Raw genomic sequence first — 222,608 nt, 5'->3', positions numbered from 1 at the left:
GCCAGCGCGTCCGCGTCCTCGTTGGCGAACAGGTCGCCCGCGGCCCCCTGGTCGAGCACCTGCGCGAACGCGTCCAGGTCGCTGGCGAGGACGGGCGCTCCCGCCGACAGCGCCTCGACCAGGATGATGCCGAAGCTCTCCCCACCGGTGTTCGGCGCGACGTACACGTCGACGCTGCGCAGCAGCCGTGCCTTGTCCTCGTCGCTCACCATGCCGAGGAACTCGACGCGCGAGCGCATCTCCTGCGGCAGCGAGGCGACGGCCTCCTCCTCGTCACCGCGTCCGGCGACAAGGAGTCTGGTCTCCGGGCGGGCGGCGAGGATCGCGGGAAGTGCCTTCATCAGGACGGGCAGCCCCTTGCGCGGTTCGTCGATGCGCCCTATGAAGCCGAGCGTCCCGCCCTGCCACTCGGCCTTGGGCTCGGCCCGCGCGAAGAAGCCCACGTCGACCCCGTTGGGGATGACCACGGCGTCGCCACCGAGGTGCTCGACGAGTGTCCGCCGCGCGTACTCGCTCACCGCGATCCGCGCGCTGATCTTCTCCAGTGCGGGCTGGAGGATCGGGTACGCCGCGATCATGGCCCTGGAACGCGGGTTGGACGTGTGGAAGGTGGCCACGATCGGCCCCTGCGCCGCCCAGCAGGTGAGCAGGCCCAGCGAGGGCGCGGCGGGCTCGTGGATGTGGATGACGTCGAAGGTGCCGTCGTTCAGCCAGCGCCGGACACGTGCGGCGGACAGGAACCCGAAGTTCAGCCGGGCGACCGAGCCGTTGTACGGGACGGGCACGGCGCGGCCGGCGGAGACGACGTACGGCGGGAGCGGCGTCTCCTCGTCGGCGGGGGCGAGCACCGAGACGTCGTGACCGAGGCGGATCAGGTGTTCCGCCAGGTCACGGATGTGGAACTGCACGCCGCCCGGGACGTCCCAGGAGTACGGGCAGACGATGCCGATCTTCACGGAGCTTCCCCCTGGGGGTCCAGATCGGCGAGCCAGAGCCGCTGCAGCATGTGCCAGTCCTCCGGATGCTCGGCGATCCCGGTGGCGAAGGCATCGGCCAGCGCCTGTGTCATGGAGGACGTCTTCTCGGCGCGTGTGCCTGTCTCCGGCACGGGAACGGGTGGATGGACCCGCGCCCCCATGACGGGGGTGCCGTCGTACCAGAGGGTGACGGGCAGCAGCAGGGCGCCGGTCTGCTGGGCCAGCAGGGCGGGCCCCGCCGGCATGCGTGCCGTGGCGCCGAAGAAGTCCACCTCGACGCCGGAGGCCGACAGGTCGCGGTCGGCGACGAGGCAGACCAGCCCGCCCGCGCGCAACCGCCGGGACAGGGTTCCGAACGCGGCCCCTCCGCTGTGCGGGAGGACCTCCATGCCGAGCCCCTGGCGGTAGGCCACGAAGCGGTCGTAGAGGGTTTCCGGCTCGAGCCGCTCGGCGACCGTCGTGAACGGCACCTTCAGGTCGGTGGTGACCCACGCGCCCGCCAGGTCCCAGTTCCCGAGGTGCGGCAGCGCCAGGACGACGCCCCGGCCCGCGTCCAGTCCTTCCGTGAGGCGGTGCGCGTCCCGGACGTCGATGGACGCCTTGATCCGCTCCGGACTCCAGGTCGGCAGCCGGAAGGACTCCATCCAGTAGCGCATGTACGAGCGCATGCCGGCCTTCGACAGCTCGGCGAGCCGGGCGGCGTCCGCGTCGGGCACCACCCGGGCGAGGTTGGACTCCAGCCGGAGCACGGACTTGCCGCGCCGCCTCCACACCTGGTCGGCCAGGTTGCGGAAGAGCGCGGCGGCGGCGGGCTCGGGGAGCTTCTTGACGGCGCCCCAGCCGAGGCCGTAGAGCCCGTCCGTCAGGCGTCCCTTCAGGTCGGACCGGGTTCCGCTCACTGCGCGGCCCCGCTCCCGCCCTGGGCGGCGGCCGCGGCGTCCGCCTCGGCCGACTCCCTGCGTACGGTCACCACCCGCTGGATCAGCGTCACCAGGCTGCCCACGGCGACGATCCACAGCGCGATGGGCAGCAGGACCTGGATTCCCGGGACCCCGAAGCCGTGCAGACCGGCGAGGCCCGCCGCGACCAGGGAGATCACGAGTCGCTCCGCGCGCTCCACCAGTCCGTTCACCGCGACGGGCAGGCCGATCGACTCACCCCTCGCCTTCGTGTACGAGACCACCTGGCCGCTGGCCAGGCAGAAGATCGCGACCGCGCACAGCGCGTCGTCGTCGCCGCTGCCCGCGTACCAGAGCGCGAACCCGGCGAAGATCGCCCCGTCCGCCACCCGGTCGAGCGTCGAGTCGAGGAACGCGCCCCACCGGCTGGAGATGCCCGCCTGGCGGGCCATGTTGCCGTCGACGAGGTCCGAGAAGACGAAGACCGTGATCACGATCGTGCCCCAGAAGAACTCCCCCATCGGGAAGAAGACCAGCGCACCTGCCATCACTCCGGCCGTGCCGACGAGGGTGACCGCGTCGGGGCTGACCCCGAGGCGGAGCAGCAGAGCGGCGAACGGTGTGAGGACACGCGTAAAAAATGCACGCGCGTACTTGTTCAGCATGGCCTTCCCGAGGTTCGGTGGGCGCCGCGGCCCCTTCGGCCACCGGCTGGCCCATCGTAGTCACGAGCCGTGCCCGGCACCGGCGGGGCACCCCGTCCCGTCTGTTGTCCCGGAAGTCATGCCCCGCGGCGCGCGACGTATGGACGGCGTCGGGTACGGGTGCAACGCTCGAAGGACCGCGGGCGTCGCCGAAGCCGCCGCGCTCCCGTACGCCCGTGCTTCCACTCCCCAGTTCCGCGGCACCGCGCCACCGATCGGGAGGCACGCCATCATGGGCGACAGGACACACACGCACACCGGGGCCGCCGGCAGGGCGGTGACGGCCGGCCGGCCCGCTTCCGTACGGAACGTCGCGCTGGTCGGCCACAGCGGCTCGGGCAAGACCACTCTGGTCGAGGCGCTGGCACTGACCGCCGGGGCCCTGAACCGGGCCGGCCGGGTCGAGGACGGCGCCACCGTCTCCGACCACGACGAGATCGAACGGCGCCGACGGCGTTCCGTGCAGCTCTCGCTGGTCCCCGTCGACTGGGACGGCTGCAGGATCAATCTGCTGGACACCCCCGGCTACGCGGACTTCGTCGGGGAGCTCAGGGCCGGTCTGCGCGCGGCGGACGCCGCCCTCTTCGTCGTCTCGGCAGCCCAGGAGGCCGACGCGGTGGCGGGCACCACCCGGGCGCTCTGGGAGGAGTGCGCGGCCGTCGGAATGCCACGGGCCGTCGTCGTGACGCACCTGGACACCGCGCGCACGCCCTTCGACGAGCTGACCCGGATCTGCGGCCGGATCCTCGGACACGACGACCCGGACGCCGTGCTCCCCCTCCACGTGCCCGTACTGGGGCCCGAGGGCCCTGACGGGCACGCCCCGCTCACCGGACTCACCGGGCTCCTCACCCGGCGGATCTTCGACTACTCCTCGGGGGAACGGCGGGAGGAACCGCCCTCGGCCGAGCAGCGCGGCCCCCTGCGGGAGGCACGTGACCGGCTCATCGAGGGGGTCATCGCGGAGAGCGAGGACGAGACCCTGATGGACCGCTACCTCTCCGGCGGCGACATCGACGTCGCGACCCTCGTCGACGACCTGGAGCGAGCCGTCGCGCGCGGCACCTTCCACCCCGTCCTCGCCGCCGCGCCCGCGCCCGAAGGCGCGCGTCAGGGCATCGGGACCGTGGAGATCCTCGACCTGATCAGCCGCGGCTTCCCCTCCCCCGAGGAACGAGTCCTTCCCGCCGTCACCGCTCCGGACGGCTCCCCGCGCCCCGTACCGGTCTGCGATCCGGCGGCGCCCCTGCTCGCCGAGGTCGTGAAGACCTCCTCCGACCCCTACGTCGGCCGGATCTCCCTCGTCCGCGTCTTCTCCGGCACCCTGCGCCCCGACGCCACCGTGCACGTGTGCGGCCACGGCCTCGCCGAGCCCGGCGGCCGGACCCGCCCGGACCACGAGGCCGAGGTCCGCGTCGGCGCACTCTCCTCGCCCTTCGGCAAACAGCAGCGCCCCCTGGACAGCTGTGTCGCGGGCGACCTGGCCTGCGTCTCCAAGCTCGGCGAGGCGGAGACCGGGGACACCCTCTCGGAGGACGGCGACCCGCTGCTGATGGAGCCGTGGACCATGCCCGACCCTCTGCTCCCGCTGGCGGTCCGGGCCCACGGCAAGGCCGACGAGGACAGGCTCTCGCAGGGTCTGGCGCGCCTGGTCGCCGAGGACCCGACGATGCGCCTGGAGCAGAACCAGGACACCCGTCAGGTCGTCCTGTGGTGCATGGGCGAGGCGCACACCGAGGTGGCTCTGGAGCGCCTGCGCAGCCGGTACGGCGTCCAGGTCGACGCCGAACCCCACCGCGTGCCGCTGCGCGAGACCTTCGCCTCCCGGACCGCCGGGCGGGGCCGGCACGTCAAGCAGTCCGGTGGCCACGGCCAGTACGCCGTCTGCGAGATCGAGGTGGAGCCGCTGCCGCCGGGCACGGGCATCGAGTTCGTCGACAAGGTGGTCGGCGGCTCGGTGCCGCGGCAGTTCGTCGCGTCCGTGGAGAAGGGCGTACGCGGCCAGGCGGCCCGCGGGGTCGCCGCGGGGCACCCGCTCGTCGATGTGCGCGTCACCCTGCTCGACGGGAAGGCTCACTCGGTGGACTCCTCCGACGCCGCCTTCCAGACGGCGGGCGCGCTGGCGCTGCGGGAAGCCGCGGCGGACACCCGTATCCAGCTCCTCGAACCCGTCGCGGAGGTCGGCGTCCTCGTTCCCGACGACTACGTGGGGGCCGTCATGAGCGACCTCGCGGGGCGACGGGGCCGGGTCGTCGGCACCGAACAGGAATCCGGGGAGCGGACGCTCGTACGCGCGGAGGTGCCGGAGATCGAGATCGGCAGGTACACGGTCGACCTCCGCTCGATGACGCACGGCACCGGACGCTTCGACCGGGCGTACGCCCGGCACGAACCGATGCCCCCGCAACTCGCCGACCGCATCCGCGAAGCGGCGGAAAACGGAGCAAACAGCGGTTAGCTGACTGGAAATGACGCCCCGCGCCCGCCTCCGGCCCCGTCGTCCGGGCGGGCGCAGCGTCCGGACGATAGGCTGTGGGCCCAGCTCAGAAGGTGTGCGACGTACGGTAGTTGGGAACAGCCGCAGGAGCAGACCGTGCGGGTGAGTGGGGGCGACAGTGGCCAACGACGGATTCGACTTCTCTCCTGGAGCGCAGATCCCGCTCCAGGGTTCCGGTGGACAGGCGGTGGCGACCAACGCCCTCGCCTCCGCCGCGTACCGCGACAGCGATGTGACGGAAATCCTCAAGGCCAACAGCGAGTGGCACAAGTCCGAGGTGAAACCGGGCGAGTCCAAGCTGTTCAAGTCCGACTACTTCAAGCCGAATCTGGGTGAGGCGTTCTCCCGGGCCGTGCAGGAGCGGATGCTCGGCGGCGGGCGCGCAGCGCTGATCCAGTCCTTCGGCTCCGACCCGCAGACCGTCGTCGAGCACTGCCTCTCCGCCACCCGGCTGCGCAAGGCGCGCGACTCGAAGCTCACGCTGATCACCGCTGTCTTCGGTTTTCTCTTCCTGCCCGGCCTGGTCCTCTGGGTCCTCGCCTTCCGGCTGCGTGACTTCCTCAACAAGTCCAAGGACAAGTTCTTCCAGGCGCTGGGCGGCGTCCTGCTCGTCGCGCTCGGCGGCGCCGCCGCGTTCTTCCTGATCACCATGCCGCTCACCGGCTTCCTGGCCCTCTATCTGCGCGCCGCCGCCATCGCCCCGCTGATCGGCTGGCTGCTCGCCAAGCGGGTCGCGGAAGCTTCGGTCAAGGACCTGCGCGCCCGCTGGGAGGGGCTCCTCTCGGGCGGGGGCGTCACCGCGAAGATCCCTGAGGCGGTGCCCAAGAACCCCAACGAGACCGCCCGCGAGGCGCTGCGCCAGGGCCTGGAGAAGCTGTCCGCCGAGCAGCAGTCCAACTCCGTTTTCTACGCGGGCCCCAAGGGCATCCTCGGGATGGGTACCCGCTGGGGCAGCTGGCAGCTCGCCGAGGAGCTCACCCCGGAGGACGCTTCCAAGGAGATCCACCAGTTCCGCAGCTGGGACGTCGTGCGGGCCATCCACGACCAGCTGAAGATGCTGGAGCGCGGCCCGCTGAACACCGGCGGGTTCCCGAAGCCGTCCGTGAAGCACTGGATCGTGTCCCCCGTCGGCGAGAACGCGGGCTCCGTGTCCCGGCCCGAGGGTGAGGACGTCGCGACCTTCCAGATCAAGCCCCACGAGATACAGCGCATCTGCAACCACCAGCAGTTCGGCAGCGGCGACCGCCACTACCTGGGTGTCCAGTTCACCCTCTGGGACGGCCAGCTGGTGATCACGATGCTGATCACCGTCACCGTGCTCCACGAGACCCTGCGCATCGAGGTCACCGGACACGCCCTGGGCCCGGTCCACGGTCTCTTCCTGACCAAGCCGGAGGCGCCGACGAAGACGGTCAAGAAGGCCGTCCGGTTCTGGGAGACCCGGAAGATCTCGCTGCCGATCGTCAAGGCGAGCGAGGTCGTCAGGCTCGCGCTGCGCGCACCCTTCACCTGGTACCCGCCTCTGCTCGACTACCTGGGCGGCAAGATCGTGCTGCCCGAGCCGTTCGGTCTGCGCCACGCCTGGGCGGCGAAGCCCTGGGGCCACCGCTTCATGGCCGACGACGCCATGCGGACCGCCACCCCGGTCCTGCGTGTCGTCCACTCCGCGACGATGCGGGTCCTCAAGGAGCACGGTGTGGACACCGAGCGCTTCGACAACCGTTCCATGGTCCTCAGTGGCCTGGTCCAGGACCCCGCCCCGAAGAAGGCCGACGTCTACGACGCGTGAGGGCACGGGCTCGCGACAGCGGCCTTCGGCCCGGTGCGGGACATGGAGACCCCCGGCTCGCGCGGGCGGCGTGGAACGGCGCCGGAGGACACCGTCCGGCCACGGCAGCGGAGGCACCGGGAGCCCCCGCTGCCGCGGCCGCGGCAGGCGTCAGCTCCGGTCGATCGTGCGCATGAAGTGTGCGGGGTAGCGCGGTCCGGCGGTGGCGCCGGCCGGGAAGAGGCCGGAGAGCCGGGCGACCTCGTCGTCGGTCAGCCGGACACCGGCCGCCGAGACGTTCTGTTCCAGGTGGGAGACGCGCCGGGTGCCGGGGATCGGCACGATGTCGCCGCCCTGGGCCAGCACCCAGGCCAGTGCCAGCTGGGTGAGGCCGACGCCCTTCTCCCGGGCTATTTCCTCGACCGCGCGCAACAGGCTCCGGTTGTGGTCGAAGTTCTCGCTCGAGAAGCGTGGGTGGCTGCGGCGCTGGTCGCCCTCGTCCAGGTCCTCGGCGCTGTCGAACGCCCCGGTGAGGAACCCGCGGCCGAGCGGGCTGTACGCCACGAAGCCCGTGCCGAGTTCGCGGCAGGTGGGCAGGATCTCCTCCTCGACGTGCCGTTCCCACAGCGAGTACTCGGTCTGCAGGACGGCGATCGGGTGGACCGCGTTCGCCCGCCGCAGGGTGCGCGCGGAGACCTCGCACAGCCCGATGTGCCGGACCTTGCCCTCGGCGACGAGCTCGGCGAGGGCTCCGACGGTCTCCTCGACGTCGACCTTCGGGTCGATCCGGGCGAGGTGGTAGAGGTCGATGTGGTCCAGGCCCATGCGCCGGAGGGACGCCTCGCAGGCCTCACGGACGTAAGCGGGACTGCCGTCCACGTAGGGCGGACCGGCTGCCGGACGCCGCATGCCGAACTTCGTGGCGATCACCGCCTCGTCCCGGCGTCCTCCGACGGCGCGGGCGACGATCTTCTCGGCGGTGCCCGGCCCGTAGAAGTCTGCGGTGTCGATCAGATCGACCCCGAGGTCGAGGGCCCGGCGGACCGTGGCGACGGCCTCGTCCGTGTCCGCCGTGCCGTACGCGCCGGCCATGCCCATGCAGCCGAGGCCGAGAGCCGATACGCCGAGGCCTGTGGTGCCGAGCTTCCTGTTCTCCATGAATGCCTTCCATAGCCCGCCCCTGCGGGCGGTGCGGAGGGGACCGGCACCGAATGCGCCGCGAGGGTCGCGAGCTCGGACCCAGGAGAAATATAGCCGACTAACTAATAACCCGTCAGGCGACAGTGCGACTCCGTGGGGTCTTGCCGTGAGCGGCCTCGGACCGCTCAGCCGGTGGCGCTTCCGTCCGCCGGGAGGGACGTCTCGTACAACCGCAGCAGGAGTGACATGAACTGCTCCCGCTCCCGCGGTGAGAACGGCGCGAGCAGGTCCCGCTCCAGCTCGGCGAGCGCGGCGGTGACCTGGGGCCAGGTCTCACGGCCGAGCGGGGTCAGCCACACACGGCTGCGCCGGGCGTCCTGCTCGTCCGGGGTGCGGTGCACCATCCCGGCCGCCTCCATGCGCTTGACGGCCTGGGTCGCCGTGGGCGCCTCGACCCTGACCCGCCGGGCGAGGTCTCCGACCGTGCTTCCGTCCTGCTCCCAGAGACAGCGCATGAAGAACTGCTGGCCGACGTGGAGCCCGAAGTCGTTGAGCAGGCGTTCGGACCGCAGGCGCGTGGAACGCCCGGCCAGTGCGAACAGGGTGCTGAAGTCCTCGAGGGACACGGCGGGCTGGGCGGCCATGCGGGGGCGACCTTCGCGGGTTGCGGGCGGCATACGGGCGGGCTCACGACACGACGGACCGCACGCCCCGGGTCATGGTACGCGGCCCGTACGCGGGTGGCCGGGCCCCGGTTCGCCGGCGCCGCCGGTCCCGCCCGCACCGCCAAACCGGGCCCTCCGAGCCCGGGCCCGCCGGGGCCGCGCGGAACGCCGCCCCGGGGACGTCAGCCGGCCGGCAGCTCGGCCGGCCAGACACCGGCCAGCATCGACCGGGTGTCCCCGAGCAGTTGCGGAAGCACCTTGGTGTGCCCGACGACCGGCATGAAGTTGGTGTCACCGCCCCAGCGGGGCACCACGTGCTGGTGGAGGTGGGCGGCGATGCCGGCGCCTGCCTCCGCGCCCTGGTTCATCCCGATGTTGAAGCCGTGCGCACCCGAGGCGGCCCGCAACGCGACCATCGCCCGCTTGGTGAAGTCGGCCAGCTCCGCGGTCTCGGGGCCGTCCAGCCCGGTGTAGTCGGCGACGTGCCGGAAGGGCACCACCATCAGGTGCCCGCCGTTGTACGGGTACAGGTTGAGCACCGCGTAGACCTTCTCGCCGCGCGCGACGACGAGCCCGTCCTCGTCGGACTTCGACGGAATCTCGCAGAACGGACAGCCGTCGCCGGCTCCCGGGCCGCTCGGCTTGCTCTCACCCTGGATGTAGGCCATCCGGTGGGGCGTCCACAGGCGCTGGAACGCGTCGGGCGTCCCCACTCCGATCTGCTGCTCCGGCTCACTCGTCATGGCGGCCAGCATATTGCTTCGCTCCCGCCGCGCGTGTCGCCGGGGGCGACCCGGTCGGCCCACGGCGATGCTGGCGCCATGAGCGACCGCCCCACCGCCCCCGTCCCGCCCCGGCTCGCGGAGTGGGAGCGCCGCACGGAGATGCCGCTCCTCGTCGCGTCCGTCGTCTATCTCGCCGGCTACACGATCCACGTCCTGATGCCTCGCTCGACCCGGCCCTGGCACGACGTCGCCCTCCTCCTGGTGGCCGTCCCCTGGCTCCTGTTCGCCGTGGACTACGGCGCCCGGCTCCACCTCAGCGGCCAAGGGCGGCGCTTCGCCCGCACCCACTGGCTGGACACCCTCACCCTCCTCCTGCCGCCGCTGCGCCCGCTGCGGGTGGTCCAGCTCTACACCCGTCTCCAGCTGCGCCGGAAGGAGCCCCGGCTCAGCCTGCATGCCCGGGTGATGGCCTACGCGGGCACATCCGCGCTCCTGCTCGGCTACACCGCCTCGCTGGCCGTGTACCAGCAGGAGCGCGGCGCCCCGGACTCCACGATCCGTACGTTCGGCGACTCCGTCTGGTGGGCCTGCGCGACGCTGACGACCGTGGGATACGGCGACGCGGTTCCGGTGACGGCGCTGGGCCGGGTGATCGCGGCGGGGCTGATGGCGTGTGGGCTGGCGCTGCTGGGGGCGGTGACGGGATCGTTCTCGTCATGGCTGGTGCAGTTGTTCTCCCGGCAGGACGAGAAGGGGCCCCCGGGGAGCGGGTAGCTCCCCGGGGGCCTCACCGGCCTCATGGCGCGGGCATCACACCTGTACGCGGCGCTCCACCACGTCGACGAGCTTGGCGATCGCCTCGTCACGGGCGATGCCGTTCTCCTGCGAACCGTCGCGGTGACGGAAGGAGACCGTGCCGGCGTTCATGTCGTCGTCGCCGACGATGATCATGAAGGGGACCTTGGCCCTCTGGTGGTTGCGGATCTTCTTCTGCATCCGGTCCGAGGAGGCGTCCACCTCGACCCGCAGCCCCTTCTTCCGCGCCTCGGCGGCGAACTCCTGGAGGTACGGGATGTGGGTGTCGCCGATCGGGATGCCGACCGCCTGCACCGGGGCGAGCCACACGGGGAAGGCGCCCGCGTAGTGCTCGAGCAGCACCGCGAAGAAGCGCTCGATGGAACCGAACAGCGCGCGGTGGATCATGACCGGACGCTGCTTCGTGCCGTCCGGGCCGGTGTACTCCAGGTCAAAGCGCTCCGGCAGGTTGAAGTCGAGCTGCACGGTCGACATCTGCCAGGTGCGGCCGATGGCGTCCTTGCACTGCACGGAGATCTTCGGGCCGTAGAACGCGGCGCCGCCCGGGTCGGGGACGAGCGGGAGGCCCTGCTTCTCGGCGACCTGGCGCAGCGTCTCGGTGGCCTCCTCCCAGATCTCGTCGGAGCCGACGAACTTCTCCGGGTCCTTGGTGGAGAGCTCCAGGTAGAAGTCGGTCAGGCCGTAGTCGCGCAGGAGGTTCAGGACGAAGGTCAGCGTCCTGTCGAGCTCCTCGGCCATCTGCTCCTTGGTGCAGTAGATGTGCGCGTCGTCCTGGGTGAAGCCGCGCGAGCGGGTCAGGCCGTGGACGACGCCCGACTTCTCGTAGCGGTACACCGTGCCGAACTCGAAGAGGCGGAGCGGGAGCTCACGGTAGGAGCGACCGCGCGCGTCGAAGATCAGGTTGTGCATCGGGCAGTTCATCGGCTTGAGGTAGTAGTCCACCCCGTCGTCGAGCTGCATGGGGGGGTACATGCCGTCGGCGTACCAGTCCAGGTGGCCGGACTTCTCGAACAGCTTGCCCTTGGTCGCGTGGGGGCTGTAGACGAACTCGTAGCCCTCCTCCTCGTGGCGGCGCCGCGAGTAGTCCTCCATGGCCCGGCGGATGACGCCGCCCTTGGGGTGGAAGACGGCGAGGCCGGGGCCGATCTCGTCGGGGAAGGAGAAGAGGTCCAGCTCGTTGCCGAGCTTGCGGTGGTCGCGCTTGGCGGCCTCCTCGAGGAACTCCAGGTGCGCCTTCAGCTCGTCCTTGGTCGGCCACGCGGTGCCGTAGATGCGCTGGAGCATCGGGTTCTTCTCGCTGCCCCGCCAGTACGCCGCGGCGTTCCGCATCAGCTTGAACGCGGGGATGAACCGGGTGGTGGGCAGGTGCGGGCCCCGGCAGAGGTCCTTCCAGCACAGGTCACCGGTCTTGGCGTCCAGGTTGTCGTAGATGGTCAGCTCGCCGCCGCCCACCTCGACGTCCGCGCCGTCGTCGGAGGACGCGGAGCCCTTGATCCCGATGAGCTCCAGCTTGTACGGCTCGTCGGCGAGCTCCTCGCGCGCGGCCTCGTCGGTGACGACCCGGCGGGAGAACCGCTGTCCCCGCTTCTGGATCTCCTGCATCTTCTTCTCGATGGCCTTGAGGTCCTCGGGCGTGAACGGCTTCTCGACGTCGAAGTCGTAGTAGAAGCCGTCCTTGACCGGCGGGCCGATGCCCAGCTTGGCCTCGGGGTGCAGCTCCTGCACGGCCTGCGCCATGACGTGCGCGGTGGAGTGCCGCAGGATGTTCAGGCCGTCCTCGGAGGAGATCTCGACGGGTTCGACGACCTCGCCGTCCTTGAGCTCGTACGCCAGGTCGCGCAGCTCGCCCTCGACCCGCGCGGCGACGACGGTGCGCTGCCCGGGGAAGAGCTCGGCGGCCGTCGTGCCCGTCGTCACCACGTGCTCTTCCCGCTCGGAATCGCGTTGGATGATCACACGGACGTCTGACACCGGTCTCTCCTGACTGAGGGGGTGCGTCGCTTTCCTCTTGCGCGCGCAAGAGGAATCGTACCGAGCCGGGGGGCCTCGACGCGAAAGGGATACCGCGGCTACCCCTCCTCCCCCGTACAGGCCTCCTCGAAGTAGTCGACGTTCTCCTGGAGCGACTTCATCAGGCGGTCCCGTTCCGCCTCGTCCACCTGGACCGGTGTCACCTGCGAGGCACCGCCCAGCCGCCGGAAACCGCCGCGGTTCTCCAGCCTGCCCTCCACCCGCAGCGGCAGCCCCACCAGGTGGGCGTGGCCCGCGATCCGGTAGGCCTCCTCGTCGAGCTCGATCCGTACGTGCGCGACCTCCGCCCCGGACAGCACCCGCAGCCGTACGACGCCCGGGCCGCGGGGCCCGGATCGGCGCAGCCGTACGACGGCCCCCGTGATGCGCACGGGGACGGCCGGTTCGTCCCGCAGGTAGCGCGCTCCCGCCAGCCGGAGGGCGGGCAGGTCGCCCGGGGAGAACTCGACGGGCTCGGGGCCGGCCGGGCAGCCCTCCGGGGCCCCGGCTGCGGGCGCCCAGGCCTGGGTGATCCTGACGCCCTCCGCTCCCCGGACGAGGGCGATCACCGCCTCGGTCAGTTCCCTGCTCACACCGGCGGCGACGGCGGTGTCGAACGCGTCCGTCCCTCCCGTGGCGCGCTGGTAGTCGACGGCTTCCCTGGCCGCGTGCAGCGCCGCGTAGAGCTGTACGGCGACGGCGCGTCCCGTGGTGACGGGGACGAAGGCGGTGAGCCCGCGGCCGTCGGCGGTGGGCGCGACCAGAGTGCCGTCCAGGGCGCTCCGGGCCTTCCTCCGGTGTCGGGCGCCGTGGTAGCCGGCCCGTCCGCGGACGGCGAGGGAGCCGGCGAGCAGGATCTGGCGGGCCGCGGCGCGCAACTGGTCCGTGCCGGTCCAGTCGGCGGCTCCCGGGGCCTCTTCCGGGACGTCGCGCCACCAGCGGACCTCGTCGCTGGGCACGGTGAGGGCGACCAGGACGTCACGCGCGGAGGGGGCCGAGCTGCGTGTGAGCGCGGTGAGGGCCTCGGCGAGCAGGTCCTCGCTGTCGGGGAAGGCCGCGGTGTCCGGCACGAGCAGACTGGTCCCGGTGGCGGAGCCCGGCGGGACCCAACGGCTGTAGCGCCCCCGCGCGCCTCCGCGCCGCTGCCAGCCGTGGCGGCGCAGCAGGGTTCGGAGAACGGCGGGGTCGACCCGGGCGGGATCGGGGGCCGGACCGGGGTCCGGACCGTCCGCGCAGGGGTGTGCGCGGCTGCCCGCCGGGACGGTCCTTCCGGTGGGGTCGTCCGTCGACCGGTGCATCAGGGTCTCCCTCCCGCCCCGACCCGGGCCATGATCTCGCAGAGTGCGCGGTCGTCGAAGATCCGCGAGGTCGGGATCCGCACGGTGGTCCGGTGCCGCCCCGTCACCGGGTGGCCGGCCAGATTCGTCCAGTAACAGCAGTGCCGCAGGTCCAGCCTGTCGTGTCCGGCCCGCAGCCAGTCGTCCTGGCTGCGGGGCACGAGCATCACGACCAGGATCTTGTGCACCGACACCGGGGTTCTCGCGAGCTTCACGAGATGGGCGTTGTCGAGGGTGAAGGAGAACGTGGTGCCGGGTGGGTGCGGGGCGATCTGGTAGGTGCACTTGAGCTGCACCTTGACGGTCACCTCGTCGTCGACGGTGTGGGCGGGGGCGCCGTGGCTCACGTGCCAGTCGATGCCGTTGTCGGGGAAGGGCTGCGAGAGCGAGCAGCCCGCCGCGGCGGCGACGGCGTGGAGGTAACCCACCTGGAGGGTCTCCATGCAGGCGGTGGTGGCGAGTGTGCCGCGCATCGGTGGCGTGTTCCGCTGCTGCGGCGGCTTTCCCCCGTGGTCCTCGGTGCGGGCGGGACTCCCTGGGTTCGGCTGCGCGAGCGCCATGGCTCCGTGCCTTCCGGGCTGTGCCGACCGGTTGCCCGGTCTCCGCTGGCGGGCTGGTCAACTTCCTTGCCCGTCATTTGTGTTGTCACCGCAGGAGCCCGGCCGTAAACGGCGTATCAGGCATAGGGTGCGGGTATCACCCGAACCGGGCGGAGTAATCCCGCCATCTTCCGTGCAGGCGCGAGGAGTTCGGGGATGACGCATTGGTTCGAGGGGCCGCTGGCGGCTTTTGACACCGAGACGACAGGCGTGGACGTCGAGGAGGACCGGATCGTGTCGGCCGCCCTCGTCGTCCAGGATGCGGCGGGCGGACGGCTCCGCGTCACCCGCTGGCTGGTCAACCCGGGGATCCCGGTGCCACCCGGCGCCACCGAGATCCACGGCCTGACCGACGACCATCTGCAGCGCAACGGCCGGTGGCCCGCACCGGTCGTCGAGGAGATAGCCCGGTCGCTGGCCGAGCAGAGCGCCACGGGACGGCCGCTGGTCGTGATGAACGCGCCGTTCGACCTGACACTGCTGGACCGGGAACTGAGGCGTCACCGGGCCTCGTCGCTGGCCGGCTACCTGGGGAGGAAGCCGCTCTGCGTGCTCGATCCCCGGGTGCTGGACAAGCACCTGGACCGCTACCGCAAGGGCCGCCGGACCCTGACGGACCTGTGCGAGCTGTACGGGGTCCCCCTGGACGGCGCGCACGACGCGGCGGCCGACGCCGCGGCCTCCCTCGAACTGGTGCGTGCGGTGGGACGGCGGTTCTCGGCGCGGCTGGAGCGGCTGTCCCCGGCGGAGGTGCACGCGCTGCAGGCGGTGTGGCACGCGGCGCAGGCCCGCGGACTGCAGGCGTGGTTCGAGAAGAACGGCGAGCCGGAGGCGGTGGATCCGGCGTGGCCGTTGCGCCCTGGGCTGCCCGCGGCCGCCTGATCCGGTTGGGTACGCGAAAGCCGGTCCGTCGATGACACTGACGGACCGGCTTTTCCCGGGTGGGCGATACTGGGTTCGAACCAGTGACCTCTTCGGTGTGAACGAAGCGCTCTCCCACTGAGCTAATCGCCCGGGAACGGGTTGAACCATACAGGGCTCGGAGCCCTGGGTTCAAACTCCTACTCAGTGGCGGAACTGAGTATGCGAGCGCATGCAGGCGGGTGTGGCCGCCGCCACACTCCGGTACATGAGACATGTGCCCCCGCCCGCAGAGGAATTGGCCCTCCTCGATCATGAACTGGCCCGGCTGGACGCCCGCCGGCTCCAGTTGCTGAGCCGTCGCGCCTGGCTCCTGAGCGTCCTGCGCGCACCGGCTGCCGCGCCGCCGCCTCCTCAGGCACCGTTCCCCCGGCACCACGCACAGGCCGCACCGGCGTCCGTGCACGCACCCGCGCGCGGCACGCAGAACGTGCTGCTGGTGCTCGGCGGTCTGCTGCTGGCGGTCGCGGCGATCGCCTTCACGCTGTTCAGCTGGGGCGAGATGGGCATCGCCGGCCGTTCGGCGGTGCTGGCGGTGGTGACGGCGGGCGCGCTGGTGGCGCCCGCGCTGCTGCTGGGCCGGGGGCTGCCCTCGACGGCGGAGGCGGTGGCCGTCCTGGCCTTGGTGCTGACGGTGCTGGACGCGGTCGCGCTGCACGCCGTCGCGGCGCCGGGGACCGACGGGCTCGCCTTCTCGGCGGTCGCGTCGGCGGTGCTGGTGGCGGTGTGGACCCTGTACGGACTGCTGCTCGGCCGGCTGCGGACGCCCTTGCCCGCGGCCGTGGTGGCGGGTCAGCTCCCGCTGGTGCTCACCGCCTGGGCGGCGGAGTCGTCCGCTGCCGGTTTCGGCTGGGCGCTCCTGGTGACGGCGGCGGCGGACGTCGCGGTGGCGTACCGCGGCCGGGGGCTCGCGGTACGCGTCACGGCCTGCGCGGCGGCGGTACTGACGGGGCTGGGGGCACTGGCCCTGGGTCTGGGGCTTTCCGTGTCGGCCGGCGGCGTACCGGAGGCCGTGGGGCCGGGCCTCCTGCTGCTGACCGGAGCTGCGGTGGCGCTGACCGGCGCCTGGCGCGCGCCGAGGGAACTGGCTGTTCTCGGCGGCGTCGTGGGCGGCCTCGCGGCGGTTGCCGCGGTGGGCGGTGTGCCGGGGGCGGCCCTGTCGTGGGACCGGTCGGTCGTCGTGTATCTGCTGTGCGGTGCGGCCCTGTTGTCCGTGCTGCGGTTCAGGGCCCCGCGGCCGGTGGTGTGGGGGGTCCTCAGCGCGTCGGCCTCGGTCGTGGCGGGCGCGGTGCTGTGGGCGGCTCCCGTGGCCGCCGCGGCGCTGCTGGGGCCGGCGTCCGTGCCTGCGGGCGTGTGGTCCGGGGCACCGGAAGGCTTCCGGGACGCGGTGCCGGCGGTGCCGTGGCCGAATTCGGCCTCCGCCCCGGTGGTGCTGCTGGTGGCGGCGGGGCTGGCGGCGGCGCTTCACCTTTGGTGGCCGCGGTCCTTCCCGGAGAAGGGCCGGAGCGTCGCGACAGCCGCCGCGGCGGTCCTGGGCTGGGGCGCGGTGCCGGCGTCGCTCGCGGTGTCGGACGCGCCGTACGCGGTCGCCGTGGGCGTGGAGCTGCTGCTGGTGGCGGTGATGACGGCCTTCTCCGTGCGCCGCGCGGCCGACGCCCTGGCGGTGACCTTCCTGGCGTGCGCAATGGTCGGGGCCCTGGGTGTGGGACTGCTGGGGCTGGCAGCCGAGCCGGCGACGCATGCCGTGTCCGTGACGTCGACGCTGCTCTTCGCCGCCGCGGCGGCCACCGCCCGGGTTCCCGCGGTGCGTTCGGTACTCGCCTGTGCGTCGGTGCTGTGCGGGGTGGCCGTGGCGTGCGCGGCGGGGGCGTCGCTGGGGTGGAGCGCCCCGCACACGGCCCCGCTGGTGCTGGTGGTGACGGCGGCGACGGTGCTGCTCGGGGCACGGCTGGAGGGGCCCGTGGTCGCGGTTCCGCTGGAACTGGCGGGGGCGTTCGCCGCGGTGGTCGCGGTGGGCCTCGCGGTGACGGACGCGCCGTTCCTGGCGCTGGTGCTGGGGTTGTGCGGGGTGCTGGCCGCGGCCACGGCACTGCGTCCGGAGCGCCGGCGCGTGGCGGGGGGCCCGGCGGCCGCGCTGTTCGTGGCGGCGGCGTGGGTGCGGCTGGCGGCTTCGGGCGTGACGGACCCCGAGGCGTACACGCTGCCCGTGTCGGTGGCCGCGTTCGCGGTGGGGCACGTGCGACGGCGCAGGGACCCCGCCACGTCCTCGTGGGCGGCCTACGGTCCGGCCCTGACCGTCACGATGGTGCCGAGCCTCGTGGTGGCCTGGGGCGATCCGCACTGGCTGCGCCCTCTCCTGCTGGGGATCGCGGCGCTGGCCGTCACGCTGGCCGGTGCCCGGCTCCGGCTCCGGGCGCCCCTGGTCCTCGGCGGTTCGGTCCTGGCACTGGACGGCCTGCACGAGCTGGCCCCCCACGTGGTGCAGGTCTTCGACGCGCTCCCGCGCTGGGCGCCCCCGGCGCTCGCCGGGCTGCTGCTGCTCGCCGTCGGTGCGACGTACGAGCAGCGGCTGCGCGACGCGCGCCGGGTGCGGGAGAGCTTCGGCCGGATGCGTTAGGACCGGGCTCTCTACGGCATCTTGTCGCCGACGAGTGCGAGGTTCTGGATGGCCGCCAGGCCGTACAGGGCGGTGGTGTTGGTGCTGACCCAGGCCGCCTCACTGCCCGGTACGGGCCCGGTGGGCCCTTCGACCCTCTTGGTGCTCCAGTCGGTGCCCTCCTTGTAGTCCCAGGTGTCGGCGCTGCTGTAGAACTGCTTCCACGCCCGGGTGGCCAGGGTGACGTCACCGGTCCGTACGGCGGCGTAGGCGTCCTGGCGCGAGTGGCCCTGGAACAGCAGGAGGGTGCCGAAGTTGCTGCCGTAGCGGGCGGCCTGCTCGGCCTTGGTGGCGTTGAAGTAGCGGCAGTAGTCGATCCAGGCCGCCTCGAACGCCGGCATGTCGATCATGTCGATGAGCTCGGCGTTGAGTTCGACCAGGCCGAACATGGCCGACAGGTGCGAGACGCCGACCGCAGGCTTCTCGGCGATCGCGAACTTCCCGGTGTCCAGGTCGTAGAGGCCGACGCCCTGCACGAAGCCGTTGGGCTGGGCGGCGATGGTCTCCATGGTGGACAGGACGCGGGCCCTGGCCTTCTCCCACTTGGGCCCACGCCGTTCCCACTCGGTGAGCCAGGCGGAGACGAGGCCGCTCCAGTCCGTGCCGAAGCCGATGGACAGCGCGTGGCGGTCCGGGGTGTAGGGCTCGGTGCGGATCTTGCGGATCGGGTCGAGGGCGAGGAAGGTCTCGTCGGAGTCGACGTTGGCGTGCATGAGGTCACCGACGCGCTCGTCGGCGGTGAGGAAGTAGAACATGCGCCGGTAGGTGGTGTTGGCGATGCGCTGCTGCTTGGCGCTGTCGGCGTAGTGCTGGACCCCGTGACGGGTGCCGAGTCCGGCCCATTGACCCAGGTGGTAGACGTCGACCTCACCGGTGTGCCGCGTCATGGCCTCCGCGAAGCGGTAGATGTCGGCGCGGCCGGAGCGCATGTAGGCGTACCAGAGCCAGAGGTCGGGCGAGAGTTCGGAGTTGTCCCAGGCGTAGCCGCCGACGTCGTAGCACCACTGGTGACGGGTCGGGTCGTAGGTGTGCATGATGTCGCCGTAGTCCCAGAAGCCGTACCAACGGCGCATTTCCACCTGGTCCTTGTAGTACGTGAAGAGGAAGTCCAGGTGGTCCTCGATCTTCGACTTCGCGGCGGTGGAGCGGTCGGGTTCGGCGAACAGGCCCCCGAAGACCTTCGCCTTGACGAGCTGCTTCGGCGGGGCGGCGAGCTGGGGCGGTGTGCGTACGGCGTCGACCTGCCGGGCGAGCGTCTCGGGCGCCGGGGTGGATTCGTTCGCCCAGAACAGGAGTTCGCTGGTCCGCGCGATGCCGTACGGGGTGCCGAAGCCCGGTTCGTAGTCCTCGTACGTGATGTTGAGGCCTTCGAGCTGCTCCGGGTAGGTCTCCTGTCCCATGCCGTCGTGGTAGAAGCGCAGGTCCATGGGCTGGGCCTCGGGCGACCAGAGCCAGAGGGTGACCTCCGCCTCGTCGGTGTGCGCGTCACGGATGTCGAGCTGGGCGGGGTGCTTCTCCCAGAAGTCGCGGAGCCCGAAGGAGAACCCCCCGCTGGGGCCTCCGACGTACCCGAAGCCCGATGCCCTCCGTCCGCCGCCGGCACCGATCCAGCCGTGCCCCTTCTTCGTGCGCTTGCGCAGGCCGAAGCCGTCGGCGGACAGCTGGGAGAGGGTGTAGTCGCCCCATTCGGGGATGTACTGGAGCCGGGTGGTGACCCGCTGGTCCCAGGTGGCGGGGTCGGGGAGCTTCTGACCGGCGAACTGCGCCTCGCGCACGGCCGCCCCGGGGTCGCGGCGCAGCCCGGTGATGCCCTTGACGGCTTCCCGCAGGAGTCCGGTGCCGTCACCGCCGATGCGGATGTGGCGGTCGTAGGCCGCGTCACGCATGGGCACGGTGAAGCGGACGCCGAGGCCGCGCACGAAGTCGCCGCTCGCCTTGCCGGGCTCGAGGGTGCCGTCGTACGTGATGGTGTGCACCATCCGGAAGGAATCGGCACCGGCGTAGAAGTAGAGGCGTACGGAGAACGGCATCCAGGACCGTGAACCCTTGCGGTGCCTGCCGTCGATGCGGACCACGGCCCGGACCGGTCCGTCCTGTTCGACCACGGCCTCCTCGACGACGCTCTCGAAGCGTTCGTACTTCTCGCTGCCCTGGTCGCCGTCCTCGATCTCCCCCTGGCGCACGAGGACGAGCCGGCCGTCGCGGGCTATCTCGGTGGAGCCGCGCGTGACGGTCTTGACGAGGGCGGAACCGTTCGTCCCGAGCCTCGCTGTGATCACCCCCGTGGAGACGGTGATGGTGCCGCCCTTGCGGACCGCCGTGACCTTCTTCGACGGGGCCGCCGGGGCGCCTGCGGTGAGGGAGAACTTCTTGGCGGTGACCTCGGGACCCACGGCGTGCGCGGTCCACTTGAGCGAGCCGTCCGGCCAGTAGCCGATGGGCCAGGTCTGGACGGGGACGTCCTTGCCGTCCTCCGTGGACAGCGCGAACGTCTGGTCCTTGGCATACCGCCCCTTGGGCCAGGGCACGCCGAGCGTGGAGCCGGGGGCCGCGCCGAGCCCGCCGGACTCCAGCCAGGTCAGGGCGACGGGTTCGTCGGTGTGCTCCGCGCCCCGGGTCGCCGCCGACGCGGGAGCTGCGCCGAGGGTCCAGCCGATCTGTGCGGCTGCGCCGGCCGCTGCCGCGGCCTTCAGGAGTGTTCTGCGGGGCATCCTGGACATGGTTGTGCCTCTCTCCGTGCGGGATTCGGGACAGGAGTCGAACAGGGACGGGACGTACCGGAACCGATGGGACCGGGCGATCGGCGCGGTCAGTGGGAGAGACCGCGTGCCCGCACCGCGGTGGCCGCGGCGGCGACGGCCCCGACGACGGGGACGGCGAGCGGCAGCACCAGCGAGCCGGAGAGCACGACGACGGCCATTCCGCAGACGAGCAGGAGGGAGCCGGCCGGGTCGCGGACCGTGTTCCGGCCGGCCTCGGCGAGGAGGGTGCGCCAGAGGGCGCCGGGCTCCCAGCACGAGGCCGCGCGGACCACGGCGACGAGGTACCCGATCATGGCCAGGATGCCGACGGCACCCACGAACGGCCCGCCGGGCAGCCCGCCCCGCACGGCCGCCAGATCGAGCCCGAGCAGGGCCGCTGCGGCCAGGACGGACGCGCCGACGACCCATCCGCCGCGTGCCGCGGCCCGGGCGTCCACGGCGAACTCGCGCAGGCCGCCGTGCTCACCGGCGAGGTGGCGGCGCAGGTGCCGGGTCCCCGCGGCGAAGGCCGCGGGGAAGGTGACCACGGGCAGGGCGGCGACGGCGATCCAGACGCCGGTGAGCAGGCATTCGGAGAACAGGGCGAAGCGGTCCATGAAGCGCGAACGCCGTTCCGGGGTGCGGGTCTTCGTCGCCACGGTGCGTCAGCCCTTCAGGCCCGAGGTGGCCATGCCGTCGATCAGGTAGCGCTGGAAGGCCACGAAGAAGGCCAGCACCGGGAGGAGGGCCACCAGCGACATGGCGATCATGCCGCCGTAGTCCGCCACCGCGTCCTGGTCGATGAACATCTTGAGCCCCATGGAGACCGTGTACTTGTCCGGCTCGTTGAGGTACAGCAGGGGGCCCATGAAGTCGTTCCAGGCGTTGATGAACGTGAAGATCGCACTGGTGACCAGCGCCGGCCGGCAGAGCGGCATGACGATGGACCAGTAGGTCCTCAGGTGCCCGCAGCCGTCCAGCCGTGCGGCCTCGTCGAGCTCCTTGGGCAGGCCGCGCATGAACTGCACCATCAAGAAGACGAAGAAGGCGTCGGTGGCCAGGTACTTGCCGATCAGCAGCGGGGTGAAGGTGTTGATCAGCTCCAGCTTCTGGAACAGGACGTACTGCGGGATGATCAGTACGTGGTACGGCAGCAGGAGGGTGCCGATCATGATGGCGAACATGATGTTGCGGCCGGCGAAGCGCACCTTGGCGAAGGCGTAGGCGGTCAGTGAGCAGGACAGCACGACACCCACGACGGAACCGACGGCTATGTAGGCCGAGTTCAGGAAGAACGTCGAGATGGGGATGTCGGCGATGCCCTCGGTGAGCCGGGTGTAGTTGTCACCGATCGGGTCGGCCGGGAACAGGTTCAGGGCGCCGATGATGTCCGCGCTGGGCTTGAACGAGGCGCCGATCGTCCACACCACCGGGTAGAGGACCACGGCGAGGATGACGAGCGCACCGAGGTGCCAGGCGAGCGCGCCGGGTCCCCGGCGCCGTACGGCTGCTGTAAGGAGACTCATCGGCCGCCCTCCTCGTAGTGCACCCAGCGCTTCTGGGACCAGAACAGCACGGCGGTGACTAGGCCCACGGCGACCAGCAGCAGCCATCCCATGGCCGAGGCGAATCCCATGCGGCTGTTCACGAAGCCTTGTTCGTACAGGTAACAGGTGTAGACGAGTGTCGCGTCGGCCGGTCCGCAGCTGCCGTTGCTGACGATGTAGGCCGAGCCGAAGATCTGGAACGAGTGGATGGTCTCCAGCAGGACGTTGAAGAACAGCACCGGGGAGATCATCGGCAGGGTGATGTGGAAGAACCTGCGCCAGGGGCCGGCCCCGTCCACCTCGGCCGCCTCGTACAGCTCCCGGGGCACCTGCTTGAGGCCGGCCAGGAAGATGACCATCGGCGCGCCGAACTGCCAGACGGTGAGGGCGATCAGCGCGTAGATGATCATCGAGGGGTCGCCGATCCAGCCGCCGACCTCGAAGCCGAACACCTTCTGCGTGCGGTCGACGATCGCGTCGTCCGAGAACAGCGCGCGCCAGACGATGGCCGCCGAGACGCTCGCCCCGATCAGGGACGGGGCGTAGAACGCCGCCCGGTAGAAGGACTGGCCCCACCGCTTCTGCGCCAGCAGCATGGCGACGGCGAGTGCGGCGGCCAGCTTGACCGGGGTGCCGATCAGCACGTACCAGGAGGTGACCTTCACCGACTGGCGCCAGCGGGGGTCGGCGAACATGTCGGTGAAGTTCTGGAGGCCGATCCAGCGAGGCGCCTCGAAGAGGTTGTACTCGGTGAACGACAGGTACAGCGAGAACACCATGGGCCCGGCGATCAGGAACAGGAAGCCCGCGATCCAGGGCGACATGAACAGATAGCCGGCCAGGTTCTCGCGGCGGCCGGGCGGCTTGCCGCCGTCCGGCGGGGCGCCGCCCTCCGGGCCGCTCCGCTCGGTGACGGAGCGGTCGTCCCCGGAGACGACGGCGCCCGGGGAGATCTGGATGTGAGTCACCGCAGTCCCTCTCAGTTCGCGGCGAGGGCGGTCTTCGCCTCGGAGAAGAACTGCTTCACGGAGTCCTTCGGCGAGGTCTTGCCCAGCGCCAGGTCGGCGCCGATGCGGAGGAAGGCCGCCTCGATGACGTCGGCGCCCGCCGGGTGCGGGGTGATGGGCTCGAGGACGCCGGCGTCGGCGATGGAAGTCTCGTACGCGGCGATGGCCTTGCTGGGGGCGTCGGTGGGCTGGAACGCCTCGAACTGCGCGGTGGTGGCGGGCACGCCGCGGTCGTATCCCATGATCCGGGCGACCTCGGGGTCGTGGGTCATGAAGCTGATGAAGGTGGCCACCTCGGCGGGGTGCTTGGTGCGCGCCGTGCCGCTCAGCATCAGCGACCCGAGGTACTGACCGGTCTTCTTGCCGTCGGTGCTCGGGATGGGCGCGAGGCCGTAGCTGCTCTTGCCCTCCGCGCTGTAGCGGACGGAGAAGTTGTCCCAGGTGAACTCGCCGGCGGAGAGGCCCTTGGCGGTCGCCGAGGCGGGCTTGATCTGCTCGACCTTGTTGGGGTCGGCGTAGAGCCCCGCCTTGACCCGCTCGAGGGCCTCGGTCCAGTACGGCAGCAGTTCGGCCTCTCCGAAGCCCATGCCGTCCTCGGTGAAGAAGGCCTTGCCGTTCTGGCGCAGGATCAGGTCGTACAGGTACATCACGCCGTGCGGTCCGGCGTCACCGGCGATCTTCTGCCCGCTCCTGATCTTCTGCATGCCGGCCAGCCAGTCGTCCCAGGTCCAGCCGATCTCGGGGGTGATTCCCGCCTTCTCGTACACCTTCTCGTCGATGACCAGGGCCATCGAGTTGCTGCCGACCGGCACGCCGAGCAGCTTGCCGTCGATCTCGGCGAACTTCTCCAGCCCGGCGCGGAAGCCGCCGAGGTCGAGGTTGCCCTTCTCCACCTGGGGGCTGAGGTCGAGGAGGACGTTCTTCGCCTCGTACTTGCGCAGGAAGGTCACGGCGTTCTGGATGACGTCCGGAGGGTTGCCGCCGGCCGCCTGCGTGTTGAACTTCTTCCAGAAGTCCGGGTACTGCTGGAAGTCCGTCTTCACCTTGATCTTCGGGTGCTTCTTCTCGAAGAGGCCGACGCACTGCTGGACCTTCTTGGCGCGGTCGTCCGCACCCCACCACGAGTGCCGGATGGTGACCGGACCACCGGAGCCGCCGCTGCCCGAGCCGCAACCGGCTGCGGTCAGCCCGAGACCGGCCGCCGAGAGGCCGGCCAGCTTCAGCAGCTGTCGCCTGTCCATGCCGTTGTTTCGAGACATAGCTCGCCCCCACCGTTCGCATTGAATCGTTTTAGAAAGCGCTTGCTGGGCAAAAGTAAGGAGCAGCAGGGGGCGCGTCAACGGTTAGGACGAAATTTCGATGGCGTGACGACGGGCCGAACAGTCGGCGGAGGTCACGGACGGGGCGCACCACGGAAAACGCCGAGGGCCCGGAAGCTTCTCGGAAGCTTCCGGGCCCTCGGACCGGGGTGGGCGATACTGGGTTCGAACCAGTGACCTCTTCGGTGTGAACGAAGCGCTCTCCCACTGAGCTAATCGCCCCGGCGCACCGCAAACATTACCCCATGTCAGGGGTGCCGCCGGACCATCTGCGGGTCACTGGTCGATCTTCCAGGGCATCACGATGCCGAACTTCCAGACGTAGATCCCGACGAGCACCGCGATGATCACGAGCCCCACCGCGGTGAGGATGATGTTGCGCCGCCTGACCTTCGGGTCGAGGGCACGCTGCGCCGCCTCGGTGACCTTGCGCCGGGTCCAGCGCAGGACGAGCTGCGCCCAGACGAACTCGGTCGCCCAGATCGCCATGCCGCCGAAGATCACGAGCCACCCCGGGCCGGGCAGCGGGAGCATCACGATGCCCGCCCCGACGACGGCGAGGCCGACGACGAAGATCCCCACCTGCCAGCTCAGGTGGAGAACCCTCGATCCCTTGATGAACCCGGGCGCCCGCGAGCCCAGCTCACGCTCCGCCGCCTTCTCGTCCCCCGCAGCGGACCCAGGGGCCACCGTCGCGGCGGCCTCTTTCCGCTCGTCACTCTCCGCGTTCATGAAGCCCAACCTACCGGAACGGCGATCGTCACCGGAATGGACGCATGACCCAAAGTTACACACCGCTGGACGAGGGACCTGAAGCATCACAAATAGGTCAGAGGGGTTTACAACGCCACCGTAGGTGGCATGTCGATTTCGCCGACGTGCGAATCCCCGAGCGCACACTGAGCGAAAGGCCCTGGCGCTTATGAACACCACGGTCAGCTGCGAGCTGCACCTGCGCCTCGTTGTGTCGAGCGAGTCCTCACTGCCTGTACCCGCGGGCCTGCGGTATGACACGGCCGATCCCTATGCCGTGCACGCCACCTTCCACACCGGAGCGGAGGAGACGGTCGAATGGGTTTTCGCCCGTGACCTCCTTGCCGAGGGGCTGCACCGGCCCACCGGCACCGGAGACGTCCGCGTCTGGCCATCTCGAAGTCACGGCCAAGGCGTCGTCTGCATCGCACTGAGCTCCCCGGAGGGCGAAGCCCTGCTGGAAGCCCCGGCAAGGGCCCTGGAGTCGTTCCTGAAGAGGACCGACGCCGCGGTACCGCCCGGCACCGAGCATCGTCACTTCGACCTCGATACGGAGCTCTCACACATCCTGGCCGAGAGCTGAGCCAGGCCGAGAGCTGCGGGACGCCGTCCGACTCGGGGAGACGGCGTCACGCGGACAACCCCATAGGGCAGACACCGGCGCCGTCGCCGCGGAACCCACCGCGGCGGCGGCGCCGGTGCGCGTACGGCGGGGGGCGCCGGAGTGCGGGCGGCGGGGTACGCACGGCGGTGCGGCGCCGGGGTGCGTACGGCGCGGGCTACGGGAGTCCGGCGCAGCGAGACATTGCCACACCCGCACCATCCGCCCCCTGCACCCCTCGCCTCCCGCCTGAGGGGCCTCCAGGGCCACCAGGAGGCCCCTCAGGCTCCGGCAGCTCGGTCCGCCGAGGAAAGGGGCTCCCCTCCCCCGCCGAGCCCGCACCGGGCCATGGGCGCCTCCGTCGAGCCAGTAGAGTCACCCGGCATCGGCGGACGCCCGTCCGCCGGAGGCCAGGGAGCGAAACGTGCTGATCCCTCACGACACCCGGATCGCCCTCGACGTGGTGGTCGATCTGGTGAACACCGCACCCCAGGAGGACACGGGCGACGGGCTCGCGGAGCTCACCGCTCTCTACGCCTTCGCGGAGCGCCACCACATCAGCGGCGTCGGCGCTCTGGGCGACAAGGACCTGCGCGCCGTACTGGACGTCCGGAGCCGGTTCGCGGAGATATTCGCGGCGCCCGACGCCCGCACCGCGGCCGACCTGGTCAACGCCCTGGTGGCCGCGGCCGGCACCACGCCGCAGCTCACGGACCACGACGGCTACGACTGGCACATCCACTACTTCGCGCCTGACGCCTCGATCGCGGACCACCTCGCCGCCGACTGCGGAATGGCCCTGGCCTTCATCGTCGTCGCCGGGGAGCAGGACCGGCTGCGGCGCTGCGAGGCCCCGGACTGCCGGGACGCCTTCGTCGACCTGTCGCGCAACCGGTCCCGTCGCTACTGTTCCAGCCGCACCTGCGGCAACCGGCTCCACGTCGCCGCGTACCGGGCCAGGCGCCGGGAAGCGGCAGGCTGACCGGCCTCGCGCCCCGCACCCCCGGCCACCGTCGGGTGGGGGCCGGACCCGCGGGACGGCGGGTGTCCGCGCCCGTCGGCCGCTCGCGGGGGGCCGGCCGCTCACAGGAGGAAGAGATCGTGCAGGGCGGCCATCAGCAGCAGGCCGCCGACCACCGTCAGGAAGATCATCAGCGGCGGCTGGGAAAGCGCGAAGAGGCAGCCACGCGGCTCCTCGGCAGGGGGTGCGGGGGCGTCGCCCCGGGATGTGTCCACCATCTCGTAGCGATCATGACGCAGAGTCGCCCCTGCCCGCGATCAACAGAACCCCTCGCAGGGGTAGTTCACCCGCTCCGGGTCGTACGGATTCGCTCCCCCGTCCGAAGTCCCCGCACGCGTTCGTCCCGTACGCCCCCTCGGGCGCGTCAGGCAGGACGCACCTCCCGGTCCGCCCCGACTGCGTCAGCGCGGGGCGGCGCTGGAGGCGCGTACGACCAGCTCCGGCTGGAGCACCACGCTCCGGTGCCGGTGGCTGCCGTCCTCGTCGTCCGCCTCCTCCAGGAGGAGCTCCGCCGCCATCCTGCCCATGACCACGGCGGGCTGCCGGACCGAGGTGAGCGGCACGGCCGCGGCAGCGGCGAACTCGATGTCGTCGTAGCCGACGATGGCGACGTCCTGCGGCACGCGCACGCCCGCGGCGTACAGGGACTGCAGGACGCCGAGCGCCAGCAGGTCGTTGGCGCAGAACACCGCGGTCGGCCGGGGGACGAGGCCGAGCAGCCTGGCCCCGGCGTCGCGGCCCGCCGCCACGTCCAGCCGGTCGGACGGGATCTCGACGAGCGCCTCGAGGCCGAGCCCCGCCTCGGCGAGGGCGGCGAGGGCGCCCTCGCGGCGGTCCCTGATCTGGTGGAGGTCGCCGGGCCCGCTCACATAGGCGACCGAGCGGTGGCCGGCCGACACGAGGTGCCCGACGGCGAGCATGCCGCCCCGTACGTCGTCCACGGAGACGGCGCAGGTGTCGGTGGACGCGGCCACCCGGTCGACCAGCACGTACGGGATCCGGTGGCGGGCGAAGGCCTCGAGGTTGCCGCCGGTGGCGTCGGCCGGGGTGACCAGCACCCCGCAGACCCGCTGCTCGGCGAAGAGCCCGAGGTATTCGGCCTCCTCCTCCTGGCTCTGGCCGCTGTTGCAGACCATCACGCCGAGGCCGGCGTCCCGGGCCGCACGCTCGGCGCCCCGGGCGACGTCGACGAAGAACGGGTTGCCCATGTCCAGCACGAGCAGCGCCATGATGCGGCTGCGCCCCGCCCTGAGCTGCCGGGCGGACTCACTGCGTACGTATCCGAGGTCCTCGATCGCCGCCAGCACGCGGGCCCGGGTGTCGGGTAGCACCGCCTCGGGACGGTTGATCACATTGGAGACCGTGCCCACCGAGACTCCGGCCTGCCGGGCCACGTCCTTGATCCCTGCCACACGCCCCACTTGCCCTGCCCCACTGCTACTTGTCGCCGCCGCGCGGCCGGCGCCGGGTCATCGGTCCGCCCACGGTCGCACGACGTGGTCCGGACATGTCGCCGCCCGGACGGCACGCCGCTGCATTGAATTGTTTCAATCCGCTCGCGACGCTAACCGGACCTGCGGGAGAGCGTCAAGATCGACGCGCCGCCGAACGAATATACCGAGACGACGGACTCAGGCGTACCGTTCGGCACCGGGCTGCGGCATGAATCGATTCACACCCTGCACATCGCCCCGGCACGCCTCGCCGGTGGCCGTGAGCGGGCACGGCCCGAACGGTCCGTCCCGTCAGATCCCGTGCTTCTTCAGGATCGCCTCGATGTCGCTGAAGTCGTCACCCGGTGCGGCACCCTGCTCCGGCTTCCTCCTCGGCCGACCCTGCGCCTGCGGGGCCGACGCGCCGGCGCCGGTGGTCAGCGAGGGCGACGGAGCGGCCGGCGCGACCTCGGCGTCCCGCCCGGCGGCCTTCGCGGCCCTGCGCTCCTTACGGCTCGAACCGCTGCGCCGCTCCACGGCACGTGTGGTCATGAAGAGCAGCCAGGCCACGGCCAGCAGGCCGAAGCCGATCCAGACACCCGGTTTGAAGGCGATGCCGGACACCCACTCGACGACACCGGTCATCACCAGAGCGACGGGCACCAGCGAGTAGGCGAAGATCCGGGTCGCCGCCAGGAACCGTTTCCGGTAGGCGGTGATCGCGGCGATGCCGAGACCGGCCGCCGACACCGCGGAACAGATGGTCTCGGCAAGCATCGGAACCTCCAGCGATCGGGACTTGTCCCTTCCATCCTGCACCGGCCACCACCGCGGGAGCCACGGCGCGGGACCACATCAGGGACTTCTCAGGGCCGTGCTCCTCCCCAGGTCCCGTTTGGGAGGCGCGGGTCCGGCCTGGAAGACTGGCCGCATGAGCGAATCCCCCTCCGCAGCACCGGTCGTCCTCGACGTCTGGTGCGAGCTCGAGTGTCCCGACTGCCACCGGGCCCTCTCCGACCTCCACGCCCTGCGCGCCCGCTACGGCGACCGGCTGGAGATCCGGCTGCGGCACTTCCCGCTGGAGAAGCACAAGCACGCGTACGCGGCGGCGCAGGCCGCCGAGGAGGCCGTCGTCCAGGGCAAGGGATGGCCGTACATCGAGGCCGTGCTGGCCCGCACCGCCGACCTGGCCCGCTCGGGTGAGCCCCTGCTGATCGAGGTGGCGGCCGAACTCGGCCTGGACGCGGAGGAGTTCGACACCGCACTCATCGACGGCAGGCACCTGCTGATCGTGGACGCGGACCAGGCCGAGGGAAAGGCGATCGGCGTCACCGGCACCCCGACGTATGTGATCGGGGACGAGCGGCTGGACGGCGGCAGGAGCCAGGACGGGCTGCGCCGGCGCATCGAGGAGATCGCCGACCGCCTGCTCGCCGGCCAGGGCTGACCGGTGCGCGGCCGGGTCCGCTACAACGCCTTCGCCAGGTTGTACTGCGTCACCTCGTAACCGAGCGACTCGTAGAGGCGGAGCGCCGGGGTGTTGGAGGCGAAGACGTGCAGGCCGAGCAGTCCGAGGCCGGCGTCGAGGGTGATGTCCTCGGCGAGGTGCATCAGCGCCCGCCCGTATCCGCGCCCCCGGTGCTCCTCCCGCACCTCGACGTCGAAGACGTAGCCGAGGTCGTCGCCCTCCGGTTCATGGCGTCGCGCCACCCAGACGTGGCCGACGACGGCTCCGTCGTGGACGAGCACGTGGAAGTACATCCCGGGGGTGGCCAGCCCGTCCGGCAGGTTCGTGGCGTGGTCGGTCTCGGACTTGCGCCGGGCCTGCTCCTCCGGCACGCCGCGCTCCATCCAGCTCCGCGCGTACGTCCCGACGCTGACGGTGGCCCACTCGGCGAATTCCCGCTCCGTCATCGGACGTCCGGTGACTCCCGCTGGCAGCGCCGGGGCGGTCCGCCGGAGGGTCTTCAGCATGTTCCGGCTGCGTTCGGTGTAGCCGAGCACGGCCGCCAGGGCCTGGGCAGCGCGGTTGTCCGCGGGGGCCACCAGCCGGACCTGGGTGCACCCCCAGCCGCGGAGCACCTCCTCGGCGGCGAGGGCGGCGATGGTCCCGCGCCCGCGCCTGCGGTGCGCCTCCTCGATGCCGAGCGACCGGAGTACCCCCGCCGAGGGGCCGAACGCGGGGTCGGTGGAGATGCCGACGGCCCCCACGGGCCGCCCGTTGTCGCACACGTCGTAGGTGCGTGCCCGCGCGCCGTCGGCGCCCTGCTGGACCGGCTCGGCCGGCCGGATGGTCGTGGTCATCAGGGTGTTCTATCCGCTGTACCGCCGGCCGTCACCCTCTTTACCGATTCCGGCGATCCGGTGCGGGCCCGCAAGGCCCGCGTCTCACGGGTCGAGATCGTCCGCCGCACGCTCGTCGAAGATCCGCATGGCCTTCGCCGTCACGGGTCCGGGAGCGCCGGGCAGTTCTCTCCCGTCGACCCGGTGGACGGCCTGGATGTCGCGGAGCGTGGAGGTCAGGAAGATCTCGTCGGCGCGCTCGAGCACGTCCAGCGGAAGGTCGGTCTCCTGGGCTCCCGTCCACTCCACCGCCAGCGCGCGGGTGATCCCGGCGAGGCATCCCGAGGCGAGCGGAGGGGTGTGGACACGGCCGTCGAGGACGACGAAGACGTTGGAGCCGGTGCCCTCGCAGAGCTGTCCGACCGTGTTGGGGAAGAGCGCCTCGGAGGCGCCCTGCTCGTGGGCGCGCGCGAGGGCGACGACGTTCTCCGCGTACGAGGTGGTCTTGAGGCCCGTCACCGCGCCCCGCTCGTTCCGTGTCCAGGGGACGGTGACGACGGCGGTGCTGTCGGGCCGGCGGGTCGTCCCGCTCATGGCGACGACCAGGCTGGGGCCCTCGTCACCACGGTCGGAGCCGAGTGGCGAGAGACCTCCGGTGTAAGTGATCCGCAGGCGTCCGAGCTCCACGGGGTTGGCCTCGACGACGGCCGCCACCGCCTGGCGCACGGCGTCGTGATCGGGGTCGGTCAGGCCCAGCCCCCTGGCCGAGCGGGTCAGCCGCTCCAGGTGACGGGTGAGGGCGAAGGGCCGCCCCCCGGCCACCCGGACCGTCTCGAAGATGCCGTCCCCCACGGTCAGCCCGTGGTCGAGCACGGACAGGCGGGCGTCGTCGGCGTCCCGCAGCGCTCCGTTGACCCAGATCCTCATGACGCGGTCCTTCCTGTTTCCTGGTGTACGCCCGACGCCGTCCCCTGGTGGGCGCCCGACGCCACGTCGAGCAGCCTCGCGGCCTTGAGCTCGGTCTCCGCCCATTCGCGCTCCGGATCCGAACCCCAGGTGATGCCGGCTCCGGTGCCGAAGCGGAGGAGGGGGGCGGGCCCGGTGCGGTCGATCCAGAAAGTACGTATGCCGACGGCCAGCTCCGCGGTGCCCCGGTCGGCGTCCACCCAGCCGACCGCTCCGCAGTAGGGGCCGCGCGGGGACGTCTCCAGCGCCTCGATGATCCCCAGCGCGCTGGACTTGGGCGCGCCGGTGACGGAGCCGGGCGGGAACGCGGCGTTGAGCAGTTCGGGCCATCCCGCGCCGTCGGCCAGCCGCCCGCGCACGGTGGACACGAGGTGGACGAGTCCGGGGTGCTTCTCCACCGCGCAGAGATCGGGAACGCTCACGCTGCCGGGCACGCAGACCCGTCCCACGTCGTTGCGGACCAGATCCACGATCATCACGTTCTCCGCGTGGTCCTTCTCCAGCAGATCGTCCTCGGTGCGTCCGGTTCCCTTGATCGGTCCGGACTCGACGGTCCTGCCGTCGCGCGCGAGGAAGAGCTCGGGAGAGGCGGTCGCGATCTCCACACCGTGGGCCGGGAGCCGGATCGTGCCCGCGTAGGGGGCCGGGTTGCCGCGGGCCAGCAGCGCGGTGAGGGCGTCCACGTCGGCCCTCGGGCCGGGCAGCGGGGCGGACAGGACCCGGCAGAGGTTGGCCTGGTACACCTCGCCGGCCGCTATGTGTTCACGGATCCGTCGGACGCCCGCCGTGTAGGCGGCCTTGTCGAGGGAGGACGTCCAGTCCCCGGGGGCGGGCCCCCGCCAGGCGCCGGGCACCGGGAGCGGTACCTCCTCGCGCCGCACGTCGTCGAAGCGGGCACAGACGAGGCCGCCCTCGAAGTCGGCACACACAGCCCAGAAGCCGGTTGATTCGAGAGCCGCCGGATCGCCGGTGACGTCCCGCAGACCGGAGGCGACGAGGCCTCCGAAGCGGGCGAGGGGGGTGAGGTCGCGCACGTGACCGAGTCTAGGACGGCACGCGATGACCTGCGGCGGGTGGCGGTGGCGCAGCACGCTGCGCAAACGCGTTTTTGTACTGGCCCGGGAATCCGCTAGAGTTCAACACGTCGCCGGGACGCGCAAGCGGACCGGGAAAGACAAGCGGACGTAGCTCAGTTGGTAGAGCGCAACCTTGCCAAGGTTGAGGTCGCCAGTTCGAACCTGGTCGTCCGCTCGCAGAAGGTGGGGGATCTTCCCGAACCCTCATCCCTGGTGGAGTGGCCGAGAGGCGAGGCAACGGCCTGCAAAGCCGTCTACACGGGTTCAAATCCCGTCTCCACCTCCAAGGACGATTAGCTCAGCGGGAGAGCACTTCCCTGACACGGAAGGGGTCACTGGTTCAATCCCAGTATCGTCCACCGGTCCGCGAGGACCCCCGCGCGATTAGCTCAGCGGGAGAGCGCTTCCCTGACACGGAAGAGGTCACTGGTTCAATCCCAGTATCGCGCACGCAGTACACGCAGGGTCACCCTGCGCGATTAGCTCAGCGGGAGAGCGCTTCCCTGACACGGAAGAGGTCACTGGTTCAATCCCAGTATCGCGCACCATCCGAAACCCCCGGTCGTCGAGACGACCGGGGGTTTCGTCGTGCGGGGTGCGGATCAGCCGGTGAAGAGCTGGGTGGCCTTACGGGCGAGCTCGTACAGTCCGTAGGCGAACGGCACGGCGACCCAGAGCCAGACGAACACCATGAGTGGCTTATGACTGCTGGTGGACACGGGGGCTCCTTTCCGGTGCCTCGTGGAAGCGCGCGTGGACCGGGCGAATGCATTCGTTGGCCACGAAGCCGACGACCAGCAGCCCGATCATGATCGTGAGGGAGGTCGTGTAGAGGCTGGGGCCGCTGTGTCCCGCACGCTCCCCCGCGTCCGCGACCCGGTTGACGATGAGCGGGCCGAGCACCCCGGCCGTGGACCACGCGGTCAGCAGCCGGCCGTGGATGGCTCCCACCTGGTACGTGCCGAAGAGGTCCCGCAGGTAGGCGGGAGCGGTCGCGAAGCCTCCGCCGTAGAAGGAGAGGATCACGAGCGCGCAGCAGATGAAGAGCGGCTTGGAGTCGTTGCCGAGCTGGGCGATGACCACGTACATGAGCGCGCCGACACCGAGGTAGATCCGGTACATGTTCTTGCGGCCGATCAGGTCCGAGGTGGAGGACCACAGGAGGCGGCCGCCCATGTTGGCCAGGGACAGCAGGGCGACGAAGCCCGCCGCCGCGGAGACCGAGACCGGGGTGGAGGTGTCCGCGAAGAAGTCCTGGATCATCGGCACGGCCTTCTCCAGGATGCCGATGCCCGCCGTGACGTTCATGCAGAGCACCACCCACAGGCACCAGAACTGCGGTGTGCGCAGGGCGTTGCGGGCGGAGACCTGGGCGTTCGTGACGAGCCTGCGGGTCTCCTGCTTCGGCTGCCAGCCGTCGGGGAGCCAGCCGTCCGGCGGCACCCGCACGAGGAGGACGCCGAGCGCCATGAACGCCGCGTAGACGATCCCGTGGACGAGGAAGGCCGTGGCGATACCGGAGCGGTCGGTCCCGAAGCGCTCCAGCATCCCGGTGGACCAGGGCGAGGCGATGAGGGCGCCGCCGCCGAATCCCATGATGGCGATACCGGTCGCCATGCCGGGACGGTCGGGGAACCACTTGATGAGGGTGGAGACGGGCGAGATGTAGCCGATGCCGAGGCCTATGCCGCCGATGAAGCCGTAGCCGAGGACGACGAGCCAGTACTTGCCGGTCGCGGCGCCGAGCGAGGCGACGAGGAAGCCGGAGGAGAAACAGACCAGCGAGACGAACATGGCCCAGCGGGGGCCGTTGCGTTCGACGAGGGTTCCGCCGAACGCGGCGGAGAGGCCGAGCATGACGATGCCCAGCTGGAACGGCAGAGCACTGGCGGTACCCGAGAGGTCGAGAGCGGATTCGAGCGGAGGCTTGAACACGCTCCAGGCGTAGGCCTGTCCGATGGAAAGGTGCACGGCGAGCGCGGCGGGCGGCACGAGCCAGCGGCTCCACCCCGGGGGCGCGACAGTTCGGGACCTGTCGAGGAAGTTCATGCAGCCGCACTCTAGGCACCAGCCACGGCGATGACTAGATCATGAAGGGAACTCCGTCGACCGTATGCAATGCGGGCCCGGGCGACGCGCCCGGACCCGCCCTGCGGCAACACCCGTTCAGGAGGCGGGATCAGGAGCTGAACAGCATCCGGCCGAAGCTCTTCTGGCGGTGGTGGCCGCCGTAGTGACCGCCCTGGTGCGGCGGCGCCCCCCAGGCGGGGGCCTGCGCGGCGGGGTACGCCTGCGGGGCGGGCGGCGCGGGCGGGGCCTGCTGCGCCCACTGCGACTCCAGGCGGGTCAGGGACTCCAGCTCGCCGTAGTCGAGGAATATCCCGCGGCAGCCGCTGCACTGCTCGATCTGGACGCCGTTGCGGTTGTAGGTGTGCATCTGGGCATGGCACTTGGGGCACTGGATCATCGAATCGGCTCCTCAGTCGTGAGACGTCGCCGGATGCATGCCCGGCGGCGGTCGCTTCACCCTACGACGCGGGTTCGGACACCAACTCGGGCGGGAGGGAGGCAATTCGGACACATGCATCGATCATCAACTGTTCCACCTCATCCGGACTCCGCTCCTCCGCGACGGACTTGGCCAGGGCGAGCGCGGCCGTCTGCACCGTGAGCGCCCGCGCCGCCACGTCGAGCTCGGGCCACGGATCCCCTTCGGCGCGCACGGCCGGGCCGTCGGCGGCCCGGTAGGCCCCGAGGAAGCGGAGCCAGACACCGGGCGACAGCAGCCCGGCCGCGTACCAGGCGGCGGGCCGTGCCAGGTCCCAGGCGGGATCGCCGAGGCCCGCGTCGTCGACGTCGATCAGCAGCCAGGGGCCCCGGGGGGCGGGGTGCCGGACGAGCTGGCCGAGGTGCAGATCGCCGTGGCAGAGGTAGCCGTCCCGGTGTGCGGGCATCGGATCCTCGGCGCGGGCCCAGCCGGGCAGCCCCCGCCAGGCGGCCAGTACCGGCGCCGCGGCCGTGCCGTCGGCTCCGGCCCGGCACATCCGCGCCACGGCCCGGGCGGCCTTGACCGGTCCACGCATCGGCGGGAGCGGACGGGGCGGCGTGGTGCGGTGCAGGCGGGCCAGGAGGACGGCTGCTTCCTCCCAGGGTGCGGCGTCCGGCTCCGACGGGTCGACGGGACGGCCGTACGGCCAGAGGCTCACGGTGCGGCCCCCGGCGCTGCCGGGCGGGCCGTCCGGGGCGGGGAGCGGCGGGAGCAGGATTCCGGCGAGCGCGGGCGAGGCGGCCAGGGACAGCCGGGCCAGGAGGGCGGGGGTGTCGGAGTCGGCGGCGTGGGCCTTGGCGACGACCGGGCCGCTGCGGACCACGGTGCCGTCGGGCCGGTCGGCGAGCACCTGGGGCGGGGGGCAGGAGCACGCCGCCGTTCCGGGGTGCGCGCTGTCGTGCGCGAGACCGCCCAGTGCGCGTACGACAGGGGTGGTGGTCATCGGCTCCGCTCCCGCGGGGTGATCGGCCGGCCGGGCGGCAGGCCACGGCAGTGATCGTACGCGGCCGTTCCGGAAAGGGTCCGGACAGCGCGATGTCCGGCCAGCTCCCCAGCTGGCCGGACAAACGCTGCCGTCCGCCGCACCCCCGTCCCCACGGGGCTGTTGGCCGGATGTCCCGGTCCGGACCGCTCTTCCGGACCCGGGGCGCCGCTCAGCGCCCCAGCATCACGCCCACGGACGACGCCTGTGTGACCACTGCGTCCCAGCCGCCGAACACGACGACCAGCAGGGCCGCCAGAGGAAGAACCATGGCTGTCGCCACCAGTGGGTGGCGCGTGCCGGACGGGCGTGCGCCGAACGAGGCGTACGCCCTGCGTCCTTGCGCGCGGATGATGGTCCGCGCGGCCGTGTCCGCCATGGTTCCTCTCCTGACCTGTTCCGGAGCGGCGGGCGTCTGGCCTCGGGGGACGAGTTCCACGCCCGCCGCTTGATTCCAAGACTAGGGAGAGGCCTGCCACCCGGCGTCATGCCCGCGTACCGAATGGCAGGCCTCCCGGAGGATGAGCCGGGCCCCTCCGGTGTACTCCCCTGGGTGGAGAAGCCGTGGTGGTTACGGCACTCAGCACCTAGGGGTGGGCGTAGATCTCCCTGGTCACCGGGAGGCGGTGTTCGAGGGGAGGTGACTTCACTCACTTCCACCACACCCCGGCGGCCCGCTGTCTCCACCCGGCGGCCTGCCCTGGAGGCCACCACTTCGTGCGTCCTGGTCGTGTCACCCGCGTCCACGACTATTTCCACACGATCACCCTTCATTGATCCAATCCCCCTTCTGCGACGGTCCTTTGAGATCTCGCACGGGCCACGGAACCTGGATCGCCGGTTCCCTGACCACTCCTCAATCCTCCCGCCGGGCACTGACAATCGGTGGGCCGGCGAGGGCGCGGCCTCTGAGCGCGCCGCGCCACGGGTACGTAAGCTGTGCCTCGTCAGGCGGACCGGCAGCGGGGATGGGCAGACGATGGCGATGATGCGGCTCCGGCGCGAGGACCCGCGTGTCGTCGGATCGTTCAGGCTGCACCGGCGGCTCGGCGCGGGCGGCATGGGCGTCGTCTACCTGGGCTCCGACCGCAGGGGCCAGCGGGTGGCGCTCAAGGTGATCCGGCCGGACCTGGCGGAGGATCAGGAGTTCCGCTCACGCTTCGCGCGCGAGGTGTCGGCCGCCCGGCGGATTCGCGGCGGCTGCACGGCCCGCCTGGTGGCCGCCGATCTGGAGGCCGACCGGCCGTGGTTCGCCACGCAGTACGTGCCCGGCCCCTCCCTCCACGACAAGGTGGCCGAGGAGGGACCTCTCCCGGCCGCCGAGGTGGCCTCGATCGGGGCCGCGCTGTCGGAGGGTCTGGTGGCGGTGCACGAGGCCGGGGTCGTCCACCGCGATCTGAAGCCGTCGAACATCCTCCTCTCCCCCAAGGGCCCCCGGATCATCGACTTCGGTATCGCCTGGGCGACGGGGGCCAGCACCCTCACCCATGTCGGGACGGCAGTCGGCTCACCCGGTTTCCTGGCGCCCGAGCAGGTACGCGGCGCGGCGGTGACGCCCGCCACGGACGTCTTCTCGCTGGGTGCCACCCTGGCCTATGCGGCGACGGCCGATTCACCCTTCGGACACGGCAGTTCCGAGGTGATGCTCTACCGCGTGGTCCATGAGGAACCCCATCTGTTCGACGTGCACGACGCGCTCGCGCCACTCGTACGGGCGTGTCTGGCGAAGGACCCGGACGAACGGCCGAGCACGCTGCAGCTCTCCATGCGGCTGAAGGAGATCGCCGCGCGCGAGGCACAGGGGCTGCATGAGCGGCGGCCGCCCGCGCAGCGGAGCGAGCAGGAGCTGGACCGGCCGACCGGCCGGCTGGAAGGCCCGTACACCGAACAGTCGACCCGGCGTACGGCCGGAGGGCACGCGCAGACGTCGCGGGCTCCGGGGCGGCGCTCGACGCAGTCGTCCCGCCCGGCCGCCCCTCGTACCGGTGGCTCGCAGTCGCGGGCCCCGCGCGGCGGGTCGCGCTCCGGTCAGCACCCCCAGGGACCGAAGGGGACGAACGGCAGGCAGGCCTCCCGGCCGGGCGTCCGGACGACGTCGGCGGGAAAGACCGGCAAGCGGCGGCCGGCCAATCCGCGGCTGCTGCGTCAGAGGCTCGTCGTCTTCGTCGTGGTGACGCTGCTGGTCGCGCTGGGGATCGCGGCCGCGCAGGGCTGCCAGGGCCCCGCACGCGGGCTGGGCGGCACCCCCTCGCACACGTACCACGGAGTGGCTGTCGACCCGGTGGAGGCGGACAGCCCCTGAGGCTTCCCGTCGCCCTCCCGGGCCCTGCGGGGTACCGCGTCGCACCAGGTGCGGCCAGGGCCGGGGCAGGCCCCTCGCACTGGAACGCGAACAGGCCGAGGCACTACCCGGGAGGGGCCGCCGAGCGCACGTGGGCCGGACACGGCTTCACGCGCCGGCGTGGGCTCCGACGGTGGAGCGCGTACCTCAGGCGGGGTCGGCCCGGGTCGCGTAGAAGGCGACGGCTGAGGCGGCGGCGACGTTGAGCGAGTCGACCCCGGCGTCCATCGGGATCCGCACATGGGCGTCGGTCGCGGCGAGCGCCTGGGGGGTGAGGCCGTCGCCCTCGGTGCCGAAGACGAGCGCCAGCTTCTCGTTCCGCTGTGCGACGAGTTCGTCCAGGGTGATCGACCTGTCGCTGAGGCACAGCGCGGCAGTGGTGAAGCCGGCCTCCCTCAGCAGGGTGAGGTCATCCGGCCAGGACGCCAGGCGCGTCCACGGCACATGGAAGACGGACCCCATGGAGACCTTCACCGCCCGCCGGTAGAGCGGGTCGGCGCAGCGCGGGGTGAGGAGGACCGCGTCGACACCGAGTGCGGCCGCGTTGCGGAAGGCCGCTCCGAGATTGGCGTGGTCGACGATGTCCTCGAACACCGCGACCCGCCGTACGTTCCCCGGCACCGGGGACAGCAGCGCGCCGACGCCGGGGAGAGGCTTGCGCTGCATGGAGGCCAGGGCCCCGCGGTGCACGTGATAGCCGGTGACACGCTCGGCGAGGGCCGGAGTGACCGCGTAGACCGGTGCGGTGGCCGCCTCGATCACATCGCGCATGACGTCGGTCCACTTGGCGGAGAGCAGCATGGACCGCATCTCGTACCCGGCGTTGGCGGCACGCCGGATCACCTTCTCGCCCTCGGCGATGAAGAGACCCTCGGCGGGTTCCCGCCGTCGCCGGAGCTCGACGTCGGTCAGGCCGGTGTAGTCGCCCAGGCGGGGGTCGTCCGGGTCGTCGACGGTGATGAGTTCAGCCACGGGGTGCTACTGCCTTGTCGGTGGGGACGGTGTACGAGGGCGAGGTCGGTGTACGACGGCGGGGACGGTGTACGACGGCGGATCAGTCCTCGAGCGGCCCGGCCGGGTCGGGGCCGACGGCGACGACGTCACCGATGACGATGACGGCCGGCGGCCTGACCTCCTCCGCGACGACCTTCTCGCCTACGTCGGCGAGGGTCGCGTCGACCCTGCGCTGGGCCGAGGTGGTGCCCTCCTGGACCAGTGCCACCGGTGTCGCGGGAGACTTCCCGTGGGCGATGAGGGCACGGGAGATGGCGCCGATCTTGTCGACGGCCATCAGGAGGACCAGGGTGCCGCGCAGCTGCGCGAGGGCTTGCCAGTCGACCAGTGAGCGCGGGTCCTCGGGCGCCACGTGCCCGCTGACCACGGTGAACTCATGGGCGACGCCCCGGTGGGTGACCGGGATCCCGGCTGCTCCGGGAACGGAGATTGAGCTGGAGATCCCGGGGACGACGGTGCAGGCGATGCCCTCTGCGGCCAGGGCCTGCGCCTCCTCCATGCCACGGCCGAAGACGAACGGGTCGCCGCCCTTGAGACGGACCACCGCCTTGCCCGCCTTGGCGTGGTCGATCAGCGCCTGGTTGATGGCCTCCTGCGCCATGAACCGCCCGTACGGGATCTTCGCCGCGTCGATCACCTCGACGTGCGGCGGGAGTTCGTCGAGCAGGTCGCGGGGGCCCAGCCGGTCGGCGATGACGACGTCGGCCTCGGCGAGCAGACGCCGGCCCCGGACCGTGATCAGGTCGGGGTCGCCGGGGCCGCCGCCCACGAGAGCGACGCCGGGCGCCCGGGTGCGGTGGTGCGGGGCGGCGAGGGTGCCGTCGCGCAGGCCTTCCACGATCGCGTCGCGGACCGCGGCGGAGTGCCGGGGGTCACGGCCCTGCGAGGTGGTGGAGAGGACGGCGACCGTGATGCCCTCGCTGCGGCCGGTGGCCGGGGTCCAGGCGGTCGCCGCCTCCGCGTCGTCGCTGCGGACGCACCAGGTGCGGGTGCGCTCCGCCTCGGCGGACGCGGCGTCGTTGGCCGCCGCGTCGGACGACGCGACAAGGGCGTACCAGGTGTCCGTGAGGTCGCCGTCCTGATACCTGCGGCGCTCCCACCGGATCTCACCGGTGTCGGCCATCGCCTCGACGGACGCGGTCGCCGACGGGGAGATCAGGGTGATGTCGGCCCCGGCCGCGATGAGGGCGGGCAGCCGGCGCTGCGCGACCTGACCGCCGCCGACGACGACGACGCGGCGCCCGTTCAGGCGCAGTCCGACGGGGTAGGCAGGGTGATCGTCGTACTCGGCCATGGTCGTGCGGGCTCCTCGTGCAGGGTGCGGTGTGCTGCGGGCCGCTGCGGCGGTGGAGCGGCGGTGACGCGGGCTGGGTGAGGCGGTGACGCGTGGGAACACGATACGGGGTGGTGGGCGCGGTGGCCGGGGCGGTGCGGCAGGCTCGTGGCCGGGCTCGGCGCCGCCGGGAGCGGGCTCTCCCCGGCGTCCGGGGCAGAGCGACCTGGAGACGGACTGCGGTCGCCGGCCGGCGCCGTGTCCTCGCCGTGGCCGGCCCGGGAAGGTCCGCGGTGACGACCCCGCTGCACGGGTTCGTCACCGCCGGGCCGGAACGGTGCCCGGACGGGCCGGTCGGGCGCGTCCGGGCACGGTGTCGGCTACTTCTCCGTGACACCCGCGGAGTCGAAGGTGGCCACGTCGTGCATCGCGCGGGCCGCGCTCTGCACGATGGGGAGCGCGAGGAGCGCGCCTGTGCCCTCGCCGAGGCGGAGGTCCAGGTCGACCAGCGGGCGCAGGCCCAGCTTGTTCAGGGCCGCGACATGGCCTGGTTCCGCGCTGCGGTGGCCCGCGATGCACGCGGCGAGCGCCTCGGGGGCGATCGCCCGGGCGACCAGCGCGGCCGCACCGGCGCTCACGCCGTCCAGGATGACCGGCGTGCGGAGAGAGGCACCGCCCAGCAGGAAGCCCGCCATGGCGGCGTGCTCCAGACCGCCGACCGCGGCCAGCACTCCGATCGGGTCGTTCGGGTCGGGCTGGTGCAACTCCAGGGCGCGGCGGACGACATCGACCTTGCGGGCGTGCATCTCGTCGTTGATCCCGGTGCCGCGGCCGGTGACCTCCGCAGGGTCCATGCCGGTGTAGACACAGATCAGCGCGGCGGACGCGGTGGTGTTGGCGATGCCCATCTCACCGGTGAGCAGGCCCTTGTTGCCGGCCGCCACCAGGTCGCGGGCGGTCTCGATGCCCACCTCGATCGCCGCGAGTACCTCCTCGCGGGTGAGCGCGGGACCGGTGGTGAAGTCGGCCGTTCCGGGGCGGACCTTCCTGGGCAGCAGGCCGGGCGTCGCGGGGAGTTCGGCGGCCACACCGACATCGACGACGCAGACCTCGGCGCCGACCTGGGCGGCGAAGGCGTTGCAGACGGCGCCGCCACCGAGGAAGTTGGCGACCATCTGGGCGGTGACCTCCTGCGGCCACGCCGTGACGCCCTGGGCGTGGACCCCGTGGTCACCGGCGAAGATCGCGACGGCGGCGGGCTCCGGGACGGGCGGCGGGCAGAGCCGAGAGAGCCCGGACAGCTGGGCGGAGATGATCTCCAGCATGCCGAGCGCTCCGGCGGGCTTCGTCATCCGCTTCTGGCGTTCCCACGCCTCGCCGAGCGCCTTGGCGTCAAGGGGACGGATGCCTGCGATGGTCTCCTGGAGGAGGTTGTGCGGCTCCTCGCCGGGCAGCGCGCGCCGGCCGTACGTCTCCTCGTGGACGACCCAGGACAGCGGGCGGCGCTTGGACCAGCCCGCCTGCATCAGCTCGGGTTCCTCGGGGAATTCGTCGACGTATCCGACGCAGAGGTAGGCGACGACTTCGAGGTGCTCGGGCAGGCCGAGCGCACGGACCATCTCCCGCTCGTCGAAGAAGCTGACCCAGCCGACGCCGAGGCCCTCGGCGCGGGCGGCGAGCCACAGGTTCTCCACGGCGAGCGCCGAGGAGTACGGAGCCATCTGCGGCTGGGTGTGCCGGCCGAGGGTGTGACGGCCTCCGCGGGTGGGATCGGCGGTGACGACGATGTTCACCGGCGTGTCGAGGATGGCCTCGATCTTCAGTTCCTTGAACTGCTTGGCCCGGGCCTTGGGCAGCGACTTGGCGTACGCCTCCCGCTGGCGCTGGGCCAGTTCGTGCATGGAGCGGCGCGTCTCCGCGGAGCGGATGACGACGAAGTCCCAGGGCTGCGAGTGTCCGACGCTCGGCGCGGTGTGGGCCGCTTCCAGGACGCGGAGGAGGACCTCGTGGGGGATGGGGTCGCTGCGGAAGCCGTTGCGGATGTCGCGGCGTTCGCGCATCACCCGCAGGACGGCTTCGCGCTCGGCGTCGTCGTAGCCGGGGGCGGGGAGGGACGGGGGGGGCCGCTTCCGCTTCGGGCGCGGTCTCGGCCGCCGCCTCGTCGGGCCGGTGGTCTTGCGTGGCCGCCGCGAGCGGCGCCTCCTCGGGAGCCTCCCCGGCGGGTTCCTGGACCTCGGTCGGAGAGACCTCCGTGGCCGGGGCCTGCGCGGCCGGGGCCTCGGTGGGCTGTGCCTCGGCCGCGGGGGCCTGGGCCTCCGGAGCAAGGGCTTCCGGGATCACCGGCTCCGGCGCCTCCGCCTCGAAGGTCTCGGTCTCCGGAGTCTCGATGATCTCGGGGCCGCCGTCGGACTCCGGATCGCCGAGGGTCTGGGGACCGGCCGGCGGTGCGGCGACGAGGTCGGGAGCCGGTGCGGTCTCCACGACGGGCTCGACGGCCGGTGCGGGCTCCGCTACGGGGTCGGGAGCGGGTGCGACCTCCGCGACGGGCTCGACGGCCGGTGCGGGCTCCGCTACGGGGTCGGGAGCGGGCTCGGGCGCAGGCGCTGCCGCCTCGGGCTCGGGCGCTGCATCGGGCTGGATCCCGGGCTGCTGCAGGGTGACCGGCTCCGGGGCCTCGGGTGCTTGCGGGGCCTCGGGTGCGGCCGGTACTTGCTCGGGCTCGGCGGGTGCGGGCTGCTGCGGGAGCTCGGCTGCCTGCTCGGGCTCGGCCACGGGAGCGGGCGCGACGGGCTCGGCCACGGAGTCCTCGACGGGCTCGAACTCTGCCGTGGGCTCGGCCGGGACGGCCGGCTCGGCGGCCTCTTCGGCCGGGGCGTCTGCGGGAACACCGACCGGTACGTCGGTCGCCGGGGCTTCGGCCACCGGCACGTCGGCCACCGGGGTTTCGGCCACGGCCTCCGGCGCGGGCTCGACCGGAGTCTCCGGAACCACGACCGCCACCGGCTCCGGCTCCGGGGCGACCGTTTCTGCGGAGGCGACGGGCACGGCCGGTTCGGCAGGTGCCACAGGTTCGTCAGGTGCCACAAGTCCTGCGGGCGCGACCTGCTCGGCAGGCGCCGCGTGCTCCTCGGGCGCGACGGGCGCCTCGGCCTCCACCACCGCTGCGGGCTCCACCACGGCCTCGGCGGCATCGGCCGCCTCCGGCGTCTCGACCGGCTCGGAGGTTGCCACCGCCTCGGGCTGGGCGGCCGGTTCGGGGGCTGCCACCGCCTCAGGGGTTGCCACCGCTTCGGGAACGGCGGCCGGCTCCGGGGTCGCCACCGGCTCGGGCGGGCCCCAGGCGGGTACGCCCTGCGGCGGGATCTCGCCCAGCTGCGGACCGGGAAGCGCGGACGCGTCGTCGGCCGGGACGTCGACGTGCTCAGGAGCGGTCGTCGGCGGTCCGGCGTGCCGCGCGGGCATCGGGCTCTGCGGGCCTGCCGGCCCCCGGTCCGCGAGCGAGCGGACCACTCCACCGGTCTGCGGCCCCCCGTAGGAGGGCCCCACGGTGGACGCGGGACCGCGGTGCAGCGGGCGCCGGGCGTGCGCGGCGGCGACCGGGACCTGTACGGGCGTGTGGGCGGGGATGCGCACACCGTTGACATCGGTGACGCCGGATCCGAGCGTGCCGTTCACGGGGTGGCCCTGCGCGGTGAACTGCTCGTGCGGGCCGGCCGGTACGGCCGGGGCGTCGCTCCACGCCCCCTGGGAGGCGGGCATCAACAGGAGGTCGTCGTCCTCGGACGTGTGCTCGGAGGGTTCGAGGTAGGTGTAGGCGTCCGGGGCGGGGACGCCCGGCTGCTCCACCATGCCTGCGTTCTCCGGCAGTCCCTCGCCCGGGATCTGGCCGGTGTCAGTCATGCGTACCCCTCGCCCATCGTCAGTGCTCCTTCGCCCTTCGCCCGGGATGCCCGAACCACGGCACGCCGGTGCTCGTCAACAAGAACGAGCGGGCTCCCCGCGCGGCACGAAACGCGCGCGGAGGTATACATTCTCGCGGCCGTTCGCCACCGCGACAGACAGTTCTGCCTCGGCTCGCTGTGGACTGCGCCACGTTGCGCGTCCCCCGGTTTCGCTGTACCACATGTGGACCAAAACGGTCCACTATTCCGGACATTGACGAACGAACCGTCGAACAGCCGGGCGCGGTACAACAATCGGTCAGCCTACCTCGCACTCCCCCGCGGACGCTTCAGGGGGCGAGGTCGGAACGCACGGCGGAGAGCAGGAAGACGACGGAGCGTTCGCGCTCCGCCCAGGCGGAGGTGTCCAGCTCGACGGACTGGAGCAGGGCGCACTCGACGGTGTACCCGTTCTCCGCGAGGGCAGCACCCAGCGCCTCTGCCTCGTCCCGGTTCGAGGCATGGGTGACGATGCGTTCCGGCCGCCGGTCCGCGACCGCCGTGACCACGCGGACCCCGCCCCCGCCGATCCGAACGACATCGGGCTCGGGCAGGCGTTCGAGGACGTGCGGCGCCGTGCCCCTGACGACCTGGACGCTCACCTGGAAGGCACGGGCGGCGGCCGTCGTGCGCGCGCAGGCGTCGGGGTCGTTGTCCACGGCGAGCACGGCCGCGCCGAAGCGGGCCGCCTCCACGGCGAGGGCGCCGCCGCCGCATCCGATGTCCCAGACGAGGTCGCCGGTGCGGGGCCCGAGGCGGGCCAACTGGGCCGCGCGCAGTCCGGGCGACTCCCCCTCGCCGCCCTCCCCCGTGCCACCGTAGGCCGGGGCCGGCAGGGCCCAGCCCCGGACGTCCTCGGGGTTCGCGGGGCGGCGGCCGGCGATCCAGACGCCGGTGGCGGAGGTCTCGGGACCGCCGCCGACCACGATGACGACGTTGGGGTCGCGCCAGGTGTGGTCCGCCGTCTTGTCCGAGGTGAGGACGGTGACCCGCTCACGTACGGTGCCGAGCTCCTCGCAGATCACGAAGGTGCGGTGGACACCGTCGAGCAGCAGGGCGAGTTCGACGGGGCCCGCGCCGGGGGACGTCAGTACGGCCACCTTGTGGTGGGCGCGGATGACGTTGACCGCGCGGCGCAGGGTGCGGGGGTGCGCGACGACGATCTGCGCGTCGTCCCAGGGCATTCCGGCGCGGGCGAAGGCGGTGGCGACGGACGACACGGCGGGAACGACCTCGACCTCGAGTCCGTGTTCCGGCTTGCGCAGAGTGCGTACGACGCCGAAGAAGCCGGGGTCGCCGTCGGCCAGGACCACGGCGCTGCCACGGTGGCCGGCGATCCTGCGGGCGGCCAGGTCGACGCTGCCGAGGCGGATGCGTTCCGCGCGCTCGGGTACTTCGGGGAGCTCGAGGTGGTGGCCGGCACCGGCGACGAGCGTGGCGGCCGAGAGCGCCGCTGTCGCGGCTCCGGGCAGTGGGGAGCCGTCCCAGCCGATCACCGTGACCCGGTCGGCCATCGTCGTCAGTCTCCAGGGGGTGAGCAGGCGGGGCTCCGCGCGGGATGGGCGGAGCAAGGGTGAGCGTATCCGGTCCGTACCAACGGCCTGCCGGTGGCTCCCGATGCGCGGGAGCGGGTTCAGTTCCAGTCGTTGTAGGCGCCGTAGCCGCCCGCTTCGGCCAGCTGCTCGGCGACGCCCTCCAGGTCCTCGGGCAGGAGCCCCCACACGATGAGGTCGGTCCTGATGTCGGTCCATCCGCCGTCCTCGGTGGCGGTCCTGGCTATCCGGGCGTTGCGCAGGACGCCCTCGCTGATGCAGCCCAGTTTCTGGGCGACCTGCTGGGAGGCGGTGTTTCCGGCGGGGGTGCGCAGCTCGATCCGCTCGAAGCCCTGGTCACGGAAGAGCCACTCGGCGAGGGCCAGCACGGACTCGGTCGCGTATCCCTCGCCCCGCGCCCAGGGAGCGGTGATGTAGCGGACCTCGGTGGCCAGGGTACGCCGGTCGGTGTTGAGCAGCCGTACCGAACCGACGAGGCGCTGGGTGAGGAACTCGGTGACGGCGAAGACGATGCCGTTGCCCTGGGAGCGCTCGGCGGGCGCGATCCTGCGGACCCACCGTTCGGCGTCGACCTGGGTGTAGGGGTGCGGTGCGTCGGTCCAGGCGGTGACCAGCTCGTCGTTCATCATCTCGATGTAGGCGGGGACGTCCGCCATGTCGAAGGGGCGCAGCACCAACCTGTCCGTGCTGATGGAGATGGACGGGAAGGTGGTAGTCATGCGCAGCTCCATGCCGAAGACCGTGTAAAGCCACCAGCATGCAGCATCGGACGGTGGACGCGCATGACCGGGTCCGCACGGCGGAGCCCCGCACACCCGGATGCGGGTGAGCGGGGCTCGTGCGGCAAGTGGTGCCCGGGGGTCAGGACTTGGCGGGCTCACCGAAGGCCGGGATGATCGAGCCCTTGTAGGTGTCCTCGATGAACTTCTTGACCTCGTCGGAGTTCAGGAGCTTCGCCAGCTTCTGGACCCGGGGGTCGTCCTCGTTGCCGTCCTTGACGGCGAGGAAGTTGGCGTACGGGTTGCCGTCGGCCTTCTCCAGCACCAGGGAGTCCTGGCCGGGCTTCAGGTCGGCCTCGATGGCGTAGTTGCCGTTGATGACGGCGGCGTCCACGTCGTCCAGGGCGCGGGGCACGGTCGCGGCCTCGATCTCCTTGAACTCCAGGCCCTTCTTGTCCGTGATGTCGCTGAGCTTGGCGTTGGTGCCGACGCCGTCCTTGACGGTGATCAGCCCGTTCTCGGCGAGCAGCTGGAGCGCACGGCCCTCGTTGGTGGTGTCGTTCGGGACGGCGATCGTCTGGCCGGCCTTGATGTCCTTGACGTCCTTGATCTTCTTGGAGTAGAGACCGAGGGGCTCGAGGTGGACGTCGACCACCGGGACGATGTGGGTCTTGTTCTTCTTGTTGAAGTCGTCCAGGTAGGGCTTGTGCTGGAAGAAGTTGGCGTCGACCTGGCCGTTCTCGGTGGCGGTGTTCGGCAGGACGTAGTCCGTGAACTCCTTGACCTCGAGCTTGAGGCCGGCCTTGTCCGCCAGGTTCTTCTTGACGAAGTTCAGGATGTCGGCGTGCGGCGTCGGGGACGCGGCGACGACGAGCGCCTTGGAGGTGTCCGCCTTGGCGCCGGTCTCGCCCTTGGAGGCCGGGTCGGAGTCCGTACCGCAGGCGCTGAGCCCGAAGGCGAGGGCGGCGGTGGCTGCGGCGGCAGCGGTGATCTTGATGTTCTTACGCACGAAGAGTGCCTCTTTCCGGTGGTGAAGGTGGTGCGCCCGGACAAGGAGTTCGGGCTTCATGGGGAGGGAAGGTCAGGAGGTGGTGCGGCCCCGGCGGGCCAGCAGGCGCACGGCCCCGTCACCGATCAGCTGGACCACGGTCACGATGACGATGAGCAGCACGACGGTGATGAGCATGAACTGGTTGTCGAAGCGCTGGAATCCGTAGGTGACGGCCTTGGAGCCGAGCCCTTCACCGCCGACCGCGCCGGCCATGGCGGAGTAGCCGATGAGCACGATGACGGTGGTGGTGACACCGGAGACGAGCGAGGGCAGCGCCTGCGGCAGCAGGACCTTGCGGACGATCGTGGGGATGGAGCCGCCCATCGACTGGACTGCCTCGACGAGCCCGTGGTCGACCTCGCGCACCGCGGTCTCCACGAGCCGCGCGAAGAACGGGATGGCGCCGATGGCGAGCGGCACGATCATCGCGGACGGGCCGATGAAGGTGCCGACGACCCAGGTGGTGAAGGGGATCAGCGCGATCAGCAGGATGATGAAGGGCAGGGAGCGGCCGATGTTCACGATCACGCCGATGACCTTGTTCACCACGGTGTTCTGCAGCAGTCCGCCCTTGTCGGTGAGGACGAGCAGGATGCCGAGCGGAAGCCCGCCGACGACGGTGACGAGCGTGGACCAGAGCACCATGTAGAGGGTGTCGATGGTTCCCTGCGAGAGCAGTGGCTGCATTTCGGACCAGGTCACTTCGCCACCTCCTTGGTGATCGCGGCGGGGGTCTGGGAGGGGATCTCGGTGGCGGCGGGGGCGCCGTCCACGATCTCGGCCTGGAGACCCTGCTCGCGCAGGAAGCCGATCGGCACGACGTTCTCCTCGAAGCCGCCGGGGAGCTCGATGCGCATGCGGCCGATCTGCTTGCCGCCGACGGTGTCCATCGCGGCACCGAGGATCGAGATGTCGATGTTGTACGTGCGGGAGAGCTGCGAGATCACCGGCCGGGCGGCGGTCTCGCCGTGGAAGGTGACGTCGACGACGGTGGCCCCGGGGCCGGAGGCGGTGCCGCCGACCGGGAACAGCTCGTGGGCCAGCTCGGAGCCGGGGGTGGCCAGCAGGGCGCCGACGGTGCCCGATTCGACGACACGGCCCTTCTTCATCAGCGCGGCGGAGTCGCAGACGGTCTTGACGACGTCCATCTCGTGCGTGATGAGCAGGACGGTGAGGCCGAGCTCCTGGTTGAGGTCGCGCAGCAGCTGCAGGATGGAGCGGGTGGTCTCGGGGTCCAGCGCGGAGGTCGCCTCGTCGGAGAGGAGCACCTTCGGATCACCCGCGAGGGCGCGGGCGATGCCGACGCGCTGCTTCTGACCTCCGGACAGCTGGCCGGGGTAGGACTTCGCCTTGTCGGCGAGGCCGACGAGGTCGAGGAGTTCGAGCGCCTTGCGGGTGCGTGCCTGCCCGGAGATGCCGAGGATCTCCAGGGGGAGCTCGACGTTGTCGCGGACGGTGCGCGAGTCCAGCAGGTTGAAGTGCTGGAAGACCATGCCGATGCGGCTGCGCGCCCGGCGGAGTTCCTTCCCGGCGCGGCGGCCGCGTCCGGCGAGGGCCGTGAGGTCCTGGCCGTCGACCGTCACGGTTCCCGAGGTGGGGCGTTCGAGGAGGTTGACGCAGCGGATGAGGGAGGACTTGCCGGCGCCGCTCTGTCCGATGACGCCGTAGACCTCGCCCTCGCGGACGTGCAGGTCCACGCCGTCCAGGGCGGTGACCTCCCGGCCGCGTGACTGGTAGACCTTCGTGAGGCCCGAAGTGGTGATCACAGGGTTTCCGTCACTGTCGAGTGCGCGGCGCGGTGTCCGCCGGGCACGGGGCATTCGTCTGGTGAGACTGTTCTCAGAGGTCGACCGGTGGGAGTCCCGGCACGGCCCGGCTCCGGCGGGTACGCAGGGCGCGGGGCATGCCCGGGCCGGCTCGGTCCGCTGGGTGCGGATGGCACGGGCTCGGTCTCGCTTCGGGGCGCGAGGCTCAGGCGGGGGCCCTCAGAAGGCGCGCATTCGACACATACAACGAGCACCGGGCGTCAGGATCGCCTCGGTCGCAGGGCTGCGGTAGCTCGTCGTGGTCATGGCCCAAGTAAAACAGACGTAACGTTCCGACGACCCGAGGCGTCCGCATAGCGGACAGCGTGGGCTCGCGTACGCCCGGCACCGCGATCACCCTTCGCACCGCTTTGACCTGCGGAGACGTGCCAACGGCCGCTGCTCGCGCCGACTGCCTCACGATCATGCTGTGCACACGCTGTGGCAAAGGCCACGATTCCTGAGACACCCGCCCCCGCCCGCCGTGGCGTCCCGGGCCCGCACGCGGCCGCTCCGCCCGTCCGTAATATCCTCACTCCATGCTTGACGCCCTGACGGTCGCGGTCGCCGTGACCGCGCTCGCCCTCGCCGCCTGGTGCGGAATCGCCGCCTACCGGGACCAGCCCACCAAGGACTGGCACTTCATCGGCATGGCCGTCGTCTCCGTGCTGGCGCTGGCACAGCTGCTCGTGGGTATCGTGCAGCTGGCCCGGGGCGAGCGGCCCGATCAGGGCATGACGATCTTCATCGCCTATCTGATCGGCGCCTTCGCGGCCGTGCCCGCGGCAGGGTTCCTGTCGCTGTCGGAACGGACCCGCTGGGGTTCGGTGACGGTGGCTGCCGGTGCGGTCGTCCTCGCCGTCCTCGAAGTGCGGCTCTACGACATCTGGGGAAAGTGACCATGAGCGACACCGACCGCGCCGGGGCGCCCGCCCCGCAGCACGACACCCCGGAACAAAAGCAGCGGTTCGAGCTCGGCACGGGGCCCGGCCGGGTACTGGTCTGGTTCTACGGGGTGTTCACCGTGGCCGCCGCGTCCCGCTCGATCGTCGAGATGATCATGGACTTCGGCAGGGCGCCGCTCGCGTACGTCCTCTCGGCCGTCGCCGCCGTCGTGTACGGCTTCATCACGTACTCGCTGGTGCGGGGCGGGGAGAAGGCGCGGAAGGCGGCGCTGATGTGCTGCGCCGCCGAGCTCGCGGGCGTGCTGGTCATCGGCACCTGGACGCGGTTGGAGCCGTCCGCATTCCCCGACAGCACGGTCTGGTCGGAATTCGGCATGGGCTACCTGTTCATCCCGGTGATCCTGCCGGTCACCGGGATGATCTGGCTGCGCCGCGCGCGTAACGCCTGACGCTCGTGACGGCCGGCGCACGTGGTGACCGACCGGCGCACGTGACCGACCGGCGCACGTGACGCCTGGCTCCGGGCGTCGCCGGGGTGGTTCAGGCGCTGGTCACGTACGCCGGCGCGTCGGCGTCCTTCTCCAGCAGGACCAGCCGGACGCCGTCACCTCCGGTGGCGTTGCCCACCCGGGCGTAACCCGCCTTGCGGTAGAGCCGGAGACTGCCCTCGCTGCGCTCCCCCGTGTGCAGGCGGAAGCGGGTGGCCGAACGCCCGTCCGTGAGACCGGACTCGGCGGCACGCAGCAGACGGGTGCCCAGGCCGTGGTTGCGGAGCCGGGGGTGGACGCAGAGCTTGCCGATCCGGCCGGTGCCGTCCGCGTCGGTGAAGCCGCGTACGGAGCCGACGACTTCGTCGCCGAGCCGGGCCACGAACACCAGGTCCGTGCCGACTTCGTCCCGAACCGAGTCGAGGGACTGGACGAGCGGGTCGATCCGGTAGTTGCCGTAGAGCTCCGCCTCGCTCTGGAAGCAGAGGTACTGGAGTCGGAAAATCTGCTCGACGTCCTGTGCTGTCGCCGCCGAGATGGTCACGCTCATGCCCATGTGTGCATGCCTCCCGCTCACCTGCTCCGCCGGTTGTCTACCGCTCCATTCCCCGCAGTTCAGGAGCTACAACCTCCGTCGCGAGCATTCTGCGCAGACATCCAAGGCATCGGGAACGCATCGGACCCAAACTGCCCTGTGACATACCCAACTCCCCTGCGATCTCGCGGTACGTGGGATCGTGGGCGGCCAGCATCGCCCCGAGCAGACGCGGACACCTCCCGGGCAGCCGTCCCACCGCGGTGCGCAGCGCGCGGCGTTCGTCGGCCCCCACGGCGATCCGTTCGGGACAGTCCGCCCAGTCGCCCGGCTGTTCACCCGCGGTGAAGGCGCGCTCGCGCCGGACCCTGCGGCGGGCGACGCGCGCCTCGGCGCGGACCGCGGTGCGGACCCAGCGGACAGGGTCCTCGGGAAGCTCCGGGCCGGGCCGGCGCTCCAGCAGCCGCAGCCAGACCGCCTGTTCGAGGTCCGCGGCCTCGGTCCCGGCGGCCTGGGCCTCGGCTGCCGCTTCCGCCCGTACCAGGGCGTGCAGGGCGAGGACGGCCTCTCCCGCCCGGCCGTCCGCCTTCCCGGCCGGGGCCGGGGGGACATGATCAAGAAGAGTCATGTCCCGTCAACGCTCGCCGGGCGGGGCCGGTTGCCCCGTCCGGGGAGCTCCACCCGACCGGGGCATGCGGGCCGGACGGCTGACGCCTCCGGCCCGGCCGTGGGCCCCGCCCGGGCACCGGGTCCTTCCCGGGCACTCAGTCCTTGGCAAAGTCGGCGGCCGCGAGCAGGGCCGTGTCGGGGTTGTCGGAGAAGATCCCGTCGATACCCGCCTCGAAGTACACCCGCAGGGCCCCGAACACGTCGCCGTAGGCATTCGGGTCCGTGCCGCGCCGGAAGTCCGCGGGCAGGAAACTGTTCTCGTTGCGCATCGTGTACGGGTGCAGGACCAGGCCCCGCGCGTGGGCGTCCGCGACCAGGGCGGTGGGCGTGGTGAGCCGTCCCGAGCCGTCGCGGGGGATGACCAGGTCCAGGGTGGGGCCGATGCCCTGCGCGAACGACGCGATCCACTTCAGTCCGGCGGGCCGGACCAGATCGGCGACGGTGCGGGGTCGCCGGCCTCGACGAAGTCCCACGGGCGTTCCTTCGGGCCCGACAGCAGGACGACGCGCGGGGTGGCGACGAGTTTCGCCATCCGCTGCATCGAGCTCGGCTCGAAGGACTGGAGGATCAGCGCGGAGTTCGCCCGGTGGCGGCCGTGGCGGCGCAGCAGCTTGGCGAGCCGCTCCTCCAGGCCGAGGCCGAGACCCCTGAAGTACGAGGGGTGCTTCGTCTCGACGTAGAGCCAGACGGTCCTGCCGCGCCTGCGGCCCTCCTCGTCCGCCCAGCGCAGGACCTCTTCGAACGTCGGGATCTCCCAGCGCCCGTCGTACACCGTGTTCTCCTGGCGGTTGCCGGGGATCCGCTCCTTGGCGCGGAGCGTCTTGAGTTCCGCGAGGGTGAAGTCCTCGGTGAACCAGCCGGTGAGCGACACCCCGTCGACCCGCTTGGTGGCCTTGCGGCTCGCGAACTCGGGATGCTCGGCGACGTCCGTGGTGCCGGTGATGTCGTTCTCGTGCCGGCAGACGAGGTGCCCGTCCTTGGTCGGCACGAGGTCCTGCTCGACGATGTGCGCGCCCATGTCCAGCGCCAGCTGGTAGGAGCCGAGCGTGTGTTCGGGCCGGTAGCCGCTGGCGCCCCGGTGGCCGATGACGGTGGGCACCGGGAGGTCACGGTAGGAACCGTGCCCACCGCCACGCCCGGCAGGCGCGCCACGCCCGGCGGCGTTCGCCGCGCCGGATGTTCCGAGCACCGCCGTACCGAGGACGGCGGCCCCCAGCAGGGTCCGCCGACCGGGTGCAGTCTGCGCGCGCTCTGTCATGAATGCTCCTCGCGTGTGATGTCCGGCACCTTCGGGGGAGGCTTGATCGTAGGCAGCTACGCCATCGGTGGGGCGGCCCGTGGACGAACATGGCGGAAACTCATGTCAACACCGCGTATCCGCTCGGTGAACCCGATGTGCGGAGAGGTGGTACCCGCGAGTATCGTCCTCACCTGCACAGACCCTCGCGATTTCCCGCCCCGGCCGCCCGGCCACGACACCGGAGGATGCGTTGTCCCGACTCACGGTCATCAAGGCAGTGCTCGGACCGATCCTGCGCCTGCTCTTCCGGCCTCAGGTGGAAGGCGTGGAGAACATCCCGGGAACCGGTCCGGTGATCCTCGCGGGCAACCACCTGACGTTCATCGACTCCATGATCATGCCGATCTGCTGCGACCGGCCGGTGTTCTACATCGGCAAGGACGAGTACGTCACCGGCAAGGGCCTCAAGGGCCGGCTCATGGCGTGGTTCTTCACGGGCTGCGGGATGATCCCGGTCGACCGTGACGGCGGGCGCGGCGGCGTCGCGGCGCTGATGACGGGCCGTCGGGTGCTGGAGGAGGGGCAGGCCTTCGCCATCTACCCCGAGGGCACCCGCTCCCCCGACGGCCGTCTCTACCGGGGCCGTACGGGTATCGCCAGGCTGACCCTGATGACCGGTGCGCCGGTCGTCCCGTTCGCGATGATCGGCACGGACAAGCTGCAGCCCGGCGGTGCCGGTCTGCCGCGCCCGGGCAAGGTCACGGTCCGCTTCGGTGAGCCGATGGAGTTCTCGCGCTACGAGGGCATGGACCGCGACCGCTACGTCCTGCGGGCCGTCACGGACTCCGTGATGGCCGAGGTGATGCGGCTGTCCGGCCAGGAGTACGTCGACATGTACGCAACGAAGGCCAAGGCCGCCTGAGGCCGGACGGGTGCATCCGGCGACCCGGCGCGACCGCGCCGGGTCTCTCATTCGTCGGGGATGATCCCCTCCTCCAGCTTCTGGTCACGCAGCAGGTACCAGGCGGAGGCGGCGGTGGCGAGCAGGACGACGGCACCGACCGCCGCCGACACCCGCAGCCCGTTCACGAAGGCCTCCTGAGCCGCGACGACGAGTTCGCTCCCCTGGTGCGCGGGCAGGCGCGCCGCCGTCTCCACGGCACCGCCCAGGGATTCGTGGGCCGCCCTCGCCGCCGCGTCCGGGATGCCCCCGGGGGTTCCGAAGCCCTTGTAGACGCCCGTCACGATGGACCCGAGCAGTGCGATACCGAGGGCGGCGCCGAGCTCGTACGCCGTCTCGGACACCGCCGACGCGGAGCCCGCCTGCTCCTTCGGGACGCTGGAGAGGATGACGTCGGAGGTGACGGTGAAGGCGAAGCCCGCGCCGACGCCCACCACCAGGAGCAGCACCCCGATCAGGGGGTAACCGGTCTCCTTGTGGATCACCGTGACCACGGCGAGCGAGACGCCGATGGCTCCGAGCCCCAGGGCGACGACCGACCGCACCGAGTAACGGCGCGCCACCCTTCCCGCCAGGAGACCGGCGGTCACGGCGCCCACGGCCGCGGGCAGTTCGGCGAGCCCGGCTTCGAGGGGGCCCCTTCCCTGGACCAGTTGCAGGAACTGGGAGAGGAAGAAGACGATCCCGGAGAGGCCGAGGATGGTCAGCAGGTCGGCGAGGACCGCGCCGGAGAAGCCCCGGTGGTGGAAGAGCCGCATGTCCAGCAGTGGCGCGGGAAGCTTGAGCTGACGGCGCACGAACCAGGTGAGGGCCAGCACCCCACCGATGGCCGCCACGCCGTTCTCCCAGCTCACACCGTGTGCGGCGGCCTCCTTGACGGCGTACACGACGCCGATCATGCCGACCAGGGAGAGACCCACACTGGGCAGGTCCCAGGGGCCGGGTGCCGGGTTCTTCGACTCGGGGATCATCTTGATGCCGACGGCGACGAGGACCGCCATGACGGGCAGGTTGATCAGGAAGACCGAGCCCCACCAGAAGTGCTCCAGCAGGAGCCCGCCCACGACCGGCCCGACGGCCGCGCCCGCCGCGGCCATGGCGCCCCAGATGCCGACGGCGAGGCTGCGTTCGCGCGGGTCGTGGAAGAGGTTGCGGATCAGGGCGAGGGTGGACGGCATCAGCGTGGCCCCCGCGACACCGAGCAGGGCCCTGGCCACGATCATCATCTCGGGGCTCGACGCGTAGGCGTTGAGCACGGAGACCGCCCCGAAGGCGGTGGCACCGGTCAGCAGCAGCTTCTTGCGGCCGATGCGGTCGCCGAGGCTGCCCATGGAGACCAGGAGTCCCGCGATGACGAAGGAGTAGACGTCGCCGATCCAGAGCAGCTGGGTTCCGGTCGGTTCGAGGTCCTCGCTGAGGAACGGGGTGGCCAGGCCGAGGACGGTGGCGTCGACGGCGACCAGCAGCACCGCGAGGACGAGGACCGTGAGGGCGATCCACCGTCCCGGATGGTGCTCGTCGCCCGTGACGCCCGCCCTTGAGAAGGTGCTGCTCATTTCTCCACGCTCCGGCGTGCTCCGCCGAGGAGCAACTCGACGATCATGTAGGGGAAGTCCTGCGCGGCGACCCGGCCGGCCTGGACGGCCCAGGCGCAGCTCCCGATGAGGCCGTACAGCGCCTCGGTCAGCCAGGCCGGGGTGAGGTCGATCCGGAATTCACCCCGTTCCTGGCCGCGGAGGAAGAAGGCGGAGACGCGGGCGTCGAGGCGGTTCCAGCCGTCGTTGACGTCGTCGCCCTCGAAGAGCTGGTTCTCGGTGACGAGGAACGAGAGCAGTCCGGCCGCCGGCTGGACCGCCGTGATGAGTCGCCGCAGTGCGTCCTCGGCGCTCCCCTCGTCGAGTCCGGCGGCGTCCAGTGCGGCTTCGAATTCCTGGATGCCGAGGTCCTCCAGCGCTCCGACCAGTGCGTCCCGCCCGGCGAAGTGCCGGTGCAGGGTGGCACGGCCGATGCCCGCGGCCCTGGCCACCTCGTCCATGGTGGCCGTGGATTTGCGGGTCAGCAGTGCGGCGGCGCTCCGGAGCACCTGCTCGCGGTCAAGAGTCATGGGACAAAGTTATCTCATTTGAGACAGCAACGTCTCAGCGCCTTCCTTCGTCCGCGCACCGCACGGTCCCGCGTCCGAGGAGTGCACCATGGCGGCATGAAGCCGCTGCTGATGATCGACATCGACGGTCCGCTCAATCCGTACGCGGCGCTGGCCCGCAGCACGCCACCGGCGGGATACCGGATCCACCCGATGCGGCCGACGGGGTGGAAGGAGGGAACTCCGCTGCCCGTCCTGCTCAGCCCCGGCCACCGCGACGAGCTGCTGGCTCTCGCCGCCCGTTACGAGCTCGTCTGGGCGACCACCTGGAAGGACGAGGCCAACGAGTGGGTGGGCCCCCGGCTCGGCCTGCCGCCCCTGCCGTACATCGACTGGCCGGCGATGCACGGGGTGACGGCCGACGGGACGTACTGGAAGACGCGGTACGTCGTCGACTACGCGGACGGCAGGCCGTTCGCCTGGGTGGACGACGAGATCTCCGGCCCGGACACGGACTACGTCGCCGCGCATCACCCGGGCCGGGCCCTGCTCCGGCGGATCGATCCCTGGGTGGGGCTGCTGCGGGAGGACTTCGACGCCCTCGCCGACTGGGCCGCCTGGGCCGCCTGAACGGACGTCACCGGGGACCGGCGCGCGAGGGCGCGGTCCCGCCGGCCCGGGAGCCGCGAACGGCCCCGGCCGGCGCACGCCTGGGGACGCCGGGCCGGTCGCTCAGCTCCAGGGCAGCGAGGCGCGGTGCCGCCAGTACGCCTCCGGCTCCTCCACCAGGGCTGCCAGCCGGTCCAGCCGGTCCGGGTCCAGGTCGAGCAGCGGTGCGTGCAGGTTGGCCGCCAGCTGGGCGACGGTGGCCGCGCCGGACAGGACGACTCCGGCCCACGGCCGGCGGAGGACGAGCGCCAGGGCCACGGCGTCCGCGTCCAGGCCGGCCTCGGCGCCGATCTCGCGCACGACGGCGGGCGCCTCGGTCCCGGCGAGCCGGCCGTTGGCCATGGCCTCCTTGACGATCACCGTGACACCGGCGTCGTGCGCCTCGGCGAGTGCGGCCTCGGCGGAGGTCTCCAGGGCGTTGTACGTGGCCTGGACGGTACGGAAGAGGGGTTCGCCGTCCACGGTCACGGCGAGGGCGGCCCGGATGGCGTCGGCCTGGCCGGGGCCGCTCGCGGAGAAGCCGATCGTGGTGCCTGCGGCGGCCAGCTCGGCGAGGCGCGCGTGGAGGCCCTTGTCGCCGAGCACGGGGCTGTCGGCCGTCACCGAGTGGACCTGGTAGAGATCGAGCCGGTCGCCGAGCAGCGCGTCCGTCTCGGAGTACTGGCGCTCGAAGGTGGCGAGGGAGTGGTCCTTGACCTCGTGCTCCTCGGCGTCCACACGCCAGTCACCGGTGTAGGTGTAGCCCCACTTGCTGCCGATGACCACGTCCGTCACGTCGGGGCGGGCGGTCAGCCACTCGGCGAGGAACTCCTCGGCGCGGCCGTAGGAACGGGCGGCGTCGAAGTAGCGCACACCCTGGGCGTAGGCCGCGTCCAGGAGTTCGTGGGTGCGGGCGCGCAGCGCGTCCACTCCGCGGTCGCCCGGCAGGTCGCGGTCCCGGTGCGGGGTGATGTAGCCGGGCCTGCCGACGGCGGCCAGGCCGAGCCCGATGTGGGAGGTCGGGGTGGTCGCTCGGTTCAGGCGGGCGAAGGGCATCGCGGGCTCCTCTGGGTCGGTTCCGAACGCCTTCCCGTCAACGTAGCCCGCGATGCCTGCGAATCATCCGCGCGCTGTCGCCCAGGCGTGCTGCGTCACCAGGTCGGCCTTCACCTCGGCCAGCTGGACGGCGACGGCCGAGGGGGCCGTGCCGCCGCGTCCGTCACGGGAGGCGAGTGCGCCGGGGACGTTCAGGACGGTGCGCACCTCGGGGGTGAGGTGCTCGGAGATCTTCGCGAACTGGGCGTCCGTCAGCTCGTCGAGCTCGATGCCCTCCTGCTCGCACACCTTCACGCACTCACCGGCGACCTCGTGCGCCACCCGGAAGGGGACGCCCTGCTTGACGAGCCACTCGGCGATGTCCGTGGCGAGCGAGAACCCGGCCGGTGCCAGTTCCTCCATGCGCTCCCGGTTGACCGTGAGCGTGGCCATCATCCCGGTGAAGGCCGGCAGCAGGACCTCGAGCTGGTCGCAGGAGTCGAAGACCGGCTCCTTGTCCTCCTGGAGGTCGCGGTTGTACGCGAGCGGGAGGGCCTTCAGGGTCGCCATCAGGCCGGTCAGGTTGCCGATGAGGCGGCCTGACTTGCCCCGGGCCAGCTCGGCGATGTCCGGGTTCTTCTTCTGCGGCATGATCGAGGAGCCGGTGGAGAAGGCGTCGTGGAGCGTGACGAAGGAGAACTCCTTCGTGTTCCAGATGATGATCTCCTCGGCGATCCGGGAGAGGTTGACGCCGATCATCGCGGTGATGAAGGCGAACTCGGCGACGAAGTCACGGGACGCGGTCCCGTCGATGGAGTTGGCGACGGAGCCGCGCTCGAAGCCGAGGTCCGCGGCGACCGCCTCAGGGTCGAGCCCGAGGGAGGAACCGGCCAGCGCCCCTGAACCGTACGGGGACACGCTGGTCCGCTCGTCCCACTGCCGCAGCCGCTCGGCGTCCCGGGAGAGGGACTGCACGTGCGCCAGGACGTGGTGGGCGAAGAGGACGGGCTGGGCGTGCTGGAGGTGCGTGCGGCCGGGCATGGCGACGCCGGGGTGCGCCTCGGCGAGTCCCACCAGCGCGTCCTGGAGCTCGGCCACCAGTCCGCCGATGATCCGGGCGTGGTCACGCAGGTACATGCGGAAGAGCGTGGCGACCTGGTCGTTGCGGGACCGGCCGGCGCGCAGCTTTCCGCCGAGGTCCGGGCCGAGGCGTTCCAGGAGTCCGCGCTCCAGGGCGGTGTGGACGTCCTCGTCCGCGATGGTGCCGGTGAACGAGCCGTCGGCGACGGCCGCTTCGAGCGAGTCCAGGCCCTCGGTCATCCGGGTCAGCTCGTCGTCGGTGAGCAGCCCCGCCTTGGTGAGCACGCGCGCGTGGGCACGGGAGCCCGCGATGTCGTAGGGGGCGAGACGCCAGTCGAAGTGGACGGACGCGGACAGCTTGGCCAGCGCCTCGGCCGGACCGTCGGCGAAACGGCCGCCCCAGAGGCGTACGTCGCTGTTGCCGGTGCCGTTGCTCACTGCGTGCTCCTCAGGAGTGCAAGGGATGTACGTCCGCCTCACGGCGTCATGGCATAACTATGCAAGGGTCTGCATGTTTTGTCAAAGCTGCGGCTCGGGGCGGCGTGCACCGGCAGGCCCGGGAAGCGGCCCGGCGGCTGCCTGACGCGCGGGGCCCGCACGCGGACGAGTCCTGTCCGAACTGTGGAAACCCGCCCCCCGGCCGCCCGCCCCGTCGAGAATCCCCCCATGGGAAGAACACATGAACGCATCGAGGGACGGCTGAGGACCTTCATCGAGGAGCAGCCGGTCTTCTTCACGGCGACCGCGCCCCTGGACGGCGACGGAACCGTCAACCTCTCGCCCAAGGGGGTGAGCGGGTCGTTCGCCGTCGTCGACGAACGGACCGTGGCCTATCTCGACTTCGCCGGAAGCAACGCCGAGACCATCGCCCACCTCCGGGAGAACGGGCGCATCACACTGATGTGGTGCGCCTTCCAGGGCCCGCCGAACATCGTGCGGGTGCACGGCCGCGGGGAGCCCGTCTTCCGTGACGACCCGCGCTTCCCCGCGCTGCTCGGCCATTTCCCCGGGGTCGACCCGACTCCGCACGGGCTGCGCGCGATCGTGGTGGTGACGGCCGGACTGATCCGTGACACCTGCGGTTACGCGGTGCCCCTCATGTCGTACGACGAGGACCGCTCCCTGCACTCCGACCGTTTCCGGCGCGAGGACGACGTGAGCCTGAGCCGGTACTTCGAGAAGAAGTCGGACATCGCCACCAGCATCGACGGACTGCCGGGGCTCCCCCTGCCGCTGCCCGCGTCGCCCGCGCCCGCCGCGGGGTGAGCCACTGGGCCGTACGGAGCAGGCGCGGTGGGGCCGTGTCGCCGCGCCCCGTACGGTCCGGAGCATGCGCAGATTCCTGGTGGCCACGTCGGCCCTCCTGGCCCTGGCCGGTTCGCTCGCGGCGCGGCCCGCGGGAGGGACGGCGCCCCTTCCGGAACGGCTGGCCGACACGGGCGGCGGTTCGCAGCTGATCACCGCGGAGGCCCCGCGGACGGACTCCACCACGGGCACGGTCACCTGGTGGGACCGGCGCGGGGGTGGCTGGGTGGCGGCGGGTTCGGCGCCCGCACACTTCGGGGCGAAGGGCCTGACCGACGGCGCCACCCGCGCCCAGGGCACGAACACCACGCCCACCGGTCTCTACGACCTGCCGTACGCCTTCGGCGTCGAGGCCGCCGCGCCGGGGACCCGCTACCCCTACCGGCGGGCCGTCGAAACCTCCTGGTGGTGCCAGGACAACGCATCCCGGGCGTACAACCGCTGGGTGGACCCGCGGCCCGCCGACTGCCGCCCCGACGAGGCCGAACACCTCGTCGGCTACTCCACCCAGTACGCCCGCGCGCTCGTCATCGGCTTCAACTACCACCGGCCCGTGCGGGGCAGGGGCGCCGGGATCTTCCTGCACGTCGACGGCAAGGGTGCGACCGCCGGGTGTGTGTCCGTGCCGGCGGCCGCCATGGACCGGATCCTGGCCTGGGCCGACCCGGCCCGCCGTCCGCACATCGCGGTCGGGACGGCGTCCGGCCCGACCGCCGTCACCCGTTACTGACCTCCGCGGTCGTTCTGCGCCAGCCGCAGCAGGTGGTCCGCGAGCGCCTGGCCGCCGTTCGGGTCACGACTGATCAGCATCAGTGTGTCGTCCCCCGCGATCGTGCCGAGGATCGCCCGGAGTTCGGCCTGGTCGATGGCCGAGGCGAGGAACTGGGCGGCGCCCGGCGGCGTACGCAGCACCACGAGGTTGGCCGAGGCCTCCGCCGAGATGAGCAGCTCGGCGGAGAGCCTGCGCATCCGCTCCTCCTTGGCCGAGCCCCCGAGCGGCGCCTGCGGGGTGCGGAAACCGCCCTCGCTCGGCACCGCGTAGATCAGCTCACCGCCGGTGTTGCGGATCTTCACCGCGCCGAGCTCGTCCAGGTCGCGGCTGAGCGTCGCCTGGGTGACGCTCAGCCCGTCGTCGGACAGCAGCCTGGCCAGCTGGCTCTGCGAGCGCACCGGCTGGCGGTTCAGGATGTCCACGATCCTGCGGTGGCGTGCCGTGCGTGTCTGTGGCACCGACGGCCCGCCGTGCTCGGTTTCCTGCGCCTCGGTCATCGTCGTCGCCTCATTCTCCGGATCGTCACTCGCCGGATCGTCCGTCCCCGTAAGCCGTGTCGAGAGCTCCCGGCAGAATCCGCAGGAACGCGTCCACCTCGGCGTCACCGATGATCAGCGGCGGCATGAGCCGTACGACGTCGGGGGCGGGTGCGTTCACCAGGAGACCGGCTCCCTGGGCCGCCTGCTGCACCTTCTGTGCGAGGGGCCCGGTGAGCACGATACCCAGGAGCAGTCCCGAGCCGCGGACGTGGGAGACCAGTGGGTGCCCGAGGCTCTCGACACCGTCCCGGATCCGCTCGCCGAGCCGCTTCACGGTGTCCAGGGTGCCGTCGGCCGCGAGGGTGTCCAGCACGGCGAGACCGGCGGCGCAGGCGACGGGGTTGCCGCCGAACGTCGTGCCGTGCTGACCGGGCTTCAGCAGGTCGGCCGCGGGGCCGAACGCGACGGTGGCGCCGATCGGCAGTCCGCCGCCGAGCCCCTTGGCGAGGCTGACCACGTCGGGCTCGACGCCCTGGTGGGCCTGGTGCTCGAACCAGTGGCCGCAGCGCCCGATCCCGGTCTGCACCTCGTCCAGGACGAGCAGCGTGCCGGTGGCCCGGGTGATCTCCCTGGCCGCCTCCAGATAGCCCTTGGGCGGGACGACGACGCCGTTCTCGCCCTGCATCGGCTCGATGACCAGCAGCGCGGTATCGGTCGTCACGGCGGCCCGGAGTGCCTCGACGTCTCCGTACGGCACGTGCGTGACGTCGCCGGGCAGCGGCAGGAACGGGGTGCGCTTGGCGGGCTGGCCGGTCAGCGCGAGGCTGCCCATGGTCCGGCCGTGGAAGCCGCCGTCGGTGGCGACCATGTGGGTACGCCCGGTCAGCCGGCCGATCTTGAAGGCCGCCTCGTTGGCCTCGGCGCCGGAGTTGGAGAAGAAGACCCTGCCCGTGCGCCCGAACAGCTGCAGCAGCCGCTCGGCGAGCGCGATGGGGGGCTCGGCGGTGTAGAGGTTGGAGACGTGGCCGAGGGTGGCGATCTGCTTGGAGACGGCCTCGACCACCGCGGGATGGGCGTGGCCGAGCGCGTTGACCGCGATCCCGCCGACGAAGTCGAGGTACTCGGTGCCCTCGGCGTCCCAGACCCGGGGGCCCTCCCCACGCACCAGCGGCAGTTGCGGGGTGCCGTAGTTGTCCATCAGCGCACCCTGCCAGCGCTGCGCGAACTCCTGGTTGCTCATGACTCCCCCTCAGCGCCGAACCGTGCGGCGGCTGTCGCGTCGGGCACGACCATCGTGCCGATTCCCTCGTCGGTGAAGATCTCCAGCAGGATCGAGTGCTGGACCCTGCCGTCGATGACACGGGCGGTCTCGACACCGTTGCGTACGGCGTGGAGGCAGCCCTGCATCTTGGGCACCATGCCGCTGGAGAGGTCGGGCAGCAGCTTCTCCAGCTGGGTGGCGGTGAGACGGCTGATGACGTCGTCGCTGTTCGGCCAGTCCTCGTACAGGCCCTCGACGTCGGTCAGGACCATCAGCGTCTCGGCGTTCAGGGCGGCGGCGAGCGCCGCGGCCGCGGTGTCGGCGTTGACGTTGTAGACGTGGTTGTCCTCCGCCGAGCGGGCGATGGAGGAGATGACCGGGATCCGGCCGTCGTCCAGCAGCGCCTGGATCGCCCCGGTGTCTATGGCGGTGATCTCGCCGACCCGGCCGATGTCGACGGCCTCGCCGTCGATCACGGGCCGGTGCTGGACGGCGGTGATGGTGTGCGCGTCCTCGCCGGTCATGCCGACGGCGAGCGGGCCGTGCTGGTTGAGCAGACCGACGAGCTCACGCTGGACCTGTCCGGCCAGGACCATGCGGACGACGTCCATGGCCTCGGGGGTCGTGACGCGCAGACCGGCCTTGAATTCGCTGACCAGGCCCTGCTTGTCGAGCTGGGCGCTGATCTGCGGGCCGCCGCCGTGCACCACGACGGGCTTCAGCCCGGCGTGCCGCAAGAAGACGACGTCCTGGGCGAAGGCCGCCTTCAGCTCCTCGTCGATCATGGCGTTGCCGCCGAACTTGATGACGACGGTCTTGCCGTTGTGCCGGGTGAGCCAGGGCAGTGCCTCGATGAGGATCTGTGCCTTCGGCAGCGCGGTGTGCTTCCTCGCGGCGCTCATGAGCTGTACGCGCTGTTCTCGTGGACGTACTCGGCGGTCAGGTCGTTGGCCCAGATGACGGCGGACTCCGTGCCCGCCGCGAGGTCCGCGGTGATCCTGACCTCCCGGTAGCGCATGTCGACCAGTTCACGGTCCTCGCCGACGCTGCCGTGCTTGCACACCCAGACGTCGTTGATGGCGACGTTCAGCCGGTCGGGCTCGAAGGCCGCCTCCGTGGTGCCGATCGCCGAGAGGACCCGGCCCCAGTTGGGGTCCTCGCCGTGGATGGCGCACTTGAGGAGGTTGTTGCGGGCGATGCTCCGGCCGACCTCGACGGCGTCGTCCTCGGTCGCCGCGTTGATCACCTCGATCCGGATGTCCTTGGACGCTCCCTCGGCGTCGCCGATCAGCTGACGGGCGAGGTCGGCGCAGACGCTCTGCACGGCCTGGTCGAACTCGGCCTGCTCCGGGGTGATTCCGCTCGCCCCGGAGGCCAGCAGCAGCACCGTGTCGTTGGTCGACATGCAGCCGTCGGAGTCGACCCGGTCGAAGGTGGTGCGGGTCGCGGCACGCAGGGCGGCATCGAGCACGGGTGCTTCGGCATCGGCGTCGGTGGTGAGGACCACCAGCATGGTGGCGAGGCCGGGGGCGAGCATGCCCGCGCCCTTGGCCATGCCGCCGACGGTCCAGCCCCCGTGGGTGACCACGCTCGTCTTGTGGACGGTGTCGGTGGTCTTGATCGCGATGGCGGCCTTCTCACCGCCGTGCGGCGTCAGTTGGGCGACCGCCTTGTCGATACCCGGGAGAAGCCTGTCCATGGGCAGCAGCAGGCCGATCAGCCCGGTGGAGGCGACGGCGACCGTGCCGGCACCGTGCCCGCCCGTCTCGTCGTATCCGGCGCTGTTCAGGGACGCGGCGGTCCTCTCGGCGGCGGCGTGGGTGTCCTGGAACCCCTGGGGCCCCGTACAGGCGTTGGCCCCGCCGGAGTTGAGGACGACGGCGGTCACTTCACCGCCCTTGAGGACCTGTTCCGACCAGAGGACGGGAGCGGCCTTGACGCGGTTGGAGGTGAAGACGCCCGCGGCGGCGCATCGCGGGCCCTGGTTGACCACGACGGCCAGATCCGGGCTACCGCTCTCCTTGATTCCGGCGGCGATGCCCGCCGCCGAGAACCCCTGTGCTGCCGTGACGCTCACGGTGCGACTCCGATCGTGGAAAGACCTGTGCCCTCGGGGAGCCCGAGGGCGATGTTCATGCTCTGCAGGGCGCCGCCCGCAGTGCCCTTGGCGAGGTTGTCGATGGCGCTGATCACGATGATCCGGCCGGCCGCCTCGTCGTGGGCGACCTGGATCTGCACGGCGTTGGAGCCGTACACCGCCGCGGTGGAGGGCCACTGCCCCTCGGGCAGCAGGTCGACGAACGGCTCGTCGGCGAAGGCCTTCCCGTACGCCGCACGGAGCGACTCGGCGCTCACCCCGGGCTTCGCCTTGGCGCTGCACGTGGCGAGGATGCCGCGGGGCATGGGCGCGAGGGTCGGGGTGAAGGACACGGACACGGGCTCACCGGCCGCGGCGCCGAGGTTCTGGATCATCTCGGGGGTGTGCCGGTGGACGCCGCCGACGCCGTAGGGCGTCATGTTGCCCATGACCTCGGAGCCGAGCAGGTGCGGCTTGGCCGCCTTGCCCGCGCCCGAGGTCCCGGACGCCGCGACGACGACGGCCTCGGGTTCGGCGAGGCCGGCCGCGTAGGCCGGGAAGAGCGCGAGGGAGACGGCCGTCGGGTAGCAGCCGGGTACCGCGATGCGCTTGGTCCCCTCCAGCGCGGCGCGGGCGCCGGGCAGTTCGGGCAGGCCGTAGGGCCAGGTGCCGGCGTGCGGCGATCCGTAGAACTTCTCCCAGTCCGCCGGGTCCGCGAGCCGGAAGTCGGCGCCCATGTCGACGACGAGCACCTCGTCGCCGAGCTGCTCCGCCACTGCCGCGGACTGCCCGTGCGGCAGGGCCAGGAAGACGACGTCGTGGCCACCGAGCACCTCCGCCGTGGTCGGCTGGAGGACACGGTCCGCGAGCGGACGCAGATGCGGCTGCAGCCCACCGAGCCGCTCGCCGGCGTTCGAGTGGGCGGTGAGGGCCCCGATCTCGACCTGTGGGTGGGTGAGGAGCAGGCGGAGCAGCTCCCCGCCGGCGTACCCGCTCGCCCCTGCCACTGCCGCACGTACCACCATCGGACATTCCTCCTCATCGATGGCATGACTATACGCAGCTATGCAGTTTTATGCAAAGATCGGTGACCGGAATCGGCTGGAACATGCGCCCGCGAGGTCGGCACACAGAGAGCGCCAGGTGGCCTGTCCACGCAGGTTGGGTGCGGTGACGGTGATCAACCGTCTGGGGATCTCGAACGAGTGAGGGCCTTCCGGGTTCGGTGTGGATTGCGACGTCTACACCAGCCCGAGAGGCCCTCACGCCCAACCGTAATGCACCTCTGACCGAGAGCGGACGCGCACCTGCTGGGCCTGGTGCCCTCCACCGTGCCCCGTGCCCTGGTCCGCCTCGGCCTGGCCCGGCTCAGTCATCTCGACGGGGCCACCGACCGGGTCATACGCCGCTACGAACGGGGCTGCGGGACCGACTGCGGAATATGGCTCACGTGCCGATGCCGGCATTCACGTGGCAGGCGAGACAGGGGCATCGTCCGGGCGTGAGATGACGGCGTCAACCAGCTGGAAGTATTGGCTGGCGACAGCCTCCTGCCGGCCTGCGCGGACGGGCGCCGGACGCGGCGACGCAGCGTCGCCGCGGAGGTCAGCGAGGAGATCTTCGCGGTCAAGGCAGAGTGCGGCCCCCGCCCGCCTGAGCCCGGCCGCCAGGCACCGGTTGACGCACCAGTACAGGCGTGAGCGGGCCCCTACGTTTGACACCCAGAAGAACGGAGACGGTCCAGGATACGACCGGTCCAGGGTACGTCGACCACAGAGCCAGGCGGACGCGGTACTCTTACGGATTGTCGTCTATCCTGACGGTTCTGACGATGTGCTCCCGCACGTCATTCCTGGTGCGTTCAGCGAGACCGGAGTCGGTTGAGTACGCACTCACCGTCATCCACAGATTTCCCGATTGCGGGACGCTGACCACCGTGGCGATAACGTTACCGTTCCCGCCCATCACTTGGTAGTCGCCGTCGCTGGCATTGTCCCAGACCTCAAGGCCGGAATTCCTCATCGCGTCCGCAGCGAACGTAAGGCTGTCCGTGAGACGCGCCTCCTTGGTGAACGTGCCCCAGTGCGCATACATGTGAGTCTCCCTTCGGGAGGTGAGGGGGATGTGGTCGCGGCTTCAGTACCGGGTAACCGGGAGCCACGGGCCCGTCGCACCATTTCTGTATGGGCCGAGCGGGCCGCTGCCCAGGAGCGCGTGCGGTACGGAGAATCGCAGGTGCCTCCGCAGGCCGGGAACTTCGCCGAACAGCTGCGGTTCGACCTGACCTCTTTGTATTTGAGATCAAGGCCGGACGGGCAGAATTTTCCTCGATTCTAGCTCGACCCGCCCGCGATGACACCTTCTCCGGCCATTGACGAAGCCTCAACCATCACTACGCCGCCGGGTGTGGACCGTCATACCTTGCAGGGGCGATGCATTATTACTTCTGACGTGGCGCGGGGCCTCAACTCCAGTTCTCCTGCGGGAGTTCGGCGAGTTGCGTCGGGTTGGCCTGTTTGGGCGGGAGGCTGGTGATCGTGTAGACGGTCTTCGTCTCGACCGCGCCGGTCTTGCGGTTGGTGGTGCGTGGACATTTGAGTAATCTGAAAACAGGCTGCGCTTGCGGAAGTTCGGCGTTCCTTCACCTTCCGCATCACCCACCTAGTTTCTGCGTCAACTTCTCGGCGAGGCCGACCGTTTGCCTCCTGCCGGACGCGCGGGAGAGAAGCGCTGACGCGCCTCCCAGAAAGCGGGCATCACATGGTTTCGCACACATTCCCCGAACAGGTTGAGATCGACGTCCGGGACGAACTTCTGGAACCCGAGAACGAAGCTGGCGAAGAGCAGCGGATCGTCGATTACACTACGTTCTTCTTCCCGGCTCACGGCGTCTTCGCGAGGCGGCTCATATGCGGCCCCAATCTCAAGTCGTACAGCCGGGCGTTCGTGTCGCTCTGCGAAGTTGATGGGAACAACGTTCCGTTCCGAGGGCTGGCAACGATGAGCGTCGCCAACGTCGTTCCGCATGACGACGGAATCCTGGAAATAGTGGGCTCGATCCAGTGGAACTCCGACGTCAAGGTGCGGGCCAGCGTGCTCTGGCAGTAACCGATTCCTGAGCACGGAACTTTCCGGAGCGAACAGTGCCCGACGAGAACGATACAAGTGAAGAGCGGACACAGGAAAGCCGCCTGCTGGACCGATTTCCCGGGCTGCGTGAGTCCGTCGCGTCGCTGCCGGAGTTCACCACCTGGAACGACAGCTTCCCCCTCGTCGATGTGGACGCGGAATCGTTCCGGGTGGCCCGGGGTGACCAGCTCATGGATCGTGACCAGATGATGGTCGAGTGGATCAGGCTGTTTCGACCGCAACTGCTCGAAAGAGGAACGGAAAATGAGAGATAGCTCCGATGTAAAGCGCCCTGAGATCGTCATCGACGGCCAGGTTTTTTACCGGGTGGAGGGTGACCTGCTGCTCGACGCCGACGAACTCGATGTCTACACCGAGACGCAGAGGGCACTGCGGGCACAGCGCGAGGCCGCCCGGCTGCTGGCACAGACAGGGGTCGGCACCATCGGTACGGGCATCAGCCCGCTCGGGCAGCCAAGCAGCGGCCTGCTCGGCATCGTGCAGGACGGCAAGATCCTCCGCTGGGAGCCGGGCACCATCCTGAAGTACTGCGTCCTGCGCAAGACCTTCCCAGAGAGGGCGTGGTACGAGTCGGTCGTCGAGAACATGCGGCGCGCCACCGACGACTGGTCGGCGACCTGCGGCGTGCAGTTCGAGCACGTCGAGGCCGCCGACGACAGCGAGTCACTGCGGCCGCCCGAAGTCCTCTTTCCGGTACGGCACCTCGACTCCGGGGGCCAGTTCATCGCCGCGGCCTTCTTCCCGAACGACCCGGAGAACCGCAGGCGCGTCTTCATCGACCCGTCGTACCAGACCACCAGTTTCGACCGCGTGGGCGTACTGCGGCATGAGTTGGGCCATGCTATCGGCTTCCGGCACGAACACATCCGCTCGGGCGCGCCCGCCGTCTGCCCCGACGAATCCACCGAGGGAACGGTGGACCTCACGCAATACGACCCGCAATCGGTCATGCACTACTTCTGCGGTGGTGTGGGATCGCGGGAACTCGTCATCTCCGAACTCGACCGGGTGGGCGCCCGGAAGGTCTACGGGCCTCCGCTGTCCAGTTTCAACCTCCTCGCCGCCTGACGGAGTTGACCGCGGCGCCGCGTGGCGGCCGGTCAGCAAGCAGCCGACGGTCACACCGGGTGGGTGCGGCGGGCCACGGCGACCGTCTCGGGCGACAGGTCGATACCGGACGCGTTCAGTCCCAAGCGGTGCGGCGCCGCCGTGATCTGGCCGGGTCCGCAACCCACATCGACGACAGGACCGTTTCCGCCCGCCTGCGTCAGCTCGGCGAAGACGGCCGGCAGGGCACGGTCGAGTGGCTCGGCGTCCAGGTCGGAGTCCACCTTTTCGGCGTACTCCACGGCCATGACGTCATAGGCGGCTCGGGTCGCGGCGAGGAAGTGTTCATCCGGCTTGGGCAAGAACATCAGGCGGCGCGGTGTCACCCTCGCACCCTAATCGGGTATCGCACCGACCGGCTGCCCGCACGGCGTGCTCGGCCACGCGGAACATGAGCTCGTCCAAGATCAAATCCGACGCGCGCCGAGGCGAGGACGGCGGAACTCCGGTTACATGGCCTGGGGACCACCGGAGTGCGGCGCGGGCACTCGGAGAAGGGCTGGAAGGTCATGGGTGAGATCGTGGACGAGATCAGCCGTGTGCACCGGGAGGTCGGCACGCGCCGCGTTGCCTCGGACCTGGCGGGCACGGTGCTGTTGCGGCGCACCTTCGGCGCCGATGCCGCCGAGGTCTGGAGTGCGGTGACCTCCCCGGAGCGGATCGCGCGGTGGTTCCTCCCGGTGACCGGCGAGTTCCGGGCCGGCGGGAGCTACCAGCTCGAGGGGAACGCCGGCGGCGAGATCCTGGAGTGCGTGCCCGGGGAGCGCCTCCGTGTGTCCTGGCTGTTCGGGCCCGACCCGGGCTTCAGCGAGGTGGAGGTGCGCCTCACGCCGGAAGGCGGCGGGACGGTGTTCGAGCTGGAGCACGTGTCCGTGGTTCCGGAGGAGTTCCGGAGCCAGTACGGGCCGGGCGCGGTCGGGATCGGCTGGGACCTGGCTCTTCTCGGGCTCGGGTGGCATCTGACGGGCGGCGGGCTCAGCCCGGAGGACGCCGTGGAGTGGCAGGCGTCACCCGAGGCGAAGGCCTTCGTCGCGCGTTCGGGCGAAGAGTGGGGCCGCGCGTTCGCCGCCTCCGGGGCGGACCCGGAGACCGTGACCGCCACGACCGTGGCGACGATCGCGTTCTACACGGGCGAGTAGCGCGGGCCGTCGGCCTCGCGGCGTGCCGCCGGGCGCTCCTCGTACCGCCGGACGACGGCCGGGTCCGGTCCCAGGTGCCGGGCTGCCCGTCCTGGTGCACGGCACCTGGCCGTGTCCCGCGCGCGGACGGCGGTCAGGAGCGGGCGGCCCCGGCGGGCACGTCAGTCGCGGTCGGCCTGCTCGGCGCGCGCGGCGTCGCGCTCCTTGATGCGGACCGCTTCCTTGCGGACGTCGGCCTGGGTGGCGCGTTCCTTCTGGAGCCACTCGGGGCTTTCCTGCTTCAGCGCGTCGATCTGCTCGGTCGTGAGCGGCTCCGTGACACCGCCCCGCGCGAGGCCCGCGATGGAGACGCCCAGCTTCGAGGCGACCACCGGCCGGGGGTGCGGGCCGTTGCGGCGCAGCTCCTGCAGCCACTCGGGCGGGTCGGACTGCAGCGTGTTCAGCTCGGCGCGCGAGACGACGCCCTCCTGGAACTCTGCGGGGGTGGCTTCGAGGTACACACCCAGCTTCTTCGCCGCGGTGGCGGGCTTCATCGTCTGGGTGGTCTGGTGCGACGTCATGCTGTCCAGGGTATCGACCATGTGCGGCGCCTCCGACCACGGCCGGTAACCTGGCGGGGTGACAGGCTCGGAAGTACCCCCTTCGTTCCGGCTCGCCTACGTCCCGGGCGTGACCCCGACCAAGTGGGTGCGGATCTGGAACGAGCGGCTGCCGGGGACCCCCCTGACCCTCGTCGGCGTCCCCGCGGCCGAGGCGGCCGCCCTGCTGCGTGACGGCGGCGCCGACGCCGGTTTCGTGCGGCTGCCCGTCGACCGTACGGATCTCAGCGCGATCCCCCTCTACACCGAGACGACGGTCGTCGTGATCCCCAAGGACCACGACGCCTTCGCCGTCGAGGAGATGTCGGTGGCGGACCTCGCCGACGAGATCGTGCTCCATCCCCTGGACGACACCCTCGAATGGGAGCGCCCGCCGGGCCGGCCGGCCTTCGAGCGGCCCGCCACGACCGCGGACGCCGTCGAGCTGGTGGCGGCGGGCGTGGGACTGCTCGTCGTCCCGCAGTCGCTGGCCCGTCTGCACCACCGCAAGGACCTCACCTACCGGCCGCTGACCGGCGCACCGGAGTCGCGGATCGCGCTGTCGTGGCCGGAGGAGAAGACCACCGACCTGGTCGAGGAGTTCATCGGGATCGTCCGGGGGCGGACCGTCAACAGCACCCGGGGCCGCGCCCCGACGCCGCCGCAGCCCAAGGCCAAGCGCGCCGAGAAGAAGAGCGGTGGCGCCAGCAAGCCGGCCGGGGCCAGGACGTCCCGGGGCGGGTCCGGCGGGTCCGGCAAGGCCGCCGGTTCCAAGAACCCCAAGGGCGGCGCCAAGCGCGGGAAGCCCCGCCGTCGGCCGTAGCGGGTGGGGCGCCCCCTACTCGTAGTACTTGGGAGCTACGCGGAGGATGCACTCCTGAGCGGGACGCCGACGACACGGACCGCTCCATAACTTCGGTACCGGATTCAACGAGATCGATCCGGTACGGAAGGACTTCCCATGGCGCCCCGCCCATGGAGCAGCCGCGCACGCCGCGCCCTGCTCACCGCCCTCGTCACCACGTCCGTGGCACTGCCGGTGTCGGGGGCGGCCCGTCCCGCCGCCGTTCCGGCGCCCGCCCCCGCCGTCCTCGCCCCGCTGGGCACGGTGGCGGCCTCCGAGCTGGATGCCAGGTACGCGGCCGGGCGGCGGGAGATCCGGGCTGCACGGGACATGGCCACCCAGCACGGGGACTCCCGGCGGGCCGCCGCGCTCGGGGACATGGCGGGTCCGGGACGGCGCTTCCTGATGTTCGACGGGCGGGACGGCGGGCGCAGCGCCGAGGTCCTCGGTGATCTGTCCCGGGCCCGGCGCATCGCCGTACTGGTGCCGGGTGCGGGCGTCGACCTCGATCACTACGGGCGTTTACGGCAGGGTGCGCAGGCGCTGCTGGGCGAACTGGGCGGCGGGTCGGCCGTCGTCGCCTGGCTCGGCTACCGGACGCCCGCCACGCTGGGCCCGTCGTCCCTGACGGCGGGGCGGGCCGACGAGGCGGCGCCCGGTCTGCGCACGTTCGTGGGGGAACTGACCCAGGCGTCGCCGCGCGCCCGTACGACCGTCCTCTGCCACTCCTACGGTTCCGTGGTCTGCGCCCGGGCCGCGTCCGGGCTCGATGTGGCGGACATCGTGCTGTACGGGAGTCCCGGCACCGGTGCCGGGAGCGCAGCCGGTCTGCACACCCGGGCCACGGTGCGTGCGGGCCTGGGCGGTAACGACTGGATCGCACGGATTCCGCACACGACTCTCCCGCTGCCGTTCGTCACGGTCGGATTCGGGACGGACCCGGTGTCGCCGGAGTTCGGCGCCGAGGTCTTCGACGCGGGCGACGCCGGGCACAGCGACTACCTGAGACGCGGGTCCGTCTCGCTGCGCGGCATCGCCGGCATCGTGGCGGGGACGGCCGGGGGCGACCGTGGGTGACCTCGGGCGCAGCGGCGCGCGTGATCTCGTGCGGCGGATCGACGCGGCGACTCCGCGGGACCGCGACCGCGCGGTCGACGCCCTGCGCGCCTTCGCCATCCTGGGCGTGGTGTGCGGCCACTGGCTGGTGACCGCTCTGGTCGCCGACAGCGGCACGCTGCACGGGGCGAGTCCTCTCCGTCACATGCCCGGGCTCGCACCGGTCTCCTGGGTGTTCCAGACACTGGCCGTCTTCTTCCTGGTCGGCGGCCGGGTGGGCGCGAAGGGGTACACGTCCGCCCGGGCGAGGGGCGAGTCGTACGGGAGCTGGCTGGGAGCCCGGATGGTGCGCCTGTTCCGGCCGGTGGCGGCCGTGACCGTCGTGTGGGCCGTGGCGGCCGGTGTGATGTCGGCCTCGGGGGTGGACGGCGAAACGGTGGGAGCGCTGGGGAAGCTGGTGTGGTCGCCCCTGTGGTTCCTGCTGGTCTTCGCCGGGCTGACGGCCGCGACGCCGCTGGTGGTCCGGCTGCACCCGTTGTGGCCGCTCACCGTCGTCCTGTACGTCGACCTGTTCCGGCTGGGGTCCGACGGCCCCGCCGCCCTCGGCTGGATCAATGTGGCGGCCGGCTGGCTGGTCCCCTACTGCCTGGGGGCGGCCTGGGCGCGGGGCGCGCTGAGCGACCGCCGGACCGGTTGGGTGCTGCTGCTCGGGGGCGCGGCGGCCACGGCCGGGCTGGTGCTGTTCGCCGGCTACCCCGCGTCGATGGTCGGGGTGCCCGGCGGCGCCCTCTCCAACCTCGACCCGCCGACCCTCGCCGCCGTCACCTTCGGCCTCGCCCAGTGCGGTACGGCCCTGCTGGTGCTCGGACGTCTGCGGAGGGTCTTGGCGCGGCCGGCGGTGTGGGCGGCGGTGGCACTGCTGAACCTGTCCGCGATGACCGTGTTCCTGTGGCATCAGACCGCGATGATCGTGGTCACGTCGACCGCCCTCTTCCTGGGCGGCCCGTTGCCCGGTCTGCACACGGTCCCCGACGGTCCCGGCTGGGTGCTCGCACGGCTGGCCTGGCTGCCCGTGTTCGCCCTGGTGCTGCTGGTGCTGCGGTCGGTGTTCGGGGCGTACGAGCAGGGGCGCGGCGGGCGTTCGACGGTCGTGCGGTCGGGTTCCCCCGCACCGGTCCCGGAGTCGCGCCGTGTCTAAGCTGAGGGGCATGACGGGGGCGGGGGCCTGGGGCCGGGTCGTGGGAGTGCTGCGCGGGCTGCCGCACATGCTGCGCGAGGATCTGTGGACCTCGCCCGTCGATCCGGTGCCGCCCGCGGGCACGCCCGGCTCACCGGTCTGGCGGCCCGCGTTCGGACTGCTGCTGACGCTCGGGGCGGCGTTCGTCTCCGTGTGGCACGTGCCCGACCTGGTCCCTCTCGGTGCGGCCGTGCCGGAGTACGTGGTGCTCCTCGTCGTGTGCCAGGCCCTGGCGCTGTTGGCCGGTCTGTGGCGGCCGCTGCACGCCTGGTGGGTCTCGCTGGTCCTGATGATCGTCAGCGTGCGCATCGCCGAGCCCACGACGGCGCCCGGCGACATGTTCCCCTGGTCGGGTCCCGAGATGGCGTTGCAGAGCGGGGCGCTCTTCCTGCTGACGCTGCGGGTCCAGCCGCGCAGGGCCGTCCTCGCGCTCGCGCTGAGCCTGCTGGCGGGACTGGTGTCCAGCGGCTTCACCACCAGGGCCCACAACTACTCCCTGGACGTCGGCGCGTCGGTCGTCATCACGGCCGTGGTGATCGGGGCGGCGCTGCGCGCCCTGAAGGTGGCCCGTGGTCAGCTCGTCGTCCAGTCGGAGCAGACCGAGGAGGAGCGGGCCCGGCGCACCCTCCTGGAGGAGCGCAACCGGATCGCCCGGGAGCTGCACGACGTGGTCGCCCACCACATGTCGGTGATCTCCATCCAGGCCCAGGTGGCCCCTCATCTGGTCGAGAACCCGTCGGTCGAGCTCAGGGAGAACCTCGCCGGCATACGGGAGAACGCCGTGGAGGCGCTGGCCGAGCTGCGCAGGGTCCTCGGTGTGCTGCGGTCGGAGGACGCGGCGGCAGACGGGCTGCGGCACGCCCCGCAGCCCACCCTGGACCGGCTCGACGAGTTGGTCGGCACGGTGCGGGGCGCCGGCGTCGCCGTCACGAGGGAGACGACGGGCACGCCCAGGCCTCTCCCTCCGGGCGTGGAGCTCTCGGCGTTCCGCATCGTGCAGGAAGCGCTCAGCAACGTCATGCGGCACGCCCCCGGAGCGAGCGCCCGGGTGGAGGTCGGCTACCACTCCACCGCCGTCACGGTCCGGGTCACCAACTCCGCCCCCGACCGGGCACCGGTGCCGGCGGGCGGGGTCGGGCACGGGCTGCTCGGCATGCGGGAACGCGTCACCATGCTGGGCGGCGATCTCACCCACGGACGCACCCCCGGCGGGGGTTACGAAGTCGTGGCGACGCTCACCCTGGAGGACCCCGCATGACCATCCGCGTGCTCATCGCCGACGACCAGATGATGGTGCGTCAGGGCTTCACCGTGCTGCTGGACGCCGAGCCCGGCATCGAGGTCGTCGGCCAGGCGGTGGACGGCCTGGACGCGCTGGCCAAGGCGGCCGAGCTCACCCCCGACGTCGTGCTGATGGACATACGGATGCCCCGGCTCGGCGGCATCGACGCCACCCGGCGGCTCATCGAGGCACCCGGCACCACCGTCCGGGTCCTCGTGCTGACCACCTTCGACCTCGACGAGTACGTCTACGAGGCGCTGCGCGCGGGCGCCTCCGGGTTCCTGCTGAAGGACGCCTCCGCCGCCGAACTCGCGCAGGCCGTGCGGGTGGTGGCGGCGGGGGACGCGCTGCTCGCCCCGAACATCACGAAGCGGCTGATCGCCGAGTTCTCCCGGGTCAGCTCCGGCCCGCGCGCCCCCAGCAGGGAGCGCGTCGGCGATCTCACCGAACGCGAGACCGAGGTGCTCTCGCTGATCGCACAGGGCCTGTCGAACGCGGAGATCGCGGTGCGCCTGGTGGTGGCGGAGCAGACCGTGAAGACCCATGTGAGCCGGATCCTGGTGAAGCTGGGCCTGCGCGACCGGACGCAGGCCGCGGTGTTCGCGTACGAGTCGGGGCTGGTGCGCCCGGCCGGCTACTGACCGCCGCTCACAGGGCGCCGTACACCGCGTCGACCAGCGCCATCTTGCGCGGGTCGTCGGCGATGTGCGGGCCCATGCGGTTCATGACGTAGCCGAGGGCGATGCCGGCCTCCGGGTCGGCGAGGCCGCAGGAGCCGCCCGCACCGTCATGGCCGACGGCGCGCGGATTGGGGCCGTACGAGCCGTTGGCGCCGCTCAGCCAGAGGCCGAGTCCCAGCTCGGTCTCGTGGGCGAAGCCCGCCCCCAGCACCAGGTCCCGGCAGCTGCCCTGTCCCTCGCGGACCCGCTCGGCGGCCTCCTCGGACAGGATCCGGCTGCCGTCGAGGCTGCCGCGCCCGGCGAGGATGCCGTAGAGGGCGGCGACCGCGCGGGCTGTGCCGTGGCCGTTGGCGGCGGGGATCTCGGCGGCCCGCCACTCCGGGGTGTTGGCGGCCGCGGTGCCCGTGACCGGGTTGAGCAGCGAGGCGACGGCCACCGGCTCCATCCGGGCGAAGAGGGCGGCCTGTTCGCGGGAGACGTCCTTGGGCTGGACCAGTTCGGCGACCCGGCCCGCGTCCTTCTCCGGGAGGCCCACCGTGAAGTCGATCCCGAGCGGTCCGGTGACCTCCTGGCGCAGGAACTCCCCGGGCAGCAGTCCGGTGATCCTGCGGACGACCTCGCCGACCAGGAAGCCGTAGGAGATCGCGTGGTACCCCGAGCGGGTGCCCGGCTCCCACCAGGGCTCGGTGGCGGCGAGGCGGGCGGTGGTCAGCTCCCAGTCGTAGAGCTCGGCCAGGGTGTGCGGGTCACGCAGACCGGAGACGCCCGAGCGGTGCGAGAGCAGGTGGCGGACACGCACGGACTCCTTGCCCCCGGCGGCGAATTCGGGCCAGTACGCGGCGACCGGGGCGTCCAGGTCGAGAAGTCCTCGGTCGGCGAGGATGTGGGCGCAGAGCGCAGTCGGGCCCTTCGTCGTGGACCAGACGTTGACGACGGTGTCCCGCTCCCACGGCCGGGTCCGCGCCCCGTCGGCCCAGCCGCCCCAGAGATCCACCACCGGGCGCCCGTCGAGCAGGACGGTGACCGCCGCGCCCACCTCGTCGCGCTCGGCGAAGTTCGCCGCGAACGCGTCACGTACCGCGGCGAACCGGTCGTCGCAGTGACCTTGGATGTGCGGCACGGGCTCTCTCCTCGTCTCGGTGCCACGCACCATACCGACTGGTCGGACTGGCGGGAAGGCACCGTACGCCCGTTCCTTCGACCGGGTGATCCGGTCAACGGGGCACGGCTTCGAGACTGAGGCTCCACCGGCCGGGCAGTCCGGTGATCGTCACGGCGGAGAGCGGGCGGACGTCGACGTTCCAGTACGTCGACGGCGGGGCCTTGAGGGCGTAGACCAGGGCCGCACGGACGACGGCGGGTTCGGCGACGGCGACGAGGGCGCCGTCCTGGACCGGCCTGGTGTCGAGCCAGCCGCCGACCCGGGTGATGAAGGCGAGCAGGGATTCGCCGCCGTGCGGTGCGGAGCGCGGATCGGCGAGCCAGGCGTCCACACCGGCCGGTTCGCGTGCGGCGACCTCGGAGAGGGTCAGCCCCCGCCAGCGGCCCATGTCGCAGTCGCGCAGCGCGGGCTGGACGAGCGGGGCGAAGCCGAGGGCGTCACCGGTGGCGCGGCTGCGGGGCGTCGGTGAGCAGTAGCGCAGTTCGGCGGCGCCGAGCCGGACGAGGGTGTGGGCGGCGAGCTGCACCTCGCGCCAGCCCTCGTGGTCGAGCGGCCGGTCGTCGTCGAAACGCTCGGCGAGAAGGGCGGAGCTGCGTGCTGCGGCGACCAGGGACACCCGAACACTCATGGGCGCGATCGTGGGGCCGGCCGCCCCGCCGGTCAAGAGGGCGGGACGGAAAGCGCGTTGACCGGGTCTCAGCCCACCTGGAGGGACATCCACATGCCCGGCTCGGGGAGTGGCGTGAAACCGAGCTTCGCGTACACCCCGTGGGCGTCCTCGGTTGCCAGCAGGAACCTGCGTACGCCGAGCGGGGCCAGCTCGTCCCGCACCGTGCTGACGAGCCGGGTGCCGAGGCCGTGACCGCGGGCCGCGTGGTCCACGTACACGTCGCATATCCACGCGAAGGAGGCGTGGTCGGTCACCACGCGGGCGTAGGCGGCCTGTCCGCCCGAACTCCGTTCGTACGCACCGAAGTTGCGCGAGCCGGCGATCATGCGTTCCTGGTGCTCCCGGGTTCGCCCGAGGGCCCAGTAGGCATCCGTGGACAGCCAGCGGTGGACTCGGGCCACGTCCAGTCGCGTGGGGTCGTCGGAGATCTCGTAGTGCCGCTCGGCGGTGTCGTCGTCGTTCACCCGCGGAGGCTATCGCCCGGCGCGGGCAGCTCGTCCAGCGCTGCGCGCAGCCTGCGCACCCCCTCGGCGATCTCGGCGGCGCCCGACACGGCCGCGAAGCTCAGCCTCACGTGTGCGGCGGGCGGTTCGGCACAGTGGTACGGGCGGCCGGGTGCGACGGCCACCCCGGCCCGCAGGGCGGCGGCGACGAGGGCGGGTTCGCCCGCCACCGGGCCGGGGAGCCTGAGCCAGATGCTGCCGCCGCCCGACGGCACGTGCGGCAGGGCGAGTTCGGGGAGCGTGGTGCGCACCGCCGCCGTCATCGCGGTGCGCCGGCCGCCGAGCTCGGCGGCCACGGTACGGAGATGACGCTCCCAGGACGGGGAGCCGACGAGTTCGAGTGCGGCCTCCTGGACGGGGCGCGGGACGAAGAAGCTGTCGACGACCTGGATGGCGCGCAGCCGTTCCAGGACGGGCCCCCGGGCGGCCAGGGCCCCGACACGGAGGCTCGGTGACGTGATCTTGGTGAGGGAGCGCACATGGACGACGACACCGTCCGGGTCGTGGGCCGCGAGCGGCTCGGGCAGCGGGCCGGCGTCCGCGTGGACGAGACGGCGGGCGAAGTCGTCCTCGACGACGAAGGCTCCCGCTTCCCGGGCGGCCCGCACGATCCGTGCGCGCCGGTCCGCGGCGAGGACCACCCCGGTCGGGTTCTGGAAGAGCGGCTGACAGACGAAGACCCTGGCCCCGGTGGCGCGGAAGGCTGCCTCCAGCAGGTCGGGCCGGACCCCGTCGGCGTCGACCGGCACGGGGACCGGCCGCAGCCCCGTGGCACGGGCGGCGGCCAGCATGCCCGGGTAGGTGGGCGATTCGACGAGGACGGGGGCTCCCGGCGGGGCGAGTGCGCGCAGCGCGGTGGCCAGCGCGCTCTGGCCGCCCGCTGTGATCAGAACGTCGGACCCGGTGAGCGTGCCGCCGATCTCGCGGGCGAACCAGGCGCGCAGCTCTCCCAGCCCGTCGGTGGGCGGCCTCCCCCACGCCCCCGGCCGGCGCCCGGCCCGGGCCAGGGCGGCGGCCATGGCCCGCTCGGGCTGGAGGCCGGGATGGAGGTAGCCGCCGTTGAACTCGATCACCCCGGGGGGCGGTGCGGCGAGGGTGACCAGGACACCGGAGGCGTCGACGGTGCGCGGCACGACCTCGGGGCCGCCGCCCCCGCTGAGCGAGACCTCCTGCCACGAGGTGTCGCCCGGCGCCGGGGCGGCGCCGGCCGTCTCGGCCCGGAAGGCTCCGGAGCCGGGCCGGGTGACGACCAGGCCTTCGGAGACGAGCTGCGAGACGGCCCGGGAGACCGTGACCGGGCTGACCCTGAAACGCTCGACGAGCGCGCGACTCGACGGCAGCTTCTCACCTGCCGAGTAGCGGTTGAGCTCACCCCTCAGAGAACTCACCAGTTCGGACACGCTGCTACGCTCATGCATGACAGCGAAGAATAGCGCTATCGGCCAACCCGCAATAGCAGTCGACGCCCCGCCCTCGGTGGCACGCCGCGGCCCCGGGAGCGGCGTCGTCCTCGCCGGGCTCGGCGTGCTCGCCTTCTCCCTGACCTTCCCCTCGACCGTGTGGGGCCTGGAGAGCTTCGGCCCCTGGTCCCTGGTCGCGCTGCGCGGCGTGCTCGCCGCGCTGATCGCCGGTTGCGCCCTGCTCGCGGGCCGGGTACCGGTGCCGGAGCGCCGCCACTGGGCAGGCCTGGCGGTCGTCGCCGGTGGCGTGGTGGTGGGCTTCCCCTTGCTGACCTCGCTGGCCCTCCAGACCTCCACGAGCTCGCACGCGGCCGTCGTGGTCGGGCTGCTGCCGCTGACGACCGCGCTCCTCTCGGCTCTGCGCACCGGCTCGCGCCCGCCGCGCGCCTTCTGGGCCGCCGCACTGACGGGGGCGGCCGTCGTGATGGCCTTCACGGTCCAGCAGAGCGGCGGGGAGGTCTCGGGCGGTGATCTGTACCTCTTCGGAGCCCTGCTGGTCTGCGCGGCGGGATACACCGAGGGCGGCAGGCTGGCCGGAGCGATGCCCGGCTGGCAGGTGATCGGCTGGGCCCTGGTCCTCGCCCTGCCGCTCGCGGTGGCCGGCGCGGTGGTGGCGCTGCCCTTGGAGCCGGTGCACCTCACGGCGCACGGGATCGTCGGGCTGGTCTGGGTGGCCGCCGGATCGACCTTCCTCGGGCTCTACGTCTGGTACCGGGGCATGGCGGAGATCGGAGTCCCGCGGGCCAGTCAGCTCCAGCTGGCGCAGCCGCTGCTCACCCTGGTCTGGTCGTTCCTCGTGCTCGGCGAGGAGGTGTCCGGGGCGGCCCCGGCGGCGGCCGTGGCCGTCCTGGTGTGCATCGCGGTCACCCAGCGCGCGGGGAGCCGGGTCTCCCGCCGTACGAGAGCCGACACGCCCGTACGGTCATAGACTTGTCGACATGGACCGCCACCCGTGAGGAGGTCACTCCCGATGGAGGCACACGCGGGCGACCGGCTGCTGACGCACGGCAGGACCGTGGGTCAGCACGACCGGGTCGCAGAGATCATCGAGGTGCTCGGCGACGGGGGCAGTCCCCCGTACCGTCTGCGCTTCGAGGACGGGCACGAGTCGATCAGGTCCCCGGGCCCCGACAGCGTCGTCCAGCACACCGCCCCCGAGGAACGGGAACGATAGAGCGCGCGTACGCCGGGGGCACGAGTGGTCCCCGGCGTACGCGTCCCGCTTCCGCCGGACCGGGAGAGACCCGGCGGGTCACCGGCCCTCAGCGAGGCGCACGGGCGCGCACCTGGTAGTGGTCGGCGACCACCCGGGCCATGGCGCCGACGGGGTCGGCCTTGACCTGCTTCGCCGAGAAGTAGACGTGGCCTCCCACTTCCGGGTGGCCGGCGGCGAGGTCGAGGTGCCGGGAGAGTTCGGCCGGGTCCTGCCAGGCGGCGGGCTGGGCCGGGTCGCCCGCCTTGTACAGGGCTTCCCCGACGTAGAGGCCGACGCCGGTTCCCCGGACCGCCGCGGCCCACCAGGACACGAGCTTCGCGTAGTCGGCCGCCGCGAAGCCGATGTGCCAGTAGACCTGCGGACAGATGTAGTCGATCCACCCCTCCTTCACCCACTTGCGGGTGTCGGCGTGCAGGTCGTCGTAGGTCTGCACACCGGCGGCGGTGTCGGAGCCGAGCGGGTCGGTGGAGGCGTTGCGCCACACCGCGAAGGGGCTGATCCCGAGACGGACGCCGCTCCTGACCTCCTTGATCCGCTCGGCCGTCTCGCGCACCAGCCGGTCGGTGTTGTCCCGGCGCCAGGCCGCCTTGCTCGCGAAGTCCTGGCCGTACCTCTCGTACGCGTCGTCGTCGTCGAAGACCTGGCCCGCCACCGGATACGGGTAGAAGTAGTCGTCCCAGTGCACCGCGTCGACGGGGTAACGGCTCACCGCGTCGAGCATCGCGTCCTGGACGAACTTCCGGACCTCCGGCAGGCCCGGGTTGTAGTACAGCTTCCCGCCGTACGGCAGGACCCAGTCCGGGTGCAGCCGCGCGGGGTGGGAGGCCACCAGACGGGACGGGTCGGTGTGGTTCGCGACCCGGTACGGGTTGAACCATGCGTGCAGCTCCAGACCGCGCGCGTGCGCCTCGGTGACCGCCGTGCCCAGCGGGTCCCAGCCCGGGTCCTTCCCCTGTACGCCGGTGAGGCACTGGGCCCACGGCTCGTACGACGAGGGCCACAGGGCGTCGGCGCCGGGCCGGACCTGGAGGACCACGGCGTTCAGCCGGAGTGCGACCGCACGGTCCAGGTGGGCGATCAGCTCCGCCTTCTGCGCCGCGGCGCTCAGCCCCGGCGCCGACGGCCAGTCCAGGTTGGCGACCGTGGCGACCCACACCCCGCGCATCTCGCCCCCGTCCGCCCTGCCGCCCCGGTGCGGCCGCGGGAGGGGCATGCGTGCCGCGACGGCATCACCCGCCGTCATCATCGCGGCGACCACGCCCGCCGCGCCCAACACCAACGACCTCCGGCCCGTACGACGCATCTGTATACCTTTCGTTTCCCGATTCCCATGTGTCACGTCGGCAGTGCGTGACACAGATCATGTCCGCCCCCGGACCGCACGACCCGCAGCTCCGGTGAACCGGATCGCGGAGTAACGTCGTGGGGTCGAGGCGGGCACCGGAATCAAACGGGAACTGCCGCACGAAGATCAGCGAAAGGCACGAGGTGACGGACTCTATGGCCGACATTGCACGCGTCGGAGTGGTCGGCTGTGGCCAAATGGGCGCAGGCATCGCGGAGGTGTGTGCCCGCAGCGGCCTCGAGGTCAAGGTGGCCGAGACCACCGGCGAGGCTCTGGAGATAGGGCGTACCCGGCTGCACAACTCCCTCTCCAAGGCCGCCGAACGCGGCAAGATCACCGTGGAGGAGCGCGACGAGACCCTCGCCCGCCTCAGCTTCACCACCGACCTCGGCGAGTTCGCCGACCGCGATCTGGTGATCGAGGCCGTCGTCGAGAACGAGCAGGTCAAGACCGAGATCTTCCAGGTGCTCGACCAGGTCGTGACGCGGCCGGACGCGATCCTCGCCTCGAACACCTCCTCCATCCCGCTGGTGAAGCTGGCCGTCGCGACCTCCCGGCCCGACCAGGTCATCGGAATCCACTTCTTCAACCCGGCCCCGGTGCAGCGCCTCGTCGAGCTGATCCCGGCGCTGACGACGTCCGACGAGACCATAAAGCGCGCCGAAGCAGTCGTGCAGAACGTCCTGGACAAGCACGCGATCCGCGCCCAGGACCGTTCGGGCTTCGTCGTGAACGCCCTGCTGATCCCGTACCTGCTCTCGGCGATCCGGATGTTCGAGTCGGGCATCGCCAGCCGCGAGGACATCGACAACGGCATGGAGATGGGCTGCGCGCACCCGATGGGCCCGCTCAAGCTCGCCGACCTGATCGGCCTGGACACGGTCGCCTCGGTCGCAGACTCCATGTACGCGGAGTACAAGGAGCCCCTGTACGCCGCTCCCCCGCTGCTCCAGCGGATGGTCGACGCGGGCCGGCTCGGCCGCAAGACGGGCTCGGGCTTCTACCCGTACGACTGACCGCCCGCCTGCGGGCCCGGCGCTCACGCCGCCGGGCCCGCAGGGGCGAAATCAGCTTCCCTCTCGTCGTCGCCACGGCCGCCTCCGCCGTGGTCGCAGGTGATCTCCTCGCCCACCGCACCGGCCAACTCCTCGGCACACGTCTGCGTACCGGTCGTATCGGACGCCGTGTTCCGCCCGTTGCCCGGCGGCAGGCGGAGCGGCTGATGGACCGGCACGGAGGCCGGGCCATCTTCGTCGCCCGCTTCCTGCCCGGGGTCCGGACCCTCGCCCCCCACTTCGCGGGGCCACCCGTCTGTCCTGCCGCCGTATCGCCCCCTACAGCGTCACCCGGCAAGATCATGAAGCGCATCCCGCGTCTGCCACCCCGGCGGGCCTGCGCCGCCGGGACGAGGCTCTGTGGTCGGCAGGCAGCCGGCACTGACCGGAAACTGTGGCCCGGCGAGCGTTCCGGGAGCGTCCGCTCAGTCGAGGACATGCCGCAGATAGGAATGCGGGTCAGCGAGGTAACGGCGCCAGTGATCGACCAGAGCGAGGTCGCTCCAGGCCACGCGACGCATACCGTGCTCGCCGATCTCCACGATGTCGGCACCGGGGAGAGCGGTCAGGAGCGGCGAGTGGGTGGCACAGATGACCTGACCACCGTTCTTCACCAGTTGCTCGACATGACCGAGCAGTTCCAGGCACGAGGAGAACGACAGCGCGGCCTCCGGCTCGTCCATCACATACAGCCCCGGCTGGAAGAACTTTCCCCGGAACGCCGCAAGGAAGCCCTCGCCGTGGCTGACGGAATCAGGCGCGAAACCCTCCCGGTCCAGGGCGTCCAGTGCGGTCTCGGCGCGCAGGAAGAACCCCTTACGGGCTGACCAACTGCCCATCATGCGCCGCCCGTACGCAGTCGCGTCGAGGCGGATCCGCTCACCCAGCACCGACTTGGGCCGATGACTCGCGTAACGCCAGTCATGCGAACCACCCCAGGAATCCAGACCGAAGCCCTCGGCGACGGCCTCCACCAGAGTCGACTTCCCCGTTCCGTTCTCGCCGACGAGGAACGTCACCGGCGCGGTGATCCGCAGCCCGTCGTCCAGCAGTTGGCTCACACAGGGCAAGGACCACGGCCACTCGGACCGGTCGTGCGAGGCCCTATCTGCGTACACACGTTCGATGATCATAGGGCGAGTCTCTCAGGGCGCCCGGAAGCGTTCTCGTGAACACGGCGACGCGTGGCCGGCCTCTCCTTTCCTGGGGCCACAGCGGGCGGACGGTGAGGATCTGCCGGGTGGCGTCTCCGGGCGCCAGGAGCCAGGTGCGGGCCCGCACCACGGGGCGGCCCGCGATGAGGGCTACGACTTCGAGCAGTTCCATGGTGCGGCCGGGGCGGATCGTCTCTCCCCGTACCGGTTCGGGCTTCCACCCGTACGACCGACCGCCGTCCGCGGGCCCGGCGCTCACGCCGCCGGGCCCGGCGGGGTCCGTACTCGAGGTCAGGGCCGCGTGCGGCCCCGACTCCCGCGAGCGTGCTCGCGAACGATGTCGCCGTCGCCCATCGTGCTGGAGCGGCAGGCAGGGATGCCGTCGCCGACCGTCCGGCCGACCCGGCGGTCGCGCCCGGGGGCATGTTCAGCCCTGATCCTCGACGATGCTCTTCAGCACGCTCGTCGCTCCCATGCCGTTGGGCCAGCCGGAGTAGAACGCCAAGTGCAGAAGGGCCTCCCGCAGCTCCTCGTCGGTGACGCCGTTCCGGCGGGCGAAGCCGAGGTGGAACTGCAGCTGGTCCATCTTCCCCAGCGCGGTCAGAGCGGAGATGGTGACGAGGCTCCTGTCCCGCTTGGACAGGCCCTCACGCTCCCAGACCTCGTCGAAGAGGACCCTGTCGGTGTAATGGACCATCCCCGGGGCGAAGCCGCCGAAGGCATCCTTCCCGCCGGTCCATCCGGTGCCTGTGTTCTCAGCCATGATCTCTCCCTACCTGCGTCGACGTCCGTCGGTCGCTCTCCGAAGGTGCGACACCAATGACATCGCCGCACCTGCGGAGCGAGGAAGTCCCCGGTGAGGGACGTACTGACAGGGCATCCCTCGCAGGGGCTCCGCGCCGTAGCGTGGAACGCATGGACGCCAGGAGCGAAGCACGGGAGTCCCTCATGTCCCGTGGAGCGAACCTCGCTCCCGGGCGGGCCCGTCTGACGGTCTCCGGACACCGGACACCGCAGCGTGGCTCGCCGGCCTCGACTGCCTTGCCCAGCGGTCCGGCGTCGGCGGCGGTCGCCACAACACCGAGCACCTGGCCTACGTCGACCGCCAGGGATGCCGCGCAGCCTGGCCGGCTGGAGCGATGGCACCGCTGCCGCACCCGCACCCGGGGGTGCACCGGAACAGAAGGAAAGAACGAAATGACTGTCCACGGATTCGAACAGATCTTCCCGCTCGGAGAGAGGAACGACGCCTTCGCGCAGTACTTCACCGGCCAGAGTTACCTGGCTCCGCTCGCCTCGGGGAGCGTGCCCGTCAGCAACGTCTCCTTCGAGCCGGGCTGCCGCAACAACTGGCACATCCACCACGGGACGGGCGGCGGCGGTGACCAGATCCTGCTGTGCACGGCCGGCAGCGGCTGGTACCAGGCCGAGGGCGAGAAGCCCGTCAGCATGGAGCCCGGAACGGTGGTCCGTGTTCCGGCGGGCACGAAGCACTGGCACGGCGCGAAGGCCGACTCGTGGTTCTCCCACGTCGCTTTCATCACCCCTGGCGAAGGGGTCAGCAACGAATGGCTCGAGCCCGTCACCGACAAGGCGTACGGCGAGCTGCCCGAGAACGGAGCGAACGCATGACCATCCTGAACGAGACCTACACGCTGTCCAACGGCGTCGGAATCCCCAAGCTGGGGCTCGGCACCTGGTTCATCGACGACGACCAGGCGGCCGAGGCGGTCCGCGCAGCCGTGGAGATCGGCTACCGCAACATCGACACCGCACAGGCCTACGGCAATGAGCGCGGCGTCGGTGAGGGTGTGCGCACGGCCGGCGTGCCCCGCGACCAGCTGTTCGTCTCGACCAAACTCGCGGCGGAGATCAAGGACTACGACCGGGCGGTCGACGCGATCGACGAGTCACTGGAGAAACTCGGGACCGAGTACATCGACCTGATGCTCATCCACAGCCCGCAGCCGTGGAACGACTTCCGCGGCGGCGACTACGCCGAGGGCAACCGCGACGCTTGGCGCGCGCTGGAAGAGGCGCTGCAGGCCGACAGGATCCGCTCCATCGGGGTGTCCAACTTCCAGCAGCAGGACATCGAGAACATCCTGCGGGGCGCGACCGTCGTGCCGCACGTGAACCAGCTGCTCGTCCACGCCGGCAACACCCCCTCGGCGCTCCTGGACTACTGCGAGGGCAGGCAGATCCTCGTCGAGGCCTACTCGCCCATCGCGCACGGAGCGATCCTGCAGAACGCCGAGGTCCAGGCGATGGCAGAGAAGTACGGCGTATCCGTCCCGCAGCTGTGCATCCGCTACACCCTGCAACTGGGCACGGTCTCGCTGCCCAAGACAGCGAATCCCGAACACATGCGCTCCAACGCCGAGGTCGACTTCGAGATCTCCCGGCAGGACATGGAAGCCCTGCGAGGCCTGCGCGACGTGGACTACGGCGAACACAGCGAGTTCCCCGTCTACAGCGGTAAGTGAGTCCGGACGAGTGCCGGTCGGCGGCGGACGGCCATCCCCCGCCTCCGCGGCGGGCGGGCCGGGCAACTCGCCCGGCCCGTCCGCCGCGGAGCGACGAGCCCTCACCCCAGATGCATGTGATGCAGCATCAGCAGACCGGCCGCCATGTTCGCCGCCGGTACCTCACCGCGCGCTATCATGTCCGGCACGAGCTTGAGCGGGACCCACTCGCGGCGCGAGGACTCGAAGTCGTCCGCGGGATGACCGGTGTACGTCGCCTCCCTGGACCAGAAGAGGTGGTGCCGGGCGTCGACCAGTCCGTTGGCCGGTTCCACGGTCATCAGGGGACGCAGTGCGCCGGGACGCCAGCCCGTCTCCTCCTCCATCTCCCGTGCCGCCGCGGCGGCGATGTCCTCGCCGTCCTCGACCACGCCCGCCGCGAGTTCCCAGCCCCAGCTGTCGGTGATGAACCGGTGCCGCCACAGGAGCAGCACCTCGTTGGCCTCGTTGACGACGGTGGCCGCGGCGACGGCCCGGAGCCGGATGAGGAAGTGGTCCAGATGGCGGCCGTCGGGGAGGACGACGTCCGCCAGATTGACCCGGAACCAGCGATTCTCATACACGGTCTGTTCGTTTAAGTTCGTCCACTGCACAGTTCTGCCACCTTCCGACTGGTCGATGGCAATATCGGAGCAGGGTCGGCGCCACAGGGGAACGCGTGAAGGCTCCTGGGACGAGGCTCACAGGGGCACGCGCAGCGCCCCCTCGATGAGCCCGGCCGCCGCTTCGGCGTCGGCACTGCCGCTCGCGGCCAGATGCTCCCGCACGGAGCGCAGCCGGTCCCGGAGCCGCTGGGACTCCATCCCGCGGGCGCGTTCCGCCATCTCCGAAGCCGTGCGGGCCGCTCTGTCCGCCTCTCCCTGGAGCAGTTCGACGCGGGTCAGCGTGGCGAGCCGGTGCACGGTCCCGCGATCGTGCGCCGGGGCGCGTACGGCCGCCGCCGCGTGCTCCCTGGCACCGGCGAGGTCCCCGAGACTCAGCAGCGCCTCTGCGACCTGGATGTTGACGAGTCCGGGCTGGACGTACCCGGTCTCGTCCGGCTCGGCCCCGCTGCCGATCCGGCCGGCCTCGGTCTCGGCGCGGCCGATGCACTCCAGGGCGCCCCGGTGGTCACCGAGTTCCGCGTAGGCCTTCGCCTGCATCGCGTGGAGGTCGGTGGCCAGCGCCGGGGTGATGTGCGGGCCTGCCGCTCTCAGTGCCGCCTCGGCGAAGGCCACGGACCGGCGGAACTCGGCCAGGTGCAGCGACTGGTTGACCAGCAGGGCGATCACGTAGGCGCCGAGCCCGCGGTCCCCGCCGGCCTTGGCCAGGCGCAGGGCCTGGTGGAAATAGCGCTGGGCGAGCCCATGGGCGTCGGAGTCGTAGGCGCAGATGCCCGCGACGGCCACCAGACCGGCGGCCGCACGGTGGAGCCGGCGGCCCGTGGCGTCGCTGTACCGGCCGCGCAGGAGCGGGGCCGTCTCGGCGTTGAGGAAGCCGACGATGCGCGACTTCGTCGCGATGCCGCCGGCCTTGCGGTACATCTGCTCGTAGTGGGCGCGGGCCGCGCGGAGCATCGCTATGTCGGCCATGCTCACGCTGGGCGGTCCGGGGCGGGAGACATCGGCGTCCTCGGGAGGGTTCTCCCACTCCCAGACCGGCATCACGGCCGTGGTGCCGGAGACGGCGGGCGTGGTGGCGAGGTGCGGGCGCTGCTGCTCGTCCGATCGCCACAGGGCGGTCGCGTGCTCGACGAACCCGGAGAGACCCGTGCCTCGGGGCGCCGTGTGCGTCCCGGTGACGCCCATGCCGATGTCGTCCAGCGCGACGGGCCGGTCCAGCCGGCGGGCGAGGACTTCACAGATCAGGTCCGGGACCTGACCGCGCGGGCGCTGGCCCTTGAGCCAGCGGGCCACGGCGGTGTGCTCGTAGCGCAGGCACAGCCCGCGGGCACGGCCGGCCTGGTTGACATGACCGGCGAGCCCCGCGCGGGACACACCCGCCTCGCCGATCAGGGATTCGAGCAGGACGTTGGGCTCCATTGCCCCCCCATGTGCGTGTCGCAATGAGCCTAGTGGAGCACGATTCACACGGGGTGTGAACGGAATGCCCGAACCGTCCTGCTGTGCGCTCTGTCGCGCCGGTACGCCGCTCGCTTGAATAAGTGCCTCGCAAGAGGCGGCCGGGTCGTCGGCTCCCCCTCGTACAGTTCGACGACCCGCCCCGCGCCGTTCGTCCTGCCGGCCTGCCCGACACTCCGTGGCAGGGCGGGCGGCGCCGGATCGCACGGCCCGCTGTCCCGATGGCAGCGGTGACCGTCCGCGGTCCCTCGGCCGTCCCGCGAGAACAGGAGGGGCGTATCCGGTGGCCGGATACGCCCCTCCTCACTGCCTTCGGTGGCTACGCGCCGCGCAGCACCGCGCCGGTGCGCTCGCCGGCCAGGGCGACCGCGGTGTCGCGGGCCGCGGAGGCCTCCTCCACGGTCAGCGTGCGGTCCGGGGCACGGAACCGCAGCGCGTACGCCAGGGACTTCTTGCCCTCGCCGATCTGCTCACCGGTGAAGACGTCGAACAGCCGCAGCGATTCGAGCAGCTCTCCGGCACCCTCGCGGAGCGCCTTCTCCACGGCGTCGGAGGGCACACCCGAGTCGACGACGAGTGCGACGTCCTGGGTGGCCACCGGGAAGGTGGAGATGCGGGGCGCCTGGAGCGCGCCGTCGACGGCCTGCTCCAGGACGTCGAGCTCGACCTCCATGGCGCAGGTCCGCTCGGGCAGGTGGAGCTCCTTGACGACGCGCGGGTGCAGTTCGCCCGCGTGTCCGAAGAGGGTCTCCACGCCGTCGACGGTGACGTACAGCGCGGCGCAGCGGCCGGGGTGCCACGGTGCGTGCCTGTCGGCGCGGACCGTGACCTCGACGCCCGCCTCGCGGGCGATGACGCGCGCCGCCTCGACGGAGTCCGCCCAGTCGGAGGGACGGCCCTTGCCCCACCAGCCGGCCTGCTCGCGGGCACCAGCGAGGACGACGGCGGCGCGGCGCGGCTGACGCGGGAGCGCAGCGTCCAGACCGGCGATCTCCTCGTCGGTGGGACGGCGGTCGACGGGCAGCCGTACGGCTTCGGTCTCCTCACCGGTGGGCCTGAAGACCAGCCCTGTCTCGAAGAGCGCCAGGTCGTGGCTGCCCCGGCCGTCGTTGCGCCGCAGTGCGCCGAGCAGGCCCGGCAGCAGCGTGGTGCGCAGCGCGGGCTCCTCGTCGGAGATCGGGTTGACGAGGGTGACCGTGCGGCGTCGCGCGTCGTCCTTCTCCAGACCGAGCTGGTCCAGGACGGCGTCACCGATGAACGGGTAGCTGAGCGCCTCCACGTAACCGGAGCCGGCCAGCGCCCGGCCGACGCGGCGGTGCAGCCGCTGGCGGTCGGTGAGTCCGCGTCCGGACGGCGGCGTCGGCAGGGTGGACGGGAGGTTCTCGTAACCCTCCAGCCGGATGACCTCTTCGGCCAGGTCGTTCGGCTCGGCGAGGTCGGGGCGCCAGGACGGCACCGTGACGATCAGCTCGTCCTGCCCGTAGACGTCGCAGCCGACCTGCTGGAGTCGGCGTACGACGGTCTCGCGGCCGTACGCGACACCGGCCACCCGGTCGGGGTGGTTCGCCGGCATCGCGATGGTGCGGGGTGCGGACGGGGCGGTGATCTCCGTGACGCCGGCCTCGGCCGTGCCGCCCGCGAGGAGGACCAGCAGGTCGACCGTGCGCTGCGCGGCAGCGGCGGCGGCCTGCGGGTCGACGCCGCGCTCGAAGCGCTTGGACGCCTCCGAGCTCAGCTTGTGGCGGCGCGCGGTCCGGGCGATGGCGATCGCGTCGAAGTGCGCGGCCTCGATGACGACCTCGGTGGTCCCCGCGCTCTCGGCCGCGTCGGCGATCTCGGTGTCGGCGCCGCCCATGACACCCGCGAGGCCGATCGGCCCGCGGTCGTCGGTGATGACCAGGTCCTGGGCGTCCAGGACGCGCTTGGCACCGTCGAGCGTGGTGAGCTTCTCGCCCTGCTGGGCGCGGCGCACACCGATCGGGCCCTGGACGCGGGTGCGGTCGTAGGCGTGGAGCGGCTGCCCGAGCTCGAGCATCACGTAGTTGGTGATGTCCACGGCCAGCGAGACCGTGCGCATACCGGCCTTCTGCAGCCTGCGCTGCATCCAGATCGGGGAGCGTGCCTCGGGCTGCAGGCCCGTGACCGTGCGCGCGGTGAAGTTGCCGCACCCGATCGGGTCGGACACCTTCACGGGGTAGCCGTGCGCGTTGGGCGGGGGCACGTCCAGGAGCGCCGGGTCGCGCAGCGGCAGCCCGTACGCGATGGCGGTCTCGCGGGCGACCCCGCGCATCGAGAGGCAGTAGCCGCGGTCCGGGGTCACGGCGATGTCGAGGACCTCGTCGACGAGCTCCAGGAGCTCGATCGCGTCGGTGCCGGGCTCGTACTCGGGCGGCAGCACGATGATGCCGTGCGTGCCGTCGTCGCCCATGCCGAGCTCGTCGGTGGAGCAGATCATGCCGTGCGAGGTCTTGCCGTACGTCTTGCGCGCGGCGATCGCGAAGTCACCGGGCAGCACGGCGCCCGGGAGGACCACGACGACCTTGTCGCCGACGGCGAAGTTGCTGGCGCCGCAGACGATCTCCTGCGGTTCGCCGGTGCCGTTGGCGGTGCCGACGTCGACGGTGCAGAAGCGGATGGGCTTCTTGAAGCCCTCCAGCTCCTCGATGGTCAGGACCTGTCCGACGACCAGCGGGCCCTTGAGCCCGGCGCCGGTCTGCTCGACGGTCTCGACCTCGAGGCCGACGGAGACGAGCTTGGCCTGTACGTCGCGGCCGGTCTCCGTCGCCGGCAGGTCGACGTATTCCCGCAGCCAGGAAAGCGGGACGCGCATCAGATCTCCATCCCGAACGGCCGGGTGAACCGGACGTCACCCTCGACCATGTCTCGCATGTCCTCTACGTTGTGGCGGAACATCAGCATCCGCTCGATGCCGAACCCGAAGGCGAATCCGCTGTACTTCTCGGGGTCCACACCGCAGGCGACGAGCACCTTCGGGTTGACCATGCCGCAGCCGCCGAGCTCGATCCAGCCCTCGCTGCCGCAGGTGCGGCAGGGGCGGTCCGGGTTGCCGACGGACTCGCCGCGGCAGACGTAGCAGACCATGTCCATCTCGGCGGACGGCTCGGTGAACGGGAAGAAGTTCGGCCGCAGCCGGGTCTTCATGTCCGGGCCGAAGAGCGCCTGGACCATGTGGTCGAGGGTGCCCTTGAGGTCGGCCATGGTGAGGCCCTCGTCGACCGCGAGCAGCTCGATCTGGTGGAAGACCGGGGTGTGCGTGGCGTCGAGCTCGTCGGTGCGGTAGACCCTGCCGGGGCAGACCACGTAGACGGGGGGCTTGCGGCTGAGCAGCGAACGGGCCTGGACGGGCGAAGTGTGCGTACGCAGCACGACACCGGACTCGTCGCCCTCGGTCGGCTTCCCGTCGGGCCTGGTGCCCTGGACGAAGAAGGTGTCCTGCATCTGCCGCGCCGGGTGGTCCGGGACGAAGTTCAGGGCGTCGAAGTTGAACCACTCCGCCTCGACCTCGGGCCCCTCGGCGATTTCGTAGCCCATGGCGACGAAGACGTCGGCGACGCGCTCCATGATGGTCGTCAGGGGGTGGCGCGCGCCGGCCGGGGTGCGGTCGTAGGGCAGGGTGACGTCCACCGCCTCCTCGACCAGCACCCGGGCGTCACGCTCGGCCTCCAGCTCGGTCTGGCGGGCGGCCAGCGCCTTGGAGACGGCGCCGCGGGCCTGGCCCACGCGCTTGCCCGCCTCGGCCTTGGCCTGCGGCGGCAGGGCGCCGATCTCGCGGTTGGCGAGCGACAGGGGCGAGGTACCGCCGGTGTGCGCGGTCTTCGCCTGGGCGAGCGCGTCGAGGTCGCCGGCGGCGGCGAAGGCGGCGAACGCCTCGTCCCGCATGCGCTCGATCTCTTCCGGTTTCAGTGCCTCGACCTCGACTGGGTCGTACGACTTGTTCGGTGCCGACATCTCTTCCCGTGCTTCCGATTGGCTGGTGGCGACCATGGTTCGACGACTGAGGACGCAAAGGTGCCAAAAGTCGAGTCTACGGGCCGCCGGGGGGCGGGGAGGCCCGTGGGCCGCTCACGCCAGGTAGGCGGGCGCGCTCACGGGCAGGATAAATCGGAATTCGGCGCCGCCGCCGGGTGCACGGTCGACCGTGATGGTCCCGCCGTGGGCCTCGACGATGCCCTTGACGATGTACAGGCCCAGGCCGGTGCCGCCGCGCTTGCTGCCCCGCCAGAAGCGGGTGAAGACGCGGCCCATCGACTCCTCGGGGATACCGGGACCTTCGTCGCTCACGGTGACTGCCGTTCCGCTCTCGTCGTTCTTCGCCGGTGCGGGCGCAGGGGCGATCTCGATGATGACGGTTCCCTCGCCGTGGCGCACCGCGTTTTCCAGGAGGTTGCCGAGCACCTGGTCGACCTTGTCCGGATCCGCCCACAGTGCGGGCAGCGGCTGCCGGGTGCGGACCAGGAAGCGGTCGGGGGCCTGGCCGGTCGCGACGAGCGCCTGGACGTGGCGCTCGACGGCGGCCGAGATGTCCACGGGCTGGCGGCGCAGCTCGAGGCGGCCGGAGTCGATCCTGGAAATGTCGAGCAGCTCGGCGATCAGCCGGGTGACGCGGTTGGCGTCGGCGTCGACGGTCTCCAGCATCAGGCGCTTCTGGTCGTCGGTGAAGCGTTCCCACTTGGCCAGGAGCGTGGCGGTGAAGCCCTTGACCGAGGTCAGCGGGGAGCGCAGCTCGTGGGCGACGGTGGCGATCAGCTCGGCGTGGCTGAGCTCGGTGCGGCGGCGTGCCTCGGTGCCGCGCAGGGACACGACGAGGCGCCTGAGGGGGCCGGTGGGGCTCTCACGGACGTACCGGGCGGAGACCAGGACCTCGCGGCCACCGGGGAGCAGCAGGTTGCGCTCCGGCTGGCCGACCCGGGTGGCGAGCCCGCCGTAGGGGTCGGTCAGCTCCCACCAGCGGCGGCCCTTGAGGTCCTCGAGGGGCAGTGCGCGGTCGATGGAGGTGCCGAGCGCGGACTCCCGGGACGTGGCGGTGATCCGGGCGGCTGCCGCGTTGAAGCAGATGACCTCGCCGCTCTCGTCGGCGACGACGAGACCGTCGGGCAGGTCGTCCGGGTCGATGCCCGTCGCGGGGTCCCCGGCGGCCCGGCTCACGCCGGCCTCGTCGGAGAGGGCGCGCACGGCGGCCGTGTGTGTCGCTCGCGGCCTGCTCATGCCGACAGCCATCTTCCCTTACCCCACCTCTCGAACCGGTGCAGTGGGCCCCCGAGTTCGTCACCCTACTAGGCGTCAGCAGCCGGGCGACACCCTCCGTGCGGGCACCGGCGGGGTCTGGCCCGTATCGATCGGTGGGGCGCCGCGGGGGATCAGTGCGCGCCGCGCGGCCGCTGGGCCCGTGCGGAGGCGTAGAGGCACACGGCGGCGGCGGTGGCGAGGTTGAGGCTCTCGGCCTTGCCGTGGATCGGGACACGGACCACGGCGTCGGCGAGGGCGCGCGTCTCCTCCGGGAGGCCCCACGCCTCGTTGCCGAACACCCAGGCGGTGGGCCCGCCCATGGTGCCGGCGTCGAGCTCGTCGTCGAGGTCGTCCTCGCCCGCGCCGTCGGCGGCCAGAATGCGCACCCCGGCGTCCCGGAGTCCCCGCACGGCCTCCTCCACGGGTACGCCCACGGCCACCGGCAGGTGGAAGAGCGAGCCGACGGAGGCCCGGACCGACTTGGGGTTGTAGAGGTCGACGGAGGCGTCGGTGAGCACGACCGCGTCCGCGCCGGCGGCGTCGGCGCAGCGCAGCACCGTGCCCGCGTTGCCCGGGTCGCGTACGTGGGCGAGGACGGCGACCAGGGTGGGCTTCGCGGCGAGGATCTCCTCGAAGGGCGAGTCCAGGAAGCGGCAGACGCCGATCAGGCCCTGGGGCGTGACGGTCTGCGAGACGTCGGCGAGCACGTCACCGTCCGCGAGGTGCACACGGGCGCCGGCGGCACGGGCGGCGTCGACGATGTCGGCGTACCGGTCGGCCGCCTCGACGGTGGCGAAGAGCTCGGTGAGGGTGGGCTCGCCGTCGCCGCCCCGGTGCGCGGCGGCCTCCCGCACGGCCTGCGGCCCCTCGGCGATGAACCTGCGCTCCTTGCCGCGGAAGTTACGCCTGGCCAGCCGGCGTGCGGCGGCGATTCGCGGCGATCGCGCGGAGATCAGTTCGGGGGTGCCCATGGTCGGCGGCGAGCCTCTCTGCGTAAGTCAGCTTCTCTGCGTACGTTTCTCCGCGTACGGCTGACTGCGTACGCGACACGTGGTGCAACGCACCGGACCCGCAGACGGCATGCGCCTGCGGGTCCGGCTCAAAGCGCTGGGACGCCTGGAAGTGCGGCCTGGATCAGGCGGCCTTCGGGGCGTTGACGTCGCTCGGGAGGGCCTTCTGGGCGACCTCGACGAGGGCGGCGAACGCGTTGGCGTCGTTGACCGCGAGCTCGGCCAGGATCTTGCGGTCCACCTCGATGTTGGCGGCCTTCAGACCCTGGATGAGGCGGTTGTACGTCATGCCGTTCTGGCGGGCGGCCGCGTTGATGCGCTGGATCCAGAGCTGACGGAAGTCGCCCTTGCGCTTCTTGCGGTCGTTGTAGTTGTAGACCAGGGAGTGGGTGACCTGCTCCTTGGCCTTGCGGTACAGGCGCGAACGCTGACCGCGGTAACCGCTGGCGGCCTCGAGGATCGCCCGGCGCTTCTTGTGGGCGTTTACTGCCCGCTTGACGCGTGCCACTTTTAACTCCTTGCAGCGGGGCCGGGTGGTCGGAAGTCAGACTCACCCGACCCGGAAACGAATAGGTCCCGGTCGGATCGAGGGCGCCTCCGGGGTCACCGGAGGCAGCGCCTCACTTGCCGAGAAGCTTCTTGATCTTCTTGGCGTCGGCCGGAGCCACGACGACCGTGCCGGTCAGCGAGCGGGTCTTCTTGGACGACTTGTGCTCGAGCAGGTGGCGCTTGCCGGCCTTCTCGCGCAGCACCTTGCCGGAGCCGGTGATCTTGAAGCGCTTGCTGGCACCGCTGTGCGTCTTGTTCTTCGGCATCGCGCCGTTATCTCCTCGTCAGTGGCGCCCCTCACGGTGCGGGCACCGGACTGCAGGGGCGTCAGATCTTTGGGTGGTTCCCGAGGGACCCGGGGGCGCCTGGATGGCTGCCCCCGGAGGTCACGCCTCGGAAGGTGTCTCGGCCGGAGCCTCGGCCGCTGCGGCCGGGGCCTCAGCGGTCTCACCCTCGGGCTCGGCGTCGGGGGTCGGTCCCTGACGCTCCGCCTTGCGGGCGGCCTGGGCCTCGCGGGCCTCGGCCATGGCTTCGGTCTTCTTCTTGTGCGGGCCCAGAACCATGATCATGTTCCGGCCGTCCTGCTTCGGGTTCGACTCGATGAAGCCGAGTTCCTCGACGTCCGAAGCGAGACGCTGGAGCAGTCGGAAGCCCAGCTCGGGGCGGGACTGCTCACGACCACGGAACATGATCGTGATCTTGACCTTGTCCCCCTGCTTGAGGAACCGGACGACGTGACCCTTCTTGGTGTCGTAGTCGTGCGGGTCGATCTTCGGCCGGAGCTTCATTTCCTTGATGACCGTGTGCGCCTGGTTCTTGCGCGCCTCACGGGCCTTCATGGCCGACTCGTACTTGAACTTCCCGTAGTCCATGAGCTTGCACACGGGGGGACGGGCTGTCGCCGCCACCTCGACCAGGTCGAGGTCGTACTCCTGTGCGAGCTCCAGGGCCTTGGCAAGCGGGACAATCCCGACCTGCTCGCCGCTGGGACCGACAAGTCGCACCTCGGGAACGCGAATCCGGTCGTTGATGCGGGGCTCGGCGCTGATGGATCCTCCTCGGTAGCACCACGCGACCGCCTGGCGGACAGCCGCGTAACGTCTCTTGATAAAGACCAACCGAGCCGGGAAACAAGAAATGCCCCGGACGGGACACAGGCGGGGCTCCTGGAAATACCGGAACACCGCCGCGTGCAACCGCGGGGCGCAATCGGGCGGCCCCATCGTCCGTACGGAACGATGGCTGCCACCTGACCGGTGACCCGCCGTCCCGGAGGACGGTCAGGTGGGAGATCGGAGCCTCCACTTGTGGGCCGGTCACATAGGTGTCCGGCCGGTCGTTACACAAGGTTAGCAGCTCCCCGGGGGTACGGCGAACCCGCTGCTTCGACGGCTCCCGCAGGAAGGACGGCGTCGACGGGGCCTTATCGTGTGGGGCATGAGCGACGCGACCACCCCCAGCACCGAGAACCCCGGCTTCGACGACATGGCCCGCGACATCGCGGAGGTTCCCGCGGTCGAGGTGATCGTGACCGTCGCCGTCAATCTGATGAGCGCGGCAGCCGTGAAGCTCGGCCTGACCGAGGAGGGCGAGCAGCACAAGGACCTGGACGAGGCCCGCAAGCTGGTCCACGCTCTGGCCGGACTGCTCGACGCGAGCGCGACCGAGATCAGCACGTTCCACGCCTCCCCGCTGCGTGACGGCCTGAAGTCGCTGCAGCTGGCGTTCCGTGAGGCCTCGCTCGTACCGGACGAGCCCGGCCATGGCCCGGGCGAGAAGTACACCGGCCCGGTCTACGGCTGATCCTCCGGCCGGGACCACGGCCCCGAGGAGCCCGCCGCCTGTCACAGGTGGCGGGCTCGCGTGCGTCAGCGGGTGAACAGGGGGGCGCCGGGAGCCTCGGCGTCGGCCGGCAGCAGCGCCAGGTCGATCCCGCGCACCAGCCGGGCGCGCAGCACCTCGCTGGCGGAGAGCGCGTCGGCGATCCGGCGGGCGGCCTCCGCGACCACGGCGTCCGGCGCGAGGACCAGTGCGAGGGTGCCGTCGGCCGTGCCGGGGCCGAGGTGGGCACGCAGCACCGCGGGCTCGGCGGCCACGGCCTCCCGCACCGCCCCGACGACGGCCGGGTCGTCGAGCGGGTCGGCGCTGGCGCGGTTCTCGGCCAGGGCCAGCAGCGCCGGTCCGGTCAGCTCGAAGGCGACGGGCCCGGCGAGGTCGAGCACCACCGTGTCCGCCTTCTCGTGTGCGGCGGCCTGCAGCGCCTGGTGCAGGGGTACGGCGACGGGGCGGGCCTGCGGGTCCCAGCGGGCCAGCGAGGCGGTGGAGGTGAAGGCGGGCAGAGCGCGCCGGTCGCCGGCCTGAAGCGTCGGCACCGCCATGTCGCTCGTCTTCTCGCGGCGCAGCCCGGCCCCCCGTCCCCCAGGAGCCTCGCTGTCCTCCTCGAGCTCGCCCAGCACGGCGACGACCGGCACGAGCAGCCGGGCGTCGCGCAGTGCCGCGAGGACGGGTCCGACGGCCGTCCGGTCCTCGGCCCAGGCGGCGAGGGCCGCCGTCAGTTCGGGCGAGGCGGTGCCGTCGTCGTCGGAGAAACCGGGGTCCGGGATGTTCTTGAGCGCCACACGACGAGCGTAGTGGACCGGTTCTCTCATCTCGGCGACAGGTCGGGCACAGGCTGCTGCCAGCCACGCTGCCTAGCGTCCGGGCCATGTCCCGTCACAGAACGCGCAGGCCCGCGCTGTCCGGCCTCGTGACCGCCGCCGTCGTGCTGCTGGCCGGTTCCACCGCGGGAGGTGCGTACATGGTGGGTCGTCCGCCGGATGACGCGGCCGCCTCGGTCGCCGCCGTATCCTCCGCGTCGAGCCCGCCGGCCGAGGCGGGCCGGAGCGAGGAGCCCGAGGTGGATCTCGACGCGGAGCTGGCCGACGCGCTGGCGCCCCTGGCGGACGGTGCCGACGTGTCGGTGGCCGTGCTGGACACGGAGAGCGGCGCGGGTGGCGCGTACGGGGACGAGGCGTACGACACCGCCAGTATCGTCAAGGTCGACATCCTGGCGGCCCTGCTGCTCCGGGCGCAGGACGAGAGCCGGGAGCTCAGCGGAGCGGAACACGCGTACGCGGAGGCCATGATCCGGCGCAGCGACAACACCTCGGCCACCGAGCTGCTGAAGGTGATCGGTGGGGAGGAAGGGCTCGACGCGGCCAACGAGCGGCTGGGGCTGACCACGACGAAGGCCGCCCACGCGTGGGGGCTCACCCAGACCACGGCCGCCGACCAGGTGCGGCTGATGGAGGCGGTGTCAGGGACCGGTTCGGCACTGTCGGAAGCCTCTCGCGCGTACCTGACGGGGCTGATGGGCCAGGTCGAGGCGGACCAGCGTTGGGGGGTGTCCGCCGCGGGCACCGGCGCCGTGCTGAAGAACGGCTGGATGCCCCGGACGACGACGGGGCTGTGGGACGTCAACAGCATCGGGCGGGTGGAGAGCGGCGGGCACACCGTGCTGGTGGCGGTGCTCTCGCGCGGTCATGCGACGAAGGAGGCGGGCATCGCTCTCGTGGAGTCCGTCGCGAAGGCGGCGGTGGGCGTGACCGAGGCCGGCTGGGACCGGACCGCTCAACGGTAGGGACCCGTGGGGAACGGGCTGTGCCCGGGGGCTGCGGTGTCCGCGCCGCCGGGCCGCCCGCCGTTGTCCCTGCCGCGCCACAGCACGACGGCCAGGGCGAGGAGTACGGCGCCGAGGCCGCCCGCGGAGGGTGCCAGCCACCCGGCGGGCTTCTCCTCCCCCTCCTCGGGGTCGGGGCCGGACCCGAAGTACCGCTTGTCGTGGCCCACTTCGGCGGCACGCGCGCCCAGGCCGTCGGGGCGCGGCTCCGCCCCTGCCGCTATCGCCGCGGCGGGGTCGACCAGGCCGTAGCCCCTGGCGTCGTCACGGCCGCCCTCGGGGGCGTTGCCGGCGGTGTCCGTGAGCAGGGTCTTGATCTGCGCGGGCGAGAGACCCGGGTGCGCGGCGCGTACGAGGGCGACAGCCCCGGAGACGTAGGCCGACGCGGCGGAGGTGCCCCACTCGATGTAGTAGTGCCCGTCGGGGTTGGCGACGACGATGTCGACGCCGGGCGCGCTGACGGTGGCGTACCAGCGCCGGGTGGAGAAGGCCGCGTGGGTGCCGTACTTGTCGACGGCGGCGGCGGCGATCACACCGGGGTAGGCGGCGGGGTAGGAGGCCCGGTCGCCCTTGTCGCCGCTGTTGCCGGCCGAGGCGACGACGGAGACGCCCTTGGCGAGCGCGTACTGCACGGCGGCGTCCTCACCGGGCTCCGGGTGGGCGGACTCGCTGTCGTCGCCCAGGGAGAGGTTGATGACGTCGGCGCCGTGGTCGGCCGCCCAGCGGATCCCGTCGGCCAGCGCCGTCCCGCGTGACTCACGGGCCTTGGAGCGAGACGGGTCACCGGATTCGAGGATCACCCGCACGGGCAGGATCTTCGCTTCCGGGGCGACGCCGAGCACGCCGTCGCCCTGTCCGGGGCCGTTCCCGCGGCCGGCGATGATGCCGGCCATCGCGGTGCCGTGCAGGGCCCAGGACCGGTCGCCGCGCTCGGCACCGAAGCCGACGAGGTCCTTGCCCGGGAGCACCTGGCCGTCGAGGTCGGGGTGTTCGCCGTCGACGCCGGTGTCCAGGACCGCGACCGTGATGCCCTTGCCCTTCGTCGTCTGCCAGGCCGCGCCGGTGTGGAGGGCGTCCAGGCCCCACTGCTGGTCGCGGATGGCGTCCGCGTGGGCGGGTGCGGTGGACAGCAGGACGAAGGCGGTGGCCGTGGTCACGGCGGCGAGCGCCCTGAACCGGCGGGGACGGGTCATTCCGGCTTCTCCGTGAGGTCGGTGACGGTCCTGCGCAGCGTGCGCTCCACCCGGTCGGCGAGGCCCTTCGCCTCGTGGCCGAGCCCGGCCTGGGCGACGGCCGTCGTGGCACCGGCGGCCATGGCCTCGGCCGCGGGCTGCGGTTCGGCGACCGTACGCCCGTCGGCGAAGCCGGAGACGGCGAACACGACGACGGGCACCTCGGTCAGGACGTGCACCGTCCAACTGGCGCGCTGCGGTTCGCCGAAGCCCGCGGCGACGGTACCCGCGGCCGGGTAGGTACGCGGCATCAGATCGGCCCGAGCGGCGAGGTGCTGGGTGGTGAACCGGGTGTCGAGGGCGCCCATCGCCTCGGTGTCGCCCTCGGTGAAGACCATGCCGACGGTCGTGACGCTGCTGCGTGTGGCGTCGGTGTAGGTGGCGCGCACGAGGCGTTCGCAGCCGACCGGCCGGAGCGTCCTGAGCAGCAGCGGGTCCAGCCCGGCCGCGCAGCCGGCGTCGCCGGCGACGGCGACCCTGGTCCATACGCGGTCGGTGGCTCCCGGTCCGGCGCCGTCGCCCTTGAGGGTGCGGGGGAAGAGGGTGTCGACGGGCACGTCGTGCCAGGCGGAGCGGCCCACGGTGTACGCGCTGTCGGCGCCCGGCTCGGCCGCGGAGTCCCCGGTGAGCCAGCTGCCGGTGACCGCGCCTCCGACGAGTCCGAGGCCGAGCACGGCGCAGGCGGCCGCCGCGACGGTCCTGGCGGGGTTCCTGGCCTTGACGGGGCGCAGCCGGGTGGTGGTCTCGGCGGGAGTCTCGGCGTACGGGTGGTGGGCGTACGGCGGGGGCGGGGCGGCGCCCGGGCGCGGGGTGAGGTCCACCGCGCCGACGGGCCTGCGCCTGGTGGCGGAGGGCGGTCCGGGGTGCCCGGCGGCCGGTGGCGGCGGGCCGTGGGGCGCGGGCGGTACGGGCCGGAGCCGGGTGGTCGTCTCCACCGGTGGCTCGGGCTTCCCGGGCGGAACCGGAGGGACGGTTCCTGAGGGAGGGGGCGCGGCGGCCGGGGCGCTCCCGGGTATGGGCGGCGGGCCGGCCGGCCGGGGCGGGACTGGAGCGCGTCGCGCTTCGGTACTCATCCGTCCCCCTGGTCCACGTCCCCGCACCGCCCACGGACCGCCGTCCGCGCACGGGTCCGCCGGTCGATCGTGTGACGGTCACTCTACGGGGTGGACCGGACCCCGTGGGAACAGGACGGAGGGTGCGGGACGATCTGCACCGAACGTCCCCTACCCAGTGGTACGGACGTCTGGCAAGCTGCGGCCATGACTGTCCGCACCGCTGACCGGAGCCGCTACGACCGGGCCACCGCCCACCTCGACGCGCCGGTGGCCGTCGTCGACCTGGAGGCGTTCGACGCCAACGCCGACGATCTGGTGCGCCGGGCGGGCGGGAAGCCCGTCCGCGTGGCGAGCAAGTCGGTGCGCTGCCGGGCGCTGCTGGAGCGGGTGCTCGCGCGTCCGGGTTTCGCCGGGGTCATGTCGTTCACCCTCGCGGAGTCGTTGTGGCTGGCCCGCGCCGGATTCGACGACGTCCTGCTGGCCTACCCGTCGGCCGACCGGTCCGCGTACGCGGAGCTGGCGGCCGACCCGAAACTGGCCGCCGCGGTGACCGTGATGGTGGACGACCACGCGCAGCTGGAGTTCATCGACGCGGCGCGGGCCGGCGGTACCGAGGAGATCCGGGTCTGTCTGGAGCTGGACACCTCGCTGCGGCTGCTCGGCGGCCGGGTCAGGATCGGCGCGCTGCGCTCCCCGCTCCGCTCCCCCGCGCAACTGGCCGAGGTGGCCCGCTCGGTGGAGCGCAGGCCGGGTTTCCGGCTGGTGGGACTGATGGCGTACGAGGGACACGTCGCCGGTGTGGGCGACTCGGTGGCCGGGCGCCCGTTCAGGTCCGGCGCGGTCCGGCTGATGCAGGCGGCGGCCCGCAGGGAGCTGGCGGTCCGGCGCGCGGAGGTGGTGCGGGCGGTCCGCGCCGTGGCGCCCGGCCTGGAGTTCGTGAACGGGGGCGGCACCGGCAGCGTGCAGCACACCGCCGCCGAGTCCGCGGTGACGGAGATCGCTGCGGGGTCCGGGCTCTACGTGCCGAGGCTGTTCGACAACTACACCTCGTTCACGGGGCGTCCGGCGGCGCTCTTCGCCCAGCCCGTGGTGCGGCGGCCGGGCGTGGGTGTGGTGACCGTGCTCGGCGGGGGGTATCCGGCGTCCGGGGCGGCGGGCGCGGACCGTCTGCCGGTGCCGTATCTGCCCGAGGGACTGCGCTACGACCCGCAGGAGGGCCCGGGCGAGGTCCAGACGCCGCTGCTGGGCTCTCCGGCGGACGATCTGCTGATCGGGGACAAGGTGTGGTTCCGGCACGCCAAGGCCGGGGAGCTCTGCGAACGCTTCGACGAGCTGCGGCTGATCGAGGGTGACCGGGTCACCGCCACCGTTCCGACGTACCGCGGTGAGGGCCGCACCTTCCTCTAGGCCCGCGGTCGAACGGGTGCGGCCGGTCCGGGCCGTCCCGTCCCACCGGCGCCCGGCCGCCCGGCCGCCCGGCACGTCCAGGTCGGGATACCGGGCGGCGGCACGGCGGCCGTCCCCTCAGTCCATGGATCCTCGGTCGAGCGGGGTCACGTAGGCGCCCGAGATCCCGCCGTCGACGAGGAAGTCGGTGGCGTTGACGAACGAGGAGTCGTCGCTCGCCAGGAAGGCGACCGCCGCCGCGATCTCCGTCGCCTCGGCGAACCGGCCGAGGGGGATGTGCACGAGCCTGCGGGCGGCACGCTCCGGGTCCTTCGCGAACAGCTCCTGGAGCAGGGGGGTGTTGACCGGCCCGGGGCACAGTGCGTTGACCCGGATCCCCTCGCGGGCGAACTGCACCCCGAGTTCGCGGGAGAGGGCGAGGACGCCGCCCTTGGAGGCGGTGTACGAGATCTGGGAGGTGGCGGCGCCCATCCGGGCCACGAAGGAGGCGGTGTTGATGATCGAACCGCGGCCCTGGCGGCGCATGTAGGGGAGGGCGGCCTTGCAACAGAGGTAGACGGAGGTGAGGTTGACGTCCTGGACGCGCTTCCAGGCCTCCAGCCCGGTCGTGAGGATGGAGTCGTCCTCGGGCGGCGAGATTCCGGCGTTGTTGAAGGCGATGTCGACGGAGCCGTAGGTGTCGTGCGCCGCGGCGAAGAGGGCCTCGACCTGGTCGGGGTCGGTGACGTCGACGCGTACGAAGGTGCCGCCGGCCTCGTCGGCGGCGGCCCTGCCCGCGGTCTCGTCGATGTCGCCGCAGACGACGTGGGCTCCCTCGGACGCCAGCCGGCGGGCGGTGGCGAGTCCGATGCCGCTGCCCGCCCCGGTGATGACGGCGGTGCGGCCGGTCAGACGGCGGCAGATGTTCCCGGATTCGTCGGTCATGTGTGCTCAGGCCTCCGTGCCGATGAAGACGTTCTTGGTCTCGGTGAAGGCCGCGAGGGCGTCGGGCCCCAGTTCACGGCCGAGTCCGGACTGTTTGTACCCGCCGAACGGGGTCCAGTAGCGGACGGCGGAGTGGGAGTTGACCGAGAGGTTCCCGGCGCGGACCGCCCGGGAGACCCGCAGGGCACGCCCCACGTCGCGGGTCCAGACCGAACCGGCCAGCCCGTGGTCGGTGGCGTCGGCCAGCCGGACGGCGTCGTCCTCGTCCTCGAAGGGCAGGACGACGGCGACGGGGCCGAAGATCTCCTCGGTGGCGACGGGGGCGTCGGGGGCGATCCCGGTGAGGACGGTCGGGGGGAACCAGAAGCCGGGGCCGGTGGGCGCGCCGCCCCGGATGCCGTCGGCGCCCTCCGGGACGAAGCCGCGGACGCGTTCCAGCTGGGCCAGGGAGATGAGCGGCCCCATCTGGGTCTTCTCGTCGGAGGGGTCCCCCACGACGACGGAGGCGACGGCCGGGACGAGGAGCTCGAGGAAGCGGTCGTACACGGACCGCTGGACCAGGATGCGGGTGCGGGCGCAGCAGTCCTGGCCGGCGTTGTCCAGGAAGGACATCGGCGCGGCGGCCGCGGCGGTCTCGATGTCGGCGTCGGCGAAGACGATGTTGGGGCTCTTGCCGCCGAGTTCGAGGGTCAGCCGTTTCACCCGGTCCGCGCACCCGGCCATGATCTCCTTGCCGACGCGGGTGGAGCCGGTGAAGACGATCTTGGCCACGCCTGGGTGTTCGACCAGGGCCCGGCCCGTCACGTCGCCCGCGCCGGGCAGCACCTGGAGGAGGTGTTCGGGCAGGCCGGCCTCCAGGGCGAGCCGGGCCAGGTACTGGGCGGTGAGCGGGGTGGTCTCGGCCGGTTTCAGGAGGACGGCGTTGCCCGCGGCGAGGGCGGGGGCGACGCCCCATGCGGCGACCGGCATGGGGAAGTTCCACGGGGCGATCACTCCGACGACGCCCAGCGGGTCGAGGAACGTGATGTCGATCCCGCCCGGTACCGGGATCTGGCGGCCCGTCAGGCGTTCCACTCCCCCGGCCGCGTAGTCCAGGAGGTCCCGGACGTTGGCCGCCTCCCAGCGGGCGTTGCCCAGGGTGTGTCCCGCTTCGGTGACCTCCAGCCGGGCCAGCCGTTCCACGTGTTCGTCGACGAGGACGGCGAAGCGGCGCAGCAGCCGGGCGCGGTCGGCGGGTGCCAGGGCGGCCCAGGTGCGCTGGGCCGCCGCGGCCCGGGTGACGGCGGTGGACACCTCGGCGGCGGAGGTGGCGGGGACGGTGGCGACGAGCTCCTCGGTCGCCGGGTTCAGTACGCGGTGCTCGTGGATCACGGGGTTCCTCACAGGCGTTCGAAGGAGCGGCGGAGCTCCCAGTCGGTCACCGCTGCGTCGAAGGCCTCCAGCTCGACGCGTGCCATGTTGCGGTAGTGCGCGACGACGTCGTCGCCGAAGGCGTCCCGGGCCGCCTCGCTGTCCTCCCAGAGGGCGGCGGCTTCGCGGAGCGAGGTGGGGACCTGGTCGTATCCGGCGGTGTAGGCGTTGCCCTCGCAGGCGTCGGGGAGCTCCAGTCCGTGCTCGATGCCGTGCAGTCCGGCGGCGACGAGGCCGGCGACCGCGAGGTAGGGGTTGACGTCCCCACCGGGCAGCCGGTTCTCGAAGCGCATCGAGCGCCCGTGTCCGACGACGCGCAGGGCGCAGGTGCGGTTGTCGTGGCCCCAGGCGACGGCGGTGGGGGCGAAGGAGCCGGGCTGGAAGCGCTTGTAGGAGTTGATGTTCGGGGCGTACAGCAGGGAGAAGTCGCGCAGGGCGGCGAGCTGGCCCGCGAGGAAGTGCCGCATCACCGGGGACATGGCGCCGTCCTCGCCCGCCATGACGCTGTGCCCGTCGGCGTCCTGGAGCGAGAGGTGGATGTGGCAGGAGTTGCCCTCGCGCTCGTTGAACTTGGCCATGAAGGTCAGCGCGACGCCCTCCTGGGCGGCGATCTCCTTGGAGCCGGTCTTGTAGACGGCGTGCTGGTCGCAGGTGACGAGCGCCTCGTCGTAGCGGAAGACGATCTCGTGCTGGCCGGGGTTGCACTCGCCCTTGGCGGACTCGACGGTGAGCCCGGCGGCCGCCATCTGGTTGCGGATGCGGCGCAGCAGCGGTTCGACGCGGCCGGTGCCGAGGACCGAGTAGTCGATGTTGTACCGGTTGGCCGGGGTGAGGCCGCGGTAGCCGCGGTCCCAGGCCTGCTCGTAGGTGTCGTTGAAGACGATGAACTCGAGTTCCGTGCCGACGTGGGCGGTCAGCCCGTGTGCGGCGAGCCGTTCCAGCTGCCGCCGGAGGATCTGGCGGGGCGCGGCGGCGACCGGGGAGCCGTCGTCCCAGGACAGGTCGGCCATGACCAGGGCGGTCCCCTCGTGCCAGGGGATCAGGCGCAGGGTCGTGAGGTCGGGGCGCATCGCGAAGTCCCCGTAGCCGTTGGACCAGGAGGACATCGCGAACCCGTCGACGGTGTTCATGTCCGTGTCGACGGCCAGCAGGTAGTTGCAGCCCTCCGTGCCGTGCTCCAGCACCTCGTCGAGGAAGAAGGAGGCCGCGAACCGCTTGCCCTGGAGCCTGCCCTGCATGTCGGGGAAGGCCAGGACCACGGTGTCGATCTCACCGCGCTCCACGAGCACGCGCAGCTCGTCGGTCCCCAGCGGGGGTGTTCGGTCTGCCACGGGATGCTCCTCGTTCGGTCAGCCGGTCTAAGGTATGGGATAGAACCATTGAGGGGAAGGAAATCAGGACGTGGCGGACGGGACCGGGGAACCCGCGGACTCCGGCCGGCTGCTGCCCGCGTTGCGGCCGGTCCGCGCGGGCAACGGCTTCGAGGAGGCGCTGGAACAGATCCTCCAGGTGGTCCGGCTCGGCCTGGTGCCCGGCGGCGGGCGGCTGCCGGCCGAGCGGGAGCTGGCCGGGATCCTCGGGATCAGCCGCGTCACCCTGCGCGAGGTGCTGAAGGTGCTCCAGGACCAGGGGCTGATCGAGGCGCGCCGCGGCCGGTACGGCGGGACGTTCGTACTCCCCCGCGCCGGCCCGGCCGACGGCGGCGAGCTGCGCCGCCGGGTGGCGGACGTCGACCTCGAGGACGTCCTGCTGTTCCGCGAGGTCCTGGATTCGGGGGCGGCCGGGCTCTGCGCGTCGCGCGGCCTCGACGACGAGGGGGCGGAGCGGCTTCGCGGTGCTCTGGCGGCGACACACGAGGCACCTCTGCCCGACTACCGCAGGATCGACACCCTTTTCCACCTGACGCTCGCGGAGCTCTCCGGCTCCCCGTCCCTCTCCGCCCGGTACGCGGCCGTGCGGGCGAGCGTCAACGGCCTCCTGGACTGCATCCCGCTGCTGGTCCGGAACCTCGAACATTCGCAGCACCAGCACACGGTTCTCGTCGAGGCGGTGCTCGACGGCGACGAGGAGGCGGCGCGGGCGGCGATGCGTGAGCACTGCGCGGGGACGGCCGCACTGCTCCGTGGCTTCCTGGCTTGATCCAGCCTTTCCGGATCACTCCTCTTGCGCGGCGGCCCGGTACGAACAAAGGTATATCGCAACACCATTGCACCGGGTCGGCCCCTAGGCCGGCCGCCGGAGGGACCGCACCATGCACGAACCGCTCATCGGCGTCACGACCTATCTGGAGCCGGCGGCTCGCTGGGGCGTCTGGGAACTCCCCGCGGCGGTGCTCCCCTACGCCTACCCCCAGCTGGTCCAGCGGTCCGGCGGAACGGCCGCGCTGCTGCCGCCGGACGACCCGTCGAAGGCGGCGGCGGTCGTGGCACGGATGGACGGCCTCGTGATCGCGGGCGGGGCGGATGTCGACCCCGGACTGTACGGCGCGGAGCGCGACTTCAGGACGGGCCCGCCCGCACACGAACGCGACACCTGGGAAGTGGCCCTGTTCCGCGCGGCCAGGGCGGCCGGCACCCCGGTGCTCGGGATCTGCCGCGGCATGCAGCTGCTCAACGTGGCGATGGGCGGCACCCTGACCCAGCATCTGGACGGCCACGCGGGCCCGTTCGGGAAGACCGGCGTCCTCGGCGAGCACACGGTGAAGCCGGTCCCGGGGACGCTGTACGCCTCACTCGTGGCGGAGGAGACGTCCGTACCCACCTACCACCACCAGGCCGTGGAGCGGCTCGCGCCGGGGCTGGTGGCCTCCGCGCACGCTGCGGACGGCACCGTGGAGGCGATCGAGCTGCCGGGGGCGCAGTGGCTGCTCGGGGTGCAGTGGCACCCGGAGATGGGTGACGACCTCCGCATCATGCGGGCCCTGGTGGCCGCGGCCCGGCGCGGGGCGGCCGTCACGTCGGTGTGAGGCCGACGGTCGTACGGCGTCCGCCGGACGTCAGTCCCCCGCCTCACGGGCGGTCAGCGAGAGCAGGTCCCGGGCGGGCCCCGTGGGGCGGTGACCGGCGGGCCACACCGCGCGCAGCTGACGGCGCAGCCGGACGCCCACGACCGCGACCTTGACCAGACGCCGCGCCGAGAGCTCCTCGCCCAGGGCCAGTTCGCTCAGCACGCAGGGGCCGGCACCGCTCTCGGCGGCCCCCTTCACCGCGGTGGTGGAGGAGAGTTCGAGCAGCGGGCGCGCCAGTCCGCCGTGCACGGCGAGGGCGGCGTCCAGGACCTGCCGGGTGCCCGAACCGTGTTCACGGAGGATCAGCGGGGCCTCGGCGAGTTCCCCGGGGGTCAGACGGTCCCGGCGCGCCCACGGGTGGGAGGGGGCGACCACGACGACGAGCCGGTCGTGCGCGATGACGGTGCCGTCCAGCCCTTCCGGTATCGCGAGGCCTTCGACGAAGCCCAGATCCGCCTCACCGGCCAGCAGTCGCAGGGCGACCGCCGCCGAGTTGCCCGCGAGCAGGGAGACCGCGGTGCCCGGGCGCTGGGACCGCAGCGCGATCAGCCAGCCCGGCAGCAGGTACTCCGCGATGGTCATGCTCGCCGCCACCCGCAGGCGGGAGTCACGCCGGTCCCTGAGCGCCTGGGCACCCGCGTCGAACGCCTCGGCCGCCTCGACGACCCGGCGCGACCAGTCGGTGACGAGGGCGCCCGCGTCCGTCAGCCGCGATCCGCGCGGCGAGCGGTCCAGGAGCGCGACGCCGAGCTGCCGCTCCATCGACCGGATGCGGGCGGAGGCGGCGGGCTGGCTGATGCCGACCTCCCGCGCCGCGCCGCCCAGGCTCCCGTGCCGGGCCACCGCGAGCAGCAGCACCATGGCTCCCAGGTCGGGGACGCGGTGGCGCAGGGAGGCGGGCGGAGGCCCGGAGCTGGACATAACCCCAGCCTATGACCTCATAGCTCCGCGCTCCCTGGTGGGCGACGGCCCGCCCGCCGAGAATCGTGGCATGGCCATCTTTCTGCGGACCCGGACCGGGACCCCCGCGTCCCGTACCCTCGCCCTCCGGCTCCCGTCCCTGCGGCATATCGGCCCCAACTGGTACGCGACGGTCATGGGCACGGCGATCGTGGCCACGGCCGGTGCGGCGTTGCCGGTCGACGTACCGGGGCTGCGGGCCGGCTGCGTCGTGGTGTGGGCCCTGTCGGCGGTTCTGCTGGCCGTCGTCCTGGCGGCGCGCGCCGGGCACTGGATCCTCCACCGCGACCAGGCCCGCGCCCATCTGCTGGATCCGGCCGTGGCCCCGTTCCACGGCTGCATGTCCATGGCGCTGCTGGCCGTGGGCGCGGGCACGCTGGTGGCCGGCCGCGACGTCATCGGACATCCGGCCGCGGTCGCGGTGGACGCGCTGCTGTTCACGGCGGGCACGGTCGCGGGCCTCGCGGCCGCCGTGGCGATCCCCTACCTGATGGTCGTACGCCACCGCCTCGCGCCGGGCACCGCGTCGCCGGTGTGGCTGCTGCCGCTGGTGGCGCCGATGGTCTCGGCCGCGGTCGGCCCGCTGCTGATCCCCGAGCTGGGGCCCGGCCAGGGGCGCGAGGCGCTCCTGCTCGCCTGTTACGCGATGTTCGGACTGTCGCTGCTGGCGACCCTGGTCGTCGTCCCGCTGGTCTTCGCACGGCTGGTCCACGAGGGCCCCCTGCCGCTCGCGCTGACCCCGACGCTGTTCCTGGTGCTCGGGCCGCTCGGCCAGTCCACGACCGCGGTCAACCAGTTGGCCGATGTCGCACCGGGCACGGTCTCCGCGCCGTACGCCTCGGCCTTCGGCGCCTTCGCGGTGCTGTACGGGGTGCCGGTGATGGGGTTCGCCCTGCTGTGGCTGGCCCTCTCCGCCGCGATGGTGGTCCGCGCGATGCGCGGGGGCATGCGGTTCACGATGACGTGGTGGGGATTCACCTTCCCGGTCGGTACGTGTGTCACCGGCGCGGCGGGGCTGGCCCGGCACACCGGACTGGACGCGTTCACCTGGCTGGCCGTGGCGCTCTACGCCCTGCTGGTGACCGCCTGGGGCTTCGCCGGCGTGCGGACGCTGGGCGGCCTGTTCAGCGGAACGCTGCTCGCAGCGCCCCGGCCTCTTCGGTCAGCGACGGCCGGCACCACGTGAGGTGACGCCCGTCGACGAGGACGGCGGGCAGCCCGGTGAAGGCCTCGGGCCCGTGCACCGGTCGGTGACGCCGACGAGCGGACCGGGGGCGGTTACGGCGACGGCCTCGGTGAGCGAGGGGAGAAGGGGAGGAGGGGAGGAGGGGACGACACGCACCGGGTCCCCCGCGTCAGCGGCGCGAGTCGTACGTCGCGTCGATGTGCTCGGCGACCGAGACGACCAGCAGCCGGGTATCCGGCACGGTCGCCCGCCACCGGTGCCGGACCCCGCCGGAGAGGAAGAGCGTGTCGCCCCTGCCCAGCCGGTGAGCCTGTCCTTCGGCCTCGACCTCGACCGCGCCCTCCACGACGTACATCACCTCGTCGTTGCGGTGCTGGAACTCGCGCCCGAGGTCCGGCTCGCCGATGAACTCCAGGGCGCTCAGCTGATGCCGTCCGCGCACCAGCCGGCGCACGCCGTCCTCGCCGTCCGCCCGCACGACGTCCACGGCGCGCGCCGAGTCCGCGGCGGCCCGCAGCCGCTCGGTCGTGGTCTCCAGCGCCTCCGCCACCCGGTCCAGGGACCGGGGGCTGGGTCTGGCCCGTTCGTTCTCGATCTGGCTGAGGAACGGTACGGACAGTCCGCTGCGCCCGGCCACCGCGGCCAGGGTGAGTCCGAGGGTCCTGCGGCGTCGGCGGACCGCGGCACCCACTCGAAGGGCTTCCTTGTCGTCCATGTCCGGCTCCCTCCCCGGTTCGCCATCCTCCCGGTTGCCAGCACCCTACGCATGTCGTTCGCGTGATGGAGGGGAAGCCGGCGGACGAGGACGGGCGGGACACCTTCGGGGACTCCCTCAGACCAGCCTGAAGGGGACGGCCCCGGTTCGCTACCGGGGCCGTCCCCTTCGTCGTCGGCCGGTCCGTGGACCGGGAGGGTCAGCTGACGGGCGCCAGCTTCGCGACCACGTCCGGGTTGGCGTCCATCCAGCGGCGGGCGGACTCCTTCTCCTTGCCGGCGCCACCCTTCTGGAGCTCCACCTCCAGCGAGGCCAGCTGCGCCTCGGTGAGCTTGAAGTCCTTCAGCCAGCCCGTCAGCTCGGGGAAGTCCTTGGCGAAGTCCTTCTTGGCGACCGTGTGGATCTGCTCGCCCTCGCCCCAGGCACCCTTCGGGTCCTCGAGCTTCTTCAGGTCGTGCTTGCCGTAGGCCCAGTGCGGCGACCACAGGGTCACCACGACCGGCTCCTTCTTCTTGATCGACCGGTTCAGCTCGGCCAGCATCGAGGAGGTGCTGGAGGAGACGACCTTGTACTCGCCCTCCAGGCCGTACTCCTTGAGCACCTTCTTGTTGAGGGTGCCCATCATCCCGGCACTCGACTCGATGCCGATGATCTTGCCGTCGAACTTCTTGCCCTGGCCCTTGAGGTCCTCGAGCGAGTCGATGCCCTTGACGTACGAGGGGACCGTCAGCTCCAGCGAGGTCGGGCCGTACCAGGAACCGAGGTCGGTGAGGTTGTCCTTGTACCGGTCCCAGTAGTCCTTGTGCGTCGTCGGCAGCCAGGAGTCGAACTGGACGTCGAGCTGACCCTGCGCGAGTCCGGTGTACAGCGGACCCGGGTCGAGCTGCTTGACCGTCGTCTTGTAACCCCGGTCCTCCAGCATGTTCTGCCAGAGGTAGGTGGAGGCGATGGCCTCGTCCCACGGGAAGTAACCCATGTTGACGGTCTTGCCCGCGTCCTTGCCCTGCTGCGAGCCGCCCGCGCCGCCCGGCACCGGGGCCAGCTTGTCGACGAGGTCCGGGTTCTTCTTCAGCCAGGCGCGGACGCCGTCCTGCTCCTTGCCCTGGCCCGCGTCCTGGATCTCGTTCTCGAGGCCGGTGAGCTGCTCCTCGGTGAGCTTGAAGTCCTTGAGCCACTTGGCGACGGCGGGGGCCTTCTTCGCGAAGCCCTTGTGGGCGACGGTGTGGACCTCTTCGCCCTTGCCCCAGGCACCCTTGGGGTCCTTGAGCTTCTTCAGGTCGTGCTTGCCGTAGGCCCAGTGCGGCGACCACAAGGTCACCACGACCGGCTCCTTCTTCTTGATGGAGGCGTTGAGCTCGGCCAGCATCGAGGAGGTGCTGGAGGAGACGACCTTGTACTCGCCCTCCAGGCCGTACTCCTTGAGCACCTTCTTGTTGAGGGTGCCCATCATCCCGGCGCTCGCCTCGATGCCGATGATCTTGCCGTCGAACTTCTTGCCCTGGCCCTTGAGGTCCTCGAGCGAGTCGATGCCCTTGACGTACGAGGGGACCGTCAGCTCCAGGGACGTCGGGCCGTACCAGGCGCCCATGTCGTCCAGCTGGTCGCTGTACTTGTCCCAGTAGTCCTTGTGCGTGGTGGGCAGCCAGGAGTCCGTCTGGAAGTCGATGTCACCGCGGGCGACACCGGAGTAGAGCGGACCGGCGTCGAGCTGCGTGATCCCGGTCTCGTAGCCGCGCTGCTCCAGGATCTCCTTCCACAGGTACGTGGAGGCGATGCCCTCGTCCCAGGGGATGTACCCCATGTTGATCTTCTGGCCCTGGCCGACGTTCGACGCGTCTGCCTGCGAGCCCTTCGAGTCGGCGGAGCCGGCGATGTTGAGGCCGCCCGCGACGAGCGCGAGGACGACGACACCGGTCATCGCGACGGCGGTTCCCGGCTTGTAGTGCGTGAACTTCAGCCGCCGCGCACCGGCGGCGACCTTGGCGGCGGCACGGCGGCCGAGCGGGGACACCCGCTCGTTGAGCGCGCCGGTCATCCGGTCCAGGTACATGGCCAGGATGACGACGGCGATCCCGCTCTCGGCGGCGAGGCCGACCTGGAGCTGGGTGATCGCGGCGTACACCTTCTCGCCGAGGCCGCCGGCGCCGGCCATGCCGCCGATGACGACCATCGACAGGGCCAGCATGATGACCTGGTTGATCCCGGCCATGATCGTCGGCAGGGCGAGCGGGAGCTGCACCCGGGTGAGCGTGTGCTTGGGCGAGGTACCGAAGGCCTCGGCGGCCTCCACCAGCTCGCTGTCGACCTGGCGGATGCCCAGCTCGGTCATACGGACGCCGGGCGGCATCGCGAAGACGATCGTGGCGATCACGCCGGGGGTGACGCCGACGCCGAAGAACATGACGCCGGGGATCAGGTAGACGAAGGCGGGCATCGTCTGCATGACGTCGAGCACCGGCCTCAGCGCGGAGCTGACCCGGCTGTTGCGCGCCGCCCAGATACCCGTGGGCACCGCGATCACGATGGTGATGACCGCTGCCACGACCACCAGCGAGAGGGTGGCCATCGCCTCGTCCCAGAGGGCGAGGGAGTCGATGAGCGCGAAGCCGGCGAAGGTGGCCACCGCGGGGATCACACCGCGCAGCCAGAAGGCGATGACGGCGAAGATGCCGGCCATCAGCAGCGGCTCGCCGCCGCCGAGCACGGCGTTGACGCCGTCGTACATGCCGCCGAGGACGGTCTTGATGAGGTCGAAGATCCAGGTGAGGTTCGACTGGAGCCAGTCGACCGCGTCCTCGACCCAGCTGCCGAAGGAGAGCCTAGGCACCGGCGATCACCTTCTTGACCTCGTCCCGGGGGGCCGGCACCTGGGTGTCGGCCTGGGGCTCCACCTGGGGTTCCTCGCCGAGCGCCGCGAGCAGCCTCTCGCGCGGGACGACGCCGATGACGTCGCCCTCCTCACCGGTGACGGCGACGGCCGCCCCGCTGGTGGAGAAGGGGGTGAAGAGCTCGGCTATGGGGGTCTCCGACGTCACGGTCGCCGGGGCCTCGGCCAGCAGGTCCTCGTCGGAGCGGCCCTTCGCGGGCGCTTCCATGATCGAACCCGCCGTGAGCACCCGGGAGCGGTCGACGTCCTGGATGAAGGACGCGACGTAGTCGTTGGACGGCCGGACGAGGATGTCCTCGGCGGTGCCCTGCTGGACGATCTCGCCGTCCCGCATCACGGCGATGCGGTCGCCGAGGCGCATGGCCTCGTTGAGGTCGTGGGTGATGAAGACGATCGTCTTCTTCAGACGCTTCTGCAGTTCGAGGAGCTGGTCCTGCATGTCGCGGCGGATCAGCGGGTCGAGCGCGCTGAAGGACTCGTCCATCAGCAGCAGGTCGGCGTCGGTGGCGAGCGCGCGGGCCAGGCCCACGCGCTGCTGCATGCCGCCGGACAGCTCGTCGGGCCAGGACTTCTCCCAGCCGGCGAGGCCGGTGAGTTCCAGCGCCTCGGCGGCCCGGGCCTCACGTGCCGCACGCGGGACTCCCTGGACCTCCAGGCCGTACGCCGCGTTCTCGAGCACGCTCCTGTGCGGGAAGAGCGCGAAGTGCTGGAAGACCATGCTGATCTTGGTGGAGCGGACGCTGCGCAGGTCACGGGGGCTCAGGGCGGTCAGGTCCTGACCGTCGAACAGCACGCGTCCGGCCGTGGGCTCCAGCAGCCCGTTGAGCATGCGCAGCAAGGTGGACTTACCGGATCCGGAGAGTCCCATGACGACGAAGATCTGGCCCGGTTCCACGGTGAACGAGGCGTCGATCACCGCTGCGGTCGTTCCGTCGGCGCGCAGCTCGTCGCGGTGGATGCCGCCCTCGAGCTTCTGCACGGCTTGATCGGGTCGTCTGCCGAACACTTTGTACAAGTGCTCAGCCTGCAGCCTTGACACATACACCTCACGCGTTGAACCGAAAACGGTCTGCCACCCCCTTCGGCAGACCGTGGAGCGGTGCGGATTCGGTCCGCAGAGCACGTGCCACTGGTTGAAAAATGGACGTGGTCCGCTCCGATGCCGCGTCTGCCCCCACTTACGCGACCCAAACACATGTGTGACTCAGGTCACTCGAAAGGGTGCTCGATGCGGGAACCGCGCACTCTCCGGCGGCCGCCGTGTCAGTGGGGTGCGGCATCATCGGGGTGTGACGCGACGCCTGATGCTCCTCGACACCGCCTCCCTGTACTTCCGCGCCTACTTCGGCGTCCCGGACTCGGTGCGCGCACCGGACGGCACCCCGGTCAACGCCGTGCGCGGGCTGCTCGACTTCATCGCCCGGCTGGTGCAGGACCACCACCCGGACGACCTGGTGGCCTGTATGGACGCCGACTGGCGCCCCCAGTGGCGGGTCGACCTGATCCCGACCTACAAGGCCCACCGCGTGGCCGTCGAGACCACCCGGGGCGTTCCCGACGAGGAGGAGGTCCCCGACACCCTCTCCCCCCAGGTCCCGGTGATCGAGGCCGTGCTGGACGCCCTCGGCATCGCGCGCGTGGGCGTCGCACCGTACGAGGCGGACGACGTGATCGGCACGCTGGCCGGGCGCGCCATCGGTCCGGTGGACATCGTGACCGGTGACCGCGACCTCTACCAGCTGGTCGACGACGCCCGCGGCGTGCGGGTGCTCTACCCGCTGAAGGGCGTGGGCACGCTCCAGGTGACGGACGAGGAGTGGCTGCGCGGGAAGTACGGCGTGGACGGCGCCGGGTACGTCGATCTCGCGCTGCTGCGCGGCGATCCGAGCGACGGGCTGCCGGGGGTCCCCGGCATCGGCGAGAAGACGGCGGCGAAGCTGCTGGACGCCTTCGGTGACCTGGCCGGGATCATGGCGGCGGTGGACGATCCCGCCGCCCGGCTGACCCCGTCCCAGCGCAAGCGCCTGGACGAGGCCCGGGACTACGTCGCGGTGGCGCCGAAGGTCGTCCGGGTCGCCGACGACGTCCCGCTTCCCGGGTTCGACCCCGCGCTCCCCCGCGAACCGCGCGATCCGGCGGCGCTGGAGGCACTCGCGGCCCGGTGGGGCCTGGGGAACGCCCTGCAGCGCCTGCTTCTGACGCTGCAGGCATGAAGATGCTAGCTTAGGTAAGCCTAAGTGCGCAGGACGTCGCATGTGCCCAGAGCAGGGAGGACCTCGTGGCAGAGCAGCCGCAACGCAGGACACCGAAGGCGCGGGGGGCGCGGGTTCTGCGCACCGAGCAGATCACCCCGCACATGGTGCGCGTGGTCCTCGGTGGCGACGGCCTGGCGGGCTTCGCGCTCGAGGGCTTCACCGACCATTACGTCAAGCTGTGCTTCGCCCCGGCGGGCGCCGACTACAGCCACCCCTTCGACATGGCGGCGATCCGCGAGGAGTACCCGCGGGAGCTGTGGCCCACCACACGGACGTACACCGTCCGCTCCTGGGACCCCGCCACCCGCGAGCTGGCCATCGACTTCGTGGTGCACGGCGACGAGGGCCTTGCGGGCCCCTGGGCCGCGCGGGCGCGGCCCGGCGACCAGGTGACCTTCCTGGGACCCGGCGGCGGTTACGTCCCGGACTCCTCGGCCGGCTGGCACCTGCTGGTGGGGGACGAGAGCGCCCTGCCCGCGATCGCGGCGGCGCTGGAGCAGATGCCACAGGGTGCGCTGGTGCACGCGTTCGTCGAGGTGGCGGACGCCTCGGAGGAGCAGAAGCTGGTGGCGTCCGACGGCGTATCGGTGACCTGGCTGCACCGCGGCGACCGGCCGGTCGGCGAGGCTCTCGTGGCGGCGGTGAGCGGCCTGGAGTTCCCGGAGGGCGACGTGCAGGCCTTCGTGCACGGCGAGGCGGGCTTCGTGAAGGAGATCCGGCGCCACCTCCGCCTGGAGCGCGGCGTCCCGCTCCGGCAGCTGTCGATCTCGGGTTACTGGCGCCTCGGCAAGAACGACGACGCGTGGCGCGCGGTCAAGCGCGAGTGGAACGAGCAGGTGGAGCGCGAGCAGGAGGCCGCCGCCTAGGCCCCTTTCCCCACCATCGAACCCGGCCGGCGTCCCGACGCCGGCCGGGTTCCGTGTCTCCCCGTCACTCCCCGGCGGCCCCTTCCCGCGCCGTCCGTCCTCGTAGGCACGGGCGGAGGCGTCCACATCCGCCGGGCCCTCGCACGAGGATGCGGCCGGGTCCGCGAATCCGTAGTCTGTTCGACCAATCCGGAGGAGCGTCGGCTCCGAACCACCAAGGAAACCGATGCGTGCTCCGGGAGGAACGTCCGCGTGAAAGAAGCCGTACACATCAGTGGGGCCCCCTCACCGGGTCCTGGCCTGCAGGAGTTGCTCGTCCAGGTGGCCCGTGGCGACCAGGGCGCCTTCACCCAGGTGTACGACCAGGTCAGCGGGCCGGTCCTCGGCCTGGTCCGGAGCGTGCTCCGGGACCCGGCGCAGTCCGAGGAGGTGGCCCAGGAGGTCCTGGTGGAGGTGTGGCGCACGGCCCCCCGCTACCAGCCCTCGCGCGGCAGCGCCATGAACTGGGTGCTGACGCTCGCCCACCACCGCGCGGTCGACCGGGTCCGGTCGGCCGAGGCGACCGCGGCGCGGGAGCACAAGGCCGCGCTGCTCGACCGCACCCCGGAATTCGACGAGGTCTCCGAGCAGGTCGAGACCCGGCTGGAGCGGGAACAGGTCCGGCGCTGTCTGCGGACCCTCTCCGAGCTCCAACGGGAGTCGGTGACGCTGGCGTACTACCGCGGGCTGACGTATCGCGAGGTCGGCGAACTGTTGTCCGTACCACTGGGAACCATCAAGACACGGCTGCGCGACGGGCTCATCCGGCTGCGCGACTGCCTGGGGGTGAGCGCATGAGCACGGCCGAACTGCACACACTGACCGGGGCCTACGCCCTGCACGCGCTGCCGGAGGAGGAGCGGATCGCCTTCGAACGCCATCTGGGCGCCTGCGAGGCGTGCGCCCAGGAGGTACGGGAGCTGTCCGCCACCGCCGCCCGGCTCGGGCTCGCCGTGTCCGCCACGCCGCCGCCCGCGCTCCGGGACCGCGTACTGCGGGAGATCACGACCGTACGGCAGGAGCCGCCGCCTCACGGCCGCAGCCCCCGCGCCGGAGCGGCCACCGGGCGGGCCGGCCGCTGGTCGACGTACGCGCTGGCCGCCTGCGTCGCCGCCGCTGCCGCGTTCGGCGGGGTCGCGGTGTGGCAGAACCAGGTCGCTCAGGACGCCCGGCAGGAGTCCGACCGGGCCCAGCAGCACAACGAGCAGGTGGCGCGGGTGCTCACCGCGTCCGACGCCCGGACGACCACCGCGGACCTCGGGGGCGGTGCCCGGGGCACCGTCGTGGTCTCGCAGAGCGTGAACCGGGCGGTGTTCCTGGCCTCGGACATGGCGCGGCCACCGGGCGGCAAGGTCTACCAGCTGTGGTTCGACGACGCCGGTGCCATGCGTTCGGCCGGGCTCATGAACCCGTCCGCGACGGACGACGCCGTCCTGCTGGACGGGCCCGTGGACCGCGCCTCCGGCATGGGCATCACGGTCGAGCCGGCGGGCGGTTCCGACGAGCCGACCTCGGCGCCCGTGGCACTGATGGACTTCCGGGACGCCTGAGCCGTCCGCACCGAGCACGAAGGGCGTGCCCCCGGCGGGGGGCACGCCCTCGTGCTGTTGTTCAGCCCCGCCGGGGCGTACCCGGCGGCAGGGGGAAGAAGCCGCTGGTGCGGGCGACGTACTCGGCGTATCCCGGCCGCCCCTCCATGTGCCGCTCCAGGAGTGCCTTGCCGCTGCCCTTGGTCAGCAGGAGGCTCATCACGACGGGCGAGACGAGCGTGGTGGCCGCCACCGCGGGGTCGGCGCAGACGATGAGGAAGAGCCCCCACCAGACGCAGAAGTCACCGAAGTAGTTGGGGTGCCGCGTCCACGACCACAGCCCCCGGTCCATGATCCGGCCCTTGTTCGCCGGATCGCGCTTGAAGCGGGCCAGCTGCGCGTCCCCCACGGCCTCGAAGGCGAGCCCCACGGCCCACAGCGCCGCACCGGACCAGGCCCACCCGTCCAGGGGGCCCGGCAGGTGGTACGCGGCCTGCACCGGCAGGGAGATGAGCCAGACCAGTGCGCCCTGGAGCAGATACACCTTGCGCAGGGCGTACAGGTCGGGGTGGCCCGGCGCCTTGGCCAGCATGGCCTCGTAACGCGGATCCTCCCCGTGGCCCCGGCCCCGTCGGCCGATGTGCACGGCCAGCCGCACACCCCAGGCAACGGTCAGCACGGTCACCAGGAGACGGCGCGCCTGGTCTCCGTCACCGCCCACGGACACGGCGTACGAGACGAGGGCGACGGACGCGAAGCCGAGGCCCCACGCGACGTCGACGATCCGGTGCATCCGCTTGCGCAGCGCGATCAGGAACGTCACGAGCATCACGGCGAGGGCGGCGCCCGCCGCCGCCCCCAGATTCATGGCGAACGCCTGCCAGGCGAAGCCGTTCACCGGCCGGCCCCGGCACGCGGCCCCGCGACGACCGGCCCGTCCTCGGCGTGGCCGTGTCCGGCCGCCGTTCCGAGCCCCTCGTACCAGCCGTGACGGGTGGGAGGCATGCCGGCCGATCCCTCCGCGTCGGGCCGGACCGAGAGGATCTGGTCCACGCCCATGCGCCGCTCCTCGAAGGCGAGGGCACCGCCCACCAGGTAGAGGCGCCACACCCGGGCTGTCTCCTCGCCGACGAGGGCGGTGAACTCGGGCCAGCGTTCCTCCAGCGTCCGGTGCCAGGCCTCGACGGTCAGCACGTAGTGCTCACGCATCGATTCCACGTCACGGACCTCCAGCCCCGCCCCTTCGAGGAGTCCGACCGTCTCACCGAGCGGTCGCATGTGCATGTCCGGGGCGATGTACGACTCGATGAAGGCGCCTCCACCGGGGGCGGTGGTACCCCGGGACATCTGCTGGACCAGGGCGCGGCCCTGCGGCCGGAGCACCGAGTGCAGCAGCGCGGTGAACGCCGGGTACTCGGCGTCCCCGACGTGCTCCCCCATCTCGACGGTGGACACCGCGTCGTACCCGCCACGGAAATCCGGCAGGCCCGCGACGTCGCGGTAGTCGCAGCAGTGCACCTCGACGAGGTCCTCCAGGCCGCGCTCCGCGACCTGTCCGCGTACGTACGCCGCCTGCTCCCTTGCCAGGGTGACCGCCGTGACCCGGACCCCGTGCCTGCCCGCCGCGTGGAGCGTCAGGGATCCCCAGCCGCAGCCGATGTCGAGGAGGCGGGTGCCGGGGCGCAGTCCGAGCTTGCGGCAGATCAGCTCCAGCTTGTCGCGCTGGGCGTCGGCCGGTCCGTAGTCCGGGCCGGTGCCGGTCCAGTAACCGCACGAGTAGGCCATGGTCTCGTCGAGCAGCAAGGAGTAGAAGGCGTTCGAAAGGTCGTAGTGATGGCTGATGGCCGCCCGGTCGCGGGCCTTGCTGTGCAGTGTCCCGCTGAGCCCGGCCCGGGCTGCGGGCACCGGCGGGCGCGGGCCGACCGCACCGAGCCGCAGAGCGGTGCCGGCCGCCCTGAGGCGGTCGGCGAGGCCGGGACGGGGCAGGTCGAGGCCCTGCTCCCGTGACGCGCGGCGCATGGCGCGCAGCCCCTCCGCGAGGTCGTCGGCGATGTCGATGTCACCGCTGATGTAGGCCTCGGCGAGGCCGAGTTCGCCCGGCTGCCACAGGAGGCGCCGCAGCGCGCGGCGGGACCGCACGTGCACCGTGGGCGCGTTCTCGGGCCCGGTCTCGCTGCCGTCCCACATCCTGATCCTGACCGGCGGCGGTCCGCCGAGGAACTGCTCGATGACCGGTGCGATCCGCTGCGCCGCTCCGGTTCCCGGGGTGTCGGTGAAGGTGTTCACGCGGTGTCCTCACGAGTCAGGAGAAGCTGCTGCACATCGAGGTAGCCGGACCGGAATCCGGCCTCGGAGTAAGCCAGGTAGAAGGTCCACATCCGGCGGAAGGTCGCGTCGAAGCCGAGCGCGTCGACCTGGGCGGCCCGCTCCTCGAACCGTTCCCGCCACAGCCTCAGGGTCTCGGCGTAGTGCGTGCCGAAGGTGCTGCGCTGCCTCGTCCGCAGTCCGGTGTGGGCGGTGGTGACGCGTTCGACGGCCTCGGTGGAGGGCAGCAGCCCGCCCGGGAAGATGTACTTCTGGATCCAGGTGTAGGTGCTGCGGCTGGCGAGCATCCGGTCGTCCGGCATGGTGATGGCCTGGAGTGCGATGCGGCCGCCGGGGGCGAGGCAGCGCTCCAGGGTCCGGAAGTACACCGGCCAGAACTCCTCGCCGACGGCCTCGATCATCTCGACGCTGACGATCGCGTCGTACTCCCCGGTGACGTCCCGGTAGTCGCAGAGCCGCACGTCGACCCGGTCCTCGTGGCCGGCCTCGCGGATCCGTCCCCTGGCCAGCTCCTGCTGTTCACGGGAGAGCGTGAGGGTGGTGACGCGGGCTCCCCGCGCGGCGGCGCGCAGCGCGAGTTCGCCCCAGCCGGTGCCGATCTCCAGCAGTTCGGTGCCGGGGCCCACGCCGGCCAGGTCCAGCAGCAGGTCGATCTTGCGGTGCTGGGCGGCGGGCAGCAGGGCGTACTCCGCCGGGAAACCGCGGAAGACAGCCGACGAGTAGGTCAGCGTGTCGTCGAGGAACAGGGCGAAGAGGTCGTTCGACAGGTCGTAGTGGTGGCTGATGTTGTCACGTGAGCCCTCGGGGGTGTTGGCCTGCGAGGCGGGCTGCCGCAGGGCCCACAGACCACGCAGCTTCTGCAGCGGTGCGGGGACGAGGTCCGCCGCGTTCCCCGCGAGGACGCTCAGCACTCCGACGAGGTCGGGTGAGTCCCACTCGCCGGCCATGTACGACTCGCCGAAGCCGACGAGTCCTCCCGCGCCGATGCGCCGGAAGAACGCGTCGGGCCGGCGGATCTCCATGAGCGGGCCGCCCAGCCCGATGCTGTCGCGGCCGGCGAGGCGGGCACGCAGCGGAAGCCTGGACAGCGCGTGCCGTACGAGCCGTTCGGCCACGGCCGTCCTGATCGCGGAGGCCCGTGGCTGGGCGGCGACATCGGGCCAGCGGACGCGGTCGACCCCGGCCGGGGGGACCGTGGCGGCCCGCGTCTGGGCCGGGATCGTGCCGCTGCGTACGGGCGCGACCGGCGAGGCGGACGGGGTGGGAGAGGGGGGCACCTTCACTGCATGCCTTCCTGGGTGTGGTGGCGGGGGCGGGGCTGGACGGGCAGCCGACGCAGGAACAGACGGATGCCGTGCAGCCGGATGGCGGCGGACACGACCGCGGTGGAGAAGGGGTGACGGAGGAACAGCCTCAGCAGTTGGGCGGGCGTGCCGGGACGCCGGGTGCCCCGCACGGTCGCCGTGAACGGGCGCGCGTCCTCACGTTCCAGATGGACCGTCAGGCTCAGCCGCCCGTCCGGTTCGGGCAGCCGCATGCGGTAGGCGCCGTCCACCGGGAAGAACGGCGACACGTAGAAGTCCTTGCCGGTCTCCGCACGGCCCGCTGCGTCCGGACGCAGCAGGTAGCAGTGGCGCTCCCCGTAGGTGTTGTGCACCTCGGCGACCACGCAGAGCGGGCTGCCGTCGGGGCGGTGGCACCAGTAGACGGTCAGCGGATTGAAGACGTGGCCGAGAACCCGGGCCTGGGTGAGCATGGTGACGGTGCCGTCGGCGAGATCGACGCCCCGGGTGCGCAGGAACCGTTCGAGTCCGGCCCGGACGGTGGGCGCCGTGCCGCCGAAGTGGTCACGGGCGTCGAAGCGGGCCAGCGGACGCAGGAGGGTGGGCAGTTCGGGCGGGCGGTCCGGGTCGATGAGCCACAGATAGGTGCGGTGCCGCAGGGCGTACCGGCGGGGCGCGGTCCGCACATGCGTGATGGTGCACGGGTAGAGGGAGCTGTTCACCAGGCCACCCCGAGGGCCGCGGCCGCCTCGGCCCCCGAACGGCAGCCGTCCTCGTGGAAGCCCCAGCCGTGGTAGGCCCCCGCGAAGGCGGTGACCGGTCCCGAGAGCGCGGGCAGCCGGGCCTGGGCGGCGACCGACTCCGGGGTGAAGACGGGGTGTTCGTACACCATCCGGGCCCGTACGAGGTCCGGGTCGACCCGGTCGGCGCCGTTCAGCGTGACGACGAACCGCTCGGGCGCGTCCAGCCGCTGGAGGCGGTTCATGTCGTAGCTGACGGTGACCCGGTCGGCGTCGGCGGCGCAGGACGGCATCAGGTAGTTCCACGAGGCGGCGGCACCGCGGCTGCGCGGCAGCAGCGTGGTGTCGGTGTGCAGCAGCGTGGGGTTGTGGGAGTAGCGGAACGCCCCGAGGGTCCGCTTCTCCTCGTCGGTCGGGTCGGCGAGCAGGCGGAGCGCCTGGTCGGGGTGGGTGGCGAGGACCACCGCGTCGTACTCCTCGGTGGCGCCGTCCTCGGTGACGACCTCCACGCCGTCGCTGTGCCTGCGGACGGTCCTCACCGGTGTGGACGTCCGTACGGAGTGCACCTGCTTGACGATGCGGTCGACGTACTCGCGCGACCCGCCGGTGACGGTCCGCCAGACCGGTGAGTCGCCGATCGTGAGCATCCCGTGGTGCTGCAGGAAGCGGAAGAGGTACCGGGCGGGGTAGCGCAGCGCGGTCACCGGGTCGCAGGACCAGACGGCGGAGACCATCGGGGTGAGGAAGTGCGCGCGGAAGTAGGGCGAGAACCGCCCGCGCTCCGCGAACTCCCCCAGGGTCATGACCCCGGTGCCCTCCGGCATGGCGAGCAGCGCCCGGGCCGCCCGGTGGAACCGCGGCACCTCGGTCAGCATCCGGAGGTACGGACCGCGGACCAGGGACGCGGGCCGGGCGAACAGCCCGGCGGCGCCCCGGGCGCCCGCGTACTCGAGTCCGCACCCCTCGCAGCGCACGGACATGCTCATCTCGGATTCCTGCGTGGCCACGCCGAGTTCGCCGAAGAGCCGGAGCAGGTGCGGATAGGTGCGCCGGTTGTGCACGATGAACCCCGAGTCGACGCGGTGTGTCCGGCCGTCCGAGGAGGTCAGGTCGTGGGTGTGCGCGTGCCCTCCGGCGCGCTCGTCGGCCTCGACGAGCGTCACGTCGTGCGCCTTCCCGAGGACGTGCGCGGCGGTGAGTCCCGCCACCCCGCTGCCCACTACGGCTGTGCGCCGCCGCTCCCCTGTCATTCGGCTTCCTCTCCGGTCGTGCATGTCTGGCCGGGGCCGATCCCCAGTGCCCCTCAGAGGTCATTCGAGACAGCGGGCTCCGCGGATTGGCCGATGATCGGACTTCCTTCGATCGAGTGAACGACCAATCCGTCCGGCGATCCGCGCCGAATTCCCGGCGTGACAAGAGACCGAGACGTTTCGCAGAAGCAAGGGGCCGCCCGTTCCCGGCGATCCCGCTGGGTGCGCGCCGCGTTCGCCGCGCTCAGCGGTCTGATCGCCGGGTTCACCGCCCTGTGCGTCGCCGAACTGGTCGCGGCTGCCGTGCGTCCCGAAGCGGGTCCCGTCACGGCCGTGGGCGGGGCGGTCATCGACCGCACTCCCCCGGCCGTGAAGGACTTCGCGGTACGGAACTTCGGCACCGACGACAAGCTGGTCCTGCAGCTCGGGATCCTCGTCCTCCTGGCGGTCTTCGCCATGGCGGTGGGGGTCCTCGCGCTGCGGCACCGGTGGACCGGCGCTGCGGCCGTCCTGGTCTTCGGTGTGGTCGGGGCAGTGTCGGCGGCGGGGCGGCCCGAGGGCCGCGTGGTCGACGTACTGCCTTCGGCCGTGGGCGCGCTGGTGGCCGCAGGAGTGCTGTATCTCCTGACCGGACGGCTGGCCCCCGTCACCGTCCCGCCTCCCGCGGCTGGGGAGACGGGCGAGGACGGGGAACAGGGCGCCCTCGACCGCCGCGGGTTCGTCGTCGCGGCGACCGCAGCGGCGGCGGCCTCGGCCGGTGCGGGACTCCTGGGGCGACGGCTCCAGGCGGACCGGCTGGCCGGGGTCTCCGCCTCGCGGGGTGACATCGTGCTCCCCGCACCGGCCTCACCCGCCCCCGCGATACCCGGCGGAGCGGATCCGGACATCCGTGGCCTGAGCTCGTTCACCACCCCGAACAGGGACTTCTACCGGGTGGACACCGCCCTGGTCGTCCCGCGTGTCGACGCGGGCCGGTGGCGGCTTCGGATCCACGGGAAGGGGGTGGCGCGACCCGTCACCCTCACCTTCCAGGACCTCCTGGGACGCGAGCTCGTCGAGCGCGACATCACGCTGACCTGCGTGTCCAACCAGGTGGGCGGTCCGTACGTCGGCACCGCACGCTGGATCGGCGTACGACTGGCCGATCTGCTGCGCGAGGCGGGCGTGAAGCCCCCGTCGAAGGGCGGGACGGCGGACCAGATCGTGTCGCGCTCCGTGGACGGGATGACGATCGGCACCCCGGTCGAGGACGTCATGGACGGGCGCGACGCACTGCTCGCGGTCGGCATGAACGGTGAACCCCTGCCGTTCGACCACGGCTTCCCCGTCCGGATGGTCGTCCCCGGCCTCTACGGCTACGTCTCGGCGTGCAAGTGGATCCAGGACATCGAACTCACGACGTTCGACGCGTACGACGCCTACTGGGTCAAGCGTGACTGGTCCCGCGAGGCTCCGGTCAAGACCCAGTCACGGATCGACACGCCTCGCCCCTTCGCCGCACCGCGAGCGGGGACCGTACCGGTCGCGGGGGTCGCCTGGGCCCAGCACCGGGGCATCGCCCGGGTCGAGGTCCGCGTCGACGGCGGCGAGTGGCACACCGCGCGGCTCGCGGCGGAGGCGGGCCGTGACACCTGGCGCCAGTGGGTGTGGGAGTGGCCCGCCACGACCGGCCACCACACCCTCGAGGTCCGCGCGACGGACCGCACCGGCGCCACACAGACCGACGAACGGGTCGGCACCGTCCCCGACGGTGCGACCGGATGGCACTCGGTGGTGGTCGACGTGACCTGACCACCGCCTCATCCCGCGGAACCCTCTTCCCCTTCCCTTCCCCTTCCCTTTGTCGAATCACGATCACTTCAGGAGAACATCATGAACACCCGTCACCTCCGCCGTATCGCCGTCACCGTCTCCGCCGCGGCGCTGCTTCCCCTCGCCCTCACCGCCTGCTCCGGCGACTCCGACACCTCCTCGTCCGACTCCGGCGCGGACAAGGCCGCGTCGAGCGCACCGGCCGAGGAGACCGAGAGTGCCGCGGCCATGGACGAGCCGTTCGGCCCGGGCTGTGCCTCGGTCCCGAAGGAGGGCGCCGGCTCGTTCGCGGGCATGGCGCAGGACCCGGTCGCCACGGCCGCGTCGAACAACCCGGCACTGTCCACATTGGTGACGGCCGTCAAGCAGGCCGGCCTGGTCGACACCCTGAACAGCGCCGAGAACATCACGGTGTTCGCCCCCACCAACGACGCCTTCGCCAAGATCCCGAAGGCCGACCTGGACAAGCTGCTCGCGAACAAGGCCGAGCTCACCAAGGTGCTCACCGCGCACGTGGTCGGCGAGAAGCTGGCGCCGAAGCAGCTGGAGAAGGGTTCGTTCGACACCCTGGCCAAGACCAAGCTGACGACCATGGGTTCGGGCGAGGAGTACACCGTGAACGACTCCTCCAAGGTCGTCTGCGGCAACGTCCCGACCGCCAACGCCACGGTCTACATCGTCGACACCGTGCTGATGCCGGCTGCCTGATCCGTCGTGACGTCACTACGCTGACGGGATGACACCGACGAGCCCCGGGGAACGCGCCCTCCGACCTGACAGGAGCGGCGCGGACCGCGGGGCTCGTGCCGTCGGCGCGGTGGTCGGCTCCGCGGTGGGCGACGCGCTCGGCGCCCCCTTCGAGTTCGGTGCCCCCGGTGTGTACGGCGACAGGTTCCCGGACGGGGCCGGCGCGATGTGCGGGGGCGGCGGCTGGGATCCGGGCGAGGCGACGGACGACACGCAGATGGCCGTTCTGGTCGGTGAGTCACTGCTGGAGAGAGGTGGCCTGGACCTCCCGGACATCTTCGGCCGTTTCAGGCGCTGGGCGGCCTCCGAGCCGAAGGACATCGGCCTGCAGACCGAGGACGTCCTCACGAGCGGTGATCCCTGGGATCTGGCCGCCGCGCTCCACTTCCAGGTAAACACGCGTGCCGCCGGCAACGGTTCACTGATGCGGGCCACCACCTCGGCGGTGTACTTCGCCCGGGCGGGGCGGACGGCGACGATGGACGCGGCGCGCCGGATCGCGGCCCTGACGCACGGCGACCGGGCTGCCTGGGAGGGCACGGCCGTCTTCCACGAGCTGGTGCGTGTGGCGCTGGAGGGCGGCGATCCGCTCGCCGCCGTCGACGACGCGCTGGCCGCGGTCCACGCGGACCACCGGGACCGCTGGGCCGTCGTCCTGGCTCCGGACTGGCATCCGGACGACGCCACCGAGTTCAACGGCGCGGTGTGGCCGTGCCTCGGTACGGCGCTGTGGGCGCTGCGCACCACCGCCGGTTTCGAGGAGGCTCTGGGGGCGGCCGTCGACGTGGGCGGGGACACCGACACGGTCGCGGCGGTCACCGGCGGGCTGGCCGGCGCGGTGCACGGGATCGGCGACGTGCCGGAACGCTGGACGCGTCCGCTCCACGTACCGATGCCCGGATACGGGGACCGGGTGCTGCGGGCCGGCGACCTGGTGGCCCTGGCCCACCGCCTCGACGGATTCGCAGAATTCGACCACCAGGAAAACTACACATAAGGGGCATATAAGAGCACACTGGTCGGGAGAGCTGATGATCGCGCCTCCTTGTCGCGGTCGCTCCAGCAAGTGCGAAGGAGAACATCCTCATGAGTAACATCTCGCACACCGGAAGGGACGTTTCCGGTCACACCGGAAGGGACATCTCCGGACACCCCGACGCCGAAGAGATGCGAGCGCGCCACGACCGCGTGATGAGCGGGCGCCGCACCACAGCGATGGCGGACGCACCCGTCTTCCTGGTCGGCCTGTACTGCGCCGTCTCCCCGTGGTTGCTCCACTTCACCGCGAACCAGCCCGACCTGGTGACGCACAACCTCGTCATCGGCATCGCGATCGCCGTGCTGGCCCTCTGCTTCACGGCCATGCCGGAGCGGATGACCGGGATGAGTATGGCCATCGTCGCACTGGGCGCCTGGCTGATCGTGTCGACCTGGGTCGTGGGCCAGAGCCCCGACATGGGCGTGATCCTCAACAACGTGATCGTCGGTGGACTGGCGGTCGTGCTGGGGGCAGCGTGCGCGGGACTTTCGATGAAGAACAAGAAGACCTGACGGGAGAACACACCGGAGTGGCCACAGACCGGAACAGCCGGCCCGTGGCCACTCGTCGTTTCACCTCGCCCCGGGCACGTCAGCCCACCGAGCTGTACGCCACCACACCCCGCAGCACGGCGTCGACGGCCTTGTGGGCGTTCTTCGCGACCGAACTCCCGTCCCGGGGCGCGGCCGCGGCGATCTGTCCGAGCACGTCGATGACCTGCTTGCACCACCGCACGAAGTCACCGGCCGGCATCTCCGCCTCGCGGAGAACCTCGTCCAGCGACCGGCCGGAGGCCCACATGTAGACCGCCCAGGCGAAGCCGAGGTCGGGTTCGCGCTGGCCGACCCCTTCCGTCTGGCTGATCTTGAAGTCCTCCTCCAGGGCGTCGAGCCGGCCCCAGATGCGGACCATCTCACCCATCGCGGCCCTCGCCGGTCCGGAGGGCAGCTTGGGCGCGATCGCGTCGTCCGCCTGGCGCGCCTCGTAGACCAGCGCCGAGACGCAGGCGGCGAGTTCGGCCGGGTTGAGCCCTTCCCAGACACCGTCCCGGAGGCATTCGCTGGCCAGCAGGTCCAGCTCTCCGTAGAGCCGCGCCAGTCGGCGGCCGTTCTCGGTGACCTCGTTGCCCCGCAGGTAGTCGAGCTCCGTCAGCAGCGCGACGATGCGGTCGAAGGTCCGGGCGATGGTGTTCGTCCGGCCCTCGATGCGGTGCTCCAGCTGACGCGTGTCGCGCTGCAGCCGGTGGTACCGCTCCGCCCAGCGGGCGTGGTCCTCGCGCTCGTCGCACCCGTGGCAGGGGTGGGCGCGCAGCTCGGCCCGCAGCCTGGCGATCTCCCGGTCGTCGGCGGCGGCGGCCCGCTGCTTGCGGTGCCGGCCCGGATCGATGTGCCCCGCCTTGCTCCGCAGCGCGGAGGCCAGATCACGCCGGGACTGCGGCGAACGCGGGTTGAACGACTTGGGTACCCGCATCCGCTCCAGCGCCTCGACCGGCACCGGGAAGTCGATGTGGGCCAGCCGCTTGACCTGCCGCTCGGCGGTCAGCACCAGCGGACGCGGTCCGTCGTGGTACTCCAGCCCCCGGTGCCCGTCGGTCCGCCCCGCGGGCAGCCCCGGGTCGAGGACGAGCGCGAGCCCGGCGAACTTGCCGGTGGGTACGTGGATGACGTCACCGGGCTTCAGCTTCTCCAGGGAGGTCGCCGCCGCCGCGCGGCGCTGGGCCGCCCCCTGCTTCGCCAGCTCCGTCTCGCGGTCCTTGAGGTCGCGGCGCAGCCGCGCGTACTCCTCGAAGTCCCCGAGGTGGCAGGTCATGCCCTCCTTGTAGCCCGCGAGCCCCTCCTCGTTGCGCTGGACCTGCCGGGAGATCCCGACGACGGACCGGTCGGCCTGGAACTGCGCGAAGGACGTCTCGAGCAGCTCGCGCGAGCGATGCCGCCCGAACTGCTGCACGAGGTTGACGGCCATGTTGTACGACGGCCGGAAGCTGGAACGCAGCGGGTACGTACGCGTGCCCGCGAGTCCGGCGAGGGCGCCGGGGTCCATGCCCCGCTGCCACAGGACGACCGCGTGCCCCTCGACGTCGATGCCGCGGCGCCCGGCCCGGCCGGTCAGCTGGGTGTACTCGCCGGGCGTGATGTCGGCGTGCTGCTCGCCGTTCCACTTGACGAGCTTCTCGAGCACCACGGAGCGTGCGGGCATGTTGATGCCGAGTGCCAGGGTCTCGGTGGCGAAGACCGCCTTGACCAGACCGCGGACGAACAGCTCCTCCACGACCTCCTTGAACGTCGGCAGCATCCCGGCGTGGTGCGCGGCGATGCCCCGCTCCAGGCCCTCGAGCCATTCGTAGTACCCGAGGACGTGGAGGTCCTCGGGCGGGATGGACGCCGTCCGCTCCTCGACGATCTCCCGGACCAGGTGGCGTTTGTCCTCGTCGTTCAGCCGCAGCCCGGCCTGCAGGCACTGCTGGACGGCCGCCTGGCAGCCGGCCCTGCTGAAGATGAAGGTGATCGCGGGCAGCAGCCCCTCGGCGTCGAGCCGGTCGATGACCTCGGGCCTGGACGGGGTCCAGATGCGGCTGCGCTGACGCCGCTCGCGTTCGCGGTCGGCCTCGCGCACCATCTTTCCGCGCCGGCGCTCGCGCGGGTTGTATCCGCGCTGGTTCTCCATCCGGGCCAGCCGGACGAGATCCGGGCTGACCTCACGCCGTCCGGTGCCCCGGCCGCCGTGGTCGCTCTCCTCCTCGAAGAGGTCGTACATCCGGCGCCCGGCCATGACGTGCTGCCACAGCGGCACGGGCCGGTGCTCGGAGACGATCACCTGGGTGTCGCCCCGGACGGTGTCCAGCCAGTCGCCGAACTCCTCGGCGTTGGACACGGTCGCGGACAGCGACACGAGGGTCACGGACTCCGGCAGGTGGATGATCACTTCCTCCCACACGGCGCCCCGGAAGCGGTCCGAGAGGTAGTGCACCTCGTCCATGACCACGTACCCGAGACCGATGAGCGCCTGGGAGCCCGCGTACAGCATGTTGCGCAGGACCTCGGTGGTCATGACGACCACGGGCGCGTCCGCGTTGACGCTGTTGTCACCGGTCAGCAGGCCGACCTTGTCCGCACCGTAACGCCGGACGAGGTCCGCGAACTTCTGGTTGGACAGGGCCTTGATCGGCGTGGTGTAGAAGCACTTGCGGCCCTGCAGCAGAGCCAGGTGGACGGCGAATTCACCGACGATCGTCTTGCCCGACCCGGTGGGGGCCGCGACCAGCACCCCCTTGCCGGCCTCCAGCGCCTGGCAGGCCTCGATCTGGAACGGATCCAGTCCGAATTCGTACATCTCGCGGAAGGGCCCGAGGGCGGTGGCCTGCTCGGCCGCACGGACCCGGGACGCCTGGTATCGCTCAGCTGGTGAGAGGTCCTCTGTCATCTTGATACGAGCCTACCCGCCTCGTATGACAGTCAGCCCGATCTTTATTTCACGGTGCGAGGACCCACGCCGCGCCGGGTACGCAGGTGGCGGTGAGCGGCAGCGCGCCCAGCGGCTCACCGTCCGCGTAGGCCGTGACACCGGCCGCCGCCAGCGATATCGACGACGCCCGGTGGACGGTGACCTTCGGGTGGCCGAGGTGCGTCCCCGCGTACACCTTGGGGAAGACCTTGAGCAGCGTGGCCCGGCTGCAGTCACCGACCACGGTCACGTCGAAGAGCCCGTCGTCCATGACCGCGTCGGCGCAGATCCGCATGCCGCCGCCGTAGGTGGTGCCGTTGCCCACCGCGATCAGCGTCGCCTCGATCTCGGTCACCGGGCCGTCGTCCAGCCCGATGCGGTAGGGGATCGGCCGGAAGGCCGCCAGCTCGGCGAGGACCGCCAGGTCGTACTTGAAGCGGCCCCCGATCCAGCGCATCCGGTTCCCCCGGTCGTTGACCCGTGAGTCGAACCCGGAGGCCAGCACGGAGCCGAACCAGCGCCCCCCGACCCGGCCCAGGTCGATCGGGCGGGCCGTCCCTGCCTTGAGCGCCTCCGCGGCCAGCCGCCCGGCGGCCGCCGGATCACGGATCGGCAGTCCGAGGGCGCGGGCGAAGTCGTTCCCGGTGCCCACCGCCACGGCGCCGAGCGGGGTCGATGTACCCGCGACGGCCTGCAGGGCGAGGGACATCATGCCGTCCCCGCCCACGGCTACGAGCGCTCCGGTCCCGCCGGCCACGGCCTCCCGGGCCCTCCGCAGGGCGTCGTCCGCGTCCTCACCGAGGACGGTCCGTACGGAGAAGCCGGCGGCCCGCAACGCCGAAGCGGCCGGCTGCGCGGCACGCGCGCCCCGGCCGCTCCCCGCGACGGGATTGACGAAGAGGGTGATCTCGCTGGTCACCCGCGGGACCTTACAAGGTCAGGTGATGTCGTCGTAACCGTTGAGCCGCTGCGACCGTCCACCGTCCGCGTCACCGCTCGCCTGCCCGGGCAGGGCGGCCCGGGAGGACACCGGCTCGATCGCGCCGACCGTCTCGGGGGTGAGGTCGAGCTCCGACGCCTCGTCGTCGTCGAGTTCGGCATCGGGGTTCGCCCGCCGCCTGCGCTTGTCGTTGAGCAGCGAGACGCCGACGGCGATGAAGTAGAGCACCGCGAGCGGGCCCGCGAGCAGCAGCATCGAGATGGGCTCGCCGCCCGGGGTGGCGATGGCCGCGAATGCGGTCAGTCCGACGATCATGCCGCGCCACCAGCGGAGCATGCGGGCACCGGAGAGCACACCGGTCATGTTGAGGAGGATGAGCAGCAGCGGCAGTTCGAAGGCCAGCCCGAAGACGATCACCATGCGGGTGATCAGGTCCAGGAAGTCGTCCAGCGGCAGCAGGTTCTTCACGTTGTCGGGCGTGAAGCCGAGCATGATCTCCGCGGTCTGCGGGAGGATCGCGTACGCCAGGTAGGCACCGGCGACGAACAGCGGCACCCCGGCCGCGACGAAGGCGATCGAGTACCGCTTCTCCTGCTTGTGGAGGCCGGGAGCGACGAAGCCCCACAGCTGGTAGAGCCACACCGGGGTGGCCACCAGCACGCCTGCCATGAGGGACACCTTCAGCGCGATGGTGAACGGCGACAGCAGACCGTTGGTGGTCATCTCCGCGCATGGCCGGCCGTTGACCATGGTCACGGCGCCGTTCTTGCAGCCGACCGAGTCCAGGATCGGCTTCATCAGGAACTCGAAGATCTCCTTCTGGAAGAACGCCGCCACGATCACGGCGACGACGATCGCCAGGACCGACTTCAGCAGCCGGTTGCGCAGCTCACGCAGGTGATCGAGGAGGGGCATCCGCCCCTCGTCGTCCTTCTCCTGCTTGCGGGCAGACTTGAGCAACCCACTTCCCTCGTCTCGTGCGACAGCTTCCGGGGTTCGGGGTGAGCTGTCAGCTCTGGGTGGTGGGCTTGGCCTCGCTGACCGGGCGGGAGCTGGTGACGTCTCCCGGAGCGGCCTGGATCGTGCGCGCGGTGGCCGCGGGCGGGGCGGTGTCCGCGACGGTCTCCGTGGTGGGCGCCGCGGGCTCCGTGTCGTCCTTCTTCATGGCCTTGGCCTCGCTCTTGAGGATGCGGGCCGACTTGCCGAGCGAACGCGCCATGTCGGGAAGCTTCTTGGCACCGAAGAGCAGCAGGATGACAGCGATGATCAGAACGATCTCGAGGGGCTTCAGATTGCCGATCATGTGCGACTTCCTTCTCACTGAGGCGTCTGGAGGGTGGGCTCGCTACCCGTACGACCGGACAGATGCCCGACCTTCGCGCTGGCAGCGATCGTAACCCGCAGGGGTGAACGCCGGGCAATGCCTGTGCGTACTCCCGCTTGCGGCCCACACCTCCCTGCCTGGGCCGCTCCAGCAGCGTACCTCCCGAAACGGTGAATAAGGAGGCCGCGCTCTGCTATCGCAGGGCATCCCCGGTGTCGGCGAGGGTGGTGGCCGCTCGTTCGAGATCCTCCGCCGCTCGGTTGATCCGCTGTGTGGTCGCGGCGACCTGTCCGGCCAGTCGCTGTGCCTCGACGAAGACCTTGACGGCCAGGACGCCGAGCACGGCCAGGCCGGCGAATCCCAGGGCGATGGCGAGCATGGGCCAGAACATGGACGGTTCCTCGACGTTTCTCGTTACGGCAGGGCGGTGTGCAGACGCAGCGTCCGCACGCCGCCGCCGCTGAGGAGTTCGATGATGCGCTCCCCGGCCGGCTTGCGGACCGCGGTGCCGCACACGGGACAGGTGAAGGAGTAGAAGGTGGTGCGGCGGCTGGCCCCTATCGCCAGCCGCAGCGCTCCCGCCGCGAGCTCGAACCGCTCACGGCAGTCCGGGCACGCGGCCCGGAAGCGTACGGCGTCGGGCACCGGGACCGTGACCGGTCCGGTCTGTGTGCTCGATATCGCGGTCATGTGGCCTGTGTCTCCTCGGTGCACCGGTCCGGGCCTCTCAGAGCGCGGAGTCGTAGGCGGCCAGTGCCTCACGTGCCGCCAGCCTGGCGCTCTCGGCCAGGTCCGGGGGCGACGTGATGCGTCCTTCGCCGCCCAGCCGCAGGGCGAGCCTGCGCAGGGAGGCCGGGTCGGGGGTGCGGAGGGTGATCCGCAGGCCGCCGTCGGGCAGTTCCTCCGCGCTGTCGTGCGGGTAGTACTCGGCGACCCACCGGCCACCGGGGCCGACCTCGATCACGACCTCCGGATCCTCGGCGGAGGGCTGCACCAGTCCCTCGGAGAGGTCCCGCAGCTCCAGCTCCGGCGGGGCGGACGGGGCGTCGAGGATCCTGATCTCGGCCACCCGGTCGAGCCGGAACGTGCGCCGGGCCTCCGTGAGCCGGCACCAGCCCTCCATGTAGGTGCGGCCGACGGCGAACAGCCGGATCGGGTCCACCTCGCGCTCGGTGAGCTCGTCGCGGGCGGGCGAGTAGTAACGCAGCCAGAGGCGGCGCCTCTCGGAGATCGCCCGGTCCACGTCGGCGAAGACACCGCCTTCGGACTCGAAGGTGACCGAGAGCCGGGAGCTGGCCGCCCCCACCTCACCGGCCGCCGTCTCCAGCTTCGCGGTCGCACGCACCAGCGCCTGCCGGTCGCTCTCGCGCAGTCCCGGGAGCGTGGCGACGGCACGGGCGGCGACGAGCAGGGCGGTCGCCTCGTCGGCGGCGAGCCGCAGCGGCTCGGCGACGTCGTCGGGGTTGTGCCACCAGATCCGGTCGCCGTCGGTGTCGATGTCCAGCAGGTCCCCGCCGCGGAAGCTGGTCCCGCACATGGGGAGGACGTCGAGGTCGGAGATCAGCTCGTCCTCGGTGATCCCGAAGGCCCGGGCCACGTCCTGCACGTGTGCGCCGGGACGCTCGCGCAGGTAGGTGACGAGGGAGAGCATCCGGCGGGTCTGGTCGATCGCGTTCGTGGCCACGAGTACGGGTCCCCCTTCAGTCCTTGGCCACGGCGCGCAGCCGGTCCATCACGTCGGCCCGCAGATCGGCGGGCTCGCTCACGATCACGTCGGGCCCGAACTCCACGAGCCAGGCGTCCAGCCCGTGCCCGTACGGGATCTCCAACTCGTCCCAGCCGTCGCCGAGTTCCCGTACGGATGTCGCGCGGGAGCGCAGCGGGTAGCCGGAGCCGGTGCGCAGGCGGATGCGGGCGGTCCTGGTGGCGGTCTCGCCGGCCCAGCTCTCCACGGTCTCGCGGACGGTCACGGCGTCGGGGACGTGGGCGGTGAACGCCCCGGCGCGGGAGCGGACCCGGCCCGAGATGCGCGACAGCCGGAACACCCGCTCGGCACCCCTGTCCCGGTCCCAGCCGGCCAGATACCAGTGGCCGCGCCAGCACTCGAGGGTCCAGGGCTCGACCTGGCGCTGTTCGGGGCGCGCTGCGTTGCCCTTGCGGTAGTCGAAGGTGACGGGGCGGCGGTCCCGGCAGGCGAGCATCAGCGGCTCGAAAGCGGCCTCGTGGACCGGGATACGGGGTTCGAGGGCGCTGTGCGGCTCGTAGGCGTCCTCGGCCTCCGGCATACCGGCCGCCCTCAGCTTCTGCAGGGCGCCGCTCGCGGCACCGGCCAGGCGGGCCTGCTGCCAGACCTTGGCGGCGAGCCCGAGGGCCGCGGCCTCCTCGGCGTCCAGGGTGATGGGGGGCAGCCGGTTGCTGTCACGGCGCGCGAGGTACCCGGTGTCGCCGTCCAGGTTCTCGACGGTCTCGATGATCAGGCCGAGTTCGCGCAGATCGTCCTTGTCGCGCTCGAACATCCGGTTGAAGGAGTCGTCGTTGCCCGCCTCCAGGTAGGCCTCGATGGACCCGCGGAGTTCACGCTTGCTGAGCGGACGCCGGGTACCCAGCAGACACAGTGCCAGGTTCATCAGCCGTTCGGCCTTGGCAATCGCCATCGACGCCCTTTCTCGACGTGCTCTCCGACCGTCGACCGTACCGCCCCGGGGTGTCCGGGCCAAAGCGAGGGCCCGTGCCTCACGGCACGGGCCCCGACTTCTGCGGACGGACGGATCAGACGCCGACGAGGTCGCAGACGAAGATCAGCGTCTCGCCGGGGGCGATCGCGCCGCCGCCCGCGCCGCGGTCGCCGTAGGCGAGGTGCGCGGGGATGGTCAGCTGGCGACGGCCGCCGACCTTCATGCCCTGGACGCCCTTGTCCCAGCCTGCGATGACCTGGCCGGCCCCGAGCTGGAACTGCAGCGGGGTGCCGCGGTTCCAGGAGGCGTCGAACTCCTCGCCGGTGGAGAAGGCGACACCGACGTAGTGCACGGAGACGGTCTGACCCGCCTGGGCCACCGGTCCGTCGCCCTCCCAGATTTCCTTGATCTCCAGGTCGGCCGGCGGCTCGCCACCCGGGAAGTCGATCTCGGGCTTGTCGATGCTCACTGAGCTGCTCCTCTTACTGATGAACTGTGCAACCGGGACAGTCTTACATCTTCGCCAGGAGGTCCACGGCGAACACGAGGGTGGACTTGGCGGGGATGGACTGCTGCGCCTCGTTGCCGAAGGCCTGGTCCGGCGGGATGACGAGCAGCACGCGGCTGCCGACCTTCTTGCCGACCAGCCCGTTCTTGAGACCCTTCAAGGTGACCTGGGCCAGCGGGAAGGTCTGCGTCTTACCGGTCTGGTAGGTGCTGTCGAAGGCCTTGCTGTCCTTCCAGAGGAGACCCACGTAGTTCACGACGACGCTGTCGGTCTCCTTGATGACCTCGCCCTTGGACTCCAGGATGTAGTTGGAGACCAGCTTCTTCGGCGGGTCGCTCTTGGGGATCGTGACCGTCGGGGCCTTGCCGTCGGTCTTCGTGCCGACCTTGGGCAGGTCGATGTTGTCCTGGGCCACCTCGGATCCCTCGGCGGACGCCGGGATCTGCGTGGCCTTCACGATGTCGACGACGAAGACGAGGGTGGCGTTGGGCTTGATGTCCTTTCCCTGGCCCTGCTCGCCGTAACCGAGCTCCGGCGGGATGACCAGCTCGACACGGCTGCCGACCTTCTGGCCGACGAGCCCCTTGTCCCAGCCCTGGATGACCATGCCCGCGCCGAGCGTCAGATCGAACGGCTGCTTACGGTCGAAGCTGTTGTCGAACGGCTTGGTGGAGTCCCACGTCTGCCCGAGGTAGTTGACCTGGATCGCGTCGCCGTTCTTGAGCTTCGCGCCGTCACCCTCACTGATGACATCGGTCTTCAGCTCCTTGGGGGGATCCCCCTCACCCTTCGCCAGGGTGGGCTTCTCGCCGAACTTCGCGCCCGCGGTGATCGCGGGGAAGCCCTTCTCGGTCGAGGCGGAGTCGGAGGCCTTGTCATCGCCGCACGCAGCCGTGGACAGCAGCAGAAGGGGGACGACGAGAAGGCCGGCAAGTCGGCGCACTGGTTCCTCAGATCTCAGACGGCACGTGAATGGTCCCCGACACTCTAGGCCGAGCGAAGGGCCCCGTACGAGGAACGTACGGGGCCCGGTCGCATTCGGGAGGGACATTCCTGTCCCGGATCACATGCCCGCGATGAGCTTCTCCACCCGGTCGTCGACGGAACGGAAAGGGTCCTTGCACAGCACGGTGCGCTGCGCCTGGTCGTTGAGCTTGAGGTGGACCCAGTCGACGGTGAAGTCCCGCCGCTGCTCCTGGGCCCGGCGGATGAAGTCGCCGCGCAGTCGCGCCCTGGTGGTCTGCGGGGGCACCGACTTGCCCTCGAAGATCTTCAGGTCGTTGCAGATGCGCGTGGCCTGTCCCTTGCGCTCCAGGAGGTAGTAGAGCCCCCGCCTGCGGTGGATGTCGTGGTAGGCGAGGTCTATCTGAGCGACCCTCGGGTTCGACATCGTCATGTTGTGCTTGGCCCGGTACCGCTCGATGAGCTTGTACTTCATGACCCAGTCGATCTCGGTGCCGATCCGGTCGAGGTCCTCGGCCTCGATGGCGTCCAGCGTGCGGCCCCACAGTTCGAGGACCTGGTCGACGGTGCCGGTGCGGATGCCCCGGCGCTCGACGAAGTCGACGGCCTTCTCGTAGTACTCGCGCTGGACCTCGATGGCCGACGCCTCACGGCCGCTGGCCAGGCGCACCTTTCGCTGTCCCGTGGTGTCGTGGCTGACCTCCCGGATGGCCCGGATCGGGTTCTCCAGAGTCAGGTCGCGCATCACGGTGCCCGCTTCGATCATGCGCAGCACGAGGTCGGTGGCACCGACCTTGAGGAGCATGGTCGTCTCGGACATGTTGGAGTCACCGACGATGACGTGGAGGCGGCGGTACCGCTCGGCGTCGGCGTGCGGCTCGTCCCGGGTGTTGATGATCGGGCGGGAGCGCGTCGTCGCGGAACTGACGCCCTCCCAGATGTGCTCGGCCCGCTGGCTCACGCAGTAGACGGCTCCGCGCGGCGTCTGCAGCACCTTGCCGGCACCGCAGATGAGCTGACGGGTGACGAGGAACGGAATGAGGATGTCCGCGAGCCGGGAGAATTCCCCGTGCCGTGCCACGAGGTAGTTCTCGTGGCACCCGTAGGAGTTTCCGGCCGAGTCGGTGTTGTTCTTGAAGAGATAGACGTCGCCCGCGATTCCTTCCTCGTGCAGGCGGCGTTCTGCGTCGACGAGCAGGCCCTCGAGAATGCGCTCGCCGGCCTTGTCGTGCGTGACGAGTTCGGTCACGTTGTCGCATTCCGGGGTTGCGTATTCCGGATGCGATCCCACGTCGAGGTAGAGGCGGGCGCCGTTCCGCAGGAAGACATTGCTGCTGCGGCCCCATGACACGACACGGCGGAAGAGGTAGCGCGCCACTTCGTCAGGTGACAGTCGGCGCTGTCCCCTGAACGTGCACGTGACGCCGTACTCGTTCTCCAGCCCGAAAATGCGGCGGTCCATGACTGAACATTACGCCTTATGGCCTGAGCTGAAACCGGGTTCGGCAGCACCGTTTCGATCATTTTCCGAACCGGCCACAACGGCGGGCGTACGCCCGGGAGCTGCGAGGACCCTTCCGGTGGCCAGCAGGACCAGCAGCGCGGCCACTCCACCGGCCCCCGCGACGGCGAAACTCCAGCCCGTGCCGCCGACCTCGACGGCCGGGCCCGCGACCGCCGTTCCGGCCGCCGCGCCGACGCCGAAGGTCGTCACGAGCCAGGAGAACGCCTCGGTCACCGTGCCCCGCGGCGCGTGCCGGTCCACGACGATGAACGAGCAGGCGATCGCCGGGGCCAGGAACACCCCGGCGAGCGCGGCCAGCGCGGTCATGGCCGGCACACCGGGGGTGAGCATCAGCGGCAGATAGCCCAGCGCGAGCAGCGCGACGATGACCCGCAGTCTGCGCTCGGGCGCCCCGGCCCACTGCCGCGCCCCGTACACCGCTCCGCCGATCAGCGCGCCGAGGCCGAGGGCGGCCATGAGCCAGCCGTACACGGACTCCCGGCCGTGGTCGTCCGCGTAGGCGACACCGGCCACCGTGATGGAGCCGAGCGCCAGCCCGACGAAGAAGAAGGCGCCCAGCAGCGCGAGCAGGCCGGGCGAGCGCAGGGCGCCCAGCCAGTGCGCCTCGCGGGGCGCCGAGCGCCACTGCCGGGAGGGCTCGGACAGGACGACGGACAACGCCCCGAGGACGCCGATGGCGTTGATGACCAGGAGGGCGGCGGCCGGTGATCGGAGCGACACCAGGACCGTCACGAGGAGGGGGCCGACGGTGAACATGACCTCCTGGGCCACCGCGTCCATGGCGTAGGCCCGGTGCACCCGGTCCTCCCGGCCGAGGACGGTCGGCCAGAGGGCGCGCAGGCCGCCTTCCAGCGGGGGTGTGGACACACCGGCCACCACGACCGCGGCGTACGCGGCCGGCAGCGAGCCGAGGCCCATGAGGGCGAGCGCCGCCATGCCGAGCGCGGAGACCACGGCCGCCGGGAGCTGGACGCGCGGCTGGCCGTACAGGTCCACGGCCCGGCCCAGCAGCGGCTGTCCCACCGCCGTGGCGAGACCGTAGGCAGCCGCCAGGGCGCCGGCCAGCGTGTAGCTGCCGCCCTCCGCGCGGGTGAACAGGACGATGGCGATGTGGGCGGTTCCGTTGGGCAGCCGCCCCACCAGCGTCCCTGCCAGCAGCCGGGCGGCGTGCCGCGTCCGGAGGATGTCCAGATACCCCGCGGCCATGTCCGCCCCTCTCCCCCGACGGTGTCACAGCCTCGGGGTTTTACGTATAACGTCGAGGCTCATACGTACCATGTGGGCAGCCCGGGAGTCCATCCCACCGCATCCGACCGGCCCAGCACGGAGGCACGAGTGACCAGCGCGCGGCAGCCTGCCCCACCCCGGCCCACCAGCCGTGACGTGGCACGGGCCGCGGGCGTCTCACAGGCCACGGTCTCGCTCGTGCTCGGCGAGAAGTGGCGGGGCAGGGTGTCGGCGCCGACAGCCGAGCGCGTCCGCGGGAGCGCCCGGGAGCTCGGCTACCGGCCGAACTTCGCGGCCCGCAGCCTGCGGATGGGCCGCACCCGCACGGCGCTGCTCGTCGTCCCCGCGCTGACCAACGAGTTCTTCGCCCGCGTGTACACCGGAGCCGCGGCCGTCGCCGCGGAGCACGACTTCGGTGTGGTCCTCTACCCGTCCCCCGACGGCACCGGCCCCGCCAGGGACCCCTTCGCCTCGGCGCGCGCGGCGCTCGACGGGGTGATCGCCTCGTCCATGGCGGCGGACGCGCTGGGAGCGCTGCGCGGCGCGGAGCTGCCGCTGGTGATGCTGGACAGCGACCCCGCGGACCATGGCGCGGCGGCGCGCGTGAACCTCGACATCGCGGACGGCATGCACCAGGTGACGGAACATCTGCTCGGCCTCGGCCACCGCCGGTTCGTGCACCTCGCGTCCGCCGTGGACACCTGGACCTTCGCGGTGCGCGCCCGGGCGCTGCGGGAGGCCGTGGAAGCCGTCCCCGGCGCCGTCCTGCGCACCGTGCCCGCCGCCCTGGACGTACGGGCGGGACGCGAAGCCGTCGAGGCGGCTCTGAACTCCCCCGGGCCCCTGCCCACCGCCATCGTCTGCGACGACGACATCCTGGCCGCCGGCGCCTGCAAGGCGGTGCGCAGACGGGGGCTGCGGGTTCCCGACGACATCTCCGTGACCGGCTTCGACGACCTGGCACTCGCCACGGCGGTGGAACCGGAGCTCACCACCGTGCGCCTCCCCGCCGAACAGGTGGGCGAGCGGGGCATGACGGCTCTGCTGGACGTCCTGGAGGGCCGCCCCGCAGAGCATCACGACCTCCCCGTCCACCTGGTGGCACGGGGCTCCACCGCACCTCCGCCCGGCGCATGACGAAGCCCTCAGGACACCGCGTCGGTGTCCTGAGGGCTTCGTCCAGGAGTCGTCTACTCCTTCGTTCCCTCGTCGGAGGCGTCGGTGCCCTTCGCGGGGGTGTCGGCGCCGCCGGCCGAGGTTCCGCCGTCCTCCGCGTCCTCGGCGTCGGACGGCGCGTCCGTCGGGGTCGCCCCCGCGCCGTCCGCGTCCAGCAGCCTGGTCAGCTGGCGGCCGACGATCCGCTTGAACTTGCGCTGCTGCGGCCTCGTCCGGTCCAGGACCGCGACCTCGAGCCGCTCGGCCGGGATCTCCCGCTCGTTGCCGTTGGCCTCGCGCGACAACGCCTGCACGGCCAGCTTGAGCGCCTCGGCGAGGGACATCCCGTCGCGGTGGCGCTGGTCGAGGAAGTTACTGATCTGCTCGGCGTTCCCGCCGACCGCTACCGAGCCGTGCTCGTCGACGATCGAGCCGTCGTGCGGCAGCCGGTAGATCTGGTCGCCCTCGGGCCCCGCGCCGACCTCGGCGACCACCAGTTCCACCTCGTACGGCTTCTCGGCCGCACTGGAGAAGATGGTGCCCAGCGTCTGCGCGTAGACGTTGGCCAGCCCACGGGCCGTGACGTCGTCACGGTCGTAGGTGTAACCGCGCAGATCGGCGTAACGGACGCCGCCGATCCGGAGGTTCTCGTACTCGTTGTACTTGCCGGCGGCGGCGAAGCCGATCCGGTCGTAGATCTCGCTGAACTTGTGCAGCGCGCGGGACGGGTTCTCGCCGACGAACACAATGCCGTCGGCGTACTGCAGCACGACCAGGCTGCGACCACGGGCGATGCCCTTCCGGGCGTATTCCGCCCGGTCGGCCATGGCCTGCTGAGGTGAGACATAGAACGGCGTCGACACCGGCTATCCGTCCCTTTCTGTCAGTGACGAGTGCATCGGAGAAGCATCGGACCGGTCAGAGCAGCGCGGCACGGGGGCCGTCGGGCTGCTCGAGCCGGCGCTCCAGGATCGCTCGCGCGATCTCCGAGGATTCCGTGTCGTCCAGCTTGCGGAAGCCCTCGTCGGTGATGACGGTGACGATCGGATAGATCCGGCGGGCCACGTCCGGGCCACCGGTCGCCGAGTCGTCGTCGGCGGCGTCGTACAGCGCCTGCACGACCAGGGTGAGCGTCTGCTCCTCCGTCAGGTCGTCGCGGTACAGCTTCTTCATCGACCCGCGGGCGAAGACGGAACCCGAGCCGGTGGACGCGTAGCCGTGCTCCTCGGAACGCCCGCCTGTGACGTCGTAGGAGAAGATCCGGCCCTTCTCACGGTCGACGTCGTACCCGGCGAAGAGCGGGACGACCGCCAGACCCTGCATGGCCATCGCCAGATTGCTGCGGATCATCGTGGAGAGCCGGTTGGCCTTGCCCTCGAGGGAGAGGGTGGCGCCCTCGACCTTCTCGAAGTGCTCCAGCTCCAGCTGGAACAGCTTGACCATCTCCACGGCGAGACCCGCAGTGCCGGCGATCCCGACCGCCGAGTACTCGTCGGCCGGGAACACCTTCTCGATGTCGCGCTGCGCGATCATGTTCCCCATGGTCGCCCGCCGGTCACCGGCGAGCACGACGCCGCCGGGGAAGCTGGCCGCGACGATGGTCGTGCCGTGCGGCGCCTCGACGGCGCCCTGCAGCGGCGGCAGGCTGCGGTTGCCGGGAAGGATCTCGGGTGAGTGGTCGGACAGGAAGTCCATGAACGACGACGAACCCGGCGTCAGGAAGGCAGCTGGTAGACGCCCGGTGCTACGAGTGTTGGCTTCCACGCGTTTCCCTCCAGGTATGCGATGGCCCTGCGCAAGGAGTCAGGATCATCCCCAACTTGCCGATGGCCGAATTGCAGTTGAAGCACTACGCCACGGACCCTACCCGCACTGTGACGGTGATCAACATGATCCCGGCTACGGAAGCGCCCTCCGCGGGACGCCCGTGCACGACGGGGACATCCCTCGAAGAGCGCCGGCCGACGGCCCGGAGGCGTCGGCCGGCGGTCCTGGCCGGGTGCTACTCGCCGCCCTTTTGGACGAACGAGCGTACGAAATCCTCGGCATTGGACTCGAGTACGTCGTCGATCTCGTCGAGGACGTCGTCGACGTCGTCGCTGAGCTTCTCCTGTCGCTCCGCGAGGTCCTCGGAGGCCTGCGCGTCCTGCGCCTGCTCCTCGGTCCCCTCGGTGGAACGTGTCGCCTTCTGCTGTCCGCCGCCGGTGTCCTTGGTCGCCATCTAGCTCACCCCGCTCGGTTCGAAGCACTTGATCAGACCCTACCCACGGGGTCCGACATCGGCCCGCTACTTTCCTCAACGTCCGCAGGTCATCTGATTGATTCCCAGCCTGGACGCCTTTCAGGCCCCCGTGAGCGTCCGGACCAGCTCCTCCGCCGTACGGCAGCGGTCCAGGAGCTCCTTGACATGAGTGCGTGTACCCCGCAACGGTTCCATCGTGGGCACACGCTGCAACGAGTCGCGGTCGGGGAGGTCGAAGATGACCGAGTCCCAGGAGGCCGCGGCGACGTCGTCCGCGTACTGCTCCAGGCAGCGGCCCCGGAAATAGGCCCTGGTGTCCTCCGGAGGCTTCGTACGGGCCCGCTCGACGTCGCTCTCGTCGAGCAGCCGCTTGATCTTCCCCCGGGCGGCCAGACGGTTGTACAGGCCCTTGTCGGCCCGCACGTCGGCGTACTGGAGGTCCACCAGGTGCAGGCGCGGGGCGTCCCAGTCCAGGCCGTCACGGCGCCGGTAGCCCTCCATGAGCTCCCGCTTGGCGATCCAGTCGAGCTCGCCCGACAGGCTCATCGGATCGTTCTCCAGACGGTTCAGGGTGTCCTCCCAGCGGGCCAGGACGTCCTTGGTCTGCTCGTCCGCGTCCGCGCCGTACCGCTCCTCGACGTACTTGCGGCCCAGCTCGAAGTACTCCATCTGGAGCTGCACAGCGGTGAGTGTCCGGCCGCTGCGGAGCGTGACGAGCTGCTGGAGCGTCGGGTCGTGCGAGACCTGGTGGAGGGTGCGGACCGGCTGGTCCACCGCCAGGTCGACGTTGATGAACCCGTCCTCGATCATGGCCAGGACCAGCGAGGTGGTGCCGAGCTTCAGATAGGTCGAGATCTCGGAGAGGTTCGCGTCACCGATGATCACGTGGAGCCTGCGGTACTTCTCGGCGTCCGAGTGCGGTTCGTCGCGGGTGTTGATGATGGGGCGCTTGAGCGTGGTCTCGAGGCCGACCTCGACCTCGAAGTAGTCGGCGCGCTGGCTGATCTGGAACCCGTGCTCGTGGCCGTCCTGGCCGATGCCGACCCGGCCCGCGCCGGTGACGACCTGGCGCGAGACGAAGAACGGCGTCAGGTGGCGCACGATGTCCGAGAAGGGGGTCTCCCGCTTCATCAGGTAGTTCTCGTGCGTGCCGTAGGACGCGCCCTTGTTGTCGGTGTTGTTCTTGTAGAGGTGGATCGGCTGGGCCCCGGGGATCGCGGCGGCCCGCTCGGCCGCCTCCGCCATCACCCGCTCGCCGGCCTTGTCCCAGAGCACCGCGTCCAGCGGGTTGGTGATCTCGGGTGAGCTGTATTCGGGGTGCGCGTGGTCGACGTACAGCCGCGCACCGTTGGTGAGGATGACATTGGCCAGGCCGATGTCCTCGTCGGTGAGCTGGCTGGAGTCGGCGGTCTCACGGGCGAGGTCGAAGCCTCGCGCGTCCCGCAGCGGATTCTCCTCCTCGAAGTCCCAGCGGGCGCGGCGCGCCCGGTGCATCGCCGCCGCGTAGGCGTTGACGATCTGGGACGAGGTGAGCATGGCATTGGCGTTGGGTTGACCGGGGACGGAGATCCCGTACTCCGTCTCGATGCCCATCACTCGCCGTACGGTCATGCGGCCCTCCTTGCCCGGCGGCGCTCCCCTCCGGGAGCGGCGCTCAAGTACCGCTGCTGGTCCGCGGTGCCCGTCCCCGCACTGCGCGACTCGGCGGTACGGCAGAGCCTAGAGCGCCTCTGCGCCGGTGGGGAGATCAATTGCGTCATTGTTCGGGTGTGGCCGGAGCTGCCGGGAAAACGGCCGGCTGCGGATACCCAGCCGGGCATCCGCAGCCGGTCTGCGTTTTACAGGTACTGTCCGGTATTTGCCACCGTGTCGATGGAACGACCGGTGTCCGCGCCCTGCTTTCCGGTGACGAGTGTGCGGATGAACACGATCCGCTCGCCCTTCTTTCCGGAAATCCTGGCCCAGTCGTCCGGGTTGGTGGTGTTCGGCAGGTCCTCGTTCTCCTTGAACTCGTCCACACACGCCTGGAGGAGATGGGAGACGCGCAGGCCCTTCTGGCCCTGCTCGAGGAATGCCTTGATGGCCATTTTCTTCGCCCGGTCCACGATGTTCTGAATCATCGCTCCGGAGTTGAAGTCCTTGAAGTACAGGACTTCCTTGTCGCCGTTCGCGTAGGTGACCTCGAGGAAGCGGTTCTCCTCGGATTCCGTGTACATCCGCTCCACGACGGACTGGATCATCGCGTGGGCTGCGGCTTCCTTCGATCCGGTGTGCTCGGCCAGGTCGTCCGAGTGCAGCGGCAGCGAGGGAGTGAGGTACTTCGCGAAGATGTCCTTCGCGGCCTCCGCGTCCGGGCGCTCGATCTTGATCTTCACATCGAGACGGCCGGGGCGCAGGATCGCGGGGTCGATCATGTCCTCGCGGTTGGAGGCACCGATGACGATGACGTTCTCCAGGCCCTCCACACCGTCGATCTCGGCGAGCAGCTGGGGGACGATGGTGTTCTCCACGTCCGAGCTGACACCGGATCCGCGGGTGCGGAAGAGGGATTCCATCTCGTCGAAGAAGACGATGACGGGGGTGCCCTCGCTCGCCTTCTCACGGGCCCGCTGGAAGACGAGGCGGATGTGCCGCTCGGTCTCACCGACGTATTTGTTGAGGAGCTCGGGGCCCTTGATGTTGAGGAAGTAGCTCTTCCCCGCGGGCTGTCCGGTGACCTCGGCGACCTTCTTGGCCAGCGAGTTGGCGACGGCCTTGGCGATGAGTGTCTTGCCGCAGCCCGGAGGGCCGTAGAGCAGGATGCCCTTCGGCGGGCGGAGCTCGTGCTCCTTGAAGAGGTCCGGGTGCAGGTACGGGAGCTCGACCGCGTCGCGGATCAGTTCGATCTGGTCGCCCAGGCCGCCGATCTTGTCGTAGTCGATGTCCGGGACCTCTTCGAGGACGAGTTCCTCGACCTCGCTCTTGGGGACCACTTCGTAGACGTACCCGGACCTGGGCTCGAGCAGCAGGGCGTCGCCGGGGCGGATGGTGATGTCCAGCAGGGGCTCGGCGAGCCTCACCACCCGTTCCTCGTCGGTGTGCCCGATGACCAGGGCCCGCTCGCCGTCCTCGAGGATCTCCTTGAGGGTGACGATGTCCCCGGCCCGCTCGAACGCCATGGCCTCGACCACGTTGAGCGCCTCGTTGAGCATGACTTCCTGGCCTCGCCGGAGGCCTTCGAGCTCCACGCTGGGGCTGACGTTCACCCGGAGCTTGCGGCCCCCGGTGAAGATGTCACAGGTGTCGTCCTCGTTGGCCTGCAGGAAGACACCGAAGCCGGCCGGGGGCTGGGCCAGCCGGTCGACCTCCTCCTTGAGGGCCACGATCTGGTCGCGGGCCTCGCGGAGCGTGTTGGCGAGCCGCTCGTTCTGCGCGGACACGCCTGCCAGGTTGGTCTGCAACTCGACGATCCGCTCTTCGAGAATCCTCGTATGACGCGGAGAGTCGGCGAGCTTACGTCGCAGGACGGCGATTTCCTGCTCGAGATAGGCGACCTGGCCGGCCGGGTCTTCTGACCCGCGCGCGGGCCGGGTGCCGCGGTTGATGTCGTCGTCGTGGGCTGCCACGGTCCTCACCTCCTCCAAGGGGAGCTGGACGCTTCCTGACCCTACCTGGGTGGGTGATGATTGAAACCCCTAGATCACAAAGACCCGGGAGTCTGTCCGATCTTCACCCTTGCGCTCTCCCTCACGCCAAGGGAATACCCACCCTTCGGCACCGGAAAGCAGCCGGTTGTATCGTCGAAGCGTTCAACACCCGTCAGGGCCGGCTTCAATTGGTGCAGATACGCAGGGAACGGCAGGACACATGACCGTGCAGCAGGACGCCCCGGACAGCGACACACAGGATCTCGAGGTCTGGATCGACCAGGACCTGTGTACGGGGGACGGCATCTGCGTGCAGTACGCACCCGAGGTGTTCGAGCTGGACATCGACGGTCTGGCGTACGTGAAGAGCGACGAGGACGAACTGCTCCAGGACAAGGGCGCCACCACGCCGGTGCCGCTGCCCCTGCTCCAGGACGTCGTGGATTCCGCCAAGGAGTGCCCGGGCGACTGCATTCACGTACGCCGCGTTTCGGACAACGTGGAAGTCTACGGTCCGGACGCGGGGTGACGGCTCACGCGCTCCGGGCGGTGCTCCCGGCGGGGTCGGCGGACTTCACGAAGGCGTTGCCCTTCCACTGCCAGGTGGCGCTCTCCAGCTCGTCGGGGCAGCAGCGCGGCACTGCCTCGGAGGAGTAGCCGAGCAGGGTCGCCGAGACCCGGCCGTCCCGGACGGCGAAGTCGGTGACGGCGAGTTTCCGAGCGGGGTCCACCAGGGTCGCCACGACCCTGGGTGCGGCCCCGCTCCGCTGTGTCACGACGTAGATGCCGCTGGGCGGGGTGCCGGACCCGGCGGCACAGCGGACGACGGCCACGGTCTCGGGTCCGCCGTCCCCGTCGAGGTCTCCGGGGGCGCTCTCCGCGACGGTCTGCCCGACGGTTCCGCAGTCGAGGGGGTAGGTGACGCCCGCAGGGTCCGGGGCCTTCGCGGCCGGCGCGCCGCCGTGCCGCGTGGTCACCCGGTGCTCGGACGCGGAGGCCGTGGCGGTGGCGGCTTCGGGCTGGAGCAGGCCCGCGGCCGCGACCACGGCGGCCATCGCCGTCGCCGTGGCGAGCCAGTGCACCGGCTTGGCGGCGGTGTGCGCGAGGTCCGGGAGCGCGGAGGTCTGCACGCGGTATGTCTCCTGTGGTTCCTGGAGGCCTGGAGAGGCGTTGCCGAACCGACGTCGGCGGGCGGGGGTGGCCAGCATCGTGCCACACCTCACACCCGAGGGGAACGGCGGGGTCGTGGTGGCCGTACAAAGGCGCCGCCGCCGGGCTCCCGGGTCGGTCCGGGAACTCGGCGGCGGCGCCGGCTCGTGGTGCGGGTCAGTCGCGGTCCGCGCTGCCGCTTCGGCCGCCGGGGCCCTTGTAGTCCTCGCCGTAGGCGCCCTTGGAGGGACGCCGGCGGCGCACCGGCGGCTCCACACCGTCCGCGAGGCGTCGCGCGGTGACGAGGAAGCCGGTGTGACCGATCATCCGGTGGTCCGGCCGGACGGCAAGGCCCTCGACGTGCCAGTTCCGGATCATCGACTCCCACGGCTGCGGCTCGGCGAAGCAGCCGATCTCGCGGATGGACTCGACGGTCCGCGAGAGCTGGGTCGTGGTCGCGACGTAGGCGCAGAGGATGCCGCCGGGCACCAGGGCCTTGGAGACGGCCTCGAGGCACTCCCACGGGGCGAGCATGTCGAGGACGACGCGGTCGACGTCGGTGTCCGAGAGGTTGTCCTGAAGGTCGCCGACCGTGAGCTCCCACGCGGGGTGCGGCGAGCCGAAGTAGCGCTCGACGTTCTGCTGGGCGATCTCGGCGAAGTCCTCGCGGCGCTCGTAGGAGTGCAGCATGCCCTGCTCACCGATGGCGCGCAGCAGGAAGGTGCTGAGCGCTCCGGAGCCCACTCCCGCTTCCACGACACGGGCGCCGGGGAAGATGTCCGCGAAGGCCAGGATCTGCCCCGCGTCCTTGGGGTAGACCACGGCGGCACCGCGGGGCATGGACAGGACGTAGTCGGGGAGCAGGGGGCGCAGCGCGAGGTAGGCGACGTTTCCCGTGGTACGGACAACACTGCCCTCGGGAGCACCGATCAGCTCGTCGTGCTGGAAAGAACCCTTGTGGGTGTGGAAGTTCTTCCCGGCTTCGAGCGTGAAGGTGTAGTGGCGTCCCTTGGGGTCGGTGAGCTGGACCTGGTCCCCGACTTTGAATGGGCCGCGACGGCGGGCGGCACCGGTCGGTTCGGACATGTGAACAGCGTACCGGTATTTCGGGGGCCCCTTTCCGGGGCGTCAGGCGGAGGGACGGGCCATGGCCTTGATGAAGGCACGCTCGACGTCGGTGGTGGAGAGGACGCCGTAGATCTCACCGGTGTCCTCGACCACCAGGTACTCGGTGGCGGGGGTCGCCTTGAGCCGGTCGAGGAGGGCCTCGCCCGCGAGCTCGGCGGAGACCTTCATGCCGTCGGTGAGGTCCTGGGCCAGGCCGCTGACCGGTACCCAGGGGCGGCGGTGCTCGGGGACCCCGGCGATGGCCGCCTCCCGGACGACGCCCTTGGGGGTGCCCTGTCCGTCGACGACGACCAGGGCGCGTGCGCCCGCCTCGTTGGCGCGGCGGAGCGCCTCCGAGAGGGGGGTCGCGGACTCGACGGGCACGGCGCGCCGGGTCAGGGTGCGGGCCCGCAGGTCGGGGAGGTGTTCGCGGAGCCGGGCCGTCCTCAGGCTGTTGCCGGCCCCGGTCCAGATGATCGCCGCGAGGATGGCCGCGAGGAGCGCGTCGGTGACGGTCTCGAAGCCGCTGATGTCGTCGGTGGCGTTGCCGAGGGCGCCGGTGTGGGTGAGCAGCGGGAGGCCGACGAAGACGGCGATGGCCAGCCCTCTGCCGACCCACGCGGCGGCGACGGTGCCGCTCATCGGCTTGCCCGTGATCTTCCAGACGACGGCGCGGAGCATCCGTCCGCCGTCGAGGGGCAGACCGGGCAGCAGGTTGAAGGCGGCGACGATGAGGTTGGAGATCATCAGGCCCGCGAGGAGTACGCCGGGGACGGTGCCCGCCTCGACGAACTGGAGCGGGATGTAGAAGAGACCGCCGAGGACGAGGGACAGCAGGGGGCCCACGCAGGCGAGGACGAACTCGCGGCCGGGGGTCTCGGTCTCCTTCTCGATCTCGGAGACTCCGCCGAAGAACTGGAGCTGGATGCGGCGCACGGGGAGCTTGTAGCGCAGGGCTGCGACGGTGTGGGCGAGCTCGTGCACGAGCACCGAGGCGTAGAAGGCGATCGCGAAGAAGAGCGCCACCAGGTAGCGCACTCCGCCGAGTTCCGGCAGGACGCGGTCGAGCTGTCCGCCGAAGACCCAGGTGATCAGGGCCGCGACGACGAACCAGCTGGGGGCCACGTACACGGGCACGCCGAAGGGACGGCCCATGAGCAGGCCGCCGCCCGGTTCCGCCGGGCGCCGGGGCTTGCCCTTGTCCGGTCCGGTGCCGGGGTCCTTGCCCCCTGCGCCGGGCTGCGGGCGCCCGCTGTCGCCGCTCTCGTCCACGGGGTCCCTCCGGGTAGGTGGCTTATGCCACGATCATGCTGTGCGCGAGCTCTGTGGTCGATGGTATGCCGCCGGGTGTCGGTGGCGGGCCGTAGGGTCTTCGACATGACGTCCGTACCGCGCCCGCCTCAGCCACCTTCGTCCCTGTCGCCGTCGCGCGCGAACGATTTCATGCAGTGCCCCCTGCTGTACCGCTTCCGGGTCATCGACAAGCTGCCCGAGAAGCCCAGTGAGGCTGCTACCCGGGGCACGCTGGTGCATGCGGTGCTGGAGCGCCTGTTCGACGCCCCCGCGGCCGACCGGACGGCCCCGAGGGCCAAGGCTCTGATCCCCGGCCAGTGGGACCGGCTCCTGGAGTCGAAGCCCGAGCTGACGGAGCTGTTCGAGGGGGATCCCGCGGGAGAGCGGCTCGCGGGCTGGCTGGGCGAGGCGGAGCGGCTCGTGGAGCGGTGGTTCTCCCTGGAGGACCCGACACGTCTGGAGCCGGCCGAGCGGGAGCTGTTCGTCGAGACGGAGCTGGATTCGGGGCTCCGGCTGCGCGGGGTGATCGACCGTGTCGACGTCGCCCCGACGGGCGATGTCCGCATCGTCGACTACAAGACGGGCAAGGCGCCGCGGCCGGAGTACGCGGAGGGCGCCCTGTTCCAGATGAAGTTCTACGCCCTGGTGGTGTGGCGTCTCAAGAACGTGGTGCCGCGCCGGCTCCAGCTCGTCTACCTGGGCAGCGGTGACGTGCTGACGTACGACCCCGTCCCGGCCGACCTCGAGCGGGTGGAGCGCAAGCTGCTCGCGCTGTGGGAGGCGATCCGGCTGGCCACCGAGACGGGCGAGTGGCGGCCGCGGCCGACGAAGCTGTGCGGCTGGTGCGACCACCGGGCGGTCTGTCCCGAGTTCGGCGGGACTCCCCCGGTCTATCCGCTGACCGTACGCCCGGCCGGATCCGTGGAGGCTGTGCAGGGCAGAATGGAGCCGGCCGAGGCCGGTCGGCCGGTGGCCCTCGAAGGCCCTTAAGGAGATTACGTGGCTATCCGCGTCCTGCTCGTCGATGATCAACCACTGCTGCGCACCGGCTTCCGGATGATTCTGGAGGCGGAGGGCGACATCGCGGTGGTCGGTGAGGCCGGTGACGGTCTGCAGGCCATCGATCAGGTGCGGGCGCTGCAGCCCGATGTCGTACTCATGGACATCCGGATGCCGCGGATGGACGGGGTCGAGGCGACCCGCCAGATCACCGGTCCCGGGCGGGACGGCCCGGCGAAGGTCCTGGTGCTGACGACGTTCGACCTCGACGAGTACGTCGTGGAGGCGCTGCGCGCCGGTGCCAGCGGCTTCCTGCTGAAGGACGCGCCCGCCGTCGAGCTGGTGCAGGCCATCAGGGTGGTGGCGGCCGGAGAGGCGATGCTGGCCCCCAGCATCACGCGCCGGCTCCTCGACAAGTACGCCGACCATCTGCCCTCGGGCGAGGAGCCCGTCCCCGACGCCCTGCACACCCTCACCGAGCGTGAGGTGGAGGTGCTGAAGCTGGTGGCGCGCGGTCTGTCCAACGCGGAGATCGCGGCCGATCTCTTCGTGAGCGAGACGACGGTCAAGACACATGTGGGGCACGTGCTGACGAAGCTGGGTCTGCGCGACCGCGTACAGGCCGCGGTGTACGCGTACGAGAGCGGGCTGGTGCGTCCCGGCGCCCAGTGAGACGGGGCTGGACGCGGGACCGGCGCGGCCCGGGGCGTGTGGCCCCGGACCGCGCCGGTCCTCTTCCGGAGATGCCGCGTCAGGACTCGCCGCGCGCGAGCTCCCAGAGCTGGAGGTCCGCCGAGGAGTTGACGGCCCACTCCACACCGGTCAGCTCGTCGAGCGAGGCGACGTACTGCTTGCCCTGCCAGACGGGGAGCACCGGGACGTCGTTGGCAACGATGTTCTGGAGCTTCTCGAAGGCAGGCGTCGCGGCGCTGCGGTCCGCCTCGCGGCGGGACTGCGGGATGAGCGTCTTCTGCGCCTCGGTCGACGTGTACGGCGAGTTGAGGAAGTTGTTCTCGTCGAGGAACGGCGCGATGTAGGTGTCCGGGTCCGGGAAGTCGGGGAACCAGCCCATCCCGTAGACCGCGTACTCGCCCTTCTTCTGTGCGGGACGGTACTTGTCCCAGGGTGTGCCCTTGACGTCGACCTCGAACAGCTTCGACGCGTTGAGCTGCTTCGCCAGGGTCTCGAACTCGGCCTTGGTGGCCGGGCCGTAGTGGTCGGTCGTGTAGTGCAGGGTGAACTTCACCGGGGTGTTGACGCCGGTCTTCTCCAGGGTCTTCGCGGCCGCGGCGACGCTGGGCTCGCCGTACTTGTTGAAGAACGAGTTGGTGTGGCTGGTGATGCCGGACGGGATCAGCGAGTAGAGCGGCTCGGCCGTGCTGCCGTACACCTTGCTGGCGATGGCGCCGCGGTCGATGACCTGCGCGATGGCCTGGCGTACGCCCTTGTCCTTCACCACGGGGTCCTCGGTGTTGAACGCGAGGTAGCTGATGGCCAGGCCGGGAATCTCGGTGAGCTTGATGCCCTCCTTGGGCTGCGCCAGCATCCCCTGGGCCTGCTCGGGCGACATGTTGCGCGTCATCATGTCGATCTTCTTGTCGTCGAGTGCCTTCCCCATCGCCTCCGCGTCGGGGAAGAAGTTCAGCTCGACCTTCTTGTTGCGGATCTTCAGGTCACCCTTGTACTTCGGGTTCTTGGTGAAGACGACCTTGACGACCTGGTCGTCCTTGACCTCCGGCTTCATGGTGTACGGGCCCGACCCGTCGATCTGGAAGCCGTCGCGGGGCGTCTTCGCCCCGTACTTGTCCTTCTGGACGATGCCCGCGGGCGGCGTGGCGAGCTTGTACGGGAACGTCGCGTCCGGAGTGCTCAGGTGGAAGACGATCTCCTTCTCACCCTTGGTCTCGATCGTGTCGATGTTGGCGAACAGGCCGGAGGGGCCGCTCTCGTCCTTGATGTCGAGGACCCGCTGGATGGAGTACTTCACGTCCTCCGGGGTGACGGGGGTGCCGTCGGCGAAGGTGAGACCGTCCCGCAGCGTGCAGCGGTAGCTCTCGTTCTCCGTGTCCGTGAAGGTGCAGCTCTCGGCCGCCTCGGGTACCGGTTCGCCGCCGCCGCGCGGTATGTGCGTCAGGGTCTGCACGGTCTGGCGGAGCAGGTTCCACACGCCCGCTTCGTAGCCGATGGCCGGGTCGAGCGGGGCCGGGTTGTCCTTCGAGGCGATGAACTGGTCCGTCGTCCCGACCACGATGGCATCGCCCCCGTCGTCCGACCCGCCACATGCGGCGAGCACGGGTGCGAGCAGGCCCACTACGGCCGGCAGCACCAGCGTCTTGCGGTTCATCTGGACGTTCTCCCTCATTCCGGCATGTGAGAAAACCGAGATTAGTAGGCGCCGCAGGGGTGCCTGACCGGTGCGGATCCGCGCCGTATCCACTCGGTGATCGCCGATGACGGGTTGTCCATGTCACGGCCGGGAATGTTTCGTACAGGCCTTGCCGAATACGGACGTATGGGTTCCCGGAACGGACATACGGCCCCGCTCCGAGAACGCGCGGAGGTCACGTCGAGTGATGAACGTCACGCCAGGGCCCCACTGACCGCATTGACATGGACCTGATTCGCGCAGTGCGCGAAAGCGGGGAACGGACAGATTTCACGGCGGAGTTCTTGTCACCTGCCGACGAAACACACTCGGTGCCCCGGTCGTCACCCGGCGGCGACCAGGCCCCGCAGGAAGGCGAGATCCACCTGCTCGAGCGAGGACACGACCGCCCTTCCCGGGGCGGGGGCGATCGCCGCCACGGAGGGCACGGCGACGACGCGGCAGCCCGCCGCCTCGGCCGCGGCGACGCCCGTGGCGGTGTCCTCGACGACCGCGCAGCGCCTGGGGTCCGCTCCGAAGCCGGCTGCCGCGGCCAGGTAGGGATCGGGGTGGGGCTTGGTGCGGGTGACCTCGTCGCCCGCGACCGTGAGCGCGAAGTGGTGACGGCCCACCGAGTCCAGGACGCGGTCGATGATGCGCCGGTGCGAGGCGGAGACCAGGGCGGTGGGCACCTCGTGCGCGGCGAGCTCGGCCAGCAGTCCGGCGGCGCCCGGCATCAGCGGCACACCGCGTCCGATGCGCTTCTCGAAGCGGTCGTTGAGCAGGACGGTGAGTTCCTCGATGGCGATGTCGGCGCCGGTCACCTCGATGAGGTAGCCGGCACTGCGGGTCATCGGCCCTCCGACGACCACGTCACGCCACGCCTCGTCCAGCCGGTGACCGAGGTCGGCGAAGACCTCGACCTCCACGTCCCACCAGAAGCCCTCGGTGTCGACCAGTGTGCCGTCCATGTCGAGGAGGACGGCTTGGAGCGCCGATCCTTCCGCCGTGCGGATCAGGGACGCGGGGACCGTACTGGTCATCCGGCACACCTCCATGAGGGACGAGAAGGCCGGCCGCCTTCCCGTGGGAACGGCGACCGGCCTGCACTGGACCGACCATTCTACGACGTCCGGCCGCGCCTCGCGCGGAGTGGTGGATGACCGCGCGTCGAACACCGGCCTACCGTGCGTTGAAGTACTTCGCCTCCGGGTGGTGGATGACGATCGCGTCCGTGGACTGCTCGGGGTGCAGCTGGAACTCCTCGGAGAGCTTCACCCCGATCCTCTCGGGCTCCAGGAGGGCGGCGATCTTCGCCCGGTCCTCCAGGTCGGGGCAGGCCCCGTAGCCCAGGGAGAAGCGCGCTCCGCGGTACTTGAGCGCGAACATGTCCTCGACGTCGGAGGGGTCCTCGCCGGCGAAGCCGAGCTCGCTGCGGACCCGGGCGTGCCAGTACTCGGCGAGTGCCTCGGCCAGCTGCACGGACAGCCCGTGCAGCTCCAGGTAGTCGCGGTAGGAGTTCGCCTCGAAGAGCTCGGCGGTGGCCCCGCCGATCTTCGAGCCGACGGTGACGACCTGGAGTCCGATCACGTCGGTCTCCCCGGACTCCTCGGGACGGAAGAAGTCCGCGAGGCAGAGCCGACGGCCGCGGCGCTGGCGCGGGAAGGTGAAGCGGGTGCGCTCGGAGCCGTCCTCGTGCAGCAGGATCAGGTCGTCGCCCTTGGAGACGCAGGGGAAGTAGCCGTAGACGACGGCCGCCTCCAGCAGGTTCTCGGTGTGGAGCTTGTCGAGCCAGCCACGCAGGTGCGGACGGCCCTCGCGCTCCACGAGCTCCTCGTACGTCGGTCCGTCGCCGGCCCTGGCCTGCTTGAGGCCCCACTGGCCCTTGAACAGGGCGCCCTCGTCCAGCCAGGAGGCGTACTCCTTGAGCTGGATGCCCTTGACCACCCGGGTGCCCCAGAACGGCGGCTCGGGGACCGGGTTGGTGACGGAGACGTCGGACCGCACGCCGTCCTCGGGCTCCACGACCTCCGCCACGGGGGTGTCCCGCTTGGGCACCCTGCGCTGCTTCAGCTCGGGGAGCGTGGCGCCGGGGACACCGCGCTTGACGGCGACGAGGGCGTCCATCAGCCGGAGCCCCTCGAAGGCGTCGCGGGCGTAACGGACCTCGCCCTCGTAGATCTCGTGGAGGTCCTGCTCGACGTAGGCCCTGGTCAGGGCCGCCCCGCCGAGGATCACCGGATAGTCGGCCGCCAGCTTGCGCTGGTTCAGCTCCTCCAGGTTCTCCTTCATGATCACGGTGGACTTCACCAGGAGGCCCGACATGCCGATGACGTCGGCACGGTGCTCCTGGGCGGCGTCCAGGATCGCGGAGACGGGCTGCTTGATGCCCAGGTTGACCACGTTGAAGCCGTTGTTGGACAGGATGATGTCGACGAGGTTCTTGCCGATGTCGTGGACGTCGCCGCGGACCGTGGCCAGCACGATGGTGCCCTTGCCCTCGGCGTCGGTCTTCTCCATGTGCGGTTCCAGGTGGGCCACCGCGGACTTCATGACCTCGGCGGACTGGAGCACGAAGGGCAGCTGCATCTGGCCGGAGCCGAACAGCTCGCCCACGACCTTCATGCCGGCCAGCAGGGTGTCGTTCACGACCTCCAGCGCGGGCCTGGTCAGCAGCGCCTCGTCGAGGTCGGCCTCCAGACCGTTCTTCTCGCCGTCGATGATGCGGCGCTGGAGCCGTTCGTCCAGCGGCAGGGCGAGGAGCTCCTCTGCCTTGCCCTGCTTCATGGACTTCATGTTGACGCCCTCGAAGAGCTCCATGAGCCGCTGGAGGGGGTCGTAGCCCTCCTCCCGGCGGTCGTGGATGAGGTCGAGGGCGACCTTGACCTGCTCCTCCTCCAGCCGGGCGATCGGGAGGATCTTGGAGGCGTGCACGATCGCGGAGTCCAGGCCGGCCTTCACGCACTCGTCCAGGAAGACGGAGTTCAGGACGACGCGGGCGGCGGGGTTCAGGCCGAAGGAGATGTTGGACAGGCCCAGCGTGGTCTGGACGTCGGGGTGGCGCCGCTTCAGCTCGCGGATGGCGCCGATGGTGGCGATGCCGTCCTTGCGGGACTCCTCCTGACCGGTGCAGATGGTGAAGGTCAGGCAGTCGATGAGGATGTCCGACTCGTGGATGCCCCAGTTGGTGGTGAGGTCCTCGATGAGCCGCTCGGCGATGGCGACCTTGTGCTCGACGGTCCGGGCCTGACCCTCCTCGTCGATGGTCAGCGCGACGAGCGCGGCGCCGTGTTCGGCGGCCAGCCCGGCGACCTTCGCGAAGCGGGACTCGGGGCCGTCGCCGTCCTCGTAGTTGACGGAGTTCAGTACGGCGCGGCCGCCCAGCTTCTCCAGGCCGGCGCGCAGGACGGGCACCTCGGTGGAGTCGAGGACGATCGGCAGGGTGGAGGCGGTGGCGAAACGGCCGGCCAGCTCCTCCATGTCGGCGACGCCGTCGCGCCCCACGTAGTCGACGCAGAGGTCGAGCATGTGCGCGCCCTCGCGGATCTGGTCACGGGCCATCTCCACGCAGTCGTCCCAGCGGGCGTCGAGCATGGCCTCGCGGAACTTCTTGGATCCGTTGGCGTTCGTACGCTCGCCGATCGCGAGGTACGAGGTGTCCTGCCGGAAGGGGATGGTCTGGTAGAGCGAGGCGGCGCCCGGCTCGGGCCGGGGGTCGCGGGGGGTGAGCTCGGAACCGCGCACCCGCTCGACGAGCCGGCGCAGGTGTTCCGGCGTCGTGCCGCAGCAGCCGCCCACGAGGGAGAGGCCGTACTCCTGGACGAAGGTCTCCTGGGCGTCGGCCAGGCCCTCGGCGTCGAGCGGGAAGTGCGCCCCGTCCTTGGTGAGCACCGGCAGGCCGGCGTTCGGCATGCAGAGCAGCGGGATGCGGGAGTGGCGCGTCAGGTAGCGCAGGTGCTCGCTCATCTCGGCGGGGCCGGTCGAGCAGTTCAGGCCGATCATGTCGACGCCGAGGGGCTCGAGCGCGGTCAGCGCCGCACCGATCTCGGAGCCGAGCAGCATGGTGCCGGTCGTCTCGAAGGCAAGCGAACAGAGCACCAGGAGGTCGCTGCCCATGGCCTCCAGGGCGCGCCGTGCGCCCAGCACGGCGGCCTTGGTCTGCAGGAGGTCCTGCGTGGTCTCGATGATGAGCGCGTCGGCACCGCCGGCGATCAGGCCCTCGGCGTTCTGCTGGAAGCCGTCGCGCAGGACCGTGTACGGGGCGTGCCCCAGCGTCGGGAGCTTGGTGCCGGGGCCGATGGAGCCGAGCACCCAGCGCTGCTGTCCGGTGGACTCGGTGAACCGGTCGGCGACCTCGCGGGCGAGGCGGGCGCCGGCTTCGGACAGCTCGTGGATCCGGCCGGGGATGTCGTACTCGCCGAGGGCGGAGGCGTTGGCCCCGAACGTGTTGGTCTCGACGCAGTCCACGCCGACCGCGAAGTACTCCTCGTGGACCGACCGGACGATGTCGGGGCGCGTGACGTTCAGGATCTCGTTGCAGCCTTCGAGGTTCTCGAAGTCCTCAAGGGTGGGGTCCTGGGCCTGGAGCATGGTGCCCATGGCACCGTCGGCCACCACCACCCGGGTGGCGAGCGCCTCACGGAGCGCTGCGGCTCGGGTCCGGCTGTCAGCTGAGGGGGTCGGCAACGAGGCCATGGATGTTCTCCCTGGGATGCGACGGCTGTCGGCTTTGCGCCCTTCTGCGGAGGGGGCACGCGGCCAGCGTAGCCGGGACGCGCCCGGGCCGGTCGTCGTGTCCCACGGGGCGGACTGCATGCTGTGCGGTGAAACGGGCCCTCGGCGGGTGGCGCATAATTTTCGCGCCACCGGACAGAGGTCGGCATCGACCGATAGTGTTCAGCATTGTCGAACCGAGGTGGAGGAGTACGGCGCGATGGCGAAGAACATCCAGTCGCTCGAGCGGGCAGCGGCGATGCTGCGTCTGCTGGCCGGCGGCGAGCGCCGGCTGGGCCTGTCCGACATCGCGTCGTCACTGGGTCTGGCCAAAGGTACCGCGCACGGCATTCTGCGCACCCTCCAGCTCGAGGGCTTCGTCGAGCAGGACCCCGCGTCCGGCCGCTACCAGCTGGGCGCCGAGCTGCTGCGCCTGGGCAACAGCTATCTCGACGTGCACGAGCTGCGGGCCCGCGCGCTGGTCTGGACCGACGACCTGGCCCGCTCCAGCGGCGAGAGCGTCCACCTGGGCGTGCTGCACCAGCGCGGCGTCCTGATCGTCCACCACGTCTTCCGGCCGGACGACAGCCGCCAGGTACTGGAGGTCGGCGCCATGCAGCCGCTGCACTCCACCGCCCTGGGCAAGGTCATCGCGGCCTACGACCCGGTCGCGCACAGCGAGGCGACCGAGGTGGAGCTGCGGCCCTTCACGCCCCGCACGGTCACGGGCGAGGAGGAGTTCGAGTCGCTGCTCGACCTGATCCGGGCCCAGGGCTGGGCCGCCGACGTGGAAGAGACCTGGGAGGGCGTGGCGGCGGTGGCCGCCCCCATCCACGACCGCCGCAGGATGCCGGTCGGCGCCGTGGCCGTGACGGGCGCCGTGGAGCGCGTCTGCGCGGGCGGTGAGCTGCGCCCCGAACTCGTCGCCGCGGTCCGGGACTGCGCCCGCGCCGTCTCCCGGGACCTGGGCGCCGGACGCTTCTGAGCCCACCGCGGCGTCGGTAACGATCGAGTCGCGCGTCACACACCCCTTGACGCACTCTTCATCGGGGAGAAACATTGCCGTTCACCGGTCGGCATTGCCGAACACTTAACGGCAATACGCGTTAGAGTGTGACAGTGCCGAGGGCCGGTCAAGCCCTACAGGTGAGTGCCCGTACCGAACGAGTACCCACCTGGGGGTGCGATCCACCGGAGGGACCCGGTGTTTCGCCTTCCTCTGGACGAAGGACAAAGGAGTCACGGGTGTCCAGCTCCGACATCTTCATCGGCGAGACCATCGGTACCGCCGTACTCGTACTGCTCGGCGGCGGTGTCTGTGCCGCCGTCACGCTCAAGCGCTCCAAGGCGCACAACGCCGGCTGGCTGGCCATCACCTTCGGGTGGGGCTTCGCCGTACTGACCGGCGCCTACATAGCCTCCGGCGTGTCCGGCGCCCATCTCAACCCGGCGGTCACGATCGGACTGGCGATCCAGGGCGGCACCGCGTGGAGCGACGTGCCTCTGTACCTCGTGTCCGAGCTGTTCGGCGCGATGATCGGCGCCGTGCTCGTCTGGGCCGTCTACTACGGGCAGTTCCACGCGCACCTCACCGACCCCGAGATCGTGAGGAACCAGCCGGCCGAAGAGGGCATGGTCGACCAGTCGGCGGCGCCGAAGGCCGGCCCCGTGCTCGGCATCTTCACCACCGGTCCGGAGATCCGGAACGGGGTGCAGAACGTCGTCACCGAGATCATCGCCACGTTCGTGCTCGTCCTGGCGATCCTCACGCAGGGCCTCAACGACGAGGGCAACGGCCTCGGCGTCCTCGGCGCCCTGATCACGTCGCTGGTGGTCGTCGGGATCGGTCTGTCGCTCGGTGGCCCGACCGGTTACGCGATCAACCCCGTGCGCGACCTCGGGCCCCGCATCGTGCACGCGTTGCTGCCGCTTCCGAACAAGGGCGGGTCGGACTGGGGCTACGCCTGGGTACCGGTGGTAGGACCGCTCATCGGGGCCGCACTCGCCGGCGGGCTCTACAACCTCGCCTTCGCCTGAGCCACACCTGTAGACCACACAGACTTCCGGGAGCCACACCGTGACCGACGCACACACCACCGGCCCGTTCATCGCGGCCATCGACCAGGGCACCACGTCCAGCCGCTGCATCGTCTTCGACAAGGACGGCCGGATCGTCTCGGTCGACCAGAAGGAGCACGAGCAGATCTTCCCCAAGCCCGGCTGGGTCGAGCACGACGCCGCCGAGATCTGGGAGAACGTCCAGGAGGTCGTCGCCGGGGCGATCGTCAAGGCCGGCATCACCTCCGCCGACGTCAAGGCGATCGGCATCACCAACCAGCGAGAGACCACGCTGCTCTGGGACAAGAACACCGGTGAGCCCGTCCACAACGCCCTCGTCTGGCAGGACACCCGCACCGACGCGCTCTGCAAGGAGCTCGGCCGCAACGTCGGCCAGGACCGCTTCCGCCGCGAGACCGGCCTGCCGCTCGCGTCGTACTTCGCCGGCCCGAAGGTCCGCTGGCTTCTCGACAACGTCGAGGGACTGCGCGAGCGCGCCGAGCGGGGCGACATCCTCTTCGGCACCATGGACTCCTGGGTCATCTGGAACCTGACCGGCGGCACCGACGGCGGCGTCCACGTCACCGACGTCACCAACGCCTCGCGCACCCTCCTGATGAACCTGCACAAGATGGAGTGGGACGACAAGATCGTCCAGTCGATGGAGATCCCGCCGGCCGTCCTGCCGGAGATCCGGTCCTCCGCCGAGGTGTACGGCACCGCGAAGGGCGGCGTCCTCGACGGCGTCCCGGTGGCCTCCGCGCTCGGTGACCAGCAGGCCGCGCTGTTCGGCCAGACCTGTTTCGCCCAGGGCGAGGCCAAGTCCACGTACGGCACCGGCACCTTCATGCTGATGAACACCGGCCACACCCCGGTGAACTCGTACAACGGGCTGCTGACGACCGTCGGCTACCAGATCGGCGACCAGAAGCCGGTCTACGCACTCGAGGGCTCCATCGCCGTCACCGGTTCGCTCGTCCAGTGGATGCGCGACCAGATGGGCCTGATCAAGTCCGCGGCCGAGATCGAGACGCTCGCCTCCTCCGTCGAGGACAACGGCGGCGCGTACTTCGTGCCCGCGTTCTCCGGCCTGTTCGCCCCGTACTGGCGTCCCGACGCCCGCGGTGTGATCGCCGGACTCACCCGGTACGTCACCAAGGCTCACATCGCCCGTGCCGTGCTCGAGGCCACCGCCTGGCAGACCCGCGAGATCAGCGACGCCATGACCAAGGACTCCGGCGTCGAGCTGACCGCGCTCAAGGTCGACGGCGGCATGACCTCCAACAACCTGCTGATGCAGACGCTCTCCGACTTCCTGGACGCGCCCGTGGTGCGCCCCATGGTCGCCGAGACCACCTGCCTCGGCGCCGCCTACGCCGCCGGCCTCGCCGTCGGCTTCTGGCCGGACACCGACGCGCTGCGCGCCAACTGGCGCCGCGCCGCCGAGTGGACACCCCGTTTGGACGCGGCCACCCGTGACCGCGAGTACAAGAGCTGGCTCAAGGCCGTCGAACGGACCATGGGCTGGATCGAGGACGAAGAGATCTGAGGAGCATCAACATGACCACCCTGCAGAGCGTCCCCGCCCTCGGGACGCATCCGGCCTCCGGCTCCCTCCCGAGCCGCGCCGAGACCCGGGAGCAGCTGTCCAAGGCGACGTACGACCTCCTGGTGATCGGCGGCGGCATCCTGGGCATCTCCACCGCCTGGCATGCCGCGCAGTCCGGGCTGCGGGTGGCGCTGGTGGACGCCGGCGACTTCGCCGGCGCCACCTCCTCCGCGTCGTCCAAGCTGCTCCACGGCGGTCTGCGCTACCTGCAGACCGGCGCGGTGAAGCTGGTCGCGGAGAACCACTTCGAGCGGCGCGCGGTGTCCCGTCAGGTCGCCCCGCACCTGGCCAACCCGCTCACCTTCTACCTGCCCGTCTACAAGGGCGGGCCGCACGGCGCGGCCAAGCTCGGCGCGGGTGTCTTCGCCTACTCGGCGCTGTCCGCGTTCGGTGACGGCGTCGGCCACGTGATCAGCCCGGCGCGGGCACAGCGCGATGTGCCGGAGCTGCGCACCGACAATCTGAAGGCCGTCGCGGTCTACGGCGACGACCAGATGAACGACGCCCGGATGGCGCTGATGACGGTACGCGCGGCCGTCGACGCGGGCGCCGTCGTCCTCAACCACGCCGCGGTGACCGCGCTGCGGTTCACCAAGGGCCGCGTCACGGGGGCCGAGCTGGAGGACCGTCAGGACGGCACGGAGTTCGGCGTGAACGCCCGGCTCGTGCTCAACGCGACCGGCCCCTGGGTCGACCACCTGCGGAAGCTGGAGGACCCGGCCTCCGCGCCCTCCATACGTCTGTCCAAGGGTGCCCACCTCGTCCTCAAGCGCACCCGCCCGTGGAAGGCCGCGCTGGCGACGCCGATCGACAAGTACCGCATCACGTTCGCCCTGCCGTGGGAGGACATGCTGCTGCTGGGCACGACCGACGAGGAGTACGAGGGCGACCCGGCCGATGTCGCGGTCACCGAGAAGGACACGGCCCAGATCCTCGACGAGGCGGCGTTCTCCGTCCGGGACCAGCAGCTCTCCCGCGATCTGATCACCTACTCCTTCGCCGGGCTCCGGGTGCTGCCCGGCGGCCCGGGCGACACCTCGAAGGCGAAGCGCGAGACGGTCGTGACCGAGGGCCGCGGCGGGATGCTGTCGGTCGCGGGCGGCAAGTGGACGACGTTCCGCCACATCGGCCGCACCGTGATGAACAAGCTGGCCGAACTGCCCGGTCACCCCCTCGCGGAGGACATGGAGCCGATGGCCCGGCTGCCCCGGAAGGTGCCGCTGCCCGGTATCGCCAACCCGAACGCGGTCGCGCACCGGCTGCTGGTCGACGGCGGTACGCCGGGGCCGCGGATGTCCGCCGACACCGCACGGCACCTCGCGACCCACTACGGTTCGCTGTCGTTCGACATCGCGCGGCTGGCCAACGAGAACCCGGCGCTGGGCGAGCGCATCCACCCCGACGCCCCGGAGATCTGGGCGCAGGTGGCGTACGCGCGCGACCGCGAGTGGGCCGAGACGGCGGACGACGTGCTGCGCCGCCGGACGACGCTGACGATCCGGGGGCTCGCGACCGACGACGTCCGGGCCAAGGTCGAGGACATGCTGGCAGACGGCCGCTGACGGCGGCGGCGCGGGACAACAGGGGCGGTCTCCCGGTCGGGAGGCCGCCCCTGCGGCTGTGCGGGCGGTCTCCGCGACACCTGCCACGGCCGCCTCGCGGGTGCGATGCGGCGCGGGGGCAGCGGTCGTACGCCGTAGGGCCGTGCTCCGGGGCCGTCCGTCTCCCGTCCTGGCCCCATAATGAGGGCATACATCGGATGTCTTGTGCGCGAGGAGGCCCTGCATGGCCGTCACCGACGAAGCGATCGAGCGGATCAAGGGAATGATCGTCTCGGGTGCGCTGGCTCCCGGGGACCGGCTTCCCAAGGAGAGCGAGCTCGCTGCCGAGCTCGGCCTGTCGCGCAACTCGCTGCGCGAGGCGGTGCGCGCGCTGTCGCTGATCCGGATCCTCGACGTCCGTCAGGGCGACGGCACCTACGTCACCAGCCTGGACCCCCAGCTGCTCCTGGAGGCCCTCAGCTTCGTGGTGGACTTCCACCGCGACGACACCGTGCTGGAGTTCTTCGCGGTCCGCAGGATCCTGGAGCCGGCGGCCACGGCGATGGCGGCGCTGCGCATCGAGGAGGAACAGCTGGACGCGCTCAGCGCCCAGCTGGACGCGCTGGGGCCCGACCCCTCGGTGGAGGCGCTGGTCGCCGGTGACCTGGAGTTCCACCGGGGCATCGCCCGGCACTCCGGCAACTCGGTGCTCTGCTCCCTGCTCGACGGCCTGTCCGGCCCGACCACCCGGGCCAGGGTGTGGCGCGGGCTGACCCAGGAGGACGCGGTGGGCCGGACGCTGCGCGAGCACCGGGCCATCCTCGCCGCGATGCGGGACCGGGACGCCGAGGCCGCCCGGTCCTGGGCGACGGTGCACGTGGCGAGCGTGGAGCAGTGGCTGCGTTCGACCCTGTGAGCCCCGGTCGGCCCCTCGGCCGGCCCCCGCGAGCCGCGGTCAGCCCTGTGGCGGGGCGGGGCGGAGGCGCAGGCCCTGCATCCCCCCGTCGACGGCGAGCGCGGTGCCCGTGACGGACGCGGCCGCCGGGCTCGCGAGGTAGACGACGGCGGCGGCCACCTCGTCGGCGGACACCAGCCGTCCGAGCGGCTGTCGGGCGTCGAGCGCGGCCCGCTCGGCGGCCGGGTCCTCGGCCTGTCCGAGCAGTCGGCCGATCCAGGGGGTGTCCGCGGTACCGGGATTGACGCAGTTCACCCTGATCCCCTCACGGACGTGGTCCGCGGCCATCGCGAGGGTGAGCGAGAGCACGGCGCCCTTGCTCGCGCTGTAGAGCGCGCGTTGCGGCAGACCGGCGGTGGCGGCGATGGAGCAGGTCTGGGTGATCGACACGGCGCCGGGCCGGCCGACGGCGGCGCGCCGGAGGTGGGGCAGCGCGTGGCGGGCGGTGCGGACCATGCCGAGCACGTTGATGTCCAGTACGCGGGTCCACTCCTCGTCGGCGTTGTCCTCGACGGTGCCGATCGAGCCGATCCCCGCGTTGGACACCACCGTGTGCAGGCCGCCCAGTTCGGTGGCCGCCCGCTCGACGGCATTCCGTACGGCGTCGTCGTCCGTCACGTCGGCCCGTAGGGCGAGGGCCCCCGCGGGCGCGCCCTCCGGGTCGAGGTCGAGCACCGCGACGCGCGCCCCGCGGGCGAGCAGCTGGGTGGCCACGGCGGCCCCGATACCGGACGCGCCGCCCGTCACCAGGGCGGACAGTCCGTCGAAATCCTGTGTGGCGGTCATCGTCCGGTCTCCTCGGGTGTGCGGCGGGCCTGCCAGACGGGGCCCTGCGGATAACGGTGCCCGGCGATCGAGGCGGGAAGCATCCGGGCCGAGAAGCCCGGCGCACGGGGGGTGACGTAGCGGCCGTCCTCGACGACGGCGGGGTCGGCGAAGTGCTCGTGGAGGTGGTCGACGTACTCGATGACCCGGTCCTCGAGGCTGCCCGACACCGCGACGTAGTCGAACATCGAGAGGTGCTGGACCAGCTCGCACAGCCCGACGCCACCGGCGTGGGGGCAGACCGGGACGCCGTACTTGGCCGCGAGCAGCAGGATCGCGAGGTTCTCGTTGACCCCGGCGACGCGTGCGGCGTCGATCTGGACGAAGTCGACCGCGCCGGCCTGGAGCAGCTGCTTGAACACGACCCTGTTGGCGATGTGCTCACCGGTGGCGACCTTGACCGGCTGCCCGGCGCGCACGGCGGCGTGGCCGAGCACGTCGTCGGGGCTGGTCGGTTCCTCGATCCAGTACGGGTCGTACGGGGCGAGCGCCTTCATCCACTCCACCGCGTCCGCCACGTCCCAGCGCTGGTTGGCGTCGACGGCGATCCGGATGCCGGGGCCGACGGCCTCCCGGGCGGCCGCGAGTCTGCGGACGTCGTCGTCCAGATCGGCGCCGACCTTCAGCTTGATCTGGGTGAAACCGTCCGCGACGGCCTCCTCGGCCAGCCGCACGAGTTTGGCGTCGTCGTACCCCAGCCAGCCGGGTGAGGTGGTGTAGGCGGGATAGCCCTCGGCGAGGAGCCGCTCGGTGCGCTCGGCGCGGCCCGGCTCCGCGGCACGGAGGATGCCGAGTGCCTCCCGCGGGGTGAGGGCGTCCGTGAGGTAGCGGAAGTCGACGAGGGAGACGAGCTCCTCGGGCGTCATCTCCGCGAGGAACTGCCAGACGGGCTTGCCGGCCAGTCTCGCCGCGAGGTCCCAGGCGGCGTTGACGACGGCTCCGGCCGCCATGTGCATCACGCCCTTCTCGGGGCCGAGCCAGCGCAGCTGGGAGTCGTGCGTGAGCGCGCGGTACAGGGCGGCGAGGTCCGCCGCGTCACGCGGGACGGGCAGCCCCACCAGATGGGGGCGGAGCGTCTCGATGGCCGCTGCCATGACATCGTTGCCGCGGCCGATGGTGAAGCAGAAGCCGTGTCCTTCCTCGCCCCTGCCGTCCGGACCGCCGGCGCCGTCCGCGCGCAGGACGACATAGGCGGCGGAGTAGTCGGGATCGGGGTTCATGGCATCCGAGCCGTCCAGCTGCTCCGAGGTGGGAAACCGGATGTCGTCGACCTCGAAATCCATGACGGTCAGACTCATGTGCGCCCCCAGGGGAATAACATCGGATCTCTACACGGTCATCCGATGTATAACCTCCCGTAGACCTCGCAGTCCAGGGCCAGGGCGAAGATCTATGGTTTTCGACCAGAACAGCTCGGATGAATCATGGGGTGGCACGGTTCATCTCCGTACGCAAACGGGCTGCCTCGGAGCAGGACGGAAGCCGTAAGGTTGGTCCGTACACAAGGGAACTTCGGAAGGAGGCCTGGGTGATCGAGCTCGAGGGGGTACCCGAGCTGATCGACCCGGTCATGGTGGCCGCGTTCGAGGGCTGGAACGACGCCGGGGACGCCGCCTCCACCGCGGTCGCGCATCTTGACCGGGAATGGAAGGGCGAGGTCTTCGCGGCGCTCGACGCCGAGGACTACTACGACTTCCAGGTCAACCGGCCCACGGTGTGGATGGACGGCGGGACACGCAAGATCACCTGGCCCACCACGCGGCTCTCCGTGGTCCGGGTCGGCGGCGAGAAGCCCCGTGACCTGGTGCTGATCCGTGGCATCGAACCCTCCATGCGCTGGCGTTCGTACTGCAACGAGATCCTGGGCTTCGCCCATGAGCTGGGCGTCGAGATGGTGGTCGTCCTGGGAGCGCTGCTCGGCGACACCCCGCACACCAGGCCGGTGCCCGTCAGCGGGGTCACGTCCGATCCGGACCTGGCGAGGACCATGGACCTGGAGGAGACCAAGTACGAGGGACCGACCGGCATCGTGGGCATCCTCCAGGAGGCCTGCACGCATGCCGGGGTGCCCGCGGTCAGCCTGTGGGCGGCGGTCCCGCACTACGTGTCGCAGCCGCCCAACCCCAAGGCGACACTCGCGCTCCTGAACCGCCTGGAGGACCTGCTCGGTCTGCGGATCCCGCTGGGCGAGCTGCCCGAGGACGCCCGCGCCTGGCAGCTCGGGGTCGACCAGCTGGCCGCCGAGGACAGCGAGGTCGCGGAGTACGTGCAGACGCTGGAGGAGGCGCGGGACACCGCTGAGCTGCCGGAGGCGTCCGGCGAGGCCATCGCGCGCGAGTTCGAGCGCTACCTGCGCCGCAGGGACGTCGGCGGCCCGGGCCAGGCACCGGGCGGTCATGCCACGGAGAGCGGTGACGTGCCCTACCTGCGGGACACCTCGGGCGGGCGTACGCGACCGCCGAAGCCTCAGCGCCCGGAGAAGGGCAGGCCCAAGGACGGCGAGGGCGGAGACACGCCCGAGGACCCGCCGTCGGACGGGCCGGGCGAGGACGCCCCGGACGACTGACACCCGCCTCCGGCTACGCGACGGCCCCGGACTTCGTCGATCTCTCGCGAAGTCCGGGGCCGTTCGGCGTGTCCGTGCGGCTCCGGGTCAGAGCGCGACGCCCAGCAGGGCGTCGACGGTGCGCGAGACGAGGCCGGGCGCGCCCTCGTCCGTGCCGCCGCCGGAGGTCTGGCGCTCGGCCCAGCGGTCCACGGCGGCGAGTGCGGCCGGGGTGTCCAGGTCGTCGGCCAGGGCCTCCCGCACCTCCTCGACGAGGGCGTCGGCGGAGAGCCCGTCGGGCCGGGAGACGGCGGCACGCCACCGGGCGAGACGCTCGACCGCGTCGGCGAGCACCTGGTCGGTCCACTCCCAGTCGGACCTGTAGTGGTGCGCGAGCAGGGCGAGCCTGATCGCGGCGGAGTCCACGCCGTCCCGGCGCAGCGCCGACACGAAGACGAGGTTGCCCTTGGACTTGGACATCTTCTCGCCGTCGAGGCCGACCATCCCGGCGTGTACGTAGGCGCGGGCGAACGGGTGCTCGCCGGTCAGCACCTGCGCGTGCGAGGCACCCATCTCGTGGTGCGGGAAGGCGAGGTCGGAACCTCCGCCCTGGACGTCGAAGCTCATGCCCAGGTGGTCCAGCGCGATGGCGACGCACTCGATGTGCCAGCCGGGCCTGCCGCGTCCCAGGGAGCCGCCGTCCCAGCTCGGCTCGCCCTCACGGGCGGCCATCCAGAGCATCGGGTCGAGCGGGTTCTTCTTGCCGGGGCGCTCAGGGTCACCGCCGCGCTCGGCGGAGAGCAGTCGCATGGCCTCGGCGTCCAGGTTCGAGACCTCGCCGAAGTGCGGGTCGCTCTCCACGGAGAAGTACACGTCGCCGTCGAGTTCGTAGGCGGCGCCCGCGTCCCGGAGGCGTTCCACGAGCGGGACGATGCCGGGTATCGCCTCGACCGCCCCGATGTAGTGCTTCGGGGGAAGCATGCGCAGGGAGGTCATGTCCTCCCGGAAGAGGGCCGTCTCGCGCTCCGCGAGCTCGGTCCAGTCCTCGCCGTCGCGCACGGCCCGCTCCAGCAGCGGATCATCCACGTCGGTCACGTTCTGGACGTAGTGAACCTGCCGCTTGGTGTCGAGCCACACGCGCTGAACGAGGTCGAACGCGTTGTAGGTCGCCGCATGACCCATGTGGGTCGCGTCGTACGGCGTGATGCCGCAGACGTATATGCGGGCGACGGGACCGGGGTCAAGGGTGATCCGTCCGCCGGTCGCGGTGTCGTGGATCCGAAGGTCGCGGCCCTTGCCAGGCAGGGCGGGGACCTCAGAAGCGGGCCAGGCATGCATGTCATGAGCGTAACCGGACGATGCTTCCGGATACGAACCGGATGGCAGATCATGGCCGAAGAGGCGGTCTTGCGCTCGGGGCCGTCGTGCTCTCCCTGCCGTTCCCGGACCGGGCGCGGCCCGTACCGCCGTACGGGCCGGACCGGGACGTCACACGGGCGGCCACGGGATCGGCGGCCAGTCACCGCTCGGCTGCGGGTGCCGGCCGGACGCGCGGAGGCCGTCCACCCGGCCGCGCAGTGCGTCGAGTTCAGCCGCGGTGATCAGTTCCCCCAACCGGGTGGCGAGCTCCGCGCCCGGCTCGATGGCGGCGGACAGCCGGTCGAGCACCTCGGCCGCCTCGGGGGTCAGGGGTTCGCCCGCCCATCCCCAGAGCAGCGTCCGCAGTTTGTCGTCGGCGTTGAACGTGACGCCGTGGTCGATGCCGTACAGCCGTCCGCCGGGTGCGGGCAGCAGGTGCCCGCCCTTGCGGTCACCGTTGTTGATGACCGCGTCCAGCACCGCGAGCCGGCGCAGGCGGGGATCGTCGGCGTGCACCAGCAGGGCCGTCCGGCCCTCCCCCACCTCGGCGAATCCGACGGCCTTCCAGCCCTCTCCCGGCTCCTCGTCCTCGACGAGGGCGAGGAGCTGCGGCGGCCCTTCGGCGTCCCCGTCGCCGGCCTCCGCCTCGATCCACAGCTGGCACATCCCCTCGCCGTAGGGGCCCTCCCTCAGCACCGTCGGCGGCACGAGGCCCCAGCCGGTGGCTTCGGAGATCTCGTACGCGGCGACCTCGCGCCGGGCGAGGGTGCCGTCGGGGAAGTCCCACAGCGGCTGCTCACCGGCGACCGGCTTGTAGACGCACGTCCGCTCCTCGCCCTCGTGGGAGATCGTGCAGTACAGCACCGCGTTCGACGCGCCCCGGACCTGGCCGAGGACCGTGAGCTCGCCCTCCGCGAGCAGGGTGCGCAGCCCTGCCTCCGTCAGGCCCCGCGACGGTATCCGTTCTGGCGCGGGCATACGTGTCCTTCCGGATCGAGGGGGAGGCTGCACAGCGGGCAGGGCGGGCGGCCGGCGTTCACGACGTCGAGCGCGCGCTTGGCGAAGGCGCGGGCCTGGGCTCCGCTCAGCCGGACGCGCAGCATCGGCGGGCCGTTCTCCTCGTCCTGCAGAAGCCTTTCCTCGGCCTCCGCGAGGTCGTCCTCGGAGTCGGCGTCCAGTTCGACGAGGGCCTGCGCCTCGACGATCATGCGCTGCTCATCGCCGTCCCAGGCGAGCGCCATCGTGCCGACCCTGAACTCCTCCTCGACGGGGGCGTCGAGCGGCGCGGTGTCGGCGACGTCCGTGGGCGCGACGGCCGGCACCGGTGAATTGCCGCCGGTCCGCCGGACGACCTCGTCGAGGAGTTCGTCGATCCGTTCGGCCAACGCGGCGACCTGCGTCTTCTCCAGGGCCACGCTGGTGACCCGTCCACGCGAGGATGCCTGCAGGAAAAACGTACGGCGGCCAGGCAACCCGACCGTACCGGCCACGAAACGGTCCGGTGGGTCGTAGAGGAACACCTGACGGGACACGTCCTGTCTCCCTTGAGAATGTGATGGCGGATGGGGGCGGCCCCCGGGGCCCTGCGAGAGGTCCCGCAAGGGCTCTACGGCGCGTCCACCCTACTGCGCTGAGCGATCACGGTGCCCCAGCGCCGCCCCCGACGGCCGCATCCGTTGCCGTGTCCCCCGCCGCGTCGGCCCCGATGGCCTGTTCGCGCGGTGCCAGGGAGGCGAAGTCGCCGGTGTCGCCGAGGCGGAGGAGGAACGGCCGCAGCCGGGTGTAGCGGATCGCGGTGACGGAGCACGGGTCGGCCTGGATGCGCTGGAAGAGGTCGAGGTGCATGCCGAGCGCGTCGGCGACCAGGGCCTTGATGATGTCCCCGTGCGAGCACATCACATAGGCGGCGTCCTCGCCGTGCTCCGCCTCGATGCGGGCGTTCCAGTCCCGGACGGCCTCGACGGCCCGGGCCTGCATGGCCCGCATGGACTCACCGCCGGGGAAGGCGGCGGCCGAGGGGTGCTGCTGGACGACTCGCATCAGCGGCTCGTCGGAGAGCTCGGCGAGCTTGCGCCCCGACCAGTCCCCGTAGTCGCATTCGGAGATGCGGTCCTCGGTGTGGAGTGCGAGGCCGGGGCGGGCGTCCAGCAGCGGCTGGAGCGTCTCGCGGCAGCGCTGCAGCGGGCTGCTGACGGCCGCCGCGAAGGTGAGGGCCGACAGCCGGCCGGGCAGTGCGGCGGCCTGGGCGGCACCGCGTTCGTCGAGGGAGACGCCGGGGGTCCGGCCCGCGAGCACTCCGGAGGTGTTGGCGGTCGAGCGTCCGTGGCGTACGAGGATGAGCGTGGGCATACCCGCCAGCCTAGAGGGGTGCGTGAAGGCGTCGCGGCAGGGAAGAATGCGCGAGTGATCGTCGACTGCGGAATTTACCGGGACGGGCGTCGGACCGAAGGTCCCGCCGACTTCTCCGATGCCCTCGACGAGGCACGTGCCACCGGGGACGCCTTCGTCTGGATCGGGCTGCACGAGCCGACGGAGAAGGAGTTCGAACTGGTCAGCAGCGAGTTCGCGCTGCATCCACTCGCGGTCGAGGACGCCCTGCGCGCCCATCAGCGGCCCAAGCTGGAGATCTTCGACGACTCCCTCTTCGTCGTGATCAAGCCGGTGGTCTACGAGCCGAAGAGCGACACGGTGAGCGCCGGCGAGCTGATGCTGTTCATAGGGGACTCCTTCGTGGTGACGGTGCGGCACGGCGAGGGCGCCCCCCTCGCGGCGGTCCGCAGCCGCCTGGAGGCGGAGCCGGAGGTCCTCCGGCACGGGCCGACGTCGGTGCTGTACGCGGTCAGCGACGCGGTGGTGGACCATTACATCGAGGTCGCGGCCGAGCTCCAGATCGACCTGGAGGAGCTGGAGGCCCAGGTCTTCGCCCCGACCGGGTCGGCGGACTCCAAGAACACGGCGGCGAGCATCTACACCTTCAAGCGGCAGGTGCTCGAGTTCCGCCGGGCGACCAACCCGCTGAGCGCCCCGATGGCGCGGCTGTCGAGTGCTGGCGTGCCGTTCGTCGACACCGGGTCCCAGCCGTTCTTCCGGGACGTGAACGACCATCTGACGCGTGCCGTCGAGCATGTGGAGGGACTCGACCGGCTGCTCTCGGACATTCTGTCGGCCCATCTGGCACAGGTGGGCGTGCGGCAGAACGACGACATGCGGAAGATCTCGGCGTGGGCCGCCATGGCCGCCGTGCCGACCATGGTGGCCGGTATCTACGGCATGAACTTCCGCCACATGCCGGAGCTCGACTGGGCGTGGACCTACCCGGCGGTGATCGTGCTGATGGGTGTCGCGGTCGCCGGGCTGTACCGCCTGTTCAAGCGCCGCGGCTGGATGTAGGGGCGGGCGTCTCAGGCGTACTCGGTCTCGGGTACGGCCGGGCCGCCCAGCGCGTCACGCCGGGCGGGCGGTTCCAGGCTCACCATGCGCCGCCAGCCCACCAGCCGCTCGTACGCGTACATCGCGTGGATCCCCGCGGCCAGCGCGGCGGCCTTGGGGCGCGGCCAGCGCAGCACACGGCCCATGTGGCTCATCACGGCGAGGCTGACGTCGCGGTACACCCGGATCTCGGCGTGGGCGCACTCGCGCAGGACGGACTGGATCGTCCGGCCGTGTCCGGCCCGGGCGAAGCGGAGGAGCTCCTCGTGGCAGTAGGCGAGGTGGTTGTCCTCGTCCCGCGAGATCATCCTGACGGCCCGCCCGAGGACGGGGTGTTCGGCGAAGTGCTTGAGCAGGAGCCGCATCTGCTCGGAGGCCCGTTGTTCGGTGACCCGGCTGTGTGCCAGGTAGACGATGACGTCCCGCTCGGTGAGGAGTTCCTCACGGCTGAGCCGCTCGTGGGCGAGGCCGATGCCCCGGCGCTCCAGCAGCAGGGTGTAGTCGGTCTCGTACGGCACCGCCACGGGCTGGAGTCCCCGCTGCTTGAGCAGGGCGTTGAAGATCCGGCCGTGCTTGTCCTCGTCGGCGCCGTGCCGGGCGACCTTGGGTGCCAGCTCGCGCAGTCGCGGCGGCACGAGTGCGGCGATGCGCCCGTTCTCCCAGCCGCCCTGCGACTCCCCTCCGGCAGCGATCGAGCAGAACAGCCGGAACGACTCGTCGTCGTCGAGGATCTCCTGGAACAGACTCTTTGCCGACAGCATCACTGCCACCTTTCGCACCGGTGTCCGCAGAGGGACAGTCAAATTCGGTACGCGCGGGTAGGCAACACGAACGGGGCGAGGGCAGGGCCGAACGGGCGCCGCGCGGCGGCGCGGGGGCGCCACGGGAGGGGTACGGGGCGTAACCGGGAGCACTTTCGCGCGTTGCACCCTGTAACGGCCGTGGCGGGGAGGACCCCCCGAGCCCCCACCACGGCCGTAGTGCTGATCCCGGTGCCTACGCGGCGAGGCCGGAGCGCTCCAGTGCGTCGGTGCCGGCGCGCAGGGCAGCGAGCCGCTCGTCGAGCGTGAAGCCCGCCGGGGCGAGGGTCAGGGTCGTGACGCCCGCCGCCGCGTACGCCTGCATCCGGTCGGCGATCCGGTCGACCGATCCGAGCAGCGTGGTCTCGTCGATGAGCTGGTGCGGCACCGCGGCCGCCGCGCCCGCCTTGTCGCCGGCCAGGTACTTGTCCTGGATCTCGGCGGCCTCCTTCTCGTACCCCATGCGCTGGGCGAGCTGGTTGTAGAAGTTCTGCTTGCGGCTGCCCATGCCGCCGACGTAGAGGGCGGTGTACGGGCGGAACATGTCGGCCAGGCCGTGGATGTCGTCGCCGATCGCCAGGGGCAGGGTGGGGCAGACGTCGAAGCCGTCCATCGTCTTCCCGGCCTTCTCGCGGCCGGCCCGCAGGTGCTTCACCGCGGTCTCCTCCAGGTGACCGGCGGAGGGGAAGATCAGCAGGGCGCCGTCGGCGATCTCGCCGGTCTGCTCGAGGTTCTTGGGGCCGATCGCGGCGATGTAGAGCGGGATGTGCTCGCGCTGCGGGTGGACGGTCAGCTTGATGGGCTTGCCGGGGCCGTCGGGCAGCGGCAGCGTCCAGTGCTCGCCCTCGTAGGAGAGCCGCTCGCGGGACATCGCCCTGCGCACGATCTCCACGTACTCGCGGGTCCGGGCCAGCGGCTTGTCGAACTTGACGCCGTACCAGCCCTCGGACACCTGAGGTCCCGAGACACCGAGGCCGAGGCGGAAGCGGCCCCCGGAGAGCGAGTCGAGGGTGGCCGCGGTCATGGCCGTCATGGCCGGCTGCCGGGCCGGGATCTGCATGATCGCGGAGCCCACGTCGATGGACTCGGTCCGGGCGGCGACCCAGGCGAGCACGGTCGGCACGTCGGAGCCGTAGGCCTCGGCGGCCCAGCAGACGTCGTAGCCGAGCCGGTCGGCCTCCTGGGCGACGGCGAGGTTGTCGCCGTCCATGCCCGCACCCCAGTAACCGAGATTGATGCCGAGCCGCATACCCACACTCCCTCTACTGATCAGTAACGTTCCTGTGCCGGGGACTCTAGCGCGGGGCGCCCGGATCCGGCAGGCTCGCCCCGGGACCGCGGTTGTCCACAGGCTTCCACCCCGTGGGGTCCCGGCCAGTAATCTCAGCGCCCATGGAGCAGAGGCATCTCGGCCGTACCGGCCTTCGTGTGTCCCGGATCGGGCTGGGCACTCTCACCTGGGGCCGGGACACCGACGAACACGACGCCGCCGGCCAGCTCAAGGCCTTCTGGGACGCGGGCGGCACCCTCGTCGACACCGCCGACGTGTACGGCGGCGGAGAGGCCGAGCACGTGCTGGGGCGCCTCCTGGACGCCCTGGTGCCCCGGCAGGATCTGGTCGTCGCCACCAAGGCGGGCAGCGTGTCCGACCCCTACCGCCGGGTCGACGGGTCACGCGGGCATCTGCTCGCCGCGCTCGACGCCTCTCTCGCACGGCTCGGGACGGACTACGTCGACCTGTGGCAGATACACGCCTTCGACCCCGGGACGCCGCTGGAGGAGACCCTGCAGGCGCTGGACCTCGCCGTGTCCTCGGGGCGCGCCCGGTACGCCGGGGTGGCCGCCTTCAGCGGCTGGCAGCTGGCCAAGGCGGCCACGTGGCAGCTCGCCGCGCCCGGGCTGCGCACCCGGCTCGCGTGCACGCAGATGGAGTACTCGCTCCTGCAGCGCGGCGTCGAGCGGGAGGTGCTCCCGGCGGCGCTGGACCTCGGGGTGGGGCTGCTGCCGTCGTCGCCGCTGGGCCGCGGGGTGCTGACCGGCAAGTACCGCACCGGCACGCCGTCCGGTTCGCGTGGGGCCTCCGAGCAGCTGGCCCCGTTCGTGGAGCCGTATCTGGACGGGGCCGCGGGCAGGATCGTGGACGCGGTCGCCACGGCGGCGGACGGTCTCGCCACGACGCCGCTCCAGGTCGCGCTCGCCTGGGTGCGGGACCGGCCGGGCGTGGTGGCGCCGGTCGTCGGGGCGCGCAACGCGCAGCAGCTGACGGAGGCGTTGTCAGTGGAGGCGCTTAGTCTTCCTGACGAGATCTGCCAGGCGCTCGACGACGTGTCGGCGCCCGTGCACCGCTATCCGGACCAGGACTGGAGCACGCTGTGACTGCGCATTCCCGGGGAGAAGCCCCGGACCCCTCGGCCGAGGACCACGAGGCCGGCGAGGACGCCGGTGGCCGGGCCGCCGACACGCCCGGCGAGCCTGCCGAGGAGGGCGGTGCGGGGGGCGCCGAGGGCGCGGGCGACGACACGAAGGGCGCGGAGGACGCGGAGGACGCGGACGACGGCACGGACCGCGTGGACGACGACACGGAGGACGGCGCGGAGGGCGCGGGACACCTCGAGCAGGGTCATGAGGCGCCCGCCGCACCCGCTCCGTCGGAGGCCGAGGCGGAACTGGCCGCGCAGCGCGAGCTGCGTGAGCGGATCGAGCGGCGCAAGGCCGAGAAGGAAGGGCCCATCGCGGCCGGAGCGAAGCTGAGCGGACCGGCCGCCGATCTGCTGGCGGCCGTGCGCGCGGTGGAGAGCGGCGAGAAGCCGGGCACCGCCTTCTTCGACTCGCCCGAGGCGGCTCCCGCTCCTCGCCGGGCGGCCCCCGCCGCCCCGGCCGCGCCCGCGGCCCGGGCCCCCGAGCGGCCCGCGACGCGGGCCGTCTCCACCGAGGCGGCGGCCTCCGTGGCGGAGGTGCTCGCCGAGGGCGGGGCACCCGAGACGCTGGCACGCCCGGCCGCGGCGACGCTCGGGGAAGGGGCCGCGGGTCTCCTCCGGGACGACCCGTGGCAGCTCCTGTCCCTGCCCGGTGTGCGGCCCGAGCAGGCGGACGGCTTCGCGCGGGCGTTGCTGGGCGCGGAGTGCGGCCCCGACGACGAGCGGCGCACGTCGGCACTGGTGGGCTGGCTGCTGGAGCGGGCCGCGCTCCGCGGGCACACCGCGATGGACGCCGACGAGGCGCGGAAGGCTCTCGGCGGGTTCGCGGTGACCGATCCCGCCGGGGCCGTCGAGCACGCCGTGGCCGAGGGGGTCGTGCTGGTCTTCCAGGACGGCGTCGACGCCGCGGAGGGGGAGGAGACGGCGGAGGACACGGAAGAGACCGGGGAGTCGTCCGAGGACGGGGCCGGGGGCGGCGAGGAGCCGGTGCGGGTCCTGCTCGGCCTCGACCGGTACGCCCTGGCCGAGGAGAGCCTCGCCGACGGCCTGGCCCGGCTGGTCAACTCCTGCGAGAAGGGAACCGACTGGACGGAGGCCGCGGCCGCGGCCCCGTCCGCCTCGGCGGGCGAGCTGATCCGGGCGGCGGCGACCTCGGGACTGGTCGTCCACAGCGGCGGGGAGAGCGCCCGGGCGGAACCCGCCGCCCTCGTCGCCGCGGCGCGGGGCCTCGGTCTGCGGGCCCTGGGGACCACCCACAGCCCCGACGGACAGCGCAGGCTGGCCGCCTCGGCCGGTGATCCGGAGGCCGCTCTCACGCTCTCCGCCCTGCTCTCCGGCGAGGGCGGGCCCGGCCGGGACGCGGACGGTGCCCTCGCCCTCGACGTCCTGGTGGTGCTGGACGCCCCGCAGCTCGACGTGGAGACGGCCGCGATGCTGGTGGAATCGCTGGCCGACGGGACGCGGCTGGTCCTGAGCGGCGACCCGGGAGTGCTCGGATCGGCCGGCGCGGGCCGGGTGTTCGCCGACGTGATCGCGTCGCGCGCCTGCCCGCACGTGGTCTCGCGCACGCCCGACCCGGGGCCGATCGGCGAGCTGGTCTCCGGCATCGGGATCGGCGAGCTGGCCCAGGTCGAGGCCCCCGGCAGGGAAGTCGTGATCGTGCCCGTGCGGGACGCGGGCGAGGCCGTCCACCGCACGGTGCAGCTGGTGGCCGATTCGGTGCCGCGTGCCCTCGGCGTGCCGTCGTCGGACACCCAGGTGATCACGGTCGGGCACGGCGGCTCGGCGGGCACGACGGCACTCAACGCGGCCCTGAAGCAGCGGCTCAATCCGGGCCCGGGCAGGTTCGGCGGTTTCGACCCCGGCGACCGCGTGGTCCATGTCCCCGCACCGGGCAGGGTGATCCCCGGGGCGGTCGTCTCGGCGGACGCCGAGGGCCTGCGTCTGGACTGTGCGGGCTCGCCCGTCGTCGTACCGCAGGACCGGGTGGAGACCTCCGTGCGCCACGGCTGGGCGCTCAGTGCCCACCAGGCGGCCGGGATGCGCTGGCCCGCGGCTGTCGTCGTCCTGCCCGGCGACGCCGCTCAGGGGCTCAGCAGGCCCTGGGTGTACACGGCGTTCAGCCGCGGTGAGCGGCACCTGTCCGTGGTGCACGGCGTGGATCAGGCCCTGCCGCGTGCGGTGGCCGAGGTACCCGCACAGCAGCGGACGACCCGGCTGGGGCCCCTCCTGGAGGCGCTGCCCACCCCGGACGCCTCCTAGAGGGCGGGACGTGCCGACGGCCCCGGTGCGCTGCGCGCCGGGGCCGTCGGACGGCGGGATCAGGAGCGCTGGGGGGCGACGCCGTCCGGGTCGCCGTCCGGCTCGTCCTCCTCGTCGAAGACCGAGCTGGCGTCGAAACGGCAGACCACCAGTGCGGGGTCCGCGTCGTCGAACGGCGCCGCGAGCCACTCCCCCGGCTCGGGAAGCTCCTCCACGGCGGAGACCCAGAGGGTGGAGTCCCCCTCCTCCAGGCCGAACTCCACGTGCCGGGAGGCGATTTCGTCCGCCTCGTACTCGCCGAACACCACGCCCAGCGCGGCGTGCACTCCGGCGCCGGCGGCGGCCGCCTCGTCGTCCTGCCCGTCCGGGTCCAGGTCGGCGAGCCGCTGTGCCTGGGCGAGCAGCCTCGCCGGCTCCGCCACCGCGTAGTCGCGCCTGATCAGCACGCTGACGGCGTGCGGCTCCTCGGGGCCCGCGTAGGGCGGGAGGGAGCCCTCCGCGGCCGGGATCTCGAAGGGGGTGACCTCGTCGTAGCGGTCGTAGAGCAGTTCGTCGTAGACCTCGGCAGCGGCGGCCAGGGCGTTGAACGCGTCGTACACGGCGGGGTCGTCGTCCCCGGTACGGCGTTCGACCGCCTGGAGGTGGCGGTCGAGCGCGGTTTTGACTGCATCGGCGGCGGCGCGTACCTCGGCAGCGGTGGGCTGCGCAGCATCAGACATGGGACAGACGCTATCCGTACCGGGGGTCTGCCCGCACAATAGATGCGATGCCGGAATACGAATTCATCGACGTGTACGTGCCGCGCGGGGTGTCCCGCAAGGAGGCGGCCCGCCTGCTGACCGACCATGCCGAGTACGGGCACTGGGAGTTGGACCGGCTCACGCTGCGCCTGGACGGCAGCCGCCGGGTGCGGCTGCGGCGCCGCATCATCCGCCAGATCCGTGCCACCTGGTAGCACTGAGCGGGCTCCGCGTGCGCGGAACCCGCCCGTCGGACCGTTGCGGGGTCTACCGCTGTGCTGAGCCGCGCGAGCGCCGGTACAGCACCGTGCCCGCGCCGGCGAGCAGCATGCCCGCGCTCGCCGGGATCAGCAGGCCGAGTCCTCCCCCGCCGGTGTGCGCGAGCTGCTCACCCGCCACGAGCTGGGTCTCGGGAGCCGGGGGCGCGTCCGGGGTGACCGGCTTCTCCGGGGTGTGCGGCGTTTGCGGTACGACGGGAGGCGGGACCGGCTCCGTGTCGTTCTCGCAGGAGTTCCCGAAGACCGGGTTGAGCAGTCCGCCGACGGTGATGCTGTTGCCGCAGAGGTTCACCGGGATCTTCACCGGCGCCTGCAGCTGGTTGCCGGAGAGGATGCCGGGGGAACCGGTCGTCTCCGCCTGGGCCGAGGTGCCGGAAGCGCGGTGCCTGCCCGTCCCCGCCCCGCTGTCGCGCGCGTCCTCGTGCCCGGACGCGCGGCTCCCGGAGCCGTGTCCTGACGACGCCCCGTCGTCCGAGGCCCGCGCATGACCGGAATCGGAGGATCCGTTTCCGCAGTCGTTGCCGCTCGCGGGGTTGAGCAGACCGCCGACGTCCGCGGAGTTTCCGCACACGTTGACGGGTACGTCGATCGGGACCTGGATCGAGTTCCCGGAGAGCACGCCCGGTGAACCCGACGCGGCGCCGGCCGCACCCGCGTCGGCGTGCGCGTAGCCGCCGCCGAGCGCGAGCACTCCGCCCGCCGCCGCCATGGTGATCAGGCCCTTGCGTGTGACCTGTCGCATAGGTTGTCTTCCTGCCTTCTGCACTCACGAAATGCCCCGGACGCAGCCGTACGGGGCCGAATGCCCAGCGGCCTCGGAGTGCATGGGACGCACTCCGAGGCCGACCGGGCTCAAACCCTCACGGGTTGACGCGCATCGTCACGCGTTGACGCAGGTGTTGCCGAAGGCGGGGTTCAGCAGCCCGATGACGGAGACCGTGTTGCCGCAGACGTTCACGGGAACGTGGACCGGCACCTGGACGACGTTGCCCGAGAGCACGCCGGGGCTGCCGATGGCGGCACCCTGGGCACCGGCGTCGGCGGAAGCCATACCCGCACCGGCGAGCACGAGACCACCGGTAGCAGCCGCGATTGCGACGACCTTCTTGATCATGATTCCTCCTGTGTTGACAAGTGCGGTCCCAGCCGCGGACCGCATCAGGTGCAACGAGGAGAAGGTGGGCGGGCTACGTGCGGGTGATCCCTTTCACCCGTACCAGTGAGATTCGTACAGGCTCATGAATCCAGCTGCTCCGCGAGGCCGGGCAGGGTCAGGAGTGGTCGATGAAACGGTCGAGCACCCGCGCGCCGAACTTCAGACCGTCCACCGGGACCCGCTCGTCCACGCCGTGGAACATCCCGGCGAAGTCCAGCTCCGGCGGCAGCTTCAGCGGGGCGAAGCCGAAGCAGCGGATGCCGAGGTCGTCGAAGGACTTCGCGTCGGTGCCGCCGGAGAGCATGTAGGGCACGGCACGCGCGATCGGGTCCTCGGCCTTGAGCGCGATCTGCATCGCGTCCACGAGCGAGCCGTCGAAGCTGGTCTCCAGGGCCTTGTCCCCGTGCACGTCCTCGCGCTTCACCCGCGGGCCGAGGATCCGGTCGAGGTCGGCCAGGAACTCGTCCTCGAAGCCCGGCAGGAAACGCCCGTCCACGTGCGCGGTGGCCTGTCCGGGGATGACGTTCACCTTGTAGCCGGCGCCGAGCATGGTGGGTGCGGCGGAGTTGCGCAGCGTCGCACCGATCATCTTGGCGATCCCGCCGAGCTTGGCGAGCGTGGCCTCCATGTCCTCCGGGTCGAGCGGGGTGCCGAGCGCGTCGGACAGCTCGTCGAGGAAGGACCGCACGGTCTTGGTCACCCTGACCGGCCACTGGTGGCGCCCGAGCCGGCCGACGGCCTCGCAGAGCTCGGTGATCGCGTTGTCGGTGTTGGTCATCGAGCCGTGCCCGGCGGTGCCGTCCACGGTGAGCCGCATCCAGTGCATGCCCTTCTCGGCGGTCTCCACCAGGTAGAGGCGCAGGTTCTCGTTGACGGTGAACGAGAAGCCGCCGACCTCACCGATCGCCTCGGTGACGCCGTCGAAGAGGTCCCGGTGGTTGTCGACGAGGTGGCGCGCGCCGTAGGTGCCGCCCGCCTCCTCGTCGGCCAGGAAGGCCAGCACGATGTCGCGCGGGGGCTTGCGGCCGCTGCGCATGCGGTCGCGCACGACCGCGAGGGTCATCGCGTCCATGTCCTTCATGTCGACCGCGCCGCGTCCCCACACGCAGCCGTCCGCGATCTCCCCGGAGAACGGGTCGTGCGTCCAGTCCGCCGCGTTGGCCGGGACGACGTCGGTGTGGCCGTGGATCAGCAGCGCCGGCCTGGAGGGGTCCTCGCCCTCGATCCGGGCCACGGTGGAGGCGCGGCCCTTGTGGGACTCGATGATCTTCGGTTCCAGTCCGACCTCGGCGAGCTTCTCGGCGATGTACTCGGCGGCGGCCCGCTCCCCGGGGCCCGAGTGGTCGCCGTAGTTGCTGGTGTCGATCCGGATCAGGTCACGACAGAGGTCCACGACCTCGTTCTCGGCCCTCTCGCCGATGCCGGCCCGGGCCGTGTTGGTCTCGCTCACGCTGCTTCCTTCCACTGTCGCGGTGGTGCTCCTCCCCCATCCTCGCGCGCCCGCCCCCGCGCGCCCAAGACCGCCCGGGGCCCGTCACGCCCCGTTCACATGGCCGGGGGCGTGATCGAGCACCCCCGAATGTTTGCTATTGTTTTCCACGTCGGAACGGGCAGGGCCCGGACGACAGACACCCGGTCCGGGTGGCGGAATGGCAGACGCGCTAGCTTGAGGTGCTAGTGCCCTTTATCGGGCGTGGGGGTTCAAGTCCCCCCTCGGACACCAGCGGAAAACCCCCAGGTCATCCTGGGGGTTTTCGCTTTTCCCGGCTACTGCCTGATGCGCAGGAACGTCACGGAGTGCGCCGGGAACGTATGGGTGAGCAGGCGCCCGTCGACGCGCAGTGCCGAGGTGCGGGGCGCGACCTGGCGGTCATCGGCGGTGTTCACGGCGTCCGGGGCGGCCTGGAGCGTGGTCAGCCGGGCGGTCCGCGAGGACGGCCTCGCCCCCAGGTCGATCCGGGTCCTGGCGTCCGCCGCCTGTGCGTTCACGACCTTGACGACGAGGTCGCCGATGGCGTCGTCCCGGGTGACCACCTGCCGGAGGGGCTCGGCCGCCTTGTCGTCGGTGAAGGTGCCCCACTGCTCGCCGTCGAGGAACAGGGTGACCTGGCGGCCGCGCACCTGGATGTGGACGTCGTAGGCGCGCCCCGTCTCGATGGTCGTGGTGTCCTCGGTCATCGTCTGCTTGCGCCGTCCACCGACTTCTCCACGGCGGAGCGGGTGTTGCCCCAGCCGCCGAGGTCCCACCAGTAGGTGTTCCCGGTGTCCTTGACCCCGAAGGCGACGAGGAAGCCCTCCTTGCCGGCCTTCTTGATGGCCGTGACCTTCATGTCGTAGTTCTGCCAGCCGGTGTCCCCCGCCATGACCAGGGTGTTCTCCGCGCTCTCGTCGGACTGGACGTACGCCCCGTCCCGGACGGCCCAGTCGCCGCGCCCCGCGGCCTTCGTCCACCGGGCGTCGCCGGCGGAGAAGTCGTCGCTCAGCAGCTCGGTGCTGTCCTCCCCCGTCACGCGGACATCGTCGTAGGCCGCCGCGGTCGCCCAGGTCGACAGTCCGACCGCGCCGGTGATCGGCGCGGTGGTGGCGGACGTCGAGGAGGCAGTGCTCGGGACGACGCGGTTCCCCACGTTGTTCATGAAGAGCTTCTGGACCTCGTAGTTCGCCGATCCCCACGACTTCTCGTTGTCGAACCAGATCATGTCCGGCCGCCACTGCGCGTCGGCGAACAGCGGCGCGTAGGAGGCGAGCTCGACGACGTCGGCGTTGCGTTCCAGGCCGGTCATGTAGGCCGCTTCGGCGAGGGCGTCGGAGAAGCGGTTGTCGAGGGAGGCGTATCTGGCCGGTACGGGACCTCAGGAGCGCACCGGGACTCCGAAGTCCGGCGTACCGTCCGCCCGCCAGCCGAGCGGCTGTACACGGGTGTCACGGCCGGGGTCGTCCAGCGGGTCTCCGGCGATCTCCTCGTACGGCCTGGCGTGGTACACCAGCACGTCCGTGAGACCGTCCTCGGCGACGGTGAAGCAGTTGTGGCCAGGGCCGTACTGCCCGGTCTCCGCGCTGCCGGTGAAGACGGGCTGCGGGGACTTGGCCCAGGACGCCGGGTCCATCAGGTCGCTCCCCTGGCCGGCGGTGAGCAGCCCCACGCAGTAGTTGGCGTCGGTGGCACTCGCGGAGTACGTCATGAAGACGCGGCCGTTGCGCTGGAGGACCGCGGGGCCTTCGTTGACGGCGAAGCCGACGCGTTCCCAGTCGTGCTCGGGTGCGGCGATCCGGACCTGGGGCCCCGTCAGGGTCCAGGGATCGGCCATGCGGGACAGGAAGAGCGCCGTGTTATTTTCCTGCCCGGGTTCGTGCTGCGCCCAGGCGAGGTAGCGCTCGCCTCCGTGGGTGAAGGGATGGGCGTCGAGCGAGAACGTGTCCCAGGCCGTGAGGACCTGCCCCTTCTCGGTCCAGGTGCCCTGACGGGGGTCGGCGCTGACGTTCTCCAGCACCCAGATCCGTATCTTCCACACGTCGTCGGCGGGTGCCGCGGCGAAGTGGACGTACCACGCCCCGTCGATGTGATGGAGTTCCGGCGCCCAGATGTGGGCGGCCATGTCGCCGTCGGCGTGCCGGCTCCAGATCACCGACTCCTCGGCGGTGGCCAGGCCGTTCAGGGTGCGGGAGGAACGCAGGACGATCCGGTCGTACGCGGGGACGGTCGCCGTGAAGTAGTAGCGGCCGTCCGTGTGACGGGTGATGTGGGGGTCGGCCCGCTGCCCGGCCAGCGGGTTGCGGTAGGGGCCCACTGCGGGCGGGGCGGGGTTCACCGGACGGCGCCGGGCGCGAGCAGCCGCCGGTCGCGGAGTTCACCGAGGACGAGCGCCGCGTACTCGGTGGCGCCCCGCACCGAGGTGTGGGTGTTGTCGCGCTTCTCGTCGTAGAGGTAGAGGGCCTTCGAGCCCTCGGGGCCGAGCTCCTCGACCCGGGCCTTGGTCAGGGCCGTGAGGTCGACGAGTCCGGTGCCCTGCTCGGAGGCGAGGGCCCGGACCTCGGCGGGCAGGTCGACGCCCAGGCCGTTGACGAGCAGCGCGGTGCCGTTGTCGAGCGTGCCGTCGGTGTTGAACCAGCGGCGCACGACCGGGGTGACGAGTACGGGTCTGCCTCCCTCGGCGCGTACGTCCTCGATCATAGAGGTGAGGTTGGCCCGGTAGGTGTCCCGGTCGGTCTGCTTGTCGTTGTGGGCGAGCTGGATGAGGACGAGGTCCCCGTGCCGGATGCGGGAGTGCAGCGCCGGGAAGAGCGCGGGGTTGTCCCGGAAGGACTGCGAGCCCTCTCCGGAGTCGGCGTAGTTGGCGACCGTCACCCGGTCGGTGAGGTACTGCGGAAGCTGCTGCCCCCAGCCGGTGTAGGGCTCCCCTGCCCGGTCGCAGACGGTGGAGTCCCCGGCGAGCAGGATCTGCGGGGTGCGGACGCGTTCCACCCGCAGGCCGGCGAGTCGCGGGGCCGCACCGCCGAACGTGAGGTCGAGCCCGGGGCTGCCGGTGGCCCCCGTCGGTTCGCCCTCCGGGTCGCGGACGTCGACGGTGAAGGCGCGGCGTGTCGTCTCGCCCGGGGCGTTGTACGTCTCGGCGAGCACGGCCCTGCGGGTCTCGGCGGTGACGGACGTGGACCCGGCGTCCTCACCCCCGCCGAGCACGACGCGGACGCGGTAGGTCCCGGGGGTGGCGTCGAAGTGGCAGACGACGGGGGCGGTGCCGGCGCAGTGCCGGAGCCCGTCTTCCATGGGGCCGCCGCCCTGCGCCCGGGCGGGGGCGGCGGTGACGGTGGTCAGGGCGGCGACGGCGGTGCAGGCGGCCAGCAGTGCGGTACCGGCTCGGCGCATGGGAGGGCTCCTCCGTGTCGGACGACGTTGAATGGATTCAACGGGCAGGAACCCTAGCGTCTGTCGCAAGCGCTTTCTACAGTCCGGGCGGTTTCGTTCGCGCCCTTGACTCGCCCCCTCGGGCCCCTTAGCGTTCGGCCCGGTTCCACGAACGCCATCCGATATACCGAACACTGTCGGGAGAGTCATGCGTCCGCCTCCGTCGCGCAGAACTCTGGCCCCCGGCCCGCTCGCGCTCCCGGGCGGTACGGCGGACCGCGGACCGGGCCACGCGGAACCTGACAGCGACGACGCCCGTGCCGTAGCGGCGGCCGCCGCCGCGCTCACCGTGCACGGGCTGGACGACGTGCGCGGCAACCTGACGCTGCCGGCTTCCGGCGCCCACGGGACCGCCGTGACCTGGTCGTCGTCCCGTCCCGATGCCATCGGCCCGACCGGCGTCGTGCACCGGCCGGCGGAGGGTTCGGGACCGGAGAGCGTGCGCCTCACCGCAACCGTCGGCCGGGGAGACGCCGCCGCGATCCGGACCTTCACGGCCTCGGTACGCGAAGAACCGCGGAAGGAGCCGTTCACCGCCTATGTCATGAGCTACTTCACCGGCGAGGACACCCCGGACGGGGAACAGATCCGGATGGCGCTCAGTGTCGGCGAGGACCCGCTGCACTGGCAGGAGCTCAACGGCGGCCGCCCGGTGCTCACCTCGGACGTGGGCACCGGTGGACTGCGCGACCCCTTCGTCATCCGCTCCCCCGAGGGCGACAGGTTCTTCCAGGTCGCCACCGACCTGCGGATGTACGGAGAGGCAGGCGGCAGTTGGGACCAGGTGCAGCGCACCGGCAGCCGGTCGGTCCTGGTCCGGGAGTCCACCGACCTGGTGCACTGGACGGACCGGCGACTGGTCGAGGTGGCACCGGCCACCGCCGGCAACGCTTGGGCACCCGAGGCGTACTACGACGAGCGGCTCGGCTCGTACGTGGTCTTCTGGGCCTCGAAGATCTACCCGGCCGACGATCCGGAGCACACCGGCAGCACGTACAACCGGATGATGTACGCGACCACGCGTGACTTCCGCACCTTCGGCGAGCCCGCCGTGTGGCACGACCCCGGCTACTCGGTGATCGACTCCACGGTGCTCCGCCACGACGGCGTCCACTACCGGTTCACCAAGGACGAGCGGACCCCCTCGTCGGACACCCCGTGCTCGAAGTTCATCACCGTGGAGAAGTCCGGGGAACTGACCTCCTCGGCCTACGAATTCGTGGCCGACTGCGTGGGCAGGGGAACGATCGAGCGCGGCGAGGGCCCCGCGGTCTTCGCGTCCAACACGGAGGCGAAGTGGTACCTCTTCATCGACGAGTTCGGCGGGCGGGGCTACGTCCCGTTCGAGAGCACCGATCTCGATTCCGGCCGGTGGACCGCGTCCACCGGACACGCCCTGCCGAAGGGGGCCCGGCACGGCTCGGTGCTGCCGGTCACGCGGGGAGAGTACGAGCGACTGCTGGAGACCTTCGCGGTGGGATGATGGAGGGACCCGGCCCGTCCGTTCCGGGCCTCACGGCGAGAAGGACCCCATGCGATGAGAGGACGGGCCAAGCCTCCGGCCGCCCCGCTCCCCCAGCGGGCGGGCGTCGACCCGGTGCGGGTGCGGCTGCCGGCGGACCCGGCGGGTGACTGGCCCACCGTCCGCGACCACCTGCTGGACAGGTTCGCGGGGGCGATCGGCGCGGGGCGGGTGGACGCCATGCTGGCCGAGGGCCGATTCGTCGGGGCGGACGGCGGTGCGGTGCGCGCCGACGAGCCGTACACCACCGGGCGTCATCTCTGGTTCCACCGTGACTTCGCGCCCGAGGACCCGGTGCCCTTCCCCGTCGGTGTCGTCCATCGCGACGACCACCTGGTGATCGCGGACAAGCCGCACTTCCTGGCCACCACCCCGCGCGGCCGTCACATCACCGAGACCCTGGTGGCCCGGCTGCGCGACACCCTGGGGCTGCCCGGACTGCAGCCCGCGCACCGGCTGGACCGGCTGACGGCGGGCCTGGTGCTCTGCGTCGTACGGGCCGGGGACCGCGGGGCGTACCAGACGCTGTTCCGGGACCGGCTGGTACGCAAGGAGTACGAGGCGGTGGCTCCGTACGATCCGGAGCTCGCTTTCCCCCGGACGGTGCGCAGCCGGATCGTCAAGGAGCGCGGGGTCATCGCCGCGCGTGAGGAGCCGGGGGCCCCGAACAGCGAGAGCCGGGTCGAACTGCTGGAGCGCCGTGGCGCCCTCGCACGCTACCGGCTGCTGCCCGCGACCGGCCGCACCCATCAGCTGCGGGTCCACATGAACGCGCTGGGGCTGCCACTGGTGAACGATCCGGTCTACCCGGTCGTGGAGCCGGACCCGGAGCAAGAGGACTTCGGGCGTCCACTGCAACTGCTCGCGAGGGTGCTGGAGTTCACCGATCCGGTCACGGGTGTGCCGCGCCGCTTCGAGAGCGGCCTGCGGCTCTCCGCGTGGCCGGACCGGTGATCCCCGCCGCGGTCAGTGGCCGCGGTTGATCCAGTCCTGCAGCTGCGGCGCCTCCGCGCCGATGCTGGTGGAGTCGCCGTGTCCGGTGCGGACCGCGGTCTCCGGCGGAAGGGTGAGCAGCCGGTCCCTGATCGAGTCGATGATCGTCGGGAAGTGGGAGAAGGACCGCCCGGTGGCGCCCGGCCCGCCCTGGAAGAGCGTGTCCCCGGTGAAGACCGTGCTCAGCTCGGGCGCGTGGAGGCAGACAGCCCCCGGAGCGTGGCCCGGGGTGTGCAGCACCGTGAGGCGCGTCCCCGCCACCTCCAGCTCCTTACCGTCGGCGAGTTCACCGTCGGGGGCGCGGTCCGGGTGGGTCTGCTCCCAGAGCGGCAGGTCGTCCGGGTGCAGCAGGATCGGCGCACCGGTCGCGTCGGCGAGGGCCGGAGCGGCGTCGATGTGGTCGTTGTGCGCGTGGGTACAGATGATGGCGCGCAGCGTACGTCCGCCGAGTGCGGCCTCGATCGCGGCGGCGTCGTGGGCGGCGTCGATGACGACGGCCTCCGTGTCGTCGCCGACGATCCAGACGTTGTTGTCGACGTCCCACTCGCCGCCGTCGAGGGCGAAGGTGCCGGACGTGACGAGGTGGTCGATGCGGGCGGCCATCAGAGGACCACCACCGAGCGCAGGACGTCGCCGTCGTGCATCCGGGCGAAGGCCTGCTCGATCTCGCCGAGCTGGATGGTCTCGGTGACGAAGGCGCCCAGGTCGAGGCGTCCCTGCTGGTGCAGGTCGATCAGCATGGGGAAGTCGCGCGAGGGCAGGCAGTCGCCGTACCAGGACGACTTGAGCGAGCCGCCACGCCCGAACACGTCGAGGAGCGGGAGCTCGAGCTGCATCTCGGGGGTGGGCACGCCCACGAGGACGACGGTGCCGGCGAGGTCACGGGCGTAGAAGGCCTGCTTGTACGTCTCGGGGCGGCCGACCGCCTCGATCACGACATCGGCACCGTTGCCGTCGGTGAGGGCGCGGATCGCCTCGACGGGGTCACCGGAGCGGGAGTTGACGGTGTGGGTGGCACCCATCTTCTTCGCCGTCTCCAGCTTGCGGTCGTCGATGTCGACCGCGATGATCTTCGCTGCTCCCGCGAGCCGGGCACCGGCGATCGCCGCGTCGCCGACGCCGCCGCAGCCGATGACGGCGACGGAGTCGCCGCGGCCGACCTGGCCGGTGTTGATGGCGGCGCCGATGCCCGCCATGACTCCGCAGCCGAGCAGCCCGGCGACGGCCGGGGAGACCTCGGGGTCGACCTTGGTGCACTGGCCTGCGGCGACGAGGGTCTTCTCGGCGAACGCGCCGATGCCGAGCGCCGGGGAGAGCTCGGTGCCGTCCAGGAGGGTCATCTTCTGCTTCGCGTTGTGGGTGTCGAAGCAGTACCAGGGGCGGCCGCGCAGACAGGCACGGCACTGGCCGCACACCGCACGCCAGTTGAGGACGACGAAGTCGCCGGGCTCGACGTCGGTGACGCCTTCGCCGACGGACTCCACCACACCCGCGGCCTCGTGACCGAGCAGGAACGGGAAGTCGTCGTTGATGCCGCCCTGCTTGTAGTGCAGGTCGGTGTGGCAGACGCCGCACGCCTGGATCTTGACCACGGCCTCACCGGGGCCCGGGTCCGGCACCAGGATCGTCTCCACCCGCACGGGCTCGTTCTTTCCCGGTGCGATGACCCCTCGTACCTGCTGCGCCATGCCGTGGTCTCCCATTCCGACTGCCCCGTTGTCCTGAAGATCGATCCCGTCCACCGTACCCGGACGGGCAGGCGCTCACGGGGCGAGCACGTCCAGTTCGTGCAGCGCGCCGACCGCGATCTCCTTGGTGAGCCGTTCCGCCTCCGCGGCGTCCCCCTCGCGGACGGCCTCGGCGAGCCGGACGTGGAGCGTGACCGCGGCGGGGTCCGGGTCCTCGAACATCACCTGGTGGTGGGTGCGGCCGGCGAGGACCTCGGCGACGACGTCGCCGAGCCGCGCGAACATCTCGTTCCCGGAGGCGTTGAGGACGACGCGGTGGAAGGCGATGTCGTGCCGGAGGTAGCCCTCCAGCTGCTGACCGCGCGAGGTCGCGACCATACCGAGGGCGCATTCGGTGAGTTCGGCGCACTGCTCGGCGGTGGCGTTCCGGGCCGCGAGGCCGGCGGCCACGGGTTCGACGGCGGACCGCAGCACGGTGAGTGAGCGCAACTGCCGGGGGCGGTCGGCGCCGGCGAGCCGCCAGCGGATGACCTGGGGGTCGTAGACGTTCCACGCCTCGGTGGGCCGCACGGTCACTCCGACCCGGCGCCGGGACTCGACGAGGTGCATGGACTCCAGGACCCGGATCACTTCGCGTACGACGGTGCGTGACACGTCGAAGCGCTGGGCGAGCTCGTCGGTGCGCAGGACCAGGCCGGGTGCGCAGTCCCCCGCGGCGATCTCCAGACCCAGGGTGTCCAGCACATGCGTATGGAGGCCCTGGGCAGGTGTGGTCATGCCCACAAGCCTACGGGGCGGCCTTCGGAATCTAAAAGTACGACGTTTATGTCACAGCCTCTTGAATAAGTCGTATGTAATGGGTTTCAGTAGCGCGACGGACCGATGTCGCGGACCGATGTCGATGAAGACAGCGAGGCAGCAATGAGCACCCCCCACGTCGTCGTGGTGATGGGCGTAGCAGGGACCGGCAAGACCACGATCGGCCCCCTGCTCGCCGACGCCCTGGGCGTCCCCTACGCCGAGGGCGACGACTTCCACCCGCCGGCCAACATCGCCAAGATGTCCGCGGGCACCCCGCTGGACGACGACGACCGCTGGCCGTGGCTGGACGCGATCGGGCAGTGGGCACACGGCCGGGCGGGGCTCGGCGGCGTCGTCAGCAGCTCGGCGCTCAAGCGCGCCTACCGCGACCGGCTGCGGGCCGAGGCCCCCGGTGCTCTCTTCCTGCATCTGACCGGCGACCGGTCCCTCATCGAACGCCGCATGGCGGACCGCAAGGGCCACTTCATGCCGACCGCGCTCCTCGACTCCCAGTTCGCGACCCTGCAGCCCCTGCAGGAGGACGAAGCGGGCGTCTCCGTGGACGTGTCCGGCACCCCTGAGGAAATCACCGACCGGGCCGTCGCCGCGTTGCGCCGGCTCGCCAACTAAGGATCACCACCGTGACCAGTCTCAGCGTCGAGATGCTGGCAGCGGATGCCGTCGAACCCATCACTTCGGCCGGCAACGCACAGCTGGGTATCGCCGTCCTGGCGGGTATCGCCGTCATCGTCCTGCTCATCACCAAGCTCAAGATGCACGCGTTCCTCGCGTTGACCATCGGCTCGCTGGCGCTCGGTTCCTTCGCCGGCGCCAACCCGGCGAAGACGATCACCAGCTTCACCGCGGGCCTCGGCTCGACGGTCGCGAGTGTCGGTGTCCTCATCGCGCTGGGCGCCATCCTGGGCAAGCTGCTCGCCGATTCCGGCGGCGCCGACCAGATCGTCGACACGATCCTCGCGAAGGCGAGCGGCCGTGCGATGCCGTGGGCGATGGTCCTGATCGCCTCGATCATCGGACTTCCGCTGTTCTTCGAGGTCGGAATCGTGCTGATGATTCCGGTCGTGCTGCTGGTCGCCAAGCGCGGCAACTACTCGCTGATGCGGATCGGCATCCCCGCGCTCGCCGGCCTCTCCGTGATGCACGGTCTGATTCCCCCGCACCCCGGCCCGCTGGTGGCGATCGACGCCCTCGGCGCCAATCTGGGCGTCACGCTGGCGCTCGGTGTGCTGGTGGCCGTCCCGACCGTGATCATCGCGGGTCCGGTCTTCTCCCGCTACGCCGCCCGCTGGGTGGACATCGAGGCGCCGGAGAAGATGATCCCCCAGCGCCCGTCCGAGGAGCTGGACCGCCGCCCGAGCTTCGGCGCGACCCTGGCGACGATCCTGCTGCCCGTCGTCCTGATGCTGGTCAAGGCACTGGTCGACATCGTGGTGGACGACCCCGAGAACAACGTCCAGCGGGTCACCGACGTCGTCGGCTCGCCGCTGATCGCCCTGCTGACGGCCGTCATCGTGGGCATGTTCACCCTGGGCCGCGCGGCCGGGTTCACCAAGGGCCGTCTGTCCAGCACCGTCGAGAAGTCGCTCGCCCCGATCGCGGGCATCCTCCTGATCGTGGGCGCCGGCGGCGGTTTCAAGCAGACCCTCATCGACGCCGGTGTGGGCCAGATGATCCTCGACTTCTCCGAGAACTGGTCGATCCCCGCCCTGCTGCTCGGCTGGCTGATCGCCGTGGCGATACGGCTGGCGACCGGCTCGGCGACCGTGGCCACCATCTCCGCCGCCGGTCTGGTCGCCCCGCTGGCCGCCGACATGTCCACGTCCCACGCGGCACTGCTCGTCCTCGCGGTCGGTGCGGGTTCGCTCTTCTTCAGCCACGTCAACGACGCGGGGTTCTGGCTGGTGAAGGAGTACTTCGGCATGGACGTCCCGCAGACGATCAAGACCTGGTCGGTGATGGAGACCATCATCTCCGTCGTCTCGCTGGGCTTCATCCTGCTGCTGTCGCTGGTGTTGTAGCCGGCGTCACTCCTCCGGTTCCCGCCACAACGGGTGCTCGGAACGGGCCCAGAGGCGCTCGACCGACCCGGTGCGCATGCCACGGCGTGCCTCCGGGTCGGCGAGCGCCTTCGCCATGTGGCCGGCGACGACGACACCGAGCGCGAGGGCCAGCCAGTCGTGGACGAAGGTCGCACCCGTACGCCACACCAGCGGTGCGATCCCGGTGAACCACATGAGCAGTCCCGTGCCGAGCATCACGAGCACGGCGCCCGCGGTCCACGCTGCGTAGAGCTTCTGGCCGGCGTTGAACTTCCCGGCCGGGCGGGATCCCGGTGAGTGGTCGCGGCGCAGGGCCGCCCGCAGCCACCGCCGGTCGTGCGGCCCGAACCGGTTGAGCCGGGAGAGGTCGGCGCGCAGGGCGCGGGAGACCAGTCCGGCCAGCAGCGGCACCGGGATCAGCAGTCCGGACCACTCGTGGACGGTGACCACGAGACGCCGGCGGCCGACGAGTTCGGCGAGCTGGGGGACGTACAGGCAGGCTGCTGTGGCGATGCAGATCAGCACCAGCCAGGCCGTGGCGCGGTGCACCGCGCGTTCGGCGGCGGTGAAGCGCCGGACCCTCGGGGAGGGATCAGACGGTGGGGGCGTCGTCGCGGCCGTTGGACCGGCCGACCCAGGCGTCGACGTCATAGCCGAGCTCCTCCCAGTATCCGGGGCGCACGGAGTCGGTGACGGTGATCCCCGAGAGCCATTTCGCCGACTTGTAGAAGTACATCGGGGCGACGTACAGCCGTACCGGGCCGCCGTGGGCGTGGGCCAGCGGCTCGTCCCGCATGCGCAACGCGACCAGGACGTCGTCGCGGCGTGCCTGTTCGAGGGTGAGGCTCTCGCTGTAGGCACCGTCGAAGCAGGTGAAGCGGACCGCCTTCGCCCCCGGCCGGACACCGGCCGCGTCGAGCAGCGCGGAGAGCCTGACTCCCTCGAACGGGGTCTTGGGCACCCGCCAGCCCGTCACGCACTGGACGTCCCGCACGAGACGGGTCTGCGGCAGCGCCTTCAGGGAGTCCAGGGTGTGGGTGGCCGGGCGGTCGACCAGGCCGTCCACCGTGAGGCGGTAGTCGGCGGAGGTCTTCCTGGGTACGGAGGTGGCGACGGAGTAGTAGCGGAAGCCGCCGCCGTTGGGGAGCAGGCCGGTGAGCCCGGTGGGGTCCTTGTCGGCGACCGCGCCCAGCCCGTTCTCCAGCGTGCGCTGCAGGACGGGGGCGGCCGCCACCCCGGCGGCGCCGAGGCCGAGCATGGCGAGGACCAGACGGCGTCCGACGGGTGTGCCGCCGCCGTCCGGGGTGGAGCTCCCGCTGTCGGGAGGGGGATTGTTCACCCACCCATTCGAACACCCGCGGTCCCCCGTCACCAGGGGCCGCGGGCACACGTCATGCCTTCGGTGGGGCGGGCGGGGTCAGCGTGTACGGGCGGGCGTGCCCTCCGCCGCCTTCTCCAGCTGGAACGCCTCGTTGCCGAGGCCGATCCGCGCGTGCACCCCGGGCCTCGTGCGGCGCAGCACCTCGCCGTAGGCCAGACCTCCGGCCAGGGCCAGCAGGATGACGCCGGGCAGCAGCCGGTTCAGCGCCGAGCCGGGGCCCGAGCCGACCAGGACGCCGAAGTCCCGGACGGTGAACACGGCGATGGCCAGCAGGGCGAGACCGGCGAGACCGGAGGCGACGAGCCGGGGCGCCTGGGCGCGGCCGGCCCCGCGCCGCACGAAGAACGCGATGACGGCGAAGGAGGCCGCGGCCATCAGGACGATGACGCCGAGCGCACCGACGTTGCCCATCCAGGTGAACAGGTGCAGGACGGGCGCGGTGGGGTCGCCGACCGGCTTGTCGTCGGTGACGGCGAAGGCGAGCACGATGACGACGGAGAGCCCGGACTGGAGCATGGAGCCCGTCGCGGGGGCCCCGCTCGCCCTGTTGGTGCGGCCGAAGCCGGCGGGCAGCAGTCCTTCCCTTCCCATGGCGTACGCGTAGCGGGCGACCACGTTGTGGAAGCTGAGCAGTGCGGCGAACATGCCGGTGACGAACAGGACGTGCAGGACGTCGGTGAAGGTGGCGCCGAGCCGTTCCTCGGTGAGTCCGAAGAGCATCCCGGGGCCCTCCTCCAGGGAGGTGTCCGCGATGGAGGAGGGGCCGGCGGCGACGGTCAGGGCCCAGGAGCTCACGGCGAGGAAGAGCGCCGCGTAGCCGATGGCCAGGAACATCACGCGGGACACGACGATCTGCGGGCGGCTGGTCTCCTCCGCGTACACCGGGGCCTGCTCGAAGCCGACGAACGCGGCGATGCAGAAGCACAGCGCGGTGCCCAGGCCGGCTCCGGTCAGGGTCTCGGGGTTGAAGGCGTGCAGGGACAGGCCCTCGGGGCCGGGCTTGCCTACGGCCGCGATGTCGAAGATCACGACGAGGGCGCACTCGACGACCAGCAGGACTCCGAGCACCTTGGCGTTGAGGTCGATCTTCAGCCAGCCGAGCACGCCGACGACGGCCACGGAGACGAGGGCGGGGATCCACCACCGGAGGTCGATGTCGAGATAGGTGGCGAAGAGGCCCGACACCTCGAACCCGAGGATGCCGTAGATGCCGACCTGCATGGCGCTGTAGGCGACCAGCGCGACGAGCGAGGCGCCCGCGCCGGCCGTGGGGCCGAGTCCGCGTGCGATGTAGGCGTAGAAGGCACCGGCGTTGTGGACGTGCCGGCTCATCTCCGCGTAACCCACGCCGAACAGCATCAGGACGATGCCGAGGATCACGTAGAGCAGGGGCTGTCCGACGATGCCCATGACGCCGAAGACCGTGGGCATCACCCCTGCGACGACCATGAGGGGGGCGCTGGCGGCGAGGACGGACAGGAGCAGCCCGGGGGTGCCGAGCCGGTCGGCGCGCAGCGCGCGCTCCTCGCCCTTGTAGGTGTTGATCCCTCCGGCCGCGCCGGTGGTGCCGGTCTCACTGGTGGCTGTTCTGCCCGTCGACATGGCGGGGGTGGTCCCTTCGTCGGTGGAGACGTGCGTCAGGGTGCACCGAGCGCGAGGGTGCGCGCGGTGATGAATTCGCGGTACGGGTCGCGTCCGGCGTACGACCACGGGACCTCGGTGACGTGGGGGCCGATGCGGTGGAACAGCGCGGCTGCCTCGGCCGGGCGGCCTTCGCAGCTCTTGGCGTGGGCGAGGAAGTTGAGATCGGTGTGGTGGCGGGGGTGGTCCTCGCGTTCCCATTCGAGCCACCAGTCGAAGGCGGCCTTCATCACCTGTCCGGCCCTGCGCCCCGACCAGTGGCCCGAGGCCGCCGGGTCGGCGGAGACCGAGCCGGCCGCGGCCAGGACGCGGTAGCGCTCGGCGTGCGCGACGACGGGGAGCACGGCGAGCGGTGAGTCGGCCGGGGCCTGCTCGGCGGCCCATGCGGCGAAGTCGTACACCGGGTGGAGGGGGTCGCTCTCGGGGTTCGTCTCGGCGAGAGAGGCCGTCATCAGGTGGTGGGCGTGGTGGTGTTCGGGATGGCGGGCGCGGATCTCCTCGAAGTGTCCGGCGGCCGCCTCATGGGTGCCGTGCGTGCGCTCCAGTGTCATCAGGCCGAGCCAGGGAGTGGGGTCGGCGGGGTCGAGCGCGGCCGCGGTCAGGCAGGCCTCGCGTGCCCGGTCACGTTCGGCGGGACCGGCCTTGGGGCGCCGGGAGCGGGCGACGGCGGCTAAGGCCAGCAGCGTCGTGGCGTCGGCGCTGTCGGGCTCGGCGAGCAGCCAGTCGGCCGCCCAGCCGGCGGCGGAGGGCACGGCGGCGAGGGCGAGGAGCCGGTGGCCGCGGCGGTCCCAGTCGGTGCCCGTCGCGACCAGCAGGGAGCGCGCCCGGGTCCACCGGCCTTGGGCGAACTGAACGCGTACGTCGACGAGTTCCCTGTCTACGAGTGCCGGGTCGAAGACGTGGTCCGAGCGCCCGCCCTTGCGTCGGGAACGGCCCAGGGGCGGCGGAGGCGGAGACATCCGCAGGATTCCTTTTCGACTTCGACATGGGATCAGCACATTCCGATGCGCTGTGCGAGCAGACGGTCGCGCACAGCAAAGCGGTAGGCAAGGCTCGGAGTCAAGGCCGACCCTGCCCCAACTGGGTTCGTCCGCAAGGCGGTTGACGCCCATGGAGGTGCGGGCCACGCCGTTCACGCAGTTCGCGGGCCGCCTACGGGAGTGACGGACGGGGCAGGGGTGACGCGTGCCACACTGCCGCCATGGACAACCGTGAACCGCTCAAGCCCTTCCTGCTCGCATTCCCCGGGCCGCTGCGCGACCGGTTGGTGGCGGCCGTGCTCTCGGGCGAGAAGGTCTCCACCTCCGGGCTGCTCGCCGAGTACGAGGCCGAGCGGGAGGAACTGCCGCCGGTGGGTGAGCGGTCCGCGGTCATCGACTCCGACGGGCGGGAGGTCGCCGTCGTCGAGGTCACGGAGGTGCGCGTGCTGCCGCTGGGGTCGGTGGGGTTGCAGCACGCCCTCGACGAGGGCGAGGGGTACGCGTCCGTGGCCGAGTGGCGGGCGGGGCACGAGGTGTTCTGGCACAGCGAGGAGATGCGGGAGGCGCTGGGGGACCCCGGTTTCACCGTGGACGACGGGACGATGATCGTGGCGGAGCGGTTCCGGGTGGTGGAGCGGCTCGCCTGAGGGCCGGCGCCCGTCACGTAGGCGCCGGCCGTCGGACGGGACCGTCAGCCGACCGCCTTCGCCGCCGCCCGGCCCGCGGCCCGGCCGGAGAAGATGCAGCCGCCCAGGAACGTGCCCTCCAGCGACCGGTAGCCGTGCACCCCGCCGCCGCCGAAGCCCGCCGCCTCCCCCGCCGCGTACACCCCGGCCAGCGGCGTGCCGTCCTCGGTCAGCACACGGGAGGACAGGTCCGTCTCCAGGCCTCCGAGTGACTTGCGGGTCAGGATGTTGAGCCGCACGGCGATCAGGGGGCCGGCCGCGGGGTCGAGGATGCGGTGCGGCTTCGCCGTGCGGATCAGCTTGTCCCCCAGGTAGGAGCGGGCGCCGTTGATCGCAGTGATCTGGAGGTCCTTGGTGAAGGGGTTGGCGACCTCGCGGTCCCGGGCGGTGATCTCGCGGCGCAGGTCGTCCTCGTCGATCAGTGCTTGCCCGGTGAGCGCGTTCATCCCCCGTACGAGCGCGCCGAGGTCCTTCTCGACGACGAAGTCCACGCCCTTGTCCATGAACGCCTGCACCGGTCCGGGGACGTCGGCGCGGGCCCTGCCGATCACGTCGCGCACCGACTTCCCGGTCAGGTCCGGGTTCTGCTCGGAGCCCGAGAGGGCGAACTCCTTGCCGATGATCTTCCGGTCGAGGACGAACCAGGTGTAGCCGTGGCCGGACCTCATGATGTGTTCGAGGGTGCCCAGCGTGTCGAAGCCGGGGAACAGCGGGACCGGGAGCCGCTTGCCGCGGGCGTCCAGCCAGAGGGAGGACGGGCCGGGCAGGATGCGGATGCCGTGCTTGTCCCAGATCGGGTTCCAGTTCTCGATGCCCTCGGTGTAGTGCCACATCCGGTCGCGGTTGATGTGGTGGGCGCCCGCCTTCTCGGCGATGCCCAGCATCAGCCCGTCGACGTGGGCGGGGACCCCGGAGAGCATCTTCTCCGGCGGGGTGCCCAGCCGCGCGGGCCACTGGGCGCGCACGAGGTCGTGGTTGCCCCCGATGCCCCCGGAGGTGACGATCACGGCCTGCGCCCTGAGCTCGAACGCGCCGCTGGTCTCGCGGCTGCTCGCGGTGCCCCGCTCGGCGCCGCTCTCCTCCAGGATCTCGCCGGTGACCGTGTCGACCTCTCCGGCCGAGCGGCCGAGGCCGGTCACCCTGTGACGGAAGCGTGCCTGGACCAGGCCCTTCGCCATCCCCTCGCGGACCCTCCGCTCGAAGGGGGCGACGACGCCGGGGCCGGTGCCCCAGGTGATGTGGAAGCGGGGGACGGAGTTGCCGTGGCCCGTCGCGTCGTAGCCGCCGCGTTCCGCCCAGCCGACGACGGGGAAGAGCCGCAGCCCCTGGGCGTGCAGCCAGGACCGCTTCTCCCCCGCCGCGAAGTCGACGTACGCCTCGGCCCACCGCCGTGGCCAGTGGTCCTCCTCGCGGTCGAAGCCGGCCGTGCCGTACCAGTCCTGGAGGGCCAGTTCACGGCTGTCCTTGACGCGCATCCGGCGCTGTTCGGGCGAGTCGACGAGGAAGAGTCCGCCGAAGGACCAGTGCGCCTGGCCACCCATGGACTGCTCGGGCTCCTGGTCGAGCAGGATCACCGTGCGGCCCGCGTCGACGAGCTCGGCGGTGGCCACCAGCCCCGCGAGCCCAGCCCCGATCACGATCACATCAGCGTCGTACGCCATGGGGTTCCGTCCTTCGGGGCATGCGGGGCGGCCCGGCGCGGGTCACGGCCCGGTAAGAAGTTACTGGTGCGTCAGATCTTGGGCAGCGGCCGCCCCTCACGTCAACCGTCCGGGCGACGGCGGCTTCACGCCTCCCGTACCGCCGCGGGGCTATCGTCGGACCGTGTCCTTGCTGGTAATCCTGCTCTCCGTGGGCGCCGCGTGCTGCACGGGTTTCGGTTTCGTCCTGCAGCAGGACGCGGCACGCCGCGCGCCGCAGAGCGATTTCCTCTCCCCCCGGCTGCTGCTGGACCTGATGAGGGTGCCGAGCTGGCTGGCCGGCATCGGCCTGATGATCTGCGGCATGGCCCTGGGGGCGCTCGCGCTCGGACGGGGCGAGGTGTCCGTCGTCGAACCCCTGCTGGCCACCAATCTGCTGTTCGCCCTGGCGCTGGCGCGCTTCTTCACCGGCCAGCGTCTGGGACGCCAGGGCTGGGGCGGCCTCTGGCTCCTGGCCGGCGGTGTCACCGCGTTCCTGCTGGCCGGCGAGCCGCGCGGCGGCGAGGCGGTGACGGAGCCGTTGCGGCACTGGCTGGTGATCGGTGTGGTGGTGGGGCTCGCGCTGACGCTGACCGCCTTCGCCCGGCACCCGCGCACGCCGTGGGCACCCGCCATGCTGGGGCTGGCGGGTGGACTGCTCTACGGCCTGCAGGACGCGCTGACCCGTGTCTGCGCCCTGCGGTTCGACGAGGGCGGCTGGGGCGCCCTGTTCTCCGGCTGGCAGCCCTACGCGCTCGTCGTCATGGGGGTGACCAGCCTGATCCTCGTCCAGAGCGCGTTCGAGGCGGGCCCGCTGCGGATGTCGCTCCCGGCACTGACCGCCGCGCAGCCACTGGCGGGGATCGTCTGCGGGATCGGCTTCCTCGGCGACCAGGTGCGCACGGACACCGGGGCGCTGGCCTGGCAGGCGGCCGGGCTGGCGGCGATCGTGACGGGGATCGTGCTGCTGGGGCTGCACCCCGCGATGCCGGAGGGCAAGGAGCGGCACGGTTCCACGGCCGCCGACCGGTTGATGTTGGATGGGCCTCATGACTCCGGCTGACGAGATCCTGGACATTGTCGACGAGAACGACGAGGTCGTGGGGCAGGCACCCCGCGGGGAGGCGACCGCGCGGGGCCTGCGCCACCGCGCCGTCTTCATCGAGGCGAGGGACGCGGCGGGCCGGCTGTTCGTCCACCGGAGGACGGCCACCAAAATGGTCTTCCCCTCGCACCACGACATGTTCGTCGGCGGGGTGGTGGGCGCGGGCGAGTCGTACGACGAGGCGGCGCTGCGCGAGGCGGAGGAGGAGCTGGGGGTGTCGGGCCTCCCCCGCCCCACTCCGCTCTTCAAGTTCCTCTACGAGGACGGCGGCACCGGGCACAGCTGGTGGTCGTACGTCTACGAGGTGCGCTGCGACCTGCCCGTACGGCCCCAGGTGGAGGAGGTCGACCAGTACGACTTCCTGACCGACGCCGAGCTGGAGGGCCGGCTGGACGACCGGCCGTGGGTGCCGGACGGCCTGGCTGCCTACCACCGGCTCCGGAGGTTCCGGGCCGGTGGCGGTGCGGGGCCCACCGCGTGAGCGACTTCACGCGCGGACTGCGGCTGTGGTTCGCCCCGGAGCGGATCCGCGAGGAGGGCGACACCCCGGACTACCGCTTCTCCCTCGCCAACGAGCGCACCTTCCTCGCCTGGATCCGGACGGCTCTCGCACTCATCGGCGGCGGCTTCGCGGTCGACCAGTTCCTGCCCGGGCTGGCCTGGGGCATCCGCGCGGGCCTGGCCCTCGGACTGCTGGCCGCCGGGGTGCTCTGCGCACTGCGGGCCGTCAACCACTGGGTACGGTGCGAGCGCGCGATGCGGCGCGGCGAGGACCTGCCCGCGTCGCGGTTCCCCACGCTGCTCAGCCTCGTGGTCGCGGTGGTGGCGGTCGCGATGGTGGTGGTGGTCGTGTTCGGATGGGAGGGCCGGTGACCGGCCAGGTCCGGGATCCCGGACTGCAGCCCGAGCGGACGCGGCTGGCCTGGCGCCGCACCACCCTGGCGTGCACCGTGGTGGCCGTGCTGGGGGTGCGCCAGGCACTGGTCGGCGGGGTGACCGGGCCCGCGGTCCTCGCGGTGGCCGCGAGCCTGCTGGCCTGGCTGGGCTTCCTCGCGGTGGCGCACCGCCGGGTGACGCGCATGGGGACGGCCGAACCCGCGCCGCTGCCGCCCCGCCACGCCCTGGCGGCGGTCGCGTGCACGGTCGCGCTCGCGGTGTTCGCCGCCGCGACGCTGTTCTGAGTGACGCCGGCTGTCCGGTCCGCACGGGCTCGGTCCGCCGGAGGACTCAGTCGTCCCAGGGCACCGTGACGACGATCTTGCCGCGGGTGCGTCCCTGTTCGTTGAGCCGGTAGGCGTCTGCGGCCTGCTCCAGGGTGAAGACCTGGTCCACGTGGACGGAGACGATGCCCTGCTCGGCGAGTCCCGCGAGGTGGGCGAGGTCCTCGGCGTCGGGGCGCACGAAGGCGTAGTGCCCGCCGTAGGAGAAGACCTCGGCGTCGGCGATGGACGCGAGCCGGCCCTCGGGCGCCAGGGTCTCGGCGGAGACGCGGAGCGCCTCCCCGCCGACCGTGTCGAACGCCGCGTCGAAGCCGCCGGGGACGAGGTCCCGGAGCCGGGCGGCGAGTCCGTCGCCGTACTCCACGGGTTCGCCGCCCAGCCGGGTCACGTAGTCGTGGTTGTGGGGTCCCGCCGTGCCGATGACGCGGCAGCCCGCGTGCCGGGCGAGCTGGACGGCGAGCGAGCCGACCCCTCCGGCGGCCGCGTGGACGAGCACGGTCTCGCCCTCCTGGATCCTCAGGGTGCGGTGCAGCACCTGGTGCGCGGTGAGCCCGCACAGCGGAAGGCCCGCCGCCTCCTCGAAGCCGATGCTCAGGGGCTTGCGGGCGAGGGTGCGCACGGGGGCGGCGACGTACTCGGCGAAGGTGCCGCGCGAGAGGAAGTCCTCGCGGACGTAGCCGATGACCTCGTCCCCCACCGCGAACTCGTCGACGGCGGCGCCGGGCTGGACCACGACACCGGAGACGTCCCAGCCGGGGATGACGGGGAAGACCGCTTCCAGACCCGCCTGAAGATAGCCTTCACGGGCCTTCCAGTCGACCGGGTTCACGGCGGCCGCCCGCACCTTCACCAGGACCGAGTCGGGCCCTACCTTCGGGTCGGGCCGCTCGCCGTACTCCAGGACGTCGGCCGAGCCGTACCTGCTGTAGCTGATCGCCTTCATCCTCCGACCATCAGGGCGGGCCCGGGCCCCCGCAACTCCTGCGGCGACCGGAGCGGGGAGCCGGAGATCACTCCTCGGATTCCGGGCGGACACTGGACGACATACCGACTGGTCGGCATCATGGTTCCGACCGTTCGACAGCCCCGGAGGTGCGCCCCATGAGCCCAGTCCACCCGCCAGGTCTCGATCTCGACCTGCTGCGCGGCCATCTCGACCGTGAGCGGCCGGGGCTGGTGAACGGACCGCTCGACGCCCGGGTGATCGAGGGCGGCCGCTCGAACCTCACCTACGTCGTCACCGACGGCTCCGGACAGTGGGTCGTGCGCCGGCCTCCCCTGGGGCACGTGCTCGCCACCGCGCACGACATGAAGCGTGAGCACCGGGTGATCAGCGCGCTCCACTCCACGGCGGTCCCGGTGCCCGAGACCCTCCTGCTGTGCGAGGACGACGCGGTCATCGGCTCGCCCTTCTACGTCATGGAGTACGTCGAGGGCACGCCCTACCGCACCGCCGAGCAGCTCGCCCCGCTCGGTGCCGAGCGTACGAGGGCCGTCGTGCTGGGGCTCGTGGACACCCTGGTGGACCTGCACGCCGTCGAACCGGCGGCCGTCGGCCTGGGCGACTTCGGGCGCCCGGAGGGCTTCCTGGACCGGCAGTTGCGGCGCTGGGGCAAGCAGCTGGACGCCTCACGCAACCGGGAACTGGCCGGGATCGACGAGCTGCACGCCGCGCTCGGCCGTGCGCTCCCCGCCTCCCCCGCGCCGACCGTCGTGCACGGGGACTACCGCCTGGACAACGTGCTGATCGGCCGGGACGACCGGATCAAGGCGGTCCTGGACTGGGAGATGTCCACGCTCGGCGACCCGCTGACCGACCTCGGCCTGCTGGTGATGTACAGCTCCGACCTGGGGCTGCCCGAGTCGCCCGTCTCCACCACGAGCGGTGCCGCAGGCCACCCGGGCCCGGCCGAGCTGATCGAGCGCTACGCCGCCCGCTCCGGCCGCGACACCTCGGCCATCGCCTGGTACACGGCGTTCGCGTGGTTCAAGCTCGCCGTGATCCTCGAGGGCATCCACTACCGCTACACCCTGGGCCAGACCGTCGGAGCCGGTTTCGACCGCATCGGCGACCTGGTCCCCGTCTTCATCGCGCACGGCCTCACCACCCTCCAGGAAGGCTGATCACCCCGTGGACTTCGCATTCGACGCACGTACCGAAGAGCTGCGCACGAAGCTGCTCGCGTTCATGGACGAGCACGTCCACCCCGCCGAGGAGGTCGCCGAGCATCAGCGCGCGCTCCTGGCGTCCCCCTGGGACACCCCGCGGATCGTGGAGGACCTCAAGGCGGAGGCGCGCGGGCGGGGGCTGTGGAACCTCTTCCTCCCGGACGCGGAGTACGGGGCGGGGCTGACGAACCTGCAGTACGCCCCGCTGGCGGAGATCACCGGCCGCAGCCCGCACCTGGCCCCGACGGCGCTGAACTGCGCGGCCCCGGACACCGGGAACATGGAGGTGCTCTCCCAGTTCGGCTCCGAGGAGCAGCGGAAGCAGTGGCTGGAGCCGCTGCTGGCCGGGGAGATCCGCTCGGCCTTCGCGATGACGGAGCCGGAGGTGGCCTCGTCGGACGCGACGAACATCGAGACCCGCATCACGCGCGACGGCGACTCCTATGTGATCAACGGGCGCAAGTGGTACATCTCCGGGGCGATGAACCCGGACTGCGCGGTCTTCATCGTGATGGGCAAGACCGACCCGGACAACGAGGACATCCGCCGCCAGCAGTCCATGATCCTCGTCCCGCGTGACACCCCGGGCCTCGAGGTGCGCCGCGCGATGCGGGTGTACGGCTACGAGGACCACCCCCACGGCGGCCACGCCGAGGTCGTCTTCGGCGACGTACGGGTGCCCGCCGCGAACCTGATCGGCGAGGAGGGCGGCGGCTTCGCCATCGCGCAGGCGCGGCTGGGTCCGGGACGCATCCACCACTGCATGCGGCTGATCGGAATGGCCGAGCGCGCGATCGAGCTGATGTGCCGTCGGGCCGTGGCACGTACGGCCTTCGGCAAGCCGCTCGCCCAGCAGGGCGTCGTGCAGAACTGGATCGCGGACGCCCGGGTGACGGTGGAGCAACTGCGGCTGCTGGTGCTGAAGACGGCCTGGCTGATGGACACGGTGGGCAACCGCGGGGCGCACACGGAGATCCAGGCGATCAAGATCGCCACACCGCGCGCGGTCTGCGACATCCTCGACCGGGCGGTGCAGCTGTACGGCGCCGGCGGGGTCAGTCAGGACTTCCCGTTGGCCGAGCTCTGGTCCTCGGCCCGGACGCTGCGGCTGGCGGACGGACCCGACGAGGTGCACCAGCGGTCGCTGGCGCGGCGCGAGATCAAGAAGTACCTCTGACCCGGTGCGGGGAGGCGCCGGGTGCGGCGCCTCCCCGGCGGGTTCGGGCTGCGGGGCCCGTGCACGGATGCCGCGCACGGGCCCCGGCCGCGGGTCAGAAGGTGAGCTGCCAGCTGTCGACGTAGCCGGTGTCCTGCGCGGCGACATCCCGCACCTGCAGCTTCCAGGTCCCGTTGGCGGTCTCGCTCGACGCGTTGACCGTGTACGTCGCGATCACGTTGTCGGCCGAGTCGCTGCTGCTGGAGTTCTTCAGGCGGTACGCGGTCCCGTCGGGTGCGAGCAGGTCGACGACGAGGTCGCCGCGGTAGGTGTGCTTGATGTCGACCCCGACCTGGAGCGCGGACGGGGCGTTACCCGTTCGGCCGGTGACCGCGACCGAGGAGGTCACCGCGGCACCGTTGTCGGGCACGGCCACGTTGGCGGCGTTGCTGAAGACGGTTCCGGTGGGCGGGGTGACCGTCCCGGCGGACAGGGCCCACACCGCGTGGGCCACCGCGTCGCTGTTGCGGTCCAGGGCCGTGTCGTTGATGTTCGTGGCCGTGTCGCACGACGAGTGGTAGCAGCGGTCGAAGGCCTGGCCGGCGGTGCCGCCCCACTTCTGGGCCTGGGCGCTGGTCTTCGTGTAGTCCGCGCCGGAGAAGAGTCCGCCCACCGGCACGCCCACGTTCTTGAACGGGGCGTGGTCGGAACGGCCGTCGCCCTCGGTCTCGATCTCCGTGGGTATCGACAGACCGGCGTAGTAGTCCTTGAAGGTCTGCTCGATCACCGGGTCGTCGTCGTAGACGAAGTAGCCGGGGTTGGGCGAGCCGATCATGTCGAAGTTGAGGTAGCCGGCGAGCTTGGCGCGCTCGGTGGTGGCCAGGTTGTTGACGTAGTACTTCGATCCGACGAGCCCCAGCTCCTCGGCGCCCCACCAGGCGAAGCGCAGGTGCTTGTCCGGTGCGAGCTGCGCCCGTGAGACGGCGAGGGCGGTCTCCAGCACGGCCGCCGATCCGGAGCCGTTGTCGTTGATCCCGGCGCCCGAGGTCACCGAGTCGAGGTGGGAGCCGGCCATGAGGACCTGGTTGGGGTCCCCGCCGGGCCAGTCGGCGATCAGGTTGTATCCGGTGGCGCCGCCGGAGGTGAACTGCTGGAGCGCCGTGGTGTATCCGGCGGCGTCCAGCTCGGCCTTCACGTAGTCGACCGAGGCCTTGTAACCGGCGCGCCCGTGGGCCCTGTTGCCGCCGTTGGCGGTGGCGATCGACTGGAACTGGGTGAGGTGCGCCTTGACGTTGGCGAGCGGGATGTCGGGGGCCGCGGCGACGGCCGCGGGAGCGGCCTGGACGGCCGGGGCCGCGGTCGTCAGCAGGGCGGCGGCCGCGAGCGCGGCCACGGGAATTGATCTGAGGCGGGCGAGGTTCATCGAAGGCTCCGGATTCCGTTCGGGGACTGACGGAACGTGCGGGGGTCCCCGGCCGTGCACGACCGGGGCCTGGAGCTGGCGGTGCCAGTGCGCCCCCGATGCTCAAGGAATGTCCGCGTACCGTCAAGGGCGGGATTCGGACAGCACAGTCCGTATATCGGACACGCGGGGCGCTGTCAGAGGCCGACGGACTCGACCGGGAACTGCTCCAGCGGTATCTCGTAGTCCTCCGCCATGCCGTGGTTCAGTAGACCCTCCTGCCCGTCGCTTCCATGGATCACCGCGTTCGCCACCTGGCACGAGGAGCTCGTGCTGATCACCGCACCGGGCCATCCGCTGGCGAGCGCCGGGCGCACGCTGATCAGGGATCTCGCCGACGAACCGTTCGTGGACTTCCGGGCGGGCACCGGTCTGGAGACCGCCGTGCGCAGGCTGGCCGACCATTGCGGTCTGGAACGCGCGATCACCTGCGACGTCACCCAGATCCGGCTGCTCGTCGATCTCGTCAGGACGGGGATCGGCGGGGCGATCGTGCCACGCCGTATCGGTGAGGAGGGCGGGCTGCCGTGCATCAGCGTCCGTCAGCCCGATCCGGGGCGGACGGTGGTGCGGGTGGGCCGGTCCCCCGCACCGCGCGATCCGGCGGCCGGGGCGCTGCTGGAGCAGCTGGCCGACGGCCGGGCGGGCGCCGGGGACGCCGTCAGGGGCGCAGGGCCCTCAGCAGCAGGTCGGCCAGGTGGTCCGCGACCTCCTGCTGGCTGAGGGGGCCGTCCGGGCTGTACCAGGTGGACAGGTGGTGGACCGAGCCGAAGTGGTAGTCGACCACCAGGTCGGCCGGGGTCGCCGTGGAGAACACCCCGGCCCGCTGCCCTTCCTCGATCAGGGCCCGGAAGCGCTCGTGGTAGCGGCGGCGCTCGATCCGTACCTGCTTGTTCTTCTCCGGGCTCAGGTGGTGCATGGAGCGGAAGAAGATCGAGGCGTCGTCGAGGTTCTCGATGGTGGTGACGACCACGTCCGCCGCGGCGTCGCGCAACCGCCGCTCGACCGGCGCCTCCGCGTTCGCGAAGGCGTCGAGCCGCTCCTGCTGGAGCCGCAGCACCCGGGCGTAGACCTCGTGGAGGAGGTCCTCCTTGGAGCCGAAGTAGTGGTAGAGCGCGCCTTTGGTGACGCCCGCCGCCTCGACGATCTCCTGGACGGAGGTGCGGTCGTAGCCGCGCTCCGCGAAGAGCCGGGTGGCGGCGGCCAGCAGCCTCTGGGGGACGGGCGCACCGTCCCCGTCCGTCGCCTTGGCCATTGCCGCCACCTGCCCTCTCGTACCGTGCGTGAACTGTTCTACCGGGGGGAACGCAGTTCCCGCCTGAGGATCTTCCCACTCGCCGTCTTCGGGAGCTCGGTCAGGATCTCCACCTCACGCGGGTACTTGTACGCGGCGAGCCGTTCCTTGCAGTAGGCGCTCAGCTCGCCCGGTTCGGCCCCGGCGCCCGGCCGCAGGCTGACGTAGGCACGTACCGTCTCCCCGCGGTAGGCGTCGGGAACGCCCACGACGGCCGCCTCACGGACCGCCGGGTGGGTGTAGAGGACGTCCTCGACCTCCCGGGGCCAGACCTTGAAGCCGGAGGCGTTGATCATGTCCTTCTTGCGGTCCACGACGTAGAGCCAGCCCGCCGTGTCCATGAAGCCGATGTCCCCGGTGCGCAGCTCACCGTCGGGGAAGGCGGCCTCGGTGGCCTCGGGCAGGTTCCAGTAGCCGGAGACGACCTGCGGCCCTCGCACGGCGATCTCGCCCTGCTCACCGAAGGGGACGTCGTCGCCCTTCTCGTCGATGATCCTGACCACGGTGTCGGGTCCCGGGACGCCGACGGAGAGGGTTCCGGAGACCGGGTCCACGGGCGCCTCGTGCTCGGGCGGGACCGAGGCGCAGGGCGCGGTGCACTCCGTGAGTCCGTAGCCGTTGCGGATGTACGGGCCGAAGCCGTCGCGGAACTTCTCGACCAGCGCGGGCGGGAGGGGCGCGCCGCCCGAGGAGATGACCTCGAAGGAGGCGAAGTGGTCCCGGGTGGCATCCGGGTGCGCCGCGAGCGCCATGAAGGCGGTCGACGGCCCCACGGTGTAGGCCGGCCGGTGCTCCGCGAAGGCCTCCAGGACGACGCTCGCCTCGAAGCGGTAGGCCAGGACCAGGGTGCCCGCGTTGGCGACGCAGGCGGCGAGCTGGCACACCATGCCGGTGATGTGGAAGAGCGGGGCGAGGGCGAAGTAGGCGGAGCCCTCGTCGATGGGGTGGCCCGCCCGCTGCCGCTCGGCGTTGACCATGATGTTGCCGTGGGAGTTCATGGCTCCCTTCGGGGTGCCGCTCGTCCCGGAGGTGTAGCTGATGAGGGCCGTGTCCCCCGAGGTGAGCTCGCGGCCGGCCGGCGCGGCGAGTCCGCCGCGCGCCACGGCCACCAGGTCGCGGGCCAGGTCGTCGGGGCCGGGCGCGGGGAGCCGTCCGAAGCCGAGCACGCGCGGGTCGTCGGCCGACTGGAGGTCGAGCTCGCAGGCGGTGAGTGCGATCGTCACGCTCGGGGCGGCCTCGGCGGTGGCCCGGAGGTAGGACTCCCAGGCGCGGTCGGAGCAGATCAGCGCGGTGACCTCGGCGTCCTTCAGTACGTGACCGACCTCGCCGGACTTGTACATCGGGTTGAGCGGGACGACGGTCGCCCCGGCCTTCCACGCGCCGAGCAGCGCGAGGACGAAGTGCGGGGTGTTCTGGAGCATGATCGCCACGCGGTCGCCGCGCCGCAGCCCCTCGGCGGCGAGGTGCCCTGCAACGGAGTCCGACAGTCCGTCGGTCTCGCGGTAGCTGAGGCGTCCGTCGAAATAGGCGAGGGCGGTGTGCTCCGGGGCGCGCCCGACGGCCGCCCGGAAGGCGTGGACCACGGTCTCGGCGGGGTGCACGGGGGCGAGCTGCGCCTCACTGAGGAGGGCCGTCCAGGGCTTCGCCGCGTAGATCGAGTCGGTCATGCTCCGGCTTCCTCCCACTTCTGCTGCAGGTGGTTCATGCTGCCGAGCCAGTGGTCGGGGTCCTTGGCGCGGGCACGGTGGTAGCCGGCAACCTCGGGGTGCGGCAGGACCAGGAAGCGGTCCTGTTCCATGGCTTCGAACAGGGCGTCGGCGACGGCCTCCGGCTCGATCGCGGTGGGCGCGAGCACGAGGTCGCCCGCGGTACCGGCGGCCGTGAGCATGTCGGTGCGCACGCCCTGGGGGCAGATCGTGTGAACCTTCACGCCGCGGTGCCGGTAGGTCAGCGAGAGCCACTCCGCGAAGGCGACGGCTCCGTGCTTGGTGACGCTGTACGGGGCGGCGCCGATCATCGTCAGCAGCCCGGCGGCCGAGGCGGTGGACACGAAGCGGCCGCTCCCCCGCTCCAGCCAGTCCGGCAGCAGCGCCCTGGCCGCGCGCACATGGGACATGACGTTGACGTCCCAGGCCGCGGCCCAGACGTCCTCCTCGGCGAAGGCGTCCCCGCCCGACGCGAGGCCGGCGTTGGCGCAGTAGACGTCGACCGTGCCGCCGAGGGCCTCGCGAGCGGCGTCCACGATGCCGGAGGCGTCCCCGGCGACGACGGTGCCGCCGATCTCCTCGGCGAGCGCCTCCACCCGGCCGCCGTCCAGGTCGTTGACGACGACCCGCGCGCCCTCCGCGGCGAATCTCCGGGCCAGAGCGGCTCCGATCCCGCCCCCGGCTCCGGTCACCACTACGCCAGCGCCCTGCACCGTACTCATCGATCCCGCCTCTCTCAGCCGTCCTCCTCGGCAGACTAACCAGTCGGTATGTGATCGGGGAAGGGGTTCGGGGCAGGACTGGGAATCTGCCCAGTCGTGGCCGTTCCGTGTGGCCCGCACCCGCGCTAGCGTGCGTGACCATGACAGTCGACGCGATCATGGAGGTAGCGGAATGACCCTGTCCAGGCGTGGTTTGCTGGCTGCCGGCGGTGCGATGGGGGCCCTCGCGACGACCGCCGCCGGGCCGGGGACGGCCGTGGCCGCCGGCCACGGAGCCGGGCGTGCCCGGGTCCGTACCGGCTTCGACCGGCTGGCCGCCGACGGGTACCGGCTGCTCGCCGGGCAGAAGGTGGGCGTCGTCACCAACCCGACGGGGATCACCACCGACGTCCGGCACATCGTCGACGTGATGCACCCCGACGAGCGGGTGAACCTGACGGCGGTCTTCGGCCCCGAGCACGGCTTCCGGGGGACCGCGCAGGCCGGCGGTTCGGAGGGGCGGTACGACGACCCGGCGACCGGGCTGCCGGTCTACGACACGTATCTGAAGAGCGGGCAGCCGCTGGCCGACGTCTTCACGGCGTCCGGTGTGGACACGGTGGTCTTCGACATCCAGGACGCCGGCTCCCGGTTCTACACCTACATCTGGACCCTGTACGACTGCATGGAGGCGGCGGCGCTCGCGGGCAAGCGCCTCGTCGTCCTGGACCGGCCCAACCCGGTCACCGGCAGGGCGGCCCTGGGGCCCGTGCTCGATCCGGCCTTCGCGACCTTCGTGGGACGCCGGGAGATCTCCCAGGCGCACGGCATGACGGTGGCGGAGCTGGCGCTCCTCTTCAACGCGGAGTTCCTGGCGGACCGTCCGGTGGAGCTGGACGTCGTGAAGATGTCCGGGTGGCGGCGTGCGGACTTCTTCGACGCCACGGGGCTGCCGTGGGTGCCGCCCAGCCCCAACATGCCGACGCCGGAGACGGCGGTGGTCTACTCCGGGACCTGCCTGTTCGAGGGGACGAACCTCTCCGAGGGCCGGGGCACGACGCGGCCCTTCGAACTGCTGGGCGCGGAGGGCGTCGACCACCGGTGGGCGGCGGCCGCGAACGCGCTGGACCTGCCCGGAGTGGCCTTCCGCGAGGCGTACTTCGCGCCGACGTTCTCCAAGTTCCAGGGAAGGACGGTCGGCGGGGTGCAGGTGCACGTCCAGGACCGGGAGGCGTTCGACCCCGTACGCACCGGTATCGCTCTGCTGGTCACGGCGAAGCGGACGTGGAGCGGATTCGCGTGGCGGGCGGACAACTGGATCGACAAGCTCACGGGCAACACCCGGGTCCGCACGATGATCGACGCGGGAGCGGACACGGACGAGGTGGTGGGTGCCTGGGCCGCCGACCTCGCCGCGTTCCGGAAGACGCGGAAGGAACATCTGCTGTACCGGTGAGGGCCGGGACCGCCCTGCGCGCCGGGGGAACCCGGCCCGCAGGGCGGTCGAGGCCGCCGGGCGGACTCAGCGGTGCGAGGGGAACTCCACGACCTGCTGGTACGTCGGGCGGTTCTGCCAGTGGATCGACTTCTGCGAGATCCCGCCCAGCGGACGGTGCACGATCGAGTCGGTGCACCACTGCTCGCCGGCCTTGCAGCTGTCGTCACCCGGATAGACCGTGGTTACGGGTGCGGCCGCCGCCTCCTTCAGGGTGCTGAGCAGCGCGGAACGGCAGGCGCTCAGGTCGCCCCCGCCGCAGTACGTCTTCGCCAGGGGGCCCTTGACCGACTGGCCGAGGACCTGGCGCAGGTCCTTGTCGGCGAAGCCCCACCAGCCGTACTGGAACGCGGATCCGCTGTGCGCCCCGCTCGGTCCGTGGCTGGCCGCGGGGGACTCGTCGGTGGCGAGGTTCGCGGTCAGCGCCGTGTAGAGGCCGTCGCCGAGGCCGGGACGGAACTCCGCCTCGACCAGCTTCGGCCACCACGCGTCCATGATCCGTACCGCGTCGGCGTGCGTGTACGTGTGCGATCCGGGGCTGGTCTCCTTGCGCTGTGCGCCGGCGGCCCGCCAGGAGTCGAGCTGCTGGACCACCGCGTCGAGCGCCGGGTCGGTGACCGGCTGGGAGCGCAGCACCTTCAGGAGTTCGGGCAGCAGCTGCTCGCCTCGCAGGTCGGTGAGGGCGGCCTCCTCCATGGCGCGGGTGAGGGACGCGCGGGTCACCCCGCCGGCCGCCACCAGCGCGGACACCCTGTCGTCGAGCAGGTCGCCCCGGTGTACGGCGCCGAAGCCGAACGCGGCGGTGGAGTAGTCCTTGGCCTGACGGTTGTTCCAGGAGATGTAGTAGTCCTGGCCGCTGGAGTGCGGGTGCTCGGCGAAGGGGGTGTAGTCGGTGGTGTTGGCCGCCGGGTCGAAGCCCCGCCACTCGTACGCCTCTTCGGCCTTGACCGGCAGGGCGGCGTCCACCCCGGCGGCGCGCACCGGGTTCATGCCGCTGTTGTAGAAGGCCGTGGTGCGCGAGTCGGCGTAGAACCAGTTGAAGGCGTAGTCGATGTTGCTCGCCGCCTGCTGGAAGGAGGCGGCGTCGGTCACGACCGCGGGGTCGTTGAGCATCTGGAAGCCGATGATCGAGTCGGCCTCGTGCCGGTAGGTGGTGCGCAGCGAGGTGTACGCGACAGGCTTTCCGCCCACCGTGGCACGGTGGCTGACGATGCCGTGGTCGGTGCGCCAGACCTGCATGCGGTAGGAGCCCTTGGCGGTGGAGTCGGCGACGGTGGGCTTCCAGGAGTTGGTGCGCTCCAGCTTCTCCATGGCCTTGCAGGCGCCGTCGGCGCGGTAGTGCGTGGAACTCTTCGTGGGCGCGGAGCCGTCGGGTTCGCACAGCTCGACCGCGTAGGTGTCGGTGATGTCCTGGGCGGCGGAGGTCGCGCTCCAGGCGTAGTCCTGGCCGCGGCCCATCTGGATGTACATGCCGACACCCGCGAAGGAGACACCGCGGGCGCTGATCCCGGGGCCCTGGAGCTCCTGGAGCATCATCAGCTGCGGGGCGAAGTAACCGGTCTGGGGGCCCATCACGGCGACCGGGTTGCCGCTCGCGGTGTGCTTGCCGGAGACCAGGAGGGCGTTGGACATCCCGCGCTTCTGGGCGCCCTCACCGGATCCGGGCAGCGAACCCTCCGGGATCACGCCGTCGTCGTACATGCCCTGGAGCGGGGCGAGGGCGGCGGGCGCCTTCACGGGGGCCTTGGCGCCGGTGCCGGCCGAGCCGGTGCGGTCGTAGATCAGCGGTTCGGGGGTGACCGAGCCCGGGTCGGGAAGGGCGGTGCCCCGGGCGTTGTCGGGCTTGCCCGCGTACGGGAACGAGGTGCCGTCGTGGACGGTGAGGACGGCCTCGGGGTCGTTGCGCTGGCGGAAGGACTCCCAGACCCGGGTGCCCTCCTGGACCCCGTACTTCTGCTGGGCGGCGAGCAGCGAGAGCGCTGCCTGGACCTCGCCGCCCCCTCCCCCGCCGAACTGCCCGCCGACGACCGAGGCGATCGAGATCAGGTCGGTGAGCTCGAACGGCTGGATCTCGCCGACGTTGGTGATCGAGTCGATCTTTCCGGTGAGGACGTACTCACCCGGGAAGTAGCGGCCGTTCTTCGACTTCACCCGGTAGGCGTTGATGCCGTCGACGTAGGCCTGCGCGTCGGCCATCGCCTGCTCGCCCCGCGCGCCCTCCGTGGTCCTGATCCATTCGACCTGGGCCTCGAGGTCCGCCTCGGTGTAAGGGGCCTGCGGCCAGAACTGCTGCTCCAGGCCCTGGTTGGCGAGTGCTCCCCCGGCGAAGGACGTCAGCTCGCCGCGTCCGATGTGCCGGAAGAGGTCCATCAGCCACAGCCGGTCCTGCCCGGCGGCGAACCCGGCGCCGAACTCGGTGCCGTAGCGGGTGGTGCCCTTGATGTGCGGGACGCCGCTCTTCTTGTCCCGGGTGATCGTGACGTCCTCGCGCGGCTTCGTCGTGGACTCGACCTGGTCGGCGGCGACCCCGAAGGAGGCGTCGTTGAAGAAGTCGGTCAGCTTCTGGTCGGTGAGGCCCGTGTGGCCGGCGACCAGCGCGTCGTAGCGGTCGAGCTGGTCGTCGCTGTGCGCGGGGTGTGTGCCGAACGCCTTGTTGCCGAGGATCTCCACGAGCGTGGCGTTGCCGTTCGCGCCGGGCGGCAGGATGTCGGCACACTGGGCCAGGCAGTGGTCGGTGACGGCGAGGGGCTCCGGCTCCGCGGCCCCGGCGCCGGGCGCTGCGGCGAGCAGGGACGTACCGAGAGCGAGAACGGCCGCGACTGTGGCGGCTCTGAGCGTGCGGGTGCGTGGGGGCATGCGTGCTCCTCCGGGTGGCCGATGCGCCGGAGGTTACTGGCGGTAGGCCTCGCCGGTAAGATGAACATCAGTCACTTTTTCCGAATCGTCACACGCCGCCGCACGGCCTCACGTGGACCATCTCACTCCGTGGACGGAATTCACCCTTGGATGGAGCCGAACCGGGCAGTCGTACGTCCATCCCTTGACGCCGAAGTACGAGCGACGGAGGTGGCAGTGCCATGGCCGGTTTCCGGAGTCTTGCGAGACAGGTCCGCGATCCACGGGGCGATCTGGCTTTGCGGCGGTACTCGCTGCGCAAATGCCTGGAGCGGTTCGCCCCTTACGGTCACCGGGCGACCTGGGATCATCTGTGCGCCCGGCACGGTATCGAACCCGAGGACAGGGCCCCCGACCCGGGGCGGCTGGTCCGGGCGCTGGAGGAACTGGAGGAGGCGCGGGCCGTCTGGCTCGCCTACGAGGCGGGCTTCGCCGAGCGGCGGCGCCGCGAGAAGCACGACGGGCTGCGGAGGCCCGGAACGTTCGACGACTGGCACAGGCGGACCTGGGGCGGCAACGGGATCGCACACTGCGAGGACCCGGGGGTCCATCCCAGCGCACCTCTGGGCGAGGTCCTGGGACGGCTCATCTCGGCCCTGGGCGCGAAACCCGGCGCGGCGTGCCCGGTCTGCACGGGGACAGGCATCGTCTGGCGGCAGGACCTGGACCGCGAACCGTGGGCGGGACCGGTCTGCACGGGGTGCGGCATCGTGGTCCCCCGGCCCGTCCTGACACCGGGGGCACTGACCGAGGCGAGAAGAGCGCGGACGAGGGAGCTGGCCTCGGCGGCCTGACGGGCGGGGAACAAGCAGGCCGGCCCCCGGCGCGGGGCCTCGCTCAGGTGCGGTCCGCCGCACCCCGCTCGGGCATGAGCCGCGACCCGGTCAGCCGGTCACCGAAGACGTCGTCGGGATTGGACAGCACACAGGTGTCCAGCGACAGGCACCCGCAGCCGATGCAGTCGGTGAGGTGGTCGCGCAGCCGCCCCAGCTGCTTGATCCGCTCGTCGAGCTCCGAGCGCCACGCCCTGGAGAGCCGGGCCCAGTCCTCGTGGTTCGGCGTGCGCTCCTCCGGCAGCTCGGCCAGCGCCTCCCTGACGGTGGCGAGGGGGATGCCCACCCGCTGCGCCGCCCGGACGAACGCCACACGGCGCAGCGCGTCCCTGGTGTAGCGACGCTGGTTGCCACTGGTCCGGTTGCTGCTGATCAGCCCCTTGGACTCGTAGAAGTGAAGGGCCGACACCGCGGCACCGCTGCGGGCGGAGAGCTGGCCGACGGTGAGTTCTTGGTATGACTGCGGGATCTGCGGCACTCCCCGAACCCTAATGGCCGCACCTCGGCCCCTGTCGCCACTTCGGAAACCGGGCGGTCCCTCGTTGACAGGGAAGCGCGGTCCAACCATGCTGAGCAAGCGCTTAGACATCGCCCCGGAGAGGGCGGCCGACAGCCCGGAAGGCAGGGACCACGAACATGGCAGAGCCGAAGATCTTCACGTCCGCACAGGAACTGCGGGACGGGGTGGGCCAGGAACTCGGTCACAGCGACTGGCTGGAGATCGAGCAGAAGAGGATCGACCAGTTCGCCGAGGCCACCGGCGACCACCAGTGGATCCACGTGGACCCGGAGCGCGCCGCGGCCGGGCCGTTCGGCACGACGATCGCGCACGGCTACCTGACGCTGTCTCTGCTGCCGGTGCTCGTCCCGCAGATCCTGCGGGTCGAGGGCGCGAAGATGGGCATCAACTACGGGACCAACAAGGTCCGCTTCCCCTCGACCGTCCCGGTGGGCTCCCGGCTGCGCGCCACGGCCGTGCTCAAGGACGTCGAGGAGGCGGGGGGCGGTGTGCAGGTGACCGCCCTCGTCACCGTCGAGCGCGAGGGCGGCGACAAGCCGGCCTGTGTCGCGGAGTCGGTGTCGCGCTACTACTTCTGAGGCGCGCCGCCGTCCGGGGCCGGTGCGGAGTGCGCCGGGCCCGCGGGGGCGCCCGGCGTCACTTCTGGGCGCCCACCATGCGCAGGACGAGGTCCGCGTAAAGGGTGCCGACCTCCTCGGGAGTCCGGCTGCCCTGCGCGTTGAACCAGCGCGCCACGTCGATGCAGAGGGACAGCACGGCGAGCGTGGTGCCCGGGACGTCGGGGACGTCGAACTCGCCGGCCCGGACCCCCTCGCTGATGATCCGGCGCACCGCGGCGTCGCTCTTCCTGCGCAGGGCCACGATCTCCGCGCGGTGCTCGTCGCCGAGCGCCTCCAGTTCGTACTGGACCACGCGGGCCGTGGTGTGACGCTCGGCGTGCCAGCGGACGAAGGACCGGACGGCGTCGGCGAGCCGGTCGGACGCGGTGCCACCGCTGTCGGCCGCTGTCTCCAGGAGGCGCAGCGCGCGGTCGTGACCGATCCGGCTGATCCGGTGGAGCAGCTCTTCCTTCGTCTTGTAGTGGATGTAGAGCGCGGCGGGGCTCATTCCGGCCCGGCCGGCGATGTCACGGGTGGTGGTCGCGTGGTAGCCGCGCTCGGCGAAGGCCTCGACGGCGGCGACGAGCAGTCGCCGTGCCGCTTCGGGCGTCACCTCGCCCCACGGCGTGTCCTCGCCGTCGGTGTCCTCCGCCGTGCTCATCGCCACATGCCCCTTTCGCCCGCAGGACGAACACCATACCCCGAACCTGAGCAAGCGCTTAGAGCGCTCCCGGGGTGAGGCCGTCAGAGCTTCTGGAAGGGATCGTGCTCGGCGAGGATCTTCTCCAGCCTGGCCTGGTCGACCCGGCTGACGATCTGCCCCGCCTCCTGCCGGTCCCTGATGACCTTGGCGAGGGTGAAGCAGGACGTGACGAGGTAGAGGACGCCGATGGCGAGGAAGGCCCGCACCCAGGCGTCGGCGTCGAGGAAGAAGATGCCGAGGGCCACCGCGCCCGTCGCCACCCCGAAGGAGAGGACGGCCTGCCCGTAGAAGGCGGCGGTGCTCTGCTGCTTGACCGATGTCGTCTCACTCATGTGGCACAGCATCCGCCGCGGTGGAGTACGCCGGCATCCGCCGGCGTACTCACGCGGTACTCAGAAGAGGTACCGGCACGGCGGGATCAGAAGGCCGACACCCCCGTGAGCGCCCGGCCGATGATCAGTTTCTGGATCTGGCTGGTGCCCTCGTACAGGGTCATCACGCGGGCGTCCCTGACCAGCTTGCCGACGGGGTACTCGTCGATGTAGCCGTACCCGCCGAAGACCTGCAGGGCGTTGTTGGCCGCCCGGACCGCGGCCTCGGAGGCGAAGAGCTTGGCCGTGGACGCCGCGGTGGCGAAGTCCTGTCCGCGGTCGACGAGGTCGGCGACGCGCCAGGTCAGCATGCGGGCGGCGTCGACGTCCACGGAGATGTCGCTGATGAGCTCCTGGACGAGCTGGTAGCCCGCGATGGACTTGCCGAACTGTTCACGCTCGCCCGCGTAGCGCACGGCCGCGTCCAGCGCGGCCTGGGCGATGCCGACACAGCCGGCCGCCACCGACATCCGGCCCTTGGCCAGGGCGGACATGGCGACGGAGAAGCCCTTGCCCTCGGGGCCCAGGAGGGTGGAGGCGGGGACCCGGACGTCCTCCAGCACCAGTTCGGCCGTGGCCTGGCCGCGCAGTCCGAGCTTGCCGTGGACCGTGCGCCGGGTCAGGCCGGGCGCGTCGGCCGGCACCAGGAAGGCGGAGACGCCCCTGTGCCCCGGGGTGTCACCGGTGCGGGCGAAGAGCAGGACGACATCGGCCCAGGTCCCGTTGGTGATGAACATCTTGGAGCCGTTGATGACGTAGTCGTCGCCGTCACGCACGGCCTTCGTGGCGAGGTTCCCCGCGTCGGATCCGGTGCCCGGCTCGGTGAGGCCGAAGCAGCCGACGGCCTCGCCCGCGGTGAGCTCCGGCAGCCACTGCCGCTTCTGCTCCTCACTGCCCCAGGAGGCGATCGTCTTGGCGACCAGGCCGAGCGAGACGGACACGATGCCGCGCACCGAGGAGTCGCCGCGGCCGAGCTCCTCGGTCACCAGGCAGTAGGCGAGATGGTCGCCTCCGGAGCCGCCGTACTCCTCCGGGATCGTCAGTCCGAGGAAGCCGAGGGCACCCAGCTTCTTCACTATCGACTTGTCGACGCTCTCGGCGCGGTCCCATTCGACGACATGCGGGGTGATCTCCCGCGCGACGAAGTCCTCGGCGAGCTGCCGGACGGCGTCCTGCTCCTCGCTCAGCTCCAGGTTCATCCTGCGACACCCCACTTTTAATTAGCACTGCTAGTTTTAAGCCTGCAGGCCCTACTATGTGCCGCATGGCCCGACCGCGCAAGCCCCTCCTCAGCAGAGACCGCATCGTCGAGGCGGCGAGCGCCCTCGTCGACGCGGAGGGGCTGGACGCCGTCTCGACCCGCCGGCTCGCCGCCGGGCTGGGCGTCAGCGGACCCTCGCTCTACAACCACTTCCGGAACAAGGACGAGATCCTCGACGCGGTCGCCGACGCCGTGTCCGCCCAGGTCGACCTGTCGATGTTCGAGGAGGACGACCCGCGCGACTGGCCCGCCGCCCTGCACGACTGGGCCGTCTCCTACCGCGCCGCGCTCGCCGCGCACCCGCACATCGTCCCGGTGCTCGCCCAGGGACCCGGCCGCCGTCCCGCCGGCCTGCGGGTGGCCGACGCGGTCTTCGGGGCCATGGTCCGGGCCGGCTGGCCGCCCGCCCAGGCCACCTACATCGGCGCGCTGATGCGCTACTTCATCACCGGGTCCGCGCTGGGCTCCTTCGCCCGCGGGTTCGTCGACGACGAGACGGCGTACGACCCGGCCGACTACCCCCACCTCGGCCAGGCCCACCTGCTGGCCGACCGCCGTCAGCAGGTCGACGAGGGTGCCTTCGAGACCGGGCTGCGGGCCCTGCTGGACGGCCTCGCGTTCCAGTACGAGCAGACGGTCGAGCGCACCGTTCGGCCCGCGCCGAACGGTGCCTGACGCATCCTGGACGCATGGCCCGCACCACACCGCACGATCCGGCCGCGCCCCTACTCGCCGCGCTGGCAGCCCTGCTCGCCGACGAGACCCGCGCCTCCTTCTGCCTGGCCCTGCTCGACGGCCGGGCCTGGACCGCCGGGGAGCTGGCCCGCGCGGCGGGGGTGGCCCCCTCGACGGCCAGCGAGCATCTGGGCAAGCTGGTCGGTGGCGGACTCCTCGCGGAGGAACGCCAGGGACGCCACCGCTATCTCCGGATCGCTGACGGCCGGATCGCGCAACTGGTCGAGGATCTGGCCGCGCACGCCCACCCGGGCGCGCGCACACTCCCGCGCACGCTGCGCGAGGCGAGCCTCCAGCACGCGCTGGCCCGGGGGCGTACCTGCTACGACCACCTCGCCGGACGGCTCGGTATCCGCGTCACCGACGCGATGACCGAGCGCGGACTGCTGCGGCAGGACACCGGCTTCGCCCTGACCGAGGAGGGCCTGGAATGGTTCGGCGCCCTCGGCATCGGTCTCCCCACCGGGTCACGAAGGCCGTTGGCGCGCGGCTGCCTCGACTGGACCGAGCGGCGGCAGCACCTGGCCGGCACGTCGGGCGCGGCCCTGTGCCGGCACGTGCTGGACGCGGGGTGGTGCGAACGGGTCGGGACGGGCAGAGCCGTACGGCCCACCCCCGCCGGGCTGCGCGCCCTGTCGGAGCATCTGGGCATCCAGCCCGCGACACTTGACGGGAGCTGACAATTCGGTGGGCCCCGAAGCGTTCCCGGCCTACCGTCAGGTCCATGACGACGACTCCGACAGCGCGCCCCGCCGCGCAGGACACCGGCCGGGACTGGCGCGCCCCGGCCGCCGCGTGCACCACCGTCCTCCTGTGGGCCTCCGCGTTCGTGTCCATCCGCAGCGCGGGTGAGGCGTACTCACCGGGCGCACTGGCGCTGGGCCGGCTGCTCGCCGGCACCCTGACCCTCGGCGTGATCCTGCTCGTACGCCGCGAGGGGCTGCCGTCGCGGGCCGCGTGGCCCGGCATCATCGGTTCCGGGCTGCTCTGGTTCGGGCTCTACATGGTGGTGCTCAACTGGGGCGAGCAGCAGGTCGACGCGGGCACGGCCGCCATGATCGTGAACGTCGGCCCGATCCTGATGGCGCTGCTGGGGGCGAAGCTGCTCGGCGAGGGGCTGCCGCGCCGCCTGCTGACGGGCATGGGGATCTCGTTCGCGGGCGCCGTCGTCGTCGGTCTCTCGATGTCCGGGCACGGGAGTTCCTCGGTGCTCGGTGTGGTCCTGTGCCTGGTGGCCGCACTCTCGTACGCGGGCGGAGTGGTCATCCAGAAGCCGGCGCTGCGGCACGGATCCCCGCTGCAGATCACCACGTTCGGCTGCCTGATCGGTACGCTCGCCTGCCTGCCGTTCACCGGCGTGCTGGTCTCCGAGGCGGCGGACGCCCCGGTGTCCGCCACGCTGAACATGATCTATCTCGGGGTGTTCCCGACCGCGCTGGCGTTCACCACCTGGGCCTACGCGCTGGCGCGCACCACGGCGGGCCGGATGGGCGCGACGACGTACGCGGTGCCCGCCCTGGTGGTGCTGATGTCCTGGCTGCTGCTCGACGAGGTGCCCGCGCTGCTCACCGTCGCGGGCGGACTGCTCTGCCTGGCGGGGGTCGCGGTCTCACGGACCCGTGCGCGCGGGGCGCGTGAGGAAGCGGAGACCGCCACGGCCGCCTGACGGACATCGCACCGCCAAAGGGCGCCAGGGCCTCCGTGCCGCGGGGACGGCCGCGCGACGGTCTCGCTCCGGCGCATCGGGGCGGCGGGGCCGCGTGTCGTGCGGCCCCGCCTTCCTCGCGGCGGCGGTGTCTAGAACACGACCAGGGCGCGTCCGCCCTTGCCCGCGATCATGTGGTCGAAGGCCGCGGGGATGCCGTCCAGGGAGATCCGCTCCGTGACCATCATGGAGAGGTCGAACCGTCCGGCGCGGATGTGCTCGGCGAGCACCGGCAGGTCACGGGCCGGGTCGCTGTTCCCGTAGACGCAGCCGGTGAGGGAGCGGCCCCAGTGGAAGATCTCCAGGGCGTTGAACGTCACCTGCTGGTCCTTGCCGCCGATGCCGACGACGGTGGTGCGGCCGCCGCGGCGGGTCGACTCCCAGGCGCCGCGGATGGTGGCGGGCCGGCCCACGCACTCCACGGCGACGTCCGCGCCCTGGCCGCCGGTGAGCTTGCGGACGGCACGCGGTGTGGTGTCGGACGCGACGACGTAGTCGGTGGCCCCGGCCCGGCGGGCCAGCTCCTCCTTCTCCGGG

The 222,608-nt window shown here is 71.5% G+C and carries 210 protein-coding genes, 8 tRNA genes and 5 pseudogenes (2 of these 223 running past the window's edge); 81 read left to right on the top strand and 142 right to left on the bottom strand.

The features are described 5' to 3' along the window. The 3 genes in view from LWJ43_RS27925 to pgsA are tightly spaced (each overlapping or abutting the next) and all read right to left on the bottom strand, a layout consistent with a single transcriptional unit that may run on beyond the window. Positions 1–956 carry the 5' portion of a glycosyltransferase family 4 protein gene (locus LWJ43_RS27925; RefSeq protein WP_277334945.1) on the bottom strand. 205 nt of this gene lie to the left of the window's left edge, so 956 of the gene's 1,161 nt are visible here — the first part of the coding sequence; its start codon is at positions 954–956; the stop codon falls past the left edge of the window. Then, a complete protein-coding gene (locus LWJ43_RS27920; RefSeq protein WP_277334944.1) occupies positions 953–1,876 on the bottom strand; it encodes a phosphatidylinositol mannoside acyltransferase in 924 nt (307 codons plus the stop codon). Before LWJ43_RS27920 ends, LWJ43_RS27925 begins: the two co-directional genes overlap by 4 nt. Next, positions 1,873–2,541, bottom strand: a complete 669-nt coding sequence (gene pgsA, locus LWJ43_RS27915) for a phosphatidylinositol phosphate synthase (RefSeq protein ID WP_277334943.1) — start codon at positions 2,539–2,541, stop codon at positions 1,873–1,875. Before pgsA ends, LWJ43_RS27920 begins: the two co-directional genes overlap by 4 nt. Before the next feature lie 271 nt (positions 2,542–2,812). Here pgsA and LWJ43_RS27910 point away from each other — a divergent pair, with 271 nt between their 5' ends. Together LWJ43_RS27910 and LWJ43_RS27905 are read left to right on the top strand one after the other, a co-directional pair. Then, entirely contained in the window at positions 2,813–5,038 is a 2,226-nt protein-coding gene (locus LWJ43_RS27910) for an elongation factor G-like protein EF-G2 (protein ID WP_277334942.1), read from the top strand. Between the two features lie 157 nt (positions 5,039–5,195). Further along, positions 5,196–6,866 carry a hypothetical protein gene (locus tag LWJ43_RS27905; protein WP_277334941.1) on the top strand — a complete coding sequence of 557 codons (1,671 nt, stop codon included), beginning with the start codon at positions 5,196–5,198 and terminating at the stop codon, positions 6,864–6,866. Between the two features lie 150 nt (positions 6,867–7,016). On the opposite strand, the gene LWJ43_RS27900 is transcribed toward LWJ43_RS27905, so the two are convergent. From LWJ43_RS27900 to LWJ43_RS27890, 3 genes are all read right to left on the bottom strand, one after another. After that, positions 7,017–8,003: an aldo/keto reductase gene (locus tag LWJ43_RS27900; protein WP_277334940.1), complete on the bottom strand. Its 987-nt coding sequence runs from the start codon at positions 8,001–8,003 to the stop codon at positions 7,017–7,019. A gap of 167 nt (positions 8,004–8,170) precedes the next feature. Further along, entirely contained in the window at positions 8,171–8,629 is a 459-nt protein-coding gene (locus LWJ43_RS27895) for a MarR family winged helix-turn-helix transcriptional regulator (protein WP_277334939.1), read from the bottom strand. Positions 8,630–8,832: 203 nt separating this feature from the next. Further along, on the bottom strand, positions 8,833–9,405 hold the full coding sequence (locus LWJ43_RS27890; RefSeq protein ID WP_277334938.1) for an HIT family protein: 573 nt from the start codon (positions 9,403–9,405) through the stop codon (positions 8,833–8,835). A 66-nt stretch (positions 9,406–9,471) separates the two neighbouring features. Between LWJ43_RS27890 and LWJ43_RS27885 the strand changes: the two genes are divergently transcribed. Continuing rightward, the gene (locus LWJ43_RS27885; RefSeq protein WP_277334937.1) at positions 9,472–10,149 is read left to right on the top strand and encodes a potassium channel family protein; all 678 of its coding nucleotides are present in this window, start codon (positions 9,472–9,474) and stop codon (positions 10,147–10,149) included. 36 nt (positions 10,150–10,185) lie between these two features. On the opposite strand, the gene thrS is transcribed toward LWJ43_RS27885, so the two are convergent. The 3 genes from thrS to LWJ43_RS27870 all read right to left on the bottom strand — a co-directional run bounded on the left by thrS (position 10,186) and on the right by LWJ43_RS27870 (position 14,098). Next, positions 10,186–12,162: a threonine--tRNA ligase gene (gene thrS, locus LWJ43_RS27880; protein ID WP_277334936.1), complete on the bottom strand. Its 1,977-nt coding sequence runs from the start codon at positions 12,160–12,162 to the stop codon at positions 10,186–10,188. Positions 12,163–12,260: 98 nt separating this feature from the next. Then, positions 12,261–13,499: a hypothetical protein gene (locus LWJ43_RS27875; protein WP_277334935.1), complete on the bottom strand. Its 1,239-nt coding sequence runs from the start codon at positions 13,497–13,499 to the stop codon at positions 12,261–12,263. Further along, a complete protein-coding gene (locus LWJ43_RS27870; RefSeq protein WP_277334934.1) occupies positions 13,499–14,098 on the bottom strand; it encodes a DUF4365 domain-containing protein in 600 nt (199 codons plus the stop codon). Before LWJ43_RS27870 ends, LWJ43_RS27875 begins: the two co-directional genes overlap by 1 nt. 195 nt (positions 14,099–14,293) lie before the next feature. On the opposite strand from LWJ43_RS27870, the gene LWJ43_RS27865 reads away from it, so the two are divergent. Beyond that, positions 14,294–15,019: a 3'-5' exonuclease gene (locus tag LWJ43_RS27865; protein ID WP_277334933.1), complete on the top strand. Its 726-nt coding sequence runs from the start codon at positions 14,294–14,296 to the stop codon at positions 15,017–15,019. A gap of 60 nt (positions 15,020–15,079) precedes the next feature. Here the strand turns inward: LWJ43_RS27865 and LWJ43_RS27860 are convergent. Continuing rightward, positions 15,080–15,151 (bottom strand) — tRNA-Val (locus LWJ43_RS27860). Between the two features lie 115 nt (positions 15,152–15,266). Here LWJ43_RS27860 and LWJ43_RS27855 point away from each other — a divergent pair. Then, positions 15,267–17,675, top strand: coding sequence for an SCO7613 C-terminal domain-containing membrane protein (locus LWJ43_RS27855; protein ID WP_277334932.1), 2,409 nt, complete (start codon positions 15,267–15,269; stop codon positions 17,673–17,675). Between the two features lie 11 nt (positions 17,676–17,686). Here LWJ43_RS27855 and LWJ43_RS27850 read toward each other — a convergent pair whose 3' ends face one another. The 7 genes from LWJ43_RS27850 to LWJ43_RS27820 all read right to left on the bottom strand — a co-directional run bounded on the left by LWJ43_RS27850 (position 17,687) and on the right by LWJ43_RS27820 (position 25,060). Beyond that, on the bottom strand, positions 17,687–20,434 hold the full coding sequence (locus LWJ43_RS27850; RefSeq protein ID WP_277334931.1) for an exo-rhamnogalacturonan lyase family protein: 2,748 nt from the start codon (positions 20,432–20,434) through the stop codon (positions 17,687–17,689). 89 nt (positions 20,435–20,523) lie between these two features. Beyond that, entirely contained in the window at positions 20,524–21,072 is a 549-nt protein-coding gene (locus LWJ43_RS27845) for a hypothetical protein (protein ID WP_277336013.1), read from the bottom strand. 48 nt (positions 21,073–21,120) lie between these two features. Continuing rightward, on the bottom strand, positions 21,121–21,981 hold the full coding sequence (locus LWJ43_RS27840) for a carbohydrate ABC transporter permease (RefSeq protein WP_277334930.1): 861 nt from the start codon (positions 21,979–21,981) through the stop codon (positions 21,121–21,123). Then, positions 21,978–22,970 (bottom strand): carbohydrate ABC transporter permease, encoded by a 993-nt coding sequence (locus tag LWJ43_RS27835; RefSeq protein ID WP_277334929.1) that lies wholly within the window; start codon positions 22,968–22,970, stop codon positions 21,978–21,980. Before LWJ43_RS27835 ends, LWJ43_RS27840 begins: the two co-directional genes overlap by 4 nt. An 11-nt stretch (positions 22,971–22,981) precedes the next feature. Continuing rightward, the gene (locus tag LWJ43_RS27830) at positions 22,982–24,268 is read right to left on the bottom strand and encodes an ABC transporter substrate-binding protein (protein WP_277334928.1); all 1,287 of its coding nucleotides are present in this window, start codon (positions 24,266–24,268) and stop codon (positions 22,982–22,984) included. A gap of 210 nt (positions 24,269–24,478) precedes the next feature. Continuing rightward, positions 24,479–24,550, bottom strand: a tRNA-Val gene (locus LWJ43_RS27825). Between the two features lie 54 nt (positions 24,551–24,604). Continuing rightward, a complete protein-coding gene (locus LWJ43_RS27820; RefSeq protein ID WP_277334927.1) occupies positions 24,605–25,060 on the bottom strand; it encodes a TIGR02611 family protein in 456 nt (151 codons plus the stop codon). Positions 25,061–25,250: 190 nt separating this feature from the next. Here LWJ43_RS27820 and LWJ43_RS27815 point away from each other — a divergent pair, with 190 nt between their 5' ends. Both LWJ43_RS27815 and LWJ43_RS27810 read left to right on the top strand, forming a co-directional pair. Beyond that, complete coding sequence (locus LWJ43_RS27815) at positions 25,251–25,664, top strand: SsgA family sporulation/cell division regulator (protein WP_003959770.1); 414 nt, start codon at positions 25,251–25,253, stop codon at positions 25,662–25,664. A 442-nt stretch (positions 25,665–26,106) separates the two neighbouring features. Then, positions 26,107–26,664 carry a CGNR zinc finger domain-containing protein gene (locus tag LWJ43_RS27810; protein ID WP_277334926.1) on the top strand — a complete coding sequence of 186 codons (558 nt, stop codon included), beginning with the start codon at positions 26,107–26,109 and terminating at the stop codon, positions 26,662–26,664. A 101-nt stretch (positions 26,665–26,765) separates the two neighbouring features. On the opposite strand, the gene LWJ43_RS27805 is transcribed toward LWJ43_RS27810, so the two are convergent. The 3 genes from LWJ43_RS27805 to LWJ43_RS27795 all read right to left on the bottom strand — a co-directional run bounded on the left by LWJ43_RS27805 (position 26,766) and on the right by LWJ43_RS27795 (position 28,913). Next, positions 26,766–26,921: a hypothetical protein gene (locus LWJ43_RS27805; RefSeq protein ID WP_164493806.1), complete on the bottom strand. Its 156-nt coding sequence runs from the start codon at positions 26,919–26,921 to the stop codon at positions 26,766–26,768. Between the two features lie 183 nt (positions 26,922–27,104). Continuing rightward, positions 27,105–28,124 (bottom strand): LacI family DNA-binding transcriptional regulator, encoded by a 1,020-nt coding sequence (locus tag LWJ43_RS27800; RefSeq protein ID WP_277334925.1) that lies wholly within the window; start codon positions 28,122–28,124, stop codon positions 27,105–27,107. A 324-nt stretch (positions 28,125–28,448) separates the two neighbouring features. After that, on the bottom strand, positions 28,449–28,913 hold the full coding sequence (locus tag LWJ43_RS27795) for a hypothetical protein (protein WP_277334924.1): 465 nt from the start codon (positions 28,911–28,913) through the stop codon (positions 28,449–28,451). A gap of 154 nt (positions 28,914–29,067) precedes the next feature. On the opposite strand from LWJ43_RS27795, the gene LWJ43_RS27790 reads away from it, so the two are divergent. Further along, positions 29,068–29,583 (top strand): DsbA family protein, encoded by a 516-nt coding sequence (locus LWJ43_RS27790; RefSeq protein ID WP_277334923.1) that lies wholly within the window; start codon positions 29,068–29,070, stop codon positions 29,581–29,583. Positions 29,584–29,603: 20 nt separating this feature from the next. On the opposite strand, the gene LWJ43_RS27785 is transcribed toward LWJ43_RS27790, so the two are convergent. From LWJ43_RS27785 to LWJ43_RS27775, 3 genes are all read right to left on the bottom strand, one after another. Then, positions 29,604–30,440, bottom strand: a complete 837-nt coding sequence (locus LWJ43_RS27785; RefSeq protein WP_277334922.1) for a GNAT family N-acetyltransferase — start codon at positions 30,438–30,440, stop codon at positions 29,604–29,606. 84 nt (positions 30,441–30,524) lie between these two features. Next, positions 30,525–31,346 (bottom strand): aminotransferase class IV, encoded by an 822-nt coding sequence (locus LWJ43_RS27780; protein WP_277334921.1) that lies wholly within the window; start codon positions 31,344–31,346, stop codon positions 30,525–30,527. Further along, positions 31,343–32,419, bottom strand: a complete 1,077-nt coding sequence (locus LWJ43_RS27775) for a chorismate-binding protein (protein ID WP_277334920.1) — start codon at positions 32,417–32,419, stop codon at positions 31,343–31,345. Before LWJ43_RS27775 ends, LWJ43_RS27780 begins: the two co-directional genes overlap by 4 nt. A 144-nt stretch (positions 32,420–32,563) precedes the next feature. Between LWJ43_RS27775 and LWJ43_RS27770 the strand changes: the two genes are divergently transcribed. From LWJ43_RS27770 to LWJ43_RS27750, 5 genes are all read left to right on the top strand, one after another. Continuing rightward, positions 32,564–32,636 (top strand) — tRNA-Gly (locus tag LWJ43_RS27770). Between the two features lie 37 nt (positions 32,637–32,673). Continuing rightward, positions 32,674–32,747 (top strand) — tRNA-Cys (locus LWJ43_RS27765). 1 nt (position 32,748) lies between these two features. After that, positions 32,749–32,820: transfer RNA gene (locus LWJ43_RS27760), tRNA-Val, on the top strand. Positions 32,821–32,839: 19 nt separating this feature from the next. Then, positions 32,840–32,911 (top strand) — tRNA-Val (locus LWJ43_RS27755). A gap of 23 nt (positions 32,912–32,934) precedes the next feature. After that, positions 32,935–33,009 (top strand) — tRNA-Val (locus tag LWJ43_RS27750). Positions 33,010–33,063: 54 nt separating this feature from the next. On the opposite strand, the gene LWJ43_RS33135 is transcribed toward LWJ43_RS27750, so the two are convergent. The 5 genes from LWJ43_RS33135 to LWJ43_RS27730 all read right to left on the bottom strand — a co-directional run bounded on the left by LWJ43_RS33135 (position 33,064) and on the right by LWJ43_RS27730 (position 36,370). Then, on the bottom strand, positions 33,064–33,153 hold the full coding sequence (locus LWJ43_RS33135; protein ID WP_413251899.1) for an MFS transporter small subunit: 90 nt from the start codon (positions 33,151–33,153) through the stop codon (positions 33,064–33,066). A gap of 7 nt (positions 33,154–33,160) precedes the next feature. Beyond that, complete coding sequence (locus LWJ43_RS27745) at positions 33,161–34,510, bottom strand: L-lactate MFS transporter (RefSeq protein ID WP_277334919.1); 1,350 nt, start codon at positions 34,508–34,510, stop codon at positions 33,161–33,163. 130 nt (positions 34,511–34,640) lie between these two features. Next, on the bottom strand, positions 34,641–34,928 hold the full coding sequence (locus LWJ43_RS27740) for a TFIIB-type zinc ribbon-containing protein (RefSeq protein ID WP_277334918.1): 288 nt from the start codon (positions 34,926–34,928) through the stop codon (positions 34,641–34,643). Positions 34,929–34,989: 61 nt separating this feature from the next. Beyond that, positions 34,990–35,952, bottom strand: a complete 963-nt coding sequence (locus tag LWJ43_RS27735; protein WP_277334917.1) for a phosphotransferase family protein — start codon at positions 35,950–35,952, stop codon at positions 34,990–34,992. 211 nt (positions 35,953–36,163) lie between these two features. Further along, positions 36,164–36,370 carry a hypothetical protein gene (locus LWJ43_RS27730; protein WP_277334916.1) on the bottom strand — a complete coding sequence of 69 codons (207 nt, stop codon included), beginning with the start codon at positions 36,368–36,370 and terminating at the stop codon, positions 36,164–36,166. 600 nt (positions 36,371–36,970) lie between these two features. On the opposite strand from LWJ43_RS27730, the gene LWJ43_RS27725 reads away from it, so the two are divergent. Continuing rightward, a complete protein-coding gene (locus LWJ43_RS27725) occupies positions 36,971–38,293 on the top strand; it encodes a serine/threonine-protein kinase (protein WP_277334915.1) in 1,323 nt (440 codons plus the stop codon). 186 nt (positions 38,294–38,479) lie between these two features. Here the strand turns inward: LWJ43_RS27725 and LWJ43_RS27720 are convergent, their stop codons facing one another. The 8 genes and pseudogenes from LWJ43_RS27720 to LWJ43_RS27685 all read right to left on the bottom strand — a co-directional run bounded on the left by LWJ43_RS27720 (position 38,480) and on the right by LWJ43_RS27685 (position 49,649). Then, positions 38,480–39,304: a TrmH family RNA methyltransferase gene (locus tag LWJ43_RS27720; protein ID WP_277334914.1), complete on the bottom strand. Its 825-nt coding sequence runs from the start codon at positions 39,302–39,304 to the stop codon at positions 38,480–38,482. An 82-nt stretch (positions 39,305–39,386) separates the two neighbouring features. Beyond that, the gene (cobA, locus tag LWJ43_RS27715) at positions 39,387–40,640 is read right to left on the bottom strand and encodes a uroporphyrinogen-III C-methyltransferase (RefSeq protein WP_277334913.1); all 1,254 of its coding nucleotides are present in this window, start codon (positions 40,638–40,640) and stop codon (positions 39,387–39,389) included. 359 nt (positions 40,641–40,999) lie between these two features. Then, positions 41,000–44,519, bottom strand: a pseudogene (gene cobT / locus LWJ43_RS27710) (nicotinate-nucleotide--dimethylbenzimidazole phosphoribosyltransferase). A gap of 331 nt (positions 44,520–44,850) precedes the next feature. Continuing rightward, positions 44,851–46,074 carry a precorrin-6y C5,15-methyltransferase (decarboxylating) subunit CbiE gene (gene cbiE / locus LWJ43_RS27705; RefSeq protein ID WP_277336012.1) on the bottom strand — a complete coding sequence of 408 codons (1,224 nt, stop codon included), beginning with the start codon at positions 46,072–46,074 and terminating at the stop codon, positions 44,851–44,853. 119 nt (positions 46,075–46,193) lie between these two features. Further along, the gene (locus tag LWJ43_RS27700) at positions 46,194–46,832 is read right to left on the bottom strand and encodes a GNAT family N-acetyltransferase (RefSeq protein WP_277334912.1); all 639 of its coding nucleotides are present in this window, start codon (positions 46,830–46,832) and stop codon (positions 46,194–46,196) included. A 142-nt stretch (positions 46,833–46,974) separates the two neighbouring features. Beyond that, the gene (locus LWJ43_RS27695; RefSeq protein ID WP_277334911.1) at positions 46,975–47,841 is read right to left on the bottom strand and encodes a MetQ/NlpA family ABC transporter substrate-binding protein; all 867 of its coding nucleotides are present in this window, start codon (positions 47,839–47,841) and stop codon (positions 46,975–46,977) included. Between the two features lie 72 nt (positions 47,842–47,913). Beyond that, complete coding sequence (locus LWJ43_RS27690) at positions 47,914–48,585, bottom strand: methionine ABC transporter permease (RefSeq protein WP_205021883.1); 672 nt, start codon at positions 48,583–48,585, stop codon at positions 47,914–47,916. Next, complete coding sequence (locus LWJ43_RS27685; protein WP_277334910.1) at positions 48,582–49,649, bottom strand: methionine ABC transporter ATP-binding protein; 1,068 nt, start codon at positions 49,647–49,649, stop codon at positions 48,582–48,584. Before LWJ43_RS27685 ends, LWJ43_RS27690 begins: the two co-directional genes overlap by 4 nt. 578 nt (positions 49,650–50,227) lie before the next feature. Here LWJ43_RS27685 and LWJ43_RS27680 point away from each other — a divergent pair. Together LWJ43_RS27680 and LWJ43_RS27675 are read left to right on the top strand one after the other, a co-directional pair. Continuing rightward, a complete protein-coding gene (locus tag LWJ43_RS27680) occupies positions 50,228–50,587 on the top strand; it encodes a hypothetical protein (protein ID WP_277334909.1) in 360 nt (119 codons plus the stop codon). 2 nt (positions 50,588–50,589) lie between these two features. Beyond that, positions 50,590–51,042, top strand: a complete 453-nt coding sequence (locus LWJ43_RS27675; protein ID WP_277334908.1) for a hypothetical protein — start codon at positions 50,590–50,592, stop codon at positions 51,040–51,042. Between the two features lie 91 nt (positions 51,043–51,133). Here the strand turns inward: LWJ43_RS27675 and LWJ43_RS27670 are convergent, their stop codons facing one another. The 3 genes and pseudogenes from LWJ43_RS27670 to LWJ43_RS27660 all read right to left on the bottom strand — a co-directional run bounded on the left by LWJ43_RS27670 (position 51,134) and on the right by LWJ43_RS27660 (position 53,543). Continuing rightward, positions 51,134–51,637 carry a GNAT family N-acetyltransferase gene (locus LWJ43_RS27670; RefSeq protein ID WP_277334907.1) on the bottom strand — a complete coding sequence of 168 codons (504 nt, stop codon included), beginning with the start codon at positions 51,635–51,637 and terminating at the stop codon, positions 51,134–51,136. A 37-nt stretch (positions 51,638–51,674) separates the two neighbouring features. Beyond that, positions 51,675–52,244: a sigma-70 family RNA polymerase sigma factor gene (locus LWJ43_RS27665; protein ID WP_277334906.1), complete on the bottom strand. Its 570-nt coding sequence runs from the start codon at positions 52,242–52,244 to the stop codon at positions 51,675–51,677. 136 nt (positions 52,245–52,380) lie between these two features. Beyond that, positions 52,381–53,543 (bottom strand): annotated as a pseudogene (locus LWJ43_RS27660) (glycerophosphodiester phosphodiesterase). A 232-nt stretch (positions 53,544–53,775) separates the two neighbouring features. Between LWJ43_RS27660 and LWJ43_RS27655 the strand changes: the two are divergent. Then, on the top strand, positions 53,776–54,447 hold the full coding sequence (locus LWJ43_RS27655; RefSeq protein WP_277334905.1) for a lysophospholipid acyltransferase family protein: 672 nt from the start codon (positions 53,776–53,778) through the stop codon (positions 54,445–54,447). Positions 54,448–54,494: 47 nt separating this feature from the next. On the opposite strand, the gene LWJ43_RS27650 is transcribed toward LWJ43_RS27655, so the two are convergent. Continuing rightward, positions 54,495–56,042 carry an MFS transporter gene (locus LWJ43_RS27650; protein ID WP_277334904.1) on the bottom strand — a complete coding sequence of 516 codons (1,548 nt, stop codon included), beginning with the start codon at positions 56,040–56,042 and terminating at the stop codon, positions 54,495–54,497. Continuing rightward, positions 56,039–56,590: a TetR/AcrR family transcriptional regulator gene (locus LWJ43_RS27645; RefSeq protein WP_277334903.1), complete on the bottom strand. Its 552-nt coding sequence runs from the start codon at positions 56,588–56,590 to the stop codon at positions 56,039–56,041. Before LWJ43_RS27645 ends, LWJ43_RS27650 begins: the two co-directional genes overlap by 4 nt. 96 nt (positions 56,591–56,686) lie before the next feature. Between LWJ43_RS27645 and LWJ43_RS27640 the strand changes: the two genes are divergently transcribed. Further along, complete coding sequence (locus LWJ43_RS27640) at positions 56,687–57,199, top strand: HAD domain-containing protein (protein WP_277334902.1); 513 nt, start codon at positions 56,687–56,689, stop codon at positions 57,197–57,199. A 102-nt stretch (positions 57,200–57,301) separates the two neighbouring features. On the opposite strand, the gene LWJ43_RS27635 is transcribed toward LWJ43_RS27640, so the two are convergent. After that, on the bottom strand, positions 57,302–58,273 hold the full coding sequence (locus tag LWJ43_RS27635; RefSeq protein WP_277334901.1) for an aldo/keto reductase: 972 nt from the start codon (positions 58,271–58,273) through the stop codon (positions 57,302–57,304). A gap of 63 nt (positions 58,274–58,336) precedes the next feature. Continuing rightward, a complete protein-coding gene (gene argH, locus LWJ43_RS27630) occupies positions 58,337–59,770 on the bottom strand; it encodes an argininosuccinate lyase (protein WP_277334900.1) in 1,434 nt (477 codons plus the stop codon). A 228-nt stretch (positions 59,771–59,998) separates the two neighbouring features. Here argH and LWJ43_RS27625 point away from each other — a divergent pair, with 228 nt between their 5' ends. Next, positions 59,999–60,598 carry a pyridoxamine 5'-phosphate oxidase family protein gene (locus tag LWJ43_RS27625; protein ID WP_277334899.1) on the top strand — a complete coding sequence of 200 codons (600 nt, stop codon included), beginning with the start codon at positions 59,999–60,001 and terminating at the stop codon, positions 60,596–60,598. Between the two features lie 64 nt (positions 60,599–60,662). Beyond that, on the top strand, positions 60,663–61,367 hold the full coding sequence (locus tag LWJ43_RS27620) for a L,D-transpeptidase family protein (protein ID WP_277334898.1): 705 nt from the start codon (positions 60,663–60,665) through the stop codon (positions 61,365–61,367). On the opposite strand, the gene LWJ43_RS27615 is transcribed toward LWJ43_RS27620, so the two are convergent. From LWJ43_RS27615 to LWJ43_RS27585, 6 genes are all read right to left on the bottom strand, one after another. Next, entirely contained in the window at positions 61,361–61,906 is a 546-nt protein-coding gene (locus LWJ43_RS27615) for an arginine repressor (protein WP_277334897.1), read from the bottom strand. The genes LWJ43_RS27620 and LWJ43_RS27615 overlap by 7 nt on opposite strands. 25 nt (positions 61,907–61,931) lie before the next feature. Then, entirely contained in the window at positions 61,932–63,128 is a 1,197-nt protein-coding gene (locus LWJ43_RS27610) for an acetylornithine transaminase (RefSeq protein ID WP_277334896.1), read from the bottom strand. Next, positions 63,125–64,051, bottom strand: a complete 927-nt coding sequence (gene argB, locus LWJ43_RS27605) for an acetylglutamate kinase (RefSeq protein WP_277334895.1) — start codon at positions 64,049–64,051, stop codon at positions 63,125–63,127. Before argB ends, LWJ43_RS27610 begins: the two co-directional genes overlap by 4 nt. After that, entirely contained in the window at positions 64,048–65,226 is a 1,179-nt protein-coding gene (argJ, locus tag LWJ43_RS27600) for a bifunctional glutamate N-acetyltransferase/amino-acid acetyltransferase ArgJ (RefSeq protein WP_277334894.1), read from the bottom strand. Before argJ ends, argB begins: the two co-directional genes overlap by 4 nt. Beyond that, complete coding sequence (gene argC / locus LWJ43_RS27595) at positions 65,223–66,251, bottom strand: N-acetyl-gamma-glutamyl-phosphate reductase (protein ID WP_277334893.1); 1,029 nt, start codon at positions 66,249–66,251, stop codon at positions 65,223–65,225. Before argC ends, argJ begins: the two co-directional genes overlap by 4 nt. A 772-nt stretch (positions 66,252–67,023) precedes the next feature. Further along, positions 67,024–67,320, bottom strand: coding sequence for a hypothetical protein (locus LWJ43_RS27585; RefSeq protein ID WP_277334892.1), 297 nt, complete (start codon positions 67,318–67,320; stop codon positions 67,024–67,026). Between the two features lie 666 nt (positions 67,321–67,986). On the opposite strand from LWJ43_RS27585, the gene LWJ43_RS27580 reads away from it, so the two are divergent. From LWJ43_RS27580 to LWJ43_RS27570, 3 genes are read left to right on the top strand one after another with little or no spacing between them, the layout of a single operon-like run. Then, positions 67,987–68,334 (top strand): hypothetical protein, encoded by a 348-nt coding sequence (locus tag LWJ43_RS27580; protein WP_277334891.1) that lies wholly within the window; start codon positions 67,987–67,989, stop codon positions 68,332–68,334. A gap of 35 nt (positions 68,335–68,369) precedes the next feature. After that, positions 68,370–68,630, top strand: coding sequence for a hypothetical protein (locus tag LWJ43_RS27575; RefSeq protein ID WP_277334890.1), 261 nt, complete (start codon positions 68,370–68,372; stop codon positions 68,628–68,630). Further along, positions 68,620–69,444, top strand: coding sequence for a M57 family metalloprotease (locus LWJ43_RS27570; protein WP_277334889.1), 825 nt, complete (start codon positions 68,620–68,622; stop codon positions 69,442–69,444). Before LWJ43_RS27575 ends, LWJ43_RS27570 begins: the two co-directional genes overlap by 11 nt. Positions 69,445–69,494: 50 nt before the next feature. Here LWJ43_RS27570 and LWJ43_RS27565 read toward each other — a convergent pair whose 3' ends face one another. After that, a complete protein-coding gene (locus LWJ43_RS27565) occupies positions 69,495–69,809 on the bottom strand; it encodes a class I SAM-dependent methyltransferase (RefSeq protein ID WP_277334888.1) in 315 nt (104 codons plus the stop codon). Positions 69,810–69,992: 183 nt separating this feature from the next. Between LWJ43_RS27565 and LWJ43_RS27560 the strand changes: the two genes are divergently transcribed. Beyond that, positions 69,993–70,622: an SRPBCC family protein gene (locus LWJ43_RS27560; protein ID WP_277334887.1), complete on the top strand. Its 630-nt coding sequence runs from the start codon at positions 69,993–69,995 to the stop codon at positions 70,620–70,622. A 161-nt stretch (positions 70,623–70,783) separates the two neighbouring features. Here the strand turns inward: LWJ43_RS27560 and LWJ43_RS27555 are convergent, their stop codons facing one another. Then, a complete protein-coding gene (locus LWJ43_RS27555) occupies positions 70,784–71,203 on the bottom strand; it encodes a DUF5997 family protein (RefSeq protein ID WP_277334886.1) in 420 nt (139 codons plus the stop codon). A gap of 37 nt (positions 71,204–71,240) precedes the next feature. On the opposite strand from LWJ43_RS27555, the gene LWJ43_RS27550 reads away from it, so the two are divergent. The 5 genes from LWJ43_RS27550 to LWJ43_RS27530 all read left to right on the top strand — a co-directional run bounded on the left by LWJ43_RS27550 (position 71,241) and on the right by LWJ43_RS27530 (position 76,260). Further along, positions 71,241–72,023 carry a LysR family substrate-binding domain-containing protein gene (locus LWJ43_RS27550; RefSeq protein ID WP_277334885.1) on the top strand — a complete coding sequence of 261 codons (783 nt, stop codon included), beginning with the start codon at positions 71,241–71,243 and terminating at the stop codon, positions 72,021–72,023. Positions 72,024–72,161: 138 nt separating this feature from the next. Next, on the top strand, positions 72,162–73,121 hold the full coding sequence (locus LWJ43_RS27545; RefSeq protein WP_277334884.1) for an alpha/beta hydrolase: 960 nt from the start codon (positions 72,162–72,164) through the stop codon (positions 73,119–73,121). Then, positions 73,114–74,298 (top strand): acyltransferase family protein, encoded by a 1,185-nt coding sequence (locus tag LWJ43_RS27540; RefSeq protein WP_277334883.1) that lies wholly within the window; start codon positions 73,114–73,116, stop codon positions 74,296–74,298. Before LWJ43_RS27545 ends, LWJ43_RS27540 begins: the two co-directional genes overlap by 8 nt. Before the next feature lie 10 nt (positions 74,299–74,308). Further along, a complete protein-coding gene (locus tag LWJ43_RS27535; protein WP_277334882.1) occupies positions 74,309–75,595 on the top strand; it encodes a sensor histidine kinase in 1,287 nt (428 codons plus the stop codon). Next, on the top strand, positions 75,592–76,260 hold the full coding sequence (locus LWJ43_RS27530) for a response regulator (RefSeq protein WP_277334881.1): 669 nt from the start codon (positions 75,592–75,594) through the stop codon (positions 76,258–76,260). Before LWJ43_RS27535 ends, LWJ43_RS27530 begins: the two co-directional genes overlap by 4 nt. Before the next feature lie 7 nt (positions 76,261–76,267). Here the strand turns inward: LWJ43_RS27530 and LWJ43_RS27525 are convergent, their stop codons facing one another. The 4 genes from LWJ43_RS27525 to LWJ43_RS27510 all read right to left on the bottom strand — a co-directional run bounded on the left by LWJ43_RS27525 (position 76,268) and on the right by LWJ43_RS27510 (position 80,052). Then, complete coding sequence (locus LWJ43_RS27525) at positions 76,268–77,452, bottom strand: serine hydrolase domain-containing protein (RefSeq protein WP_277334880.1); 1,185 nt, start codon at positions 77,450–77,452, stop codon at positions 76,268–76,270. 61 nt (positions 77,453–77,513) lie between these two features. Further along, entirely contained in the window at positions 77,514–78,089 is a 576-nt protein-coding gene (locus tag LWJ43_RS27520; RefSeq protein ID WP_277334879.1) for a histidine phosphatase family protein, read from the bottom strand. A gap of 68 nt (positions 78,090–78,157) precedes the next feature. Then, the gene (locus LWJ43_RS27515) at positions 78,158–78,595 is read right to left on the bottom strand and encodes a GNAT family N-acetyltransferase (RefSeq protein ID WP_277334878.1); all 438 of its coding nucleotides are present in this window, start codon (positions 78,593–78,595) and stop codon (positions 78,158–78,160) included. After that, complete coding sequence (locus LWJ43_RS27510) at positions 78,592–80,052, bottom strand: aminotransferase-like domain-containing protein (RefSeq protein WP_277334877.1); 1,461 nt, start codon at positions 80,050–80,052, stop codon at positions 78,592–78,594. The genes LWJ43_RS27515 and LWJ43_RS27510 overlap by 4 nt, the downstream gene beginning before the upstream one ends. Here LWJ43_RS27510 and LWJ43_RS27505 point away from each other — a divergent pair. Then, positions 80,051–81,022: a DMT family transporter gene (locus tag LWJ43_RS27505; protein ID WP_277334876.1), complete on the top strand. Its 972-nt coding sequence runs from the start codon at positions 80,051–80,053 to the stop codon at positions 81,020–81,022. The genes LWJ43_RS27510 and LWJ43_RS27505 overlap by 2 nt on opposite strands. Before the next feature lie 42 nt (positions 81,023–81,064). Next, on the top strand, positions 81,065–81,268 hold the full coding sequence (locus LWJ43_RS27500; RefSeq protein WP_277334875.1) for a DUF1918 domain-containing protein: 204 nt from the start codon (positions 81,065–81,067) through the stop codon (positions 81,266–81,268). A gap of 88 nt (positions 81,269–81,356) precedes the next feature. Here LWJ43_RS27500 and LWJ43_RS27495 read toward each other — a convergent pair whose 3' ends face one another. Beyond that, complete coding sequence (locus tag LWJ43_RS27495; protein ID WP_277334874.1) at positions 81,357–82,613, bottom strand: glycoside hydrolase family 10 protein; 1,257 nt, start codon at positions 82,611–82,613, stop codon at positions 81,357–81,359. A gap of 197 nt (positions 82,614–82,810) precedes the next feature. Here LWJ43_RS27495 and LWJ43_RS27490 point away from each other — a divergent pair, with 197 nt between their 5' ends. Beyond that, complete coding sequence (locus tag LWJ43_RS27490) at positions 82,811–83,671, top strand: 3-hydroxybutyryl-CoA dehydrogenase (protein WP_030124246.1); 861 nt, start codon at positions 82,811–82,813, stop codon at positions 83,669–83,671. Positions 83,672–83,694: 23 nt separating this feature from the next. Here LWJ43_RS27490 and LWJ43_RS32930 read toward each other — a convergent pair whose 3' ends face one another. The 4 genes and pseudogenes from LWJ43_RS32930 to LWJ43_RS27470 all read right to left on the bottom strand — a co-directional run bounded on the left by LWJ43_RS32930 (position 83,695) and on the right by LWJ43_RS27470 (position 85,627). Next, positions 83,695–83,889, bottom strand: a complete 195-nt coding sequence (locus tag LWJ43_RS32930; protein ID WP_346771998.1) for a hypothetical protein — start codon at positions 83,887–83,889, stop codon at positions 83,695–83,697. Between the two features lie 246 nt (positions 83,890–84,135). Continuing rightward, positions 84,136–84,843: an AAA family ATPase gene (locus LWJ43_RS27480; RefSeq protein ID WP_277334873.1), complete on the bottom strand. Its 708-nt coding sequence runs from the start codon at positions 84,841–84,843 to the stop codon at positions 84,136–84,138. Positions 84,844–84,949: 106 nt separating this feature from the next. Next, positions 84,950–85,069, bottom strand: a pseudogene (locus tag LWJ43_RS27475) (thioesterase family protein); the annotation flags it as partial. A 222-nt stretch (positions 85,070–85,291) separates the two neighbouring features. After that, complete coding sequence (locus LWJ43_RS27470) at positions 85,292–85,627, bottom strand: carboxymuconolactone decarboxylase family protein (RefSeq protein ID WP_277334872.1); 336 nt, start codon at positions 85,625–85,627, stop codon at positions 85,292–85,294. A 434-nt stretch (positions 85,628–86,061) separates the two neighbouring features. Between LWJ43_RS27470 and LWJ43_RS27465 the strand changes: the two genes are divergently transcribed. Further along, a complete protein-coding gene (locus LWJ43_RS27465; protein WP_277334871.1) occupies positions 86,062–86,496 on the top strand; it encodes a cupin domain-containing protein in 435 nt (144 codons plus the stop codon). Further along, positions 86,493–87,350 carry an aldo/keto reductase gene (locus tag LWJ43_RS27460; protein WP_277334870.1) on the top strand — a complete coding sequence of 286 codons (858 nt, stop codon included), beginning with the start codon at positions 86,493–86,495 and terminating at the stop codon, positions 87,348–87,350. Before LWJ43_RS27465 ends, LWJ43_RS27460 begins: the two co-directional genes overlap by 4 nt. 101 nt (positions 87,351–87,451) lie before the next feature. On the opposite strand, the gene LWJ43_RS27455 is transcribed toward LWJ43_RS27460, so the two are convergent. From LWJ43_RS27455 to infC, 9 genes are all read right to left on the bottom strand, one after another. Beyond that, the gene (locus LWJ43_RS27455) at positions 87,452–87,982 is read right to left on the bottom strand and encodes an NUDIX domain-containing protein (RefSeq protein WP_277334869.1); all 531 of its coding nucleotides are present in this window, start codon (positions 87,980–87,982) and stop codon (positions 87,452–87,454) included. Positions 87,983–88,069: 87 nt separating this feature from the next. Next, the gene (locus tag LWJ43_RS27450; protein WP_277334868.1) at positions 88,070–89,410 is read right to left on the bottom strand and encodes a transcriptional regulator; all 1,341 of its coding nucleotides are present in this window, start codon (positions 89,408–89,410) and stop codon (positions 88,070–88,072) included. 358 nt (positions 89,411–89,768) lie between these two features. After that, positions 89,769–92,279 carry a phenylalanine--tRNA ligase subunit beta gene (gene pheT / locus LWJ43_RS27445; protein WP_277334867.1) on the bottom strand — a complete coding sequence of 837 codons (2,511 nt, stop codon included), beginning with the start codon at positions 92,277–92,279 and terminating at the stop codon, positions 89,769–89,771. After that, positions 92,279–93,418 (bottom strand): phenylalanine--tRNA ligase subunit alpha, encoded by a 1,140-nt coding sequence (gene pheS / locus LWJ43_RS27440; RefSeq protein WP_277334866.1) that lies wholly within the window; start codon positions 93,416–93,418, stop codon positions 92,279–92,281. Before pheS ends, pheT begins: the two co-directional genes overlap by 1 nt. A gap of 114 nt (positions 93,419–93,532) precedes the next feature. Further along, a complete protein-coding gene (locus tag LWJ43_RS27435) occupies positions 93,533–94,687 on the bottom strand; it encodes a sensor histidine kinase (protein WP_277334865.1) in 1,155 nt (384 codons plus the stop codon). A 140-nt stretch (positions 94,688–94,827) separates the two neighbouring features. Next, a complete protein-coding gene (locus tag LWJ43_RS27430; protein ID WP_277334864.1) occupies positions 94,828–95,667 on the bottom strand; it encodes a TrmH family RNA methyltransferase in 840 nt (279 codons plus the stop codon). A gap of 163 nt (positions 95,668–95,830) precedes the next feature. Continuing rightward, on the bottom strand, positions 95,831–96,214 hold the full coding sequence (rplT, locus tag LWJ43_RS27425) for a 50S ribosomal protein L20 (protein WP_003970214.1): 384 nt from the start codon (positions 96,212–96,214) through the stop codon (positions 95,831–95,833). 112 nt (positions 96,215–96,326) lie between these two features. Beyond that, a complete protein-coding gene (rpmI, locus tag LWJ43_RS27420) occupies positions 96,327–96,521 on the bottom strand; it encodes a 50S ribosomal protein L35 (RefSeq protein ID WP_030918579.1) in 195 nt (64 codons plus the stop codon). A gap of 120 nt (positions 96,522–96,641) precedes the next feature. Continuing rightward, positions 96,642–97,364, bottom strand: coding sequence for a translation initiation factor IF-3 (gene infC / locus LWJ43_RS27415; RefSeq protein ID WP_277336011.1), 723 nt, complete (start codon positions 97,362–97,364; stop codon positions 96,642–96,644). A 328-nt stretch (positions 97,365–97,692) separates the two neighbouring features. On the opposite strand from infC, the gene LWJ43_RS27410 reads away from it, so the two are divergent. Continuing rightward, the gene (locus LWJ43_RS27410; RefSeq protein ID WP_277334863.1) at positions 97,693–98,058 is read left to right on the top strand and encodes a DUF1844 domain-containing protein; all 366 of its coding nucleotides are present in this window, start codon (positions 97,693–97,695) and stop codon (positions 98,056–98,058) included. Between the two features lie 65 nt (positions 98,059–98,123). Here the strand turns inward: LWJ43_RS27410 and LWJ43_RS27405 are convergent, their stop codons facing one another. Further along, complete coding sequence (locus LWJ43_RS27405; RefSeq protein WP_277334862.1) at positions 98,124–98,873, bottom strand: SseB family protein; 750 nt, start codon at positions 98,871–98,873, stop codon at positions 98,124–98,126. Between the two features lie 86 nt (positions 98,874–98,959). Here LWJ43_RS27405 and LWJ43_RS27400 point away from each other — a divergent pair, with 86 nt between their 5' ends. After that, a complete protein-coding gene (locus tag LWJ43_RS27400; RefSeq protein WP_277334861.1) occupies positions 98,960–99,874 on the top strand; it encodes a serine hydrolase in 915 nt (304 codons plus the stop codon). On the opposite strand, the gene mycP is transcribed toward LWJ43_RS27400, so the two are convergent. Both mycP and LWJ43_RS27390 read right to left on the bottom strand, forming a co-directional pair. Next, on the bottom strand, positions 99,865–101,106 hold the full coding sequence (gene mycP, locus LWJ43_RS27395) for a type VII secretion-associated serine protease mycosin (protein WP_277334860.1): 1,242 nt from the start codon (positions 101,104–101,106) through the stop codon (positions 99,865–99,867). The genes LWJ43_RS27400 and mycP overlap by 10 nt on opposite strands. After that, a complete protein-coding gene (locus LWJ43_RS27390; protein WP_277336010.1) occupies positions 101,103–101,966 on the bottom strand; it encodes a hypothetical protein in 864 nt (287 codons plus the stop codon). The genes mycP and LWJ43_RS27390 overlap by 4 nt, the downstream gene beginning before the upstream one ends. 438 nt (positions 101,967–102,404) lie before the next feature. Here LWJ43_RS27390 and LWJ43_RS27385 point away from each other — a divergent pair, with 438 nt between their 5' ends. Then, positions 102,405–103,607, top strand: coding sequence for an amino acid deaminase/aldolase (locus LWJ43_RS27385; protein ID WP_277334859.1), 1,203 nt, complete (start codon positions 102,405–102,407; stop codon positions 103,605–103,607). 117 nt (positions 103,608–103,724) lie between these two features. Here the strand turns inward: LWJ43_RS27385 and LWJ43_RS27380 are convergent, their stop codons facing one another. From LWJ43_RS27380 to LWJ43_RS27370, 3 genes are read right to left on the bottom strand one after another with little or no spacing between them, the layout of a single operon-like run. Then, entirely contained in the window at positions 103,725–104,531 is an 807-nt protein-coding gene (locus LWJ43_RS27380; protein WP_277334858.1) for a 3-oxoacyl-ACP reductase, read from the bottom strand. A gap of 6 nt (positions 104,532–104,537) precedes the next feature. After that, complete coding sequence (locus tag LWJ43_RS27375; RefSeq protein WP_277334857.1) at positions 104,538–105,902, bottom strand: aldehyde dehydrogenase family protein; 1,365 nt, start codon at positions 105,900–105,902, stop codon at positions 104,538–104,540. A gap of 8 nt (positions 105,903–105,910) precedes the next feature. Then, a complete protein-coding gene (locus LWJ43_RS27370) occupies positions 105,911–107,272 on the bottom strand; it encodes a glutamine synthetase family protein (protein ID WP_277334856.1) in 1,362 nt (453 codons plus the stop codon). 70 nt (positions 107,273–107,342) lie between these two features. Here LWJ43_RS27370 and LWJ43_RS27365 point away from each other — a divergent pair, with 70 nt between their 5' ends. Beyond that, complete coding sequence (locus LWJ43_RS27365) at positions 107,343–108,080, top strand: FadR/GntR family transcriptional regulator (RefSeq protein WP_277334855.1); 738 nt, start codon at positions 107,343–107,345, stop codon at positions 108,078–108,080. Between the two features lie 112 nt (positions 108,081–108,192). Continuing rightward, positions 108,193–108,906, top strand: coding sequence for a gamma-glutamyl-gamma-aminobutyrate hydrolase family protein (locus LWJ43_RS27360; protein ID WP_277334854.1), 714 nt, complete (start codon positions 108,193–108,195; stop codon positions 108,904–108,906). 30 nt (positions 108,907–108,936) lie between these two features. Here LWJ43_RS27360 and LWJ43_RS27355 read toward each other — a convergent pair whose 3' ends face one another. Next, a complete protein-coding gene (locus LWJ43_RS27355) occupies positions 108,937–109,869 on the bottom strand; it encodes a LysR family transcriptional regulator (RefSeq protein WP_277334853.1) in 933 nt (310 codons plus the stop codon). Between the two features lie 70 nt (positions 109,870–109,939). Here LWJ43_RS27355 and LWJ43_RS27350 point away from each other — a divergent pair, with 70 nt between their 5' ends. After that, positions 109,940–111,094, top strand: coding sequence for a TDT family transporter (locus tag LWJ43_RS27350; protein ID WP_277334852.1), 1,155 nt, complete (start codon positions 109,940–109,942; stop codon positions 111,092–111,094). A gap of 169 nt (positions 111,095–111,263) precedes the next feature. Here LWJ43_RS27350 and LWJ43_RS27345 read toward each other — a convergent pair whose 3' ends face one another. The 3 genes from LWJ43_RS27345 to LWJ43_RS27335 all read right to left on the bottom strand — a co-directional run bounded on the left by LWJ43_RS27345 (position 111,264) and on the right by LWJ43_RS27335 (position 115,735). Continuing rightward, positions 111,264–111,809: a helix-turn-helix domain-containing protein gene (locus LWJ43_RS27345; RefSeq protein ID WP_277334851.1), complete on the bottom strand. Its 546-nt coding sequence runs from the start codon at positions 111,807–111,809 to the stop codon at positions 111,264–111,266. A gap of 199 nt (positions 111,810–112,008) precedes the next feature. Next, on the bottom strand, positions 112,009–114,636 hold the full coding sequence (locus tag LWJ43_RS27340) for an ABC transporter permease/substrate binding protein (protein WP_277334850.1): 2,628 nt from the start codon (positions 114,634–114,636) through the stop codon (positions 112,009–112,011). Next, positions 114,629–115,735 (bottom strand): quaternary amine ABC transporter ATP-binding protein, encoded by a 1,107-nt coding sequence (locus LWJ43_RS27335; RefSeq protein WP_277334849.1) that lies wholly within the window; start codon positions 115,733–115,735, stop codon positions 114,629–114,631. Before LWJ43_RS27335 ends, LWJ43_RS27340 begins: the two co-directional genes overlap by 8 nt. Before the next feature lie 265 nt (positions 115,736–116,000). Between LWJ43_RS27335 and LWJ43_RS27330 the strand changes: the two genes are divergently transcribed. The 4 genes from LWJ43_RS27330 to LWJ43_RS27315 all read left to right on the top strand — a co-directional run bounded on the left by LWJ43_RS27330 (position 116,001) and on the right by LWJ43_RS27315 (position 119,406). After that, positions 116,001–116,909 (top strand): 5'-3' exonuclease, encoded by a 909-nt coding sequence (locus tag LWJ43_RS27330; RefSeq protein WP_277336009.1) that lies wholly within the window; start codon positions 116,001–116,003, stop codon positions 116,907–116,909. A 65-nt stretch (positions 116,910–116,974) separates the two neighbouring features. After that, positions 116,975–117,817 (top strand): siderophore-interacting protein, encoded by an 843-nt coding sequence (locus tag LWJ43_RS27325; RefSeq protein WP_277334848.1) that lies wholly within the window; start codon positions 116,975–116,977, stop codon positions 117,815–117,817. Positions 117,818–118,069: 252 nt separating this feature from the next. Next, positions 118,070–118,654: a sigma-70 family RNA polymerase sigma factor gene (locus LWJ43_RS27320; RefSeq protein WP_277334847.1), complete on the top strand. Its 585-nt coding sequence runs from the start codon at positions 118,070–118,072 to the stop codon at positions 118,652–118,654. After that, positions 118,651–119,406, top strand: coding sequence for an anti-sigma factor (locus tag LWJ43_RS27315; RefSeq protein WP_277334846.1), 756 nt, complete (start codon positions 118,651–118,653; stop codon positions 119,404–119,406). The genes LWJ43_RS27320 and LWJ43_RS27315 overlap by 4 nt, the downstream gene beginning before the upstream one ends. Positions 119,407–119,467: 61 nt before the next feature. Here the strand turns inward: LWJ43_RS27315 and LWJ43_RS27310 are convergent, their stop codons facing one another. The 5 genes from LWJ43_RS27310 to LWJ43_RS27290 are packed head-to-tail and all read right to left on the bottom strand — an operon-like array spanning position 119,468 to position 124,983. Then, positions 119,468–120,283: a DUF1295 domain-containing protein gene (locus LWJ43_RS27310; RefSeq protein WP_277334845.1), complete on the bottom strand. Its 816-nt coding sequence runs from the start codon at positions 120,281–120,283 to the stop codon at positions 119,468–119,470. Then, the gene (locus tag LWJ43_RS27305; RefSeq protein WP_277334844.1) at positions 120,280–121,671 is read right to left on the bottom strand and encodes an SAM-dependent methyltransferase; all 1,392 of its coding nucleotides are present in this window, start codon (positions 121,669–121,671) and stop codon (positions 120,280–120,282) included. Before LWJ43_RS27305 ends, LWJ43_RS27310 begins: the two co-directional genes overlap by 4 nt. Then, positions 121,668–122,930 carry an SAM-dependent methyltransferase gene (locus LWJ43_RS27300; RefSeq protein ID WP_277336008.1) on the bottom strand — a complete coding sequence of 421 codons (1,263 nt, stop codon included), beginning with the start codon at positions 122,928–122,930 and terminating at the stop codon, positions 121,668–121,670. Before LWJ43_RS27300 ends, LWJ43_RS27305 begins: the two co-directional genes overlap by 4 nt. 59 nt (positions 122,931–122,989) lie before the next feature. Next, entirely contained in the window at positions 122,990–123,715 is a 726-nt protein-coding gene (locus LWJ43_RS27295) for a DUF1365 domain-containing protein (protein WP_385450217.1), read from the bottom strand. Beyond that, positions 123,712–124,983 (bottom strand): NAD(P)/FAD-dependent oxidoreductase, encoded by a 1,272-nt coding sequence (locus LWJ43_RS27290; RefSeq protein WP_277334843.1) that lies wholly within the window; start codon positions 124,981–124,983, stop codon positions 123,712–123,714. The genes LWJ43_RS27295 and LWJ43_RS27290 overlap by 4 nt, the downstream gene beginning before the upstream one ends. A gap of 222 nt (positions 124,984–125,205) precedes the next feature. On the opposite strand from LWJ43_RS27290, the gene LWJ43_RS27285 reads away from it, so the two are divergent. The 4 genes from LWJ43_RS27285 (at position 125,206) to LWJ43_RS27270 (ending at position 129,093) form a co-directional block, all read left to right on the top strand. Next, positions 125,206–126,774: a molybdopterin-dependent oxidoreductase gene (locus tag LWJ43_RS27285; RefSeq protein WP_277334842.1), complete on the top strand. Its 1,569-nt coding sequence runs from the start codon at positions 125,206–125,208 to the stop codon at positions 126,772–126,774. Positions 126,775–126,855: 81 nt separating this feature from the next. Beyond that, entirely contained in the window at positions 126,856–127,503 is a 648-nt protein-coding gene (locus tag LWJ43_RS27280; protein ID WP_277334841.1) for a fasciclin domain-containing protein, read from the top strand. A 28-nt stretch (positions 127,504–127,531) separates the two neighbouring features. Next, complete coding sequence (locus LWJ43_RS27275; RefSeq protein ID WP_277334840.1) at positions 127,532–128,539, top strand: ADP-ribosylglycohydrolase family protein; 1,008 nt, start codon at positions 127,532–127,534, stop codon at positions 128,537–128,539. Positions 128,540–128,628: 89 nt separating this feature from the next. Beyond that, on the top strand, positions 128,629–129,093 hold the full coding sequence (locus LWJ43_RS27270) for an SPW repeat protein (RefSeq protein ID WP_277334839.1): 465 nt from the start codon (positions 128,629–128,631) through the stop codon (positions 129,091–129,093). Positions 129,094–129,172: 79 nt separating this feature from the next. Here LWJ43_RS27270 and LWJ43_RS27265 read toward each other — a convergent pair whose 3' ends face one another. The 12 genes from LWJ43_RS27265 to LWJ43_RS27210 all read right to left on the bottom strand — a co-directional run bounded on the left by LWJ43_RS27265 (position 129,173) and on the right by LWJ43_RS27210 (position 141,163). Beyond that, a complete protein-coding gene (locus LWJ43_RS27265; protein WP_277334838.1) occupies positions 129,173–132,001 on the bottom strand; it encodes a DEAD/DEAH box helicase in 2,829 nt (942 codons plus the stop codon). Positions 132,002–132,050: 49 nt separating this feature from the next. Next, positions 132,051–132,941, bottom strand: a complete 891-nt coding sequence (locus tag LWJ43_RS27260; RefSeq protein WP_277334837.1) for a diacylglycerol kinase — start codon at positions 132,939–132,941, stop codon at positions 132,051–132,053. Between the two features lie 18 nt (positions 132,942–132,959). Continuing rightward, on the bottom strand, positions 132,960–133,922 hold the full coding sequence (gene tatC / locus LWJ43_RS27255) for a twin-arginine translocase subunit TatC (protein WP_277334836.1): 963 nt from the start codon (positions 133,920–133,922) through the stop codon (positions 132,960–132,962). A gap of 49 nt (positions 133,923–133,971) precedes the next feature. Then, entirely contained in the window at positions 133,972–134,265 is a 294-nt protein-coding gene (tatA, locus tag LWJ43_RS27250) for a Sec-independent protein translocase subunit TatA (protein WP_277334835.1), read from the bottom strand. Positions 134,266–134,479: 214 nt separating this feature from the next. Then, the gene (locus LWJ43_RS27245) at positions 134,480–134,677 is read right to left on the bottom strand and encodes a hypothetical protein (protein ID WP_277334834.1); all 198 of its coding nucleotides are present in this window, start codon (positions 134,675–134,677) and stop codon (positions 134,480–134,482) included. 23 nt (positions 134,678–134,700) lie between these two features. Then, positions 134,701–134,976: a hypothetical protein gene (locus LWJ43_RS27240; RefSeq protein WP_277334833.1), complete on the bottom strand. Its 276-nt coding sequence runs from the start codon at positions 134,974–134,976 to the stop codon at positions 134,701–134,703. A 37-nt stretch (positions 134,977–135,013) separates the two neighbouring features. After that, positions 135,014–135,970, bottom strand: coding sequence for a helix-turn-helix transcriptional regulator (locus tag LWJ43_RS27235; RefSeq protein WP_277334832.1), 957 nt, complete (start codon positions 135,968–135,970; stop codon positions 135,014–135,016). A 16-nt stretch (positions 135,971–135,986) separates the two neighbouring features. After that, complete coding sequence (locus LWJ43_RS27230) at positions 135,987–136,940, bottom strand: helix-turn-helix transcriptional regulator (RefSeq protein ID WP_277334831.1); 954 nt, start codon at positions 136,938–136,940, stop codon at positions 135,987–135,989. A 115-nt stretch (positions 136,941–137,055) separates the two neighbouring features. Continuing rightward, positions 137,056–137,430, bottom strand: a complete 375-nt coding sequence (locus LWJ43_RS27225; protein ID WP_014157205.1) for an FKBP-type peptidyl-prolyl cis-trans isomerase — start codon at positions 137,428–137,430, stop codon at positions 137,056–137,058. 43 nt (positions 137,431–137,473) lie between these two features. Continuing rightward, entirely contained in the window at positions 137,474–138,412 is a 939-nt protein-coding gene (locus tag LWJ43_RS27220) for an FKBP-type peptidyl-prolyl cis-trans isomerase (protein WP_277334830.1), read from the bottom strand. Positions 138,413–138,532: 120 nt separating this feature from the next. Next, on the bottom strand, positions 138,533–139,894 hold the full coding sequence (gene pafA, locus LWJ43_RS27215; protein WP_277334829.1) for a Pup--protein ligase: 1,362 nt from the start codon (positions 139,892–139,894) through the stop codon (positions 138,533–138,535). Between the two features lie 9 nt (positions 139,895–139,903). Next, positions 139,904–141,163 (bottom strand): MFS transporter, encoded by a 1,260-nt coding sequence (locus LWJ43_RS27210; RefSeq protein WP_277334828.1) that lies wholly within the window; start codon positions 141,161–141,163, stop codon positions 139,904–139,906. 129 nt (positions 141,164–141,292) lie between these two features. Here LWJ43_RS27210 and LWJ43_RS27205 point away from each other — a divergent pair, with 129 nt between their 5' ends. Then, positions 141,293–142,321: a LacI family DNA-binding transcriptional regulator gene (locus tag LWJ43_RS27205; protein WP_277334827.1), complete on the top strand. Its 1,029-nt coding sequence runs from the start codon at positions 141,293–141,295 to the stop codon at positions 142,319–142,321. Positions 142,322–142,374: 53 nt separating this feature from the next. Here the strand turns inward: LWJ43_RS27205 and prcA are convergent, their stop codons facing one another. From prcA to arc, 6 genes and pseudogenes are all read right to left on the bottom strand, one after another. Beyond that, positions 142,375–143,202 carry a proteasome subunit alpha gene (gene prcA / locus LWJ43_RS27200; RefSeq protein ID WP_277334826.1) on the bottom strand — a complete coding sequence of 276 codons (828 nt, stop codon included), beginning with the start codon at positions 143,200–143,202 and terminating at the stop codon, positions 142,375–142,377. Between the two features lie 55 nt (positions 143,203–143,257). After that, on the bottom strand, positions 143,258–144,103 hold the full coding sequence (gene prcB, locus LWJ43_RS27195; RefSeq protein ID WP_277334825.1) for a proteasome subunit beta: 846 nt from the start codon (positions 144,101–144,103) through the stop codon (positions 143,258–143,260). Beyond that, positions 144,055–144,231, bottom strand: a pseudogene (locus LWJ43_RS33130) (endonuclease domain-containing protein); the annotation flags it as partial. The pseudogene LWJ43_RS33130 and the gene prcB, both read right to left, overlap by 49 nt. Positions 144,232–144,341: 110 nt before the next feature. Further along, positions 144,342–144,560, bottom strand: a complete 219-nt coding sequence (locus LWJ43_RS27190; RefSeq protein ID WP_277334824.1) for a ubiquitin-like protein Pup — start codon at positions 144,558–144,560, stop codon at positions 144,342–144,344. Between the two features lie 120 nt (positions 144,561–144,680). Beyond that, positions 144,681–146,192, bottom strand: coding sequence for a depupylase/deamidase Dop (dop, locus tag LWJ43_RS27185; RefSeq protein WP_277334823.1), 1,512 nt, complete (start codon positions 146,190–146,192; stop codon positions 144,681–144,683). 227 nt (positions 146,193–146,419) lie between these two features. Then, a complete protein-coding gene (arc, locus tag LWJ43_RS27180) occupies positions 146,420–148,186 on the bottom strand; it encodes a proteasome ATPase (protein ID WP_277334822.1) in 1,767 nt (588 codons plus the stop codon). A gap of 241 nt (positions 148,187–148,427) precedes the next feature. Here arc and LWJ43_RS27175 point away from each other — a divergent pair, with 241 nt between their 5' ends. Then, positions 148,428–148,736, top strand: a complete 309-nt coding sequence (locus tag LWJ43_RS27175) for a ferredoxin (protein ID WP_277334821.1) — start codon at positions 148,428–148,430, stop codon at positions 148,734–148,736. A gap of 4 nt (positions 148,737–148,740) precedes the next feature. On the opposite strand, the gene LWJ43_RS27170 is transcribed toward LWJ43_RS27175, so the two are convergent. The 3 genes from LWJ43_RS27170 to LWJ43_RS27160 form a co-directional block, all read right to left on the bottom strand. Next, a complete protein-coding gene (locus LWJ43_RS27170) occupies positions 148,741–149,337 on the bottom strand; it encodes a hypothetical protein (protein ID WP_277336006.1) in 597 nt (198 codons plus the stop codon). Positions 149,338–149,533: 196 nt separating this feature from the next. Beyond that, entirely contained in the window at positions 149,534–150,442 is a 909-nt protein-coding gene (locus tag LWJ43_RS27165; RefSeq protein WP_014157193.1) for a tRNA (adenine-N1)-methyltransferase, read from the bottom strand. A 42-nt stretch (positions 150,443–150,484) separates the two neighbouring features. Beyond that, on the bottom strand, positions 150,485–151,735 hold the full coding sequence (locus tag LWJ43_RS27160; protein WP_277334820.1) for a site-2 protease family protein: 1,251 nt from the start codon (positions 151,733–151,735) through the stop codon (positions 150,485–150,487). A gap of 171 nt (positions 151,736–151,906) precedes the next feature. On the opposite strand from LWJ43_RS27160, the gene LWJ43_RS27155 reads away from it, so the two are divergent. Beyond that, on the top strand, positions 151,907–152,746 hold the full coding sequence (locus LWJ43_RS27155) for a RecB family exonuclease (RefSeq protein ID WP_346772017.1): 840 nt from the start codon (positions 151,907–151,909) through the stop codon (positions 152,744–152,746). A 9-nt stretch (positions 152,747–152,755) separates the two neighbouring features. Beyond that, positions 152,756–153,427 carry a response regulator gene (locus tag LWJ43_RS27150; protein WP_277334818.1) on the top strand — a complete coding sequence of 224 codons (672 nt, stop codon included), beginning with the start codon at positions 152,756–152,758 and terminating at the stop codon, positions 153,425–153,427. Positions 153,428–153,506: 79 nt separating this feature from the next. Here LWJ43_RS27150 and LWJ43_RS27145 read toward each other — a convergent pair whose 3' ends face one another. The 3 genes from LWJ43_RS27145 to metH form a co-directional block, all read right to left on the bottom strand. Further along, a complete protein-coding gene (locus LWJ43_RS27145; protein WP_277336005.1) occupies positions 153,507–155,099 on the bottom strand; it encodes an ABC transporter substrate-binding protein in 1,593 nt (530 codons plus the stop codon). A gap of 365 nt (positions 155,100–155,464) precedes the next feature. Then, positions 155,465–156,163, bottom strand: coding sequence for an HAD family hydrolase (locus LWJ43_RS27140; RefSeq protein WP_277334817.1), 699 nt, complete (start codon positions 156,161–156,163; stop codon positions 155,465–155,467). 139 nt (positions 156,164–156,302) lie between these two features. Further along, positions 156,303–159,815, bottom strand: a complete 3,513-nt coding sequence (gene metH, locus LWJ43_RS27135) for a methionine synthase (protein WP_277334816.1) — start codon at positions 159,813–159,815, stop codon at positions 156,303–156,305. A gap of 238 nt (positions 159,816–160,053) precedes the next feature. On the opposite strand from metH, the gene LWJ43_RS27130 reads away from it, so the two are divergent. The 5 genes from LWJ43_RS27130 to LWJ43_RS27110 all read left to right on the top strand — a co-directional run bounded on the left by LWJ43_RS27130 (position 160,054) and on the right by LWJ43_RS27110 (position 165,957). Further along, complete coding sequence (locus LWJ43_RS27130) at positions 160,054–160,818, top strand: IclR family transcriptional regulator (RefSeq protein WP_147962204.1); 765 nt, start codon at positions 160,054–160,056, stop codon at positions 160,816–160,818. Between the two features lie 260 nt (positions 160,819–161,078). Next, positions 161,079–161,870 carry an MIP/aquaporin family protein gene (locus tag LWJ43_RS27125; RefSeq protein WP_277334815.1) on the top strand — a complete coding sequence of 264 codons (792 nt, stop codon included), beginning with the start codon at positions 161,079–161,081 and terminating at the stop codon, positions 161,868–161,870. A 40-nt stretch (positions 161,871–161,910) separates the two neighbouring features. Beyond that, positions 161,911–163,440 (top strand): glycerol kinase GlpK, encoded by a 1,530-nt coding sequence (gene glpK / locus LWJ43_RS27120; protein WP_277334814.1) that lies wholly within the window; start codon positions 161,911–161,913, stop codon positions 163,438–163,440. A gap of 11 nt (positions 163,441–163,451) precedes the next feature. Beyond that, positions 163,452–165,062 (top strand): glycerol-3-phosphate dehydrogenase/oxidase, encoded by a 1,611-nt coding sequence (locus LWJ43_RS27115; RefSeq protein WP_277334813.1) that lies wholly within the window; start codon positions 163,452–163,454, stop codon positions 165,060–165,062. A gap of 223 nt (positions 165,063–165,285) precedes the next feature. Continuing rightward, on the top strand, positions 165,286–165,957 hold the full coding sequence (locus tag LWJ43_RS27110) for a FadR/GntR family transcriptional regulator (RefSeq protein WP_277334812.1): 672 nt from the start codon (positions 165,286–165,288) through the stop codon (positions 165,955–165,957). Positions 165,958–165,996: 39 nt separating this feature from the next. On the opposite strand, the gene LWJ43_RS27105 is transcribed toward LWJ43_RS27110, so the two are convergent. Both LWJ43_RS27105 and LWJ43_RS27100 read right to left on the bottom strand, forming a co-directional pair. Further along, entirely contained in the window at positions 165,997–166,782 is a 786-nt protein-coding gene (locus LWJ43_RS27105; RefSeq protein ID WP_277334811.1) for an SDR family NAD(P)-dependent oxidoreductase, read from the bottom strand. Beyond that, the gene (locus LWJ43_RS27100) at positions 166,779–168,119 is read right to left on the bottom strand and encodes an enolase C-terminal domain-like protein (RefSeq protein WP_277334810.1); all 1,341 of its coding nucleotides are present in this window, start codon (positions 168,117–168,119) and stop codon (positions 166,779–166,781) included. The genes LWJ43_RS27105 and LWJ43_RS27100 overlap by 4 nt, the downstream gene beginning before the upstream one ends. A 230-nt stretch (positions 168,120–168,349) precedes the next feature. On the opposite strand from LWJ43_RS27100, the gene LWJ43_RS27095 reads away from it, so the two are divergent. Further along, the gene (locus tag LWJ43_RS27095) at positions 168,350–169,387 is read left to right on the top strand and encodes a PAC2 family protein (RefSeq protein WP_277334809.1); all 1,038 of its coding nucleotides are present in this window, start codon (positions 168,350–168,352) and stop codon (positions 169,385–169,387) included. 87 nt (positions 169,388–169,474) lie between these two features. Here the strand turns inward: LWJ43_RS27095 and mshC are convergent, their stop codons facing one another. From mshC to LWJ43_RS27075, 4 genes are all read right to left on the bottom strand, one after another. Then, positions 169,475–170,704 (bottom strand): cysteine--1-D-myo-inosityl 2-amino-2-deoxy-alpha-D-glucopyranoside ligase, encoded by a 1,230-nt coding sequence (mshC, locus tag LWJ43_RS27090; RefSeq protein WP_277334808.1) that lies wholly within the window; start codon positions 170,702–170,704, stop codon positions 169,475–169,477. 150 nt (positions 170,705–170,854) lie between these two features. Beyond that, positions 170,855–171,703, bottom strand: a complete 849-nt coding sequence (locus LWJ43_RS27085) for an SCO1664 family protein (RefSeq protein WP_277334807.1) — start codon at positions 171,701–171,703, stop codon at positions 170,855–170,857. Continuing rightward, on the bottom strand, positions 171,667–172,257 hold the full coding sequence (locus LWJ43_RS27080) for a DUF3090 domain-containing protein (protein WP_277334806.1): 591 nt from the start codon (positions 172,255–172,257) through the stop codon (positions 171,667–171,669). Before LWJ43_RS27080 ends, LWJ43_RS27085 begins: the two co-directional genes overlap by 37 nt. Positions 172,258–172,363: 106 nt before the next feature. Next, positions 172,364–173,074, bottom strand: coding sequence for a histidine phosphatase family protein (locus LWJ43_RS27075; protein WP_277334805.1), 711 nt, complete (start codon positions 173,072–173,074; stop codon positions 172,364–172,366). 54 nt (positions 173,075–173,128) lie between these two features. Here LWJ43_RS27075 and corA point away from each other — a divergent pair, with 54 nt between their 5' ends. Further along, positions 173,129–174,115, top strand: a complete 987-nt coding sequence (corA, locus tag LWJ43_RS27070) for a magnesium/cobalt transporter CorA (RefSeq protein ID WP_277334804.1) — start codon at positions 173,129–173,131, stop codon at positions 174,113–174,115. Positions 174,116–174,126: 11 nt separating this feature from the next. Here corA and LWJ43_RS27065 read toward each other — a convergent pair whose 3' ends face one another. Next, positions 174,127–174,915: a ferritin-like domain-containing protein gene (locus LWJ43_RS27065; protein ID WP_277334803.1), complete on the bottom strand. Its 789-nt coding sequence runs from the start codon at positions 174,913–174,915 to the stop codon at positions 174,127–174,129. A gap of 235 nt (positions 174,916–175,150) precedes the next feature. Beyond that, the gene (locus LWJ43_RS27060; RefSeq protein WP_277334802.1) at positions 175,151–176,203 is read right to left on the bottom strand and encodes an LLM class F420-dependent oxidoreductase; all 1,053 of its coding nucleotides are present in this window, start codon (positions 176,201–176,203) and stop codon (positions 175,151–175,153) included. A gap of 143 nt (positions 176,204–176,346) precedes the next feature. Here LWJ43_RS27060 and LWJ43_RS27055 point away from each other — a divergent pair, with 143 nt between their 5' ends. Further along, a complete protein-coding gene (locus tag LWJ43_RS27055) occupies positions 176,347–177,330 on the top strand; it encodes an aldo/keto reductase (RefSeq protein ID WP_277334801.1) in 984 nt (327 codons plus the stop codon). Then, positions 177,327–179,633, top strand: coding sequence for a helix-hairpin-helix domain-containing protein (locus LWJ43_RS27050; RefSeq protein ID WP_277334800.1), 2,307 nt, complete (start codon positions 177,327–177,329; stop codon positions 179,631–179,633). The genes LWJ43_RS27055 and LWJ43_RS27050 overlap by 4 nt, the downstream gene beginning before the upstream one ends. Before the next feature lie 59 nt (positions 179,634–179,692). Here LWJ43_RS27050 and LWJ43_RS27045 read toward each other — a convergent pair whose 3' ends face one another. Beyond that, complete coding sequence (locus tag LWJ43_RS27045) at positions 179,693–180,352, bottom strand: hypothetical protein (RefSeq protein WP_277334799.1); 660 nt, start codon at positions 180,350–180,352, stop codon at positions 179,693–179,695. A 47-nt stretch (positions 180,353–180,399) separates the two neighbouring features. Here LWJ43_RS27045 and LWJ43_RS27040 point away from each other — a divergent pair, with 47 nt between their 5' ends. Further along, positions 180,400–180,588, top strand: coding sequence for a DUF5703 family protein (locus LWJ43_RS27040; RefSeq protein ID WP_277334798.1), 189 nt, complete (start codon positions 180,400–180,402; stop codon positions 180,586–180,588). A gap of 52 nt (positions 180,589–180,640) precedes the next feature. On the opposite strand, the gene LWJ43_RS27035 is transcribed toward LWJ43_RS27040, so the two are convergent. From LWJ43_RS27035 to LWJ43_RS27025, 3 genes are all read right to left on the bottom strand, one after another. Beyond that, positions 180,641–181,393 (bottom strand): chaplin, encoded by a 753-nt coding sequence (locus LWJ43_RS27035; protein ID WP_277334797.1) that lies wholly within the window; start codon positions 181,391–181,393, stop codon positions 180,641–180,643. A 138-nt stretch (positions 181,394–181,531) separates the two neighbouring features. Then, positions 181,532–181,765 (bottom strand): chaplin ChpH, encoded by a 234-nt coding sequence (chpH, locus tag LWJ43_RS27030; protein ID WP_031099530.1) that lies wholly within the window; start codon positions 181,763–181,765, stop codon positions 181,532–181,534. Positions 181,766–181,922: 157 nt separating this feature from the next. Beyond that, complete coding sequence (locus LWJ43_RS27025; protein ID WP_277334796.1) at positions 181,923–183,257, bottom strand: M20/M25/M40 family metallo-hydrolase; 1,335 nt, start codon at positions 183,255–183,257, stop codon at positions 181,923–181,925. 185 nt (positions 183,258–183,442) lie between these two features. Here LWJ43_RS27025 and LWJ43_RS27020 point away from each other — a divergent pair. Then, a tRNA-Leu gene (locus LWJ43_RS27020) sits at positions 183,443–183,530 on the top strand. A 44-nt stretch (positions 183,531–183,574) separates the two neighbouring features. Here LWJ43_RS27020 and LWJ43_RS27015 read toward each other — a convergent pair. The 3 genes and pseudogenes from LWJ43_RS27015 to LWJ43_RS27005 all read right to left on the bottom strand — a co-directional run. Next, positions 183,575–184,641: pseudogene (locus LWJ43_RS27015) on the bottom strand (alpha-L-arabinofuranosidase C-terminal domain-containing protein); the annotation flags it as partial. A gap of 18 nt (positions 184,642–184,659) precedes the next feature. Beyond that, the gene (locus tag LWJ43_RS27010) at positions 184,660–185,616 is read right to left on the bottom strand and encodes a glycoside hydrolase family 43 protein (protein WP_277334795.1); all 957 of its coding nucleotides are present in this window, start codon (positions 185,614–185,616) and stop codon (positions 184,660–184,662) included. Next, complete coding sequence (locus LWJ43_RS27005; RefSeq protein ID WP_277334794.1) at positions 185,613–186,671, bottom strand: rhamnogalacturonan acetylesterase; 1,059 nt, start codon at positions 186,669–186,671, stop codon at positions 185,613–185,615. The genes LWJ43_RS27010 and LWJ43_RS27005 overlap by 4 nt, the downstream gene beginning before the upstream one ends. A 187-nt stretch (positions 186,672–186,858) precedes the next feature. Here LWJ43_RS27005 and LWJ43_RS27000 point away from each other — a divergent pair, with 187 nt between their 5' ends. Both LWJ43_RS27000 and LWJ43_RS26995 read left to right on the top strand, forming a co-directional pair. Next, positions 186,859–188,193, top strand: a complete 1,335-nt coding sequence (locus LWJ43_RS27000; RefSeq protein ID WP_346771997.1) for a glycoside hydrolase family 43 protein — start codon at positions 186,859–186,861, stop codon at positions 188,191–188,193. 54 nt (positions 188,194–188,247) lie between these two features. After that, positions 188,248–189,186 (top strand): pseudouridine synthase, encoded by a 939-nt coding sequence (locus LWJ43_RS26995; RefSeq protein WP_277334793.1) that lies wholly within the window; start codon positions 188,248–188,250, stop codon positions 189,184–189,186. Positions 189,187–189,198: 12 nt separating this feature from the next. Here LWJ43_RS26995 and LWJ43_RS26990 read toward each other — a convergent pair whose 3' ends face one another. The 3 genes from LWJ43_RS26990 to LWJ43_RS26980 form a co-directional block, all read right to left on the bottom strand. After that, positions 189,199–189,828 carry an MBL fold metallo-hydrolase gene (locus LWJ43_RS26990; protein ID WP_277334792.1) on the bottom strand — a complete coding sequence of 210 codons (630 nt, stop codon included), beginning with the start codon at positions 189,826–189,828 and terminating at the stop codon, positions 189,199–189,201. Then, the gene (locus LWJ43_RS26985) at positions 189,828–190,913 is read right to left on the bottom strand and encodes an S-(hydroxymethyl)mycothiol dehydrogenase (protein ID WP_277334791.1); all 1,086 of its coding nucleotides are present in this window, start codon (positions 190,911–190,913) and stop codon (positions 189,828–189,830) included. Before LWJ43_RS26985 ends, LWJ43_RS26990 begins: the two co-directional genes overlap by 1 nt. Before the next feature lie 75 nt (positions 190,914–190,988). Continuing rightward, on the bottom strand, positions 190,989–191,690 hold the full coding sequence (locus LWJ43_RS26980) for a FadR/GntR family transcriptional regulator (protein WP_277334790.1): 702 nt from the start codon (positions 191,688–191,690) through the stop codon (positions 190,989–190,991). Between the two features lie 144 nt (positions 191,691–191,834). On the opposite strand from LWJ43_RS26980, the gene LWJ43_RS26975 reads away from it, so the two are divergent. Next, a complete protein-coding gene (locus LWJ43_RS26975) occupies positions 191,835–192,344 on the top strand; it encodes a gluconokinase (protein ID WP_277334789.1) in 510 nt (169 codons plus the stop codon). 11 nt (positions 192,345–192,355) lie between these two features. Beyond that, complete coding sequence (locus LWJ43_RS26970) at positions 192,356–193,753, top strand: GntP family permease (RefSeq protein WP_277334788.1); 1,398 nt, start codon at positions 192,356–192,358, stop codon at positions 193,751–193,753. 6 nt (positions 193,754–193,759) lie between these two features. On the opposite strand, the gene LWJ43_RS26965 is transcribed toward LWJ43_RS26970, so the two are convergent. The 4 genes from LWJ43_RS26965 to LWJ43_RS26950 all read right to left on the bottom strand — a co-directional run bounded on the left by LWJ43_RS26965 (position 193,760) and on the right by LWJ43_RS26950 (position 197,755). Further along, complete coding sequence (locus tag LWJ43_RS26965) at positions 193,760–194,425, bottom strand: cytochrome b/b6 domain-containing protein (RefSeq protein WP_277334787.1); 666 nt, start codon at positions 194,423–194,425, stop codon at positions 193,760–193,762. After that, entirely contained in the window at positions 194,367–195,032 is a 666-nt protein-coding gene (locus LWJ43_RS26960) for a molybdopterin-dependent oxidoreductase (protein ID WP_277336004.1), read from the bottom strand. Before LWJ43_RS26960 ends, LWJ43_RS26965 begins: the two co-directional genes overlap by 59 nt. A 159-nt stretch (positions 195,033–195,191) precedes the next feature. Further along, positions 195,192–196,757, bottom strand: coding sequence for an APC family permease (locus LWJ43_RS26955; protein WP_277334786.1), 1,566 nt, complete (start codon positions 196,755–196,757; stop codon positions 195,192–195,194). Positions 196,758–196,792: 35 nt separating this feature from the next. Beyond that, positions 196,793–197,755: a hypothetical protein gene (locus LWJ43_RS26950; RefSeq protein ID WP_277334785.1), complete on the bottom strand. Its 963-nt coding sequence runs from the start codon at positions 197,753–197,755 to the stop codon at positions 196,793–196,795. Positions 197,756–197,997: 242 nt separating this feature from the next. On the opposite strand from LWJ43_RS26950, the gene LWJ43_RS26945 reads away from it, so the two are divergent. Beyond that, positions 197,998–198,423: an ASCH domain-containing protein gene (locus LWJ43_RS26945; RefSeq protein ID WP_277334784.1), complete on the top strand. Its 426-nt coding sequence runs from the start codon at positions 197,998–198,000 to the stop codon at positions 198,421–198,423. A 44-nt stretch (positions 198,424–198,467) separates the two neighbouring features. Here LWJ43_RS26945 and LWJ43_RS26940 read toward each other — a convergent pair whose 3' ends face one another. Beyond that, on the bottom strand, positions 198,468–200,123 hold the full coding sequence (locus LWJ43_RS26940; protein WP_277334783.1) for an FAD-binding dehydrogenase: 1,656 nt from the start codon (positions 200,121–200,123) through the stop codon (positions 198,468–198,470). Positions 200,124–200,286: 163 nt separating this feature from the next. On the opposite strand from LWJ43_RS26940, the gene LWJ43_RS26935 reads away from it, so the two are divergent. From LWJ43_RS26935 to LWJ43_RS26920, 4 genes are read left to right on the top strand one after another with little or no spacing between them, the layout of a single operon-like run. Beyond that, positions 200,287–201,204 carry a DMT family transporter gene (locus tag LWJ43_RS26935; RefSeq protein WP_277334782.1) on the top strand — a complete coding sequence of 306 codons (918 nt, stop codon included), beginning with the start codon at positions 200,287–200,289 and terminating at the stop codon, positions 201,202–201,204. Beyond that, on the top strand, positions 201,191–201,727 hold the full coding sequence (locus LWJ43_RS26930; protein ID WP_277334781.1) for an NUDIX hydrolase: 537 nt from the start codon (positions 201,191–201,193) through the stop codon (positions 201,725–201,727). Before LWJ43_RS26935 ends, LWJ43_RS26930 begins: the two co-directional genes overlap by 14 nt. Continuing rightward, positions 201,724–202,119 (top strand): YidH family protein, encoded by a 396-nt coding sequence (locus LWJ43_RS26925; protein ID WP_277334780.1) that lies wholly within the window; start codon positions 201,724–201,726, stop codon positions 202,117–202,119. The genes LWJ43_RS26930 and LWJ43_RS26925 overlap by 4 nt, the downstream gene beginning before the upstream one ends. After that, positions 202,116–202,427 (top strand): DUF202 domain-containing protein, encoded by a 312-nt coding sequence (locus LWJ43_RS26920; RefSeq protein WP_277334779.1) that lies wholly within the window; start codon positions 202,116–202,118, stop codon positions 202,425–202,427. The genes LWJ43_RS26925 and LWJ43_RS26920 overlap by 4 nt, the downstream gene beginning before the upstream one ends. Before the next feature lie 46 nt (positions 202,428–202,473). Here the strand turns inward: LWJ43_RS26920 and LWJ43_RS26915 are convergent, their stop codons facing one another. Continuing rightward, complete coding sequence (locus LWJ43_RS26915; protein ID WP_277334778.1) at positions 202,474–203,409, bottom strand: NADP-dependent oxidoreductase; 936 nt, start codon at positions 203,407–203,409, stop codon at positions 202,474–202,476. Positions 203,410–203,567: 158 nt separating this feature from the next. Between LWJ43_RS26915 and LWJ43_RS26910 the strand changes: the two genes are divergently transcribed. Both LWJ43_RS26910 and LWJ43_RS26905 read left to right on the top strand, forming a co-directional pair. Continuing rightward, positions 203,568–204,590, top strand: coding sequence for a phosphotransferase family protein (locus LWJ43_RS26910; protein ID WP_277334777.1), 1,023 nt, complete (start codon positions 203,568–203,570; stop codon positions 204,588–204,590). Between the two features lie 7 nt (positions 204,591–204,597). Continuing rightward, positions 204,598–205,812 (top strand): acyl-CoA dehydrogenase family protein, encoded by a 1,215-nt coding sequence (locus tag LWJ43_RS26905; RefSeq protein ID WP_277334776.1) that lies wholly within the window; start codon positions 204,598–204,600, stop codon positions 205,810–205,812. 94 nt (positions 205,813–205,906) lie between these two features. Here LWJ43_RS26905 and LWJ43_RS26900 read toward each other — a convergent pair whose 3' ends face one another. Next, positions 205,907–207,214, bottom strand: coding sequence for a M28 family metallopeptidase (locus tag LWJ43_RS26900; protein WP_277334775.1), 1,308 nt, complete (start codon positions 207,212–207,214; stop codon positions 205,907–205,909). A gap of 309 nt (positions 207,215–207,523) precedes the next feature. Here LWJ43_RS26900 and LWJ43_RS26895 point away from each other — a divergent pair, with 309 nt between their 5' ends. Further along, a complete protein-coding gene (locus LWJ43_RS26895) occupies positions 207,524–207,976 on the top strand; it encodes a LysR substrate-binding domain-containing protein (RefSeq protein WP_277334774.1) in 453 nt (150 codons plus the stop codon). Here LWJ43_RS26895 and LWJ43_RS26890 read toward each other — a convergent pair. Genes LWJ43_RS26890 through LWJ43_RS26880 form a run of 3 tightly spaced genes read right to left on the bottom strand, consistent with a single transcriptional unit; the run spans position 207,915 to position 210,975 of the window. Next, the gene (locus tag LWJ43_RS26890) at positions 207,915–208,508 is read right to left on the bottom strand and encodes a TetR/AcrR family transcriptional regulator (RefSeq protein WP_277334773.1); all 594 of its coding nucleotides are present in this window, start codon (positions 208,506–208,508) and stop codon (positions 207,915–207,917) included. The two genes, LWJ43_RS26895 and LWJ43_RS26890, sit on opposite strands and share 62 nt — an antisense overlap. Before the next feature lie 38 nt (positions 208,509–208,546). Beyond that, positions 208,547–210,214, bottom strand: coding sequence for an AMP-binding protein (locus LWJ43_RS26885; protein ID WP_277334772.1), 1,668 nt, complete (start codon positions 210,212–210,214; stop codon positions 208,547–208,549). Beyond that, positions 210,211–210,975, bottom strand: coding sequence for an SDR family oxidoreductase (locus LWJ43_RS26880; protein WP_277334771.1), 765 nt, complete (start codon positions 210,973–210,975; stop codon positions 210,211–210,213). Before LWJ43_RS26880 ends, LWJ43_RS26885 begins: the two co-directional genes overlap by 4 nt. 172 nt (positions 210,976–211,147) lie before the next feature. Here LWJ43_RS26880 and LWJ43_RS26875 point away from each other — a divergent pair, with 172 nt between their 5' ends. Further along, a complete protein-coding gene (locus LWJ43_RS26875; protein WP_277334770.1) occupies positions 211,148–212,410 on the top strand; it encodes an exo-beta-N-acetylmuramidase NamZ family protein in 1,263 nt (420 codons plus the stop codon). A 66-nt stretch (positions 212,411–212,476) separates the two neighbouring features. Here the strand turns inward: LWJ43_RS26875 and LWJ43_RS26870 are convergent, their stop codons facing one another. Then, entirely contained in the window at positions 212,477–215,305 is a 2,829-nt protein-coding gene (locus LWJ43_RS26870; protein WP_277334769.1) for a penicillin acylase family protein, read from the bottom strand. Between the two features lie 221 nt (positions 215,306–215,526). Between LWJ43_RS26870 and LWJ43_RS26865 the strand changes: the two genes are divergently transcribed. Then, entirely contained in the window at positions 215,527–216,138 is a 612-nt protein-coding gene (locus LWJ43_RS26865) for a hypothetical protein (RefSeq protein ID WP_277334768.1), read from the top strand. 43 nt (positions 216,139–216,181) lie between these two features. Here LWJ43_RS26865 and soxR read toward each other — a convergent pair whose 3' ends face one another. Then, the gene (soxR, locus tag LWJ43_RS26860) at positions 216,182–216,655 is read right to left on the bottom strand and encodes a redox-sensitive transcriptional activator SoxR (protein WP_277334767.1); all 474 of its coding nucleotides are present in this window, start codon (positions 216,653–216,655) and stop codon (positions 216,182–216,184) included. Positions 216,656–216,813: 158 nt separating this feature from the next. Here soxR and LWJ43_RS26855 point away from each other — a divergent pair, with 158 nt between their 5' ends. Then, positions 216,814–217,275, top strand: coding sequence for a MaoC family dehydratase (locus LWJ43_RS26855; RefSeq protein WP_014157137.1), 462 nt, complete (start codon positions 216,814–216,816; stop codon positions 217,273–217,275). Between the two features lie 58 nt (positions 217,276–217,333). Here the strand turns inward: LWJ43_RS26855 and LWJ43_RS26850 are convergent, their stop codons facing one another. From LWJ43_RS26850 to LWJ43_RS26840, 3 genes are all read right to left on the bottom strand, one after another. Then, complete coding sequence (locus LWJ43_RS26850) at positions 217,334–217,957, bottom strand: TetR/AcrR family transcriptional regulator (RefSeq protein ID WP_277334766.1); 624 nt, start codon at positions 217,955–217,957, stop codon at positions 217,334–217,336. Positions 217,958–218,040: 83 nt separating this feature from the next. Further along, positions 218,041–218,331 (bottom strand): YiaA/YiaB family inner membrane protein, encoded by a 291-nt coding sequence (locus tag LWJ43_RS26845; protein WP_277334765.1) that lies wholly within the window; start codon positions 218,329–218,331, stop codon positions 218,041–218,043. An 86-nt stretch (positions 218,332–218,417) separates the two neighbouring features. Next, entirely contained in the window at positions 218,418–219,569 is a 1,152-nt protein-coding gene (locus LWJ43_RS26840) for an acyl-CoA dehydrogenase family protein (protein WP_277334764.1), read from the bottom strand. Positions 219,570–219,634: 65 nt separating this feature from the next. Between LWJ43_RS26840 and LWJ43_RS26835 the strand changes: the two genes are divergently transcribed. From LWJ43_RS26835 to LWJ43_RS26825, 3 genes are read left to right on the top strand one after another with little or no spacing between them, the layout of a single operon-like run. Further along, positions 219,635–220,306: a TetR/AcrR family transcriptional regulator gene (locus tag LWJ43_RS26835; protein WP_277334763.1), complete on the top strand. Its 672-nt coding sequence runs from the start codon at positions 219,635–219,637 to the stop codon at positions 220,304–220,306. A gap of 14 nt (positions 220,307–220,320) precedes the next feature. After that, positions 220,321–221,046, top strand: a complete 726-nt coding sequence (locus LWJ43_RS26830; protein ID WP_277334762.1) for an ArsR/SmtB family transcription factor — start codon at positions 220,321–220,323, stop codon at positions 221,044–221,046. A 44-nt stretch (positions 221,047–221,090) separates the two neighbouring features. Next, entirely contained in the window at positions 221,091–222,032 is a 942-nt protein-coding gene (locus tag LWJ43_RS26825; RefSeq protein ID WP_277334761.1) for a DMT family transporter, read from the top strand. 131 nt (positions 222,033–222,163) lie between these two features. Here LWJ43_RS26825 and LWJ43_RS26820 read toward each other — a convergent pair whose 3' ends face one another. Beyond that, positions 222,164–222,608: the end of a Zn-dependent alcohol dehydrogenase gene (locus LWJ43_RS26820; RefSeq protein WP_277334760.1), read on the bottom strand. The gene runs 635 nt beyond the window's last position; the window shows 445 of its 1,080 coding nt (coding positions 636–1,080); its start codon lies off the right edge, out of view — the gene reads right to left on this strand; its stop codon occupies positions 222,164–222,166.

This window comes from Streptomyces sp. JH34 (assembly GCF_029428875.1).
Taxonomy (GTDB): domain Bacteria; phylum Actinomycetota; class Actinomycetes; order Streptomycetales; family Streptomycetaceae; genus Streptomyces.
This window is presented reverse-complemented; position numbering and strand designations above follow the sequence as displayed.

Excerpts from the sequence above, each read along its gene's own strand:
- pgsA (WP_277334943.1), bottom strand. The coding sequence starts at position 2,541 with ATGCTGAACAAGTACGCGCGTGCATTTTTTACGCGTGTCCTCACACCG.
- LWJ43_RS27910 (WP_277334942.1), top strand. The coding sequence starts at position 2,813 with ATGGGCGACAGGACACACACGCACACCGGGGCCGCCGGCAGGGCGGTG.
- LWJ43_RS27900 (WP_277334940.1), bottom strand. The coding sequence starts at position 8,003 with ATGGAGAACAGGAAGCTCGGCACCACAGGCCTCGGCGTATCGGCTCTC.
- LWJ43_RS27895 (WP_277334939.1), bottom strand. The coding sequence starts at position 8,629 with ATGGCCGCCCAGCCCGCCGTGTCCCTCGAGGACTTCAGCACCCTGTTC.
- LWJ43_RS27890 (WP_277334938.1), bottom strand. The coding sequence starts at position 9,405 with ATGCTGGCCGCCATGACGAGTGAGCCGGAGCAGCAGATCGGAGTGGGG.
- LWJ43_RS27885 (WP_277334937.1), top strand. The coding sequence starts at position 9,472 with ATGAGCGACCGCCCCACCGCCCCCGTCCCGCCCCGGCTCGCGGAGTGG.
- LWJ43_RS27875 (WP_277334935.1), bottom strand. The coding sequence starts at position 13,499 with ATGCACCGGTCGACGGACGACCCCACCGGAAGGACCGTCCCGGCGGGC.
- LWJ43_RS27870 (WP_277334934.1), bottom strand. The coding sequence starts at position 14,098 with ATGGCGCTCGCGCAGCCGAACCCAGGGAGTCCCGCCCGCACCGAGGAC.
- LWJ43_RS27865 (WP_277334933.1), top strand. The coding sequence starts at position 14,294 with ATGACGCATTGGTTCGAGGGGCCGCTGGCGGCTTTTGACACCGAGACG.
- LWJ43_RS27855 (WP_277334932.1), top strand. The coding sequence starts at position 15,267 with ATGAGACATGTGCCCCCGCCCGCAGAGGAATTGGCCCTCCTCGATCAT.
- LWJ43_RS27850 (WP_277334931.1), bottom strand. The coding sequence starts at position 20,434 with ATGTCCAGGATGCCCCGCAGAACACTCCTGAAGGCCGCGGCAGCGGCC.
- LWJ43_RS27845 (WP_277336013.1), bottom strand. The coding sequence starts at position 21,072 with ATGGACCGCTTCGCCCTGTTCTCCGAATGCCTGCTCACCGGCGTCTGG.
- LWJ43_RS27840 (WP_277334930.1), bottom strand. The coding sequence starts at position 21,981 with ATGAGTCTCCTTACAGCAGCCGTACGGCGCCGGGGACCCGGCGCGCTC.
- LWJ43_RS27830 (WP_277334928.1), bottom strand. The coding sequence starts at position 24,268 with ATGTCTCGAAACAACGGCATGGACAGGCGACAGCTGCTGAAGCTGGCC.
- LWJ43_RS27820 (WP_277334927.1), bottom strand. The coding sequence starts at position 25,060 with ATGAACGCGGAGAGTGACGAGCGGAAAGAGGCCGCCGCGACGGTGGCC.
- LWJ43_RS27815 (WP_003959770.1), top strand. The coding sequence starts at position 25,251 with ATGAACACCACGGTCAGCTGCGAGCTGCACCTGCGCCTCGTTGTGTCG.
- LWJ43_RS27805 (WP_164493806.1), bottom strand. The coding sequence starts at position 26,921 with ATGGTGGACACATCCCGGGGCGACGCCCCCGCACCCCCTGCCGAGGAG.
- LWJ43_RS27795 (WP_277334924.1), bottom strand. The coding sequence starts at position 28,913 with ATGCTTGCCGAGACCATCTGTTCCGCGGTGTCGGCGGCCGGTCTCGGC.
- LWJ43_RS27790 (WP_277334923.1), top strand. The coding sequence starts at position 29,068 with ATGAGCGAATCCCCCTCCGCAGCACCGGTCGTCCTCGACGTCTGGTGC.
- LWJ43_RS27785 (WP_277334922.1), bottom strand. The coding sequence starts at position 30,440 with ATGACCACGACCATCCGGCCGGCCGAGCCGGTCCAGCAGGGCGCCGAC.
- LWJ43_RS27780 (WP_277334921.1), bottom strand. The coding sequence starts at position 31,346 with ATGAGGATCTGGGTCAACGGAGCGCTGCGGGACGCCGACGACGCCCGC.
- LWJ43_RS33135 (WP_413251899.1), bottom strand. The coding sequence starts at position 33,153 with ATGGTGTTCGTCTGGCTCTGGGTCGCCGTGCCGTTCGCCTACGGACTG.
- LWJ43_RS27745 (WP_277334919.1), bottom strand. The coding sequence starts at position 34,510 with ATGAACTTCCTCGACAGGTCCCGAACTGTCGCGCCCCCGGGGTGGAGC.
- LWJ43_RS27740 (WP_277334918.1), bottom strand. The coding sequence starts at position 34,928 with ATGATCCAGTGCCCCAAGTGCCATGCCCAGATGCACACCTACAACCGC.
- LWJ43_RS27735 (WP_277334917.1), bottom strand. The coding sequence starts at position 35,952 with ATGACCACCACCCCTGTCGTACGCGCACTGGGCGGTCTCGCGCACGAC.
- LWJ43_RS27730 (WP_277334916.1), bottom strand. The coding sequence starts at position 36,370 with ATGGCGGACACGGCCGCGCGGACCATCATCCGCGCGCAAGGACGCAGG.
- LWJ43_RS27725 (WP_277334915.1), top strand. The coding sequence starts at position 36,971 with ATGGCGATGATGCGGCTCCGGCGCGAGGACCCGCGTGTCGTCGGATCG.
- cobA (WP_277334913.1), bottom strand. The coding sequence starts at position 40,640 with ATGGCCGAGTACGACGATCACCCTGCCTACCCCGTCGGACTGCGCCTG.
- cbiE (WP_277336012.1), bottom strand. The coding sequence starts at position 46,074 with ATGGCCGACCGGGTCACGGTGATCGGCTGGGACGGCTCCCCACTGCCC.
- LWJ43_RS27700 (WP_277334912.1), bottom strand. The coding sequence starts at position 46,832 with ATGACTACCACCTTCCCGTCCATCTCCATCAGCACGGACAGGTTGGTG.
- LWJ43_RS27680 (WP_277334909.1), top strand. The coding sequence starts at position 50,228 with ATGCTTGACGCCCTGACGGTCGCGGTCGCCGTGACCGCGCTCGCCCTC.
- LWJ43_RS27675 (WP_277334908.1), top strand. The coding sequence starts at position 50,590 with ATGAGCGACACCGACCGCGCCGGGGCGCCCGCCCCGCAGCACGACACC.
- LWJ43_RS27670 (WP_277334907.1), bottom strand. The coding sequence starts at position 51,637 with ATGGGCATGAGCGTGACCATCTCGGCGGCGACAGCACAGGACGTCGAG.
- LWJ43_RS27665 (WP_277334906.1), bottom strand. The coding sequence starts at position 52,244 with ATGACTCTTCTTGATCATGTCCCCCCGGCCCCGGCCGGGAAGGCGGAC.
- LWJ43_RS27650 (WP_277334904.1), bottom strand. The coding sequence starts at position 56,042 with ATGAGCAGCACCTTCTCAAGGGCGGGCGTCACGGGCGACGAGCACCAT.
- LWJ43_RS27645 (WP_277334903.1), bottom strand. The coding sequence starts at position 56,590 with ATGACTCTTGACCGCGAGCAGGTGCTCCGGAGCGCCGCCGCACTGCTG.
- LWJ43_RS27640 (WP_277334902.1), top strand. The coding sequence starts at position 56,687 with ATGAAGCCGCTGCTGATGATCGACATCGACGGTCCGCTCAATCCGTAC.
- LWJ43_RS27635 (WP_277334901.1), bottom strand. The coding sequence starts at position 58,273 with ATGCCCTTCGCCCGCCTGAACCGAGCGACCACCCCGACCTCCCACATC.
- LWJ43_RS27625 (WP_277334899.1), top strand. The coding sequence starts at position 59,999 with ATGGGAAGAACACATGAACGCATCGAGGGACGGCTGAGGACCTTCATC.
- LWJ43_RS27620 (WP_277334898.1), top strand. The coding sequence starts at position 60,663 with ATGCGCAGATTCCTGGTGGCCACGTCGGCCCTCCTGGCCCTGGCCGGT.
- LWJ43_RS27615 (WP_277334897.1), bottom strand. The coding sequence starts at position 61,906 with ATGACCGAGGCGCAGGAAACCGAGCACGGCGGGCCGTCGGTGCCACAG.
- LWJ43_RS27610 (WP_277334896.1), bottom strand. The coding sequence starts at position 63,128 with ATGAGCAACCAGGAGTTCGCGCAGCGCTGGCAGGGTGCGCTGATGGAC.
- argB (WP_277334895.1), bottom strand. The coding sequence starts at position 64,051 with ATGAGCGCCGCGAGGAAGCACACCGCGCTGCCGAAGGCACAGATCCTC.
- argC (WP_277334893.1), bottom strand. The coding sequence starts at position 66,251 with ATGGTGGTACGTGCGGCAGTGGCAGGGGCGAGCGGGTACGCCGGCGGG.
- LWJ43_RS27585 (WP_277334892.1), bottom strand. The coding sequence starts at position 67,320 with ATGTATGCGCACTGGGGCACGTTCACCAAGGAGGCGCGTCTCACGGAC.
- LWJ43_RS27580 (WP_277334891.1), top strand. The coding sequence starts at position 67,987 with ATGGTTTCGCACACATTCCCCGAACAGGTTGAGATCGACGTCCGGGAC.
- LWJ43_RS27570 (WP_277334889.1), top strand. The coding sequence starts at position 68,620 with ATGAGAGATAGCTCCGATGTAAAGCGCCCTGAGATCGTCATCGACGGC.
- LWJ43_RS27560 (WP_277334887.1), top strand. The coding sequence starts at position 69,993 with ATGGGTGAGATCGTGGACGAGATCAGCCGTGTGCACCGGGAGGTCGGC.
- LWJ43_RS27555 (WP_277334886.1), bottom strand. The coding sequence starts at position 71,203 with ATGGTCGATACCCTGGACAGCATGACGTCGCACCAGACCACCCAGACG.
- LWJ43_RS27545 (WP_277334884.1), top strand. The coding sequence starts at position 72,162 with ATGGCGCCCCGCCCATGGAGCAGCCGCGCACGCCGCGCCCTGCTCACC.
- LWJ43_RS27535 (WP_277334882.1), top strand. The coding sequence starts at position 74,309 with ATGACGGGGGCGGGGGCCTGGGGCCGGGTCGTGGGAGTGCTGCGCGGG.
- LWJ43_RS27530 (WP_277334881.1), top strand. The coding sequence starts at position 75,592 with ATGACCATCCGCGTGCTCATCGCCGACGACCAGATGATGGTGCGTCAG.
- LWJ43_RS27525 (WP_277334880.1), bottom strand. The coding sequence starts at position 77,452 with ATGGTGCGTGGCACCGAGACGAGGAGAGAGCCCGTGCCGCACATCCAA.
- LWJ43_RS27520 (WP_277334879.1), bottom strand. The coding sequence starts at position 78,089 with ATGAGTGTTCGGGTGTCCCTGGTCGCCGCAGCACGCAGCTCCGCCCTT.
- LWJ43_RS27505 (WP_277334876.1), top strand. The coding sequence starts at position 80,051 with ATGACAGCGAAGAATAGCGCTATCGGCCAACCCGCAATAGCAGTCGAC.
- LWJ43_RS27510 (WP_277334877.1), bottom strand. The coding sequence starts at position 80,052 with ATGCATGAGCGTAGCAGCGTGTCCGAACTGGTGAGTTCTCTGAGGGGT.
- LWJ43_RS27500 (WP_277334875.1), top strand. The coding sequence starts at position 81,065 with ATGGAGGCACACGCGGGCGACCGGCTGCTGACGCACGGCAGGACCGTG.
- LWJ43_RS27495 (WP_277334874.1), bottom strand. The coding sequence starts at position 82,613 with ATGCGTCGTACGGGCCGGAGGTCGTTGGTGTTGGGCGCGGCGGGCGTG.
- LWJ43_RS27490 (WP_030124246.1), top strand. The coding sequence starts at position 82,811 with ATGGCCGACATTGCACGCGTCGGAGTGGTCGGCTGTGGCCAAATGGGC.
- LWJ43_RS27480 (WP_277334873.1), bottom strand. The coding sequence starts at position 84,843 with ATGATCATCGAACGTGTGTACGCAGATAGGGCCTCGCACGACCGGTCC.
- LWJ43_RS27470 (WP_277334872.1), bottom strand. The coding sequence starts at position 85,627 with ATGGCTGAGAACACAGGCACCGGATGGACCGGCGGGAAGGATGCCTTC.
- LWJ43_RS27465 (WP_277334871.1), top strand. The coding sequence starts at position 86,062 with ATGACTGTCCACGGATTCGAACAGATCTTCCCGCTCGGAGAGAGGAAC.
- LWJ43_RS27460 (WP_277334870.1), top strand. The coding sequence starts at position 86,493 with ATGACCATCCTGAACGAGACCTACACGCTGTCCAACGGCGTCGGAATC.
- LWJ43_RS27450 (WP_277334868.1), bottom strand. The coding sequence starts at position 89,410 with ATGGAGCCCAACGTCCTGCTCGAATCCCTGATCGGCGAGGCGGGTGTG.
- pheT (WP_277334867.1), bottom strand. The coding sequence starts at position 92,279 with ATGCGCGTCCCGCTTTCCTGGCTGCGGGAATACGTCGACCTGCCGGCG.
- pheS (WP_277334866.1), bottom strand. The coding sequence starts at position 93,418 with ATGTCGGCACCGAACAAGTCGTACGACCCAGTCGAGGTCGAGGCACTG.
- LWJ43_RS27435 (WP_277334865.1), bottom strand. The coding sequence starts at position 94,687 with ATGGCTGTCGGCATGAGCAGGCCGCGAGCGACACACACGGCCGCCGTG.
- LWJ43_RS27430 (WP_277334864.1), bottom strand. The coding sequence starts at position 95,667 with ATGGGCACCCCCGAACTGATCTCCGCGCGATCGCCGCGAATCGCCGCC.
- rpmI (WP_030918579.1), bottom strand. The coding sequence starts at position 96,521 with ATGCCGAAGAACAAGACGCACAGCGGTGCCAGCAAGCGCTTCAAGATC.
- LWJ43_RS27410 (WP_277334863.1), top strand. The coding sequence starts at position 97,693 with ATGAGCGACGCGACCACCCCCAGCACCGAGAACCCCGGCTTCGACGAC.
- LWJ43_RS27400 (WP_277334861.1), top strand. The coding sequence starts at position 98,960 with ATGTCCCGTCACAGAACGCGCAGGCCCGCGCTGTCCGGCCTCGTGACC.
- mycP (WP_277334860.1), bottom strand. The coding sequence starts at position 101,106 with ATGACCCGTCCCCGCCGGTTCAGGGCGCTCGCCGCCGTGACCACGGCC.
- LWJ43_RS27385 (WP_277334859.1), top strand. The coding sequence starts at position 102,405 with ATGACTGTCCGCACCGCTGACCGGAGCCGCTACGACCGGGCCACCGCC.
- LWJ43_RS27380 (WP_277334858.1), bottom strand. The coding sequence starts at position 104,531 with ATGACCGACGAATCCGGGAACATCTGCCGCCGTCTGACCGGCCGCACC.
- LWJ43_RS27360 (WP_277334854.1), top strand. The coding sequence starts at position 108,193 with ATGCACGAACCGCTCATCGGCGTCACGACCTATCTGGAGCCGGCGGCT.
- LWJ43_RS27355 (WP_277334853.1), bottom strand. The coding sequence starts at position 109,869 with ATGTCCAGCTCCGGGCCTCCGCCCGCCTCCCTGCGCCACCGCGTCCCC.
- LWJ43_RS27350 (WP_277334852.1), top strand. The coding sequence starts at position 109,940 with ATGGCCATCTTTCTGCGGACCCGGACCGGGACCCCCGCGTCCCGTACC.
- LWJ43_RS27345 (WP_277334851.1), bottom strand. The coding sequence starts at position 111,809 with ATGGACGACAAGGAAGCCCTTCGAGTGGGTGCCGCGGTCCGCCGACGC.
- LWJ43_RS27330 (WP_277336009.1), top strand. The coding sequence starts at position 116,001 with ATGCTCCTCGACACCGCCTCCCTGTACTTCCGCGCCTACTTCGGCGTC.
- LWJ43_RS27315 (WP_277334846.1), top strand. The coding sequence starts at position 118,651 with ATGAGCACGGCCGAACTGCACACACTGACCGGGGCCTACGCCCTGCAC.
- LWJ43_RS27290 (WP_277334843.1), bottom strand. The coding sequence starts at position 124,983 with ATGACAGGGGAGCGGCGGCGCACAGCCGTAGTGGGCAGCGGGGTGGCG.
- LWJ43_RS27280 (WP_277334841.1), top strand. The coding sequence starts at position 126,856 with ATGAACACCCGTCACCTCCGCCGTATCGCCGTCACCGTCTCCGCCGCG.
- LWJ43_RS27275 (WP_277334840.1), top strand. The coding sequence starts at position 127,532 with ATGACACCGACGAGCCCCGGGGAACGCGCCCTCCGACCTGACAGGAGC.
- LWJ43_RS27270 (WP_277334839.1), top strand. The coding sequence starts at position 128,629 with ATGAGTAACATCTCGCACACCGGAAGGGACGTTTCCGGTCACACCGGA.
- LWJ43_RS27265 (WP_277334838.1), bottom strand. The coding sequence starts at position 132,001 with ATGACAGAGGACCTCTCACCAGCTGAGCGATACCAGGCGTCCCGGGTC.
- tatA (WP_277334835.1), bottom strand. The coding sequence starts at position 134,265 with ATGATCGGCAATCTGAAGCCCCTCGAGATCGTTCTGATCATCGCTGTC.
- LWJ43_RS27245 (WP_277334834.1), bottom strand. The coding sequence starts at position 134,677 with ATGTTCTGGCCCATGCTCGCCATCGCCCTGGGATTCGCCGGCCTGGCC.
- LWJ43_RS27240 (WP_277334833.1), bottom strand. The coding sequence starts at position 134,976 with ATGACCGCGATATCGAGCACACAGACCGGACCGGTCACGGTCCCGGTG.
- LWJ43_RS27230 (WP_277334831.1), bottom strand. The coding sequence starts at position 136,940 with ATGGCGATTGCCAAGGCCGAACGGCTGATGAACCTGGCACTGTGTCTG.
- pafA (WP_277334829.1), bottom strand. The coding sequence starts at position 139,894 with ATGGACCGCCGCATTTTCGGGCTGGAGAACGAGTACGGCGTCACGTGC.
- LWJ43_RS27210 (WP_277334828.1), bottom strand. The coding sequence starts at position 141,163 with ATGGCCGCGGGGTATCTGGACATCCTCCGGACGCGGCACGCCGCCCGG.
- LWJ43_RS27190 (WP_277334824.1), bottom strand. The coding sequence starts at position 144,560 with ATGGCGACCAAGGACACCGGCGGCGGACAGCAGAAGGCGACACGTTCC.
- dop (WP_277334823.1), bottom strand. The coding sequence starts at position 146,192 with ATGACCGTACGGCGAGTGATGGGCATCGAGACGGAGTACGGGATCTCC.
- LWJ43_RS27175 (WP_277334821.1), top strand. The coding sequence starts at position 148,428 with ATGACCGTGCAGCAGGACGCCCCGGACAGCGACACACAGGATCTCGAG.
- LWJ43_RS27165 (WP_014157193.1), bottom strand. The coding sequence starts at position 150,442 with ATGTCCGAACCGACCGGTGCCGCCCGCCGTCGCGGCCCATTCAAAGTC.
- LWJ43_RS27155 (WP_346772017.1), top strand. The coding sequence starts at position 151,907 with ATGCAGTGCCCCCTGCTGTACCGCTTCCGGGTCATCGACAAGCTGCCC.
- LWJ43_RS27145 (WP_277336005.1), bottom strand. The coding sequence starts at position 155,099 with ATGAACCGCAAGACGCTGGTGCTGCCGGCCGTAGTGGGCCTGCTCGCA.
- LWJ43_RS27140 (WP_277334817.1), bottom strand. The coding sequence starts at position 156,163 with ATGACCAGTACGGTCCCCGCGTCCCTGATCCGCACGGCGGAAGGATCG.
- metH (WP_277334816.1), bottom strand. The coding sequence starts at position 159,815 with ATGGCCTCGTTGCCGACCCCCTCAGCTGACAGCCGGACCCGAGCCGCA.
- LWJ43_RS27130 (WP_147962204.1), top strand. The coding sequence starts at position 160,054 with ATGGCGAAGAACATCCAGTCGCTCGAGCGGGCAGCGGCGATGCTGCGT.
- LWJ43_RS27115 (WP_277334813.1), top strand. The coding sequence starts at position 163,452 with ATGACCACCCTGCAGAGCGTCCCCGCCCTCGGGACGCATCCGGCCTCC.
- LWJ43_RS27110 (WP_277334812.1), top strand. The coding sequence starts at position 165,286 with ATGGCCGTCACCGACGAAGCGATCGAGCGGATCAAGGGAATGATCGTC.
- LWJ43_RS27105 (WP_277334811.1), bottom strand. The coding sequence starts at position 166,782 with ATGACCGCCACACAGGATTTCGACGGACTGTCCGCCCTGGTGACGGGC.
- LWJ43_RS27100 (WP_277334810.1), bottom strand. The coding sequence starts at position 168,119 with ATGAGTCTGACCGTCATGGATTTCGAGGTCGACGACATCCGGTTTCCC.
- mshC (WP_277334808.1), bottom strand. The coding sequence starts at position 170,704 with ATGCATGCCTGGCCCGCTTCTGAGGTCCCCGCCCTGCCTGGCAAGGGC.
- LWJ43_RS27085 (WP_277334807.1), bottom strand. The coding sequence starts at position 171,703 with ATGCCCGCGCCAGAACGGATACCGTCGCGGGGCCTGACGGAGGCAGGG.
- LWJ43_RS27075 (WP_277334805.1), bottom strand. The coding sequence starts at position 173,074 with ATGCCCACGCTCATCCTCGTACGCCACGGACGCTCGACCGCCAACACC.
- LWJ43_RS27065 (WP_277334803.1), bottom strand. The coding sequence starts at position 174,915 with ATGCTGTCGGCAAAGAGTCTGTTCCAGGAGATCCTCGACGACGACGAG.
- LWJ43_RS27060 (WP_277334802.1), bottom strand. The coding sequence starts at position 176,203 with ATGCGGCTCGGCATCAATCTCGGTTACTGGGGTGCGGGCATGGACGGC.
- LWJ43_RS27055 (WP_277334801.1), top strand. The coding sequence starts at position 176,347 with ATGGAGCAGAGGCATCTCGGCCGTACCGGCCTTCGTGTGTCCCGGATC.
- LWJ43_RS27045 (WP_277334799.1), bottom strand. The coding sequence starts at position 180,352 with ATGTCTGATGCTGCGCAGCCCACCGCTGCCGAGGTACGCGCCGCCGCC.
- LWJ43_RS27040 (WP_277334798.1), top strand. The coding sequence starts at position 180,400 with ATGCCGGAATACGAATTCATCGACGTGTACGTGCCGCGCGGGGTGTCC.
- LWJ43_RS27035 (WP_277334797.1), bottom strand. The coding sequence starts at position 181,393 with ATGCGACAGGTCACACGCAAGGGCCTGATCACCATGGCGGCGGCGGGC.
- chpH (WP_031099530.1), bottom strand. The coding sequence starts at position 181,765 with ATGATCAAGAAGGTCGTCGCAATCGCGGCTGCTACCGGTGGTCTCGTG.
- LWJ43_RS27005 (WP_277334794.1), bottom strand. The coding sequence starts at position 186,671 with ATGCGCCGAGCCGGTACCGCACTGCTGGCCGCCTGCACCGCCGTCGCC.
- LWJ43_RS27000 (WP_346771997.1), top strand. The coding sequence starts at position 186,859 with ATGCGTCCGCCTCCGTCGCGCAGAACTCTGGCCCCCGGCCCGCTCGCG.
- LWJ43_RS26995 (WP_277334793.1), top strand. The coding sequence starts at position 188,248 with ATGAGAGGACGGGCCAAGCCTCCGGCCGCCCCGCTCCCCCAGCGGGCG.
- LWJ43_RS26990 (WP_277334792.1), bottom strand. The coding sequence starts at position 189,828 with ATGGCCGCCCGCATCGACCACCTCGTCACGTCCGGCACCTTCGCCCTC.
- LWJ43_RS26985 (WP_277334791.1), bottom strand. The coding sequence starts at position 190,913 with ATGGCGCAGCAGGTACGAGGGGTCATCGCACCGGGAAAGAACGAGCCC.
- LWJ43_RS26980 (WP_277334790.1), bottom strand. The coding sequence starts at position 191,690 with ATGACCACACCTGCCCAGGGCCTCCATACGCATGTGCTGGACACCCTG.
- LWJ43_RS26975 (WP_277334789.1), top strand. The coding sequence starts at position 191,835 with ATGAGCACCCCCCACGTCGTCGTGGTGATGGGCGTAGCAGGGACCGGC.
- LWJ43_RS26965 (WP_277334787.1), bottom strand. The coding sequence starts at position 194,425 with ATGACGTCGACGCCTGGGTCGGCCGGTCCAACGGCCGCGACGACGCCC.
- LWJ43_RS26960 (WP_277336004.1), bottom strand. The coding sequence starts at position 195,032 with ATGCTCGGCCTCGGCGCCGCCGGGGTGGCGGCCGCCCCCGTCCTGCAG.
- LWJ43_RS26955 (WP_277334786.1), bottom strand. The coding sequence starts at position 196,757 with ATGTCGACGGGCAGAACAGCCACCAGTGAGACCGGCACCACCGGCGCG.
- LWJ43_RS26950 (WP_277334785.1), bottom strand. The coding sequence starts at position 197,755 with ATGTCTCCGCCTCCGCCGCCCCTGGGCCGTTCCCGACGCAAGGGCGGG.
- LWJ43_RS26945 (WP_277334784.1), top strand. The coding sequence starts at position 197,998 with ATGGACAACCGTGAACCGCTCAAGCCCTTCCTGCTCGCATTCCCCGGG.
- LWJ43_RS26940 (WP_277334783.1), bottom strand. The coding sequence starts at position 200,123 with ATGGCGTACGACGCTGATGTGATCGTGATCGGGGCTGGGCTCGCGGGG.
- LWJ43_RS26930 (WP_277334781.1), top strand. The coding sequence starts at position 201,191 with ATGACTCCGGCTGACGAGATCCTGGACATTGTCGACGAGAACGACGAG.
- LWJ43_RS26915 (WP_277334778.1), bottom strand. The coding sequence starts at position 203,409 with ATGAAGGCGATCAGCTACAGCAGGTACGGCTCGGCCGACGTCCTGGAG.
- LWJ43_RS26910 (WP_277334777.1), top strand. The coding sequence starts at position 203,568 with ATGAGCCCAGTCCACCCGCCAGGTCTCGATCTCGACCTGCTGCGCGGC.
- LWJ43_RS26900 (WP_277334775.1), bottom strand. The coding sequence starts at position 207,214 with ATGAACCTCGCCCGCCTCAGATCAATTCCCGTGGCCGCGCTCGCGGCC.
- LWJ43_RS26890 (WP_277334773.1), bottom strand. The coding sequence starts at position 208,508 with ATGGCCAAGGCGACGGACGGGGACGGTGCGCCCGTCCCCCAGAGGCTG.
- LWJ43_RS26885 (WP_277334772.1), bottom strand. The coding sequence starts at position 210,214 with ATGACCGACTCGATCTACGCGGCGAAGCCCTGGACGGCCCTCCTCAGT.
- LWJ43_RS26880 (WP_277334771.1), bottom strand. The coding sequence starts at position 210,975 with ATGAGTACGGTGCAGGGCGCTGGCGTAGTGGTGACCGGAGCCGGGGGC.
- LWJ43_RS26875 (WP_277334770.1), top strand. The coding sequence starts at position 211,148 with ATGACCCTGTCCAGGCGTGGTTTGCTGGCTGCCGGCGGTGCGATGGGG.
- LWJ43_RS26870 (WP_277334769.1), bottom strand. The coding sequence starts at position 215,305 with ATGCCCCCACGCACCCGCACGCTCAGAGCCGCCACAGTCGCGGCCGTT.
- LWJ43_RS26865 (WP_277334768.1), top strand. The coding sequence starts at position 215,527 with ATGGCCGGTTTCCGGAGTCTTGCGAGACAGGTCCGCGATCCACGGGGC.
- LWJ43_RS26855 (WP_014157137.1), top strand. The coding sequence starts at position 216,814 with ATGGCAGAGCCGAAGATCTTCACGTCCGCACAGGAACTGCGGGACGGG.
- LWJ43_RS26850 (WP_277334766.1), bottom strand. The coding sequence starts at position 217,957 with ATGAGCACGGCGGAGGACACCGACGGCGAGGACACGCCGTGGGGCGAG.
- LWJ43_RS26845 (WP_277334765.1), bottom strand. The coding sequence starts at position 218,331 with ATGAGTGAGACGACATCGGTCAAGCAGCAGAGCACCGCCGCCTTCTAC.
- LWJ43_RS26840 (WP_277334764.1), bottom strand. The coding sequence starts at position 219,569 with ATGAACCTGGAGCTGAGCGAGGAGCAGGACGCCGTCCGGCAGCTCGCC.
- LWJ43_RS26835 (WP_277334763.1), top strand. The coding sequence starts at position 219,635 with ATGGCCCGACCGCGCAAGCCCCTCCTCAGCAGAGACCGCATCGTCGAG.
- LWJ43_RS26830 (WP_277334762.1), top strand. The coding sequence starts at position 220,321 with ATGGCCCGCACCACACCGCACGATCCGGCCGCGCCCCTACTCGCCGCG.
- LWJ43_RS26825 (WP_277334761.1), top strand. The coding sequence starts at position 221,091 with ATGACGACGACTCCGACAGCGCGCCCCGCCGCGCAGGACACCGGCCGG.